Source organism: Pontibacter litorisediminis, from assembly GCF_029360645.1.
GTDB lineage: Bacteria > Bacteroidota > Bacteroidia > Cytophagales > Hymenobacteraceae > Pontibacter > Pontibacter litorisediminis.
Genome location: NZ_JARDUA010000001.1, coordinates 228,644 through 459,329, shown reverse-complemented (window position 1 = coordinate 459,329; position 230,686 = coordinate 228,644). Strand labels below are relative to the sequence as shown.

The window sequence follows — 230,686 nt, the reverse complement described above, 5'->3', positions numbered from 1 at the left end:
GGGCTGGTGACCCGCCTTTTGCAGCCGCTCTACCTGTTGCCTGTAAAGATGCAGCTGCTCTTGAACCCGGCCATGGTTTTGCATACTTTCCGCACCGGCAAAATGTGTACAGATGCCTTGCAACTCAACTTCGTTCCGGCTGCTCTCCAAAAGTACTTCAGCCTGTTCCAGCGCGGCCTTATCAAACCCGGTGCGGTTCATCCCGGTTTCCAGCTCCAAGTGCACCCGGGCCCGCTTCCCTAGCCTTTTGGCAACTGCCGCTGCTTCTATCAGCCTGTCCAGCTCAAATATAAAGAACTCCAACTCGTTCTGGATTGCCCATTCCAGTTCAGGGTTGTCCAGGTAGCCCATCACCATTACCGTGGCTGGTTGTGTCAGCGCCTGCAGCAGGCGCTCGGCCTCATCAGCACTGAAAACCGAGAAATGGGTCACGCCACACTGCTGCGCCAAGGGCACAAACTGCTCAATGCCATGGCCGTAGGCATTCCCTTTCACCACCGAAGAAAGTTGCACATCCGGCCCGATAATGCCTCGCAGAAAAGCAATGTTATTCTGAAGTGCTGATTTACTTATCTCAATGTAGGAGCTGTGTAGCATAATGGTTAGGGGTGAAGTAGCTGCTTGGCGATTTGGTAAAATAGCGCGGAGCCGGTTGGAATAAGCTCGTCGGGGAAATTATAGTTGGCATGGTGCAACTGCGGCTGCGCAGTGCCCGAACCAAGCCCAAAGAGCGCGCCTTTATACTTTGAGGTAAAGTGCCCAAAGTCCTCAGACCATCTGAAAGGCTGTACGGCCTCCTGTACCTCAAGTTCGAGTGCCACTGCCGCATTTCTCACCAGCTGTACGGCCTCCGCTTGGTTTACGGTGGCCGGAAACTCTTCTACAAAATGGATTTTATACGTGAGGCCATACTTCTGCGAGATTTGCTGCACCTGCTGCTCGGTAAGGGTCTTCAGCTTTTGAAGGTCGGAGGAAAGGTAGGAGCGGAGTGTGGCCATTACGGTGCCATAGCCAGGATTTGTTCCAAACGCCACCTCCCCGAGGCGGGCGTGTATGACTGTCAGCAAGGTCAGGTCCTCAAAGAGCTCCTCCTGGCGGATAAGCCGGTGGAAGGCAAGTATGATCTCGGCCATTGCCTCTCCCGGGTTCAACCCGTTTTCAGGTTCTGCGGCGTGAGAAGGGTGCCCCTGCAGCTCAACGATCATACCGGTGGAGGCGGAGGCGAACACCTGTTCCCGTACCACCACCTGGTGCAGCGGTATTCCTGGCAGGTTGTGCAGTGCAAAAACATAGTCGGGCTGCAGTGCCAGCAGGCGCGCGTCCTGCAGCATCTCCCAAGCACCTGCGCCTGTTTCTTCTGCCGGCTGAAACAGCAAGACAGCGCGCCCCCTGGCAGGCTTATACTTGTGCAGCAGGCTGGCCAATCCCATCAAAATAGCCATATGCCCATCATGCCCGCAAAGGTGTGCTACTCCCGCTTTGGACGAAGTATAAGCGAGCCCCGGGTTCTGCTCCTCGATGGGCAGGGCGTCTAACTCCGACCTGAAAAGCAGGGTGGGGCCTTCGGCAGGGCGATCGCTCTCAAAAATGGCCACTACACCCGTACCGCCCACGTTTGTCAGTACAGTGTCTGGTTTGTACTGCTGCAGCTGCGCCGCGATTCGCGCTGCCGTAGCAGTTTCGGCCCCGGAAAGCTCGGGGTGCTGGTGAAGCGCCTGCCGTAGTTCAATCAGTTGATGGAGATCAGGAATAGTTGGGTGCGTCATGTGTGGCTGCCTTTTTTATAAGGTTAAGATACGAAATCCCTGGCAGAGGTTTACGTCTGACCGGCCCCGCATGCATGGAGCATAAAGCTCCTGCGGCTCACAGTGCACGAGGCCTGTGTAACTACGCCAAAGTTTATACTTCTGCTAACTCAGCGCTCAGCTGGCCTATTACCTGCTCCATTACCTGTACCAGCGTTTTGATATCTTTTTCAACGGCAGGTAGGTTCTGCTTTTCCTTGGCTTGGCTTTCGATCCGCCGTACCACGTCTTTCGCCTTTTCAATACGCATGGTGTCAATGGTAGACTTAAGCTTATGGGCGGCGGCACTCACTCCATCCCAATCGGCTTGAGCATGCTTTTGCTGCATATCGGCCATGGTTACAGGTACGGTATCCAGGAACAAATGCATGGTTTTCCTGATAAAGGCTTTATTCCCACGGGAGATTTTCTCCAGCATGGCCAGGTCGTACAGCGGTTTTTCTTCTGCGCTTTGCTCCACGGTTGGGTGCGGCTGCTCTTCTCTCTGGGGCTGCCTGTGCGGCAGGAGCGCCTCTATCTTCTTGAACAGCTTGTCTTCCTCAAAAGGCTTTGAAATATAGTCGTTCATGCCAGCGGCCAGGTACTTCTCAGCATCCCCCTTCAGGGCGTTGGCTGTCATCGCCATTATCGGTACTCCGGCTTTGGCCGTATCTGTAAGGCTGCGTATGTCTTGTGTCGCGTCGATACCGCTCAGTTCAGGCATCTGAATATCCATTAGCACTACATCATATTGGTTTTGCTCCGCCAGCTTTACTGCCTCACGACCATTATAAGCTACATCTACCTGGGCTCCCCATCCCTCCAGGATTGATTGCGCCAGGAACACGTTCACCTCATTATCTTCTGCCAGAAGTACTTTTATGTCTCTCAGGCTACTGTAGTCAATTACTTCGTCCTGGGCCACTGGTAACTCTTCCGCAGATTTTGGGTAAGTCAGTGAGAATTTGAAAGCGCTGCCTTCGCCTTCTTTACTTTCTACCCATATGCGCCCGTTTTGCATCTCAATAAGCGTTTGAGAAATGCTAAGGCCCAGGCCGGTACCGCCATACTTGCGCGTGGTACTGGAGTAGGCTTGGCTGAAGCCCTCAAATATGTACCCCATCTTAGAAGGAGGGATGCCGATGCCTGTATCTGCCACACTAAATTCCAGGCTAATACTGTCGTCGTCCTCATTCAGTACCTCGTAGCTCAAGGTCACACTGCCTTCGTCGGTAAATTTAATGGCGTTACTCAGCAGGTTCAGCAGTACCTGGTTAAGCCGGTAAGGATCGCCCACTACCACTGGGTACATCGTGTGTGGCTTTACAGAGGTATAGGTAAGTCCTTTTTCCTCGGCTTTGTAGATAAACGTCTGGAAAGCCAACTGTACTGCTTCGCTTAAGTTAAAGGGTATCTCCTCCAACTCCAGCTTGCCGGCATCAATCTTGGCAATATCCAGAATGTCGTTTATAATCACCAGCAGGTTCTCGGCTGACTGTTTGATAATGTTGAGGTAATTCTGCTGCGTGTCAGTCAACTCGGTTTTGTGCAGGAGCCCGGCCATCCCCAGGATACCATTCATCGGGGTACGGATCTCATGGCTCATATTGGCCATGAAGTTCTCCTTCACCCGCGCCGACTCCTCAGCGGCCTCCTTGGCCTTAGTCAGTTCCTGCTCCGTCCTCAGGCGATCCGTTATATCTTGCGCGATGGCAATGATATAGGGTGCCATGTTTGGCTCCTCTACTTTGTAGTTCTTGTAATACAAATGGCGAATTTCCTTTTCCTTGTTAAGGATAGTCAAAACACCATCTATTAGATTAGCTGTGCTGAACTTCTGAAGGTACAGAAGGAAGTTTTCTTTGGCGCCTTCGGGGAAAAACTCAACTAGGCTATGCCCGATCATCTCCTCAGAGGTATAGCCCAGCGTGTTTAGCAGGTACGGGTTCACAGACTGTATAGTGCCGTCCAAATCGTGCGTGCAGATGTAGGCCGGGCTGTAGTTTATCAGGTCGCGGTACTTTTTTTCGCTGCTTTTCAGAGCCCCCTCAGATTTGCGCCGCTGGGTAATGTCGCGGGCCGCAGACTGCAGCTTCACAGGCTCCCCGTGCTCGTTCAGAATCGGTCGAATGTTTGTTTCTGCCCATAGCTCGGTGCCGTCGCGGCGAATAAAGCGGTGCTGCAGCGTAATGTTCAGCTTCAGCTTGAGCACCTCGTACTGTACCTGCTCTTGCAGATATTCAAAGTCAGCGGGGTGTACCACCTCATGCAGCTGTTTTTGCAGCAGTTCATCCTGCTTGAAGCCCAGAACTTCCTCTACAGCCTTGGACACATAGATATAGCTGCCATCCAGGTTGTGCAGGCTTACCATGTCTTTGGAGTTTTCGGAGAGCAGCCGGTGCAACTCCTCGCTGGCTTTCAGGCGCTTGTTGGCCAGGCGCTGCTCCGTCACATTGGTGGAAACGCCCAGCACGTTCACTTTTCCGTCGCTGGTAATGAGGGGCTTCTTTACAGTGTTAAACCACTGTACTTCCCCGGCCTGATCGGTAAAGCGCTCCTGCACCCGCACCTCGCGCTGCTCCTGCATAACCTGCTGGTCTACATCCCTGTAAAAGGCTGCTTCTTCCTTTTGGTGATGGATATCATCGTTGTGTTGGCCGAGCACCTCCTCTAAAGACTTACCGAAAAGGTTTGCGAACCCTTGGTTAGCCAACACCATTTTACCCTCTGCATCCTTAACATAGATCAGGCTGGGGCTGGCATCAAGTACCTGGCGAATAAATTCGTTTTTCTCCCGTACCTCCTGCGCGGCTCTTTTCTCCTCTGTAACGTCCCGTACGATGGTTAATACTTCATTGTCGCTGTACTTTAAGATGCTGTCCTCAAAGTGGCGTATGCCCACAGGAAGCTCCAAGTCATAGTCTACTTTTTCACTTACGCCAGAGCTTAAAACCTTGCCTATCTTCTCCATTAGCTTAGAGGCAAGATCCGTGGGCAGCAGGCTGTAGATATTGCTGCCTATCACCTGTTCTTTAGGGACTATCAGGGTGTTCTGCTGCTCATTCTGCATGTCAAGGTAATTGCCATGCTGGTCGATGATGAACATGAGATAAGGGATTGCAGCCAGTATTGCACGGTTTTTGGCCTCGCTGGCCACGATTTCCTCCTGCGCGCGGCGCAACTCCGTGATGTTCAACCCATGCCCGATGATTAGTTCTACCTCTCCCTGTTGATTCAGAACAGGGTTCAGCCTCCGGATATGGTAAGAGGCGGTGCCTTGGCGGTCCAGCGTGCACTCTTCAAACTCCACCCGTTCTTTTGTTGCTAATACCATCTGCAGGTGCTGGCTACGTTGCTTCATGCGCTCCTGCGGGATATTGCGCAGGATGCTGTAGTCCTTATTTGTCTTGCCAATTATCCAGCGGCGTACTTCGTTGTCTGTTATGGCTGCGGGGTTCACATACAAGTATTGCAGCTGGTTGTTGTACACCGCTACATCGGAGGGGATATGGTTAAGAATGGCTTCGTAAAAGTTCTTCTGGCGAAGCAGCTCAAAGCTTTGCTGGCGTAGTTGCGTCACATCCTCTGCCGACCCGATGATCAGTTTAACCGCCCCGCTGTCCTTGCGCTTAAATACACTCTCCCGGCAAAAGAGGTTTTTCAACTCCCCGGTCTTGGTTTGCACCGTATACTCTATGTCCAACACTTCGCCGTCACTTGCCTGCTGCATGCGCTGCATGTGCCTCTGAATAGCCTGTTTTTGCTCCGGAACCACCACACGAGAGAAAATCTGGCCCTTCATCTCATCCAGGTCTTGCCCGCTATAGCCTAACACCGCCTGGATCTGCTCATTCATGTAAATGCAGGTGTCTTTCTCTACATCATATATATATACTATGATAGGAATGGTGAGCGCGATGTTACGCAGCAGCTTCTGGCTTTCAGACAGAGCCTCTTCGGCTTTGCGCTGCTCCGTAAAGTCAGTCATGTAGATATTGAAGTAGCCTTTAGTAGGCACAGGGTAGTAGAGCACATGGTAGTACCTGTCCGCTATGCACAAGTCAAAAGCTGCCGACTTGTTGCCTTGCTGCTTCCTGATACGGCTGATGTGCAGGAGTAGCAGCCTTTTTAAGGCGTGAAGCCTGTGCCTCATGAAGCCATACATAAAGTCCTGGGCAGCCAAGTTGGCCAGCAGTACCTCACCGGAGAAACTCAGGCGAAAAACAGGGCTCGGATACTCATCCTGTACCTCCGCCTGCATATTGCTCCAGTCTGAGCCACTTGCAAAGTCTTTGGAAAAAGGGAATGCCCCCTCGTTTGTAGCATCATGTGTTGAGGCAATTCGCCGCTTTACCTGCTCTATTTCTACCAGGCGCTCCTGTGCAAGAGCCTCAGCGGCCTTTCGGGCGCTTCTTTCCTCTTCTAGCTGCCTGAGCAGCTCTTCTTCTCGTGTCATACGCAACCTAATGCCAATGCCGAATGCTTGATAAATCCATCTATACTGTTGTGGGGATGCCTAGCCACTTTAGGCTCAGCGCTACTACCATAAACGCGTTTGCTGTGCATGTTCAGGAGCGGCCCCAGCCTGATGGTAGGCTTTATGAAAATGTCATTTGTACCCCTTTGCCTGATTTTGGCTTATGAAAAGGGTCATTCTGTGGTCAGTTCCTTGTTTTGAATCATTCTGTAGATGGTGGATTTGCCGATATCCAGCTTTTCGGCCACCAGTAGCACATTGTGGTCATACTTGTTCAGGAAGCGCTGGATTATCTCTGTGGTATACTCCCGCAGTGGCCGCTCCACGGACAGAAAATCTTTTTCGCTGCTGCTTGCCGTCAGGTTGATATCCTGCGCCTCGATTACGTTCTCATCCGCCATCACCACTGCTAGTTCTATAATGGCGCGCAGCTCGCGTACGTTGCCCGGATACGAGTGGGAGAGAAGCTTCTCCTGCGCCTTTGCCGAAAGGGTTTTCTTGCCAAGTCCATTTTCCTTACAAAAGGCATCCATAAAATGCTTGGCCAGCACCAGTATGTCGGCTCCGCGTTCACGCAGCGGCGGCAAGTGTATGGGCAGGCCCAACAGGCGGTAGTACAGGTCTTCGCGGAAGTTGCCCTTTTTTACTTCCTCGGCCAGGTCCTTGTGGGTCGCCACAATGATGCGGGCGTCGACGGGAACCACACTGTTGCCTCCAACGCGCGTGATTTCCTTTTCCTGTAAAACGCGAAGGAGCTTAGCCTGCAGGCTTATATCCAGCTCACCTATCTCATCCAGAAATATAGTGCCCTTGTTTGCTTCCTCAAATCTGCCCAGGCGTCGCGACACAGCCCCCGTGAATGCCCCCTTTTCATGTCCGAAAAGCTCACTCTCAATAAGCTCCCGCGGAATTGCGGCTACGTTCACAGCCACATAGGGCATTTTCTTTCTTGTGCTGTTGTAGTGTATGGCCTTCGCAACCAACTCTTTCCCTGTTCCGGTCTCACCATTAATGGAAACGGTGATGTTCGTTTTAGCAGCCTTGCCCATCATGTTGAACACCTGCCTCATGGCCTCGCTGTTGCCGATGATAAAGTTGCTGAAGTCATACTTCTGGCCGATCTCCTCGCGCAACTGGTCGATCTCCTCCCGAAGCGACACGTTCTCACGAATTTTGTTTACCGTGTTCCAAAGGCGCTCGGGGGTATCCTCATCCTTTACAATGTAGTCGTAAGCGCCCTTCTTTAGCAGGTCTACAGCGGTTGCCACATCTTTTTGCCCGGAAATAATGATCACTTGCGTGTCTGGGCTTTGCTCTTTAATCTTGTGCAGCACCTCCGCCCCGTTTTTGTCGGGTAAGGAATAGTCAAGGGTTAGCACGTTAGGCCGCTGGTGCAGATTGGCCAGGCAGTCTTTGGCAGCGTGGAACTTCTTTAGTTCGTAGTCAGGATTTAAAGAAAGATGATACTCCAGTAGCTCACTGTACCAAATATCATCGTCCAGGATAAAAATTTTGAATGGGGTATTCTTCATTTAGTAAATCCGTCGTAGTAGCGGGCTGCCGCTTATAAAGATAGCATGTTAGGATTAGTCAAAAACTATACCAGGTAACGCTGTACTATATAGATGGCAAATTGCAGGCTAAGTAATTGAAATTTACCTTTTTTTACAACTATATAACATCATTTAGTTAGCTAGAATAAACGGATTTTTATGAGGTGGGCACGCTAATCTGATCCAATTTTAAGACAGAAGAAATTTACCGGATATCAGCGTAAAGCCCCGCCCTATGGCTTGGCACATAAGGCGGGGTGATATAACTAAATAGAGCTTCCTCAGGAATGGATGGGTTGATATTTAGCCCGCATAAACATAAACACACCATAAAAAATAAGGCCTAGCGCCACAGCCCCTAGTATGAAAGAACCATAAGAGGCATTCTCCAGGAACTGAAAGGCAGCGCTGTTGCCGCCGGCTTGGGAGGCGCTTGATTTGAGGGCCGCCTGCAGAAAAAGGTAGCCAATAACGATCCACACAATACCTCTGGCCATGTAGCCCAGCTTGCCGGCGCGGATCATCTGGTGCTCCACATCATGTTTCAGCCCCCCGCTTTGTACTTCTTTTTTATACTTCTCGGAGTAACCATAGTAAATCTGGTACAGGCCCGCCAGTATGGTGCCTACGGCCACTATACCTACCAGCCACTGCCCGAACGGCTGCTCCAGCAGTTTGGCGGCCAGTGTCTCACGGGAGTCGCTGCTGCTACCGCCGCTGCTACCCAGCACCATGCGGGCTGCCAGAAAGGCAAAGCTCCCATACACGAGGCCACTGAACACGTACCGGAGGCGCTTGGCGATTCCCTTTGCACCCGACCCTTGGTCTTCTGTGTCTTTAACCGCCTGGATAAAACGCCAAATGGCATAGCAAAAAAGGCCTAGCGCGGTAATTCCCAGCAGTACGCTTCCGGCAGGTAAATCCAGTATGGTTCTGAAAATGCCCGATCGCTGCGTGTTGTCAGTTGACTGTCCGCCTATCTCGAAGGCCGCCATAAAGGCTAGGATTCCGAGCAGGCAATATACTACCCCCTTCGCAGTAAGCCCGAAACGGGCAAAATTCTCTACCCACTTCGGTGGTGGGCTAGGAACATATGATGATACATCCATGATATTTATACTTTTAGTGTTTTCTGTACTTCCATACACGCTACTTTTGCAAGCTTGGTTGCTGCCTTTTTTCTGATGTATTTAACGGTGGTGTCGCGGCTGAGGCAAACTAATGCCCTCCGATTACGGTATGGAGAAAGAAGAGCGGTTAGCTCAGAGAAACTGTGTGGTTGCCGGGTTGGGTGTATACTTTTTTTATATTTGCCATGAATAGCAAAACGGTGCTGTAGACGTCCTCACATAACAGGTGACCAGACATATAATCCTAACCTATGAAAAAGCCACTTTACACGCTTCCTTTTTACCTGATTATCCTCAGCATTTTATACTTGCCGTCTTGTGTAACCACCTCTGCTTCATTGGGGGCGAAGGCTATCAAGGCACCCTATGCTGCCAGCTTGCGCAACGCCAAAACCTATGCCTGGTACCAGCCTAGCCCAATGGCACAGCCTGAGTACCTGAAGGGGTATAAGCCAGCCCTGCACAAAAACTTGGTGCAGGCTGTGGAGCAGGAGCTGCAGGAGAGGGGCTATACCAAAGTGGAGCAGAACCCGGATATGCTGGTGGCATACGATGTCAGCGTATCGGTGCCGGCGGAAAAAGACAGGTCGGAGAATTTTATCGAAGGATTTGGGTACAGCTATGCCTATATGAGCGGCTACCGCTACAGTTATGGCTACGCTGACATGCCCGGCTACCGCAGTGTAGACTTGTTTAAGGAGGGGACACTTATCATTGACCTCATCAACCCAAGGTCAAACATGCTGTTGTGGCGCGGTTGGGCCGAAGGCGCGATAAACTTCAACGCCGGCTCAGGCGCAGTACAGAAAAGGGTGGAGGAAGTACTGGAGCAACTCTAGCTATTCTTTAAGGTAATTGTTAAAGCGCATCACATCCCCAGGTTTTCCCACCACATAAAGCAGGTCGCCCCGCAGTATCTTTGTATCCGCGTTAATATTCAGGATAGTTTGTTCCTTCCGTTTGATCGCCACTACGGTGACTGCAAACCTATTGCGGATGTTTGACTCCTGTATGGTTCTGCCGATGGTGTCGGAGTCGCTGGTGTAGGCTCGGAGCGATGCCACCTCAATATCTGGCAAGTCTACGCTGAGTGTTCCTGCGTCAGGGTTGCGGGTGTTGGTAAGGCTGCGGAGCATTTCATAGTTATCGGACCGAATCCTTTGTGTGAATGCCTCTATCTCGTCGCGTGGCATCAGGTACTTGTTCAGGGTACGGGTAAAGATCTCGATGCTTGTCTCAAACTCCTCCGGAATCACCTCGTCAGCCCCAAGCCTGTAATTGTCCTCCAGCTCCTGCACAAAACGGGTGCGCACAATAAGGTGTATTTTATCGGAAATATCGCGGATAGTCGTGATGATGCGCTTTGTCGCTTCCGGGTCTGAAATGGCCACTACCACCACGCGTGCACGGTGGATGTTAATGTGGGAGAGGATCATCGGGTGCACAGCATCGCCATACACTATGGGCTCCCCCAGCTTGCGCTCCTGCTTTACGGTGGTGGCATTCAGCTCTACAATTACATACGGGATCTTTGCGTAGCGGGCAGCCTTGGCCACATTACGGCCATTTATTCCATAACCGATGATCACGATGTGATCGTCGAGGTCCGGGAGATCTCCATGACCTTCCGCCTGCTGCTGTGCAAAAGGCATCGGCTCATCTTTAGAAGTAAAAGGTGCAACCAGCTTAGTGGCCAATTTATGGTAGGAGCCCATGATGAACGGCGTGATCGCCATTGTCAGCAGCGAGACCGACAGGAAGTACTGGTATGTTTCCTGGGAAAGAAGGCCGTTGCTGATACCGGTTTTAGAAAGAATAAACGCAAATTCACCTACCTGGAACAGCGACAACCCCACCAAAAGCGAGACACGGAGCGGGTACTGCAGCATGCGGGCCGCCACTGTGGCCACGATGCCTTTCAGCACGAACGTCAGTACGGTGAAAAGCAAGATGACAGGCAGGTTTTGTAGCAGGAAGCCGAAGTCAAGCAGCATCCCAATCGAGACAAAGAAGAAGCTCGTGAAAATCTCGCGGAACGGGAGAATATTGCTGGTGGCCTGGTGGCTGTACTCTGACTCTGATATGATAAGGCCGGCCATGAATGCACCCAAGGCCAGTGATAAGCCGAGGCTGGACGTGAGCCAGGCAACGGCAAAGCAGATTACCACTACACTTAATATAAACAGCTCTTTGCTCTTCGTTTCGGCCACCAGGTACAGGAGGCGGGGCACCAGGTAACGCGCACTGATCAGCACAAACACGATTACGAAGGCGCCTTTCAAGGCCATCAGCAGCAGTGCCATACCTACGTTCTCGGAGCCTCCCGCCATGAGCGGGGCCAGCAGCATCATCGGCACCACTATGATGTCCTGGAAGATGAGAATGCCCAGCACAACGCGCCCTTGTGGGCTGTTGATCTCGCCTTTATCCCCCAACAGTTTCAGTACGATGGCCGTGCTGCTCAGGGCGATGAGAAAGCCCATGAACACGGCTTCGCCCCAGTTGAAGTTCAGCAGCACCATCACCAGCGCTACCAACCCGATGGTGGCCAACACCTGGGTGGTGCCACCTAAAAGGACGGTGCGCTTGATCAGAGCCAGTTGCTTCAGCGAAAACTCCATGCCGATGATAAAGAGCAGTAGAATAACGCCAATCTCGGCCAATATCTCAATATCGTGAGAGCCATGAATGAGGCTGAGGCCATGCGGGCCGGCAATAACACCGGTGGCCAGGAAACCCAATATAGTCGGGAGCCTAAAACGCTGGAACAGCAGGATGACAATAACTGCCAAGCCAAGTATAATGACTATGTCTGAGAGTAAAGGTATCTCCATGTAATAAAGTACACTGTTTATTTTAGGTTGGTTTAACTATGAAGGGCTCGCAGTATTAGCGTTCCCCGTTCCACTCAGCATAAAATTGCTCCAGGAATTCCTCCATGTACGCGTGCCGCTTTTGCGCCAGGTCTTTGGCGGTATCTGTATGCATACGGTCTTTTAAAAGTAAAAGCTTTTCGTAGAAATGGTTGATTGTGGGAGCGGTGTTGGCTTTATAAGCCTCGAAGCTTTCATGCATGACTGGCTTAACAGCCGGATCATATAGCTCCCGGTTCTTGTGCCCTCCATAGGCAAACGTTCGGGCAATGCCAATAGCTCCGATGGCGTCTAGCCGGTCGGCATCCTGCACTACTTTTCCTTCCAGCGTAGGCATGGCAGAGGAGGTGCCGGCTCCTTTGTAAGATAGGTCTTGTATGATGCTGCAAACGTGCTGAATGGTCTCTTCCTCTACCTGCCGCCGCTCCAGCCACTCGCGGGCCATACGTGGGCCAACAGTTTCATCCCCGTTATGAAATTTATGATCCCCGATGTCGTGCAGCAACGCGGCTAACTCTACCACGTAGAGATTTACCTGCTCAGTGGCGGCTATATGTTTGGCATTGTTCCACACACGTAGTACATGCCACCAATCGTGCCCAGATCCTTCCCCGGACAGCAGCTCTTGGACATAATTTGCCGCGGCAGCAATAACTTCCTCTTTATACATATATTGGGTTGATGCTTTTCCAGCCTAAAGCTAAAGAAAAACTTTTACCCGGCGAGGCGTTGCGGCGGCTCTTTTGGTTTAAGCATAAACAGGCTCCTGTAGCACAGGCACTTTGTTAGCAGAGGCTGGCACTTGCGCTTCCAGCAGGTCTGCCCAGGTGCCTAGGTATAGCACCACGTCATCACGTTTGTTGTGTTTCAGGTGCTTCCGATGCTTTGGTAGCCGATTTGTAACACTTTGGAGGGAGAGGGTTTCAAGGTGCGCCAGTTCTTCGCGGGTTATTCCCATTTCAAGCATCTGGTCTATAATTTCATCTAGCGGCAGTCCGCTTTGTGGGCAGTAGTCGCGTAGTTGCTCGCGCCAATCACCGTAGCGCCACATGGCCGCCCCATGTATCTGGCCCTTAGTATATTTGGTTATGGTTTGGGCTAGGTGCCCGCAGTTGCAGCTGCCCATGTGCCCCCACTCATACTTTGCGCCTTCTGCCAGCCTATTAGCTGTTTCGCGCAAAGCTTCAATCAACTCATCGGATCTCTTTGCCATGGTATTAATGCTTTAAATTTGAAAGAACAGAAAGCGCGCATTCAAAGAAGTGGCCGCATTTAGCCCTAGCCATACTTTTATAACCCGCCATTGGTTTGTTCCTTTGTAGTATATCCGTTAGACTTGGCCAAATGTTTGATTTTCCTTTCAGAAATGCGCGCACAAAAAACTCCTCTGGGGCTTCTGGCAGCTTTTGCTATACCGTCGTTGCCCTACTCACTGTTTTCTTTTACTTAATTCCGCAGCAAGGGCAGGGGCAGATCCTCAACATTGAGCGCTCCCGGGTCGAGCGCGACTCCGCAGGGTATTTCACTGGTAAAGGGGGCTTGAGTTTTTCCATGTTTAACCGAAATGCAGGAAAGAACAACCCCAACAACTACCTGCAGCTCACCTTTAATGGTGATGTAGCCTATATATCCGAAAAGCACAGCTACCTTTTGCTCAACTACTATAACTACCTGCTGGTGAACTACGACTCAGAAGAACTACGCAATACTGTAGCTAGCACAGGATATTCGCATTTTCGAGTGAACCTGCACCGGAGAAGGCGGCTGTCTTACGAGCTTTTTACACAGGTACAGGCAGACAAAGCCAGGGGCCTGGAGTTCCGCACTTTGGCAGGTGGTGGCGTACGTTTCCGCCTGCTCAGCGGCGAGAACAGCAACTTATACGTTGGTTCAGGCTTTATGCACGAGCACGAGGAGTGGGAGAATCCAGAGCAGGAACAGCAGTTAATCGTATCAGACCTGATCAAATCCACCAATTATGTAAGCGGCAAAGTAAAGCTGAATGAACAGGTCAGTACCGAGGGGATCGTGTACTATCAGGTTGGGCATGATGATAAAATAAACTCTTTCCGGAACCGGGTGAGCGGTGATGTTACTCTGCAAGTGAAGCTGACAAACAGGTTTTCCTTCAGGACCAACTTCAGCTGCACCTTTGAGGACGAACCCATTGTACCCGTCACCCGGTTTGTTTATGCTATCTCAAACGGAATTCAGGTGCAGTTTTAGAGGCTTGGTCGAAATATAATTGTACATAAATCTGCCTACTAAAGCAATATTTTCATAATTTTACCCTTTGAGTCGATAGAATATCTGATTTATAAATAACCATTCGGTTCATTTGAATTTGAAGGAATAAAAAACACTGATGCGCAAAACCCTTATCGCATGGTGGTTCGTGCTAGGCCTGGCAGTCTTTGCCTCCTGCGTACCACAGAAGAAGCTACTGTTGCTGCAAGAGAACCCCGAAGTTAAGGACCAGGGAAAGGCGGATGAACTGCTAAAAACCTTTGACCTTAAAAAGCCGGTTTATACGCTAAAAACTGGAGACGTGCTCTCGCTCCGGGTTCAGACTACCACACCACAGGAGTATGATTTTCTAAGTGCCGGAACGACAACCTTTGGGGCGACAGACCCTGTATTGGACGGTTATACCATTGATGAGGCAGGAGACATTCTGTTGCCAGTTGTGGGTAAGGTGCATTTAGGAGGGCTTTCCATGCCTGAGGCCCGTGTGGAGGTAACGGAGGCTTTAAAGCCGTTTCTGGCTAACCCCACGGTAAACCTTCGCCTGCTTACCTTCCGCTATACCATCGTGGGGGAAGTTGGCAGCCAAGGACAATTCACGACCTACCAAGATAACATCAATGTAGTGGAGGCGATTGCAACGGCGGGAGGCTTTACCAGCTTTGCCAATAGGGGTAAGATTAAGCTGATCCGGTACGAGGATGGACAGGCTAAAATTTATGCCTTCAGCCTTTTGGATGAGAATACCCTTGCTAAGAATAACTTCTATCTTCAGCCTGATGATATGCTGGTGGTTGACCCGCTACCTGCTAAGTTCTTCCGTGAGAATGTCTTTGCTACATTCTCGCTTGGCTTCGGCTTGCTCACTTCTATCATTCTTCTTTACACCAGAGTTTCAAGATAACTTTCAAGAGTTGGAATCTACATTCAATCCCGAGGAAAACAGCTTCATTGACTTTAAGGCACTCTTAAACGCTGCCATCTCTAAGTGGTATCTTTTTGTACTGGGAGCTGTTGCCGCGGTAGCAGTAGCCTATCTTGTTAACAGGTATACTGTGCCCGAGTTTGAGATATCATCTTCTGTGATGTATACCAATGACCAACAGGGGGCCAATGCAGCTGCTCTGTTATATGGTACAGAGCTCTATAAGGGATCACAAGGCCTCACTAATGAATCCATTCTTCTAAAAACAAAATCTCTTGCCCGGCAGACCCTTGATAAGCTTGATTTTCAGGTAAGCTATTTCGTCCAAGGAAATGTTCTGCTCTTAGAAGCTTACAAAGCAGATGCCCCTATTCATGTTGCCTTTGACTCCACTGCTACTGAGATACCATACAACGTGATGTTCAAGGTGGCGCTAACTGAAGAAGGAGATTATACCTTGTCCTCAGAAAATCTTACCTGGAATGCGAAAGTTGCTGATAAGAGCTATAAGTTTGGACAGTCTTACCTTATAGATGGTTTCGCTTTTACTATAGAACTGCTTAAGCCTGAGCCATTCAGCGGGAACGAGGTCATGTTCACCATCAATGACCTTGATAACCTAGCTAAGCAGTATGCCTCTAATCTTGCTGTGTCTCCCTATGGTGGTGATGCGTCTGCGCTTGTGATGACTGTGGCAGGTACCACTCCCAAAAAGGACATTGATTACCTCAACGCCCATATGGAGACATACCGGCAGTACAACCTGGACATCAAGAATGCCAAAGCAGTAGGTACATTGAACTTCATTGACCTGCAGTTACAACAGATAAGTGACTCGTTATACTTCATCGAATCTAGGCTGGAGGAATTCAAAAAGCGTAATTCGGCGATGGACCTCAGTGCGGTCGGGGCAAAAGTTTCAGGGGAGTTGCAGGCATTGGAGCAGCGGAAAGCTGAACTTCTGCTTACAGCCCGTTATTATGACTACCTCTCAAATTACTTAAGCAAAGAGAATCCGGAAGAGTTAATCCAGGCCCCTGCCACATTGGGTGTCAGTGACCCAGTACTGAATGCACTGGTTTCACAACTGGTTACCCTTCAAACAGAGTTAAGTGTTGCTTCAACTGGGCAGGGGCAGCAGAACCCAACTATAAAGCTGAAGCGCCAGCAGCTAAATGAAGTAAGGGCTTCTTTACTGGAAAACCTGAACAGCCTGAAAGACGCCAACCAAATCGCCCTTCGTAACCTTGACCAACGGATTAATGCGGCATCAGCGGAGATGCAGAAACTGCCATCCTCGGAGAGGCAGTTGATTAACATTCAAAGGCTTTACAGTCTGAGTGAGAATCTTTATGTCTTTTTGATGGAGAAAAGGGCAGAGGCCGGCATCGCTAAAGCTGCGAATACATCTGATGTCACCATATTGAAAGAAGCCTCAATCAGTAAGCAGACGGCTCCTTTGCCGCTGCGTAACTATGGTATTGCGCTTGCCATTGGGCTTGGCCTTCCCTTTGCCTTCATATTTTTGAAGGAGCTGATGAACAACAAGATACACACAGTGGAGGATATCGGGAAATTCACCGAGCTTCCCTTGCTGGGTCTTGTTGGGCATAATAAAAAGGAGGACAACCTTCTGGCAAACATGAGCCCGAAATCGGCGCTGGCAGAAGCTTTCCGCACGGTTCGCTCTAACCTGCGTTACATGACCGGTGTTGCAGACGAGGCAACAGAGGGAGGCAAAATCATCGTGATCACCTCCTCTATTAGTGGGGAGGGAAAGACTTTCTCGGCCAAAAACCTGGCCTACATCATTTCTATCTCGGGAGAGCGCACCCTTTTGGTGAATGCCGATATGCGCAAGCCTAACAACAACTCTGATCTAGGGGTTACCAGCAGCACTGGCCTGAGCAATTACTTGGCTGGTCATGTGGCGTTGGATGAGGTGATCAACACTACAATTCAGGAGAGCCTGTATGTGCTGCCTTCCGGTGATATTCCTCCTAACCCATCCGAACTCCTGCTCAGCAACCGCATGAAAGACCTTGTTGCAGAGTTGAAGAGACGGTTTGATTACATTATTATGGATACTCCGCCAGTTGGCATACTTTCAGATGGATTGGAGTTGATGCAGGTTGCGGATGCCAACGTGTTCATGGTGCGGCAGGATTATACGATCAAGGACTTCCTTAAAAATTTACAGCTGCAGGTAGAATCTGGGAAAATCCGCAATACGGCCGTGCTTTTTAACGACGTGGACTACAAGAAGCTAAATTATGGCTATGGTTATGGGTATGGCTACGGTTATGGCTATTATGCTGAAGATAACGAAACAAAGTCTTTGTGGAAACGAATAAGGGGGTAATTCCCCTTTTTCGTTTACTTACCTACCGTTAGTATATTATATGCATAAAGATTCTAAAATCTACGTGGCTGGCCACAGAGGCATGGTTGGCTCTGCTATCGTACGCAAGCTCCAGCAGGAGGGCTTCAACAACATCATCACCCGAACTTCCAAAGAACTGGACTTAAGAAACCAGCAGGCTGTAGATGGCTTTTTTGAGGAGGAGCAGCCGGAGTATGTCTTTCTAGCTGCCGCCAAAGTAGGGGGCATTCAGGCGAATAACACCTACAGGGCGGAGTTTCTCTATGATAACCTCATGATCGAGGCCAACATTATTCATGCGGCTTACACGCATGGAGTGGAGAAGCTCATGTTCCTGGGCTCTTCCTGCATTTACCCCAAACTGGCACCGCAACCCTTAAAGGAGGAGTACTTGCTGACAGGTGCGCTGGAGCCGACGAATGAGCCTTACGCTATTGCCAAAATAGCAGGCATCAAGCTTTGCGAGGCTTACCGCGACCAGTACGGCTGCAACTTTATCAGCGTGATGCCTACAAACCTGTACGGCTATAATGACAACTACGACCTGAACAACTCTCATGTGCTGCCGGCCCTGATCCGTAAGTTTCATGAGGCGAAGGAGAGTGGGGCTGCTGCAGTAACTGTATGGGGCACAGGAAGCCCGCGCCGCGAGTTCCTTTTTGCCGATGACCTGGCCGATGCCTGCTTTTACCTGATGGAGCACTACAATGGGCGTGAGCTCGTGAACATCGGAACCGGCGAGGATATTACCATCAAAGACTTAGCGATGCTGGTGAAAGAAGTTGTAGAATTTGAGGGGGAACTGGAGTTCGACACCTCTAAGCCTGACGGTACTCCCCGAAAGCTGATGGATGTATCTAAATTGCATTCGATTGGCTTTAAGCATTCTACCTCCTTGGAAGAAGGAATTGCGCTAGCGTACGAAGATTTCAAAAACAAAATTGTAGAAGTATAGTATATATACCCGTTTACTATCATACTTCACTATACTTATTACAAACCCTTTACATATAATGAAAACTGCCCTTATTACCGGTGTAACCGGTCAGGATGGAGCATACCTGGCGGAGTTACTTCTAAGCAAAGGATATAAAGTGCACGGCATTAAGCGCCGTAGCTCTAGCTTTAATACAGACCGTATTGACCATCTATACCAGGACCCGCACGAGAAGAACATCAACTTCAAGCTGCACTATGGCGACCTGACAGACTCCACAAACCTGATCCGTATCATCCAGGAGACGCAGCCGGATGAAATTTATAATCTGGCGGCAATGAGCCATGTGAAGGTGAGCTTTGATACGCCGGAGTATACGGCTAATGCCGACGGCCTTGGTACCCTGCGCATTTTAGAGGCGATACGCATTCTTGGTTTAACCCAGAAGACGAAAGTATACCAGGCCTCCACCTCGGAGCTTTACGGCCTGGTGCAGGCGGTGCCGCAGTCAGAGACCACGCCGTTCTACCCGCGTTCTCCTTACGCGGTGGCCAAACTGTACGGCTATTGGATTACTGTTAACTACCGCGAGGCCTACGGCATGTACGCCTGCAACGGTATCCTGTTCAACCACGAATCGCCGCTTAGAGGAGAGACGTTCGTGACACGTAAGATTACGCGTGCTGCTGCCCGTATTGGTATGGGGCTACAGGAAAAGCTATACCTAGGCAACCTGGATGCCAAGCGCGACTGGGGCCATGCCAAAGATTACGTGGAGGCCATGTGGCGCATCCTGCAGCAGGACCAGCCGGAGGATTACGTTATTGCTACAGGAGTTACCACCACCGTGCGAGACTTTGTGAGAATGTCATTTGCAGAGCTGGGCATCGAGATCGAGTTCAAAGGAGAAGGAGTGGAGGAGAAAGGTTATGTGGCTGCCTGCAGCAATCCAGATTACCAGCTCGAACTGGGCCGTGAGGTGGTGTGCGTTGATCCTAACTATTTCCGACCAACAGAAGTGGACCTGCTGATCGGTGACGCGACAAAAGCTAAAGAGAAATTAGGCTGGACGCCAAAGTATGACCTGCCTGCCCTGGTGAAGGATATGATGGAGTCAGACATCGAGCTTTTCAAGCGTGACAGCTACCTGGTTGAGGGAGGGCATAAAGTATATAATTACCACGAGCTTCAGTAGAAAGTATAAGTATACCAAAAAAGTATGAAAGGCCGGTTGAGTTCGCTCAGCCGGCCTTTCATACTTTTTTGGTATACCATGATAGGAGTTTGATGGGCACAAAAAAAGAGCCTGCGTTCACACACAGGCTCTTTTAAGAGCGGTCTGGACGGGACTCGAACCCGCGACCTCCGCCGTGACAGGGCGGCATTCTAACCAACTGAACTACCAGACCAATACTTTTGATGCTACGGAGCCTCTTGCTCCTTTTACTAACCGCAGGGTTTAATCTGCGGTCTGGACGGGACTCGAACCCGCGACCTCCGCCGTGACAGGGCGGCATTCTAACCAACTGAACTACCAGACCAATACTTTTGATGCTACGGAGCCTCTTGCTCCTTTTACTAACCGCAGGGTTTAATCTGCGGTCTGGACGGGACTCGAACCCGCGACCTCCGCCGTGACAGGGCGGCATTCTAACCAACTGAACTACCAGACCGTTTGTCTTTTCCTTAACTTTTCGTGTTAAAGTGATGCAAAGGTATATTCCCGGATTTAAATGTGCAAATCCTCAGCATCATTTTAGCCCTATATTTTAGCTTGAAACAGCAAACAGCTTCATTTACAGGTGAATTATTTTTTAAGGCAAGTATAAATTCATACTTGTGTTACGTGCATTGGCCAAAAACCTTAAATTTGTGGTACTAAACACAAGCTACGAACTTATGCTTTTAGATTTCGAACAACCCATTGCCGCCCTGGAGGGCAAACTGCAGGAGATGAAAAAGCTGGCTAACGAGAGCCAGGTTGATGTATCGGAGGCAGTGAAGGCGCTGGAAGAGAAAATCAAGACACTAAAGAAAGAGACATATGCCAACCTAACCCGTTGGCAGCGCGTGCAGCTCTCGCGCCACCCCGACAGACCTTACACGTTAGACTATATCCACGGTATCACAGATAAGTTCGTGGAGCTGCACGGCGACCGCACTGTAAGTGATGACAAAGCCATGGTAGGTGGCTTTGGTGAGCTGGAAGGCCACAGTGTGATGTTCATTGGCCAGCAGAAGGGCCGCAACACCAAGCAGCGGCAGTTACGCAACTTTGGGATGGCTAACCCGGAGGGCTACCGAAAGGCGCTGCGCCTGATGAAGATGGCTGAGAAGTTCAACAAGCCGATCGTTACCTTTATCGATACGCCGGGCGCTTTTCCTGGTCTGGAGGCTGAGGAACGTGGCCAGGGGGAGGCAATTGCGCGCAACCTGAAAGAAATGTTTATGCTGAAGGTGCCGGTCATCTGTATCATCATTGGTGAGGGAGCCTCGGGTGGTGCCTTGGGCATTGCCATCGGCGACCGCGTGATGATGCTGGAGAACACCTGGTACTCCGTAATCTCCCCGGAGTCGTGCTCTTCCATACTTTGGCGCAGCTGGAACTATAAGGAGCAAGCTGCTGAGGCGCTAAAACTCACGGCTAAAGACATGCTGCAGAACAAACTGATCGACGGCATCATCAAAGAGCCACTTGGAGGCGCTCACCTGGACCCGAACAAGATGATGGCTACCCTGAAGAAAGAAATCATCCGATTACTGGACGAGCTTGGAACCATGGACCCTGAAGAACGTATCATGGAACGCATCGAGAAGTTCTCTAACATGGGAGTGGTGCTGGAAGCTTAAGTCATGCACCATCCAAATACCTGAATGAATTAGGGGCGAGACCATATGTTCTTTACCCTAATTCATTTTTCTTTTTACCCCGTTTACGATAGTATATCATCAAAACGGATTATCCTCAAAGCAAGAGCAACATGAAACTACACGTTATTGAAACTGGACTTTTTAAGCTGGACGGCGGCGCCATGTTCGGGGTGGTGCCCAAAACGCTTTGGCAAAGGACAAACCCGGCTGACGAGAACAACCTTTGTACCTGGGCCATGCGTTGCTTGCTGATTGAGGATGGGGACAGGCTGATTCTGATAGACAATGGCATTGGCGACAAGCAGGACGCAAAATTCTTCAGCCATTACTACCTGCATGGCGACGCTACGTTATTAGGGTCTCTTAAAGCTGCCGGTTTCTCGCCCGAGGATGTTACAGATATGTTCCTGACGCACCTGCATTTCGACCACTGCGGGGGCGGCGTGAAGTATAGAAACCAGGACGGGGCTCTGGAGCTCGTATTCCCAAATGCCACCTACTGGTCTAATGCCGCACACTGGGAGTGGGCAACCAAGCCCAATGCCCGTGAGAAAGCTTCTTTCCTCAAAGAGAATATAATGCCTATGCAGGAGAGCGGGCACCTTAAATTTGTCGATCCTAATGCGCCTTCTCCTTTTCCGCAGTTTGAGATCTTTTATGCTGATGGGCACACCGATAAGATGATGGTGCCTATCATAGACTATAAGGGGCGCAAAATTGCCTATATGGCTGACCTGTTGCCTTCAGTAGGGCATATCCCGCTGCCCTACGTGATGGGATACGACACCCGCCCGCTCCTGACGCTGGACGAGAAGGGTCTTTTCCTGAACAGGGCCGCGGAAGAGGATTTGGTGCTGTTTTTTGAGCACGATGCCGTAAACCAATGCTGTACGGTGCAGCACACCGAGAAGGGCGTTCGCCTAAAAGAAACATTCAGCCTCTCAGATCTTTAGGATGCGGGTTGGGGTAGCCTTGTCAGGAGGCGGCGCCAGGGGCATTGCGCACTTAGGTGTGCTCAAGGCCTTGGACGAGCAAGGGGTGAAGATCAGCATGATCTCAGGTGTGAGTTCCGGTGCCATTGCCGGTGTGCTATACGGCTATGGCTATACTCCCGACGAGATCCTGAGACTGATCAAAGAACTAAGTGTATTCCATGTCATGCGGCCGGTTTTCGGGAAGAGAGGCCTGCTGCATCTGGAGGAGGTTGAGAAACTGTACCAGAAGTACCTTGGGGCTACGTTAAGGTTTGAGGATCTGAAGATACCTGTGGTGGTCAGTGCTACAGAGATGAACGAAGGAGTGACGGCTTATTTCTCTTCCGGAGAGGTGATCAAGCCATTGCTTGCCTCCTCAGCCGTTCCCATACTTTACCAGCCCATCATCTATAACGGGAAAACACTGAGCGATGGGGGGCTGCTCAATAATCTTCCTATAGAGCCGTTGTATAACAACTGTGATGTGAAGATTGCGGTGCATGTGAACCCTATTAATCATCAGGTAAAGATTACATCCCTCACCGGTATGATAGAGCGCACCGTAATGCTGGCCATCAACAATAATGTTAAACTGCGCCTAAACCAGTGCGATCTTTACCTGGAGCCGCAGGAGCTAAAGTCATACCGGCTTACCAGCTTCCGAAAAGCGGATGAGATTTTTGATGTTGGGTACCGCTATGCCATGCATATGGAGCGCTATATCAGGAGGTTAGTAAATAATAATTAAAAAATATAACATAATAAATATCATTTAATGTATATCTTTTAATGGTTTTGACGTAAAGGGAGGATAGAGTTGAGGAAGACCATGAAAATTTTAAAAGCTTTAGTAGTATTGTTTTTGATTTCTGCTGCCGCTGTGGCACAGGAAAACAAAAGCTTCATGTGGAAAGCCAAGGTGAAGCACGGCTCTGTAATGATCGGCGGTAATCTGGATGCCGCTATTCAGAAAACTACACGGGAGCTGAACCAGCCGCTCGGCCCGGAAGAAGGCACCAACATTTTAGCCAACTTGAATTTTAAGGGCGGGTACTTCCTGATACATGATTTAGCCATTGGCATAGACTTAGGTATGAGCCATGAGAGCTACATTGTATCAGTGGAAGGGGCCAAGCAAACATTTAGGCGAACATACTTGCTGGGGGGGCCTTTTACGCGCTATTACTTGGACAATGGCATCTTCGGGGAGCTAAACCTTAAAGGCGGTCTGCTAAACTTTTCTACTGGCGATAAAACTGATATTGCCCAGGGGACATTGGGGGTAGGCTATGCTATTTTTGTGAATGAGAAAATAGCTGTTGAACCGATGCTGTCTTTCCGTTATACGCGCGAGTGGCAGGGAAATGACGCTAACGTGTCTTTTGGCCCGATGATAGGAGTGGGCATACAGGCCTATTTGCTAAGAAGAACGTCTCAAATTATAAAGGAGGCCTTGTAAAACAGCGCGGAAGTGCGTAACTATACATCCACGTTTTACCCTATAAAGTAGGCTAGTTTATACTATAGCCTACTTTTTTACTTTATACACCCTTAACTGTAGATGATCGGAAAGATTATTTCGAAGCTGTTCTTCAAGGCAACCGGCTGGAAGTTGAATGGCACCCTGGCGCCGCAAGACCGCCGATGCGTAATGGTTGCTGCACCACATACAAGCAACTGGGATTTTGTGTACGCCCGTGCCGCTTTTTACCTGATGGAGGCTCCCATCAAGTATACGATTAAGAAAGAATTCATGAAGTTTCCCTTTGGGCCCATCTTAAAGGCCATGGGTGCACTTCCTATTGATCGCTCCCGGAACACACGTATGGTAGACGCCATGATCCGTATCTTTGAAGAAACACCTGGTGACATGTGTGTGATGGTAACCCCAGAAGGTACAAGAAAATACCAACCACGGTGGCGTAGAGGCTTTTACTATGTGGCGCTAGGCGCAAACGTGCCGATTGTGCTCGGCTACCTGGACTATGCTAAGAAAGAAGCTGGTATTGGCCCCACCATTATACCATCAGGTGATGTAGAAGCTGACATCGAAAAGATAATGGCGTTTTACCGTACCAAAACCGCTAAGTATCCGGAGCAGGGGGTAAGGTAGGAGCTGTTTTTTTGTTCTCATTTTTTGTTCTCAGACTATATCTAAAAACAGGAAGGGCCGCTAAGAAAAAGCGGCCCTTCCTGTTTTACTCTTAATACACCTTTAAGCGATTTGGCGCAGGTCAACCGGTATGACACGAGAAATACCAGCCTCAATCATCGTGATGCCGTACATCACGTCAGTAGAGGACATGGTACGCTTGTTATGCGTTACAACGATGAACTGCGAATCGTTTGAGAACTTTCGGATGATGTTGTTGAACTTGTCAATATTGGCATCATCCAGCGGCGCATCCACCTCGTCGAAAATACAGAACGGAGCTGGTTTCAGCAGGTAGATGGCAAACAGAAGTGAAATGGCCGTCAACGTTTTCTCCCCACCAGACAACTGGTTGATGGTGAGCGGGCGTTTGCCTTTTGGTTGTGCCATGATCTCTATCTTTGCCTCCAGCGGATTTTTCGGGTCAGAGATAACCAAGTCGCAGTTGTCCTCCTCTGTAAACAGGCTGCGGAACACGTGTTTAAAGTTGTCCTTGATCTGATTGAAAGAGTCCATAAATTTCTCTTTCGCTACCGTGTCTATCTCATTGATCGTGTCGATGAGGGAGTTCTTGGCGTTTACCAGGTCGTTGCGCTGCTCAGTGATGAACTTTTCGCGCTCCTCGATCTCGGCATAGGCCTCAGCGGCCATTGCGTTAACCGGCCCCATTTTATCCAGTTGAGATCTAACTGTGGCAATATGTTGGCTCAGCTCCTCATTTGACAATGGGATCAGCAGTTCTTCTTCCGGTACAGGGCTGGCAAAATCTTCATCTGAGATGTTAAATTCTGCCGCCAGTCGCTCTTTAATAGCCACCAGCTTCAGCTGTGTATCCGTTTTGGCCTGCTGCATGCGCATCAGGAGCTCATCGGAGTTCTGGCGCTTGCGCTGCATCTCGCGGATGCTTTTCTCTTTCTCATCCAGGTCACCGCGTAGCGTAAAGTATTCCTTTTCGATCTCTTCCAGTTGCTCGCCATACTCACGGCGGGCCTCGTTCATACTTTCCACCACTTCCTGGTTCTCAAGTATAAACGCTTCTGCCTCTGTTATTTCCTGCTCCGATTTTACCAGTTCCTGCTTCAGCCCCTCAATGCGCTCCTGGTTTGTCTCCACCGACTTCTGCTTATAGCTAATTTCCTGCTGCAGGCTGGCGAAGCGGTTCTTGAGTTGGTGGTATTGGATGTTCTCCTGGTTATACCTGCCGGAAATCACGGAGATTTGCTCCTGCTGGCGCTCCAGGTTAGCAGTATACACGGCCATTTCCTCCTCCAGGCGCTGCAGCTCTTTCATATCTGCCTCGGCCTGCGGCGACACCTCCATACTTTGCTCGCGCAGCTCTAAGAGGCGCTCGTGTAGCTCATCCCGCTTCTGGTCGAAGTTGCGGATGTTCTGCTGGTGCTGCTCATGTTTGATACGCACGGTGAGCAGGTCCTGCTGTAGCTTGCTCACCTCTTTCTCCAGCCCTTTTATCGTTTCCTTCTCGGAGTCGTTTCTGTGGTTCTGGAGGATCTGATTCTGTGTGTTAATACGGCTCTGCAGCAGCTCCACTTGTTCCTGCAGTTCGGCCACTTCCTCAGCCAGCTTCTCCAGGTTCTGCTTGCGGCCGAGGCGGTTGCCGTCAAACACGCCCACAGAGCCACCCGTCAGGCTTAGCGGCTTACGAATAGCGCTGCCATCTTTCAGTATGATCGTCTTGTACTCATGGCCGTACAGCTCTTCCTCCGCATCATCGGTGATGTAGACGTTGCGGAGCATGTACTTGAGCAGGTTACCGTACTTTTTATCAGCTGACACCATTTCGTAAGCTGCCTCCAGGCAGCCTTCGCTAAAGGTGGCGGTGGGCTCCAGGTCCTCGATCTCCGACAGCACAATGAAGTTAGCCCGGCCTTTGTTTTCCTCTTTCAGAAGCGCAATGGCATCTATGGCATCCTGCAGCTCATCCACTACAAAGTAGTTCATGTACTGCTCCAGATAACTCTCTATAAGCGGCTTGTAATCAGCTTTGCAAACCAGGATATCGGATAGGAGAGGAGCCGGCTTGGCCCAACTCTCTGACTTGCTCAGGAACTTGATCGCCTCCGGAAAACCCTCCATGTTCTCTACCAGAGACTTGGTGAGGTTATACTGGTTCTGCTTGGAATCAAGGGTGCGGTTCAGCTCTACCAGCTGCCCCTTCAGGTCAATAATATTAGCCTCCGTAGCCTCTATGCTTTGCTGCAGCGTTTCTTCCTTTGCCTGCAGGCGCACCATCTCCGAAGTGCGCTCCTCCAGCACCTGCTGCGCCTCCTGCAATTGCTCCTGCAGCACACGGCCATCTTCATCGGCGGTAAGCTGCTGCTGCTGTAGGCGCTCCAGTTCCTGATTAATGTTCTGAATCTGTACCTGGCTTATCTCCAGCGACTTACTCAGCTGGTATACTTCGTTCTGCTTAGTTTTCTGCTGCTGCACCAGGTCCTGATAAGCCTCCTGCAGCTCTGCCTTCTGCTCATTGGCCTCCTGCAGCTGCTCTTTCATGGTGGCAACCTGCTCTTCCGCCTCGGCAAAGCTATCCTGCACCGTCATCAGTTCATCGCGCAGCTCCAGTATACTTTCCTGCGTATGCTCCACGTTGGCCGTATCCTGGCTAATCTGCTGGCGTAACTGCTGCAGGCGCTCTTTCAGGTAGGTGCTGCGCTCGGATTTAAGCTTAATGTCGTTTTCCAGCTGACGCAGTTTGGCAGTTTGTACCTGCATGGTGCGCTGCATCTCCGACAGCCTTTCCTGCGTCTCGTTCAGCTCCTCCTTTTGGCCGGCAATGGCGTCTTCGGCCTCTGTTACGACTGCAATGTAGTTTTCCTTGAGGTTTGTTTCCTGCTGCACGTCCTGCTCCAGGCGCTCCAGTGTTTGCTGGTACTGGGCAATGTTACGGCGGGCAAACTCCAGGCTGTGCTTCTTGTAGTCATCTTTTAAGTTGAAGTACTTAACTGCCTGTTTTGCCTGTCGTTCCAGCGTCTTCATGTTCTTGCCGATCTCGTGCAGCAAGTCCTCCACGCGCTCCAGGTCGGCATCCGTTTCCTCCAGCTTCTTCAGCGTCTGCTTTTTGCGCACCCGGAATTTAGAGATACCGGCAGCCTCCTCAAACAGCAAGCGGCGAGAGTTTTCCTTGTCGTTGAGGATCTCGTCCACCATTTTCAGCTCAATGATGGCATAGCTGTCAGAGCCGATGCCTGTATCCAGGAAAAGCTCATTGATATCTTTTAATCGGCAGGTCACTCCGTTCAGCATGTACTCGCTCTCACCGGAGCGGTAGTATTTGCGAGTCACGGTCACCTGTGAGTACTCCGTCGGCAGGATGCCTTTGTTATTGTCGAAGGTGATAGACACTTCGGCCATCTGCACCGGCTTGCGGGTTTTGGAGCCGTTAAAGATAACGTTCTCCATCTTGTCGGAGCGCAGGTTGCGGGTCTTCTGCTCGCCCAGTACCCAGCGTATGGCGTCCACAATGTTGGATTTGCCACAGCCGTTCGGCCCCACAATACCTGTAATCCCGTTGTCGAAGTTAATGACGACGCGGTCGCCAAAACTTTTGAACCCTTTAATCTCTAATTTTGAAACTTGCATTCGCGTGTTGCGGAAACTCTATGTTCTATCTTCAAAAATAAGATGAATTTTCAATCCTACACCTCTTGTAAAGGTATAATTAATGATTATAAGCCATAAAATGATGTATATATTTTGCTATCTTTGGTTAAGACGCTGATACCATGGACGATTTTAAAATCATAATATACATTCTGGCCGCAGTAGCTTATTTTCTGCTAACCCAGTGGCGCAAAGCCTTTAAAGGTGGTGAGGATGAGGACGTAGATGTAGAAAGCCGAAGGCCACGACAGCAGACTTCGACACCGGTTACTTCATTTGAAGACATACTGCGGGAGCTGCAGCCTAAAATGAATGAAGCACGGCGGAAGGGGCAGGAGGTGGTGCAGCAGGCTAAAGAGCGTACGCGTGAACAGGTGCAGCCCCTAATGCCCCCTGTTGCAGAGACGGCACCCAAGTATAGAAGTTATGAAAACATATCTCCGAAAGTGTTATCCTGGGAGAAGAAGGCAGAGGCCATAGAAGCTGCCAAACAGGCTAAGTTGCGCAGGCAGGACGTGTTCAAACCCTATGCGCAACAGCACCCTATAAACACCAGCCGCTATGCAGAAATGCTGCGCAACCCTGCCTCTGCCCGCGAGGCCATCATTCTGACCGAGATCTTTAACCGAAAGTATAATTAGTCCTGGAGGTGTGGGTTTGTGATCGAGCCAAGCCTAGACGAAGTTAGTTTCTAGCGTTATGAATCTGAGCAGGAAAGCAAAACAGCCTTCGCATTGCCTTGTGCTAGACAATATCAAAATCAAGTGGCAAGTTTACTCCTGCGTCAGGGCGAAAGTGAGTATGTTGGCGCCCATGCGTAATGCCTGCTGCCGTATTGGCTCCGGGTCGTTGTATATCTCCTGGTCTTCCCAGCCATTCCCCAAGTCTGTTTCATACGAATAAAAGCACACCAGGCGTCCCTCGTGTATTATCCCAAATCCTCGTGGCGGCTTGTTGTCATGCTCGTGCACTTTTGGCAAGCCTCTCGGAAAGCTGTACTTCTGCCTATAGATCGGATGATCAAAGGGGAGCTCCACGAACTCATGCTCTGGAAAAACCTTCTTCATTTCCTTGCGGATATACTGATCAAGGCCATAGTTGTCATCAATGTGAAGAAAGCCGCCGCTGAGCAGGTAATTCCGCAGGTTTTGAGCCTCGGCATCTGAAAAAACAACGTTTCCATGGCCCGTCATGTGCACGAAAGGATAAGAAAACAGCTCCGGGCTCCCTACTTCCACAGTCTCTTCCTCGCTAGCGATGTTCATGTTCAAGTTCTGGTTGCAGAACCTGATTAAGTTAGGCAGCGAAGTTTTATTGGCGTACCAATCGCCGCCGCCGCCATACTTAAGCTTGGCTATTTTAAAGCTTTGGGTTTGGGCTATACTTGCGGTGGGGGCTAGCCACACAATCAGCAGGAAAAGCAGCAGTCGTTTCATAGGCAAAGAGTATACTTCTACAACGTTTCAAAGATATCGTGGAGTATGTTTAGGGTATGGCAAGCTACTAGGGCAGCAGTCTCGGTGCGGAGCCTGCTTTGGCCCAGCGTGACGGGCCTAATACCAGCCTCATAGGCAGCAGCAATTTCAGAGGAGGAGAAGTCGCCCTCGGGGCCGATTAAAATGCAGTGCGGCTCTCCATACTTGTAGTGATCCTTTATACTTTTAGTGGCATCATCTTCTAAATGAGCAATAAATGTTTGCTTCGGAAGGGGCTGCTGTAGAAAATGTTGAAAAGAAGTCATGTCGTGTAGCAGGGGCAGGTAGCCTTTCTTGGATTGCTTCATAGCGCTGATGGCTATTTTCTCTAGCCTATCCAGGCGCAGATTGCGTCGTTCCGAGTGCTCGCAAAGCAAAAACGTGATCTCGCTCACACCAATCTCTACCGCCTTCTCCACAAACCACTCCATGCGGTCCAGGTTTTTAGTGGGAGCCACAGCGATGTGCGAGACATAAGGAAGCTTACCATACTCTTTCTGCTTTTCGACAACCTGTAGCTGGCAGCGTTTCTGGTGTGCATCCTGGATGATAGCGGTATACATGCCTCCAACGCCATCCACCAAGTAAACTGTGTCCCCCTGGCTCAGACGCAGCACGCGGGTGCAATGCTTTGACTCTTCTTCACTTAATGTATAAGTTTCGCCTGAAATGTCGGGAGTAAAGAATAGATGCATAATTTTACTAATTGATGTAGTTGCTTAACATTTTGTCAATCTTGCAAAAATATGGCTTTAAAAGATAGTTGGTGTCCCTCAGAGGTTTTTACCATGTCGTTGTTAGCAGCTGCCGTATTGGCACTTTCAGTTTCTACCTATGGGATTGGCTTGTCTAATGACTCAGTAGCATATTGGGCAGCTGCAAACAGTTTTTATTCTGAAGGTATCTTTTTTTTACCCTATCGGGACACCTATTTCACGGATTGGCCTCCATTATTCAGCATTTTTTTGTCCACAGCACATTTTTTGCAAATTGACAATAAACTGTTTTTTTATAGCCTCCAAGTTGTGGGTGTATACTTCACAGTTCTCTGCATTATTGGTACATTGGCGTATCAATTTACAAAATCAAGGCTATTTTCTGTCATCACTCTAATCTTGTTTATTACAGCCCCACCAACTTTTTTCCCCTTTTCATATTTATGGACTGAAACCTACTTTATTTTATTTACAATCATGTTTGTTGTTGGCTTGGATAGGTATCTTACAGGCCAGGGAAGGTACATGCTCTTTTTCTGTATAACAATGGCAGCACTAAGCATCTTGGTAAGGTATGCTGGTATTGTAAATATTGCGACAGGTTGTCTGATTCTTTTCTTTTACGGAAATGAAAGTGCTTTTAACAAACTAAAAAGGACTTTGTTGTTCGGTATTCTCTCCTGTATTCCTCTTCTTCTGTGGCTAATTAGAAATTTCCTGATTAGCTCTACCTTCACAGGAGAGGGTAGAACAGTGGAATTTGCTCACCTAAAGTATTCCCTTGTAATGGTTGCGAAAGCTGTGTGGGAATGGTTTTTACCCTACCCACAACATCCTCATGCTGGAATATTGACGATAATACTATTGGGAATCGCAATAGCTGGCATTGGTTACTTTGTCTATCTTAATTTTAAACAAAATAAGGCAAAGAAAGCACTGCTTTTGATATTACTGATTAACTCTGTTCTTTCGCTTCTTTTAATCTTCTTCTCCTCGCTATTTCAGTCAAGTGATTTTCCAGATGCTAGATTAACCTCCCCTGCCTTTTTTTCTTTCTTGCTCATATTAGTTTGTATAGCAGATCATCTAGTTTCTGTTAAAAGCAGGGTGGGAATCGGGGCTTTGCTGTTATTTTTTGGAGTAACAGCTATATATAATTTTAACCGCTACTATTCATACTCAAAGCAATCGTTTGATGTTGGAGTTGAAGGGCTAACAGATCAAGCTTTTTATGAATCGGAAATTATAAGTGATTTACAATCTGCTAATTGGCTGCCTAATTACACAAATAATCAAACTGCCTTCTCCAACCTTCCCGAAATATTATACTTTAGGAACATATATGGCACTTTGAAAATCACAAAGGGCTTCAGAAATCATCTAAGTGAGCAGTTTGAAAAGGAGAGTGAAGAGAAGTTAATTATATGGATTGGCGATAAGACTAACTTGGAAGAATTAATAGGTAAAGTTTTAACAAAGTATACTGTTGATAGAAAAAAAGAATTTTCTGATGGTGTAATTCTGTGGCTAAAACTAAAACAAAAGCCCTTCTGCATGTAGCAGAAGGGCTTTTGTTTGAAAAAGCTCAAAAAGCCTGTTTAGTCTATGGTAACTTCTACCTGCGGTGCGCCTGCCAGAATCTCATCATTTGCGTAGTCCGCAAATTTCTGGAAGTTTCTGATAAACTTAGAGGCAAGGTCAGTGGCCTTGGCATCGTATTCCTCTTTGCTTGCCCAGGTGTTGCGCGGGTTCAGTATCTCAGCCGGAACATTGGGGCAAGAGGAAGGCATTTCAACACCAAAAATAGGGTGCTTGATGTACTGCACGTTGTTTAGCTCCCCATTTAGGGCGGCCGTAATCATGGCGCGGGTATATGGCAATTTCATGCGGTGTCCTACACCGTAAGGGCCACCTGTCCAACCTGTGTTCACCAACCATACGTTCACGTTGTTTTCCTGCATCTTCTTGCCCAGCATTTCGGCATACTTGGTTGGGTGAAGCGGCAGGAAGGCCGCGCCAAAGCAGGCTGAGAAAGTTGTTTGCGGCTCCGTCACGCCCACCTCAGTGCCAGCCACCTTGGCTGTGTAGCCGGAGATGAAGTGGTACATAGCCTGGCTTGAGTTCAGCTTGGAGATTGGAGGCAGCACCCCAAAAGCATCCGCCGTCAGAAAAAAGATGTTTTTTGGAATGTCAGCTCTTGAAGGCTCAATCGCGTTATCGATGTAGCTGATCGGATAGGCTGTTCGGGTGTTTTCCGTTACAGCGTTGTTGGTATAATCTACGGTGCGGGTGCCAGGATAGAAGCGGGTGTTCTCCACAATAGAACCAAACTTTATGGCGTCCCAGATCTGCGGCTCTTTCTCCCTGGTCAGGTCGATTACCTTGGCGTAGCAGCCACCCTCAAAGTTAAACACACTGTCCGCTGTCCAGCCATGCTCGTCGTCGCCGATCAATCCACGGTTCGGGTCAGCAGAGAGTGTTGTCTTGCCTGTGCCTGAAAGCCCAAAGAAGATGGCTGTGTCGCCATCTTTGCCTACGTTGGCAGAGCAGTGCATCGACAGGGTGTTCTTCTCGTGCGGGAGAATATAATTCAGCACACCAAAAATTCCTTTTTTCATTTCGCCGGCATAGCCTGTGCCGCCGATTAAGATCATGTTCTTGGTGAAGTTAATGATCGCGAAATTGCTCTGACGCGTTCCATCCTCAGCAGGGGCCGCCTCAAACTCTGGGGCGCAGATGATGGTGAACTCAGGCCTGTGGTTTTGAATCTCGTCTTTCGTTAAGCGCAGGAACATATTGTTGCAGAAAAGGTTCTGCCAAGCCTGTGTGTTCACGATGCGCAGGTTCAGGCGGTAGTCCGGGTGCGCACCTGCGTAGGCGTCGCGCACGTACAGCTTCTTATCCTTCAGGAAGTCCACCATCTTGGCATGCAGCCTGTCGAACTTCTCCTGGTCGAACGGGATGTTGATATCCCCCCACCACACAGAGTCAGCTGTTTTTGCGTCCTTTACAATAAAGCGATCTTTTGGCGAGCGGCCTGTAAACTTGCCGGTATCGCACATCAGCGCCCCATTGTCTGTCAGCACTCCTTCGCCGTTTTTGATGGCTTCCTCCACCAACTCAGCAGGAGTCAGGTTCCAAAGCACTTCCTGTGCCTCTTTAATGCCGATGCTCTCGAGACCTACTGCGTTAGATTTATCTCCAGATTGTTTCATTGAAATTGTATGGGTTTGATTGAATTGATAGGTTTTCTGCAACAATGACACAAAAGTATAAAAAATAGTATATTCCTATAGAAGCTAATCACTTTTTAAGTGGTTACTCACGTCTTTTATTTGGTAAAATATTTGCACCGTCAAATTCTTAGAGCACGCAAATTTTTAACTTTCTGCAAAAGAAGTGTTTGTTTAGTATTTAACTAGCTGATAGCAACTTGGTTACTGATCGGGATGAGCGCTAGCTTCTTTAGCAGCAGGGTATTCCTTTATCGCTTACTACGAGATAAGGCGTCCCAAGTTCGAACGCCGCTGGGAATAAAAATTGTCGCCTCTAGGTCGGTTTTGGTGATTAATTAAGCGCGTCGCCCGAGCGTCTATATTGTTATACTATTGTTTTGGCAGCGTTGTTCTTGCTTTTGCCTTGATAATGAGCTAAAACCATAGTCGCAAACGTAAAAAGGACATGGGGGCACAGCGGTTACGGAAACCATTGATGATTCGCCACTCACTTTTCTGTAACACAGGAGAGGCGTCAAATTTGTATAACTCATTACTGAGTCGTATTTTTAGTTTTAGAATGCGCTAAACCGTATAAACAGAAACAACCAATTTATGTCAACATCTCAGAATATCTCTGGAGGCAGGGCACCAAGTTTCATGGAGAAGCAAGGTACCCTGTTCGGTCATCCGAAAGGATTGATGGTACTTTTTTTTACCGAAATGTGGGAGCGCTTCAGCTACTATGGCATGCGCGGCATTTTGGTGCTGTTCCTGGTATCTAACACCAAGGGCGGGTATGGCTGGACGGATGAGCAGGCTCTGCAACTGTATGGTACATACACCATGTTCGTTTACCTCATGTCTATCCCGGGAGGTATTCTGGCAGACAAATTCCTGGGGCAGAAGAAGGCCGTTATCATTGGTGGCTTTACGCTGGTGGCCGGCCACTTGCTGATGGCTTATCCGCCTGAATGGGCATTTTATACGGCCTTGTGCTTAATTGTGGCAGGTACAGGCTTGCTTAAGCCAAATATCTCTACCATGGTGGGTGGCCTGTACAGAGAGGGCGATAGCCGCCGCGACTCTGGCTTTACCATCTTCTACATGGGTATTAACCTGGGTGCCCTTCTGGCTTCCCTGATCGTGGGATATGTGGGTGAAGTTTACGGTTGGCATTATGGCTTTAGCCTTGCCGGTTTTGGTATGGTGTTAGGCCAAATCGTGTTTATCTGGGGCCGAAAATTCCTGCACGGAGTTGGTAACCTGGAGAAAGACACGGCTAAGGATGAGGACAGAATCTTTACCAAGGGGCAAGATGGCCAGCGCGAGGCCACAGGCTTTATGGGTTTCACCAAGCATGAGTGGGACCGCATCATCGTTATCCTGATCTCCTTCATCATTGTACTGGTGTTCTGGGCTTCCTTTGAGCAGGCGGGTGGCCTCATGAACCTGTTTGCGCAGCAGTACACTGACCGTGTAGTTTTTGGCTGGGAAATTCCTACGGCATGGCTACAGGGCCTTAACTCCTTCTTTATCCTGACGCTGGGAGGTATTGTGGCTGCTATCTGGGTAGCTTTGGCAAGAAAAGGAATAAACCTTCCTTCGATCTTTAAAATGGGCTTAGGTACCTCTATTCTGGGTATTGGCTTCATCTTTATGGTGTTTGCCTCATTGCAGCGTACTTCTTCCCCTGACGGGCTTTCGTCGCTGCACTGGCTGGTGTTTGCCTATATGTTCCATACTATCGGTGAGCTGGCGCTATCGCCTGTGTCGCTTTCTTTCATCACGAAAGTGGCACCGAAGCGTATTGTAGCTTCCATGATGGGTTTATACTTTGCCGTAACTGGCCTGGCTAACAAACTGGCCTCCCTGATCGGTATATGGGCTGTACGCCTGGGCGAGTTGGAAGTATTCATGTATATCGCGGGCTTCACTATCTTCCTGGGAATCGTACTCATGGTGCTGACCAGGCGTATCAATAAGCTGACGCATGGCATGGAGGACAAGAAAATGGATGAGGAGCAGGCACAAACCGGCCAGTTGCTTGAGGCTGAGGTTAGCTAACCCTTATCATTGAATTAGGATTTTAAACAGGCCCCTGATGCTTTTCATCAGGGGCTTTTTTTGTGACTTATCTTATGATTTATGCTTTGGCAGAGAACCATGGAGCAGTAAATTTGTGTTGTTGCCAGAGTATGTAACTTTTAGCCAAATTATACTTTTAGCCAATGTTTTTTTCTGTTCGGGCGCGGCAGCTGTTGTGGCTGTGCATGCTGGGCCTTTCTGTTACGGCCTGTAATACTGTAGCGGAAGTAGCCCCAAAGGTAGAGGAGGAGCCTGTAACTGTTTACACGATCAAACAGGGAGCGCACTACTCTGACAAGAACAACGTCAGGAAGCGAACCACGCACCTTATCCGTTTCGAGGTTACGTTCGATAGCACCGCAATTTATACTTCGGCCAAGGCCAACAACCAGGCGGATATCAACAAACTATATGGGCTATCGGACTGTAATACCAGCCATCATACCAACAGTGCCCGCTTTGGCTGGCGCTGGTACAACAACAGGTTGGAGTTGATAGCTTATACTTACTTGGATAAGAAGTGGGACTACAAGCTTTTGGGCGCTGTGCCAATAGGGCAGAAGGTGCCGCTGGAGTTGCGTATGGAAGATGGCCAGTATATTTTCAGGATGAACGGCCAGGAGGTAAGCATGCCGCGCGCCTGTACCGGAGCCGCAGAGGGCTACCAACTTTACCCATACTTTGGTGGGGACGAGACAGCCCCGCATGATATCACTATCCGCATCAAGGATGTAGAGTAAAGTATAGTTACTGCTCAACAACTTAAACTTGTACAAAGCAAAAGGCCTGAGCTGTGAAGCTCAGGCCTTTTATACTTTAGTGCGGGGGCTGATTACATCATGCCGCCCATGCCACCCATGCCGCCTGGCATAGCTGGAGCACCTTTTTCTTCTTCCGGATCCTCAGAAACCACGCATTCTGTCGTCAGGAGCAGGCCAGCGATAGAAGCCGCATTCTCCAGGGCTAGACGCGTAACTTTTGTAGGGTCGATGATGCCGGCGGCAAACATGTTCTCGAATTTGTCGTCACGGGCATTGTAACCGTAGTCAGACTTGCCTTCGCGAACAGCTTGTACTACTACCGAGCCTTCACCGCCAGCGTTAGCCACGATTGTTCTCAGTGGAGCCTCCAGAGCAGTCTTGATGATGCTTACACCTGTCTGCTCATCTGCGTTATACACGTCAACGTTGTTCAGGGCATCCAGTGCACGGATCAGGGCAACGCCACCACCAGCTACGATACCTTCCTCCACAGCAGCACGTGTGGCATGCAGGGCGTCATCCACGCGGTCTTTCTTCTCTTTCATCTCTACCTCCGTAGAAGCTCCGATATATAGGATAGCCACACCACCAGACAGTTTAGCCAGACGCTCTTGTAGTTTCTCTTTATCGTAGTCAGATGTAGTAGTCTCCATCTGCGCCTTGATCTGGCTAATACGCGCTACGATATCGTCTTTCGTGCCGGCACCGTTAACAAGTGTTGTGTTGTCTTTGTCGATGATCACTTTCTCAGCCTGACCTAAGTAGTCAAGGGTAGCGTTCTCCAGCTTATAGCCGCGCTCTTCCGAGATCACTGTGCCGCCAGTCAGGATAGCGATATCCTCCAGCATAGCTTTTCTTCTGTCGCCGAAGCCTGGGGCCTTTACAGCAGCAATTTTCAGGGAGCCACGCAGTTTGTTTACTACCAGTGTAGCAAGCGCCTCACCGTCCACATCTTCCGCGATGATAACAAGGCCTTTACCTGTCTGAACCACTTGCTCCAGTACCGGAAGCAGTTCTTTCATGGTAGACACTTTCTTATCGTAGATCAGGATGAATGGATTGTCGAAGTCAGCCTCCATTTTCTCCGCGTTCGTTACGAAGTATGGAGAAAGGTAACCGCGGTCAAACTGCATACCTTCAACGGTTTTTACCTCCGTTTCAGTGCCTTTTGCCTCTTCCACAGTGATCACACCGTCTTTACCCACTTTATCCATCGCGTCGGCAATCATTTTACCGATCTCTGGGTCGTTGTTGGCAGAGATAGTGCCTACCTGTGCGATCTCAGAAGAGTTATCAATCGTTTTAGACTGAGACTTCAGGTTTGCTACTACAGCATCCACAGCTTTGTCGATACCACGCTTCAGGTCCATTGGGTTGGCACCGGCAGCCACGTTCTTGATACCGGCAGTATAGATCGCCTGTGCCAGCACAGTGGCCGTAGTAGTACCGTCACCAGCCTGGTCAGCGGTTTTAGAGGCAACCTCTTTCACCAACTGGGCACCCATGTTCTCGATTGGGTCTTTCAGTTCGATCTCTTTCGCTACAGAAACACCGTCCTTGGTGATGGTAGGGGCACCGAATTTCTTATCGATGATCACGTTGCGGCCTTTAGGGCCCAGTGTTACCTTAACGGCATTTGCCAACTTGTCTACGCCAGACTTAATCTTGTGGCGAGCATCTGTATCGAATGTGATGTTTTTAGCCATAGTTTATAAATTTTATGGATTAGGTTTAAATTTTGGATAAGCTTAAAGAACAGCCAGGATGTCAGACTCACGCATGATCAGGTAATCGTTACCGTCGATGGAGATCTCTGTACCGGCATACTTGCCATACAACACAGTGTCGCCAACGCTTACTTGTGGCTTCATCAGGGCGCCTTGCTCCGATACTTTGCCTTCGCCAACGGCTACCACCTCACCACGCTGAGGTTTTTCTTTAGCAGTGTCAGGAATAATGATACCAGACTTAGTCTTTTCTTCTGCTGCAGCAGGAGCCACGATTACTCTGTCTGCTAATGGTTTGATGTTGATTGACATAGTTTTTGGTTATTTAGTTATGTTTTGTTGTTATGAAATCTGCAATAACACCTGTGCCTTATCATTTCCTGTGCCAATACGCAGAAGGTGCCACTTTAAGCCAATTTTTCAGTGTCTAACGCTTCTTTTTCTGCCAGGTTTGTCACTTTCTGCCACCGATCGGAACTTTTTTGCAAATCTGTCATGCTGGGGCGCAGGAGGAGGGAAACAAAAAAGCCGGCCCTGACGAGGACCGGCTTTTACCCATAACGGGAATATGTTATTCTTGCGTGGCAGTGTCCACCATAGTAGGTATCTCACCGGCATCCGGAATGGCAGCTGTTGTGTCAGCACCTGGCAATGCTCCGGCTGGGGCAGCTGGCATCTGAGACTGACGTGCGCGCTCTTCGTTTACGCTTCTTACGGCTCCGTCACCAGAGCTTCCGATCATGTGTGTGGCAAGTGTCAGTACAACTAGGGCAATTGCGAAGCCCCAGGTTAATTTCTCCAGCAGGTCGCCGGTGCGTTTCACGCCCATTAGCTGGCTGGTGCTGCCGCCAAACTGGCTTGAGAGGCCGCCACCCTTCGGGTTCTGAGCTAATACAACCAATATAAGCAGCACGCAGATAAAAATAATGACACTGATAAGGGCGATATACATGTTAACTTAGGTTTTGTAATTTTTCGATCTGTTCAGCAAAGTAACTCTTTTTTTCCGGATATTTCAAAATGAGTTGCTCATATATTTTAACCGCTTTCTTTGCCTTCCCCTGCTTCACAAAGATGTTGGCTAGGCTCTCAGAGGCGATGCCGCGCTTTATTTTCGTGCTCTTCAAAGAGAGGTCTTCCTGCGGCTCCGGCTTCATCTTGATATTGTTTAGCGCTTTAAGCCTTGGGTTTATCTTCAGGAACTGGTCGATAATGTCCTGCTGCTCGTGCAGGGCCGGGGCGGCGGGCGCTTCTGCCTTAGCCAGTTCGTGTGTTTTGCTGTACTCCAGGATCAACTCCGGATGGAAGGCCGCAGGTTTTTGGCGGGCAAGCCCGCCTTCCTCTTTTAGCTGCAGCGCTTCGCCCATGCGGCTCGAGGCCATCCAGTAGCCCAGCACGTCCTGCTGATACATCTGCTCTACCTCATCAAAGACATACGTTACCTCTGTCTCTCCCGGGGCCGCTGTGGCTTCGGAAGCAGGAGCATCTCCTGCTATCTCCCCGTTGTCCTCTAAAAGGCCATTTATACTATAATATAGGCTTGCAGCTGTGGCGGCTTCTGCCGCGATAACGTCTGCCAGTTCATCTTTTGGCTGGTATACTTCCGGGGCCTCGTCCTGCTGCGGCTCTGCCGCCTCCTGAGGCTCCTGGTCGGCTGTTGCCAGCGCTGTGCCTTCTTCGGCAGGCTCCTGTAGTTCTTGCGCAGGTTCTACATCAGGCTTTTGAGCCAGCAGGTCGGTAAAAGAAGGGCTGAGGCTTTTGATGGTCAGGAGCAGGGCAAGTTCAGAGTCCAGCTTCTCCATTGGCTGCTCCAGAATGTCTTTATCCGAAGGGAAAGTGTCAGTGCTTTCCTGTACCACATCTGTCTCCTCGGCACTAAGATCAACTTCCAGAGCCTCCTCTGCTTCTGCTTCAGGCTCTGCATCCATGCTCGGCTGCAGTTGTTCTGGTACAGCTTCTTCGGTTTCCGCTTCCTCCGCTTCAACAGAAGTTGTTGCATCTGGCAAGGCCGGCTCTTCTACTTCCTCTCCAAGTATAACTTCTTCTGTTAAAGGTGTTGTATCTCTACTGAGATCCAGGGGAACTGTAAGTGGAGCGGGGGAGGTTGGCTCTTCTGCCGGGGCTATACTTGTTTCCTCTACAACGGTTGGGTCAAAGACAGGGGCCGCAACCGGCGAAGTATAAATGATGCGCTTTAGCAGTTGGCGGTTGGTGGCGTAGGCTGAGGCACGGCGCAAGCGCTGCGTAGACAGCATGCTGCCCTTGTCATAGGCTGATTTTGCCAGTAGCAGGTGCGCCGTCTGGCAATACGGAAACGTAGCGGCCACCTTCTCCAGCTCCTCTGTTTGCTGGTCCGTGATGCTGGCTGCTTGCTGTATCAGTTCTAGGAAAGCCGATTTATTCATACTCAGTTTCTGTAAAAGACGGCGTTACCAATCTGCCACGGTTTTATTGAACACATCTACCACTAGTTGCTCCGTAAGCTGCTCGATCTGAGCCGTGGAGAGTTGGGTTACGTCCACGTTCTGCGGGAAATCCTGCGAGATGGTGAATGTTCGCTCAAAATCCTTCTCCGGCTGCTTCACGTTGGCATAGCGGATTTGCACCCCCAGCGTCAGGCGGTTCAGCGCGGCAATGTCCTGCTGCCCCTCGCGCTGAATGGCGGCAGGCGAGTAAGTAAAGCTAACAATCTGACCGGCTATTTGCAAGTCACCTTCGCCCTGCACAATGGTCAGGTTGGTGTTGCGGCGGTAGTAGTCTTTCATGTTATCGGTTACCACCTGCGTCAGGTTAGAAGGTCCCTCTCCGGTGCTGTTCTCTATGTTTTGGATAGAGATCGTGCGAATATCCGGAGAAAGGTTGGTGCCGGTAAAAGAGTAAATGCCGCAGCCTCCACTGACAAGTAGCAGCAACAGCAGCATACAGCCAAATAAGCGGGTCCTAATCTTCAATGTCATACTGCTTTAATTTGCGGTACAGGGTGCGTTCCGAAATACCCAAATCCTGGGCTGCGTACTTGCGCTTGTTGTTGTGTTTCTTCAGGGCCTTCAGTATCAGCTCCCGCTCCTTGTCTTCTAAAGATAAGCTTTCTTCCTCGGTTTCGTGCGGGATGTCTTCTACTTTCTCCTCTTCATACTCCTGCGGCTGGTTGTGCTTGATCGGCAGGTAATAAGGCTCGCTAGGTACCGGCTCCTGCTTGTAGGAGCGGCCGTTATACTGCTGCTGCTCCATGTTTTCGAACAAGTGCCTGTGCTCGCGCAGCAAATCCTCGTCCTCAGGCTGATGGGTGAGCATGTTAAACACCAGCTTTTTAAGCTCTGATACATCGCGCCGCATGTCAAAAAGCACCTTATAAAGCAGGTCCCTTTCAGAGATGGGCCCTTCCGGAGAGCCTTCCTTGGATTGGATGGCCGGTAACGAGGAAGTGGTTTCGCGGGGAAGGTAGCGGCGGAGTCCCTCTGCACTTATTTCACGATCGTACTCCAGCACCGAAATCTGCTCCACGATGTTCTTTAGCTGGCGGATGTTGCCTGGCCAGCGGTATGCCTGCAACTCCTGCACGGCATCTGGTGTGAGCTGTATGGCCTGTACCTTATATTTTTCTGAGAAATCTGCGGCAAATTTGCGGAACAACAGGTGAATGTCATCGCCGCGCTCGCGCAGGGACGGAACCGTGATCGGAACCGTATTCAAGCGATAATAAAGGTCCTCGCGGAAGGTGCCTTTCTCAACGGCCTTGATTAGGTTCACGTTGGTGGCGGCCACGACGCGCACATCGGTTTTCTGTACCTTAGAGGAGCCTACTTTGATAAATTCGCCATTCTCCAGTACGCGCAGCAGGCGCGCCTGTGTGCCCAGTGGCATCTCGCCAATCTCATCCAGGAAAATCGTGCCGCCATCCGTCACCTCAAAATACCCCTTGCGGGTATCGTGGGCACCTGTAAAAGAGCCTTTTTCGTGCCCGAACAACTCCGAGTCGATAGTGCCTTCCGGTATGGCGCCGCAGTTGATGGCAATGAACTGGCCATGCTTGCGTGGGCTAAGCTGATGGATGATCTTGGAAAAAGACTCCTTACCGCTGCCGCTCTCCCCGGTGATCAGCACCGTCATGTCGGTAGGGGCCACCTGCGCCGCCACCTGTATGGCGTGGTTCAACAGCGGCGAGTTCCCGATGATGCCGAAGCGCTGTTTTATACTTTGGATATCGATATTGCGCATTTTCAAGATTTGAAGATTAAAAGATTTGGAAATTCGAAGATGAGGTGATGTGAAGACTTTAGCATTTTCAAACCTTCACATTTCCAAATCTCCAAATCTAATCAACCGCCTCGCCAAACAAGGTGCCTACGCTGCAATCGTGTACAAAAACGTTCACGTAGTCGCCTTTCTTATAATGCTTTTTGTCAAAGATCACCACTTTGTTTTGGTCGTTGCGGCCGCTCAGTTGCTCTTCGGATTTCTTGGAAAAGCCTTCCACCAGCACTTTGTGCACTTTGCCCACGTCGCGCTTGTTTCGTGCAAACGAGGTCTCACGCTGCTTCTCAATGATTTCAGCCAGACGGCGTTTTTTTACCTCCAGCGGCACGTCATCCTCCAGTTTCCGGGCAGCCAATGTGCCTGGGCGCTCAGAATAGAAGAACATATAAGAATAGTCGTACTGCACATAATCCATCAGCGACAGCGTATCCTGGTGCTCTTCCTCGGTTTCTGAGCAGAAACCGGCGATCATGTCAGAAGAGATGCCGCAATCTTCCCCTAGTATGTTCCGGATGGCATCCACGCGGTTCAGGTACCAGGCACGGTCGTAGGTGCGGTTCATCAGCTCCAGCACGCGGGAGTTGCCGCTTTGTGCCGGCAGGTGGATGTACTTACAAATGTTGTCATACTTCTTCATCGTGTACAACACCTCATCCGTGATATCTTTCGGGTGGGAGGTAGAGAAGCGCACGCGCAGGTTCGGATCCACCAGTGCCACTTTTTCCAGCAGCTGTGCAAAGTTCACAGACTCCGTTCCGTCTGCTGCGGCCCATTTGTAAGAGTCCACGTTCTGGCCCAGTAGCGTTACTTCCTTATAGCCTTGCGCCACCAGTGCCTCCGCCTCCCGCACAATGGAGTATGCATCGCGGCTGCGCTCACGGCCACGGGTAAACGGCACCACGCAGAACGAGCACATGTTGTCGCAGCCACGCATGATGGAGATGAAGGCGCTCACGCCGTTGCTGTTCAGGCGGATCGGGTTGATGTCGGCATAGGTCTCCTCGCGTGAAAGCAGCACATTCACAGCTTTCTGCCCCCCATCCACTTCATTGATCAGGTTCGGCAGGTCGCGGTAAGCATCCGGGCCCACCACCAGGTCCACGATCTTTTCTTCCTCCAGCAGGGACTTCTTCAGGCGCTCGGCCATACAGCCGAGTATGCCGATCATCATCTCGGGCTTTTTCTTTTTATAGTAGTTGATCTGGCCCAGGCGGTTACGGACCGTTTGCTCGGCCTTCTCGCGTATGGAGCAGGTGTTTAAGAACACAAGGTCGGCCTGCTCAATGTCAGAGGTGGTATCAAAGCCTTGCTCAAACATGATCGAAGACACAATCTCACTGTCAGAGAAGTTCATCTGGCAGCCATAGCTCTCGATGTAAAGCTTGCGGCTTTTGCCTGTGTTTGTCTCCTCTGTAACCTTGGTATCGCAGGCGGCGGCTTGCTCCGGCGTGCGGTTATCTATAAAATCTAAATCTACTATAGGATCCATATTACCTCAATTGTAGCTGCAAATATACTATAATGTATTCAAAAACGTGACAGAATGGCAGGAGACTCTTGGTAAATTTTGAAGTATGGAACAGGCGGTTGGGCATGTGGCTGTTAGCCGCTGACGCTCAGCAAAATCATATGGCGGCAAAAAATACATGCTATCGTATAGAGCAGGATTGGTTTAGGACCATCCGTACGCAAGCACACTGATCGCCCCTATATTGCTAAACTCCCAGTACCTTAAACATAGCCTTTGCTTTCAACAGGCATTCCTCATACTCTCGCTCCGGGTCAGAGTCATAGGTAATGGCGCTTCCAACCATAAAGCTTAAGTAGCCGCTGCTGGCATTATACTGCATGCTCCGGATCACAACGTTAAAATCGCAGTCGCCACTGGGTTTGATGTAGCCGAAGGCTCCCGAGTAAAGCCCGCGCTTGGTGTTCTCCAGCTCCTCTATCAGTTGCATGGCGCTGATCTTGGGGGCTCCGGTCATGCTCCCCATCGGGAAAGCGCCTATTAGCGCATCCACCAAGTCCTTTTCCGGCCTTAAGGTACCTACCACGGTAGAGATCATCTGTGACACCTGCCTGAAGCCGTAAATCCCGAACATTTCTTCTACCTGCACGGTTCCGGTGGCGCAGGAGCGGCTCAAATCATTGCGAACCAGGTCCACGATCATCATATTCTCAGCCAATTCTTTTTCATCGTTTCGGAGCTGGTGCTGGAGCTGACGGTCCTCTTCCGGGGTGTTGCCACGGCGAATGGTGCCTTTAATTGGCTGGGAGATTAATGTAGTATTTTCTTTTTTCAAGAACCGCTCCGGTGAGGCGCAGAGCAGGTATTTGTCCTGCAGCTTCAGGTAGCCGGAGAATGGCGTGGGAGAGGCCTCGTTCAAGGCCAGGTAGAGGGGGAGGGGCTGTAACTGCACCTGCTCGGCAAAGAACTCCATGCAGTAATTGAGTTCGTACACATCTCCCTCCAAGATATGCTGCCGGATCTGCTCCACTTGCCGGATGTACTGCTCCTTCGTAACCCGTTGCTCTAGCATTATACTTGCCGGGGCAGCGGGAGCAGGAGTGGGTGTGGCCAGGATGGCGCTAAGAATTGTTAGGGCATAGGCTTCATAATCATAGATACTTATACTTGTGGTATTAAAGTATAAGTATGCTTCCGGAACGAAAAATGTCAACAGGGGGAAACCAAGCCCGTCATGGTTATGGCTGCTTAGTTTCTCGGTCTGGTTCTTCAGGTCGTAGCCCAGATAGCCGCAAAGCAGCGGGTTTGGCTGCCTTAAAATCTGGCGCAGGTTCTTGTATGCATTTTCCTCTGGCAAGGGCAACACCTCTCTATTGGACACTGCCAGCAACTCCTCAAACCCCTCGTGCGGGTAAGCAATGTTATTGGAAGTATAGTAGGCTGCCAGCACGTGGGCATCCGCCCAAGCCAGCGCCTTCAGCCGAAACTCCGCTGCACTAATTGGCAACTCGCTGTACGGTATCTCTTCTTTATGCATGATGCTCTATAAAGTCGACAGTGCCAGCTTGGCCTTGGCGTCTATACTATTTTTATACGCGTGCTGCCTATAGCTTAGCGCCTGCTTAAAGCAGAGCTTTGCTTTCGCTGGCAACCCCAGCTCCTGATAAATGTACCCAGATTGCAAGGCAGCGCTTGGGGCAAAGTATAAATCTGTGCCTTGGCAAAGGCTGATGGCTTTTTGGTACAAGGGTAGTGCCTGCTGCAGCGAGTCAATGCCTTGGTAGATGCGGGCCTTGCGGTAGTAGTACTCGGCCTGCACCGCTGTGGGAGTGGCTTGCGTGAGCTGCAGGCGCTGCAGGGCCTGTAATGCCTGCTGGTAATACCCGCCGTCGGAGTGGAGGCGGGCCTGCATCAGCGGCTTTACGAGCGGCTCCTGCTTCTGTTTCAGTGCATACCTGGCGGCATATTTGTCTTCCTCACTTTCCTCAATGCCTGCTTTAGGTATTTGCTGTAAGAACCATTGCGCCTGTGGTGTATGGTTGCTCAGGGCGTAAGCCAGGTGCAGCTTGTAGTTAGCGGACTTCAGGTAATGTTGCCCATGGTGCAGTTCAAGAAAACGCTGGTTTTCCTGTATGGATTTGTCAAAGTCTGCGCGGAAGAGGTAGAGATCGGCGGCCATGTGGTGCAGGTACGGAAACGTAAGGTAGCCATTGCCCTTAGGGCGGTGCAGGTATACTTGCAGGGCCTCTTCGCTGGCTTGGGATTTTTTGAGCAGGTGCATCGCCATGAACTGGAGCAGCAGGTTGTCCGGTTCATCTTTAGCCATGGCCTTCGCCTGCCGTAAGGCCTGCTCTTTGCTCTTCGGGTCTGTCAGGTGAAGAAGCACCGTGTACAGCAGGCGCGCCTCCAGCTGGAAGGGGTTTTCCAGAGAAGTCGCTTGCCTCAGATTCGCCATGCCTTGCTTTGTGCTTCCCTGCAGGCCAATGATCCCCAGGAACCATTTATACTTGTCTGGCACAGACCCGATCAGAACCTGCAACACGCCGAGGTTCTTCTTATTGGGGATAAAGTCGGGGTACTCTTGCGCGTTGCGGGTGTACTGCAGATAAGCTTTTCGGAAGTCCCAGGCAGCAGATAAACGGTTGCCAAATAATAGTTTAGCCATTGCTACCTGCAGTTTCCCTTCGGCTAAGGCGTAATCGCGCCACACGCCCATTGGCAAGGCTTCCAGCTTCTCTAGGCGCTCTTCCTGCAGCGCCACAAGCTGTTCATACTTCAGTTGATTCTGCTGCACGCACAGCTCCAGGAAGTCGCCATAGTTGGCAAGCAGCAATACGGTGGCACTGTTTTGTGGCTGCTGCTTGAGCATGGCGCGGCCCGGTTCAACCCTCAGTTTGAGTAGCTCCTGGTAAGCGGCCATTTGGGGCGGGGGCAAAGCAGGGGAGGCGGCCAGGGCATGGCAAAACAACCATAAAACCGGCAGCAAAAAAAAAGGATGGGGTTTAGCCATCCTTTTTTGGTTTGTATGAAAGCGGTATTCGCTCAAGATTGATTCTAATTAGTACACACGCTGCTCAACGCCCGCCAGGATGCGGCCGCAGTGCTCGCAAACGATGATTTTCTTCTGTGCAGCGATATCAGCCTGGCGCTGTGGCGGAACCGTGTTAAAGCAGCCACCGCAGGCGTCACGCTTCACCGATACCACAGCCAGCCCGTTACGCACGTTTTTGCGGATACGGTTGTAAGCGCTCAGCAGGCGGTCTTCTACCACAGAGGCAGCATTCTGACGCTCTTCCTCCAGCTTTCTTTCTTCTTCCTGGCTTTCTGCCACGATCTGCTCCAGCTCTTTCTGCTTGTTGTCCAGGTCTTTGCGGCGCTCCTCCAAGCGGTGCTTGGTGTCCTCGATCTCGTTGATCTTCTGCTCGATCTGGAAGTTAGCTTCTTTTATTTTTTTCTCAGAGATCTGTATTTCCAGTTTCTGAAGTTCAACTTCTTTGGTGATGGCGTCGTACTCGCGGTTGTTGCGGACGTTCTGCTGCTGATCTTCGTACTTGCGAATCAGGCTTTCAGAATCTTTGATAGCTTGCTTGCGCTGAGCAATGGTGTCATTCAGGGCAGCTACCTCATCATCAAACTTACGAACCCTTACCTCATAGCCTTCAATCTCATCTTCCAGGTCCTGAACCTCTTCAGGCAGGTCTCCTCTAACTCGTTTAATCTCATCAAGCTGCGAATCGATGTTTTGAAGCTTTGACAGTGCTTCCAGTTTGCTGGCTACAGTACTTTCCATGTATTAAAAAGTGTATCTGACGGGGTTAGTGTTTACTTGCGATATTAAGACTGCAAAATTAGGAAAACTTTTTGAAATTACGTCATAAAATATCTCCTTTGTGTATACCTCGCTTTCGTAATGGCCGATATCGGCTATCATCAGTTGCCCTTCGGCATCAAAGAACTCATGGTACTTCACATCGCCCGTCACCAGGGCATCTGCACCCTGCCGCAGCGCGTCTTTTATCAGGAAACTACCGGCTCCGCCACAAACCGCCACGCGCTGCACCTTCTTGCCTCCGATGCTCGTATAGCGCAGGCCCTGCAGCCCCATACGCTCCTTCAGGTAAGCCAGAAATTCCTGCTCTGTTAGCTCCCGCTCCAATTCGCCGATCACTCCAATCCCCACTTCCTGGTTCTGGTTCTCCAGGGTGTAGAGGTAATGCGCCACTTCCTCGTAAGGGTGTGCCTGCTTAAGTGCCGCCATGATCTTGCCCTGCAGCACTGCCGGAAAGAGCAGCTCCAGACGGTTCTCCTGCACCTGCTCCGCTTTATTGGCGCTGCCAATGGTAGGGTCAGCCTGCTCCGAAGGCGTGAAGCGTCCGGTGCCGGTAACACTGAAGCTGCAGCCGCTGTATTCTCCCACGTTGCCGGCCCCAGCCTTGTGCAGCGCCTCCAGCACAGCATCCGTGCTTTCTACGGGCACGAAGGTAACCAGCTGCATGAGGGTAGAGGGCTTATTTACCAGGATACGCTGCTGCTGCAGGCCCAATTTAGTCGCAATTTTGGTATTCACGCCGTTCAGTACATTGTCCAGGTTGGTATGGCTGGCATATATGGCGATGTTGTTCTGTATAGCCTTTATGATGGTGCGCTCCACATAGCTGCGCCCCGTTAGCTGCTTTAACCCTTTGAAGATAACCGGGTGGTGCGCCACCACCAGGTTACAGCCCTTGGCCATTGCCTCTTCCAGCACGGCCTCGGTGCAATCCAGCGTTACCAGCACGCCGGTTACTTCGGCGTTGGCGTCACCTGTTTGCAGGCCGGCGTTATCGTAGCTCTCCTGGTAACGGAGCGGCGCGAGTTGATCCAGCAGGGCGGTTACTTCCTTTATTTTTGCCATAGTTTCTCTCTTTCGTTCAGTGGTTAGCTTCGGCTCGCTAAAATTAACGTAATTTGCACGCGTTACAAAACCATGCACCACTATCTGCACATACCGCTCTGGCCCTTTTCGCAGCTCTACGGAGGCATCATGCGGCTCCGCAACCTGGGCTACGACAAAGGCATGCTTCCCTCCAGGCGCTTCAGCCTTCCAGTTATTGCCGTGGGAAACCTCACGGTAGGGGGTACCGGCAAAACGCCGCACGTGGAGTACCTGCTGCGCTTGCTGCACGCTTACAACGTGGCGACACTCAGCCGTGGCTACAAGCGGCAGAGCAAAGGATTCATATTGGCAAATGACTGCTCCACAGCTGCGCTACTTGGGGATGAGCCGTATCAATACCACCTTGACTTTAACCAGGTTGCCGTGGCTGTGTGCGAGGATCGCGTGAAGGGGATTGAGCAGTTGCTGGAACGTTTGCCACAGCTAGAGGTGGTGGTGCTGGATGACGCGATGCAGCACAGGCCGGTACAACCCTCTCTCAACCTGCTCATCACAGACTACAACCGTCCCTTTTATAAAGATTATGTGCTGCCAGCTGGCCGGCTTCGGGAACCACGCAACGGGGCCAAACGTGCGGACGCCGTGGTGGTGAGCAAATGCCCTGCTACAATGGGGCCTCAGGAGCGGGAAAGCATCCAAAAGCTGGTGAGGCAGTATAGTGCCCCAGGGATCCCTGTCTTTTTCTCTTCCTTTGCCTACGGAGCCTTTGTGGCGATGGGTGAGGCTGCCACACCTGAAAAAAAGGTGGTACTGCTGACAGGCATCGCTAATGCTGAACCGCTGAAGGAACATTTGGAAAAGGAAGGTTATACATTGCTGAAGCATATCGCTTACCCTGATCACCATCACTACACCCAGGGCAACCTGGAAGAGCTGCAAAACCTGCTGCTGCAGCCAGGATATGCAGGTGCCTCTGTGATAACCACCCGTAAAGATGCTGTTAAGCTGACTGACGCTAATTTGGGGCCCTTAACGAGCCAGCTGCCGATCTTTTTTGTGCCGATCAAAGTACAGTTTATGGCGGACGGGGAAAAATTCGACCAATTGGTGCTGCAGCATGTGCAGGGGCAGATGCTACGGCCTGAGGCTGCGAAAATCCGTTAATATTTCACTATTTTTGAAGCGTGAAGAGAAAACTATCTGTCTTTATACTGTTACTACTGAGTTTGCTGCTGGTAAACACGGAAAGTTATGCCCAGATCATAGATGACACCACAAAGATGCTCTATGGCCCGAAAACAGTGCTGAAACTTTATGAGCAGGATGTGCTAATGGGGCGTTACACTGCCACGCCGATCGATACATCACTGAACAACCACCACAACGAGCGCTACTGGTATAACGACACGAGCTTTTACCAGCACTTGGGCAACATCGGCACGGCAGCCACTCCCATGCTGTTTCAACTGCCCGACAAAATCGGGGTGAGGCTGGGCAAGAACATCTTCGACCGATATGCCTATGACCCGCAGAAAGTAACCTATTACAACACGCGCTCGCCCTATACTTACCTGGATTACGTACAGGGAGGCCGTGGCGAAATAGCGTTTGAGGCCCTGCACACGCGCAACATTAACGAGCGCTGGAATTTTGGCGTGGCTTACCAGATCCTCTCAGCCGACCAGCAAATAGGCCCCGCCGCCCGCAGAAGGCAAACCCGCGACTTCATCGACAACCAGGCGATAAAGGCCTTTACCCACTACCGCTCCAAGAACGAGAAGTACGACCTGTTTTTTAACTATACCTTTATGAAGGTGGAGCAGGTAGAGACGGGCGGCATTGACACAACAGCCAGAGGCGAAATCGAGCTGAGGGCGTACGAGGAGGCACCCGTGTACCTGAACCAGGCGCTGAACGAGGAATCCAGGAATAACCTGCACCTGACGCATATTTACCGGCTTGCCCAGGAAAACCTGAAAGTATACCACACCTTTGACTATTACCGCCAGCGCAATGCCTATTTGGATGACGCGATCCCTACCACTACTGATCGTGTAGGTGATCGGGACACCACTGTTGCTCGTGCTACATACCTGTACCCCACGTTTAAGTACAGCTATGGCCGCACGAACGATGCTACTGAGTATAAAGAGCTGGAGAACACCTTTGGCCTGACCGGAAATAATAAGCTGTCATCCTACAAGGCCTACGTGAAGTTGCGGAATGCCAATATTATGTACAGCGCCATAGATTCTATCGACACAGCCAACAATATTCCAGACTCGGTCTTGACCAGAGGAAACGTTTTTAAAACAATTAGTGCAAGCGGCGGCTATGACCAGGTGTTTTTGGGTGGTGATATACGGTTTTTCTATAAAGATCTGGCAGAGATTACGGGTAGCGCCGAATACCAGCTGGCGGGGGACTACCGCATTAAAGGAACAGCCAGGCTTGGTGGCGCTTATGGCACCCTGCAACGCGTTCTCTACTCCCCCTCACGTGTGCAGGACTACATGCTCGGCAACCACTATTCCTGGAGTAAAGATTTCGGTAACATTGTGGTGGACCGCATCGGTGCTGGCCTGCATCAGAAAATCGGAAAACGCCAGTACCTCAAGCTCGACGGCCACTATACTAACGTGAAGCGCTGGGTATACTTTAACGAAGCGGCAGTACCGGTGCAGGCAAGCGGTAGCCAGCGCTTCTGGGGCGGCAGCATCTCCCACAAGATCAACTTCGGGCCGCTGTATTTCGATAATCTCGTTGTTTATACCAATACCGACGAGGCCAATAACATTCCGATGCCGGAGTGGCTGGTGGAGTCTAAAGTATACGTGCAGGGGCCGCTGTTTAAGAATGCCCTCTTTGTGCAGTTGGGTGTGCAGGGCAATTATGCCTCCGAGTACTATGGCTATGGCTACATGCCGGTAACGCAGCAGTTCTATGTGCAGAATGATTTCCTGGTGCAGGGCTATCCTGTGGCCGAAGTCTTCATGAATGCCGACATTAAAACTGTGAACGTTTTCCTGAAGATGAGCCACGTGAACCAGGGCCTTTCAGATCCCGTGTATTTCCAGACGCCGCTTTATCCGGGCCTGCGCCGCAGCTTTGTGTTTGGCGTTATGTGGAGGTTCTTTGATTAAAGGCAGCATCCTTTACAAGTATAACCACAATTATTCCATACGCTTTATTACCCAAGCAACATTAGATTACCCATGTCCACGACTCAGCAACCTACTAAAACCATACTTCGCCTGGAGCTGCCTACCGACCCGCGCTGGGTGAACATTGCAGAAAAAAACATTGAGGAGATACTGGTAGACCACGCCTACTGCGAGCAGAAAGCCGCTACTTCCGGCATCTCGCTGATCGTGAAGTACCCCGACAAGGAGCGCCTGGTGGAGGAAATGACCGAGCTGGTGGCAGAGGAGTGGAGCCATTTTGAGCGGGTGATGGAGCAGCTCAAGAAGCGTGGTTATGGCCTGGGCCGCAACCGCCCCGATGAGTATGTGGTTCAGCTAACGAAGCACATCCGCAAAGGCAATAAGCGTGAGCGGCAGCTCATGGACCACCTGCTGGTGAACGCCCTGATAGAGGCCCGCAGCTGCGAGCGCTTTAAACTGCTCTGGAAGAACATCCAGGACGAGGAGCTGCAGAAGTTCTACTACGAGCTGATGGTGTCAGAGGCGGGGCATTATGTTAGCTTCGTAAAGCTGGCCAAGGAGTATATGCCCGCTGAGGAGGTGGATGCCCGCCTGAAGGAGCTGCTGGCCATTGAGGCCGATATCATCCGCAACCTGGAGCCACGCCCGGATAGGATGCATTGATTTCGTAGCTGGTTGTTCGTTATTAGCTATTAGTCCTCTACAGGAATTAGGTATCTTCTCTTGCTCAAGCATTGGCACATAGTTAAACGATCAACGTAGTAGAGTGAGCTAAGCTTCTAAAGACTGTCTACCACCCGCACCCGAATAACGAACAACCAGCAACGAATAACGAAAATCAAGTTTTCTGCTTTTTCTTTTTGGCAGCCGGGAAGAGGATGTTGTTTAGGATAAGGCGGTAACCGGGTGAGTTCGGGTGCAGCGCCAGGTCAGTGGGGTCTTCGCCCACCAGGTGCTGGTAGTCTTCCGGGTCGTGGCCGCCGTAGAAGGTCCAGGTGCCGCGCGCGTAGGTACCGTGCATGTAGCGAATTTCACCCAGCTCTTTATTCTCGCCCATTACCACTACCTCCGGCTTCACCAAACCTTTGCGGAACGCCGTGGTCTGGCCCATGAAGCCCTTGATGGTTTTCACGTGGTTTTGCGTCAGCATCGTCGGGATAGGATCCCACTTAGCGGAAAAAGTGAATAACTGGAAGTAATCGTTGGCTTCGGTTACAGGGCGCTCCTGCGGCTGCATGTCGATATTGGAGTACTCATACTCCAGGGGGTTGCGTGAGATCCTGAAATCCTGAAAGGCAAAGGTTTTGCTGAAATCCAGCTTTTCCTGCGCATTAGGGTCGGCGGCATCGCCATCAAACATTGCCTCCACAATGTCTACTCCCTCTGCAGCCAGGGCAATGTCGTAGGTGTCGGTGGCAGAGCACATGGCAAACAAAAAGCCGCCTCCGGCCGTGAAATCCTTTATCTTGTTTACTACCGCCAGCTTCAGCTGGGACACTTTCTGAAAACCCAGCTCAGCGGCAGACTCCTCCGACTCGCGCTGCTGCTCCTGGTACCAGGGGTAATGGCGGTAGCTGGCGTAGAACTTGCCGTACTGCCCGGTAAAATCTTCGTGGTGCAGGTGCAGCCAGTCATACTTTGGCAAGGCCTCCTGTATAATCTCCTTGTCATAGATCACATCATAAGGGATCTCCGCATAGGTCAGCACCAGCGTTACGGCGTCATCCCAAGGCATTTTGGATTTGGGGGAGTACACCGCCACCTTCGGCACTTTCTCCAGCTTCATGATGTCCATGTTCGCCTCCGGGTTGCCGATCTCGGTCAGGATGCTGTTGTACTGGGCATCTGAGATAACCGTATAGCTTACACCCCGCACGATCAGCTCATTCTCCAGTTGGGGCATGTGGTTAAAGGCAAAGCTCCCGCCGCGGTAGTTCAGGAGCCAATCCACCGGCACATTCTGCTCCAGCACCCAATAGGCAATGCCATAAGACTTTAGGTGGTCCTTCTGCGATTCGTCCATCGGAACCAAAATCGTGCTCGCCAGGGCCGGCAAGTATAAAGCAAGGAAACAGAGTACAAGAGCGGTGGTACGGAAAAACATCTGATTTGTCTTTAAAAAGTAATCAACTGTATAAAAGTGGTTCTTTTTTCAGAAAATGCGACTATCTTAGAAGCAGCGTGCCGATTTTTATACTTAACGTAAAAGATAACAAAAGCGCACATCTTTTCAACCGATGAACCTACTCGAAAATATTTTAGAGGGCCTGCGAGCCATTCAAAGCAATTTGCTCCGCACCATACTTACCGGTTTGATCATCTCTATCGGCATCATGTCGTTGGTGGGTATCCTGACGGCGGTGGATGGCATGAAGCAGTCTCTCACGCAGACCTTCTCCAACCTCGGCGCCAACTCCTTTGACATCCGCCGGAAAGGCATGGACAACCGCGGCAGCCAGGGCGGGCGGGCAGATAAAGTATACCCCACTATTTCCTACGAGCAGGCCATGCAGTACAAGAGCCTGATGGAGGACGAGGCCCGCGTCAGCCTTTCTGCCTTCGTTTCAGGGGCTACGGTGGTAAAGAGCGAGACAGAGAAAACGAACCCTAACATCAGCGTGGTAGGGGTGGACGAAAACTACATGCTCAACAACAACCTAAACCTGGCCAATGGCCGCGACTTCTCTTCCTTTGAGCAGGAGCAAGGCGCCAATGTAGCCATTGTAGGGGATGAGATTTCGAGTACTCTTTTCAAGAACAAGGATCCCCTGGGGGGCTACATCACGTTTCTGGGCCGACGGTTCAAGATTGTGGGGCAGATGGAGAAGCGGGGCAGCAGCATGGGCGGCAGTAGCGACAGGCGCATTCTGATACCGCTGGAAACCGGGCGTCAAATACCGCGCAACGGTAATTCAGAGCTAAATTACGATATTAAAACGGCCATTTACAGGGCCGATGAGCTGAACTACGTTATGGGAGAGGCTACCGGTAAGATGCGCAGCATCCGCCAGGACCCTTTAGGGCAGGAAGACTCTTTTGAGATTCGCCGCTCCGACTCGCTGGTGCAAAGCCTGGACGAGATCTCAGGCTACCTGAAGCTGGGGGGAGGCGTGATCGGCTTTATTACACTGCTGGGTGCCTCTGTGGGCCTGATGAACATCATGATGGTGTCCGTGAACGAGCGCACGCGCGAGATTGGTGTGCGGAAAGCCATGGGCGCTACCTCGTTTCAGATCCGCCAGCAGTTCCTGATCGAGGCAATCGTGATCTGCTTGCTTGGCGGGTTAGTAGGCATACTGCTTGGCATCTTGATGGGGAATGGCATTGCCACCTTGATTGCGGAGGGAGGCGGTTTCTTTGTACCGTGGTTCTGGATCATCACCGGCCTTACAATCTGTGTGCTGGTGGGGGTGGTGTCGGGTTACTACCCGGCCTACAAAGCCTCTAAACTCGATCCGATAGAATCGCTGCGGTATGAGTAGCGGTTTAACTATACTATAAAACAAAAAGCCTGCAGCTCGAATGCTGCAGGCTTTTTGTTTTATACTTGTCAGAAGTTTACTTCTTCTTTTCCTCTTCTTTTTTCTTGCCAGCCTCGGCTTTCTCAGACTCATAGTTTTTGTTCAGGGCAGATACTACGCTAGTGGTAATGTCTAACGTTGAGTCGCCGTACAGGATAGCGCTGTTGCCACGCTGGTACGTCAGCACCATTTTGTAACCTTCCTCGTTGCTCAGCTGCTTCAGGTACTCCTCCACGCGGTCGTAGATCTTCTTCATCTCTTCCGATTCCTCGCTCATCAGCTCATTGCCAGAGCTCTGCTGCAGGGCCTGCAGTTGCTGCTGCTTTTGCATCAGACGCTGCTCAGTGGCCTGCGCCTGCTGCTGCGACATGGTAGCGGCATTCTGCTGGAAACGCTGTACTTCTTTCTGGAAAGACTCCGCTTGTGTGCGCAGGTCTTTCTCTTTCTGCTCTGCTTTTTTCTGCAGGCGGTCACGCACATCCTTAAAATATTCGTAGTTGGCCAGCAGGGAGTCTGAGTTCACATACACGATGTCCGGCTTGCCAGCAGCAATCTCAGTGTTGGAAGAGGCGGCAGTGGTTTCGCCACCCTTTTGGTTGCAGGCTACCATCATGGCAGAGGCGGCAGCCAAACCTAATGTCATTTTTAAAACTTTCACGCTTTATCTTAATTTGTTTTGTTGGAAGATTTCGCAGCTTAAATATAAAGTATTTCTCAGGCAAAATCCTAATGCTTGAGCACCTCCTGGAAAGTTTCCTCTGCTTCCATCAGTCCCTGGGCGTCGATCTGCGTGAGGCGTACGTGCTTCAGCTCGTTTACCAGTACCGGATCATACTTGGCCACCACGCGCACGTAATTCTCCGTCCAGCCTTCCATCTGCCCGTCTTTCACGTCATCCTCAAACAGCACCGTAAACTCACGGCCAATGTTCTGCTCATAGAAGTGGCGCTTTTTCTTTTCAGACAGGATGCGGAGCATGTCGGCGCGGCGGTTGCGGTCTTTTATACTTACCTTGCCTTCCATCTCGGGAGCTAGCGTGTTCTCGCGCTCCGAGTAAGGGAACACGTGCAGGTAACTCACGTCCAATCCGTTAATGAAGTTATACGTCTCCAGGAAGTCTTCTTCCGTCTCGCCCGGGAATCCCACAATCACATCCACCCCAATGCAGCAGTGCGGCATCAGCGCTTTTATCTTGGCCACGCGGTCTGCGTACAGCTCGCGCAGGTAGCGGCGGCGCATCAGCTTCAGAATCTTGTTAGAGCCAGATTGCAGCGGCACGTGGAAGTGCGGCATAAAGCGCTGGCTGCCGGCCACAAATTCAATAATCTCGTCTTTCAGCAGGTTGGGCTCGATAGAGGAGATGCGGAAGCGCTCGATTCGTTCCACTTTATCCAGCTCCTGTACCAGCCCAAAGAAGGTTTCTACACGCTCGCCGTCCTGCAGGCCGAAGTCGCCGGTGTTTACGCCAGTCAGCACAATCTCCTTCACGCCTGATTCGGCGATCTCATTGGCAGATCGCACTACATTGGCAATGCTGTCGGAGCGGCTGTTGCCGCGGGCCAGGGGAATGGTGCAGAAGGTGCAGGAATAGTCGCAGCCATCCTGTACCTTCAGGAACGTGCGGGTGCGGTCGCCGAAAGAGTAGGAGTTGTGGAAGGTGTTTGCCTCTGATATAGGGCTGGCGTAGATTTCCGCCTTGTCCTTCTTTTCAAAGGTCTCCAGTATATCTACCAACTGAAATTTCTCGGCAGCACCCAGTACGGCGTCCACACCCGGGATCTCGGATATTTCTTTCGGCTTCAGCTGGGCATAGCAACCAAGTATGGCGATAAAAGCATTCGGAGAGTGCTTCTGCGCCTCCTTCACGATCTTACGGCACTTCTTGTCGGCATTATCGGTAACCGAGCAGGTATTGATAATGTAGATGTCCGGTTTTTCAGTAAACTCTACCTTCTCAAACCCCCGCTCCTGGAAAATACGGCCAATGGTGCTGGTTTCAGAGTAGTTAAGCTTACATCCTAAGGTATAAAAAGCTACTTTCTTCATAATCAGGGGGCAAAGGTACAAAATAATTTTGGAGAAGTTCGGGTTTGAAGATTGGAAGATGCAGGAGAATGTAAAGATGCTTAAGGCTTGATAATGAAAGTAGTAGCGGGGTTACACTGATGAAAGCAGTACAGTGAAAGGCTTATTGTACATCAGTGCCTGATGACTATGCAAGGACTTTGACACGCTTTTTAATAAGTCATTTTCATACACCTGAATCACTACTATTTCCTTACAAAGTCTTCGAAAGAGGCCTGCATGTAAGCTTGCCCTGCCTTCAGCTGCTCCTCTGTTACGCCTTCTTCCCTGATAACAGGTTGTTTGGCCACGTTGTCATATACCAGGGTACCTTTTGGGGTGATATAGCCAAAGCCATCGTTGTATACATAAAACGCGAAAGGAGAGGAGCTTGGGGCCAGCAAATTGCGGCTCCACGAGAACTGCTGGTGCGGCAGCTGCAGCTGTGCCAGGAGTGTGCCGGCAATATCGGTCTGGCTGCCGATACCCTCTACTGTTACGCCTCCTTTGGCCAAGGCCCCGCCTGTAAGTACAAAAGGCATCCTGAACTTTGCCGGGGCATGATTTGGGTCGTTGCCAGGGAGGCGGTGACCGTGGTCAGCGGCCAATACCACAATAGTGTTTTGCCACCAGTCCTGCTGCTTTGCCTCCTCTATAAACTTGCCCAAAGCCCAGTCAGTATAGTACACACTGTTGCGGAACAAGGCTTCCTCATCGGTGCCGGGGAACTTCGCCGGTATCGGGATCTCGAAGGGTTCGTGGCTGCTCAGGGTATAAACCGTGGTAAAAAAGGGCTGTTTTTCTTTTTTCAGGTCCTGCTGCACCCGCTCAAACAACACATGGTCGTGTGCGCCCCACTTCGAGTTATAAGAGCTCGGGTCGAAATCATACTTGTCGATCAACCTGTCGTAGCCACCGTTGCGGAGGTAAGACTTGATGTTGGCAAACTCTAGCTCGCCACCGTAGTAGTAGCTGGTGCTGTAACCCTGGGCCTCAAACACCTGGCTTAGCTGGGGCAGTTTCTCTGTTTTCTGCGGGTATTTGATGATAGAGGTGGTGGTCTGTACGGGGTAGCCGCTTAGCAGCGCCACCATGCCCTTTTCGCTGCGCTCACCGGCGGCGTAGATGCTGGTGAAGTTTACACCCTCGGCGGCCAGTTTATCGAGGTTGGGCGTGATGCCTTTCTCGCCACCCAGGCTTTCCACGAACTTAGCGGTATAACTCTCCAGGATAATGAAGAGCACATTCGGCTTCTGCACCCGCAGCAGGTTTGCGGCTGAGTCTGGCTCAGTGGCAGCATAAAGCGCCTGCACCATTTCCGCAGCCTCCTCCTCTGGCATATAGTGATAGGGGTTGCTGGCCGACTTTTCATACTTCAGCAGGGCGTGCATCAGGTTCCAGGGCATGTTTAAGCCAGCATGGTTGGCAAAAGGCTTGTCTGAAAAGTATACCACGCTCTGGTTGATCGGGATCTGTTGCCAGCCCCCGCGCAGCGGCAGCACCAGCAAAGCGGCAAACAGCAGGGATGCTCCTGCCATCAACCACTTGTTCAGCCGCAGCTTATACGTGGCCAGATCAAAGAAACGGCGGTACAGCAGTATAAAGATAGCCGAGACCGCCAGCGTTACCAATGAAAGTATAAAGACAGGCGCAGTGGCGGCAGAGGCAGCCATTTCGGCAGGCGAGTTGAGGTACTGCAGGGGAGAGGCATCTAACCGGAATCCCCAGTGGCTGTACAGTTCCAAATCCACACTGAGCAGGGTAGATAAGAGCACGAGCAGCGCAATAGTATAGTAGCGGATGATTTTGATTACTGGTAAGCGCTGCCACAAAGCGGAAACGAGCAGCAGCAGGAACGGCAGTATGCTGATGTAAGCCGCAAAAGAGGCATCGAGCCGCAGTCCATAGGCAAAGGTATGGAGAACATCTGAGGAGGCGAGTTCCGAGCTTCTGTCGAGGTGGTACACCAGGAAAATGGCCCTGGCGACTATAAAGTATAGTATCCAGAACAGGAAGTATAAGGGTTGATAAAGGACGCGGTTTTTCACGGCGCAAATATAAAGTATATGTCAGCCCTCCATAACAGTTTATGGAAAGAGTTAGTTTCTGCTTCTTCAGAGTAGGGTGCGCTTCAGGAAGGGGGTTCCATAGTTTGAGGTAGCCAACTCTTAAAAGGGGTATTGCAAATTGAGGGGTCTTGTTAAGAATGGATAAATTTCCTCGTTACACCCCCTATTTTTTAAGGGGGTGTGTTTAGGTTTTATCATTTATGCATATATTTGCTGCTGTTATTCAATCCTAACCCGATAACCCCCATGGCAATTCTTAGATTCAAAGCGCTGGAGCAGGCAAGCCAGCACAAACCCGGAGAGGTGGTGCTGCCTTCCCACATCATTTCAGACTATTTTGGAGAGAACGTGTTTGGCAACGCCGCGCTTCGCTCCACCATGTCTAACGAAAACTACAAGCGCCTGCAGCGCACAATCGAGGCCGGTGAGAAAGTAGACCGCGACCTGGCAGACGCTGTAGCCGCCGCTATGAAAACCTGGGCCATGAGCAAAGGGGCCACGCATTATACGCACTGGTTCCAGCCCCTTACAGGCTCCACTGCCGAGAAACACGACTCCTTCTTTGATCTATCCGGCGATGGGGAAGCGATTGAAAGCTTTAAGGGCAGCGCACTGGTGCAGCAGGAGCCGGATGCTTCCTCTTTCCCGAGCGGCGGTATCCGCAACACGTTTGAAGCCCGCGGCTATAGCGCCTGGGACCCGTCTTCTCCGGCCTTCCTGATTGAAAACGCCGGAACCCGCACCCTTTGTATCCCAACTATATTTGTGTCTTATACCGGTGAGGCGCTCGACTATAAAACACCTCTTCTGAAGTCGCTCAAGCTCCTGAACGATGCGGCTGTACCGGTTTGCCAGTTCTTTGATAAAGATGTAACGAAAGTGAATACCACACTGGGCATCGAGCAGGAGTATTTCCTGGTAGACAAAGCCCTGTATGAGGCGCGCCCTGACCTGGTGATCTCCGGCCGTACCGTGTTTGGCCACTCCCCGGCCAAAGGGCAGCAGCTGGAAGACCACTACTTCGGCAGCATCCCGAGCCGGGTGCATGCCTTTATGGTGGATTTCGAGAAAACGGCGCTGCGCCTGGGCATTCCGCTGAGAACACGCCACAACGAGGTGGCCCCAAACCAGTTTGAGTGCGCCCCTACCTTTGAGGATGCCAACCTGGCCGTGGACCACAACCAGCTGTTGATGGACATCATGGACCGCGTGGCCGAGCGCCATAATTTTAAGGTGCTGCTGCATGAAAAACCATTCAAGGGTGTAAATGGCAGCGGAAAGCATAACAACTGGGCCATGAGCACCAATACAGGTGTAAACCTGTTGAGTCCGGGTAAGAAGCCGAAGGAGAACCTGCAGTTCCTGACTTTCTTCATCAACACCATTAAAGCGGTTTATACCCACGCCGACCTGCTGCGTGCCAGCATTGCCTCTGCCAGCAACGACCACCGCCTGGGCGCCAACGAGGCTCCTCCGGCTATTATGTCGGTGTTTATCGGGCAGCAACTAACGGCGGTGCTGGATGAGTTTGAGCGCACCTCCAAAGTGCCTATAGAGAAAGGCGACAACATGTACCTGAAGCTGGGCATCGACCGCATCCCAGAGGTATTACGCGACAACACTGACCGCAACCGTACTTCTCCGTTTGCTTTTACGGGCAATAAGTTCGAGTTCCGGGCGGTTGGTTCTACAGCAAATTCATCTTCTCCGATGACGGTGCTAAACACTATTGTGGCGGATCAACTGCTGGAGTTCCGCAAGTCTGTGGATGAGCTGATCGAGTCTGGCATGAAGAAAGAACTGGCCATCATTCAGATTCTGCGTGAGTATGTGGCGGCTTCCAAGGCTATTCGCTTTGAGGGCAATGGATACTCGCAGGAGTGGGAGGAGGAAGCAGCCCGTCGCGGCCTTTCTAATATTAAATCTACCCCGCGTGCCCTGGATGTGTATGCCAGCGAAGCGGTAAAAGAGGTATTCATCAAGCACGGCATCTTTACTGAGGTGGAACTGGAGGCCCGCCACGAAATCCTGCTGGAGGAGTATGTGAAGAAAATTCAGATCGAGTCGCGCATCATGGGCGACCTGGCCATGAACCACGTTATCCCGACGGCAATAGACTATCAGAACAAGCTGATCCAGAACGTACGCGGCCTGAAAGAGCTAGGTCTGGAGGATGAGTATAGCCAGACCACCGTTGAAGGCATCAAGAAAATGTCAAACCACATCACCTCTATCCAGAAAAATGTGCGCGACATGGTAAATGCCCGCAAGGTGGCCAATAAAGAAGAGGATGCCCGTGAGCGTGCCATCATGTATAACGAGCAGGTGCTAAGTTATTTTGAGCCTATCCGCTACGCCGTAGACAAGCTGGAGCTAATGGTGGACGACGAGGACTGGCCGCTGGTAAAGTACCGCGAACTGCTGTTCCGTCACTAAGCGATAGATGTTTTATTTAGGTTGGGGCGAAGGCACCTGTAGCAGGGTGCCTTCGCTTTTTTAGTGCCTTACTTTTCGGAGGAGCTCCCCCGTTACCTGGGCCAGTATGACCGGGAGCAGCACCAGTGCCAGCCCCACGGCGATGATTTTTCGCAGGGCCAGCCGCATGATCAGCTTGCCAACCACCCGGTCGCGCAGCTCACGAAAGATAAACCTGCCTGTGCTAGTCATGGGCTTCCCCCTGAGTACCTCCTGCACCTCGCGCCAGTTGCCGCGCTCTATCTGGTGGCGCAGGTACTGCAACACCGTGTCTTTGGTGAGGTAATAGGCCTGGCCAAGCTGCCCCTGCCGCAGCCGGCCCCAGTGCTGCAGTTTCTGTAGCCTTTCTGCAGTGTTCCGAGGTAAAAATTGGTGCATGTAGATCATCTGTATATCAGCTGTATACTTGTTCTACGAAAGAAGCTGCCTTCGGTAGCTTTTGCAGTGTTAGATCTGAGGTGGGGCAGTAGTAGCCGCCGCAGTACTCCATCCCAAAGTAGGCCGCTGTCAGTTTAAAAGGTTCTTCAAAGCCTAAGGGCCATTCCGGGTCGCTTCCCACCGCCACCACATATACTTTTCTTCCCGCCATCCGCCTCCCGCTGGGCTTGTCGATCGTCACCAGGTCCGTTAGCCGGTCAAAGAAGGTCTTGAGCAAGCCGCTCATGCTGTACCAGTAGACAGGCGTCGCCAATATGATGCGGTCCTGCTGCAGCAGCTGGTCGGCTATACTTGGAAAGCAGTCTTCTGCGCCATACTTGCCCGAGTAGGAGTAAGGGCTGATGTGGTGGTCCAAAAGGTTAACCAGTTTATGATCCTTACCTGAGAAGAGTCTTTTTACCAGCGATTCCGTGTCGCCGTGACGACGGGCGCTGGCAAGTATAATAAGGGGTTCTTTAGCGGAAATCGGTAGCATACCTGTATTTTGGTGTTAAACCTGAAGTTAAAGGTATATTGTTAGCTGCCATACATTGAAAGGCAATTTGATGCTGCGGGTTGCCCGGAAAATTACGTATTTTGCCAATTGAACAAAGCAGCCGCTACTTTAGTTAAAGATACACATGGATTGTCAACTTGAACATACAATGAATTCATACTGCCCGAGCCTGATAGCGTATGAGCGCCGTAAAACACGCGTGGTAAACATTGGGGGCGTCCCGGTGGGGGGCGACAACCCCATTCGGGTGCAGTCGATGACCACGGTGGATACCATGGACACCCTGGGCTCGGTGGAGCAGTGCATCCGCATGATCGAGGCCGGCTGCGAGTACATCCGCATCACAGCGCCAAGTATAAAAGAGGCGGAAAACCTGCAAAACATCAAGGATGAGCTGCGCAGGCGCGGCTATAATGTGCCGCTCATTGCCGACATCCACTTTACCCCGAATGCCGCTGAGGTGGCTGCCCATATCGTGGAGAAGGTGCGCGTGAACCCGGGCAATTATGCCGACAAGAAGAAATTCCAGGTGATTGAGTATGACGATGCCTCTTACCAGGCCGAGCTGGATCGTATTCGCGAGCGATTTGTGCCGCTGGTGCGCATCTGCAAAGAGCATGGCACCGCCATGCGCATCGGCACCAACCACGGCTCCTTGTCAGACCGCATCCTGAGCCGCTATGGCGATACGCCGCTGGGCATGGTGGAGAGCGCACTGGAGTTTATCCGCATCTGCGAGGACGAAGGCTACTATGATATCGTGATTTCGATGAAAGCATCGAACACGCAGGTGATGGTGCAGGCCTACCGCTTGCTGGTGCAGAAGCTGGAGGAGGAAGGTCTGCAGCCGTACCCGCTGCACCTGGGCGTAACGGAAGCCGGAGAGGCAGAGGATGGTCGCATTAAGTCTGCGGTTGGCATCGGCACCCTGCTGGAAGACGGCCTGGGTGATACCGTGCGGGTGTCGCTGACGGAGGCCCCGGAGGCGGAGGCTCCCGTGGCACAGGCCTTGATCGACCGCTATACGCACCGGGCAGAGAAGGCGCAGCCGATCAAGCCGATATGTCAAAACCCGATCAATCCGTTTCAGTACCACCGCCGTGAGACGATGGAAGTGGAGAATCTGGGCGGGCTGAATGTGCCACGCGTGGTGGCCGACCTGAGCCGGCTCACGGATGTAAAGTATGCTGACTTAAAAGCTGTAGGACATTTGTACTCCATGCTGCTCGATAAGTTCAACATGAACGACCTGGGTGCTGACTACATTTACACCGGAGACAGCCCCATTTCATTTATGCTGCCAAACGGCCTCAAGGAGATCGTGAACCATCAGGCGTGGCAGCAGGCGGAGCAGCGGGAGGACCGCCACCCGTTGATGCATACCCAGGAATACCTGAGCAGTGCGGAACGGCACCATAAGCTGAATTTTATACTTGCCACGGTGCACGATATTACGCCGGAGCTGATGGAGGCGCTGAAGCAGGACAAGACGGCCGTGCTGGTGCTGCACACGCACAACGAACATGCGATGCCGGAGCTGCGCAAGTGCTTTATCCGCCTGATGAACAATGGGGTGCCAACACCATGCATCATTAAACGGGCATTTGGGCAGCTCACGCCAGACCAGGTGCAGCTGTACGCGGCAACGGATGTTGGAGGCTTGCTGGTAGACGGTTTAGGTGACGGTGTGCTGCTGGGCACAGAGCTGCTGCCGGCACAGGAGAAGCAGGAGGAACTGCAGACCATAGACACCCTGAACAAGTTAAGCTTCGGCATTCTGCAGGCTGCCCGCACGCGCATGAGCAAAACAGAGTACATCAGTTGCCCAAGCTGCGGCCGCACCCTTTTCGACCTGCAGGAAACCACAGCCATGATCCGCAAACGCACCGATCACTTGAAAGGAGTGAAGATCGGCATCATGGGCTGCATTGTAAACGGACCTGGCGAAATGGCTGACGCCGACTACGGGTACGTGGGCGTAGGCAAAGACAAGATCGCGCTTTACCGCGGGCAGACGGTAGTCAAGAAAGCGGTGGCTGCCGAGCGTGCCGTCGACGAGTTGATTGAATTGATCAGAGAAGATAACAGGTGGATAGAGCCGGTGGGGCTGGAGGAGGAAGCATAAGTCTGTTTGCTAGCTTCTGGTTAGGGAACCGGTGTACCTGATGCACCTATTACACAAGTATAAACCTTCCGAAAGAGGGCTTTATACTTCTTTTTACAACAAAACACCATGTATTATGAAGAAGGGACTTTTTGACCTGACGGAAGTGGCTACCTATTTTTTTCGTAAAAAGGACCCTAACCGCAAAACCAACTTTAACCTGCGCACGATGCATACCATCAATAAAATATCTATCCTGATGTTTTTAGCAGGTCTCGTTTACTTTATCATCAAGCACATTTAAAGCAACATGCACATAGAGGAGTTCAGGGACTACTGCCTGGCAAAGGCAGGCACTACCGAGGAGACGCCCTTTGATGAGGATACACTCGTTTTCAAGGTCTGCGGTAAGATGTTTGCGCTGTGCAGTATCTCTGAGTTCAACAAAGGTATTCTCTTGAAATGTGACCCGGAAAAGGCAGTGGAGCTTCGGGAAACTTACTTACAGGTAAAGCCGGGCTATCACATGAATAAGCTGCACTGGAATGCGGTGCTGCCGGAGGCAGGCTTACCCGATGCGCTACTAAGGCAATGGATAGAGGATTCTTATACGTTAGTGGCAGCCAAATTAAAGAAGGCGAAGAGGCAGGAGCTTGGCATGCTGTGATCTTGTCTGCGCTCCTCTTTTTTAAGAATGCAGGACAGGCGCTGTGGAGTAGGGGGCAGGAAGGATAACTTTCCGGTGTAACTACATCGATGTTGCCCTGCTAACTTGTTGCCATTCACATGTTTCGCTCTTTTCAAACGATTTTGCCATTATTTTATTGTGTTAAGAGTTTATTGTTTGCGTTATTTTTCTTATAATTGATGAAACTCACCTTAACACAAACTATGAACCTTAACGATCAACTTAGCATCCTTTCCTTTCGGAATGAGTGGCAAAAGGCCAGTATAAGCCTCTTGTACACCCATGGCTTTCTGAGCAATGGGTACGATGGTTTCTTTAAGAAATTCTCTCTCACAAGCCAGCAGTATAACGCTATGCGAATTCTGAGGGACCAGTTTCCGAAACCAATCTCCACTTCTCTGCTGCGCGAGAAAATGCTCGATAGAATGTCTGACGCCTCGCGACTGGTAAGCCGTCTTAACGCGAAAGGCTTTGTTACTGTAGCACAGAACGCAACTGACAAGCGCCTGGTGAATATTCTGATCTCTGAGAAGGGGCTTGCATTATTAGCCAAGGTTGATGATGAATTGTATCAGCTTGACTCACTGATGCAGGGCCTTACCGAGGAAGAAGCCGCCACCCTGGTAGAGCTGCTTACCAAGGTGCGGGATTCCATCGCATCTGCAGAAGTACGGCTAGCTTCCCCTGAGGCGGTGAGCGCTTAATAACATCCTCTAAACATTACCTAACCTTACACCTTAAAACAAACAAGTATTGGTGACAGGATTGGCTGCTGCTGATCTTGTCACCTTTCTGTTTTAGCTCAATCGTCTTCCTTTAAGTGGGGGATAACCAGCAGGGGCAGGCCAGCCTCAGCGGCTATCTCCTCCGTAAAGCTCTCCGACATGGAGTCTCTCCAGAAACCACCCGGCATAGGCAGCCAAACCAGCAGGTCGGTACGCGTTTTTTGCAGATGCCGCTCCAGCTCCTCATTCTTGTCTCTTCTCCGGATGGTGATCACCTCATGGGGCAGCCCCTTCGCCAACTCCTCCGTTTGCGCAAAAGCTACAGCCTCAGGTTCGCTGTCTTCCTCATCAAGTATAAAAAGGAAGTATACAGAGGCGCTGTAGGTGTGGGAGAGCCTGTCCAGAATAGATAAGCCTGGCCTGTTTCCGAAGCGCTTCATCCTTATCACCACAGTTATCTTCTGGAAGCCCCTGAAATTATATCCTCCCGGAACGATCAGTAACGGTACTGGTGTAAGGCGGATCATTTCGGTGGTGTTGCTGCCCATAAGCAAGCGCTTAAAACCGCTCACGCCGCTGCTGCCCATTATAACCAACCTGATGTTTCGTCTACTGATGAGCTGTAAAACTGAAAGGGCAACAGGGGTGGGCAAGATCTGAACGCTTTTAAGCACCTCCCGGGGCCGCAGGTCCAGTTCCTGAGACAGCTCTTGCACCTGCTGCTGTAGTCTTTGCTCCAGCTCCTGTTGCTCAGCCTGATAAATGCTATTGTAAATTTCAGGCGGCGAGGTGGCTGGCACCAGAGGGCGGTCCATGGCATGCAAAAAGATCACCTCAGCGGTATAGCTTCGGCCTAGCAGCAGCGCGGTGCGCATCGCAGCGGCAGCATTATCCGAAAAATCTGTGGCTACAAGTAATCGCAACATAGCAGAGGGTTTTCTCTTCACTACGCAAAATACGGACGAAGATGTTCTGCCGAGTCCATTTATGTCAAAAAGCCGCCCAGCACGTAGGCTGCAGCGGCTTTTTGCTAGTTAGTTGGTATGTGGGGATAGTTTATACTACCACGTTAATGATTTTGTTAGGCACAATAATTATTTTCTTTGGTGCTTTCCCATCAAAAAACTTCGTGACCTGCTCTTCAGCCAGCACAGCCTTCTCGATCTCCTCGCGCGGGGCATCCAGCGCAAAGGTGAGTTTGGCGCGCATCTTTCCGTTAACAGACACCGGATACTCAAAGGTATTCTCTACCAGGTACTCTTCCTTCCATTGCGGGAACTCTGCATAGCTGATGCTCTCCGTGTGCCCCAGTTGCTGCCACAGCTCCTCGGTAATGTGCGGCGCGTAAGGGGAGAGGATCACCGTGAGCGGCTCCAGGATCGCGCGTTTGTGGCACTTGAGTTGGCTCAGTTCGTTCACGCAGATCATAAAGGTGGAAACGGAGGTATTGAACGAGAAGCGCTCGATGTCTTCCTCTACTTTCTTGATCGTCTTGTGCAGCGATTTAAGCTCCTCTGCCGTTGGCTGCTCATCGGTTATCTGCAGGTTGCCCTCTTTGTCGAAGAACAGCTTCCAGTACTTCTTCAGGAACTTGTGCACGCCATCCATACCGTTGGTGTTCCAAGGCTTGAACTGCTCGAGCGGACCCAGGAACATCTCGTACATGCGCAACGTGTCAGCTCCCTGGCGCTCTACAATGTCATCCGGGTTCACCACGTTATACTTCGACTTCGACATCTTCTCGATCTCCACGCCGCAGATATACTTGCCGTCTTCGAGTATAAACTCGGCATCAGCATTCTCCGGTCGCCAGTTTTTGAAAGCCTCCAGGTCCAGCACGTCGTTCTCCACGATGTTCACGTCCACGTGCAGCTGCGAGGTCTCGTACTGATCTTTCAACCCAAAGGACACATACTTGTTCGTGCCGTTGATGCGGTATACAAAGTTGGAGCGGCCCTGGATCATGCCCTGGTTGATGAGCTTCTTGAACGGCTCCTGCTCCACCACCAGCCCCATGTCGAACATGAACTTGTTCCAGAAGCGGGAGTACAGCAGGTGACCGGTAGCATGCTCCGAACCTCCAATGTATAAATCCACGTTGCGCCAGTACTTCACGATATCTGCATCGGCAAAGGCGCTGTCGTTCTGCGGGTCCATGTAACGGTACCAGTACCAGCTGCTGCCTGCCCAGCCCGGCATAGTGCTCAATTCATACTCGTATTGGTTCTCATACTTCCAATCTACGGCACGGCCCAATGGCGGCTCTCCAGTTTCGGTGGGCAGGTAGGCGTCTATCTTTGGCAGCTCCAGTGGCAACTCAGTTTCTTTGATCAGGTGCGGCACACCATCTTTGAAGTATACTGGCACCGGCTCTCCCCAATAACGCTGGCGGCTGAACACAGCGTCGCGCATGCGGTACTGCGTGCGGCCTTTGCCCACGCCTAGTTCCTCAGCCTTAGCAATGCCTGCTTTGATCGCGTCTTTTACCTCCAGCCCGTTCAGGAAACCGGAGTTGATGATCTTGCCCTCTTTGCCCGCATAAGCCTCTTCTTCCAGGTTGCCACCTTCTACTACTTGCTTTATCGGCAGTTTAAAATGTTTGGCAAAGGCGTAGTCGCGGCTGTCATGCCCTGGTACGGCCATAACGGCACCCGTGCCATAGCCGGCCAATACGTAATCGGCAATCCATATCTGTACTTTTTCTTTCGAGATGGGGTTGATGGCGTATGCACCGGTAAACACACCGCTTACGGTCTTTACGTCCGTCATGCGCTCACGCTCCGAGCGGTTTTTGGCGATGGTTATGTATTCCTCGACTGCCTGGCGCTGTGCATCGGTGGTAATCTGCTCCACCAACTCGTGCTCCGGTGCCAGCACCACAAACGTAGCCCCATAAATCGTATCAATGCGCGTTGTAAAGACTTTGATCTTATCCTCCGCACCTTCCACGGTAAAGTCAAGCTCGGCACCCACGGATTTGCCGATCCAGTTGCGCTGCATTTCCTTGATCGGCTCCGGCCAGTCGATTTGCTCCAGACCTTGCAGCAAACGCTCGGCATAAGCCGTGATGCGCATCATCCACTGGCGCATTTTCTTGCGTTCCACCGGGTAACCGCCACGCTCTGACACGCCGCCCACTACTTCGTCGTTGGCCAGTACTGTGCCCAGGGCAGGGCACCAGTTCACCACGGCTTCGGCTACATAAGTCAATCTATACTTGAGCAGGATTTCAGACTTCTGCTGCTCGTTAAAATTATTCCAGTCAACTGAGGAGAAAGCCGGTGTATCCTCATCACAGGCGGCGTTTACCTGCTCGTTTCCACTCAGCTCAAACACGCGCACCAGGGCGTCTATCGGCTCGGCTTTATCTGTGCTGTAGTTGTAGTAGCTGTTAAACAGCTGCATAAAGATCCACTGCGTCCACTTGTAGTAGTTCGGCTCGGAAGTGCGGATCTCTCGCTCCCAATCAAAGGAGAAGCCGATATTCTTCAGTTGCTCCACATAGCGCTGGATGTTCTGCTCGGTGGTGATAGCCGGGTGCTGCCCTGTTTGAATGGCATACTGCTCCGCGGGCAATCCGAAGGCGTCGAAACCCATAGGGTGCAGCACGTTAAAGCCTTTCAGGCGCTTGTAGCGGCTCACGATGTCAGAGGCGATGTAGCCGAGTGGGTGACCTACATGCAATCCGGCACCGGAAGGGTACGGAAACATGTCGAGGGCATAGTATTTTGGCTTGTCGCTGGTAGCGGTGGCTTTAAAAGTCTGGTTTTCTTCCCAGTAACGCTGCCACTTCTTCTCAATTTTATTGAAATTATACTCTGACATAGTGTATCGTGTGTTCGCTTGTTCCTAGTTAAGCTGCTAAGATAATTGTTAATTGTTGGATTGTTAAATTGCGGAATGGCTAAAATGTAAATCGCGGGCGGTGGAGCGGTTTTGGTGCTTCTTATTTCGGGAAGAAGGTTAGGCTTCACCTGGAGTAGAAAGGCAGGAGTATGCTTTTTGCAAAGTATAAGTTTCATGGCAACAGGCGAAGTGTCAGCAGAAGTATAGACCCACCCCAACTCCGCCCAGGAGGGGATTCACCTCACCCCAGCCCTCTCCTAAAAACAGGAGAGGGAGCTTGGTTCATGTTGCATAGCAAGTAGCTATCGAAATGTTACACAGCCTTTGGGTTGAGCGCCTTGTAGATTTACGGTTTCGCTTTAGCGAAATTGCGGAGACCGCAGGTCAAGCAAAGGAAATGTACACCGCGCGATGCCCTTATCGAGGGCCCCTACCCCCAAGGCGAGGCCTCCCGGCCTGGAGGGAGCCAAAGCCAGAGATGAAACGAGCAGGTGGTAAGGTTATGGATAAGCAGTAGCTAGCAAGGACAGCTTGGTTCAGATTGCAGGAAGCAGTTGCAATAGGGAAAGCACGAGCTACAAACTCAGTTTAGGCAGCGGGAGCAGAAACTAAGAGAGGCACAAGCGGAGGCTTGCGCCAGAGAAGTATAAAGTATAGCCAAAGTATATGTATGGCTTTTCAAGCCAGTTAAGCCGGAGAGCCGGCGCTACTGTAGTACAAAGATTCTCCAGGCCTGTGACAAGAAAATGAAATTGTCACTAGCGGACACATACGCTAGGATAAAACACACCTAAAAAACGTTTGGGTAACGTCCGAATGGCTGTAAGTCCCATTCCATTTACCCATTACATGAACCTTGGCTTCCTCGTAAAACAAAGTATAAATCCACCAAATTTCTACCTTTGCGCCATGGAACAGAAGAAACACGACTTACTGGATATCATCCACCTGATCTATGTGATGGACCCGATGTGCTCCTGGTGCTATGGCTTTGCACCGGTAATCAAGCAGCTGGTGGCAGAGCAGGAGGGAAAGATGCAATTTAAGCTGATTATGGGCGGTTTGCGCCCCGGCACGGAGAAGCCGTTGGAGGAGCAAATGAAAGAGGGGATACGGCACCACTGGCAGGATGTGGAGAAGATAACCGAGCAGCCATTTGACTACACTTTCTTTGATCGGGAGGATTTTGTTTATGATACCGAGCCTAGCTGCCGTGCCGTGGTTACCATGCGCTACCTGCAGCCAGAAAAGGAGTTTGAGATGGCGGAGGCGGTACAAAGCGCTTTCTACGCAAACAACAACGATGTAACAAAGCCCGAGGTACTGGCAAGTATAGCGTCTACGTTTGGCGTGGAGGAAGAATCTTTTCTGGAGAAGTACCACTCGGAGGAAATGAAGGAGAAAACGCAGCAGGATTTCACCATTGCCCGTCACCTGCAAGCCTCCGCATTCCCGAGCCTGTACTTGCTCAACGGTACCAGCATCCACCTTATTAGCCGTGGCTACAGGCCTTACGATGGCATGAAAGCACACCTAGAGCGTGTGTTGCAGCAGTTGGCCCCAGACCAAAACCCTTCAGGGGAGTAAACCTGTAGAAGGACGAAAAGCCCCAATCCCTTCCTATGAGCCACCACCGCGAGCCGTTTGGCCTTTGCCAAATAACAAAAAGACGACTGCCGCAGCACCTGCTGGTGCCTGGCAAAGCCATACGGGATAGTGTGCTTAAGTTGATACAGGCAGACTACCCTTAGTTTGACGAGGAGCAGTTTGTCGCCTCTGATGTGCTGGCCAAGTACCGGAAATTATACCTAGAACGGCTGTTGCGGCAGGAGCTGGGTGAGCTAACCGAGCTGGAAGAGGAGGTGGTGAGAAGCATAAACCGGGAAGAGCTACTCTCTTCTAACGTAGAGGCTAACCTGAAGGAGCAGATAAGCCTCGGCGACCGCATGGCCGATCGTATAGCCACTTTTGGCGGCAGCTGGACCTTCATTCTCCTCTTCTTTTCATTTCTGCTGCTCTGGATGGCGGTAAACGTGTACATGCTGGCTGCCAGGCCTTTCGACCCTTATCCGTTCATCCTACTGAATCTTATACTTTCCTGCCTGGCCGCCATACAGGCGCCAATAATCATGATGAGCCAGAACCGGCAGGAGGCCAAAGACCGACTTCGGTCCGAGCATGACTATAAGGTAAACCTGAAGGCCGAGCTGGAGATCAGGCTGCTGCACGAGAAGGTAGACCACCTGCTGATGCACCAGAACCAGCACCTGGTAGAGATACAGCAGCTGCAGCTAGACCTATTAGAGGACATTATGGAGCAGCTAAAGAAAAAGAACCATAGCTGACTTTAACAACCTGCACCTCCTTAAGTTTTCCTGCGTCCCGTAAACACATGATAAGGTATGGAAACATTTCAAACATTTGCCCAATAAGGTAGCGCCTGATTACACATAACATCCACATGGCCATTAATTGAAGAGCTGTATGGGATTGTTGGACTTGGGGCGTTGTCAGAGCTTTGGCTGTGTGGCCCTGTACTTACTGGCTTGCTTGAGCAGGATGGCGAGATATTTCCCCCACAAATACTTTTCGCTTTTGCTGTAGGTGTAGTGGGGTGTTTAAGAAGGCAAGGAGAGTGGTTGAAGCTTAACCTGTTGATCTGAGAGGGATGATCTAGAGAATCGCCTGCGCCAGTACCTGCTGTAGTGGGTCCGCGCCAGCCCAGGTGCCGTGGCTGCTGATGGGTTTAAAGCGGGCGAAAAGTTCTTCGCTGTACCAGTTCTCGGCACGGGTGCGGCGCATTACCTCCCGGTGCAGCGGATTTTTATAGGTATACTCCTTCATCGCATCCCCCGACTCCCATACACTAAACGTCGCCTGCCGCACCAAAGGAAGTTCGCCTAAGCCTATGGAGCAAATCAGGCCTTCTGCTGTATCCAAGGCGATACTTGTTTTAGGTACGAATCGCCAGAAGCTGGGTAAGGCGAGCCAGTTTATACTTGCCCGTGTCAGGACGGCGATGGGGCCGCTCTCATGTTTATCAGGAAGGGTGGGGGAGAAAGGCTCCTGCCCGTCCCACCGCCCATGTGCTTGGTAAGGAAGCAGCTTAACAGTCCAGGCCTCATCGGTGTGGGTGCTGTACTCCTGCATCAACTCAGACTCCTGAAGAAAGGCATCGGCGGCAGCTTCACTCTCCCAGGTGCACAGCATGCCATAGCGCCGGAAGTTTGGCTTCATACTAAAGCCTTTGCCGTGTCCGCTCCCCAGCAACTTATAGAATTTTAGCCCAGGCACCTGCTGCAATTTCGGGCCGGAGGTACCCATTTGGGCCAAGCCCCAACGGATGTGGCCGCTGCGGATACCGAACAGGGTAAGGGTGGTGAGGCGGGGGGAGGGCATGTGCATGTGGTTCTGTATGCTGCTTATGCTTAAAGGTATGTTTTTTTGTAGCTCTCAAAAAAGAACACCTGCCAAAACAAAATGTTCGGCAGGTGCTGCAGAGAGATTTTTATATCTGTAACACTACAGATTGATTTTTTTGTTTTCGCCGCCTTTGGCTGGCTCTCCGGTAATGGCAGCCTTCACCATGCCGAACAGCGTCACCATGGTGTTGCTTGGGGTGTCCCAGTACTCTGCCTTCTCAATTCTGACACGCACTAGGCCAATATTCTTATCTTCTTTGCCGCCCGGGAACCAAGCCTTCATATCAGCACTCCAGAGTTCGTCTATCTTTTGCTGGTCGCGCAGTACCTGTGCCCTTCCAGACACAGAAACATACAGGTTATCGTTCGGGTCTGCGTAGCTGAGGTTCACGTGCGAGTCGTGCGCAATCTCGTGCGACTTGCCAGACTCAAAGCCTGTGAAGAACCACAAATCGCCGTCAGCCTCTGTCTTTTGTGTCTTCATGGGCCGACTGCGCAGGGTGCCGTCATCGTCCACCGTGGTCATCATGGCAATCTTTACGTCTTTTATCTTATCTACCAGCTTGGAAAGGTTTTCCTTTGTATTTGGGTCGTTATTCATAGCTTTATATCTTGTTTGTGTTTGATTACGCGGCTCTACGGCTTAGGGTTCCTGGCTCGCCCGTTGCAACTAAAGTCTAGCAGAGTGCGCTAAAACAATAGGCGCAGCAGCCGGTTTATACTTTTCACCTAACCCTAACACAGCCTTTTGAACTACCTGGCACACATTTACCTTTCCGGAACAGACGATGAGCTGTTGCTGGGCAATTTTATCGCCGATGCAGTGAAGGGCCGGCAGGCAGAGCAATACGAACCCGGCGTAGCAAAGGGTATTTACCTGCACCGCCTCATCGATACCTATACTGACACCCACCCCATCGTGGCTGAAACTAAAGCCCGTCTGCGCCCAAGGTATAGAAAGTTCTCTCCGGTTATCGCCGATATGTATTACGACCATTTCCTGGCCCGCAACTTTGAGCAGTACGCCCGGGAGCCCCTAGGTAATTTTGTGCAAAAGACTTACGGCCTGATCCGGCGGCACTATGGCATCTTGCCCCCGCGCGTGCAGCATCTGTTTACTTACATGCAGCGCCAGAATTGGCTGGAGTCTTACGCCCAGGTACACGGAATCGCGCAAGCACTGGAGGGCATGAGCCGGCGTACTAAGTTCGTATCAGGTATGGAGACGGCTGGCGAGGAACTGGTAGAGCAGTATGAGTTATACCTGGCAGATTTTCAGGTTTTCTTCCCGGAGTTGGAGCGTTATGTGGCAGAGGTAAAGGAGCAGCTTTAAAACTGCGGTGACGGTGTGCTAAACCTTTTATCTTCTTCTACTTATACTTCTGAAGTATAGAAGAAACACTTTCGCGCACATCGCTATGATACAGACAAACCTCCTTTTCCGGCACAACCGCCGCAGATTTCTAAAAGAAGTATCGCTGGCCTTCGGGGCAACGGCCATGGGCCTACCCTTGGTTTCATTTGCCGCCTCGTGCCAATCGTCCGGATCAGAAAAGAACGCAGAACAGGCGCAGCAGGCGGGGCAGCAGGTTGCCCCAAAAAAGAAGCTAGGCATAGCCCTGGTAGGTTTGGGCCGATATGCCACGAACCAATTGGCACCAGCCCTTCAGGAAACAGAGCATTGCTATCTGGCCGGCATCGTTACCGGCACGCCCTCCAAGGCCGAAGAGTGGAAGCGCAAGTACAGCATTCCAGACAAGAACATCTACAACTACGACACTTATGACCGGATTGCCGATAACCCGGACATCGACATCATTTACATTGTGCTGCCCAACAGCATGCATGCTGAATATAGCATAAGAGGGGCGAAAGCTAAAAAGCACATCATCTCTGAAAAGCCCATGGCTACCTCTGCCGAAGACTGCCGCCGCATGATAGCGGCCTGCAAAGAAAACAAGGTGCGCCTCTCGATCGGGTATCGGCTGCACTTTGAGCCGCACAACCAGCGGGTAATGGAGCTGGGGCAGCAGCAGGTGTATGGGCCGGTGCAGGAGATAGAGGCTGCCGACAGCTTTGTGTTCAGCGGCGACCCTGAGGCGTGGCGATTGGATAAAAAGTTAGCGGGCGGCGGCCCCTTGATGGACCTGGGTATTTATTGCGTGCAGGGCGCCCTTTATACCATGGGTGAGAACCCGGTAGCTGTGACTGCCAAGTATGGGGAAGTGACGCGGCCGGAGTACTTTGATGAGGTGGAGCAGTCGATTGAGTGGGTGCTGGAGTTTCCGAGTGGTGCCAAAGCTAACTGCCGTACCAGTTATAACGAAAATGCGGGTCTTTTATCGGGCAAAGCGGCGAAGGGCTGGTGGCGGTTAGAGCCTGCTTACAGCTATTCCGGCATAAAAGGCCAAACCAGTGAAGGGCCTATGAACCTGCCCCAGGTGAACCAGCAGGCCCGCCAAATGGATGCATTTGCCCAATGCATTAAAGATAACAAAGAAACGCGCGTGCCTGGCGAGATGGGCTTGCGGGATGTACAGATTCTGGAGGCAATTTACGAGGCTGCTGATACCGGTAAGCGGGTGGAGATTAAGGTATAGCTTAGGTGCTCTTATTACAGCGGCTGCTCGTTATAGCTGACGCGGGCTTATAGCCGGTGGCTTGCTATTCTCTTGGATTAGTATTCGAGCTATTCCGGACATCCTTGTCCGGAGCTTTTCTGCTGCGGATTTCCAGATACGCGGTTTTCATTCTCTCCTCCGCTGGCGCGAGTTTTTAACTCGTGCCTTACGATACTCTCAGATTTTTTTCTGAGAGGCTGAAAAAGGTATATCCTATACATGGGCTATACTTCACTCTGCAAGTCTTTTCTGGCGCAAGCGTCCGCTTGTGCCTCTCATAGCCTCGGCTTTCTGCAACTTGATGCAAGCTATTCTTACTAGCTGCTGTTCATCCCTGGCTTTACAACCTGCTCGTCTCACTTCTGGCTTTGGTGCTCTCTAGCCCGAGAGGGCTCGTCTTGGGGGTAGGGGCCCTCGATAAGGGCATCGCGCTGGGAGCTTATCCTGCCCTCGTGCCTCGGGCTGCCTCGCCTCCGGCTCGGCACCGGAAAAACTCGCATAGGCGCTCAACCCGAAGACTGGGTATCATTTCGATAGCCACCGCTTACGGAGCTTCAGCCAAATTCCCCTCCTTATACAAGGAGAGGCAGGGGGTGTTGGAACCGGAACTGCAGAATTTCCTCCTCTGGACTAGCCAAAAAGCCAGTTTTGAGCTAGCGAGAGAAGCTCTCTGGATATGGGTTAACATCTGTGGGGCCTGATGTGGTAAGAGAGGATAAGCAGCCTCAGAAAATAATTGATTAATACTTATGATGCAGCTATTATTCAAGCCTTTCTTTGGGAATGAAGTTTGAAGGGAAGCACCAAAATAGAAAGGCGCGGCAGAATAGCTTCTGTCGCGCCTTTGGTAGTATAGGTTAATGCTTCTTAGTGGTGTACACCACCTTCGCCGTGCACATGGCCGTGGTCCAACTCATCTTTGGTAGCTTCACGCACACTCTCCACTTTGCCTTTGAAGGAGAGCGCTTTGCCAGCCAATGGGTGGTTGAAGTCCATCTTCACAGTATCTGCGGTCACATCTACCACACGGCCCTGCAACTGATTGCCTTCGGTGTCCGTCATGGGGATGAAATTACCGATCTCCAGCATGTTCTCAGGCACAGCGCCTTCTACTTCAAACGCATTCTTTGGCAGGTCCACAATAGCATTCTCGTCCTGGCTGCCGTAGCCTTCTTCTGCGTCCAGTGTAAAGTCAAAAGTATCACCAGCCGACAGTCCGTCCAGCTTCTCCTCAAACTGCTCCGGAAGACCGCTCATGCCAAAGATAAACACCATAGGGTGCTCTTTGTCGGCTGTTTCTATCAGATTAGGCTCGCCCTGCTCGTCCATGATGCGTAGCTCATAGGTAAGCGTGACTACGCTGTTTTTTTCAATCTTCATGTCTTCGTGTTTTGTTCTGTTTTAAGAAAGGTAAGGAATAATCTCCAGACCTCTAAATTTTGTATAACTTTTCCGGGCTTTAGGCCATTAGTTCCTGCAGCTCCCAGGCACTGCGGTAGGCATGTATACTTTCTACGTAATTCAGGAAGGCCGCGTAGAATGGGTGCTGGCTAAGTGTAGCGCTGTCGCCTACAATGACCATTTTTTTCTTGGCCCTTGTCATGGCCACGTTCATGCGGCGCATGTCTGCCAAAAAGCCTATCTCCCCCTGCTCATTGCTGCGCGTCATGCTGATGTAGATGATGTCGCGCTCCTGGCCCTGGAAACTGTCTACCGTGCCCACCGACAGGTGCCGCAGTTGCCTTAGCTCGTGCAGTTGCGGCATGTGCTCCACGCGGTCCTCCAGGTAGTTGATCTGGGCGCGGTAAGGGGCGATCACCCCGATGCGCAGGTGCTCTACTTCTTCATCGGCATGGCTGTAGTCTTTGAGCAGGTGCGCCAGGTGGTTGAGAAGCAGATTCGCCTCATCGGGGTTAGCCGAGCTGGTGCTCTCTGGCGTCTCCACCTCGTTGTAGCCGCAACCAGCCGTATCCACAAACTCCACGGCCAGGCCAGGGGCGAAGTGCGGGTTGTACTGGTGCAAATCGCTGCTGTGCACGCTCTCGTGCGCCATCAGCTCACCCTTGTAAAACTGCTGGTTCGAGAACTCCATGATGTGGTGGTGCATGCGGTACTGCGTCTTCAGCATCACCGAAACATCCTGCTGCCGCTCAATGCATTTTTCAAACAATGTCTTGCCCAAGCCTTTCTGCTCTGCCTCAAACGATTTTACGGTAGGGGGCAACTGGCAGTGGTCGCCGGCCAGCACCACGCGCTTGGCGCGGGAGATAGGGATCCAGCAGGCGGGCTCCAGCGCCTGCGCCGCCTCATCGATAAACACCGTGTCATACTCCAGGTGGCGTATGGCTTTGTTGGCCGCGCCTACCAGGGTGCAGGTAATTACCTGCACGTTATTGAGCAGGTCCTCCGTAATGTATTCCTCCACACGGTCGGCCTCATCCAACAAGCGTTTGCTCTCGGACCGGAAAAACTGGCGCTGCATCCTCTCCTCATGGCCGAACTTTCGCTTGTACTGCCCAGCCATGCGCTTATACTCCTCTGCTGTTTTCCGGAAATCCTTCAGGTTCTTGTAAGACCGGTGCTCCATGATCTGCGCATCCAGCGTGTGCTCCAGCAGCACGTCTGATACCCGCGACGGGTTACCGATACGTATCACGTTCACACCCTCGTTGGCTAGTTTCTCGGTCAGCAAATCTACCGCCGTATTGGAAGGAGCCGTTACCAGCAGACGCTTCTGTGTCTCCAGCGTTTTGAGGATAGCCTGTACCAGCGTGGTAGTTTTGCCCGTGCCCGGAGGACCGTGAATGATAGCCACATCCTTGGCCTGCACAATCTTGCGCACCGCCTCGTTCTGCGAGGGGTTCAGCGCCGGGATATCGCTCATGGTAGCCTCGGTGAAACGGGCCGGCATGTCACCCAGAAGGATGTCGCGCAGCTCTGCCAGGCGAGTTTTGTAAGCCTCAATCACCTTCTTCATGGCTATCTCCATTTCGCGGTAGCTCATTTCATCAAAGGTGAGGTCAATGCCCAGGCGCCCTTCGTCAATCCAGTCGGGAAGGTCCTCACGGTTCGTGGCCAGCTGTACCTTGTTGCGCTTTAGCCCCACAATCACCCCGTTTATACTTTGGCGCTCGCCTTGGTTGCTAAAAAGTGCGGCCGTCTTGCCTACCTGGAACAGGTGCAGCTGGTCACGGTCTTTAGTGCGCTCCAGCTCCACCACCACCTTGTTGCCGAAGCCGATCTCTTCTTTGGATATGGTGACCGGATACCAGCAGAAGCCCATCTCCTTGCGCTCAGTTATGGTGCTTTTCAGGCTTTTGATCTTGTACTGCTGGCGGTCCTCTTCCTGTTCTATCTTAAGCAGTTCCTGTACCTGCTTCAGTTCAAATATTATTTCGCTCATGTAGGATAAAAAGAAAGGCTGGTCGTGTTGCCCCAGCCTTTATACTTTTAAATATATGTTGTGCAGGTGCGTTTTGTTTCCTGCAATGTTCTATGTGTCTGTAGCAGAAGATATAACAATTTTCATCCCCCGATGATTCACGCCTGCCACAGCAAAGCATAAGTTTATACTTTCTTTTTCTTACGCACCTTCGTGTTAGCCTTGTTCAGGCGTATCTGCAGGAAAACGGCATAGAGCAGGAGTATAAAAGCACCTACGGCCAATACCGTAATCACCTTATCCTTGCCATACTTCACATCATAGCTTGCTTTAACCTGCGTCTGCAGCTCGGCCATATCCCGGTCTTTCTTGCGGATGGTGCTCTCCAGCGTTTTTACCTCGCTTTTCAGGCTACTGATCTGCTTTTCGAAATTGCGCTGGTCCTCCAGGGTCAGTTTGCCTTCGCGCTTGCTCTGCACGGTATTTTTGGCATACTCCCGCAGGCTGTTCTCTTTCACGGCAGCCACAAGCTCCGTATCCAGGTTAATGATTTTTTTTAGCGTTTCGATAACGCTGAGCAGGTCTTTTTTAGATTGTGTGCCCCAGAAGCTGCTGTTCTGCTGTTTCAGGTACTGGTACTCTAAAATCAGCTGTTCCCGCTCATTCATCAACGCAGCCAACTTATCCTCTTGCTGAACCTGGTTTTGTGCCTGCGCACCAGCCATTGAAAGGCAAAGTATGGCCACGGCAAATAGCTTCTTCATCATCTCTCTTCTGTACTTATCCTTCAATTTACACGCAAATATGGCCAACCTTATTGGATTAGGCCTAATTTATTTTTGAGGATGGCGGTAAAAGTACAGCAGCAGCACCGGAAGCAAAAGCAGGTCGGCTACCACGGCAAAAATCAGCGTCAGGCTCACAAACAGGCCAACATAGTAGGTGGCGTCGAAGGTGGAGAGCACGAGCGTCAGGAAGCCGCCCACCAGGATGCAGGAGGTGATGATAATGGCCTTGCCTGCCGAGATAAACGTGCTTTTCACCGCATAGGGCAGCGACTTGCCGGCCATTAGCTCCAGCTTGAGCTTGCTCAGGAAGTGAATGGTGTCGTCTACGGCAATGCCGAAGGCGATGGTGAAGATAATGGAGACAGATACCGTCAGCTTCACCCCCATAAAGCCCATCATGCCCCCGATCATCAAAAGCGGGATAATGTTGGGGATGAGTGAAATGACAACCATCCGGAAGGAGCGGAAAATCAGGCCCACGATTACGGCAATCACGGCGAAAGCAATCAGGAGCCCCTGCATCATGTTGGCCGTCACGTACTCGTTGTTCTTATCCATAAGCGGGGCACTGCCCGTCAGGCGCGTCTGCAGCAGGCGAGGGTCTATGTTTTGGCTGATGAACTCCTGTAGCGAGTCGTTGAGAGCCGTGGCCCGCGCGCTGCCAAAATCTTTCATTTTACCGCTCAGCCGGCCTTCTGTGGCATCTGGGGTAACCAGGCTGCGCAATTCGCTGCGGTTGCGGAAGGCCTGCAGCCGGCGCTTCACACGCTGCAGCTCAGCCTCCGTCTCCGGTAAAGCATAATACTCTTTCAGCCCACCGTTCTGTGCCCGGTTCAGTGTTTTCACGACCGTGGCAGGGGAGGTGATAAAGTTGAGGCGGTACGTGTTGTGCAGGTAATTTTCCAGCTCAGCCAGCTCCTGCAGCACCTCGGCGTCGAACATTGTCTTGCCTTCACCAGCGATCAGGTGAAGCTCAAAAGGCCTCACACCGGAGAACTTGTCCTCAAAGTACAGAAAGTCTTGGATGATCGGGTCCTCATCCCCCAAGTCCTCCAGCATGGTGGTATCCACTCTGATTTGGCTGATGCCTGCCAGGCTTAAAAGCACGACAATTGCGCTGGAGGCAAGTATGGCTTTGGGGTGCAGCAGCACGAACCGCAGCAGGTTGCGCAGCATCACCGGCCAAGAAAAACTTGCCTTACGCGCCCGCGCCTTATTCGGCTCCTTGATAAGTAAAAGTATGGCCGGCAGCACCGAAAAGGCCAGCAGGTACGCCAACCCGATGGAGATAGCGGTGTAGAGGCCGAAGTTCCGTATAGGCACGATGGCAGTAGTCAGCAGCGTCAGGAAGCCAATGGCGGTGGTAAAGGAAGTGAGGAAGGTGGCCATGCCTACCTCTTTCACCGTCAGTTTTAACGCAGGCAGCTTGGGCACGCCTCTGCCCACTTCTGTGATGTAACGCGACAGGATGTGCACCACATCCGACATGCCCACCACGAACATGATCGTTGGCAGCAGCACCGTCATTAGATCAATGGGTTTATTAAAGAGGCCCATGACCCCCATGGCCCAAACCACTGACAAAAGCACCACTACCAGCGGCACCAGCACCCCCCATGCAGTACGGAAGGCTATCCACAGAAACAGGACCACCAGCACGATGGCCGCCGACATGAAAATGGCCAGCTCCACCTGCATCCGGTCCACGAACACTGACTGTGCCAGCGCCTTGCCGGCCACGTGCGTTTGCGGCAGCTGCAGTTGCTCTAGCTTCGAGTTCAAAGCGGCCATCAGTGTGTCGCTGGCGCCCTTGCCCAGGTTGTCTGTTGTCTGCACAAAAAGCGACACGGCCGTGGCATCTTCAGAGAACAAGGTGCCGATCAGCTCGCGGGAAGTATAAATGTTGCTGGAGTCCTGCTCGTATCGCTCCGGCTCGTAAGGGTGCAGGTAGGGTATCTCAAAGTAACCAAACTGCTCGATCACCGGGCTTTTAACAGTGGTGGGAGAGAGCACCGCCTCCACGTGGGGCTGCCGCTGTAAAAAATTAGTCAGGCTGTCTACTTTAGTCAGGAAACCCTGGTTAAAAAGGGTCCTGCCTTGGTTTTCCAGGCCAATGAGCAGGTAATCGTTGTCGTTGCCAAACTTGTCGCGGTAGCTGAAGTAATAGGCCAGGTCCGGATCCCCCTTCGGGAAAAAGTTATCGAAGTTATAGTCGAAACGCAGGTGAGAGGCATAGTATAAACTAAGGGCCGTAAGCAGCCCCACCGATAACAACACCAGATAACTTAGTTTTCTGTATTTCAAGGCAATGTAAAGCTGATGAAAGTCATTTCGTGTTGTACATCAAGCATGTACATTTACGCCTGAAACAACTGGACAACAGATCATTTTGTTTAAATAAAAATACCCTGTACAATGAAGAGAACAGCTTTAACCCTGGCAATGGCCTGCTTCCTGGGAGCCGGATTGGTGTCGCCGGCGTATGCCTGCGAAGGCGGCAAATGCACGAAAGAGCACACGCAGCAGGACGGCAAGAACAGGAAAGATAAAAAGGCATCCACGAAGGCAGAGAGTTGCCACATGACAGCTGCCAAGGAAACTAAATCCTGCTGCGCGAAAAAGGATGCTGCTAAAACATCGCAGCCTGCCAAAGAGGAAAAGGCGCAGTAGCAGCATACATCGTCTAATATCGCCCTCTGCTATACTGGTAGAGGGCTTTTTTATTTTAGCAGATTCTAAATCAAGCCAATGGCGTATTGATGGAGCTATACTTTGCCGAAGGGAAGATTTCTTCCTTTAGCCAAATCACAAAATTCCTATCTTTAACCCTCCATAACAAACGAGCCATACCATGAAGCAATATTTAGACTTAATGCAGCACATCCTGGATACAGGTGTGAAAAAAGAAGACCGTACCGGCACCGGCACCCTGAGTGTATTCGGTTACCAGATGCGCTTCGACCTGCAGCAGGGCTTTCCTTTGGTCACCACCAAAAAAGTGCACTTGCGCTCCATCATACACGAGCTGCTGTGGTTCCTGAAGGGTGACACCAACATTAAGTACCTAAAAGAGAACGGCGTGAGCATTTGGGATGAATGGGCTGATGAGAACGGAGACCTGGGGCCGGTCTACGGCTCGCAGTGGCGCAACTGGCCTACGCCCGACGGCCGCCACATTGACCAGATCACGCAGGTGGTGCACCAGCTGAAGCACAACCCCGACTCGCGCCGCATCATTGTGAGCGCCTGGAACGTGGCGGAGATCGAGCACATGAAGCTGCCGCCATGCCATGCCTTTTTCCAGTTTTACGTGGCCGATGGCAAACTGAGCTGCCAGCTCTACCAGCGCTCGGCTGATTTGTTCCTGGGCGTGCCGTTCAACATCGCCTCCTATGCGCTGCTGGTGCTGATGATGGCGCAGGTAACCGGGCTGGAGCCTGGCGAGTTTATCTGGACCGGCGGCGACACGCACCTGTACCTGAACCACCTGGAGCAGGCCCAACTGCAACTTAGCCGCGAACCACGCGAGTTGCCGCAAATGAAGCTGAACCCGGAGGTGAAAGACATCTTCGATTTTAAGTTTGAGGACTTTGAGCTAGTCAACTATAACCCGCACCCAGGTATCAAGGCGCCGGTGGCCGTGTAAGATGTAGCCGGAATTGGATAAAACTCGTAAGTATGTCGGTTATTATCCATTCATCTTAACCTTACACTTATGAAACTGAAACCCATACTTTTGCTGGCTTTTATACTTGCTTTTGCGCAGGTGCAGGCCCAGCAGCTGGCTACGCCAGATACCCTGCGGACGAGCGGCGGCCCTTTGGTGATACAGCCGATCACGCACGGGACACTGGCGCTCACGTTTAAGGGTAAAACCATTTTTGTGGATCCTTATGGAGGAGCGGAGGCTTTTCAGAACCTGCCGAAGCCGGACCTCGTGCTGATCACCGACATCCATCCCGATCACCTGGACACAGCCACACTGGGCGCTCTGGACCTGGCGAAGGTGAAAATGGTGGTGCCGCGTGCTGTGGCTGAGCAGCTACCGGAAAAGTATAAGCAGCAACTGGTAGTGCTGGATAACGGCGGGCAGAGCATGCAGCAAGGCATCAACATACTTGCCATGCCCATGTACAACCTGCCCGATAGCGCTGGCGCCTTCCACACAAAAGGCAGGGGCAATGGCTATGTGCTGCAAACGGGTGATAAGCGCATCTACATCTCCGGCGACACCGAAGGCATACCTGAAATGCGCCGACTGGAGAACATCGATGTGGCCTTTGTAAGTATGAACCTGCCCTACACTATGGATGTGGACCAGGCCGCCGATGCTGTGCTGGAGTTTCAGCCGAAGATGGTGTACCCCTACCACTACCGCGGTACGGACGGCCTTAGCGATGTGGAGCGGTTTAAGCAGCTGGTAAGCAGCAAAAACAAAAACATTGAGGTGCGCCTGAAGGAGTGGTACCCGCAAAAGTAAACGGTGCTTCTGAGGCACTAGGAGAGCACAGGCCGTTGGGTCTGTGCTTTTTTATTGATTTATAGTATCTTCAGGCCCCTTTAGCTAGTGATCAGTTATAACCTATACTATCTTGAAACAAACTTTACCCTCATCAACTTCCCGCAAAATTGCCGTCAGCTTCTCGATTTGTGCGCATCTGCTTTCTTTTAATGCCATGGCACAGACAGAAGCCGCGGACAGCCTTCAGACAGGTTACGGTGCCCGGAAACTAAGTGAACTAACAGAAGCTGCGGAGCAACTGCTGCCTGACAGGCTGAACAAAGGGCTGATTTCCTCCCCAGAGCAGTTGCTAACGGGAAGGATACCAGGGCTAAGGGTTGTATCGAACGGCGGTGCGCCTGGTGCCGGTGCCACTATGGTACTGAGAGCCGGAGGGTCCCTTACAGCCAGCACCTCTCCCTTGGTTGTATTAGACGGGGTTCCGCTTTCTATGCATACTGCCTCCGGGCATGCGGGTGTACTCGCTTTTCTAAACCCTGCGGACATTGCCTCAATTACACTGCTGAAAGATGACCCGCTCGCGGCTATGTATGGGGGCAGGGCTGCAAACGGTGTCCTGTACATCACCACCAAAATAGGGGGTACTGGAGAAAAAGTAAGGCTTAACTATAATACCACGGCAGGTATTTCCATACTGCGCAAGAAAGCGCCTGTGCTGGATGCCGGCAGGTTCAGAGAACTTGTGGGGGAGCTTTACCCTGATCAGGCGCACCTGCTTGGCGAACACAACACAGACTGGCAGGATGTTATTTTTGGTAAAGCCTTCAGCCACGACCAGCATTTACGGATGAGCGGTGCTATCCTTCAGGCAGTGCCCTACAGTGTGTCACTTGGTCATCTGAAGGAGAACGGCATCTTAAAGGAGTCGAGCAACCGGAGAAACTCTCTTGCAGTATCGCTCAACCCCAGCTTTTGGAAGCATCACCTCAACCTGAACCTCCACTTCAGCAATGTGAACCAAAAGCTATTGGTAGCAGATGAAAAGGCCATCACCAGTGCCTGGGCGTTTGACCCTACGCAGCCGGTGCACGCAGATAATAAGTACGGGGGGTATTTTACCTATGAGAAGTACGCCACTTATGCCCCTAATCCGCTAAGTATGCTTGAGCAGCGCCAGGACACAGACGAGACCAGGCACCTGCTGGGGCAAGCGCACCTACAATACAGGCTGCATTTCCTCCCTTCGCTTAGCATCAATTTCCGGCATGCTTTCCAGAGGCAGGATAATGAGTTTATTACTTTCAGGCCCGCTGACATGGCTGCTGTACCACACAACAACGGTTGGGTGCAGCGGTATACGCGGGAGCAGAACTGGAAACAGAATGAGCTGTTTCTAAACCTGGACCACGAGGTAAAATCCATCAGCAGCAAGCTAACCATTACGCTTGGCACTTTAGGTAAAGAAACAGAGCTGTCGCGTGACGATTTTTCTCCCTTTGACGTGGATGGCAGTATCATAATGGAGCATGCGCGGGAAAGCCACTACTGGGAAAAAATAGTTTCGGCAGGCATGTTCGGAAATGCTGCTGTTTCTGTAAAGGACAAGTATAGCCTGAGTGCTGCCGCCTCACGCCAGGAGGTGTCAGGTTTTCCCGCGGCCAGTCCACTGCTCTCCGGAGGCGTGGGAGGATTCTGGAATATTTCCAAAGAAGCTTTTTTGAAAGGGAATCCCTGGCTGTCAGAGCTAAGGGCGTACGCTAACTATAGCAGGCATGCCAATCCGGATGCGATTGGGAGTAAGACATTGCGGGGCGAAAGATCAACAGCTGAAACCACGTCAAAATGGAATGCCGGTCTGCACGGAGAGGTGCTGCAAGGAAAGCTGCAAGTCAACCTGAATTATTACAGCTCTTTAACCGAGGACTTGCTGCTGTACCCGCTTGTATCCATTGCCACTAGCCGTTTCCGGGTGCCTTTGAACATGGGTAAGTATAAAGCCTCTGGGGTAGAGGCAAGCCTAGGCTATGTACTTAAGGATGCTGGTTCTTGGCGGTGGGAAATTGGCGCCCATTTAACCACCATTGCGAATGAGGTGGTAGCGCTTGTGGATGGTTTCTCCTATGTCCAGTATCCGGATGACATGTTTGCCTTGGGGTTACAGAAAGGTTCTGCTGCGCATGCCTTTTACCTCTTTGAGCAGCTTTACGACGAAAAAGGATTGCCCTTACCGGGGAAGCATAAGCCGAATGAGTATGGCCATGTCGTTCCGCGGTTGTCACGCTCTGCAGACCCCTCTGCCCTGGTCGGTTTTAGCACAGACATCAGGTATAAAAGAATAGAGGCAAGTTTGCTGCTGAACGGTGCGCTAGGGCACCATGTGTACAATTATGCCAATGGTATCACCAATTATGCTGCACCAAACTTTGATAACGGATACCTTAAAAATGCGACAGAAAGCTTTGTTGAGAATGAGTACAGGGTTCTGCACTCCAGAACGGACCACTATTTAGAGAAGGGGGCTTTCTTGCGTTTGCAGTACCTGAACTTTAGCTATGATCTGGGGAGCGCCTACCATGGCCAAGCACATTGGAAAGCCATGGCTACCGTGCAAAATGCTTTTGTCCTGACAAAGTACAGTGGCCAGGACCCAGAAGTTGCAGGAGGAATAGACTACGGCCAGTATCCGCAGCCAACAACCTTCTCCTTAGGACTAGGCTTGCAACTATAAAACAAAAGCCCGAAGTTATCGCTTCGGGCTTTTGTTTTATGGGCTAACTAACATTTACGGATTTGTAGACCACAAGCCCGCTTCCTTCACGAACACACGCCTGTTCAGTTTCAGCTGCGAGATGATCAGTTCTGCAAAGTCTTCCGGCTGCATCACGCGCTCCGGATTACCGTCGGTCAGCTTCAGGTCGATGGCCATGTCGGTGGCTACCGTGCTTGGGGTAAGGGTGCTAACACGGATATTGTGCTTGCGCACCTCCTGCATCAGCGACTCGGACATGCCGATTAAACCGAACTTGGAGGCACTGTAGGCGCTGGTTACAGGAGCCCCTTTTTGCCCGGCGGTAGAGGAGATGTTCACGATGTCGCCTGTCTGGCGCTCGATCATCTCCGGTAGCACGGCGCGCGTCACGTAGTAAGGCCCCAGCAGGTTCACCTTAATGATGCTTTCCCACTTCTCCGGCTCCATTTCCAGGAACTTGGCAAAGGCGCCCACCCCGGCGTTGTTGATCAGAATGTCGATCGGGCCTAACGCCTCACGTGCCTGCGTAACAGCCTGGTTCACGGCGTTGATGTCGGTCACGTCTGCCGTTACCACGGCGGCCTTTACGCCTTTCGCTTTTACGGCCTCGGCTACCTCTTCCAACTGGCTGGTGGTGCGGGCCATGAGCGCCACATTTACCCCTTCCTCGGCTAAAGCAAGGGCAATGGCGCGGCCAATCCCTTTTCCGGCTCCGGTTACCAGTGCGTTCTTTCCTTTTATTGATTCCATACTTTTATACTTTGTTGTTTGTAGCTACAAATATACGCACGTCTGCTTAAAAGTTTATGGTTGGAGGGCAGGAGAAAGTATAGCATCTCCCAATCAAACTACAGCCCCAATAAAGACAGCACCCGGCCATAAAACCGGGTGCTGAATAAATTTATCAGGAGTATTGATATGCTATTCTTTTACAAAACGCTGGTAGAGTTGCTTCTGCCCGTCGTACAGCTCCAGGGTATAGATGCCCTTCGGCAGCTGCGAGACATTCAGGCGGTTGTGCCCGTTTTCTAATTTTACCTGCATCACCTCTGCCCCTGTAACGCTCATAATGCGCACCTGCGTATGCTGGCCTGGCGCTGTTATGTGCAGATAGTCGTGTGTGGGGTTCGGGTATAGCAGGGCAGGGGCAGGCAACGCTTCCCCCAGTTGCTCAACCTTTCCTGCCACTCCACTCCTAGAGGCTGCGGCAACAGCAGCCAATGTATTGCTGATGTTCACGCTGTAGTCCTCCACCTCGCCGTAGCTGAAGGTTTCACAGGCCGTTTGCGCCGCGTTATACTTCATCGATACACGCATGCGCGTAGTTCCGAGCGAGGCAGTTGCTGGCACGTTTACCGTAGCACTGAGGGTGCCGCTGCTGGAGCTGGAGCCGCTTACCACCAGTTCGCCGGAGTCGTCAAAATCACCGTCTTGGTTAAAGTCGATCCAGACCTTCCAGTATTCGGTGTAGGCGCTGCTGGCGAAGCCGGCGCTGATGTAGATCGTGTTGCTGCTTCCCGTCGCCACTGTGGCCATCAGGCTGGTGTTGTCTTTGTAGCCTCCGTCGTTGCCGGACGTCCTGTTGATGCCCGCAAACTGCACCAGGTCAATCCACTCGTAGCTGGAGTTGCTGCCTTTGGAGGCGCAGTAAGACACGCTGCCGGCGCTGGTGGTGAAGCTTGCTGAAGCGGAGTAGGAAGAGCTGCTGCCGGAGCACACCGTGCTCACCTGAAACTCATAGGTGGTACTGGCAGACAAACCAGTTAGGCTACGGCTGGTGGAGGTGCTGCTGACAGTGGCCCAGGCAGTGGCACCGCTGGCCCTGTAGCGCACGTTATAGCTGCTGGCACCCGAAACAGCAGACCAGCTGACCGTGGCCGCACTGCTGCTTATAGTAGACGCAGAAAGCCCGGCTGGCACCGCACAGGCCGTTGGAGCGGAGGAGAAGGAAACGGTATAATCCTCTACCTCACCATACCCAAACGACTCGCAGGAAGTCTGCGCGCCATTATATTTCATCGAGATGCGCATGCGGGTGGTGCCTGTGGCAGAGGCGGCAATGTTCATGGTGCCCGAAACAGCAGTTTTGCTCAAGCCGCCTGCGTCGAACACCAGCTCCCCGGCGTCATCAAAGTCTCCGTCTTTGTTATAGTCTATCCAAATCTTCCAGTACTCGTTGTAGGTGGTGCTGGCAAAGCCGGGCGTAAGTGTTACTGCATTGCTGCTACCTGCCGCCAGACTTATGGTAGTGCCAGTAAAGTCAGAGTAGCCGGCCGCGCCAGAGGTTTTAGTAAAGCTGCCGATCTTCACCCTGGCGATCCACTCGTAAGAAGAATTGCTTCCCTGTGAGGAGCAGTAGGCGATCTCGCCATACTTGCCGCCCACGCCCACCGCGTTCCAGGCGTTGGTGGTCTGGATCACTTCATTGGAGCCTGCGCCAAAGATATCCTCCGCTGATTTTATGGCATAGGTGCGGGCATCTGCGTAATTTGAGTTGGCGGTCATGTACACACTCTCCATGCGGTACACGATCTTGGCGGCACTTTCGATGCCGATGCCGGAGACGTTAAAGCTTACACCCAGGTCGTTGGTGCCCGACTGGCCAACCGATAGAAGATAGAACCAATAGTTGAGTACCCCGCTGTTGGTGTGCACCCCGCCGTTGTCGCCCGAGCCGCTGTACCAGTAGGAACCTTTGTAGGTGTCCGGCTGCTGCTCGGCATTCGGGTTGCTCATGGAGCGCAGCGAGGGGCGCTGCTTGTCTATATCCTCCCCAATGAGCCATGTAGCTTTGTTGGGTGCCGCATAGTACTCTACTGCCGCCGCCCATATATCGGAGAGGCCTTCATTCAGGGCGCCGGACTCGTAGCTGTACACCAGATTGGCAGTATTGGAGCAAACGGCATGGCCGATTTCGTGCGCGCCCACGTCCAGGCTTGTCAAGGCATCAAAACGGGTGGCGCCGTCACCGTACGTCATCACAGAACCATTCCAGAAGGCGTTCTCGTAGCTCTTGTCGAAATGCACGTAGCTTTTGATTTTGGCTCCGTTGCCGTCAAAGCTGTTGCGGTTGTGCTTGTTCTTGAAATAGTCGTAGGTTTTCTGAGCGGCCCAGTGAGCATCCAACGCGGCATTGTCTTTGGCGGTGTTGTTAAACTCTGCCGAAGACCAGTTGTTGTCGCTGTCGGTAAAGTCGGTAGCGGCGTTGTAGCTGGTGCCGGTGTTACAGTTGTAGGTTTCTATGCCGCTGCCGCGGGAGTAGTCGCGCAGGCGGTAAGTGCCGCTGTAGCTGTCGGTGGTGATGTTTTGGGTACCGCTGTAGCGGGTGGCGGCAGCGCCTGTGGCCACGGCATGTTTGATGATGGCATCCTTATGCACGATGTCACCGGAATGTGCATCCACATAAACGTAGTCGCGGCTCAGCGGCTCCATGGCATAGATGTCGAACTTCCAGGCAAGCGTGTGCTCCCCCTGCTTCGCCTTATCCGGGCTGAGGTAATTTTTCACGATCACCAGTTCGCCATCAGGCATAAACGTGGCGCGCGGATTGTTCTTCTCTTTCTTGATCCAGGCCTCCTGATCCTTGTCCTGCCAGGCATAGGCTTTGGCACCAATGTAGGCCAGCGCCCTCTGTAGCGCCGCACGCTCCGGCAGGGCAGGCTTGGTGCTGAGGCCTTTCACTTTTTTCAGCTCGCCGCTCATGGCCTGCACCACACCATTCTTCGAGTGGATGGTGAAATCGCCGTACTCCACGCGCACCTGCTGGTAATACTGTGCGTAGCGCTGGTGCGTCATCCCAAGGTGGTCGGTGTCCTGCTTCTTGAGTTTTAGCTCTTCTTCAGGGCCCATGCCCAGATAGCTTCGCAACGTTTGGGCGGCTTCACTAGCGCGGACCGCCTGGTTTCCGGCGGCTTTAAAATCGATCAGGGTAGGGGCGCCGTTGGCCTCCGCTACGCTGGCTTTCACACGCTGGCCAAAGTTGTCCTGTGCAGACGCCTGCCAGCTCAGCCCACCTATCAACAGGGAGGCTAAAATGTAAACTTTCCTCATACTTGTTATTTAAAAAATTGAACATTAACAATGAGTGAAAGTTGGTTGTGTGAATGTGTAATTCCTGTGTTTTGATTAGTTGGTCTATACGTAAAATTATCCCCAATGCAGCATGTGCTTCATAAGCCGCTGTTTACGTACAGTATTGCTACAACGCAGCTGTAGTAGCTAAAGTTAGAGATTGTACTGAAAATATTTAAATGCAGCTCTAGTTTATTTTTAGGAATAGCATGTTATCAAGATGGTGCATGTTGCTACATTGATTCATATGATAGCTTTCTGTGCAGTAAACACAATTTTACAGCCTGTGTTACAACAAGCTTTTGCAGCCTTTGGTGTTCTGTAAAACGTGGTGGGGCAGGAGTTGCTACAACAGAAGATTGGAGCGGAGTTGCAGTAGCAACTCGTCCCGCTGCCGCAGTGCCTGCCCGTTTATACTTGCCACAGCCCTGATTCCGGTCACGTTGGAGCAAAACACCGCCTCCGCGTGCAGCAGTTCTTCCGGCGCTTGCAGCACCTCCTGCACCTGAAGCCGCTGCAGACTGCCCCACTTAAGTATAATGCGCCGCAGAATACCGTTCACGCACCCGGTCTGCAGGTCAGGGGTGTAAAGCGTGTTATGCTTTAGCCAAAAGATGTTGGAGGAGGTGAGCTCGGCCACCATTCCGTGGCTGTTGAGCAGCAGCATATCGTCTTTGTGCCGTTGCTGCTTTTCCAGTCCGGCCAGCACATACAGCGGCGCGTTAGGGCCTTTGAAACCGGAAAGGGGTGTATGAACGGAATGCACGCTTTGGCATATACCGAGGTGCAGTGGCTGCAGTACGGCGGGAGCCGCGGGTGTTATACTTGCCAACCAGTTTGCACGGCTTGTTTCCGGGGTGTACAGCCCGGCGCCCGCCCGCCATACTTTCAGCTTAATCCGCCCATACTTTTCGGCGCCTGCTTGCCGCGCCAGCTGCAGTAGTTTCTCCTCACAGCGCCCCTCCGCTAACGACAGCGGAAGCTCCAGCCGAAGGGCTTCGGCCGCCTCCTGCATCCGCTGCTGGTGCTGCTGCCAAAACCTGATCCGCCCATCTACAAGTATAGCTGTCTCAAAAAAACCGTCATTGTACTGAAAAGCCCTGTCCGTTAGCGGCAGGCGCAGTTCCGACTCTAAAAGAAGCTGATCGTTGTAAAGTATGAACAAGGGGCTTGTGCTTTGGTTAAAGTATAAAAGTAAAGTATAAGCGCGACACTTGTGCGGTGAAAGTCTTAAAAACCGGCCTGCTTGCATCGCGTACAACAAAGTATAAGTTTTCCTGATATGATTACAAAACGCTTACCCTTTCTTGTTTCCTTTTTTCTGTGCCTGCTTTCCTGCTCGGATTCTCCCACCACCGACCGCTTTCAGATGACAGGCAGTGACGCCATGGCCCAGGAGGTGGAGGAAGATACCGTTGGCTTGCCGAGCGCGGTGTTTGCGGGTGGTTGCTTCTGGTGCACCGAGGCGTACTTCGAGCGGCTCAAAGGAGTGAAAGCCGTGATATCAGGGTACGCTGGCGGCAAAAAGCAGAATCCCACGTACCAGCAGGTAAGCTCGGGCCTCACCGACCACGCCGAGGCGGTAGAAGTATACTACAACCCGCGCCAGATAACGTATCCGGAGCTGCTGGAGGTGTTTTTTGCCACGCATGACCCTACCACGCTCAACCGCCAGGGGCCCGATGTGGGCAAGCAGTACCGCTCCATTGTTTTTTATAAGACCCCGGAGGAGAAGAAGCAGGTGGAAGCCTATATCCGGCAGCTGGAGGAGGCGGGCACCTATAAAAACCGGATCGTGACAAAAGTACAGCCTCTCGTGAAGTTCTGGCCAGCAGAGGACTACCATCAGGACTACTATCGGCGCAACCCGGATGACCCTTACGTAGTATCGGTGGCCAGGCCGAAGGTGCTGAAGTTCGAAGACAACTTTCGGAACAAGCTAAAGCCGGCATATCTTAAATAGAGGATCACAGATATCTATTTTACCACCACACCCGTAGTAGGGGCAGCATTCATAACAAACAAAACATAAAACTATGGGATTCATTATTGACTTACTCGTGAGCGCCGGCGTGATACTGTTGCTGGCCTACATCATGCCCAGTGTGCATGTCAAGAGCTTCTGGACGGCGCTATGGGTGGCCTTTCTGATCGGCCTTTTCAATGCCACCATCGGCTGGATTCTGGGAGGGATTCTGAATCTGGTTTCGTTCTTTTTGATAGAGGCGATTGTGAGCGTCATTGTAACCGCGCTTATGATCAAGCTCGTGGATAAGTTGGTCGGCAATTTTAAGGTAGACGGTTTTTTACCGGCTATTATCATTGCCATAGCCACTGCCGTGGCGCTGTACCTGGTAGGCATGGCCCGCGGCGATGGTGACGGCGACTACTCCTTGCAACAGGACAATCAGCTGAGAATAGAATACGTAGCGGCTGCATAAGCCTCACACATGCATCAAAAAGCCTGTGCTACGCGAAGTGGCACAGGCTTTTTTGCTTCTGTTGCTCCAACTGTTTACGTATACTTGCTGCGGCTCTACGGCAGCTGTGGCAGCTGCTCCATTTCCTCCGGCGTAAATATCCTTGACCGAATGTGGAAGCGCAAACCCAGCGGAATCTCCAGTGAGAAGCTGGAGCCGCGGCCCGGTATAACGTCCAGCGTTAGTTGGGTGTGCTTCCAGTATTCGTATTGGTCGCGGGCGATGTAGAACTTGCACCCGTGCACCTCGCCCAGGAGCACATCGCTGTCGCCCACTTTAAACTCACCATCCTCAAAACACATGGGCTGGGAGCCGTCGCAACAGCCGCCACTCTGGTGAAACATCAGCGGGCCGTGCTGGTCCCGGAGTTTGTCGATCACCTGCTTGGCCTCTTCCGTTATTTCTACACGAGCTACCTTTTCCATACCTTATACTTTAAAAAAAGCCCCGCCGGCTTTACACAGGCAGGGGCTTTGGGTTGTGTGTTTTAATTAAAAGAAACCGAGTTTATTCTTGTTGTAGGAGATGAGCATGTTCTTGGTCTGGCGGTAATGGTTCAGCATCATCTTGTGGGTCTCGCGACCGAAGCCAGATTTTTTATAGCCGCCAAAAGGCGCATGCGCCGGGTAGTGGTGATAGCAGTTCACCCACACGCGGCCTGCCTGTATGGCGCGCGGCACCTGATAGATCTCATGCGCATCGCGGGTCCAGAGGCCGGCACCCAAGCCATAAAGCGTATCGTTGGCCAGTTCAATGGCTTCTTCTACTGTCTTAAAGGTGGTCACCGAAGACACTGGTCCAAAGATCTCCTCCTGAAACACGCGCATCTTGTTGTTGCCCTTAAAAATGGTTGGTTGAATATAATAGCCGTTCTCCAGGCCACTGTTCAGGCTGGCAACGCCACCGCCGCAAAGCACTTCGGCACCTTCCTGCTTGCCAATATCCATGTAAGAGAGAATCTTTTCGAACTGGTCGTTGGAGGCCTGTGCGCCCATCATGGTATCTTCTGCCAACGGGTGCCCCACTTTGATGTCCTTGGTGCGCTGGATCACACGCTCCATAAAGCGGTCGAAGATGCTCTCGTGCACCAGCATGCGCGACGGGCAGGTACACACCTCGCCCTGGTTCAGGGCAAACATCACGGCACCCTCCACGCACTTGTCGAAGAACTCATCGTCGGCATCGGCAATGCTTGGCATAAAGATGTTTGGTGATTTGCCGCCTAGCTCCATCGTTACCGGCACCAGGTTCTCAGAAGCGTACTGCATAATTAAGCGGCCAGTAGTAGTTTCGCCGGTAAAGGCAACTTTGGCTACGCGAGGAGAGGAGGCAAGCGGTTTGCCTGCTTCAGGACCGAAACCTGTCACCACGTTTAGCACGCCGGCTGGCACAATGTCCTGGATCAACTCCATCAGCAGCATGATGCTGGTAGGCGTTTGCTCGGCGGGTTTCATCACCACACAGCAACCGGCGGCCAGGGCAGGAGCCATTTTCCAGGTAGCCATCAGCAGCGGGAAGTTCCAGGGGATGATCTGGCCTACCACCCCGATCGGCTCCTGCAGGTTTATACTTATCGTGAACTCATCGTGCTCCGACATGGTGCTTTCGTCGGCGCGGATAACGCCGGCAAAGTAACGGAAGTGGTCGATACAGAGCGGAATGTCCGCAGCGCGTGTCTCACGGATCGCCTTGCCATTGTCTACGGTCTCGGCTCTGGCCAGCATTTCTGCATTTTGCTCCATTACGTTGGCGATGTCCAGCAGAACCTTGCTTCGTGCGGCGGCAGAGGCTTTAGACCAGGACTTGAAGGCTTTATGGGCCGCATCCAGGGCTTTTTCTATGTCCTCTTTGTTGCCACGCGCTGCCTTGGTGAAAGGCTTGCCATCGATAGGAGATATATTGTCAAAGTACTCGCCGCTGGCGGGCGCTACCCACTCGCCACCGATAAAGTGATCGTACTTCTCTTTAAACTGAGGCCGCTCCAGCACTGCGGGCTTTTCCATTGCTACTGTATCCATAGGTTTTAACTTTTGGGTTTAAAAGAATGATAGTTAAAGGTCAGTAATCACTCATTTTCTTTCTCCGCTTATTGTCTATTTAATTATACTTATCGTATCAAATTGATATTAAAAGAGAATTTTCCTAGATTTAGACATGCCTCTAAAGTATAAACTGCAGCAAATACCCCTGCTTGAAGAGCGATCTTTGTTTACCCTGGTCGAAAACAGGTCTGTCTATAGTATGGATGCCTGTGAGCTGAATGTGTTTGAGACACACCAGCAGGCAAAGGAGGTAAATCTGAAGTTTGATGACTGGGTACTGACCAGCATGTTGCGGGGAAAGAAAGTGATGCACCTGGCCGACAAGCCCGGATTTGAGTACCTGCCCGGTGAGTCGGTGATTGTGCCGCCAAGTGAGCTGATGAAGATAGATTTCCCGGAGGCAGGCAAAGAAACCCCCACACAATGTTTGGCGCTTGCCATTTCTGCCGAACAAATCCAGTCCACTATCCAGCTGCTGAACGAGCGCCACGCCAAGGCAGAGCAGGGGGAGGAGTGGCGCATCAGCTCGGAGCATTTGCACCTGGCAAACAACCTAGAGCTGGCCGACATCATTAACCGGCTCATCAAGATCAGCCTGAACGACCACAGCCGGGAGAAGGACATCCTGGCGAACCTGGCGCTGCGGGAGCTGTTGGTGAGGCTGATGCAGACGCAGGCCCGAGCCTTTTTTGAGCAGAACTACAAGCGCCTGGCCAGCCACAACCGGTTCGGGTTCATCATTCAGTACATCAAGGAGAACATCACCTCTAAAATTGATGTAAACAAGCTGAGCGAGAAAGCCTGCATGAGCCGCGCTAATTTTTTCCGGAAGTTCAAGGAGGAGTTCGGCTATACTCCCGCCGACTATATACTGAAAGAGCGCATCCGCTTAGCCAGAACATACCTGCAAAACCCCGGCAACTCCGTAACACAGGCTTGCTACCTGGCGGGGTTCCAGAACCTGAATTACTTTATCCGGGCTTTTAAAAAAGAGGTAGGCACCACACCGAAAGCTTTCCAGCTGGGGCTTCAGGAGTAATTATCACAACATTTACCTTCTTAGACAGCCACCCGGTACATTTGCTCACAAGCAGATTTGCATAGAAGCTATCCGCTGCCTTAGTTGTACTGGATGATTCTCTTTTCCTGGCTGCTTTGCATCGCCAATTCTATTACTCTAATCGTGTTGCGTGCCTGCTCCGGTTTTACCACCAGCTCCTCCTGCCCAAGTATGGCTTTGTACACATTCTGGTATAAGCCACGGTAATCGCCTGCTTCACTTTCAACTTTACCTCTAACGTTCAGCCCTTTTATACTTGTGTTCAACGTTCCCCAGCGCTCCTCCGGCTCTATCCCCCAATTGGCAGTGTCTGCCGGAAAGTGGCCAGCCTTCAGGTGCTCTTCCTGCACATCCATGCCATACTTCACAAAAGAGCCTTCGGTGCCATGCAACACAAAATGAGGCCCCAGCTCCCGTACCAGCATACTTGCTTTTAGAATGGCTTTCAGCCCTTCGTACTGCAGCACAAGCTCAAAGTAATCCGGGATTTGAGACCCCGTCCGCTGCACGCGTATATCGGCGTATACTTCCTTTGGCTCGCCAAACAGGTACAGCGCCTGATCAATCAGGTGTGCCCCCAGGTCATAAAGGATGCCGGACCCGGGCAGGTCTTCCTCTTTCCAGGTGTTCGGCTTTATCTCGTTCCGGAACCTGTCGAAGTGGGCCTCGTACTCCACCAGGTTGCCCAGCAACTGCGACTGCACCAGCTTCTGCACCGTTTTAAAGTCACTGTCCCAGCGCCGGTTCTGGTATACGGTCAGCACCTTGTCTTTTTCCTTTGCCAGGGCAATCAACTCTTCGGCTTCGGCGCTCGTTATCGTAAAGGGCTTGTCAACCAGCACATGCTTTCCGGCCTGCAGGGCGGCTTTAGCGAGGCTGAAGTGGGTAGGGTTGGCGGTGGCGATCACCACAAAGTCTATACTTGCATCTCCGAATATGTCCTGCTCCTGCGCCACTACCTCAACATGCGGGTACCGCTGCCTGGCCAGTTCCACGCTTTCGGCGCGGTTGGCTTTGATCTTTTTCAGGTTGAGGCCAGGCACGGTTGAGATAAAGGGTGCATGAAAGATCCTTCCGGCCATTCCGTATCCCAGGAGCCCTACATTTATATTTTTGCTCATGTGTATTCTAATTAACCTTGTGTAGCAAATTTGGCGAAGCCTCATCCAAAGTAAGCCAATAATCTGCTTTTGCCTATACGCCATAGCTACATCCGCGTAAACTATAGCTGTCTTTTTTGATGGTATTGAACATTCAACTTACAATATAATAAACTACGGATGAGAAAAAGAAAGCTAGGAAAACAAGGATTGGAAGTATCGGCGCTCGGCCTTGGCTGCATGGGCATGTCAGACTTCTACAGCAACCGCGACGATAAGGAATCTATAGCCACCATACACCTGGCCCTGGAGCTGGGGGTGAATTTTCTGGACACGGCCGATATGTATGGCGTAGGTGCCAACGAAGAACTAATTGGCAAGGCTGTTGCCGACAGAAGGGACCAGGTAATTATAGCCACTAAATTCGGTAACGTACGGGGAAAAGACGGCAGTTTCCTGGGCATCAACGGAAAGCCGGAGTATGTGAGGCAGGCCTGTGAGGCCAGCCTTAAGCGGCTAGGGGTAGACCACATCGACCTGTATTACCAACACCGGGTAGATAAGAACACACCAATAGAGGACACAGTTGGTGCTATGGCCGAACTGGTGAAAGAGGGGAAGGTGCGGTACCTGGGGCTTTCCGAGGCTGGCGTGGAAACAATCAAAAGAGCCCACAAGGTACACCCGATCACAGCACTGCAGACGGAATACTCGTTGTGGAGCCGCGATGTGGAAGACAACATCCTGCCTGCCTGCCGTGAGCTGGGCATTGGCTTTGTACCGTATAGTCCGTTAGGCAGGGGCTTCCTGACTGGTCAGATCAAAACATTCGATGACCTTGCCGAAGACGACTATAGAAGACAGTCCCCACGCTTCCAGGGTGAGAATTTCCAGAAGAACCTGGACCTGGTGCAAAAAATAGAGGAGCTGGCTGGGCAGAAAGGGTGTACGCCGTCGCAGCTGGCGCTGGCGTGGCTGCTGGCACAAGGGGAGGACCTGGTGCCCATTCCGGGAACCAAACGCCGCAAATACCTTGAGGAAAATGTAGGCGCCCTGGATGTAGCGCTTACGCCGGACGAGCTGCGGCAAATCGAGGCCGTTGCTCCGAAAGGTGTTGCTGCCGGAGGCAGGTACCGCGAAGAGCAGATGTCAAACGTGAACGTATAACGATAGCTTATACTTATAGCCCCGTGCTTTATGGTGCGGGGCTATAAGAAATAAGGCGCTTTTTAAACGGAGCTCTCTATTGCCCCAGTTTCTACTTCTTCTTCACTAGCTGGGCGCTCTGTTTCGGCCACAATGCGGCTAAGATCCGTGAGAATGCTACCCATGTCCTGTAGCACAGGCGGGGAAGTAACCAAGGGCAGGCTCTCCAGGCAGCGGGCCTGTTCCTGCCTTGCTAGCTGAATCGCCTCGTATAGCCTGTCCATCTTTTCCCCAGACCGGTCGACAATCGTTTGGCCGAAGGCGTCGATGCAATTGGCTGTAGCCGCCACCGCCAAATTAAGTTGCGCTTTTCCTGCGTAACTGCCCTGGAAGGTGCTGTTCAGCTGCAGGTCAGCTAGGCTTCTCCTGATCCCCCTGATTTGTATGGTAATGCTTCTTAATAGCCGGAGGTCGGCTCCCAGGCGTTTTAAGGTTTCGCGTTTGTGGGTGAGCAAGGGGTTATACTTTAAACTCTGCTCCGCCAGTTCAAAAGCCTTTCGACAATCTGCCGCTTCCTTTATCAGTTTATTCACCTCTGTTCTGCCTGTCTTTAAGCGTGTACCGGAGTTGTTCAGCAGCGCAGTAAGTCCCTGCAGGGTAGTAGCACATAACTTACAGTAGGCGGTTATGCGCTTCTCCACCTGCGGTACTGCGTCTAGCGGAATGATCAAGGCATTGATCAGCACGGCTATGCCTGAGCCAAGTATCGTTTCAAAGATACGCTCATAGGCATAGGCCGCTTTTGTCTGCCCGAAAGCCAGGACCAGCAGCGAGCTGATCGCCACCTGCGAAATGATCTGTGGGTTCATTCGGAAGGCTTTGGCTATTCCCATTCCAATCAAAATGATAAAGAAGATAGAAACAGTGCCGATGTCGAACCAGTGGCCCAGGAGCATGCTGATTAAAACACCTCCAATAATGCCGATGATGCGTTGCGAAGCTTTGTTAACAGAGTCTGCCACCGTCACCTGCACAGTAATGATGGCCGCCACTGCCGCAAAGTAGGGGTACTCGGAGTGCAGCAGGCTAGAGGCAATAAACCAGGAAATGGCAGCGGCAAAGGCTGTTTTCACGATCTGCAAGGTCAGCCCAAGCTTGCTCAATATGTTTAAAAGCCTGTTCATTGGAGATCCATACTTGTGCCAAGGATTTAAATTAGCTCTCTGTAGTAGAATGCTTAAGTCCTGCTACATTTTATACTAGGTTACCCTTTTTGGTAAGCGCGTTTTCTTGCAGCTCGTGTTACACGTCAAATAAAGAAATATAGTTAGGTGCTTCAACTTTTCATAGCTTTAAAACGTGTTGGTGGCCACAGCCTTACCTTTTGGTAAAGAGGTAATTGAAACTTATTTTGAGGCTATTGTGCCGGAAGGAAGCATTGAGACCAGGCTCTAGTACTTTATAATAAACAAGGCCCAGGTCATACTTATCTGAACTGATCACACCCACCCGCAGCGGCACGGAATACCACAGGTTATATAAAGCGGCGTAGTTGTCTCTGGTTGTCGTATAATCGGGTTGCCCCGTGCTGTTACCGTAGTAATACCTGCTGACCCGCAACGTGTTCTTTGTGAAGGAGGAGTAAGTGGCTTCAATACCCCCGCCAACATAAAGCTTTAGCTCATCCGTATGGTAGAGGTTATAGATGATTTGGGGGCTAAAAGAGAAGGAATAGTAGCTAAGGTCGTACTCATTGTTCTCCCGCGAATCAGTACCGGCCCACCTTCTTACCTTCTGAATAGTATGGTTTACCTGTGAGGCCGTTAGCTCGGAACGAATGAGCAGGCGCCTGGTATGGCGGTTCAGGAAGGTATCGAAACCCACCACAAGGGCAGGAGAGTAAGCAACAGACATTTGTTGGCTTTCTTTGGAGCCGTCTATCTCCCTATAGCTCATGGTGCCCCTAAGCAGGCCGGCACCAAGCAGCAACCTGTTTTTGGAGAGCTTCTTCTCCAGCTGCTCACTTTGACCTTCGCTTAGCCCGTTGATCAGGTGAACCACTTGGCGTAATTCTTTCTCTGTGTATTTTACTTTTTTGATCTTGTGTTCCAGCGCTGCGGTGCCTCGGCCATACTTAGTAGCGAGTCCCCACAACTGCCCCCTATAGGGGGTCAAAGATTGAATAGAACGCAGGTTCTGGGCATCCAGGTGCTTTACATACACTAGTTCCTGCGCAGTAGCATGTTGCCTATCCTTTACAAAATACCTTGTTTTGATGCCGTCCGTAAAGGAAAGGAGAGAGATAAAGGGGCCAGTGGCGATCTCTTTTAAAAACACGGTATCGGTTACCGCGGCAAGGTCAGGCCCCGTCGGAAAGGTACCCGTCGTAAGGGAGTTCATGCTGATGGGGCCACTATACTTCTGATAAGCCTCATATCCTGTCACCTCAAAAAAGTCGCTGTTCTGCGCTGTAAAACGTCGGCTTACGGTAGAGGCCTGGCTGATCTTGAATTGGATGGACTCAGGGCTTTTTATCCACTCCTGGTAATTGATGTATCCACGCAGGGTGTCTCCGTTCGTGACCACTACGCCTGGTTTGAAGTTAACCTGAGCCAAGGTGATGCATGGGGCTGTCAACAGCAAGAATAAAAGCGTATAGACTGTTTTCATGTAGGAGGGTGCTTATGGAAAAATACCGCTACTTTAAATCGCTATCCCTAGATATACGGATGTTCAGTTAAAACAGCGGCAGTTGCCATGGTTATCTCCTTACCGGGCGCAGATACCCTTATAGGCGCACCACTGGCACACATCCAGGTCTTTGGTTTTCTGGATTGGCTCCTCCGGATCCAGCATGCGGCGCACGAAATCGCCCAACAGCTCTTCCGAAGCCTCCACAAAATCCTTCGGTGTGGCACCGTCTTCCTCCATAAAATTAAACTCCGACGACAGCACGCCCGGCTCCAGGTTGCGGAAGGAGAGGATGCCGGATTTGGGGTTTAAGCTTAGCGGCGCGATGTGACTGGCGTTGCGAAGTATAGTTTGCGGTTGCTCCTCCAGCACCCGCTTCAGCACGTACTCGTATAGCCAAAGCTGCCGCGCCTTACTATACTTTTGATCGGTGAGAAAATGCAGCGCCACATCCTCCGGCTTTATGCGCAGCTGGTTTTGCTCCACCTTGCCGGTCTTGTAGTCGATCACGCGCAGCTCGTGGCCGGTCAGGTCGATGCGGTCAGCTTTGCCGGCGATGCGCACATTTACCACCTCGTCGCCCACCTGCACCGGAAGTATGGTGGCCAGGGTTTCCTCCAGGCGCAGCACGTACAGCGGCAACTCCTCCGAATCCTTCAGCTTTTGCAGGTATTTGTCCAGCACCTCCACGGCAACTTTGTAGAGCAGGTAATTCATGCCGCGCTCCGGTTTGGCACCCAGCGTAACTTTACTGAATTCTGCTTTTACCTTATCCGGCAGCGCCTGTAGCATCTGCTCCACATGCCCGGCAAGTATGGGCTCGCCGCTTTGCTCATGTGGGCGGAAAAAATCCTCCAGCACCTGGTGCACGATGGTGCCGAACTGGTCAGCACCCAACTGCTCCTCTACCTCATCTACCTCCTGCATTTTGGCGATGCGGGTAAAGTAGTACTGCAGGGAGCAATTGATGTACATGTTCAGGTGCGAAGGATAAAGGCCACGCTCCAGCTCCTGCCGCAGCTGCCCAATCACCTCCGGTGATTTCCCCACCACGATATCCTCTTCGTATGCGCGCATTTCCTGCTGCTCTACCGCTGCGATCATGTCGCGAAACCTGATCTTGGGGTTGCGCAGCGCCAGATCATTTTGCAACTGAAGTATAAACCGGCTTTTCTCACCCGAGCCGTAGGTGTCGGAAGGTAGCACGTAAAGCAGGTTCACTTTCTTGGCGCGCTGCAGCAGGCGGTAGAAGTTGTAGGCCATGGCGCCCTCTGTTTCGGCATAGGTCGGCAGCCCGAACTCCCGCAGCACATCGTAGGGCATCAGGCTCTCCTGGCGCTTCGGCGCCGGCAGCACGTTTTCGTTTACCGACAGGATGATCAGGTTCTCGAAATCCAGCGCGCGCGTTTCCAGCATACCCATGATCTGCACCTCTGAGATCGGCTCCCCGCTGAACGGCAACCTGGTCTGAGAGATCAACTCATACAAAAACTTGCGGAAACTACGCACCGAAATTTTGTGCTCCCGGCAGTCGAAAATGGTATCCAGGCGCTTGACCAAGGTATAAAAGATGTAGAGGTACTCCGTCTCGATGCTGTTGCGGCCGTGCGTGTATACCTGGCGAAGCAGCTCGATGAGCTCATACATGGCCACGATGATGTCGTCGCAGTCGCGCCAGGTGCGGAACAGTACCTCGAAGAGTGGGTGGTGCTGGCTCAGGTCGATGAGTTCCTGCGCCGTGATGAGCACGCGGTTCTCCCGCACCATCTTGTCCAGCACCTGCTGAATCATGCCATGGTACTTAGCCTGCTCCGGATCATCGTTTAAGGACAGCTCATAGCGCCGGATAAAAGGGTGGGTGAGCAGCTTAGTGACGCTGAGGTGGTGGTACTGGTATACTTTATAGCCCGAGTTCTGCAGTTGCGTCACGCCCGTCAGGTGCACCTCAAAGAGCAGGTCGATGAGGTTGAACAGCGGCGTACCACGGAAACTGAGGCCCATGGTGACGTTATAAGTCGGTACATCCTCCGGGATGGAATGCAGCACCGGCAGGAGCAGGGTTTCATCGGGCAACACGATGGCGGTTTGGGCATGCGGGTTCTGCTCGCGAATCTCCTGCAGCAGTTGCCCCGCCAGTTTGCCCTGCATGCTGGCATTGGCCACACCAATCACGTTGATCCCTTTCTCGTCCGTTAGCAGCAGGTTCTGTTGCCAGCGCCACTCAGGCAAATTCCAGGTGCTTTTGTACTGGCGCAAAAAGCTTCCGGCGCGGTTGCTCAGGCCCTGCTCGTCCATGTAAAAATCATCCGTATCAAAAAGCACCTCCGCCTTATCGTGCTTTAGTAATGTTCGAATGATCTTTTCTTCGGAGCGGGTGAGGCTGTTAAGGCCAATGAAGATGTACTGCTGGCAGTCACTGTCCTTGGCGATACTTTCTATACTTTTAGCCACCTTCCGGAAAGCCATACCGGTGTAGGCCTGCTTGTTGGCCAGCAGCCGGTCCTGCAGTTTGTGGTAGGTTTTCTCAATGTTATCCCAGAGGCTGAAATACTTTTTGAGGGTAGGGGAGAGCTCCTTGCCCAGGAACTTCGGGTCCCAGCGCTCCAGCGCCTTCGCCTCGCCCAGGTACTCAAACAGCTTCTTCGTGTCCACCAGGTTCTGGTCGATGCGGCTGAAGTCCTCCAGCAAGGTGCCGGCCCAGGTCACGAAGTTGTCGAAGTCGAGCTTCGGGTCCTGCTCACGCATGAGGTCAAACAGCTCCAGTTGCAGGTTTATCGGCTCCAGCACATCCGTTTTGGAGAGGCTGCGGATAAAGTCCTCCATGGCATACACCTCCGGAGACCAGATTGGCTCGGGGGCCGCCTGCGCCAGCGCGGTTTTAAAGAAAAAGCTCGCACGCCTGGAAGGAAGCACAATGCACAGTTCGCTGATGTTCTCCTTATACTTCTCGTAAACGTATTTAGCCGTTAGCTCCAGAAAGGTTTGCACGGAGGAATGATTTTGAATGGGTGAATGAGTGATTGAATGTACAGACTAACTTTTATGTCATTCTAAAAGATCTTGTTTGAGATTCGCCAATGACTTAGCCCTCCAGTCCAAGATTCTTTCAGGATGAGAGTACCATTACTTTTTACCTCTGGTGAAAGCCTCCACCTGTGTCAGGTAGGTTAATTCTGTACATCTTAAAATCCTGTAGATCCTGACCTTTAATGAATAGAAGTATGCCGGTGTCCTTTCGGCTCATCGGGAAGCAGAAACGGGTTATAGGCAATCTCCCACAGGTTGTCGTCCGGGTCGGAGATGTAGCTGCTGTAGCCGCCCCAGAACACTTTCTCCGGGCGCTTTACTACTGTAGCGCCTTTCTGTTCCAAATGCGCTACCAGCTCATCCACCTCTTGCTCCGAGCGTACGTTATAAGCTAAAGTAAATTTCTTAAAGCCGCTTCCTTCCGATGGTACACCTGCATCGTCAGCCAACGACTCCTGCGGGAAGAGCGCCAACTGCATGCCGTTCAGCTGAAAGAAAACAATGCTTTCTGAGTCGCTCTCCGTAGGCTGCCACCCAAATACGTTCTGGTAAAATTCTCTTGCGCGTTGCAGGTTTCGCACGCCCAAGGTGATCAGTGTTAATCGTTGTTCCATGGTTACCTCCCCCTTTGTTCCCTCCTAAAAAAGGAGGGGTATTCAGGTTTTATTTGTTATCTACACTTAAAACATCATCATAGTAAAGCCCAACTCTCCCCTTGAGGGGAGTAAGAGGGGAGTTTACATTTTGTGCAAGTTTCTTATTATTGCCTTTACACCCCCGTAGTCCCCTCAAGGGGACACTTTGCTTACAGCTCCAGCCCCAACTGCTCTGCCTTCTTGCCGCCGTACTGCCACTCCTTCACCTCCTCTGTTTCGAAATAGTAGAGCACGCACCTCACGTTCTGGTAACCGAGCTGCCGGAAACGCACGGCGTAATGGTCCAGCTTATACTTGTGCTCCGGCTCAGGTGGCGGCGTTTTAAACTCGATCAGCACCACGGCCTCCCCGTCGAAAACAATGCGGTCAGGCTTGTAGAGGTAGGCGCGGGCATCGAGTACTTCCTTCTCATGCTCAACTACCACCTGGTTAGTAAAGTAGCGGCCTAGCTTCGGATGCTTGAGCACCTGCGTCAGTTTCTGCTTAAGCTCCGGCTTTTCGCGCTCGCTGATGATGCCCTCGTACACCATTTGGCGCAGCACCTTGTCCAGTTCCTGGGCAAAGGCGATGCGGGCCAGGGCGTAGTGGAGCTTACGGTTCTGCTGGCGCTGTACGGTCTGCGTCTCAAAGTCGAACACATTGTTGGCGTGCTGCTTTATCTTCAGGCGCTGCTCCCAGTCGGCAGAGGTCAGGTGATCGAGGAAGTAAGCTTTCTCGTTGGTAGGGCGATGATTTATACTTTGGGGCCTGCCCTGTGCCAGCTGGTAGCAGTGCTGGCCGAACGCCCATAGCTCTTTGTGCACCAGGTAGCGGTATAGAATATGGCTCACGTTTCTGGCCTGTCCGTCCAGCTTGGGGGCCTTGCGCTCCTCCAGCAGGTCCTTGGCATTGCCGATCAGGTACAGCCGGTCGACGGGGCGGGTGAAGGCCACGTAAAGCATGTTCAGGTTCTCAATAAAGGTTTTCTCTATCTCGGTGCTGTACTGTTTGGCCAGGGTGGTATTCTCCAGTTTGGAACTTATGTTAACTGCCACGCTGCGTAGTTTGCCGGTCACGCTCACCTCCTCCGGCAAAGCGCTCCACATGAGCGAGCCCCGCTTCGGCTCCGTGCTCCAATCAGCAAACGGAATGATGACGATGGGGTAAGCCAGGCCCTTGGACTTGTGGATGCTGGTAATGGTGATGGCGTCGCGGTTTTTAGGCGTGTTGATGCTCAGTTTTTCCTTCTGCACATCCCAGTAAGCCAGGAAGTTATTGAGGTTGTTGCTGTGCTTGAGGCTATACTCCAACACCAGGTCCAGGAAGCGGAAAAGGTATTCGCTCTCGTTATTCTTGCCCAGCAAATCAAAAATGCGGATCAGCTTCTCCGTTAGCTCATAGATGGAGAGGTTGCCCGTTTCGCGCTCCTGAACATCTAGGCCGAACACGCGCAGCTGGTCGAAGAAAGACTGGTTCTCTTTGTCGTTGGCAATATCGGCAATAGTCTTCGTCATCTCCACATCCGGTAGCACGCCCAGCGATACTTTGCAGACCAGGTACAAGGCCTCTGATTTAGCCAATGAATCATTGGGGCGGTTGAAGACCCGGAACATGGCAATGATCAGGTTGATGACCTCGGCAAACTGCAGCGAAAGTGAGTCCTGGGAGATGATGTCATACTTGCGCTCCTTCAGGAATTTGGCAATAAGCTTGCTCTTCTGGTTAGTGCGGCAAAGTATGGCGATGTCCTGTAACCCATATCCTTCGGATAGCGCCTGCTGCACCAGCTGCAGCACCATGTTCAGTGTGCTTTCATCGTAGGTGAGTAGCTCTTTGTGCGCGTAGCCCTCATAAAAATCCTCCGTGCGTTCGCAGCTGTTCAGGTCATATTTATAGTTCAGGTCATCGTCGTGCGTGAACAGGACCTGGATATGGCCGCCGCTTTTATCGCTGCCGGTAGGTACCTGCTGGGCAAAGTCCTTGTCGTAGATAGAGGTGAACATACCAAACTCCGGGTGGCCCTGGCTGATGAAGGTAAAGAGCTCGTTGTTGAAGTCGATGATCTCGGAGCGGCTGCGGTAGTTGACGCTCAGGTTCTGCGGCTGCAGTGCCTGGTCCACCGATTCATACCTTTCCCTGATAAGGGGGCCGTGGCGACGGTTTTCGTAGAGCTGGCGCGTGGAGTTTTTATACAGGTGCAGAATCTGCTCCATCTCGCCGCCGCGCCAGCGGTAAATGGCCTGTTTGGCATCGCCCACCACCATGCTGAAATGGCCCGAGGCCAGGGCATTGTCCACGAGCGGCAAGAGGTTGTTCCACTGCAGCACCGAGGTATCCTGAAACTCGTCAATCAGGATGTGCCTGTACTTTTCGCCCAGGCGCTCATAAATAAAGGGCACCGGCTCTTTGAGCACAATATCGATGATGCGCTTGTTAAATTCGGAGATGTGCACTGTGTTTTTGTCCAGCTTGATCTCCTGCAGGCATTTCTCCAGCTCGTTTAGCAGCGATACTTTATACAGGTGTGGCACCACCTGCTGCACCAGCGTAAAGGTGGCGGCATACTGGGCCTTTATACTTTCGATGTGGTAGTATAAATCGGTAAGCGGCTGTTTTATACTTTCTATTTGCGCTTTGGCGTAAGCGGAGGCCTTGCCGGCATACCATTTATCGTCCTCAATCGTTTGGCGGGCGTAGTTGTTGCCATAGTTCAGATCTACTGTTTTGAGCCAGGTGTTAAAGTAGGACCAGATGCCCCGGGTACTTTGGTAGAGGTCGGCAGGGGAGACGTCGGCTTGCTCGAAGAGCTGCACGGCCTGCTGCGCCGCCTCCTGCACCGTTTCGGCCACCTGCTGTTGCACTAAGTATAACTGCTCGCGCACTTCCTTAAAGTCCTCCAGGCTCAGCTGCTGCAAATCGGTGATGGCCTCGTAGACCTGCTCGTTCAAGAGGTTGCGGGCAAAGTCCATCAGGTCGTCGGGCAGCAGGGTCCAGCTTTTGCCCTCGCGCGCTTTCTCCAGCGCATACTGCTCCAGCGTCTGCGAGAGCAGGTCTTCTTTTGAGTCTGTCACCTTGTCGAGCAGCAGCGATACGGCCGTGCTCAGCAACGTGTTGGAGTCCAGGTCCACCTCAAAGTTCTGCGGGATGTTGAGCTCGCGGGTAAAAGCCTGCACGATCTTGTTCACAAAACTGTCGATGGTGCTCACGCTGAAGTCGGAGTAGTTGTAGAGGATCTGGCGGAAAAGCGCCGCTGCTCGCCTCCGCACCTCCTCCTTGTCTAGCTGCTCCTCAGGATATTCTGCCTGCAGCTCCTGGGTGATCTGCTGCAGCAGGGTTTCGCTTTTCTGCTGCTCTTTCTCTGAAATCCCTTTGTCGTTAAAGTTGCGAAGGGCACCAAGTATACGCTCCTTCATCTCGGCGGCGGCATCGTTGGTAAACGTAATGGCTAGCACCGATCTGTAGTAGTCAGGGTCCGAAGTATGTAGCGCCAGCTTCAGGTATTCCTTTGTCAGGTTGTAGGTCTTGCCTGAGCCGGCCGAGGAGGAGTAAATCTTGAAAACTGAAGGCATCGCATTGTATCTATACATTAAAGATACACCTTTGGGGGCGCACTTATCAAGTGTTTGGCTAATAATTTTAGCATAAAAACGTAAGTGTTTCTCTAGCTGCAGTATAGAAAAAGCCCCTGCCCGAAGTGGGGCAGAGGCCTCTATGCTATTTATAACAGTAAGCTTCTTTAGCCAGCATACACCAACTCGCCTCTTGGCTCCGGTGTAATAGGTGTAAAGTCTTTGATGCACACATGGTACATGATGCGGGCCATGGAGAGGGAGTAGTCGGTGATGAGGCAGCGCTGCTGCTCGGCGCTCATCAGCGCTTTGCTGCTGCCCAGGTTAAACTTGTTCAGCTCAATCACCTCATCAAAGCTCTGGCGGAGAGTTTTCAGGGCCTTAAAGGAAAGCTCGTTATAGTACAGCGGGATAACCTGGCACACAGCATAGCTACCCTTTTTACGTTCCTGGGCAATCAGGCTGCACAGGGCTTCTACATTGGTTCTGTCAACATCAGAGAGAATGACATAAAAGACATTCCGACGGTCGGCATTGATTGCTTTGGCCGGCGCACTGCCCAGCAGCATGTTGCGGCTGACCTTAGCCCCTTTATGAAAGGTCTCATCCTTCAGGATCTTGTTGTGAATTTTAAAGGCCAGTGCCCCTGAGGCAATGATGTTAAAATCTTTGCCTTTTGTTGAGATTTTGGAGAAGTGCAACATAGTAATAAGCTTAAGGAATTAAGGATTTTTTACATATATTTTTTTTCAGACCACACGTGAGCCACAAACGTGCATGTGGTTGTATTTCATAGCGATACATAATTGTAGGTAGTGTGATTTCGCAAAACCGGTGCCCGGCAGTGCAAAATTTCGACTGAAAACCCATGTCGAAGAGGTAGGTGCTGGCTAAAAGTTTGTGCTGGTGTGATTATACTACGCTAGTCCAATTAAATTAATTCTACAAATTATCTAATCGTTAGTCAATATACCTATTTTGTTAGCTAATATACTGATTTAACGAGTGGCTATTTAATGAGTTGCCTTTTGTCAATAATAATTTTAAATAAAGGCGTAATTTAAAACAATAATTTAAGTATACATATTTTGATTTGGAAATTATGTGAAGGCGCTGATTCTGAGGGTAAAAGTTGTGTTTCTGTGTCCAAATGTGATCTTATAGTAATGTTGGTGGTTTAGTAGTATTTGTTATATAAAAAAGCTACCTTTGCAGCTTGATTTGGATTCAGTCTGATTTACAGATAACTGGTTACTACATTGTTGGCTACCTAAGTTGTTTTTTATTTGTCGCTCTCTTTATTGCAGAGAATGGTTGATTAGCAGGCTGCCTCCAGATGTACAGTTATAATAACTTAGATGAACAAAATCAGATTTGAAGAACTTCCGCTTTCGCCGGAAGTACAGCGTGCTATCGCTGACATGGGCTTCGAAGAAGCCTCTCCCATCCAGACAGAAGCAATCCCGGTTGTTTTAGAAGGTAAAGACATCATTGGCCAGGCCCAAACGGGTACTGGTAAGACCGCCGCCTTTGGCATCCCAACCATTGAATCCATTGACCCAAGCAACCGCAGCGTACAGGCCCTTATCCTGTGCCCTACGCGCGAGCTGGCTATCCAGGTATCTGGCGAGATCCAAAAACTGGCAAAGTATAAGCAGGGCATCAGCGTGGTGCCTATCTACGGTGGCCAGAGCTACGACCGCCAGCTGCGCGCCCTGAAACAAGGCGTGCAGATTGTGATCGGTACGCCAGGCCGTGTGATGGACCACATCAACCGCGGCACCCTGGTGCTGGATAAAGTAAACAAGATCATCCTGGACGAGGCAGACGAAATGCTGGACATGGGCTTCCGTGAGGATATCGAGTACGTGCTGGAGCGCATCCCGGAAGACCGCCAGACGATCTTCTTCTCGGCTACCATGTCGAAGCCTATCATGGAGATGACCAAGCGCTACCAGACAGACCCGGTGCTCGTGAAGGTGGTACACCAGGAGCTGACGGTGACAAATATCGACCAGTCTTACTTTGAGGTGCGCAACAGCGCCAAGCAGGAGGTTTTGTCCCGCCTGCTGGATATGTATAACCTCAAGTCGGTGATTATTTTCTGCAACACCAAGCGTATGGTGGATGAACTGGTGACGGGCCTGCAGGCGCGTGGCTATTTCTCCGACGGACTGCACGGCGACATGAACCAGAACCAGCGCTCTGCGGTAATGAACAAGTTCCGCAACGGCACCCTGGAGATACTGGTAGCCACTGACGTGGCAGCCCGTGGCCTGGATGTGGAGAACGTAGAGGCAGTGTTCAACTACGACCTGCCGCAGGACGAGGAGTCTTACGTGCACCGTATTGGCCGTACCGGCCGCGCCGGTAAATCTGGCAAGGCCTTCTCTTTCGTGGGTGGTCGCTCAGATGGCTATAAGCTGAAAGACATCATGCGCTACACCAAAGCCAAGATCGTGCTGCAGCAAGTGCCGTCTTTGGAAGACGTGAACGAGATCCGCACCAATATCTTCTTTGATAAAGTGAAGGAAGTGCTGGAGAAAGGACACCTGGCTAAGCACGTGGCGCGCATTGAGCGCTTTGTGAACGAGACAGAAGGCTACACGCCGCTTGATTTGGCTGCCGCGCTCCTTAAAATGAGCCTGAAAGAGCAAAAGGTGAAGGAAAAAGGCGCTGAGGCTGAAAAAGGCCTGGGAGCTACCAAAGAAGGCATGGACCGCCTGTTCATCACCATTGGCAAGAAGGACCGCGTGCACCCACGCGATCTGATCGACCTGCTTTCTCAGAACTCCAGCATTCCGGAAGGCCGTGTGGGCGATATCGACCTGTACGACAAGTTCAGCTTTGTGGAGGTGCCGAGCGAGTACACTGCTGAGATTGTGGAGAGCATCGGCCGTGTGGAGTATGACGGACGCATGGTGATCGTTGAGAAATCGCAGAAAAAAGGTTCAGGCCCGAAAGAAGGCCGCGGCGACAAGGAAGACTTTGGCTTTGGCGGCGGCGGTGACCGAGACCGTGACAGAGGTGGCCGAAGAGGCGGCGGCTTCCGCGAAGGCGGAGGATTCCGTGGCGGCGACCGTGATAGAGGCGGCTTCAGGGACAGACGCAGCGGCGGCGACCGTGACGGTGACAGAAGAGGTGGCGGCGGGTTCCGCAAAAGAAGATTTTAATCTTATTTATTCTTGAAACACCCCCATTTAGGGTGCGTATAAATAAATGTAATCAGCGCAAGAAGCGATAACCTTCCGAGCTTGAAGAAAAAGCCGTCTTCCACGAGACGGCTTTTTTGATTAAAAATAGTTTACGAAAGTATAACCTTTGTTTAACCTGCCCGTTAAAAGAGTATCATAAAAAGGTTGGAAGATTAAGCTGACTGCTAACGCAGTTAGATTAGACAAGGGTAACATCAGACGGATGTTACCCTTGTTCTTTTTTATGGCATACGGGTAATGTTATGCCTTATCTCTTTTATACTTGCCCGAAAGTACTCATAGTCCCGCCCATCGGGCATATGCCAGACAGCACGAGTCACGGTAGGTATAACATAGCCGTTTAACTCCCTGTACCGGTCCAGCAGAGCCGACCATTCCCAGTTGTGGTATTCCTTACCGTCTTTTGAGTAATACCTGTCATGGGTTCTGAATGAGGTGATCTCGTGCCGGCTGTTAAAGCGGAATTCTCCGTGCACGGTCATGCCGGCATCTGTGATGCTTGCCCGTACCCGATCAGGGGCTACCTCCTGCAAGTGGGTGTGCTGCAGCTGGAAAACCGACGGGAGCAGTGGCGCTTCAGCGAGAAAGGTCACCAGGGCAGCCTGATTCATTTTGTCTCCGCGGGCATTGCTGACGGGTATGCCGGCCAGCTTGATTAGCATGTTCCCCAGCCCATGTTGGTATTTGTCTCTGGCCCCGAACGGAACAAGGCCAAACAGTTTTGCCTGCATCAGGGCTAGCCTGGTGGCAGGGGCCACACAGTTGAACTGCACACAATCCAACGCCATCCACTTTCCTTCTGGCTGCAGCTTGATCTGGGCATGCTCATAGAGGATATAGAAGTTGGTAACGGAAGGCTTGCCTGTATACCCGCAGTGGTTCAGATAAGCTTTTACCGGTTCAGGAAGCGAAGCAGATGCTTCTTCCTGCGCTACTTCATCCTGAGGAAGCTCTGAGAGTGCCTGCCGGGCCTCCAGGTCGAACAATTTTCTTAATGACATCTCCTAAGCTGTAGAGTTAGACTGGTTTGGCAGGGTGAGGTACAAAAAAAGGAGCCACTGAGGACTCCTTTATACTTTATGGTGCTATAACGTAAGGCTTATCCTTTGGCAGCGTCACGGAGGGAACGAATGTGGTCGTGCGCATTCTTCACATCGCGGTACTGCTGCTCTACGATCTGCTTCAGTTGGCTTGGCAGGTCTTTCTCAAGCGCCTCCTGATAGGACTTTACAGCATAGTCTTCTCCACGCTCACACTCTTCCAGCACACGTACTCGGTCTTTAGAGCTTAAGGCAGACTTCAGGTCGATCCAGGCACGATGCAGGGTACCCTCCAGGGAGCTGGACTCATCGTCGGTGTGGCCCATCCGGTGCATCTGGTCCTGTAGTTCTGTAATCATGCTGTCGCGCTGCACGGCATACTTGCGGAACAGGTCCTTTAGGTCCTGATCCTCCACGTCCTCCGAGGCTGTTTTATAGCCTTTGGCGCCGTCTTTACATCTTTCTATCAAATGGTGTACAGTAGACTGCACTTCTTTATTAATTTCCATAGTTTTATCAGTTTTGATCTAATATTCAGTAATACTGATATGGCTGTGGTTTGGTTGCCAAAAAGGCTCTGACACAAAAAATTATACCATGGCTTTACCTGCCAGGTACCCTGTGGTCCAGGCCGCCTGAAAGTTAAAGCCCCCGGTGATGCCATCGATGTCCAGCACCTCACCGGCAAAGTATAAACCGGGCTGCACACGGCTCTCCATGGTTTTCATGTTCACCTCCCTCAGGTCTACGCCGCCACATGTCACGAACTCTTCCTTAAAGGTGGTTTTGCCGTTTACCGGCACCGGCATGCGCAGCAGCGCCTCCACCAGCTTGTTGGTGCTTTTGCCGGGGAGTTCTGCCCAACGCGCTTGGGCCGGCACTTCGGCCAGCTGCGTTAGCCCCTGCCAAAGGCGCTGAGGCAGGCCAAAGAGTGGGTTACTGGCCACGGTTTTCTTTGGGTGCGCCAGCCTGTACTGCTGTAGCTGCTCACGCAGACTTTCCTCCGTATGCTCCGGCACCCACTGTATGAGGGCTGTAAAATTATACTTCTGCTCGTAGAAGTGGCGTGCCCCCCAAGCCGAGAGCTTCAACACGGCTGGCCCGGAGTAGCCCCAGTGGGTGATGAGCAGCGGCCCTTCGTACTCTAGTTTCTGGCCTGCGATGCGCACCCGAGCATGCGGCACAGAAACCCCCTGTAATTCTTTCAGGGGGGAGGAAGGCACATTGAAGGTAAACAGCGATGGCACCGGCTCCTGTATCGGGTGTCCCAGGCTGCGCAGCCAGCCATAGCCTTGGCTCTTGGGGTTGCCGCCGGTGCTTACCAGCACTTTGTCTGCTTTGATGCGCTCGCCGTTGCTGAGGGAAAGTATAAAAAAGGCCTGCTCTTCCTCCTGCACTGGCTGTATGCTTTCCACGCCAGCGCCGGTTCTAATCTGTACACCGGCTTTACGAGCCTGTTGCAGCAGGCATTCTATGATTGTCTCAGAGCTGTCTGTCACCGGAAACATGCGGCCATCAGCCTCGGCTTTTAATTTTACGCCACGGCTATCAAACCACTCCACCGTTTCACGGGCCCCAAACACCTTGAAAGCCTCCTTCAGCTGTTTGCCGCCGCGCGGGTAATACTGCGAGAGCACCGTGGGTACAAAGCAGTGGTGGGTAACGTTACAGCGCCCGCCGCCCGACACGCGTACCTTGGAAAGCAGCTTGTTTGTTTTTTCCAGGAGCAGCACCTTGGCCTGAGGGTTTGCCTCCGCACTGGCTATAGCCCCAAAAAAGCCTGCGGCCCCGCCACCGATTACGGCTATCTGCATGAATGTGTATCTTTATAGCTTTAAGGCTGAACGGTAAAACAGGCTGTGGCCTGCACCAGGGCAACGCAAACCTCGGGCGATGCCGCCTTTCAACCCTTGAACCTGCAAAGCTACGAAAAGAAAGCCATAGGCTCGGGGTATACAAAGGTGTAAGACAAATCGTCTTTCAGTTTCTGGCTGTTGATGAGCTTGAATTTTGTCGCTTCCATATCCTCGAACTGCGGTGGCTCAAGCCCCATAGCCATGGCTGTGGAAGTGTAGAAATTCCTACGGGGCGGATGCCCGTCGGCACAGGCGTTGTATACTTTGCCCCACCGTTCCTGCTCTATGATGCGGTAGAGGATGTTCACGCAGTCATCCAGGTGAATGAGGTTAACCGGAGCATCCCCATCGAGCACCCCCGTTTTGCCTGCCAGCCAACGCCCCGGGTTGCGTTGCCCACCTACTAAACCACCAAAGCGTACCACCGTCGTCACCCAGTCCTCGCGGTCCTGAAAGAGCCGCTCCGCCTGCAGCAGCATGTTGTCAGGGTCAAGCTCCTCAGTAAAGCTGATGTCGTCTTCGGTGACCACACGGTTCAGATCCTGGTAAACGGAGGTGGAGGAAACAAAAAGAAGCCGGTTTACCGGTGACTCTATAAGGAACTTGAGCAGCAGGCGCATTTGGCTGAAGTAGGCCTCTCCGCCGTCAGAGCGGAGGTGGGGCGGGATGTTGAGCACCAGGGTATCAGTATCCAGAAAGTCCGCCAGGGCAGGCTTGTCCAGCAACTCACTGTCCAGGTCGAGCAGGTAGGGCTGGATATCCTTCTCCAGCAGCACGTCCACTTTCTCCGGGGTGGTGGTCGAGCCCTTTACGGCATAGCCATGTTGCATAAGGCGTTCTGCCAGCGGCATCCCCAGCCAGCCGCATCCCATGATGCTGATCGTTCGTTTCTCCTCCATTTTTAACTGTTTCGATAGTACACTTCTACAACATTACGCGAGCCGTTTGGTTATGAATGGCAATAGTCCAGGTAAAAGTGTCACAAAGAAAGGTATAAATGACGAACGATGCAGCGATTATCGGCTCCGGTTTTGGTTCGCTAACGGCAGCGGCCCTGTTAGCCAGCCACGGGCTGAGGGTGTGTGTGCTGGAGCAGGCAAAATACCCCGGCGGCTGCGCCACGTCTTACAAACGCCAAGGCCACTGGTTCGAAACAGGTGCCACGACGCTGGTAGGGCTGGATGAGCACATGCCGCTGCGCTACCTGCTGGACAAAACCGGCATTCGGGTGCCGGCGCAGCGCCTAAAAGTACCCATGCAGGTGCACCTGCCTAACGGCCAGATCCTGACAAGGTACAACCACCTGGAGGATTGGATCATAGAGGCGGAGCGGGTGTTTGGCACGTACAACCAACGGTCTTTTTGGGAGCACTGCTACCAGGTAAGCCAGCAGGTATGGCGAACCTCGCTGCAGCAGCAAAGCTTTCCTTTCTCCAACCTGAAGGACCTGCTGCTCTCGGCCCTACGCGCAAGACCTTCTCAATTGGGCTTGCTGCCAAAGGCTTTCCGAACCATGGAGGCGGTCCTGCGCCGCTACGATTTGCTGCAGAACAGGCTTTTTGTAGACTTTGTGAACGAGCAGCTGCTGATAACGGCGCAGAGCTACGTGCCGGAGGTGAATGAACTGTTCGGTGCCACGGCGCTTTGTTATACCCTGTATGGCAACTACTATGTGCCGGGCGGGCTGATCAACCTGGTAAAGCCGGTGGAACAGTATATCGTGTCAAAGGGATCCTCCATAAAGTATGGCCAGGAGGTACTGCAGGTCGAGACCTTGCCCCAGGGGTATCGGCTACACACGAATAAAGGCACGATAGAGAGCCGGTTTGTTATTTCGGGCGTTCCGCTGAACAACACGCTACAGCTTTTTCAGGAGGAGAGGGTGCAGACGCGGCTAAGGCCATACCTGCTGGAGAGCGGGCAGCTAAACGGAGCCTTCACCATGTCGCTGGTGCTGCGGGAGGAGGAGGCAAAGGAGGTGCTGCACCACCAAGTGCACGTGCCGCAGGGCTTGCCGGAAATCGGCAGCAAAAGCTTTTTCATCAGCTTTAGCCATCCGGAGGATGGGCTAAGGGCACCCAGAGGCGAGATGGTGGCAAGTATAAGCACGCACATCCATCACCGGCAGAAACACTTAATCCAGGACAAAGGAAAACTGGAGCAGGCTATATTGGATGCGCTGGTGCAGCATCGTCTCCTTTCTCCTGAAAGTATCCTTGGTGTGCAGTCAGCCACACCCGGGAGCTGGATCTTCTGGACCAAAAGGGCCTACGGGGCGGTGGGCGGTTATCCGCAGTACCGGCACATAAAGCCCTGGCAAATGAAGGATGCCCGCCTCGACCATCGCGGCGCCTACCTGTGCGGCGATACCGTTTACCCCGGCCAGGGTATTCCGGGAGTGTGCCTGAGCGGCATCATTGCCGCCAACAAACTGTTACAGGACCACTTTTAGCGGCTACTCCTCCTCCTTCACCGTCGCCTCATCCTGAATCAGCATGGTGCGCAGGCCGGCATAGTTGCTGTCGTCTGCCTTGCCCAAGATGTAAGCCTCCGTACCGATCTGGGTGATGCTGTACACCTTTATGTCCTGCAGCAGCCGCTGAAGCGTGTCGGTTAGCTCTTGGTATGCGGCTTTGCCTTCCGGGGTGCTTTCTCTCACGTCAGACCCAAGGCCCTGCAGCTGGCTGAAAAATTCCTCCAGTGTCTGTATCTTCACGGCCATGCCCGAGGGCTTGCCGGCGTGTTCCACCACGTCGTCAGGCTTTAGCTGCTGCCCTTGCGGCAACTCCACGAAAACAAATTCAAAAGGGGCTTCTATCTCGCTCTGCAGCAGCAGCCCGTCCACCGCCTGCATCAATTCCCGCTCTAGTTGTGCTTTGTTCATTTTACTCTATTTTTCAGACGAATGAAGTATGAGTTCAGGCCTATACTTATCTTTATAAAGATTCGGTTACGTATAGCCGCATAACCTTAAACGATAGACCTATGATTAAAGCTGAACCAATGCTGAAAGATGGCGCCCTGAAAGGCAAGACCATTATTGTTACCGGTGGTGGAACCGGCCTGGGCCGCTCTATGGTGAAGTACTTCCTGGAACTGGGGGCCAATGCCGTGATCTGCAGCCGCAAGCTGGAGGTGCTGGAGCAGGCGGCCAAGGAGTTGGAGGAAGAGACAGGGGGCAGTGTTCTGCCTCTTGCCTGCGATGTGCGCAAGTATAACGAGATAGAGGCCATGCTACAGGCCACGCTCGACCGCTTCGGAAGGGTGGATGTGCTGGTGAACAACGCCGCCGGAAACTTCGTGAGCCCTACTGAGCGCCTGAGCCACAAAGCATTTGACGTGATTACTGATATCGTGCTTAAGGGGAGTTATAACACTACCCTGGCTTTGGGAAAGCACTGGATAGCGCAGAAGCAGGAGGGGGTTATCCTGAACATCGTGACCACTTACGCTTGGACCGGCTCCGGCTACGTCGTGCCATCGGCTTGCGCCAAAGCGGGTGTGCTGGCCATGACCCGCTCCCTTGCCTCTGAGTGGGCCAAGTATAACATCCGCTCCAACGCCATCGCGCCGGGGCCATTTCCCACAGAAGGCGCCTGGACCCGTCTTTTCCCGAAGCAGCTGGCCGATAAATTGGACCCGGTGAAGCGCATTCCGGTGGGGCGCTTTGGCGAGCACCAGGAGCTAGCCAACCTGGCGGCCTACCTGGTGTCGGACTACGCTTCCTTTGTAAACGGTGAGGTAGTGACCATTGACGGGGGCGAGTGGCTATACGGAGCCGGAGAGTTCAATTCATTCGACCAGATACCACAGGAGATGTGGGACGCCATGGAGAAGCAAATGCGGGGAAAAGGACAGTAGTAGAATAAGTTACAACAAAAAAGCCTCTGCAAGTACAGCAGAGGCTTTTTTAATACTTCAAAGAGGGATGATTATTGCCCTGCTACAATTATGGCCAAGACAAGGTTAACACCAAGACCAATGCCCCAGTTAACCCATACCTTTCCGGCCTTCTTTTTTCTGGCTGATTTCTGATACCCGCTCTTGTAATCCGGGTCTTGCAGCAGCTGGTTGCTCGGGGCATCCCAGTTCTTCTCTTTAGGAGAAGACGCTGAGGTGATGGCGGCTGGCACCAGCCCGATGATAGGGGAGATAAGGCTTGCTACCAGCGTACCGGTGCCCGCAGCTTTGTAGCCGTCATAAAACATTTTTCCATCGGCCTGGCCCTTGGCATACATATCCAGGCTGCTCATTTTGGTGGCAGGCTCATACACTACCTGGTTTGTGGATGTGGCAACAGTTTGGCTCGAGGCGCTGGCATTGGACGCTGCTTGGTCCTCTAGCTCGAATACCTCCGAAGTTTTATCCTCATATGTGATCAGCACAATCTCTGATTTGGGGAGGATGTAGGTAGGGCCTTCCTGGTTGCTGTACCGCTTATACTTTATCTCGGAAGGGGAAACCTCCAGCACCTTGGCCTCCACCTTTTCGCCGGTGCGTTTCGTGATCACGTCCTGCGCCTGCAAGGCCGGTAAAAGAGACAGGGCGGCAACTACGGAAAGTAAAATTTTTCTCATAAGCTTGTTTTCATAAAATGGTTGGACCCAAAAGTATATAGTTTTAGTAAAAAACACAATATGTAATATACCGCAACTGGCCAGAGCTCCTGGCAGGAAGGGCAGGACCCAGTGGGTGCGGCTGTTGAGACACTATCGAAGATCAGGTCTTACCGCAAAAATTGTTATAAGAAATATATTAGCAATTATCTATGTATTAGATTTTATCAAGATGCATCTTGTGTTACTTTTGTGGCACAAATAAACCTGTTTTTGAACAATCACTTGCCATTCTTTCTAAGAAACAAGAGCTTCAGAAGGATTTTGCCGTCATTTTAGAATGTTACTTTTCCTTGTGAACCTTCCTTGAGAATAGTATTAAATATTGCTCTCTTTAGCTTACAAAATTTATCTCACCTTAAAATTTATGTACATGAAGAGAAGTTTTTTCAGAGCAGGAAAGCCTGCTTTGGCGTTAGCTGCAATGTCAGCTTTGCTTTTAACAAGCTGCGAGAAAGAAGCACTTTTAGAAGATGATTCGTTTGCCGCCTCGAATGAGGCGGAGGCAAGAGGGGGAGTAGGTCAGCAGCATGTGGCCAACCAGGTGCTGGTTAAGTTTAAAGCGGGTGCCTCAGAAAATGCAAAAGCCGCCGTGCTGGCCCGTATCAGCGGCAAGGTGCAGGAGCGCATCCTTACCAAAACAATGGAGCGCTTCGGGGATAGCGAAGGCCTCACCCTGGTGCATACCCCCTTGGCGGCCCTGGAGGCCCTGAGCAAAATAAAGGGAGCAGCGGAAATCGAATATGCTGAGCCAAACTTTATCTATACGCACAGCGCCACAACGTCCGACACTTACTACACCAACGGCTCACTGTGGGGCCTCTATGGTGATGCCACTTCTCCTGCCAACCAATATGGCAGCCAGGCCGGTGAGGCTTGGGCGGCGGGTAACACCGGTGCTGCGTCTGTTGTTGTGGGTATTATTGACGAGGGCGTTCAGTACTCTCACCCTGATCTGGCTAAAAACGTTTGGACTAACCCTTACGACCCTGTAGACGGGGTGGACAATGACGGAAACGGGTATGTGGACGACACGCATGGCTGGGACTTCGACGGCAATGATAACGAAGTATACGACGGCGGCTCCCGAGGCAGCCTCGATGATCACGGCACCCACGTGGCCGGCACGATCGGTGCCGTAAACAACGGTTCTGGGGTAGTAGGCCTGAACTGGGACGTCACCATGATCTCCTGTAAGTTTCTGGGGCGCAGGGGAGGCACCACCGCCAATGCCATTAAAGCGGTGGATTACCTGACCGACCTGAAGAACCGCCACGGGATGAACATTGTGGCTAGTAATAACTCCTGGGGCGGCGGAGGTTACTCTCAGGCCCTTTATGATGCCATTGCCCGTGCACAAGCCAAAGACATTCTGTTTGTGGCGGCGGCAGGCAACGGTGGCAGCGACGGCGTTGGCGACAACAACGATGCCGTGGCAAGCTACCCTTCCAACTATACGCTGGAAAATGTCATTGCTGTGGCTGCCATAACCTCCTCGGGTGCCAAGTCCTCCTTCTCCAACTACGGGGCCACCACTGTGGATATCGGCGCACCGGGGTCAGCCATTTACTCTACCACTGCCTTTAACAGCTATTCGTCTTACAACGGAACCTCCATGGCAACACCGCATGTAACGGGTGGCGTGGCGCTTTATGCTGCCTCTAACCCCGGCGCCTCCGCCGCCATGATCAAGAACGCCATCCTGAGCAGCGCAGTGCCTACGGCTTCATTGTCCGGGAAGTGCGTAACCGGAGGCCGCCTCAATGTCAGCGGGTTCTAAGCGCAGGAAATATTTAACCCTATTAACTCAAAAGCCACTCCTTTGTACAGAGGAGTGGCTTTTTTCTTTATGATTGAAACAAAGCTTGTTTTAAGTTGCTCTTATCTTTTCTCCGGCTTCGCCATAAAATCCGGGGTCAGGTTCAGCGATACGTAAGCCCACTGGCCGCGGTTTTCTTTTGCGGCAGCTGGCGCTTTTACTAATTTTAGGTTATCGGTGGCGAACATGGTGGCATAGCCGGCCTCCAAGCTGACGTTTTTAGCGAAAGCATAGGTAGCCACTACATCTATTTCCGTCCCGAACCTTCTCCCTGACGGTTTTATACCTGTCGTAGCCTCACCTGGTGCTAGCCTGTTGGCCGCGTAAAACTCATGCACGTCCAGCGCGAGGAGCAGCTTTTCATGTGCTTTATACTTGTTGCGGACAAAATAGTTCAGCAGCCCCGGCGAACGCGCAGGGGAGCCGTCCAACCCAAAGGCATCAGCCACATAAAAGTAGTCCATAAAGCCCCAGAACTTATGTGGCGTGCCATACAGCGGGTCAAACCGATGGTTCGTGCTGCTCGCCTTAGCCGTGTTGTTGCCAGACAGCAAATCAAAACCTGGGTTGGTAGTGAACCTGCCATAAGTATAAGCGGCATCCAAGGTCAGGTTGTAGGCATCCAGGGTATTCCCAAGCCGATCGTTGTTGCCCTGGTAATAGGCCGCCGCATTTAAGTTTAGGTTAGGGGAAAGTCTGGAAAAAAGGGCGCCTCCCACGGTTACGCGGCTGTTTACCCCCTCCACGAAGGTCGTTATACCTTCCGCTGTCTGTGTTTTCTGAAAGTCATCCTTAAACACCAGCAGGCTCAGTTTACCAAAGCTGCCGCTTCTGGCAAAATAGCCGTACTGCATGCTTTTGTACATCATGCCGATGCCATTGGTGCCTGGAGCCACGGGGGCAGCAGGGGTGCTTTGGTAGATATTGCCCGTTTTGCCGGGCGTATCCTTGCCGTGGTTCTGGTTAAAGGCGAAGCCGGCATCTGCTTGCCAGCCTTTATGGCTGAACTTTAGCACAATGGCGTCATGGCGTCGCGCTTGCTGCAGCCAATCCAGGTTGCCCAGCAGCCGCGAGTCATCATACATGATTTCCTGCCGGCCCGCTTTTATACTTAGGTGATCCACCTTGATGTGGGTCGTGTCGCTGAGGATAAGCTCGCCCCAGGCCTGATGCAAAAAGAACCGGCCTCCCTCCAGGTTGCTGATGGTGGACTGGTCGGCGCCCCATACCCGCACGTCCTGCCCCGATACAAAGAAGCGGTACCGGTCGGTGCTGTAGCCCAGGTTCAGGCGGGTGCGCTGGCTGGTGAAGAGGCTGGGCTTGGCATCCGCTACCGGAAGGGTACCCTGGCCGTCGCGTAGCTCGGTGCGGGTGCGCAACTGGCCGCTAAACGATACCTGTGCGGTAACTGTGTGCTGCAGCAGCATGAAACCAGCCCCTGTCAGCAGCAGGCTTCGGAGTAAAAGTTTTTTCATGTGATTCGTGGTTTGGGGTTTGCTTTACTTCCTAGCAAAAGGCCATTACATACTTTGCAGCTGCGCCTCTATACTTTTCACTGTCTCGCCCGGATCAGCGCCAAGCCCTTCCTGCTGGTGCACGATTTCGCCCTGCGCATTCAGCACCGAGATGATGTTGGAGTGGGCGATGTCACCGTTGGGTGACTTCTTATACTTCATGTTCAGCAGCACCGCCAGTTCCTGTATGCTTTCCTCATCACTGGTCAGCAATTGCCAGCGTTCCGGGTCCAGGTTATTTTCCTGGGCGAATTCCTTTAGCTTTTCAGGAGTGTCGTTGGCAGGGTCCATGGTTACCAGCACGATGCCCACGCTGTTGTTATACTTCGTTATGCCTTCTTCAATCCGTTTCAGGTCAGCCACAATGCGGGGGCAGGTATAAGTGCAGTTGGTATACATCATGGCCACCACCTGCACCTTGCCCTGCAGGTCAGCCAGCTTTATTGTCTGCCCTTCTTCTGTTTGCCATTCGGACTCCAGTTGGTACAGCGACATATCGCTAAGACCGGCGGCAGGCGTAGCCGTCGTGGGCTGCTCTGTAGCGTGGTGGGCCGCATGGGCATCGGTGGTTTCAGATGGGGTGCAGCTGCTCAGGGCCAGGCCAAGTATGAGCGAAAGAGGGAAGAGGTTTTTCATGGGAATGTCAAGGAGGAAAGTTCGGTTACAAGCAAGTATAGATTCAGGTGTTATAGGCTCTGCGCGCAGCGGAAGCCGAGGTTAGAGACGGTGTAGTTTGCCTTGAGGCTGGAGCGGAATGCGTAACGCATGAAGGCCACATAATTTTTGGTGTCCTTGGCACCGCTGGAGCCAGAGCCGCAGAACAACTGCCTGTCCAGGCTGGCGTTAGCCCTGGACTCCCCGATGAGCAGCGCAGAGTTGAAGTCCTGCGTCCACTCCCATACCAGGCCAATCATGCCATACAGGCCATAGTAATTCTTAAAGCTTTGCTGCACGGGCGGCAGGTAAGTGGGATTTGGTTGGCTGTACCACTCTATACTTCGCTGGTAAAACTTTTCGTCGTTAGCGGCATTGGCTTTGGTTTCGCTGGCGAGAGCGGCATATTCCCACTCCTCGGTGGTAGCCAGGCGTTTGCCCTGGCACTCGCAGTAGGCCTTTGCGGCAAACCACGAAACACTTACCACCGGGCTGTTGAGCAGCTTGTCAGCTTCCGGCCCTATACTCAGGTCCCCGTTCCAGCCACGCAGGTAGTTTTGGTCTGCAAAGAGCTTTTTTACTGCCGACTTGCGCCACTGCGGGTTCTCCCTTACAAAGGCAAGATATTGGGCATTGGTTACCGGGAAGGCGTCCAGCTTAAAGCTCTTGACCTTCACCGCTGTGGAATCACCCCCATAGAGGGGCACAAAAGATCCTGCCTTTACCAATACCATGTCTTTGGGCAAGGACTTTTGTGCCTGCGCTTTGTAGCAGACCCCTATCAGCAGCACGATCAGCAACAGTCTGTAAAGCATCTCTCTGGGTTTGAATTTTAGTGTTTATAACCTGCTTTCGCTTTTTTAACCTGCTCCGGAGTCACCTCACCGCCTTTGTTGCTCCAGTTGTTTATCACAAAGGTCATCACGTTGGCAATTTCCTCGTCGCTCAGTTTCAGCTTCGGCATGGTGCTGTTGTAAAGCTCGCCGTTCACTTTTATCTGTCCTTCCAGGCCGTGGGCCACTACGCCAATGGCTCTGTTCACGTCAGCATTCAGGTAGTCAGATTTGGCAAGCGGAGGGAAGGCGCCTTTTATGCCCTGGCCCTCGGCCTGGTGGCAGGCCTGGCAGTTTTGGGCATACAGCGTTTTGCCCAGCTCTAAGCGCATGTCTTTGTTTGAGGCAACAGCTGCCATTGGAGCACCTGCCGATGGCATTTCCTGCACGGTAGAGCCTTCTGGCTGGTAGATCCGGTCTTCGATCAGGCCAGAGTACAGTTTTTTGTCTTCAGCACCCTCTACCTTCATCATGCCCAGGGCGCCTTTGTTAAAGGCTCTGAAGATGGAGTGGTCCACCAACACGTAGTTGCCCGGCACCTCGGCTTTGAACTCTGTGATGGCTGCACCGCCGGCAGGTACCAGGGTAGTTTGGATGTCTTTGTTCACGACTGTACCGCCCTCCGCATACACGCGGTCAAAGATCTCACCGATCACGTGGAAGGAAGAGATCAGGTTCGGACCACCGTTACCCACGAACAGGCGTACGGTTTCGCCTACTTTAGCAGTAAGGGCTTTGTCGCCGGTAAGGGAGCCAACGGAGCCGTTGAACACCACATAAGATGGGTTTTCATCCAACGCCTTCTGCATGTCGAAGGGCTGCAGGCCTGGTGCTCCGAAATCGCCTTTGGTGTAAAAGTCACCCTGCATCACATAGTACTCTTTGTCTACTTTTGGCAGGCCTTCCTCCGGTTCAACCAGGATGAGGCCGTACATGCCGTTGGCGATGTGCATGCCTACCGGCGCGGTAGCGCAGTGGTACACATAGAGACCAGGGTTCAGGGCCTTAAAGTTGAAAACCGTTTCGTGGCCGGGAGCCGTGAAGGTAGAGGCCGCGCCACCGCCCGGGCCGGTCACGGCGTGCAGGTCGATGTTGTGCGGGTTCTTGCTGTCGGGGTGGTTCATCAGGTGAAACTCCACCTCATCGTTTTGGCGAATGCGGATAAACTTGCCCGGCACAGAACCCCCGAATGTCCAGAAGGTATAATCCACGCCATCAGCCAATTTTTTCACCACTTCCGTTACCTCCAGGCGCACCACTACCTTGGCGGCATGTTTGCGCGTGATAGGGGCAGGGACATTCGGTGCGTCCGTTATCTCCGCCTCAATTACCGGGAGCTCTTTGGGGGTTGCGTCTTCCGTGTTGGCCGTGGTCTCGGCATGGGAAGTTTGGGTGCTGCAGGAGCTCAGGACGCCGATGCTGTACAGGCCCAAGCCCATCAGCACGATCGATTTTTTTAGAGTAGACGTTCTCATAAGTCTAAGTTTTAGTGGATTTCCAGACGCTAAATAACCACCGGGTTTCAACTCAGCTTATGACTGTCATCACACGCCTGTATGACTTTTATCACTTATCCCGGAAAAGTGCCTTTACCGCGAAATTTAGATGCATTTAAAACTATATAGCACCCGCAGCCCCACAAAAAAAACAGCCCCGTCTCAAGGAGGCGGGGCTGTTCAACGGTATATAGGTTATTCGGATGTCTTAGGCATGCGGGTTAGTGTAGGCAGGATCACCTCCCTCATCTTCATCAGGGCGGTTGTTCCCTTTGGCCCGCAGCTCCTCCAGCCCTTGCCTGCCATAGGCAATGCGGGTGATCACGACGTAGAGCACCGGCACCACGAAGATAGCCAGGAAAGTAGCGGCCAACATACCCCCGATCACTACCCAACCAATGGTCTGGCGCGATACGGCACCCGCCCCGGAAGCCAGTGCCAACGGCACTACTCCAAGTATAAAGGCAAGTGATGTCATGATGATCGGGCGCAGACGCAGTTTCACCGCCTCAATCGTTGCCTCAATCAGTTCCATACCCCGGTCCACACGCTCTTTGGCAAACTCCACGATCAGGATGGCGTTTTTGGCTGCCAGACCGATCAGGGTGATCATACCTACCTGGGCGTACACGTTATTGTCCAGCTTTGGCAACAGCGTCAGGGCCAGGATGGCACCGAACATCCCCAGCGGGATGGCGAACAGGATAGAGAACGGCACCGACCAGCTCTCATACAAGGCTGCCAGCAGCAGCAGCACGAGCAGGATAGAAAGCGAGAAGATGTAGATTGTGGTGTTGCCGGCAGCCTGCTCCTCGCGGCTCAGGCCGGTAAACTCATAGCCGTAGCCGGCAGGAAGCACCTCTGCGGCCACGTCCTCCAAGGCCTGTAACGCTTGCCCGGAACTATAACCCGGTGCGGCACTTCCGTTGATGTCCACGGAGCGGAACAGGTTGTAGTGTGAGATAACAGCGGCTCTTTCTTCCACAGTGGTGGTCACCAGGGCACTCAGCGGCACCGACTGCCCCTGCCTGTTCATCACATAGTATTGCTTCAGGCTCTCGATATCCATGCGGTAGGAGGTGTCTGCCTGGGCTACCACCCGGAAGTTACGGCCGTAGCGGGTGAAGTCGTTCACGTAGCGGCTACCCATGTAGGTCGACATGGTGGAGTATACATCGGCTATGTTCACACCCAGCCGCTTAGCTTTCTCGCGGTCCACCTCTACGTGGTAGCCTGGCGTTCTGGCGTTAAAGAAGCTGTAAGCCATGGCAATCTCCGGGCGGGCATTGGCTGCGCCCAGGAACTGGCCCATAACCTGCTCCAACTGCTTCACGTCGCCGGCCTGGCGCTGCTGCAGCACAAAGGTAAAACCTCCTGATTGCCCCAGACCAGGTATAGCTGGTGGAGCCACCACGATGATGTTTGCCTCCTTGATACCGGCAAACTTCTGCTGCAGGGTGGCCATTACACCCTGTAGTTTCTCCGCCTCATCCTGGCGCTCCTCCCAAGGCTGCAGCTGGAGGAAGAATGTGCCACTGTTTGACTTAAAGGAGAAGTTGATGGCGTTCAGGCCTGATATAGCCGTGTAGTTACGTACGGCAGGCACAGTGGCCATCATCTCGCCCATTTCGGCAAGTATAGCTTCCGTTCTGCCCTTGGAGGCACCTTCCGGCAACTCCACCGACACGAACAGGCGGCCCTCATCCTCAGTAGGAATAAAGCCCGATGGCTTGGTCATGAACATGCCGGTAGTTCCCACATAAACACAGATCAGCAGGATAAGCACCAGCGGCGTTGCCTTGATACTTTTGCGTACTCCCACTGAGTAGGATTCCGTCGTGCGGGCAAACCAGTTGTTAAAGCGATAGAAGAACTTGTTGATGCCTCTGGAGTCCTTACTCACGTTCATCGGCTTCAGCATCAGGGAGCACAGTGCCGGTGTAAGGGTAAGGGCCACAAAAGCCGAGATCAGTACGGAGATCGCGATGGTGATAGCGAACTGCTGGTAAAGACGCCCGACAATACCCGGAATAAAGCCTACCGGGATAAACACCGCCGCCAGAATCAGGGCAATGGCGATAACCGGGGCTGTGATATCCTTCATTGCCTTGCGTGTAGCCTCCCGCGCTGAGATTCGCTCATGGTCGATATAGTGCTGCACGGCTTCCACCACCACAATGGCGTCGTCCACCACAATACCAATGGAGAGCACGAAACCAAAGAGCGTCAGCGTGTTGATCGTAAAGCCCAGCGGAATAAAGAACACAAAGGTACCGATGATGGATACCGGGATGGCCAGGATTGGCACCAGCGTTGCTCTCCAGCTCTGCAGGAAAAGGAACACTACGATGATCACCAGTATAAGGGCCTCCACCAGCGTGTGGACCACCTCATTGATAGACGCCTCCACCACCGAAACGGTTTCGAACGAGACGATGTAGTCCAAGTCAGCGGGGAAAGACTCCTTCAGCTCACCCAGCGCAGTATAAAGCCCTTCGGCAGTCTCGAGGGCATTACTACCGGGAGCCTGGTAGATCAGCATCATGGTTGCGGGGTTGCCGTTGATAGTGGCGGCACGGCCGTAATCGAACCGGCCAAACTCTATGCGGGCCACATCGCGCAGGTACACAATGGCGCCGTCGGATGGGTTGGTGCGCACGATGATGTTTCCGAACTCCTCCTGCGTCTGCAAACGGCCTGTTACCGTAATCGGGTACTGAAAAGCCTGCGAATCATACTGCGGGGCGGAACCTACGGTACCAGCCGCCACCTGCAGGTTTTGCTCCTGGATAGAGGAGACCACCTCGCTGGCACCAATGCCATACTGGGCGAGCTTGTCTGGCTTCAGCCAAAGGCGCATACTGAAGTCCTGGCCGATGGAGAAGATATCTCCCACACCTTTCACACGCATCAAGGCATCGCGCACATAGATGTTGGTGTAGTTATCCAGGTACTCCACATCGTGGGTACGGTTTGGTGAGTAGATACCGATCACCATCATGATGCTCGGGTTACGCTTACGCACCGTTACGCCAAGGCGCCTTACCTCCTCCGGAAGGCTTGGCTCGGCAATACTGGCCCGGTTCTGCACATCCAGGGTGGCAATTTCAATATCCGTTCCCACCTCAAAGGTCACGGTCATGCTCAGCTGACCGTTGGTGTTGGTAGAGGTCAGGTAGGCCATGCCGGGCGTGCCGTTGATCTGGGTTTCCAGTGGCGTGGCCAGTATCTGCTCAATTGTCTGGGCATCGGCTCCGGTATAGTTAGCCGATACTGCAACGGTAGGAGGGGAGATGTCCGGATACTGCGTGACGGGCAAATTCATCATAGCCAGCACACCCACCAGAACGATCACGATCGAGATCACCATGGCGGTGACGGGCCGTCTTATAAATACATCTGAAATCATGTTGTATACTTAATTTCCTCAGAAAGTTGCTAGAAATTATTTCTGGCCGGAGGCCTGCGGCTGGCCTCCCTGCGGAGCTCCGACCTGTACTTTTGCCCCCTGGCGCAAACGCTGCACACCTTCGGTGACAATCTGCTGCCCTGGCTTCAGGCCCTCGCGCACCACAATGTTGCCCTTAAGCCTGGTGCCCAGTTGCACATTCTGCTGCACCACCGAGTCTCCCTGCACCACATACACGAAGAACTCGCCAAGCTGCTCTGTCACCGCTTTGAACGGGATAACCACCTGCTCGCCGATGTCCTGGTTCAGCACGTTTAAGGTGACCGTCATACCCGGTATCAGCACCTCGTTCGGGTTAGGGAACTGCACCCGTACGGTTGTGGTGCCGGATTGGCGCCCAATGGCTCTATCAATCGCCAGCAATTTGCCGTTATGAGGGTATCGCTCGCCGTTGTTGATGGTCATAGTGAAAAGAGAATCCGGTTGCCCTCCCTGCTGTAGCTTGCTGAAACGGGCAATCTCCTGCTCGTTAACCACAATATCCACTGCAGCCGGGTCGACAGAGGAGATGGTGTTCAGCAGTGGCTGGCCCGGAGATACCTGCGCCCCTACGCGCACCTGGGAAATACCGATGACACCGCTGAAAGGAGCATTGATAACGGAGTAACCTAAATCTGTAGAGGCGCTGCGAACCTGCGCCTGCGCCGAAGCCACCTGCGCCTGAGCAGTCTGCACCTCGGTGCGGGCATAGTCTACCTGCTGCTTGGCAATGGCGTCGCGCTCGGCCAGTCTCTCGTAACGTTCCAGGTCTTTCTGCACCCTGGCCAGGTTAGCCTTGGCGCTGGACAAGTTTGCCTGCGCCTGCTGGTAAGACGCCTGATACTTGCTGCGGTCTATCTCGTAGAGCTTTTGCCCTGCCTTTACGCGCTGCCCATCCTGCACATAGATATCGGTAATGTACCCGCCCACCTGAGGGCGTAGTTCTACTTCCTGAAGCGCCACCACCTTACCGGGGTAGGTATCCTGGCCCGTAACGTTTTGCTCTTCTACTTTGTAGGTATTTACCGGAACGGCCATAGCGGCCGGGTTCATCTGCTGCTGACCGGCTTTATCACCGCCGCATGACATAAGTATGGTGGGGCTGATGAAAGCTGCGGCCAGCCAAACGTGTTTCCTCTTCATTCTCTTTTTCTCTGATGTTTTATGGATTGATATCTATGTTTCCCAGGGCTCTCTGATAGTCCAGCTTGCTGGCCATCAGGTTATACAGGGCGTTGTAATAATTTATCTGCGTGGCGCGCAGCTCACTTTCGGCTACCACCAGGTCTACATAGGCTTTCACGCCCTCGTCGTACTGCAGTTTAATGATGTCGTACACTTCCTGGGCAAGCTCTAGGTTATTCTGCAAGGTGCGCCAATCGGTGTAGTCGGCCTTATAATTAGCCAGGGCAGCCTGGTATTCGGTGTTTATGGCCTTGCGTGTATCTTCTATCGCGATGTCCAGGCGCTCCTCCTGCAACCTGGCGATCCGAAGGTTCTGCAGCCTTCTGGTACCCTGGAAGATAGGCACCGACACCCGCAGGCCCACTGCGGACGTAGGGAAGGACCTGTTGTAAAGGTCCGACAGCTCGTTGTTGAAGAACAGCCAGTTATAGTTTCCGAAGGCAGAGACGGTAGGCAGGAAGCTCCACTTGTTATAGGCAGTGTTAAGCTCCAGCAATTGACGCTGGGTCTGCAGTTGTTGCAGCTCTACCCGGTTGGCGAACGCGATCACTTCGGTGGTATCCACCAGCACGGCCTGTTCCATTTGGTTATAGTTGTAGGCCAGCTCCAACTCATTTTCAATTGGGTAGCCCATCAGCTGCTTCAGGTAGGCAATCTTAGCCTTGATGCCCTCTTGGGTACGCTTGATGTCGCTGCGGATATTGGCCAGTGTAATGGCAGCACGCTGGTAGTCTGTCTTGTCTACCAGGCCCACCTCGTAGCGGCTGCGGGCATCGTTGTACTGCTTTTCCTGGCGCTGCAGGTTTACTTGCAGAATGCGGTACTGCTCCTGCGTAAGCAACACGTCGTAGAAAGCCTTGCTCACCTCCACCACAGTGTTGATCTTAGTAGAGATCGTTTGCTGGTCCAGCTGCTGCCTGCTGAAGCGCGCAGCCTTAGAAGCCAGCAGCAGTTCGCTGCTGTAAATCGTTTGGTTCGCCTCCAGCAGCAGGTTAGAAGTATACTTCTGCCCCAGTGTCACGATCTGCTCCCCGAAAGGCTGTTGCTGCAGCTTGATGTTGTGCGTGCCCCCGTAGTTGGCGTTTATCTGCGGGAACCACCCGGAGAGGTTGGCTTTGATCTCGCGCTCCCCGATTTCTTCATCCAGTAAGGCCTGCTCCACGGCCGCTCTGTTTTGCAGGGCGAAATCCACGCACTGCTCCAGCGTCAGGCCATCGGCAGCCGGGGTTGTGTTGCCCTGCGCCAACGCAGCCACCGGGCTGAGCAGGCACCCCAGAAGCAGTGGTCGTAAACATTTCATTAATCTCATGTATGTCGGAATGTACTTGGTGTTGGTAATTGAACTTCTAATGCATGTGAAGGTTCAGGAAAAGAACCGTTACTCTGTTTCTTCATAGTTGTGTGGGCATGTTCAGTTATATTTAAGTTATAGATCAATTCATTAGCGACAGATGCGGTTTGCAGGGATACAGGGAAATTAATTGCTCCTCATGCCGTCCCAGAGGACCTGCGGAATCTGCTTCAGTTCTCCTTCCTCTAGCTTGAGCCTGCCGGAGGCCAGCACCTTTACCGTGGAGATAACGTTACTGTGAGCCAGTATTCCCAGTATTTTAGGGCTGATCGGCTTGAGGTGCCCTCCTCTGGTTCCGCGCTCAAAGAAGCGGAAGAGGTACCTGAAGAACTTATCTTCCCCCAACTCGTCGCGCTCGGTGTGATAAGGCGAGTTGACGTACTGCTCCAGGAACTTTAACGCATCGGCATTCTCCGTATAATAGAAGTACAGGCCGTACCAGATCTTAAAGAAGCACTTTTTAAACGGTTCATTCTCCGAGTCCTCACGGATCACCACAGCGATTACCTCCTCCCGAATATGCTGAAAAAGGGCCTGAATCAACTCCTCCTTGCTCTCGAAGTAGTGGTAGATAGTGCCGGCGGCCACGCCCGCTCGTTTCGCCACCAAACTCATGGGCGCACCATGGAAGCCGTTCTCTTTTACCAGTGCCAGCATACTCTTAAAAATTGCCTTCTTCTTATCTGCTATCGGCTCCATGCTTGCCTTGTTAATTGAATGTTCATTCGGTATAAGGGATAAAAACCGTTGTGGCGCCCTTTTGTTGCTGCTGCTCCTGAAAATTTGCTTTATGTATACTTGGAAAGAAGTAAAAGCCGTCAAGTTTCTAGCCTAACTCCGTCTTCCGCTCCAGCAGCCGCTCTATCCAGAAGATGAGGAAAAGCGCTACCAGGTTAAGGCCTATAAACTTCTGCCCCAGGTCTGAGCCAGCACTGAAGTGAAAGGAGGAAAGCGCCATACGAAATTTAAAGACCCAACCGCCCACCATGTCCAGCCCCACGCCAACGCGCAAGCCCGACACATACTGGAAGCCATAAGAGCCAATGCTGAAGTATACCACCTGCAGCACCTGGTTCACGAGCGACAGGCGGAGCCCTCGCACCGGGCTTCGGAGCAGCATGCGGCCACATAGGATGGAGAACACGTACAGCAGTCCGGCAAAAATGCCAAAACGCAGCACCTGCTGCGTTACAGTTACTCCTCCGCCAAACATAACCCATATGGTTAGGGCTATGCCCAGCAGGCCGCCCATGATCTGGTAAATGGCGAGTGCCTTTATCTGGTTTTTACTGCTCAAGTTTTTTCCTGCTTAGAACTAGCTGTTACTACATCTTTGTAGCTACAACGATTTGCAAAAGTAAGTAAAAATAGATTCTGAAAAAGCGGCAGGCTTAAATAATCAGACAAAGGACACCAGGCTTTAGACGAAGTGTAGGTAGAGGAGTATGAATGACAGCAGCTTTATACCCGGCCTACGCGCATGAAGATCGGGAAGTGGAAACGCTTTATTTCTGCATCGGGCCATAGCGGTTGCAGCCGGTCATCAAATGCAGGTAGGGGCGACACTGCGTGCCTGCGGATGTAGTGCTGTAAGCTAGACCAGGAGCTGAGGTAGCCGGTAAACTGCTGCCTTGTCCACTGCACATCCAGCTGAAAGGAAGGTGCCGGAATCTCGGCAAAAGGGAAGGGGATAGACGTATAGTGCAAGTCGATGTGGCGGCGCTCCTCATCCCAGAAAGGACCGACGGTTTTGGTATAGAAGTGCCTGATGAGTAGGTTCAGCGCCTCGTTCTCGGCCTCTATCAGGCCATAACCCCAAAGGGCCAGCCAACTCTGGGACTTGAGCACACGCCGTGCCTCCTGGTAAAACTCGCCGAACCGGAACCAATGCACCGCCTGCGCGACAGTAAGCAGGTCTATACTTTGGCTCGGGAGCGGAGTGCTTTCTGCGGGGCAGGCGAGGTAGCGGATGTTGTTGTGCCCTTTTGGCGCGTGCTGCAACTGCGCCTCGCTGATGTCGGTGGCATAGACCAGCTGATACTTTACAGCAAGCTCAGCGGCTACCTGCCCATTGCCGGTGGCGCAGTCCCAGGCCGTGGTTTTATCTCCGGGCAGGCTGTTCAGGAACTCGTATAAGGGCTGCGGGTAGCGCGGCCGGAAGGTAGCATAGGCGGCTGCCTGTGCCGAGAAATTATCTTTGGGTGGACTAGCCATGAGTTACAAAGTATAAATCACCCCCCGTTGGCCCGGAACACGCGCAGGAAGTTCTCGCCGAGGATCTTCTTTACGTCTGCTTCGCTGTAGCCGCGGGCCAGCAGCTCCCGGGTAATAACCGGAAAGTCCTGTACGCCATCCAGTTCCTGCGGAGCCGAAGTGATTCCATCAAAGTCGGATCCCAATCCAACATAGTCTACACCCACTAGCTTTACAATATGGTCCACATGGTCAATAAGGGCTTTAAGCGGAGGGCGGATATGCTTAACATCCTCGGGGTAGGCATCGGCCAAGTAGTCCATTACCGCATCCTTTTTCCATCCCGCTGACATCAAAGAGTCAGATTCCTGCTTATGGGCGCTCTCAAAGCTTTTGATGCGGTTGCGGAACTCTGGGTCCAGAAAATCGGAGAAGAAATTCAGGTGGATGACACCGCCGTTCTTTGCCACAGCCTTGATCTGCTTGTCGGTCAGGTTTCGCGGTATAGGATTGATGCTGTGCACGCAGCTGTGTGACACCAGTACCGGCTTTTTCGTTACGGCCATGACGTCCCAAAAGGTCTTTTCGCCCACATGGCTCAGGTCTACCAGCATGCCGAGTTCGTTCATGCGGGTTACAACCTGTTTGCCAATGCCTTTCAGCCCTCTTTTGGATTTCGGCATTTTGCCGGATGCCTCGTCGGCAGCGGAGGAGGCCCAGGGCGTGGAGTTGTTCCAGGTGAGGGTAAGGTAGCGGGCGCCACGGTTATAAAGCTGGTCCAGCTTCTGTAGGTCGTTGTCGATCATATGTCCTCCCTCCACACCGATCAGTGCCGCCATCTTGCCTTCCTGCACGGCCTGCTCTATGCCTGCCACGTCGGTGGCCAGCAGCAGCTGGTCCGGGTAACGCTTCACTATGGCTTCCAACGAGTCAATTTGCTGCACGGCATACTTAAAGTCGCCGGTCTCATCGCTCCAGACGGAGAAAAACTGCGCATCCACGCCACCTTCTCTAAAGCGGGACAGGTCGGAGTGGGTGCGGCCGCGCAGATCTGTGCCAATGTCCAGCCCTTCCATCACTGAAATCAGCACATCGTTGTGGGTATCCACTACAATAGCCTCCTTATGCAGTTGCTTGTAATCCTGTGCGGCTAACGCATGGCTAGCCAAGGCAAGGCCTAAGGTTGCTGTCAAGTTAAGGAACAGGTGCTTTTTTCTCATTGTCAGGTTAAATAGGTTCAGTCAGTTTCAGCAGCCATGTCTGTTGCCGCCGGGGTCATATCTTTTAAATATAAGCTTTTTACTGAAGTCTCTCAAGCTTTCGATTGGTATACTTGAAAATAAACCATTCAAAAGTAAGTGTGGTGCTTCATCGCATTACGTGTGACGGAACTACTGCTAAATTACCGGGTGGGCAAAAAAAATCCCCGCCCGGAGGGCCGGGCAGGGATGGTATACTTTCAGAAGGCCACAGGCTAAGCCTCGGCTTTCTCTTTTTTCTTCTTTTTGCGGTCTTTCTTTTTGTCTTTTTTGGAAGAACTTTCTGTAGCCTTGTTTCGTCCGTCCACTTGCGGCAAACCGGAGGTGTTATCAGTTACCAGGGTCATTTCCTCTACCAGGTGTCCGGCTCCCGCAAACTTGTCTACTATAAAGAGCATGTAGCGTGCGTCCACCGAAATGTTTCGCACCTGGTCCGGGTTATAAACGATGTCGCTCATGGTGCCTTCCCAGTTACGGTCGAAGTTGGTGCCGATCAGCTGACCATGGGCATTGATTACCGGAGAGCCGGAGTTACCGCCCGTCGTGTGGTTGGAGGCGATGAACGCCACCGGCATCTGACCATTTACGCCGTAGCGGCCATAGTCTTTCTTCTCGTACAGCTCGCGCAGTTTGGCCGGAATGGCATAATCCTCGGCAATGCCGGAAGCTGCCTTCTCCATCACACCCTCCAGGGTGGTGTAGTACGTATAGATCACGCCATCCACCGGCTTGTAAGGCTCCACTTTACCGTAAGCCACACGCAGGGTAGAGTTGGCATCCGGGTAAAAGTTCTTATCGCTCTGCATCTCGCGCAGGCCGGCCACATACTTGCGGTACAGCAGGTTCAGGTTGTCGTTCACCGAAGTATAAGTCGGCATTACGTTCACCCGGTAGTAATCGGCCACACTGCTGGCCAGTTCGAAGGCCGGGTCGTTTTTGATGGCATCTTTGCCTTGCTTGGCATCAGCAAGCACCTTTTTCACGCCAGCCTCAGAGGCAAACGCCGACTTGGCAAATACCTCCTCCGCATACTTCGTGAAGTCGCCTTTATACTTGCTGCGCACCATTTTGAAGATCTCCGGGTGCAGTTTCTGGTCGATGTTGTTGTAGTACAGGCTCAGCAGGGCGGCGAACACTTTCTTGTCCGACGGGGCATGGTAATCCTTAAAGTAGCCGGTGGCGTAGTCCTCCAGCTTCGCTACCTGCGCGTTGATGTCGCTTTGCGGGGCTTTCTGCGCCAGCATGTTCTGCAGGGTGGTGAAGTTGTTCGCCAGCTTCACGACCTCCACACCAAAGGCCGCCTCGTTTATGTAGTCGCGCGAAATGGTGATGCCATCCAGTGCCTTGTAGTTCTGCTCGAACTCAGCCAGCAGGTTGCCATACTGCTGCTGGCGGGCCGGGTCGGCCGCCACCCACTGCGCAAATTGCTGCTCTAGCTGCTGCTTTTCGGCAATGGCGTTGGCTTTGCGTATGCCGCGGTTCTCGCCGATCCACTTTTTCCAGGCATTGGCAATGCTGGCATATTTAGCGGCATACTTGATGCGCACCTCGTCCGATGCCTTCATGTCCTTGTCCAGAATATTGAGCTTTGTTTCGCGGATGTTGATCTTGTGCGGGTTAGACACCTCGTAAATCTCTTTTACCGCCTGAGAGGTCAGGTACTCGTTGGTGCGGCCCGGAAAACCGAAAACCATCGTGAAGTCACCTTCTTGCACACCGTTCAGCGAGATGGGCAGGTGGTGCTTCGGCTTGTAAGGCTTGTTCTCCGGAGAGTACTCGGCCGGCTCGTTGTTAGGTCCGGTATAGATGCGGAACAGTGAGAAGTCGCCGGTGTGGCGCGGCCACATCCAGTTGTCTGTATCACCACCAAACTTACCTATGGATGAAGGAGGCGCGCCCACCAGGCGAACGTCCTTAAACGTCTCGGTGATGTACATGTAGTACTCGTTGCCGTAGAAGAACGGGCGGATCACGGCATTGTAGTGTGTGCCGGCTGTGGCCTCTTTGCTCACCTTGGCGATGTTGCGCTGCACCATGGCTTCGCGGGCAGCCTCGGTTTTAGCCGCCTCTGTGCCGGCAAGTACCTGCTGCGTCACGTCCTCCATGCGCACGATAAAGGTGGCCGTCAGGCCCGGGTTTGGAAGCTCCTGCTCGCGGGTCATGGCCCAGAAGCCCTCGGTTAAGTAATCATTCTCCACCGTGCTGTGCTGCTGCACCTGGCCGTAGCCGCAGTGGTGGTTGGTTAACAACAGGCCCTCCGGGGAGATCATCTCGCCGGTGCAAAAACCGCCAAACGACACAATAGCGTCCTTCAGGCTCGACTGGTTGACGCTGTAAATGTCCTCGGCCGTAAGCTTCATGCCCTTGTCCTGCATCTGTGCCTCATTCAGCTGTTTCAGTAGCATGGGCAGCCACATGCCCTCATCGGGGCGCGCCGTGGACAGGCCGATGCTCACTAAAGCAGCCGCAAAAAAAGATATTATGCGTTTACTGATCATGTGTAAAGTATAGATTGATTTATGTTTTAGCGCCTAAAGATAGCCATTTTTTGCCGCTGTATAATAGTATGGGGCGTATTGGCATCAACTTATGGCAGAACCCAGGAGTGCACAGGGGTAAGTAAACTTTCTGTGTAGGGCGAAAATAGAAAAGCACCCCGACCGAAGCCAGGATGCCCTCCTTATACTTGCGTGTAATCAGCGCAAATACGTTAAGTTGTGACCATGTGGTCAGAAGCGGCCAATGTTTTCGTAACTCGTATGCATTTCCCACTCCCGGTACTTGTTGATCTCTTTACTGAAAGCATCCACAAACCATGCCATAAGGCTGATGTCGTCCATCAGGCCTACCACCGGAATAAAATCCGGAATTATGTCGAGGGGGGTAACCAGGTAGAGCAGCACGGCCACACCGATCATCATCGATTTTCTGGAGATGTCACGGTAGTCGCCTCTCACGTAGGCGCGCGCCATGCGCATAAAAGTCATCATCAGGGTCTTTAGCTGTTGAAAGCCGCTAACGCCGCTGTTCACATCCACCATTTTACTGTAGGCCGTGGTGAGCAGCAACCCTACTTTCATCGGTTTGGCAAGCAGCCCCCCGGCTTTGCCGGTGAACCTCCTGAAAATCGGGTTTTGAGAGTACTTATATCCTTTCTGTATCCAATCTTGTAGCATAAAGCATCTTCTATTTAATATCTATTACTCCACTGTACGAGTATAGCCGGTTAAAAGCTGCCTAACAACAGCAAGGCCACAGCTACTGTTTTAAATAAAAAAATATTTAGTTGCCAAGGTATTGTTTTGATCGTGGATGGTCCTTAAAATTGATGCTTTATTTCCTGCTAATAATACCGCAAAGGAACCTCAGACTGATTTTATGAAACTGCTCAAATTTTCGCTGCTTGCACTGCCGCTCGGTGCAGCTGCCGCAGTGTTCGGTGCCGCTTATTTTTTACCGTCCGAAATAGAGGTACAGCAGTCTGTTTACCTCCAGCAACCACCTGAGGTAATATACCCTTACCTGAACAACCCCACCGAGTGGGGCCACTGGAGTGTTCTGAACAAGGAAAACGACCCCAGCATGATACACTTGTATGGCGGGCCGTTGCAGGGCAAGGGCGCGCGCCTGCAGTGGAGCGGCGACCGCGTGGGGGAAGGCCAGCTCATCCTGACGGAGAGCACGCAGCCCGGCACGATCGCCTATAGGCAAAACAACGCCGATGATACCACCTCAGTGCTTGGCACATTTACATTGATGCCAGCCAGGGGAGGCACCCAGCTCGTCTGGCGCCAGCATTCTGTGCTGCAGCAAAGTCCGCTGGCCAAACTACGCGGTGTGCTGCAGAAGTATAAAATGCAGCAGGACATGACACAAGGCCTGCAAGGGCTACAGCAACTGGTTGGTGACAGGAAGTTGAAGAGTTAGAAAGCTTAGCGGCTACTAGCTTCAGGTATACAGGTAAAGCATGATGAGGTAACATATGCCAACTTTCCAACTCTTTAACTTTTATACTTATAGCAATTCATTCGCCAGGTTTGCCAGCTCGGAGCGTTCGCCTTTCTGCAAGGTGATGTGCGCGTAGAGCGGGTGATTTCGGGCACGGTCGATGAGGTAAGAGAGGCCGTTGCTTTGCGAGTCCAGGTAAGGGGTGTCGATCTGGTAGATATCCCCGGTAAAGATGATCTTGGTGTTCTCGCCAGCCCTGGAGATGATTGTTTTTACCTCGTGGGGCGTCAGGTTCTGTGCCTCATCCACTATGAAAATGATGTTCGACAAGCTGCGGCCCCGGATGTAGGCCAGTGGCGTGATCATCAGTTTCTCCAGCTCCACCATTTCCTTCAGCCGCTGGTACTCCTTGCTCGTTTCCGGGTACTGGTTCTGGATGTACTTCAGGTTGTCCCAGAGCGGCTCCATGTACGGGTTCAGCTTGGATTTGATGTCGCCGGGCAGGTAACCGATGTCTTTGTTGCTGAGGGGTACCACGGGGCGGGCCAGGTAAATCTGCTTGTAGTCCCGGCGCTGCTCCAGTGCGCTAGCCAGCGCCAGCAGGGTTTTGCCTGTTCCGGCCACTCCCTGTACGCTTATCAGCTTAATGTGTGGGCTCATCAGCGCATGCAGCGCGAAGGCCTGCTCTGCATTGCGGGGTTTTACGCCATAAGCCGTTTGCTTGTCCACGCGCTCCAGGCGGTTCTCTTTGGTGTTATAATAAGCCAGCACGGAGTTCTTGAAGCTCTTCAGCACGAAGAAATGATTGTCCTTTGGTGTAGCAGGCAATACTTTCTCTGCATCGCAGAAGCCACTCTCATAGAGTTCGCTCACAGAATTTGCCGGCACATCCTCCAGGGTATCGCAGCCGGTGTAGAGGTCGGCCACATCCTGAATCTTACCGGTTTCATAATCCTCGGAGATGATGTTGAGGGCGCGGGCCTTTAGCCGCAGGTTAATATCCTTGGTAACGAGCACCACGTGGCTGTCTGGTTTTTCCTGCTGCAGCGTGATGGCCGAGTTCAGGATGTGGTGATCGTTCTTGTCCCCGAAGATGGTTACGGCATCCACCCCGGTATTGGAGTTATTCATCAACACTTTGAAACTACCTTTGTTACGCCCGTTCAGCGGGATCCAGTCCTGCAGCCGGTTTTCGGAAGAGAGTTTATCAATAAAACGGATGAACTCGCGCGCCTCAAAATTTTTGATGTCATTGCCTTTCTTAAAATTATCGAGCTCCTCGAGCACGGTAATAGGGATGGCAACGTCATGCTCTTGAAAGTTCTTGACGGCACTATGGTCGTAAAGGATGACCGAGGTGTCGAGTACGAAAATCTTTTTGAGGTTTTCCGCTTTTTTGCTTTTGGCTGCACCTGCTTTTTTGGCGGGGGAAGAGGCAGCTTTAGGGGTACTTTTGGCGGTGCTACCGGCCACTGTGGTTTCCGTTGTTGCTTTGGGCATAAGCTGTGGGTTAGGGTGAAACCTTTGTTTTAGTACGTCTGCGAGGCACTGCCTTAGAGACAGCTTAAGCATATTTACGTTGGTTTTTGGCAGCCGGCCGAACTTCTGCAGCCATCAGCACCACTGAGCGAAGCCACAGGCTTAGTATAAAAAACAGAGTAAAACTATATAGTGTTGCTTTACAGGAAATTACCTTTTTAAACCATTATAACTAAAATTATAGTTATTCGTAAAAATTTTTATATCTTTTTAGTCAGAATAAAGAATAATAGGAATACTTATGGTGGCACTACGCGTTGGTTTGCCTGCTCTCTGCTTGGTTGCGCTACTGCTTGTGCCTGCTGTGGGGGTAGGGCAGGAGGTTATGAAGCCAAGGAAACAGGGTTTCCTGTTCTGGAAGACCAACCGGTATGACAAGCAGGACCGCCAACACGGTCGCTGGAAACTGTATCTAGGGGATGATGAAACGCTGATCCGAAATGGCCGCTTTCGGCATGGTGTGGAGGCGGGTAAATGGAAATACTATTATCCGAACGGCACTTTATACATGCTGGAGAAGTATAACCGGCGCGATAACATCATTCATGTGCAAAAATTCCATGAGAATGGAAAGCTGGCCCGGAGCGGCCAGGCACGCATGATCCGCTCCACCTTTAAAGATCACTACTTTTGGTTTGGGGAGTGGCAGGTGTTTGGAGAGGATGGGAAATTCTCGCACACCGAAACGTACGAGAGCGGCCATCTGGTGAGCAGCACCAAATAGGGTAGTAGCCTTTAAAGTAAAGTATAAAAATCCTCTTTCTCCTTGTCGTGCAGCAGCAGGTAGCCGTGTATGACCAGCTTTACTAACGTACGGTAGGCGCGGCGCTCGGAAAGGTTTGCCAGTTTCATGTACTGCCGCAGCGTAATGCGGGGGTGCAGGCGCAAGTACTCCAGCAGCATTTCCTCGTGGCGGTTCAGGGGCAGCGGCTCAAACTGTTCCGGTGCCTGCTGCAGTGTTTTGTTTACCATCTTGCTCGTCTGCACGCTGGTGTCCTTCACGCGCACATAGCCGCGCCAGTCATCGTCCTTCAGCTTCGCAAAATGAGGCTTGTGGGCGCTCTCAGGTATGCTTACCTTCAGCACTACCTTGCCTGTGTCCTGCTCTATCTCCTCATAAGAAAGCTTTACCGGCGGATCGCAGTAAAAGTCCGCCGCCAGTTGCAGGGTATGCTTTTCTTCCTCGGGGTCAACGCCGATCACATAGCCGTTGTCCTTCACGCCAACCAGTATAATCCCACCGCGGGTGTTGGCAAAAGAAACCATGGTCCTGGCAATCTTCTCGGGTTTCGTGACGCGCTGCTTGAAGTCAACGCCATCGTTTTCGCCTTCCCAGATCAGGCGCTGTAGTTCGTCCATAGTAGTAGGAGGGTGCTCTTAAGTATAAACTCCGATTTGGGGTGAAGGTTTCTTGCCAACAAGCGCTTAGCAGCGCATCCAAAGCAGAAGAAACCACCACATGTATACATCTGCCACAAACAAAAAGCGAGCCTGAACAGGCTCGCTTAAGGTATATATTGTGATCTGCCCTGGTTAGAACGGCAGATCGTTATCCGCGTCGCTGCTGTAGAAAGAAGGCGCGTCCTGCTGCGGGGCGGCTGCACCAGCGCCACCATCGAAACCGTTGGAGGCGGGCTCCATTCTCCAGGCCTGCAGGTTCGTAAAGTACATGGTTTGGCCATTCTTGGTGAAAGGCTTTCCTGTCAGGTTGAAGGTAACTTTTACCTCGTCACCGTTTTTATAAGAGTCAAGCAGGTTGCACTTGTCCTGCGTCAGCTGAAACTTGCAGTATTGGGTGTAAGAGCCATCCGGAATCTCCAGCACAAACTCGCGCTTTCTGAATTTGTCGCTGATCTGTTGCTCATCAAAGATCTCGTACAGCTTACCTTGGATATCAAAAGACATAATCAATAAAGTTATTTTGGTTATTATACTGTAGACAAAGATAACTATTTCCGGCCGGAATTAGGTCCTTTTTGTAGCCGCAAATGCACAAAAATATCTGCCAAAAACTCTTTATCCAAACAGCCTCCCTTTAAACGGCGTAGAGGGAGCAAAGCAAGATAAGAAGTATAAAGACCATGCAGAAAACAGCAATAGCCATACACGGAGGGGCCGGCACCATCACCCAAGCCACCCTCTCGGCAGCACAGGACAAAGCATACAGGGCCGCGTTGCGGGAGGCCGTGGAGGCAGGGCATAAGGTGCTGGAGCGTGGCGGCACGGCGCTGGAGGCCGTGGAGTTGGCGGTGGTGTGCCTGGAGGACTCCCCGCTTTTTAATGCGGGCCGCGGCTCGGTGTTCACGAAAGAGGGCAAACACGAGATGGATGCCGCCATTATGTGCGGCAAAACGCTGGAAGCAGGAGCCGTGGCCGGCGTGCGAAGTATAAAAAACCCTATCAAGCTGGCTACGGCCATCATGGAGCATTCCGACCATGTGATGCTGAGTGGCTATGGCGCCGAGGAATTTGCGCTGGCCTATGATGTGGCGTTTGCCCCGGAGCATTATTTCTTCGACAAGTACAGGTACCAGCAGTGGAGCGAGGTGCGCGACTCTGATATATTTATGCTGGACCACACAGAGCAGCGGGATGAAAAATTCGGTACGGTAGGAGCGGTGGCCGTGGACCAGTCCGGAAATGTGGCTGCAGCCACCTCCACTGGAGGCATGACGAACAAGCGCTACAACCGCATCGGCGACACCCCCATCATCGGCTCGGGCACTTACGCCAATAACCGCACCTGCGCCATTTCCTGCACGGGCCATGGCGAGTACTTTATCCGGGCGGTGGTGGCCTACGATGTGGCTTGCCTGATGGAGTACAAGGGATACACGCTAAAGCGGGCTTGCGAGGAGGTGGTGCTGCGAAAACTGGTAGACTTTGGTGGTGAAGGCGGTTTGATTGCCGTAACCGCAGCAGGGGAGATTGCGATGCCCTTCAACTCCGAGGGCATGTACCGGGCAAGTAAAGTGGCGCAGGAAAAAACTTTTGTGGGTATCTATAAGGAGTAGCCGCTTATACTTTCTTTATTTGCAACAGCCTCTCCAGCTCTTCGAAACGGGAAATGCTGTGGGTGGCGTAGGGGCTTTGTTTCCCCTCTCTGGAATAGAGCACGGTGGCTATGCCAAGTTCCTGTCCAGCCTTCAGCTCCGACTCCGGATCATCCCCGATCACCAAAACCTCTGCTGCCTTATAGTTGTAGCGTTCAAGTATGCTTTTAAAAACGTCTTTTTTTGTTTTATCTGTCTTACTGGGGTCGACTACATGCACTTCCTCAAAATCCGCCTCTAAGTATAACTGCTTCACCTTGCTTTGCTGCATCTTTTCGTAGCCGGTGGTTACCAGAAACCGCTTGTAAGGGAGCTTTCTCACCATTGAGAAATCCTCGTAAGGCTCAATTTCTTTATCATACGCTAAGTTCTGCAGGATATTGTCGCCTTTCTTTTTCAGCTGCTCACTGAACTTGTACTTTTCGGCCACCTTTTGGAAAGGGATGCGCATCATGTCCTGCTTGATCTCCTTCAGGTCGCCTTCAAAGTCTCCGCTGTCCTCCAATACATCGAAGAACGGTTTGAACAATTCCTCACCTATAGAAGGCACCGGGTAGATCGTGTTATCAAGGTCGAGTATAAGGGCTTTAATCTGCATGGGGTCGTCGTAGTGTTTTAACTTGCTTTCTTTGTGTCGCGATGGAGGGATCACCTTAGAAACCTCAGCGGTTTAGCTCCTGCAGCTGGGTGTGCTGGTAGTCTTCCTCACTTTTATAGAAGGTGCGGGTATTAATGTCGTAGAGGTTGCCTTTGGCCAGCACGTGCATCACCACGTGGTCTATGGCCACAGGGCGTCCAGGTTCCACCTCGTTGATGTTCGTATACTTTACCTCGTGCCCGTCCACCACCACCACCAGGTTGGACCCAATGGTCTCGACCATGTGCCCTTCCGTAATCAGCACACCTGTGTCTTCGCCAAGGCCAATACCAATAGTCCTGGGATGCGTTACCACTGCCTCCATCAGGCGTCCGAAGCGACCGCGTATGACAAAATGGGTATCGATAATCACATCATTGATTAGCTGCAGGCCCCTTCCCATCTTCACGGCTCCCCGCAGCAGGGACTCCGTGGCGCTGCCCCCCTTGATCATCTCCTTCGACATGGCCATGGCCCCGGCGCTGGTACCTGCTATCACAAAGTTCTCGTGCTGGTAGCGGTGTTTTAGGATCTCCAGGATCTCTGTATCCAGAAACATGCGTGTAATACGCGATTGGTCGCCGCCACTGAACATGATGCCATCACAATCGCGAACCCGCTGTACGTATTCAGGGTAATGCGCATCCTCCTCATCCCGGATGTGCATGAGCTGCACGTTCTCGACTCCAAGAATGCCGAAGGCACTGGTATAACGCTCCCCAACTTCCTCCGGTATCATGGAAGCGGTTGTCACCACCTCAATGTGGGGCCGCTTTGCGGAGACTTCCTTCAGGAAGCGCTTCAATATACCCAGTTCAAAAAAGTCCAGGTAATACTTCTTCTTCGATTTTGGGTTGGGGTAGCTGCCTTTGTCCTCGTTCCCGCCCACTGCAATCAGCTTTCCTTTAGGTTTATCCACGGGTGATATTCTTGCTTTAGGTGTTAAGTAAAAAATAGGTTGTGTAGACGCGAGCACGCGTTGGTACTGTAATGATTACCGCTTTTGGTTAAAATCGTTTCACTTTTGCTCAAACTATACTTGAAGCAAAGATTTCGGCTGGCAAAATATGACTGTCTTTCTATGTTGTTATATATGATAAATCATATTGATAAGGCAGCCACTTGGCAAAATGGTGTGTTTGCAAATAAAAAATAATATTTGCAAACCCGCCTCCCATGAGGCCGTATAGTAGGTCTGTAACAAGCAAACAAGCTTTTTATCACTAACGCGTAACCTTTCCAAGCTATGAAACTAAACAACTTAAAGGATCTGATGATCCACGAAATGAAAGACATCTATAATGCAGAGCAGCAAATTACCAAGGCGCTTCCGAAGATGATGGATGCCTGCTCTTCTGATAAGCTAAGACAGGCCTTTGAGGAGCACCTCCACGTAACGGAGCAGCAGATCCAGCGCCTTGACCGAGTGTTTGACTCATTAGGCGAAAAGCCGACAGGAGAGAAGTGCAAGGCCATGGAAGGCATCATCCGGGAGTGTGAGATGATGATGAGCGAACGCGCTGATGCCAGCGTGATGGATGCCGCCCTGATTGCCTGCGCACAGCGGGTAGAGCATTATGAGATTGCCGCCTACGGTACAGTGTGTGCCTATGCCAAGCAGCTGGGCATGAATGACGCACTGCAAGCACTGCAGACAACACTGCAAGAAGAGAAACAAACAGATGAGCGCCTAACCATGATAGCAGAGCAGACCATTAATCAGCGGGCTGAGAGATAAGAAGTATAACCTAAAGATATGTTTGGAAGGCTCTGTACCTTCGCCTGGCTCCACCAAGCAGGTAAGAAGGTTACAGAGCTTTCCCTTTTTAGGTATAGCGAGAAAAAAAGCGGCTTCCAAAGTATGGAAGCCGCTTTCTTGTTTAGTCAGGATAAGTTATTTCAGCATCTCATCCAGCGTGACGGTTGACACTGCATGGTAGTTTGGCCTTGCCTTCGCATAAATGGCCAGCGCCTTTTTCTTGCCTTCCGGTGTGGCAGCAAGTGCCTTGTAGATCGGCACCAGGAACTTGCGGCGTCCCACATTGGTCAGGAAGGTCTCCAGCGCCTGGTCAGCCGTTGTGTAGTTGTTGCGGATGGCGTGGATGAACCAGGCCGCCAGCACCTCAGAGTTGCCGGAGTTCGTGAAGTTAAAAGCCTTGTCCAGTTCCGCCATCTGCTGTTGGCTCATGTTCTCAGGCAGCATGCGGATGAAGTGCAGCCACTCGTGGCTCGACCAATCCTTGGTATCCAACTGCGCGGCTGGCTTTCCGTTCTTCCAGCTCTGGAAGGCTTCCTCTACCTTGGAGAAGCGGGAGCTGGTTGGCGCCTCAAAGCCTTCAGGCAGGCCCGGCGAGAACACCCAGCCCTCAATGTTAATCTTTTCGGCCAGTTGCTCATCTCCTTTGATCAGCTCGGTGCGCAGGAAGTTCAGGAACTTGTCCGTATCAGTGCTCTGGAAAGCAAAGGTGTTGAAGTAGTTGTTCAGGAACGCATCGAACCGCTCGCGGCCAACGGCCTTCTCAATATTCTGCAGGAAGAAGTTTCCTTTCTCGTAGGCGATGTCGGTTAGCCCCTCATCCGGGTCGCGGCCTTCCAGGTCCAGTTTCAGGCGCGTGTCCTCACTCTCGGGGCCGATGTCATTAATGGTATTCATCATGTCCTGGTAGCCCAGCACGTTCAGCATATCGGCATAGTCTTTCCCGTAGATCTCTTCCATAATGCGGCGCTCAAAGTATACGGTAAAGCCCTCGTTCAGCCAGAAATCATCCCAGGTGGCGTTGGTCACCAGGTTGCCGCTCCAACTATGCGCCAGCTCATGCGCGATCAGGCTCGTCAGCGAGCGGTCTTTGGCCAGCACGGTAGGTGTCACAAATGTCAGGCGCGGGTTCTCCATTCCCCCAAACGGGAACGAAGGCGGCAGCACCAGCAGGTCGTAGCGGTCCCATCTATACTTGCCATACAGCTTCTCGGCGGCGGCCAGCATTTTGTCCATCTCCGCAAATTCGTAGGCGGCCGCTTTGATTGTGGCTGGCTCAGCATAAATACCTGTCTGCGGCCCGATCTGCTGAAACACCAGGTCACCTACCGACAGCGCCATCAGGTAAGATGGGATCGGCTGCTTCATCTCAAAAGTATAAACGCCGGTTGCGTTCTTCTCTACCGGGTTCTCGGCGCTCATCACGGCCAGCAACTCCTTCGGTACCTTTACCTTGGCGTTGTAGGTGATGCGGATGCCGGGGCTATCCTGAATCGGGATCCAGGTGCGGGCAAGAATGGCCTGCGACTGCGTGAACAGGAACGGGTGTTTCTTACCGGCTGTCTGCTGCGGGTTCAGCCACTGCAGGGCGGCTGCATCCGGAGAGGTTTTATACTGTATGGTAACTTTCTTGGTGTCTGGCTTAATATTTACCGTCAGCGGGCGGCCCAGGAACTCCTTTTCATCGCCCAACTCAAAGGTAGTTTCCTCCCTATTCTCACCGAGGTATACATTCTCTATCTGCAGGCCCCGAGTATCAAAAATGATCTTGTCGGTTCCGGTTTTATTCTCGATGAGGTAGGAGGCAGTTCCGCTCAGCACTTTCTGGTCAAAGTTCACCTCAATGTCCAGGTCCAGGTGCTTGGCCACGGCCTCGGCCGGCTGGGCGTAGCTGTGTACATCGCCCGGAGTTTGCTGCATTGCACTTTGTTCTGCGGTCATAGTTTCATTATCGGATGTGGTGGTGGATGAGCAGGAGGCCAGTTGCAGGCTACCAGCCAGCCCCAGCCCAAGTAAACAACGGTGGTAATATTTCATGGGTTTTTCAGGGAATATTTTGGTGTAAGATAGGCAATCTGCACCAAATCATAAAACGGACAAGCACAGTATAGCCCGTGCGGCAGCGGAAGCGGGGCTGCCGGTGCTGTTTCTGGCAGGAGCAAAAGTAGCGGCAGAAGAGGCCACAAAACATTTTGCCGCTTTTTGAAGTACTAAAAGGTGAAATGCATCAATAACCTACTCAGCAGTTTCAGTATTGTACTAAAGCTATACCTTTCTAAAAAAAGTATTAGCCTTTTGCCACCGGCTCCGAATACTGAAGTACGGCTGAGCACAACAGTCAGAACATGAACCCCTATAAAATGAGATTCCTCATCTTAAGCATACTTCCAATGCTGCTTGTCGGATCCCTTTCGAGTTGTAACCAAGGCGACTCCGACAACAATAAATCAAAAGGTATAGCAGACATATTTAAAAAAGATGAGCTGCCACAGGCCACGACCGACAGCCTGTTTGTGCGCGGCTACATTGCCAAGGAGCCGGAGTTTAAAGAGCACGAGGACCTGATGTTCCAGTTCTACGGCGACCGCAACTACAAACTAGCCTGGTTCAAGGACAACGAACTGGTACCGCAAGCCGAGAAATTCTTAGGAGTGATAGACTCTTCGAACGTGGAAGGGCTAAACCCGGAGAAGTATAAGCTGGTGAACTTCAAGGAAATGTTCCAGAAGTATAAGCAACTGGACCCGCAGGACTCCACCAGGCTGCAGTTGCAGCAGCAGATCGATGTGGCCCTTACAGCCTCGTACTTCAACTACGCCTCGGATTTTTACCGTGGCCGCGTGGACCCCACCTCGCAGAACAACGTGAACTGGGAAGTCAAGAAAAACAAAATTAAGCTACACAAGGCGCTGCAAACCATTCTGCAGGAGCGCGAGAGCACTTATCCCTACTATGAGTTTGAGGCCCTGCACGCCGGCTACACCAGGCTACGGGATGCCCTGCAGCATTACCGCAGCATACAGGAAAAAGGAGGCTGGCCCAAAATAGAGCTGGGCGCAAAAAAGACGCTGCAGAAAGGCGACAGTGCGCAGGCCGTGGCAACCATACGCCAGCGCCTTAACCCCGATCAGCCTATAGACCTGAAAGACAAGCGCAACTGGTTCTTCGACGGAAAGCTGGAGGCGCAGGTAAAAAAGTTTCAGATGCTGCACGGCTTGTCGCAGGATGGCGTGATAGGAGGGAAAACGCTCTCTACCATGAACGTGCCCATCGAAGACCGCATTGAGCAGATCATGATCAATATGGAGCGCTGGCGCTGGATTCCGAAGCGCATGGTGCCCAAAAGCCTGGACCAAAAGTATATCTGGGTGAACATCCCGGAGTATAAACTGTATGTGTACGAAGATCCTAACAACGATCCAGAGGCCGAGCGGGAATACAAAGAGGTGCTGAACATGCGCGTGGTGGTAGGAAAGACCATGAACGCCACCCCGATCTTCAGCGAGAAAATGGAATACGTGGTGCTGGCCCCTTACTGGAACGTGCCCAACAGTATTGTGGAGCGGGAGATAAAGCCTAAGATGATGAACAACCCCAACTGGCTGGAAACGCAGAACATGGAAATCGTGACGAAAGAGAAGAACCCCAAGCCGGTTTCGCCTTATGACATAGATTGGGAAAGCGTGACAGAGAAAAACTTCCAGTACATGGTGCGCCAAAAGCCGGGCCCGAAGAATTCGCTGGGGCAGATCAAGTTCCTGTTCCCTAATGAGCACGCGATCTACCTGCACGACACGCCGGCCGATGCCCTGTTTAGCCAGACGCAGCGCGGCTTTAGCCACGGTTGCGTACGTCTAGAAAAACCAGTGGAGCTGGCAAAATACGTGCTGCAGGGCATGCCGGAGTGGGATGAGCAAAGTATCCGAGAGGTCATGCACGGTGACGAGGAGAAATGGATCACGCTGCCCAAGAAGATACAAGTATACCTGGTATACTTTACCAGTTGGGTAGATGAGGATGGCAATGTGCATTTCCGGGAGGACCTGTACGGCCACGACAAGACCTTGAGAAAAGAATATTTTGGTTAACAAAGCCGGTGCAGCCTTGAGCTGCACCCTTTGTACAAGCACAACCCCATGAACAAGCTATTTATATGCATGCTGCCCTTCATGCTGGTGTTTTGGAGTTGCAACACCCCAGACGCAGAAGGGGACCCTGAAGCAACTAGGAATTTGAAGGACACAGCCACGGCCGCCAGCGCGCCGCTCGTGGAAAAGAGGGACACCACGAAGCAGGAGGTGCAGGAACTCGAGCTGCACGCACTGGGAAACACCTTAGACGAGATACGCTACGCCCAGGACACGCTCCACGCCGATGCAGGAGCATTGGTGAGGCTTAAATTCGTGAACGAAGGCGTAGACATGCCGATGGTGCACAACGTGGTGTTTACCGCGCCCGGCAAGTATAAGCAGGTGGCGCTGGCTGGCGCGAGCCTAGGCCCGTCAGGAAACTATGTGCCCCAGAGCGAAGCCGTTATTGCAGCCTCGCCCATGGCCTTGCCCGGGCAAACGGTGGAAGTGGAGTTTACGGCCCCCAAAGAGCCCGGCCTCTACGATTTCGTGTGCACGTACCCAGGCCACTGGGAAAAAATGAACGGTGTGCTTGTTGTACAGTAACAGCAAAGCTGCTTATCGCGCGAAGTGATTTTAACATAACGTAAAAGGCCAGCTGCAAAACAGCTGGCCTTTTTGCGTCCGTATGTGCAATACGGCACGCCAACACCATGTATACTTAACTAAACACTAAACTATCATCTCAAGTGGCTTTGCGCCAGAGTTGCGCGGGGTGGTGGTTCTACAGCAACAGTGCATTCCTCGTTCCTTTCCACTACAACCCTGGCTAAAGCAGCTTTATCTCACCTTAAACTACTGCAAAGCACAAATCTTCTCTCAATGTTCGGGGCAGCACCTGGGTAGGCCGCCACTGTGAACTTGACACTAGCAAATGTCCGGCTTTCAGGGGGCATGGGCACTGACAAGTATCAACATCAAAACTGATACTCGTCATCCTTTAGGGCTTTGCCGCCATCTACCTTTGCCTAAACATTTAAAGGAAAATTGAGATGGAAGCCGCACTCCAAACCAATATTCAGACATGCTACCATTGTGGGGACTCCTGCAATGAAGAACCTATTGTAGCGCACGACAAAGCGTTCTGCTGCGATGGTTGCAAAACTGTTTATGAGCTTTTAGAGGAGAATAACCTCTGCAATTACTATAACCTGGAAGATAAGCCGGGAAACACGCTTAAGAAGCTGGGAGCAGACTCCCGCTTCGCCTACCTGGATGATGCGGGTGTAGAAGCCCAACTGATCAGCTTTAAGAGCGACAACATTTGTAAAATCACGTTCTATGTGCCGCAGATGCACTGCAGTTCCTGTATCTGGTTACTGGAGAACCTGTTCAAGCTTAATCCTGGCATCTCTGAATCCACCGTGAACTTCCTGCGCAAGGAGGTGTCACTGACGTATTTCCATCAGAAAACCACCTTGCGCGAGGTGGTAACCCTGTTGGCGCGCATTGGTTACGAGCCCGAGATCACCCTGGCCGACACAGACGGCAAGAAAACCAGCAAGCCCAACCGCACCATTATCTACAAACTGGGCATAGCCGGTTTTTGCTTCGGTAACGTGATGCTGCTTGCCTTCCCGGACTACCTGGCCATTACCGAGGGGCTGCAGCGCACCTTTGGGTCGTTCTTTGGCTACCTGAGTCTTCTGCTGTCCATCCCGGTGTTCGTTTACAGCGCCCGTGGCTTCTTCACCTCGGCCTGGGAGGGTATAAAGCAGCGCATGGTAAACATCGACCTGCCCATTGCCACCGGTCTGCTCGCCCTTTTCTTCGTGAGTATTTACCAGGTAGTTACCGGCACCGGCCCAGGCTATTTCGACTCCTTCACCGGTCTGGTGTTCTTCATGCTGATCGGTAAATACTTTCAGCAGAAAACATACGATACCCTTTCCTTCGACAGGGATTATACTTCTTATTTCCCCGTTTCGGTGACGGTGCTCAAGGAGAGCGGCGAAGAGGCAGTGGCTGTACGAAACCTTAAGGTAAGCGACCGTATCCGTATTCGCAATCAGGAGCTTATACCTGCCGATGCCATCCTGCTTCGTGGCCAGGCCATGATCGACTACAGCTTCGTGAGTGGCGAGTCGGAGCCGGTAGAAAAGGTGATGGGCGAGGTGATTTATGCCGGTGGCCGCCAGGTAGGGGAGAGCATCGAACTGGAGGTGGTGAAAGAGGTATCGCAAGGCTACCTCACCCAGCTCTGGAACGATAGTGTGTTCTCCAAAGAAGAAAAGCAAAGCGTGAACACCTACGCCAACGTGGCCGGCAAATGGTTTATCATTGTAACGCTGCTGGTTGCCGCCAGCTCCCTCATCTACTGGGTGCCCCGCGATACGGACATGGCCATGAAGGCCTTTACATCCGTGCTGATCATCGCCTGCCCATGCGCCTTATCGCTGTCAACGCCGTTCGTGCACGGGCATACGCTGCGCGTGTTCGGGCGCAACAAGTTTTACCTGAAGAACACGGCTGTGGTGGAAACGCTTGCCCACATCGACACCGTGGTGTTTGATAAAACAGGTACGCTCACAGAGCCCAGCGCAGCCGAAATCAGCTACACCGGCAAGGCCCTCACGCCAGCCCAGGAACAAAGTATAAAATCAGTGCTGAGCCACTCTACGCACCCCCTGAGCCAGCGGATTTTCCATAGCCTGAATGGAGAGACCGTTGCTGTGGAGCACTTTCAGGAGTTTGCCGGCAAAGGTCTGATCGCTGAGGTGAACGGAAGTATAATTAGAGTCGGATCTGCTTCATACATAGGAGTAAAAGCCGATGCAATGAAAGATACACTTAAAACGACGGTGTATGTGTCGGTGGATGGCGTGCTGCAGGGTTACTACACGTTTTACAACGTGTACCGCCAGGGCCTGAAAGAGATTCTGCATGATCTGAAAGATAAAAAGATCGCCGTACTGTCAGGAGATAACAACCACGAGGAGGCACGCCTGAAAGAACTGCTCGGCAATGAGGCAGAACTAAGCTTTAACCAGAGCCCGGTGCAAAAACTGGAGTTTATTCAGAAGCTTAAGAACGAGTACCACCAGGTGCTGATGATTGGCGACGGCCTGAACGACGCCGGGGCCCTGAAGCAGAGCGATGCGGGGATAGCCCTGAGCAACAGTATCACTAATTTCTCCCCATCCTGCGATGCGATTCTGGATGCAGCGGCATTTGACAAGCTGAGCAGCTTCCTGGGCTTCTCCAGAAAAACCATGAAAATCATCCTGGCCACTTTTGCCGTGTCGCTAGTCTACAACGTGATCGGTTTAACGCTGGCCGTGCAGGGGCTTTTCTCACCCTTGGTGTCAGCCATCCTGATGCCCATCAGCTCTCTAAGCGTGATCATCTTCGCCACCTTATCCGTGAAGATTGCCGCCAAGCGAGCAGGTTTATAATGATCAAGGAGTAATGGCAAGTTTCTCATCAAAAACTTGCCACATATATCCCTCAACCCCTAACTCTTCTCCATATGTACATCATCTTTTTAATGATCGCCATCAGCGTAACGGTGGCAGCCTGTTTTCTGGGGGCGTTCCTTTGGGCAGTGCGCTCCGGCCAGTACGACGACGACTATACACCTGCCGTGCGCATGCTCTTCGATAACGAAACAGCCCCTAAGGCGAAGGCTGCAGCTAAGAAAGAAGCATCCTAAACCAGGCCGGCTGATATCAATCACCTTCAGGAGTGACTTCTGTCATCTTTTACCGGCATTGCTATGCTGACATTTGTAGCCAGTAGAGAACAACACTAAATAACAACACACTTAAACTTAAATGGAGGACACCGCACATGTCGACTAATGTAGCTGAAGTCTTGGAAAATGCGCCCGACCGGGTTGTGCCGAAAGGTACGGACCGGGGGCTGACCGACACGTTCTTTTATGACAATAAGATCGTTCGGGATTTTGGTATAGCCACCGTGTTCTGGGGTATTGCCGGTATGCTGATAGGCGTGATCATCGCCTTCCAGTTGGCTAACCCGGACGTGAACATGGGCAACCAGTATACTACATTTGGCCGCGTGAGGCCGCTGCACACCAATGCCGTTATTTTCGCCTTTGTGGGTAACGCCATCTTTATGGGTGTGTACTACTCACTTCAGCGCCTCTGCAAAGCCCGTATGTACTCAGACCTGCTTAGCAAGCTGAACTTCTGGGGCTGGCAGCTGATCATTGTCTCTGCGGTTATCACCCTTCCTCTGGGTATAACGACCTCTAAAGAGTATGCCGAACTGGAGTGGCCAATCGATATTGCCATCACCCTGGTTTGGGTGGTATTCGGCTGGAACATGTTTGGTACCATTGCCAAGCGCCGCGAAAAGCACATGTACGTGGCCATCTGGTTCTACATTGCCACCTTCCTGACAGTAGCGGTGCTGCACATCGTGAACTCCTACGAGATGCCGGTTAACTTCTTTAAGAGCTACTCTGGTTATGCCGGGGTGCAGGATGCGCTGGTGCAGTGGTGGTATGGCCACAACGCGGTGGCATTCTTCCTGACAACGCCGTTCCTGGGCCTGATGTACTACTTCCTGCCGAAGGCGGCCAACCGCCCGGTTTACTCTTACCGTCTGTCTATTATCCACTTCTGGTCGCTGATCTTCATCTACATCTGGGCTGGTCCGCACCACTTGCTTTATACTTCACTACCCGATTGGGCTCAGTCGCTGGGCGTAGTGTTCTCCGTAATGCTAATTGCTCCGAGCTGGGGTGGTATGATCAACGGCCTGCTGACACTGCGCGGTGCCTGGGATAAAGTTCGCGAGAACCCGATCCTGAAGTTCATGGTGGTAGCGATAACCGCCTACGGTATGGCTACGTTCGAAGGCCCGATGCTGTCGCTGAAGAACGTGAACGCTATAGCCCACTTTACCGACTGGATCGTAGCACACGTACACGTTGGCGCCCTTGGCTGGAACGGCTTCCTGACATTTGCCATGCTGTACTGGCTGTTCCCACGCCTTTACAAAACAGAGCTGTTCTCTAAGAAGATGGCCAACGCCCACTTCTGGTTGGGCACCCTGGGCATCCTGTTCTACGCCATCCCCATGTACTGGGCCGGCTTTACACAAGGTCTGATGTGGAAACAGTTCACAGCAGAGGGTACGCTGCAGTACTCTAACTTCCTGGAAACAGTTCTCCAGATCGTGCCAATGTACTACCTGCGTGGTATTGGTGGTGTGCTGTACCTGAGCGGTGTGTTCCTGATGGTGTACAACCTCTATAAAACTGCTAAGTCTGGCAGCCTGGTGGCAAACGAAAGAACTGAAGCTCCTGTGGTTGTACCTACGCAAAGCATGAACGCCGGCCACTGGCACTCCTGGATCGAGAAGCGCCCAATGCAAATGGCGATTTGGGCTACCATAGCAATATTGATAGGTGGTTTGGTCGAGTTTATTCCTGCCTTCGTGATCAAGTCTAACGTGCCGACCATCGCCAGCGTGAAGCCTTATACTTCGCTGGAGCTGCAGGGCCGTGACCTGTACATCAAAGAGGGTTGCGTTAACTGCCACACGCAAATGGTGCGTCCGTTCAGATCTGAGACGGAGCGTTACGGCGAGTACTCCAAGGCTGGTGAGTTTGTGTATGACCACAACTTCCTGTGGGGCTCTAAGCGTACCGGTCCGGACCTTCACCGAGTAGGAGGCAAGTACCCTAACTCCTGGCACTACCACCACATGATGGACCCAACCTCTATGTCGCCAGGCTCTATCATGCCGGCTTACCCATGGCTGTTTGAGCAGGACATCGACCTGAGCACAACACAGGACAAGCTGAAGACACTGAAGAAGCTAGGGGTACCTTATGAGGACGCGTATATCGCCAACGCAAACGAGGAGCTGATGACGCAAGCCAACCAGATCAGCGCGCAATTGGCCAAAGAAGGCATCGAAGTGAAGCCAGAGGCTGAGATTGTGGCCCTGATCGCGTACCTGCAGCGCCTGGGCACGGACATCAAAGTAAAAACAGAAGAATAATTAACCTGACAAAGAACTGAGTGACAAAGGGTAAAAGGCAGAAAGTATTTCAAGACCGGAAGTCTTTTGTCCCTTGTCATTAGGTTGAAGCGTCATAAAAGTTAAGACAATGTATAAGAATGTTTTGCAAGCCATAGACGGCATCGAAATATACCCGCTAATCTCGTTCAGCATCTTCTTTCTGTTTTTCCTGGGCCTGCTGGTTTATGTGTTCCTCATGGACAAAGGCTATGTGCAGGCCATGAGCAGGGTTGCATGCGAAGACGAAGCACAAGACACCACCACCACACAAGAAGCAGCAAGACGATGAACATGATAAAACTTATAGGAAAACGCGGCTTGGCCCTAGGCGCAGGCCTGCTCTTAATGGGCACTTCTGCCGCTCTGGCGCAGGACCCGGTTGCAGGAAAGGCTATTTTTGAAGGCAACTGCGTCGCTTGCCACAGCCTGGACGCCGATGTGGTGGGCCCGGCCCTGAAGAATGTGCATGAGCGCCGCGGGGATGAATGGCTGGTGAAATTCGTCCAGAACTCTCAGGAACTGGTGCAGGCTGGCGATAAGGACGCGGTAGAAGTATACGAGAAGTATAGCAAGATACCCATGCCTGCCTTCGGCAGCTCCCTTTCTGAGGATGACATTAAGAACGTAATTGCCTTCATCAAGGAGGAGAGTAGCAAACCAGCGGAGGCTGAGGCAGCACCGGTAGCAGAGGCTACTGACGCTACCGCTACGCCACCCGCTGCTGCACAGGATGTTGCCTTTACTGACCTGCCTCCGGTGCTGCTGTTCACATTTGGGCTGGCGGCCGCCATTATCCTCCTGACCATACTGGTACTGGTGCTGATGTTCCGACTGTTTGTCCCGATGCTTGGAGACTCTATTTACGATGAGGACTTCCGCAGCTCCTTTGCCGGCCGAGTGCTCTTCCTGCTGAGAGGTGATACGACGGTATTGGCAGGAGAGGCGAAGGACAAGATCCATTCGACCCACGATTTCGACGGCATTCAGGAGTACGACAATGACCTGCCGCCTTGGTGGAAAGCGCTCTTCTACGTGACCATTGTGTTTGCGGTAGGGTATATGCTACACTTCCACGTGTTCAGAACAGGTTCGCTTCAGGCAGAAGAGTACGAAGTGGAGATGCAGCAGGCAGCCTTGTTCGCCGCCAAAAACGCGGACGACCCGAATGCTGTAACCAATTATGAGGCTCTGACCGACGCTGCAGCATTGGAGTCTGGCAAGTCTGTCTTCAGCACCAACTGCGCGGCCTGCCACGGCGCAGAAGGCCAGGGTACTGTAGGCCCGAACTTAACGGACGAGTACTGGCTGCATGGCGGTGATGTAAACGACATCTTCAAGACGATCAAATTCGGTGTGCCGGCCAAAGGCATGGTGCCATGGCAGGGCAAGCTCACGAAGGATCAGATCCTGGAGGTATCCAGCTACATCCTGAGCCTGCAGGGCACAAACCCAGCCAATGCAAAAGAGCCCCAGGGCGAGAAACAATAATTCAGGTGTTGTGCCTACAAAACAGCAGGCTCCCCTCTAAAGAGGAGCCTGCTGTTTTTTTATAGGGTTTGCAGCAAGTTCCGGCACCTTTCCGCACTTGCTGACGATAATCACTCCTCAACATGACCTAGGTCATCTTTTAAGCGGGGCTGTTTTAGGAATTTTGTACCAGTAGATCAAAGCAAAGCTAAGGTCTGCTGGTACATTTTAAATCAAAGGCAGGAGTAAAATCCGCACAATTTATCACTGCCATGGCAACTAAAACAAAACCTACCGATGAATTTCGGGACCACATCTCTACAGTAGATGAACAGGGTAAACGCGTTTGGGTATATCCGAAAAAGCCGAAAGGCAAACTCTACAACTACCGGAAATATGTTAGCTATTTGCTGCTGGCGCTATTGTTTGCGGGCCCATTTATCAAGATAAACGGCCTGCCGCTGCTCATGCTAAACGTGGTGGAGCGCAAGTTCGTGATTTTCGGCGTGCTGTTCTGGCCGCAGGACTTCTTTATACTGGTGCTGGCCTTCCTCACCATGGTCGTGTTCATTATCCTGTTCACGGTGGTTTACGGGCGCGTATTCTGCGGCTGGGTCTGTCCTCAGACGATCTTCATGGAGATGATCTTCCGCCGCATAGAGTACGCCATAGAGGGTGACTACACGAAACAGCGCGCACTGGATAAAATGCCCTGGAACACGGAGAAGATCCTGAAGAAAGGGGCAAAGTTCACGGTTTTCCTCCTGATATCTTTCCTGATCTCCAACATCTTCCTGGCTTATATCATCGGTATAGATGAATTGAAGAAGGTGATTGTGGAAGGCCCTTTTAACCACTTGGCAGGTTTTGGCGCGCTGGTGGCCTTTACAGGAGTCTTCTATTGGGTATTTGCTTATTTCCGTGAGCAGGTATGCACTATTGTCTGCCCTTACGGCCGCCTGCAGGGGGTCATGCAGGATAAAAAGACCGTGGTGGTAGCCTACGACTATGGCCGGGGCGAGCCGCGCGGCAAACTGCGCAAGAACCAGGAGCGCACCGAAGGCGACTGCATCGACTGTAACCAATGCGTGCAGGTTTGCCCGACAGGCATTGACATCCGGAATGGAGCGCAGCAGCTGGAGTGCATTAACTGCACTGCCTGCATCGATGCCTGCAACGCCATCATGCGCATGGTGGAGAAGCCGGAAGGGCTGATCCGCTATGAATCGGAGGAGGCTATCGAGAAAGGCACCAAGTGGTCTTTCTTCACCCCTCGCGTGATAGGGTACACGGCGGTACTGTTTATACTTCTGACAGCCCTTACTACGCTGCTGCTTACCCGCGATGAGGCGGAAGCCACTATACTTCGCACCCCGGGCCAGCTGTACCAGAAAACAGAGCAGGGGCACATCAAGAACCTGTACAACATCTCTGTCATCAACAAGACCAACCATGACATGCCGCTTACCCTAAAGCTGCTGAACAAGGAAGGCGCGGTAGAAGTGATAGGAGGAGAACAGCTTATACTTCCGGCACAAGGCATTGTGGAAGGGGTGTTCTTTACAGAGATTGATTTAAAGCAGCTGGATGGTATGAACTCGGAAATAGAAGTGGGGGTCTTCCACGGCGACGAGCTTATCACAACCACGGAAACCAAGTTCCTGGGACCGGCTAAGTAAGGAAGTATAGAAGTAACAAAAGCTCACCGAAAGAGGAGGGCAGCAAAGGAGGCATCAACATGACGAATCAAGATAAAAATAAAAGCTTTACACTCTGGCCTTACATGATCGTGGCAGCCATGGTATGTTTTATGGGTTACATTGCCATGTTTGTTTATAGAGCCATGCAACAGGATGTAGGCCTGGTGAGCAAGGATTACTACGAGCAGGAGATACAGTACCAGGACCAGATAGAGCGGGTGAAGCGTACGCAGGCGCTCGGGGACGTGATGTTGCAGTACAGAGCAGAGGACAAAACAGTGCTGCTGCAGCTGCCGGCAACTTACCAGGGCAAGAGCCTGAACGGCACCATCACGCTGTTTCGCCCATCCAACGACAAGCTGGACAAGCAGATCCCGCTGCAACTAGGCCGCGACCAGAGCCAGTTGCTGGAGGTAGCGGACCTGGAGAGCGGCTTGTGGAAAGTACGCGTAAGCTTCAGCGCGGACGGAGAAGATTATTACTCAGAGAAGACCATACAGGTACAATAGCCATGATCTGGGCTGGTTTTCTATTCGGACTTTTAGGCAGTTTCCATTGCGTCGGGATGTGCGGCCCGATTGCCATGGCCTTACCATTTGGCAGGAGCGGCGGCTGGCGTTTTTACACCGGCCGGCTCCTGTACAATGGGGGGCGCTTGGTTACCTACAGTTTGTTGGGCGCACTGGCAGGTGCCTTTGGGCAGTCGCTGCAGATGGCGGGGCTACAGCAGGTAGTCTCTGTTGTTTCAGGCTTGCTCATCCTTTTTTTACTGGTTGCCCCGGCAGCCCTTAAAGGCAAAGCTGGCAGCGCGCTGGGTACGGATAAGGCCGTGGCCTGGGTGCGCCAGAAGCTAGGCTACTTTTTTGGGCGCGACAACCTGGGAGCGCTGTTCATGGTGGGCATGTTGAACGGTCTGTTGCCCTGTGGCTTTGTGTACATCGCCCTGGCCGGTGCCATTAGCGCACCGGGGGTACCGGGTGCCATGCTGTACATGCTGCTCTTCGGGCTAGGCACCTTCCCGCTGATGTTCCTGGTATCGTTGTCTGGCAAGTTCATTAGCCTGAAGCTACGGGGCACATTCAACCGGCTGGTGCCTTATGCAGGCATGGTGCTTGCAGTTATTTTTATACTTCGGGGGTTGAGCCTGGGCATCCCGTACCTGAGCCCTAAAATCACGCATACACCACAGCACACCACCGAAATTACTTGCTGCACCAGCCCAAAGCAAACTGCGCAAAAGTAAGCAGAACCGTGTATAGCGGTGGGTTACGGTGGCTTGGAAATACAAAGAAGCTAATTTTTACTCCAGATAAAATTAAAAGACATGAGTACGGCAACACCTATCAAGCAAATTCTTGTACCGGTTCGCTTCGACGGAGCAAGTGAAAAATTACTGGCTTATGCAGGGGCTATGGCCAGGGCGTTGGGCGTGGAACTGGTGCTGCTGTATAACACAGGTACGCCAGAGCTTACGTTTACACAGCAGAGCAGAGCCATACAGGCACTTCGCACCCTAGCCGACCATCACCTTGCTCAGCCGTATGACGACAGCCTGAAAGGATTCGAGTGCGTGGTGCGGCCAGGCTCCTTGCAGGAAAGTATAAAAGCCGTGGTTCAGGACTATGCCATCGACATGGTCGTGGTACAGGCGGTGCCTACCCTGGGCACCAGCCCAGAGGAAGATACCGCCGCGGCCTTGATCAACCTGTTGGATGTGCCAGTGCTGGCAGTACCCACGGCTAAAGCCTATCAGAACTTGAGGCACCTGGTTTTCGCTACGGATTTTACGGACAAGGACCCCAAGGTACTGGAGCGAATCCAGGGTTTTGCCAACCAGGCTAGCGCCCGGCTAACGCTGGTGCAGGTGTACAGCCTGGCCGATAAGCCTCAGCTAAGCGCTATGAACCAGGCCATGCGGGAGGTAGAGGCGCAGCTGCGAGGCAGCAATGTAAGGGTGCGACTGCTGGAAGAGGAAGATGTGCTGGAGGGCATCAGCGAGTTTGCCGAACAAGAGCAGGCTGATATGCTGCTGCTGGCCACCCAGGATAATTACCTGATGGAGCGCCTCTTCAGCAATGCCTATGTGAAGACAAAAGCCTACCACACCCGGATTCCGCTGCTAACCTATAGGCAGCTGAAGCGCAAGCCCTGCTCCGGCTGCTGCGCCAACTGTAAAAGCAAAAACAGCCAACCTCTGCAGGCAATAGAGGTCATTGCTGGTTAACAGCACCTAAAATGGTATAAGAGAAGGTTGTTCTGAGCAGTGCGCCAGCAGTCTTCTTAGAAAGCAAACAGCGGCACTTCTCCACGTTTCTTCCCAGGCTTCACTAGCATGCGCAGCCACACCTTTAGGAGGTGTGGCTGCGGTGTTTATAACCTACAGCAGGGAATAAAAGTAAGACAGAGCAGCACCTAACAAGCCAGCGCACGAAAGTATGGGCAAGATCCTGAGCCGTATAAAATTTATTTACCAGTACATCATCTCCAGCATTGGGTTCATCCCCACAATTATCTCTCTGGCATTCTTAGTTCTGGCACTGGTCGTGCTGTACCTCGAGACGCTGGGACTCAGCAAGAAGCTGGACGATGACTTGCCGTACATGATCATCAGCAACGGCGCAACGGCACGCCTTATACTTAGCACCATTGCCACCGGCGTTATCTCCCTGACCGTCTTCAGCTTCACCATGGTGATGCTGGTACTGAATCAGGCCAGCTCTAATTTTTCCCCGCGGGTGATACCAAGCCTTATTACCTATAAAGCAAACCAGAGCGTCACGGGCCTCTACCTGGGCACCTTAATTTATACTCTGGTGGTGATGGTGAACATTCGTTCCGACTTATATAGTGTGAACCTGCCGGGATTTGCCATTTTCCTGGCTATGGTTTTTGCCATCATGTGCCTGGGCTTTTTTGTCTACTTTATACACTCCATATCAGAGTCGGTGCAGATCGACAATTTGCTGGAGGGAATTTACCTTGTGACAAAAGACCAGCTGAAGGAGGAGATAGAGCGCGACAAGGGGACAAAGGTGCCCAACGTATTTGAGCAGAAGGAGTGGCAGCTTCTGGAGAGCCCCCGAACGGGCTACCTGCAAGGCCTGGACGAGCACGCTGTGCTGGGTATTTTAAAGGAGTATGACGTCGTACTTGACTTTGAACACCCACTGGGCAGCTTTCTGATTGAGGGAGTGCCATTTGCCCGCATCAACAAACGGCTGCCGGAGATGAAGGAGTTTACGGATAGGCTTTTCAACCACGTGAATTTTTACCGGGAAGAGCGGCCAGGCATGAATTATATCTTCGGGATAAAGCACATAACGGAGAGTGCCGTTAAAGCCCTGAGCCCAGGCATCAACGACCCCGGCACCGCAATTAAAGCCATTGACTACCTGACGGCCCTGTTCTCGCTACGCATGCAGTTAACTGACGAGAAGGTAATATACGATGAGAACGGCGCCGGCAGAATCAGGTTCAAGCATCAAACCTTCAGGGATATATACAGCATTACGCTCAGCCCGTTCCGCACCTACGGCAAGCAGGACTGCCTGATTATTCTAAAGCTGCTGTCTATGCTGGAGAGCCTGCTGCACATGGCAGCCCCACACCCGCAGTTCCTGCCAGTGCTGCACCAGGAGGCCAAGTTGCTGCTCCACGATGCAGATGAAACTATCAAGAACCTAGGCGACAGGCAGAAGATCAACCTGATGCTTGCCGTTATCAACAGCAAGCCTATTGTGCAGGAGGCACTGCCCCTCCTGAAGGCTCCGCATTAGGCCCTTTGGCGATTTTGCTTATTTTTGTAGCCCTTACACTTTTACTGTATGCTGCTACAATCCCTAAAGAGGCTGATGGGTAGTGTCCTGAACATCCAGCACGAGACTGATGAAGAAGGCACCATCCGCGAGATAAACGACAAGATCCCGATTAGGGGCAACAACACCTGGATGCTCATCTGCTCGGCGGTGCTGGCATCCATTGGCCTGGATACCGGATCCGGCGCTGTGATCATCGGTGCCATGTTAGTTTCCCCGCTCATGTCGCCCATACTGGGCGTGGGGTTATCGGTAGGCATCAACGACCGCGAAATGCTCATCGATTCCATCAAGAACCTGGCTTTGGCGGCCGCGGCGGGCCTGGTGGTTAGCTTTTTATACTTTACCGTTACGCCTCTCGGCGAGCCTACGAACGAACTACTGGCGCGCACTACGCCCACGCTGCTGGATGTCGGCGTGGCCTTTTTCGGCGGGGTGGCTGGTATCGTCTCCATCTCCCGATCCGACAAGTCCAACGCGATACCGGGCGTAGCCATTGCCACGGCACTCATGCCACCGCTTTGCACGGCGGGCTTCGGACTGGCGGTAGGCCGCTACGATTACTTTTTGGGCGGCTTCTACCTCTTCTTCATCAACGCGGTGTTCATCAGCCTTGCCACGTATATGATTGTGAAGTACCTGCACTTCCACACCAAAGCGTACGTGGACCAGGCCAAACAAAAGCGCGTGGCCCAGGCCATGGTGGTGGTGCTGATCATCGTGGTGCTCCCGAGCGTGTACTTCCTTTACAATATTTACTCTGACATCCAGACCAAGAAGCAGATAGAGCAGCTGGTAATCTCGGACTTCACCAGGCGCAAAAACGAGATCATCAAGTGGGAGATGCAGCCGGCAGACTCACTGAAGTATGTGAAGATATACAGCGTGGGCAAAAAGGTGGACGAAGGGCTGGTGAAGCATTACGACGAAGTGTTGGCGCAGAATAACTTAAGTAGCTACAGGGTAAAATTGGTACAGCTGGATGTGTCGCCGGAGGAAGTGCAGAAAATAGCCTATGACGTAACCAACAACATCACCCAGGACTTCCTGAAGACGCTTGAGCTGCAAAAGCTGCAGGAGCAGCACGCTGACAGTCTGCGCCAGCGACAAAAGCTGGAGCTGAACGGCAGCGCCACCCGCGACCTGCGGATGTTGTTCCCCGAGATTCAGAAAGTGCAGGTGGGGGATATGGTTAGCACCACGAATCCGGTGAAACCAGATACCATCACACTGGTAATGATCGACTGGCAACAGAAGCAGCCTGTGGAGCAGCAGGCCCCTACGCCGAACAAGAAGGCAACGGCACCAGTAAAGGCCAGGCTGCGGCCAGAGCAAGTGCAGGAGTATGAATCCCGCATCAAAAGCTTCCTGAGCTACAGGCTGCAGCGCGACTCAGTACACGTGATCTCCACCTTTTAACCTGATTCTTATATACATGGGATCTACAGCTGAAGCATAGCTTTAAGCAGGCCAAGGCTACACAGTAGCTTTAGCGGCGGGCCTGCGTATACCCTCCTGTGTTAACCTAATAAACGAATGGCTGCCTACAGTAACCTTCAGAAGAAGCTCTACCGGATTATTTTCGAGGCCGACACGCCGGCAGGCAAGGTCTTCGACGTGCTGCTGCTGGTGCTCATTGTCACGAGTGTGGCCGTCGTGTCGCTGGAGAGCGTGGTCTCCTTGCGGCGGGTTTACCTGGACTTATTCCTGACATTGGAATGGTTCTTTACGATCATTTTCACGATTGAGTACCTTCTCCGTATCTACAGCACACCGCGGCCACTGAAGTATGTCTTTTCCTTCTTTGGCATAGTCGATGTGCTAGCCATCATTCCTACTTATCTAAGCCTTTTCATACTTGGCTCTCAGTACCTGCTGGTGGTGCGTGTGCTCCGCCTGCTGCGCATCGCCCGAATCTTCAAACTGACGCAGTTCATCAATGAAGGACAGGTACTTTCCAAAGCCTTAAGGGCCAGTGCCAGTAAAATCGCGGTTTTCCTGGGTACCGTGCTCTTAGTGGTGGTTATTATCGGTTCCTTGATGTACCTGATTGAGGGGAGGACAAACGGCTTTACCAGTATTCCGAAGAGCGTGTACTGGACCATCGTGACCCTCACCACCGTTGGCTATGGGGACATTTCACCGCAAACGCCGCTCGGGCAGTTTGTAGCCAGCTTTGTCATGATCATGGGCTACGGCATCATTGCAGTGCCCACTGGTATTGTCACCGTGGAGATGTCTAGAACCGACAGAACGGCCGTTACTGCGCAGGTTTGCCCCAATTGCCACACCGAGGGCCACCATGCCGACGCAAACTACTGTTTCAACTGTGGTTACAGGTTTCATGAGCTGGCGTAGATCACTCCACCAGCAGCGTATGCCGGGAAACGGCATAGCCTCCCCATATGCCTAATCCGCCCTCAATGTTGGATTGGGTGATGTTAGGCGAGGAAATGGGACTGCCGTTGTTGTTTTGCTCGTTCTCGAGTGTAAACCAGAAGCGGTAATGCGCCAAATCGATGGCCGCCCAGCGCACGGTGATTGTATCGCCTTTTCCAAAGTAACTGTACAGGTCCACATCCACTTCCGGTTGCCCCTTTGGCTCGCCACGGTCCAGCGGGTAAACGATGGTGGCGCCATTGATAAACTCATCCGAGAAAACAGAGGCAAACAGGCCCGGGTAAAAGGGCTCATCGTTGCGTTTGGTGAAGTAGCGGACATAGTTGCCGAGCGTGTCGGGGTCGGAGTAACGGTAGTAGAGCTGGCGCAGGCTATCCTGTGCGCGATTTGGGTGTGGGATCGTCCAGAGGGAATCTAGCGGGTTAAGCTGGGGGATGGTGGTGACAGACGAAAGCGTACGCCCATCGTGATTGATCTGCAGGCTGTACGTTTTACCTAATTGGCCCCGCAGTTCCTCAGAAGTATAGATATAAAAAACGAGACCTGTTGGGGTGTTAAAGAGCTCAGGCTTGAGCCCAAACTGCACTTGAAGCAGCTGCTTAAGTTCCTCTGAGAAGGCCGTTGATGGCACTTCTTTTAAAGTATAGGTTTGGCCGTCAACCGTTATGCGCACCTGCGCGTCATGTACGAAACTTTGCGCCAGCGCTGCAGCCGACACCTCGGTGAAAACCGGAACCGTGCGGGTAAGGATCACGACCGGCGGGGCGTCCTGCTCAATGTGCCCCTCCACCACCAGTTGCTCTTCCCCCGCTGGTATGTCTATGGTGATGTCCTCTTCACAACCGAACAGAAGCAGGCTCCAAAGTATGGCAAGTATAACGTTTAACTTCTGCATTCTTTATTCCCAGGTAAAGTTCAGCGTAACCGAAGGCAGCGGAAACGGCACGATGGATACTTTCTTGGCTTGAAGCTGTACGCTGTTGCCGTAGGCATTGCCCTCGTTATCGATGTAGTACAGGTATGGGTTACGGCGGCCGTACACATTATAGACAGAGAAAGTCCAGCTGTTTTCGATGTTCTTCCACTTCTTGCCCTCCAGCGTGGCCGATAGGTCGAGGCGGTGGGTGGGCTGCATCCGGAAGCTGTTGCGCTCGCCATACTGGTAGTTCACGGTCCCTTCCAGGTAGTAGCGGCGCACCGGCAGCGTGGTGGCCTCACCGGTGCCGTACACAAAGCTGCCGCCAAAGGTCCAGCGGTCGTTATACTTGTAGGTGCCCACCACCGACAGGTCGTGGCGCCGGTCGTAGCGGGCCGGAAACTCGCGGCCCTTGTTCAGGGCAGGAAAGGTGCGGGTAGTGCGGGAGAGCGTGTAGCCGAACCAGCCTTGCAGCGCCCCATAGTTCTTGCGCAGGAAAAGCTCCACACCGTAAGACTCACCGCTGCCGCTCACGAACTCATACTCCAGGTCACGGTTGCTGGGCCCCGGGGCAAAACCTTCGCGGTACTCGTACTGGTTCTCCAGGTCTTTGTAATAAACCTCCACAGAACCCTCATACTGATTCTCCTTTATGCTCCTGAAGTAGCCCAGTGCGTATTGCGTTGCCCGCTGCGGCTCCACCATAGCAGAGCTAGGCACCCACACATCCAGCGGTAAGGTGGTGTAGGCATTGGAAACCAGGTGCAGGTACTGGGCAGACTTAGAAAAAGCAGCCTTCAACGAAGACTTTTTGTTCAGCTCATACTTTGCCGACACCCGCGGCTCCCAGGCGCTAAAGCTCTTTACTTTCTGGCCGTCCCCATAGGTAGTTGAGTCGGTGGGAGACTGGTTGGCGTCGAATTGGTAAAAGGTAAAAGGGCCGGTTTGGGTAAAGTAACTGTTTCGGATGCCGAGGCTAAGCTGCAGCCTGTCTGTCAGGTATACATCATCCGACAAGTAAAGGGCGTATTCATGGCCATACTTGGTGAGCAGCCTATCGGTGCCAAAGACCTCCCCGCTGGCACTCTCTGCCTCTCCGGCACGGGGCCGTAACTGGTGATACGTGTACTGCAGGCCGTACTGCAGCTGATGCCGTACGTTAGGCTTGTAGGAGAAGTCGATGTTGGCGCTGTAGTCCTTAACCCCGGTTTCAGCCACGGTGGTAAAGCCGCCAAAGTCCCAACTGAACTCAAAGTCATACTTGCTCAGCACCCCGGACACGTCCACCTGCAGTTTCTCGTTAAACCGGTGGTTCCAGCGGGCGGTGGCGCTGGCGTTTCCCCAGAAGAAATCGGCCACAAAACGTCCTTCAGAGAGCGTTAGCTCCCCCACATCGCGGCCATAGTAGCCACTCAAGTAGAGGTTGTCCTTTTCAGAAAGTTTAAAGCTGAGCTTGCCGTTGAGGTCATAGAAATGATACGGAATGCCGCCCTGTTCAGTGTCCTTCAGGAAAGGGCCCAGCAGCACATCCACGTAGGTGCGCCTGCCCGACAGGATGAAAGAGGATTTTCCCTCCTGCAGAGGGCCCTGTACCGACAGCCGGGAAGATATCAGGCCGATGCCACCATCCACCTGAAAGTCGTCGTAACTTCCTGCTTTCATGCCGATGTCGAGCACCGAGGAAAGCCGGCCGCCGTAGCGGGCAGGCATGTTGCCCTTGATGAGCGTGGTTTGGTCAATGGCGTCGCTGTTGAAGACGGAGAAGAAGTTGAACAGGTGCCCGGGGTTATAAACGGTAGCCTTGTCAAGCAACACCAGGTTTTGGTCTGCACCGCCCCCGCGCACATAAAAGCCCGTGCTGCCTTCGCCGGCTGACTTGACACCTGGCATCAGGGAGACGGTCTTCAGGATATCAACCTCGCCGAAGAGCACGGGCAGTACTTTTATTGTCTCCAGCGGGAACTCCAACTGGCCCATCACAGGTGTCTCGGTAAGAGGGGGCCGCCGCTCCGCCACCACCTCCACCTCCTGTACCTGGTAGGCCGTTGGCGTGAGGCGTATGGTTAAAGCGACAGGTTGATTTAGCTGCACCAGTTGCTCCTGCAAATCGTAGCCAATATACTTTACCACAAGGGTATACGCGCCTTCAGGTGCAGCAAAGCTATACCTGCCCGTGGCATCGGTTATGGCTCCGGCAGAAGGACGCTCCTTGAGGGCAACGGCAGCGCCCACCAGGGGCAAACTCGTCTCGGCATCCAGCACACGCCCCGACAGCGTGTAAACCGACTGCGCCAGGGCCGGGTGCAGGCAAGCCAGGAGAAGAAGGAAAGTATAAGTGAAGCTTCGCAATCCGTTTGCTGTTTAAGTTATGGTGTAACAGCAGTTGGGAACAAAGGTTTAGGGCCGGAAATAGCTGTAGCGCTGCAGGAGCTTGCTGTACGCCAACGAGGCCAGAAAAGCCAGCACAGAGCCTAACAGGGCCCCAAGAATAACATCCGCCGGAAAGTGCACGCCCAGGTAAATACGGCTGTAGGTTACCACCACCGCCCAGGCTACCAGCACCACCTTAAAAATTAGGTAGCGGTCGGAGAGGATAAGGTTGAAGAAAACCGCCAGCGCAAAGGTGTTGGCCGCATGTGAGGAAATGAACCCATACTTGCCGCCGCAGCCTTCTACAATGTTGATGACCTCTGCAAGCGTGGGGTCGTGGCAGGGGCGCAGGCGCATGAAGTACGGCTTCATGAGACCGGAGGCAATAAAGTCGGCTAGCCCAATGGCGATGATCACCATCAGCAGCATGGGAATGCTTTGACGGCGGTAGCGCCACACCAGGTACCCGATCAGACCCAGGTAAAAGGGTATCCACACCAGCTTCTCCGACACAAACACCATAATCACGTCCCAGAACGGGCTGTGCATGTTGTTCAGGTAGACAAAGACTTCTTTATCCAGCTGCTCCAGCGCCTCTACCATTACTTGCCCTCGTTGATCCAGTTAATGTCTTTCTTGAGATAGCGGAGCGTCTGCTCTTCCGGGCTGCCCGGCTCCGGCTGAAAGTTGTAGACCCAGGAGGCGTGTGTCGGCAGGCTCATCAAAATAGACTCGATTCTGCCTTTGGTAAACAGGCCGAACTTGGTGCCGCGGTCGTACACCAGGTTAAATTCCACATAGCGCCCCCGGCGGATGAGCTGCCACTTCTTCTCACGCTCGCCATAGGGCAGGTCGCGGTTTTGGTTGATGATAGAAGTATAGAAAGGGATAAAGGCATAGGCTACATCGCGCACAAAGGCGAAGCGCTCTTCCATACTTATCTCTCCTGTGGCCATCAGCCTGTCGAAGAAGATGCCGCCCACGCCGCGTGTCTCGTCGCGGTGCTCGTTATAAAAGTAGTCGTCGGCCCACTTCTTGAACTCCGGGTAATAACTGGGGTGGTGCTTGTCGCAAATAGCCTTCATCTGCTCATGGAACTCCCGCGCCTGCTGTACATCCACAAAAATCGGGGTCATGTCGATGCCGCCGCCGAACCAGGCCTGCCCGTTGCCCGCCTCAAAGTAACGCACGTTCATATGGGAGATAGGCACCATGGGGGAGTGCGGGTGCATCACCACCGACACGCCTGTGGCAAAGTAAGCGGGATCAGGCATCTGCAAGGCCTTCAGAAACTGCGGGGAAAGCTCTCCCGAAACAGCAGAAAAGTTTACACCGCCCTTTTCCAGCACGTTACCTCCCTCTATCACGCGGGAAACACCGCCTCCGCCGCTCTCGTGCGCCCACACATCCGAGGTGAAAGTGGCGCCGCCGTCGCAGGTTTCCAGGGCTTGGCACAGGTCTGACTGAAACTGGCGCATAAACGCCTCAACTTTTTCTCTGAACATATTTTCGCAGCAATTAGGTAGATAACTTAGACAAAGGATTATCCAACAACAGATTCAGAACATCGTTTGTCTAACAAATGTCTTATGTGCTTCGTCAAGAAGTCTTTTGTCAAGGTACCGCAAAAGTACCTAATTCTTGTCGCTCTACCGAGCCAAAATCACACTTTACTTAAAAGCCGAAAATTTGTAAATTCGGGCAAACCTTAACGCTACCTATGTCACGAGAAACCCTGGAAGCCACTAAACTCGATCTGGAATTACTGAAAAAGGCTTACCGACTGATGATTACTGCCAAGACCATGGCAGATACCTACGAAGATAACAAGGCGATTTGCAGTAAGTATGTGCACAGCACCTCACGCGGCCACGAAGCCATACAACTGGCAGCCGCCCTGCAGCTAAAGCCCTTCGATTACGCCTCGCTCTATTACCGCGACGACTCTATGTTGTTGGGCATGGGCCTGCAGCCTTACGAGCTCATGCTGCAGCTCATGGCCAAGGCCGATGACCCCTTCTCCGGGGGCCGCACCTATTACGGGCACCCGTCGCTGAGGCGGGATGGCTTCCCGACGATTCCGCACCAAAGCTCGGCCACCGGCATGCAGGCCATTCCGGCCACCGGTATGGCACACGGCGTGGCGTACCTGGAAGGGCAGGGGCTGCTGAAGGGCGAGGAAAAGCCCATAGTGCTGTGCTCGCTGGGAGACGGCTCTGTAACCGAGGGCGAGGTGGCCGAGGCTTTCCAGATGGCGGTGCTCAAAGGGCTGCCGATCATTTACCTGGTGCAGGACAACGACTGGGGGATCTCAGCCACGGGCAAGGAAATGCGCGCCATGGATGCTTTTGAGTATGCTGCCGGCTTCAAAGGCATGGAGCGCCTGCGCGTTAACGGCTCTGATTTTGAGGAATCCTACGAGGGGATGCGCGTGGCGATAGAGTATGCCCGTAAAGTGCGCCGCCCGATACTGGTGCACGCCAAGGTGCCGCTGTTGGGCCACCATACTTCCGGGGTGCGCCGGGAGTGGTATAGGGGCGATAACCTGCAGCAGCACAGCGTGGACGACCCGATTCCGAAACTACGTGAGTTACTTTTGAACGCAGGCCTGGAAGTAGACGAGGTGAAGCTGCTGGAGCAGGAGGCCATTAGCACCGTTGCCGCCGATTACGAGCGGGCCCTGAATGCCCCCAACCCCGACCCAAGCACCTTTGACACGCATGAATTTGCCCCCACACCTGTAACCGAGGAAAAAGGCGAGCGAAGCCCGGCAGGCGCAGACAAGGCGATCATGGTGGATGCGGCCCTGCATGCGGTGGATGATATCCTGAAAACCTACCCCGAGGCCCTGTTCTACGGACAGGATGTAGGGGGAGAGCTGGGGGGCGTGTTCCGTGAGGCCGCATTGTTGGCTAAGAAATATGGCGACGCCCGCGTGTTCAATACACCAATCCAGGAGGCGTACATAGTTGGCTCAACAGCAGGCATGTCGGCTGTTGGGGCGAAAGCAATCGTGGAGATTCAGTTCGCCGACTATATCTGGCCCGGCATCAATCAACTGGTGGAGGAACTGTCGAAGAGCTGCTACCTGAGCAATGGCAAATTCCCCGTTCAATCTGTTATTCGGGTGCCGATTGGCGCTTACGGCGGCGGCGGACCGTACCACTCCGGAAGTATAGAGTCCACGCTGCTGAACATACGCGGCATCAAAGTGGTGTTCCCGAGCAATGCCGCTGATATGAAAGGCCTGATGAAGGCAGCGTTCCTGGACCCCAACCCGGTGGTGATGCTGGAGCACAAGGGCCTGTATTGGTCAAAAGTGGCCGGCACCGAGGATGCCAAGACCGTGGAGCCGGATGAAAACTATATTCTACCGCTGGGCAAGGCTAACATTGTTCAAAAAGCAGACGAGGAACAGGTGCGCATGGGCAACAGCATGACAGTGATCACCTACGGCATGGGGGTATACTGGGCCAAGACCGCCTCTAAGCAGTTTCCTGGAAGTATAGAGATCGTGGACCTGCGCACGCTTAACCCGCTGGATTATGACACTGTTAAAGCCTCTGTGGAGCGCCACGGCAAAGCTCTGGTGCTGACGGAGGAGCCGCTGATGAACTCCTTCGCGGAATCCTTGGCCGGGCGATTGTCTAAAGATTGTTTCCAGAAGCTGGATGCCCCGGTTTATACTTTAGGTGCCGCCAACCTGCCTGCCATTCCGCTGAATGTGGAGCTGGAGAAGATGATGCTGCCAAACCCTGAGAAGGTAGCTGCTAAAATGGAAGAGCTGCTCAATTACTAATAAATAAATCAACCAAGTATAAAGCAAGACGCCCTGCCACTACTGGCAGGGCGTCTTGCTTTATACTTGTAGCGTGACTAATTAGCTCTTTCTGCAAGACCATATAATGCTACCTAGATGCAAGTTAACTCACTAAGCAGCAAGTAAACCTTGATCTAGAAGGGGTAACCGATACCGATTTGCAGGGTGCTTTGGTTGTTACGGGTGAAGAAATCCGTCACGTTGAACCTTGGCAGCACAAAGCGGTCTTCCTTCCACTTAGCTGGGTCATACACTTTTGTGGCGAAGTCAAAGCGCAGAATAAGCACCGACAGGTCGAAACGCAGGCCGAAGCCGGTACCTACAGCCACTTCCTTGTAAAAGCGGTTGAACTGGAAATCAGCCCCCGGCCGGGCGGCGTTCGGCTCCAGCAGCCACACGTTGCCTGCATCCACAAAGAAAGCTCCGTTGATAAAGCTGAACATGTTAAAGCGGTACTCTACGTTAGCCTCCAGCAAGACCTCGCCGGGCTGCTCCATGTTGTAATCACGCTCAATCTTGACGTTACCCTCTTCATCCTCCGTCACCCTTAAAGCTGCATAAGAACCCAGGCCGAGGCGGCGTGACTGCCACGCCCGCACGCTGGAGGCGCCACCGGCAAAAAAGAATTTATCGTAGGGTAGTGTGTTGCCACTCAGGATAGGAGAGGCCACTCCCGCGTTCACACGGTACACAAAGTAGCGCTGGCCGCCCAAAGGAATGTAGCGGCGGTAGTCCGGGTTTATGCGGGCGTACTGGTACGTGCGCAGGTTGTTCACGTTCAGGTCTAGCCCCAGCTCTTTCGTCAGGCCACCTACCTCTGTCAATGTCCGGAAAAAGTGGGCGTTGCGGGTCTGCGTAAAATCGTTGGTGTTGTAGATGAGGCTCAACCCGACAAAAGAAATGATGCCGTCGTCAAAGCTTCCCAGCAAAGAGCGGCTGCCGGAGGTGTTGTTTTCCAGCCTGCTCCTGAACTCCAGGTCCTTGATATCGCCCTGCACGATGTTAAAGTTCACCGGCGAAAGTATAAACTGCAACACGGGTGGCTGCAGCGGGTTACGGGCGCGCTGCCAAATGTAGTCCAGGCCCAGTTCGTAGGTAGAGCGCACATACTCCTGCCGGTTTTCGCTGTTGTAGCCGGTGTAGAAACGGGTACGTGGGCTGAAGTCAGAGAGCAGGTTCTTTTTAGTGAAGGGCAACAGTATGACCGGGAAGGAAAGCGAGGCATTAAGGCCAAATTCCTTGATCATGACCGCCTGATCCGGATCAGAGATGCTCGCCTGGTACTCAATGCCGCCCCGAACCCCAAAATCGAGGTTCTCTGCGCCGCCAAACACATTTCGCACACGGAGTGTGAGGCTGGAGAAAGGGCCCGGCCTTTTCTCGGTGAAGTTCATTCCCAGCTCAGCTGTTTCCTGAAATTTCTTGGCCGGCAGGGCATTCACCAAGGCAATCAACTCATAGGTGGAGTCGGTAGGAGTCTCCACCTTGTTATAGAACACGTTGTTGAACTGGAAGGCGTCCAGGTCCGCGAGTTTGCGCTGTGTGGTGAGCGTGCGGAATTGGCTGTACCGCTGGCCCGGGTAAATATCCAGCTTTTTATCCAGGATGACGGGGTTATACTTGTGGTCGTAGGCCACATACTTCACACCATTGTACCCCATCGTATCCCTGGGGATACCGAAGCGATCCGCATCAGACTTGAAGTACACATCCTTTATAGTATACACCTTATGCGTGGAATCCTGTTCCGGGCTCTCGATTACCGTTTTCACGCGTGCAGAGTTCTGCGCCCAGCTCGTATCCACCTCAAATTCTATGTAGGCACGCGCAAAGTCATAGTAGCCGCGGTTTTTGAGCACATCATACAGGCGGTCGCGCTCCTGCGTCAGCTGCTCCTCATCATAACGCTCTCCCAGCCTTAGCAGCGAGCGGTCCTGGGTGCGCTGCACGATTTCCAGAATTCGCGGGTCTTTGATGTCATAGCTCAGCTCGGAGTAGCGGTATGGCTTGTTCTCGTCGATATTGATATCAATGTAGAGCAGCTTCTCCTTCCTGACCTCCGAGGAGTAGTTGGCGCGGTAGTTAAAATAGCCTTTGGAGTTCAGGTAAATGCCGATCTGGTCCATCGTCTCCTGCATGCGCAGGGAGTCGAAAATGGCTGGCGGCTCCCCCAACTGCATCAAGAAATTGCCTTCCTGCAGTTTTTTCTCCAGGCGCTCCACGCGGTTGTTATACTTCTCGCGCAGTTTGTTGATCTTCACAGAGTCCGTGCCCGCTTCCTCTATTTTCACCGCCATCCGGTTCTCCTGCTTGGCTATGCGGGCCCGAATATTTTGCGGATCGTAAAACTTTTTGCCGAAGTTGTAAAGCACCAGGTAAGGGGTGGAGCCGAGCACCATACGGTTGGGCTGCTGCTGGTAAAGACCCTGAATGGCAGCTGCATCCACAGTTTCCAGCCCCTTTGGCTCCATACTTACAAGCAGCTTCTCGTTCTCACCCAGGTTCTTTGTCGGAATGCAGGCAGGCAGGCCCAACATTGCAAAACTCAGGGCGGCTATGTATAATCGTGATCTCAAACGTGTAACCAGCTATGTTGTCGAAAGCAGTTGTAAAGTATATTAAATCGTTGCAAGTAAAAAAATACCGCAACCAACACCAAGCCTTTGTGGTGGAGGGCGCCAAAAGTGTGCTTGAATTGTTACGGTCCGACTTTCAGCTGCAGCACCTTTTTGTCACAGAGGACTTCCTGCGAGAACATACCGCCATACTTGCCAAAGGTTTAAAGTATGAGGTGGTGAAAGAAGACGAACTCATCAAAGCCGGCACCTTCTCCAGCAACAACGCCGCGCTGGCTGTGGCCCGTATGAAGCTGTTGCCGCCGCTGCAAATCCACCCAACGGACCTGGTCATAGCCCTCGACGACATCCGCGACCCTGGCAACCTGGGCACCATCATCCGCATTGCCGATTGGTACGGTATCCAGCACGTGGTCTGCTCCGAGAGCTGCGCCGACTTCTACAACCCTAAGGTAATCTCCTCGACCATGGGCTCCTTTACGCGCATCCAGGTGCACTACCTGGACCTGCCCCTGTGGCTGCGGCAGCACACAGGCAAGTATAACATCTATGGCGCGGCACTTCACGGAGAGAACCTGCACCGCCTGCAGTTAAAGCCTGAGGGCATCGTGGTGCTGGGCAACGAGGCCAACGGCATCCGCCCGGAAGTGGCGCAGCAGGTGAACCAGCTCATTAAAATTCCGGCCTTCGGGGGGGCTGAGTCGCTCAACGTGGCCACGGCGACGGCTATCATCATCGATAATTTCAGGCGTAACGGCTAAAAGCAAAAGAGGAGCCTTTACAGCTCCTCTTTCTTTCTCACCTTAATACAAACACGTTTTATACTTTAGTAGAGCAGGCGGAAGCCAAAGCTTACCACGTTTGTCTGCGGGCCACGGTTGTCTTTAAACAGATCGTTCATGTTATACTTGGCGAACAGATCCACACCGCCGTATCCGATCACGCCCTCCAACCCGTACTGCAAATCGTTCAGGTTATAACTGTCGCGGGTCTTGTCTTTCTCGGTTTTGCCGTCCTCTCTGTACTTAAGCTTGGTGTGGCCGCCCAAGCGGTAGCCTACGAACGGGCCGGCGCCAATCTTTAAGCCATCTTTGCCGTTGTCGCGCTTGAACTCCAGCGTTGCCATAAGGGGCAGGTTAACGGAAGAGTGCGTCAGTTTTGACTTTTCATAGTCCCGCTCCTGATCGATGGTGAAATAGGTCACGTTATCGATGTCCTGCACCACAACGTTATCTTCGAACATGTAGTTATTGAAGGCGAACTCCAGGCCGGACACCAGGTGGAAAGGGCTCTTCTGGCCACCGATCTGCGACTTCAGGCGGAAGTTAAGGCTCACGTAGCGGGATCCCCATGGTCGAAGGTCGGCAACATCGCCCCCTTGCTCTGTGAAGGTGTTAAAGCCAAGGTCCAGGTCAAAACCGGTGCGGGTGGCCTTGTACGTTTCAACGTGGTGCTCCTGGCGGGTGCTGTCGCGTTCGTGCTTGCTAGGCATATCCACGTTCACCCGGGTGTTTCCGCCGTCTTCCTCCACATCCACCTTTATTTTAAAGTTCTTGTTGATCACCACCTCATGGGTTTCCTTTCTCACCTCGCCGGTCTGTGGGTCTTCCTGCTGCACGGTAACGGTCACCTGCTCGTTTTGGGCGTTGCCGGTTGCTGCGCGGTTAAAGGTCACGGTCATCTCCTTCGACTCCTGATTGGAGTTTTCCATTTGGTCTACCCGCTCCACATACTTAGTCAGTTCGCGCATCAGGGAGTCGAGGCTGTAGTTCTGGAAAGCCTGCAGTTGCTGTATGTTTTCCAGGTGCAGGATCATGGTGGCGCCGTTCGCCATTTTCACCACAATGGTGTCCTGGTCTGCTGTGTGAAGCCTGTCTTTAAGGGTGGTACCGCCTTTGGCAGACACACCGGTAGCGGCGGCCATGACAATGGCCATTGCAAGTAGTAGAATCCGTTTCATGTCTTTGGGTTTAGAGGTTGATCACTTTAGAGAGTTTCTGTTTGCCGATCTGCGTTTCCAGGGCAACCCGATCGGCGCGGATGCCTAGTTCTTCCAACTCCACACCTTCGCCGGCGGCCAGGTTGCGCACCTGCTTGAAGATGTTCTTGGCCAGTGCTTTCTTGCCGCCATTGGTTGGTGCCGCAGACGGCTCTGCCATGGCAGTTTGAGAGTCAACAGCGCGCTTGATGATGATCTCCACTGGCTCAGCATTGAGGTTGGCGTTGGCAAAGCCTGCAGATTCCTTTGCCGGTGCCACCTCTGTGGCAGGAGTTGCTGGAAGGATGTTGGCTGCGATGGCCGTCTGCGCATCTGCCTTAGTTGCCTCTTTTAGAAGCGCCTTAGCCTTGGGTTGCTGCGGTGCAGCTTTAGGTGTTGCCTTGGCTATGGCACTTTGTTTGATTGGCGCCTTTGTAATGGTAGATGCGGAGGTTGCTTCCTCGGTTGCCTGGGGGGCAAGTTTTTTTTCTGTTTGCGGTAACACCTCTTCAACAGGTTCCTGCTGCGCCACCATACTTTCCGGAGTGCTTGCCTCCGGCGCTGGGATAAGTATAGGCTCCGCGGCAGGCCTGCCCTCTGGTAGCGTGATGTCATACTTGGTGATGGTCTCGCTGATCTCCGGCGTGCCAGTCTGGATGTTATAAAACACCACTCCCACCGCCAGCAGCAGCGACAAGGTGGCCGCTACCGAGGAATAGATCCACATGAAGCGTTGCTTGCCCTCATTCTTCTGCTCGGCCTCCGGCGTGAGCACCATAAGGGGTTTCTCCTGGTCCGCCTCCATGCGTTCCTGCAGGCGACTCCAAAGGTCACCTGGAGGCGTAGGGGAGGTGTTTCCCAACCGCTCCTTAAATAACTTGTCTATTTCTTCTGGTTTCATCTTTATCCTCCTTACTTAACCGGCTATAGCTTCCTGTCCCTCCAGCCTGCGCTGCAGCATGGCTCGTGCCTTGCTCAACTGCGACTTTGAGGTGCCCTCGGTTATCCCGAGCATATCGGCTATTTCCTTGTGTGAGTATCCTTCTATGGCGTACAGGTTAAAAACCGCCCTGTAACCGGCGGGCAACGTTCTCAGCAGCTCCAGCAGCTCGCCCTCGGCCATGTCGTGGTCAGCGCCCGCTGGTGTGGCTAGCTGTATGTAGCTGTCTTCTATGGCCAGGTGCAGCGGCTCTTTCTTGCGCAGAAAGGCAAGCGCCTCGTTTACCATGATCCGACGGACCCATCCTTCAAAGCTGCCTTTCCCCTCAAAGCGGTCCACGTGCTGATAAATCTTCATGAAGCCGTTCAGCAAAGCCTCCTCCGCGTCCATCTGGTTTTTTAGGTAGCGCAGGCAAACGCCGTACATCTGGGCGGCAAAGCGCTCATACAGGAGCTTCTGCGCCTTCCCGTCTGCCTTCTGGCATCCTGCTATCAGTTCTGCTTCTGTCACGCTTGGTAAAAGTTTATGCTATAGGTCGTCTTCCGTTTTCAATGAGGAGCATTTGTTGCTCATTACCCCTTAGATGCAAGGTACCGGTGGTGTGGTTGCCTGAGGAGGTATAAATTTTCATCTTTTTTTTGTGACCCCCAACCTCTCCACTATAAACAACTGAACATCAACTATAAAAATATCCAGGATCTATTTAAGATCAATTCTTAATAAGGCGCAAGTATGGATTTATGGTGCGGCTGCCTTATTTTTGTCCGCCATGAGGATTACCACACTGCTTCTGTCGCTTTTTATGCTCTGGAATGCCTGGCAGCCCTGCACCGATATGGTGCTGGACGGGCACGAGCATGCGCAGCTTGTGGTAGACCCGGTTAACACAACTGGCGAAAGCCCTTTTCACGAGGATTCCTGCCCCATTTTCTGCGCCTGTGTTTGCTGTGCCACCCTTACGGTAACCCAGGAGTTCACGCAGTTGGTGTTCCGGTTCTTTGTAGAGCCGCAGGCAAAGCCTATGCAGCTACGCGAAGAGCAGGAGAAGCATATCGCCTTTGTGCTTTGGCACCCACCCCGGCAGGTAGTTTAATCTCTTTTCTTCTTCCCGGTGCTAGTATAACCCGCCGCATGGCAGGTCTATACTTTGTTTTCCAATAGTCTCCGCCACAAGCTGAGCGGCGGCTATACCCTATGCCGGATCAGCATTACATTAGAATTAAACTGCATATCATGTTTCAGAAGATTATTAGTTTCTCCATACACAACAAGTTGGTGGTGGGGCTGATGGTGCTGGCCTTGGTAGTGGTGGGGGTGTACAACCTTACCAGGCTACCCGTCGACGCCGTGCCCGACATCACCAACAACCAGGTACAGGTGGTAACCTCTTCGCCCACGCTCGCCGCGCAGGAGGTGGAGCGCTTTATCACCACGCCTATTGAAATTGCCCTTGCCAACGTGCCTGACGCCATTGAGATGCGCTCGGTGTCGCGCTTTGGCCTTTCTGTGATCACGGTCGTTTTTGAGGACGGCGTGGACATTTACCTGGCCCGCCAGCTCATCAAGGAGCGGCTGGACATGGCTGTCGAGGAAATCCCGCCGGGGGTGGGGACGCCGGAGATGGCCCCTGTCAGCACCGGCCTCGGCGAGATCTACCAGTACACCATCCATGAAAAGGAAAACAGCCCCAAAGACTACTCTGCCATGGAACTGCGCACCGTGCAGGACTGGATCGTGCGCCGGCAACTGCTGGGCACCCCAGGCGTGGCCGACGTGAGCAGCTTCGGCGGCTTCCTAAAAGAGTATGAGGTGGCCCTGAACCCAGACCGCCTCCGCAGCCTCAACCTTACGGTACCAGACGTGCTGGAAGCCATCAGCTCCAGCAACGAGAACACCGGGGCTGCCTATATCGAGAAGAACAACAGCGCCTTCTTCATTCGTGGCCTCGGTATGGTGAGCGAGCTAGAGGATATAAAGCAGATCGTGATCAACAACCGCAACGGCGTGCCGGTGCTGGTGAGCGATGTGGCGGAGGTAAAGTATGGCCATCCGGTGCGGTACGGCGCCTTAACCCGCAACAACGAAGGCGAAGTGGTGGGCGGCATCGTGCTGATGTACAAAGATGCCAACTCCTCGCAGGTGATTGACGAGGTGAAGCAGCGCATCGCAGCCATACAGGCGTCGTTGCCCGAAGGCCTGGTCATAGAAGCTTACCTGGACCGCAGCGAGCTGGTGGACAGGGCCGTGAGCACTGTGGAGAAAAACCTGATAGAAGGTGGCCTGATCGTGGTGTTTGTACTGGTGCTGCTGCTGGGCAATTTCCGCGCCGGCCTGGTGGTGGCCTCCGTTATCCCGCTTTCCATGCTCTTTGCCATCATCATGATGAACCTCTTCGGCGTTTCGGGCAACCTGATGAGCTTGGGGGCCATTGACTTCGGCCTCATCGTGGATGGCTCCGTGATCATTGTGGAGTCGGTGCTGCACTTTATCGCTGCCAAAAACGCCAACCTGCCGCTCCGCAAGCTAAGCCAAAAAGAGATGGACCTGGAGGTGGAGAGCGCTGCCTCCAAGATCATGAACTCTGCTGCCTTCGGCATGATCATCATCCTGATCGTGTACCTCCCGATCCTGGCACTGGTGGGCATCGAGGGCAAAATGTTCAAACCGATGGCGCAGACAGTGAGTTTTGCCATACTCGGGGCGCTGATTCTCTCACTCACCTACGTGCCTATGGTCTCCACGCTGTTGCTGAGCAAGAAAACAAAGCACAAGCGCAACATCTCCGACCGGATAATGGATAAGCTCATGCACCTGTACCAGCCTGTCATCCGTTTTGCGCTGCGCAGCAAGGCGCTTATACTAGGTCTGGCTGTGGGCTTGCTGGCGATCAGCCTGGTGGTCTTCAGCAGAATGGGAGGCGAATTTATACCTCAGCTGGATGAAGGTGACTTTGCCATGGACCTGCGATTGGTACCTGGAGCATCACTTGAACAAACGATTCAAACTACGCTTAAAGCCAGTGAGATTCTGCAGAAGAACTTCCCCGAGGTAAAAGAGGTGATAGGCAAGATCGGCACCGCCGAAATCCCTACAGACCCGATGCCGATAGAGGCTGCCGACGTGATGATCCTGCTGAAGGACCGCGAAGAGTGGACCAGCGCCAGCACCCGCGAAGAGCTGGCCGCCAAAATGGATTCGGCGCTGCAGGTGCTGCCAGGGGTGAACTATGGCTTTCAGCAACCAATTCAGCTGCGCTTCAACGAACTCATTACTGGTGCCCGCCAGGACGTGGCCGTGAAGATCTATGGAGAGGACCTGAACGAACTAAGCGAGCTGGCTGGCGAGGCGGAACGCCTTATACGACCGGTGCGCGGGGCACAGGACTTGTTTGTGGAGGAGGTAACAGGCCTGCCGCAGATCGTGGTGGAGTACAAGCGGGCACAGCTGGCGCAGTATGGCCTGCACGTGCAGGACGTGAACCGCGTGTTGCGCACAGCCTTTGCCGGAGAGACAGCCGGAGCTGTATACGAAGGCGACCGCCGCTTCGACCTGGTGGTGCGCCTGCAGCAGGACTACCGTAGCAACCTGAATGACATAGAAGACTTGTTTGTCCCGCTACCGAGCGGTGGCCAAGTGCCTTTACAACAGGTAGCTGACATCCGGTTTGAGGACGGACCGATGCAGATTTCCCGCGAGGAGGGACGCCGCCGCATAGTGGTAGGCTTTAATGTGCGCGACCGCGACGTAGAGTCGATCGTGGAGGAAGTGAAGCAGAAGCTGGAGCAGGAGCTAAAGCTGCCGCCGGGCTACTATATCACCTACGGAGGCCAGTTCGAGAATCTGATTAATGCCAAGCAGCGCCTGCAGGTGGCCGTACCGGCCGCCCTGCTGCTCATCCTGGTGCTCCTGTACTTTACTTTCCGCTCCCTGAAGCAGGGCCTGCTCATCTTTACGGCAATCCCGCTGGCGGCCATTGGGGGCATTTTTGCCCTGTGGCTGCGCGACATGCCCTTCAGCATATCGGCCGGTGTGGGCTTTATTGCTTTGTTCGGCGTGGCCGTCTTGAACGGTATCGTTCTCATCGGCTATTTTAATCAGCTCAAAAAGGATGGCTGGCATGATGTGTATGAGCGGGTGATAGAAGGCACTACGGTTCGCCTGCGCCCCGTGCTGATGACGGCCTCTGTGGCCGCACTAGGCTTCCTGCCTATGGCGCTTTCCAGCTCAGCGGGAGCGGAGGTGCAGAAACCGCTGGCAACTGTGGTTATTGGCGGTTTGATCACCTCCACACTGCTGACACTGGTCGTGCTACCCGTGCTGTATTACCTGGTGACGTCGAGGGAGGAACGGAAAAGCAAGCCTGTGGCGGTGCATTCTGTTGTGGCGCTGCTGTTAAGCATAGGTTTATACTTTGGCAGCAGTATTGCGGCGCAGGCACAGGAAGGCCCTCAGCCCCTGGACCTGCAGGGAGCCCTGCAGTACGCCCGCGAAAACAATCCCACCCTCCAGGCAGCCCAGCTGGAAACCGAAAGCCAGAGAGCGTTGAAAGGGGCTGCTTTTGACCTGCCCAAAACAAACCTGAACTACAGGCGCGGGCAAATTAGCACCGTTGAGACAGATGAAGAGATCACTGTTACCCAAGAGTTTGCCTTTCCAACTGTGTATGGCCGGCAGGCACGATTGGCGGATGCGCAGGCCACGCAGGCGGAAATCAGGCAGCGACTGACCGAGCGCCAGGTGCTGCGCGATGTAAAACTGGCCTTTGAGCAGTGGCAGCACCTGCAGGCCAGGAAGCAATTCATACTTTTGCAAGACTCGCTCTACGCCAGGTTTGAGCATGCTGCCCGTGTGCGGGAGAAAGCAGGTGAGACAGGTGCGCTGGAGCGCGCCACCGCCGAGGCAAAACGCTTAAGCATCAAAGCCGAGTTGGCTCAAGCCAACGCTGATGCTGCGATTGCCGAGACGCGCCTGCGCCAGCTGTTGCATGCCCCTGCGGGGGCGGTGCGCTTCACCGCGTCCGCGCCGCAAAAGTATACTTCTGCTGTACTTACCGACACGACCACCGCACAAGTATGGCTGCAGCTACTGCAGAATGAGGTGCAGGTGGCCAGGCAGCAAACTAAGTTAGAGAGCGCGCGCCTGCTGCCTAACTTTAGCATCGGCTACTTTAACCAGACCTTCATCGGCGAGAGCCCGGCGCGGGATCCGTCACGGGTTTATGGCAACTCCGACCGTTTTACGGGAGTGGAGGCCGGCATTGCTGTGCCGCTCTGGTTCGGAGCTCAGAAATCCAGGATCAACGCGGCACGGCTGAACGAGCAGGCAGTACAAAAGCAGGCAGAGGCGCGCGAAAAGATGCTTGAGGCCGACCTTCAGAACGCTTTGCAGGAACTGCAGAAGCAGGCAGAGCAGCTACAGTACTACGAGCAGGGAGCGCTGCAGCAGGCGGAGCAGTTAGAGAAGGCGGCAGGTCTTAGCTTTAGGCTGGGCGAAGTGGACTACGTGGAGTTTGTGCAGGCCCTGGACCAAGCATACAACCTGCGCCTGCAGTACCTCAACGCCCTGCTGTATTATAACCAGAGCATCATCAACTTACAGTTTTTAACCGGAGAAGAATAACATGAAACGATATATCCTACCGGCAGCCCTTGCCGCCATACTTTTTACAGCAGGCTGCTCAGAGCAGAAAGATCCTGCTGAAGCCACCACGGAAGCGGCGCCAGAACCCACTGCTGGCGCTGCAGCCTCAGATGTGGTAGCGTTTCCTAAGCAGATGCAGGAGGTAAGCCAGATAGAGGTGGGGCCGCTGCAGGAGCGCACATTGTCTACCAGAGTGCCGGCCAAGGGGCAGCTCTCACTGCCGCCGCAAGGCATGGCCAGCGTCAGTCCGCTGGTGGGGGGCATGGTGCGCAGCATCAGCGTGATAGAGGGCGACTATGTGCAGAAGGGGAAGGTGCTGGCCACCATAGAGAACCCGGACCTGCTGGCGTTGCAGGAGGCCTACCTATCTGCCACTAGCCAGCTGAGCATGGCGCGCCAGGAATATGAGCGGCAAAAGATGCTGGCCGATGAGCAGGTAGGGGCGCTGAAGCGTTACCAGCAGGCCACAGCCGACGTACAGGTGCTGGAGGCGAAGCGAAACTCACTCCGGGAACAGCTCCAGACCTTGGGTATTTCCCCCAAAAGCGTGGAAAGCGGCCGGGTTACCCGCACCCTTAACCTGAGGGCGCCCATCACCGGCTTCGTGCAGTCCATCGGCATTAACCTGGGTACTTTTGCTGAGCCAAACCAGCCTGTGCTACAAATTGTTGATGACAGCCACCTGCACCTGGACTTAAATGTATTCGAGCGGGACTACCCGAAGTTGGAGAAAGGGCAAAAAGTTGTATTCTCTTTGCCGAACGTATCCGGAGAGGAGGTAGAAGCAGAAGTGTTTGCCATTGGAAAAGCGTTTGAAGGCGATACGCGCGTAGTGCCGGTACACGCCGAGATCAAAAACAACCACAGCAAAGGCTTGTTGCCCGGTATGTACATCAACGGCTTTATTCTGACGGGCCGGCATACCACCCCTGCAGTGCCGGAAGAAGCCATTGTGCTGTACAAGAGCAAAAATTATGTATTTCAGCAGCTTAACGCTACTTCCTTCAAGATGATACCGGTAGAAACAGGGGTAACGGAAGACGGCTACACGGAGGTGAGGCTAGAGGAGGAACTGCCACAGGGTGCGCAGATTGTTCTGAAAGGGGCCTCGTTTATCCTGTCGGAGAAAATGAAGGCTGAGGTAGCGGAAGAATAAGCAACTACAGACCTTATAAACGCAGAAACGGCTCCCCAATCTTGAGGAGCCGTTTCGTGTTTATGAAAATCAAATTTTCAACTTTTAGCCATACTTAATAACGGGACTGGAAAAAGAAGGTTACAAAGGGGCTAAAATTTTCTGTTTTTTTCAGGCATCCGCATTTTTATACTTCTGCCCCTGCTTCCTGCTCCTGCAGGATAGGGCCCAGCACCTGCCACACATTTTCCGCCAGTATCTTCTGGCCTTCCTCCGTTGGGTGAATGCCGTCTTTCTGGTTCAGGTCCGCTACGCCGCCCACGCCTTCAAGCAGGAAGGGCACCAGCGCCACTTTCTCTTCCTCCGCCACACGCGTGAATACCTCTCGGAAATCCTGGGCATACTGCTGCCCCATGCTTGGCGGCATCTGCATCCCGGTTAACACGATCTCTACCTTAGGGTTGCTGGCGCGCACTTTCTGGATGATGGCTTTTAGATTGGCATACGTTTCCTCAGTAGAGATGCCTCGCAGGCCGTCGTTGGCGCCTAGTTCCAGCACAAACACGTCTACCTGCTGCTTTTTCAGCAGCCAATCGATGCGGCTTTTGCCCCCTGCCGTTGTCTCCCCACTAAGCCCCGCGTTTATGGCTTCGTAAGGCAGGCCCAGCGAGTCAATGCGCTGCTGGATAAGCGCCGGGAAAGCCTGGTTGGGGTCGTCCAGCCCATAGCCGGCGGTAAGGCTGTTGCCAAAAAACAGGATTGTTTGTACTTCAGCCTCTGCGGCTGGTTTTGTACCGGAAGTGCCGGAAGCTTGCGACTGCTGCCCTGCCTCCATTCTGTCGCTTGTCTGCGCATCTCCGCAGCCGTACAGGGCGGTAACGGCAGCCAGGCCCAGGGTTAAAATCTGATTCTTTATCGTCATCGTTTATTTTTTCCTAAATTTATACTTGCCTTTAGCTAAACCTATAACGCCACTAAGGAGTTATTTTGTTCGGAGATGACGGCTCTCTCCATACTTCAACCATAAAAACCATTCATACCGAAGTGCCAACCATACTAGAAATAAAAGACCTGAAGAAGACCTACGACAGCGGCGACCGACACCTGACGGTGCTGCAAGGTATAAATTTTTCCTTAGAGGCCGGGGATGTCTGCTCCATAGTGGGCCCGTCGGGTAGCGGCAAAACCACCCTGCTTGGCCTCTGCGCCGGCCTCGACAGGGCCAGCGCCGGCTCGGTGGTGCTCAATGGCATTCCCTTAGACAACTTGTCGGAAGATGAGCGGGCGCAGGTGCGCAACCAATATGTGGGCTTTATTTTCCAGAACTTCCAGCTGATTCCAACCCTGACGGCGCTCGAGAACGTGATGGTGCCCATGGAGCTGCGCGGGGAACGGAACGTAAAGCAACAGGCTGTAGACCTGCTGGCCCGCGTGGGCCTGGCCGACCGCGCCGACCATTATCCCACGCAGCTGTCGGGAGGGGAGCAGCAACGGGTGTCGCTGGCCAGGGCCTTCTCTAACAAGCCTGCCATCCTTTTTGCAGATGAGCCCACAGGTAACCTGGACGAGGAGACGGGCGAGCGCGTGGAGAAGCTGCTCTTCGACCTGAACAAGGAGGCAGGCACGACGCTCGTTCTGGTGACCCACGACCTGGAGCTGGCTGCCAAAACCGACCGCATCATCCGCATCAAGGGCGGCACGGTGGTATCAGATCAAACCACAGCCTTGTTGACGAAAGACTAAGGCCAGTAAGTAGTGTAGCTACTGAATAAGGGGCTGCGGCTATTCCGTATTCACAAGTCACTCCTTCACCCATTCAAAATTTAAAAATCGTGTCTGAACATACTGATTTTATACCTGGCCAAAGGCCGCTGAACGTGCGCTGGCTCCTGAAAATGGCCTGGCGCGACAGCCGGCGCAACAGGGGGAGGCTGGCGCTCTTTATCTCGTCTATCGTGCTGGGCATCGCCGCGCTCGTGGCAATTAACTCCTTTGCAGATAACCTGCGTGCCGATATCGACAACCAGGCCAAATCGCTGATAGGGGCGGACCTGGTGATAGCAGCAAACAAAGAGATTGAAAAGGACCAGCAACAGCTGCTGGATTCCATTGCCATTGGCGGCGACCGGTCTGATGAGGTGCGCTTTGTGTCGATGGTGCAGTTCAAAGCCTCCGGCGGCACCCGCCTGGTGCAGGTGCGGGCACTGGAGCAAGGCGGCTTCCCTTACTACGGCACCATAGAAACGGAGCCGAGGCAAGCCAGCCATACCTTCCGCGAGGGAGGCCGCAAAGCGCTGGTAGACCATACGCTGCTGCTACAGTACGACTCCAAGCCCGGCGACTCGATTCAGGTGGGCAACCTGACTTTTGAGATTGCCGGCGCATTGCATAAAATTCCGGGCCAGACTGCCATGACGGCCACCATCGCGCCTGCCGTGTACATCCCGCGCCAGTACCTGGAGGAGACGGGGCTGGTGCAGAGAGGCAGCCGCGTAAGCTATTACCACTACTATAAACTGTCCGAGAGCACCGACGCAGATAAACTGGTAAAGCGGCTGGAGAAAAGGCTGGACGAAGCCGGTTTCGGGTATGACACGATTGAGAGCCGCAAGGAAAGCACCGGCAAATCCTACGAGGAGCTAGCTAGCTTTTTGGCTTTGGTGGGCTTTGTGGCCCTGCTGCTGGGTTGCGTGGGCGTGGCCAGCGCCGTACATGTTTACATACGCGAAAAACTAGCCACTATTGGTGTGCTGCGCTGTCTGGGCGTTAGCGGCCGGCAAGCATTCCTTATCTACCTGTTCCAGGTTATTGCTATGGGGCTGATCGGCTCTGTGCTAGGCGCTGTGCTTGGCAGCCTGATACAGTTATACTTACCGGAGCTATTCAAGTCCTTCCTGCCTGTGGAGGTTACCGTGGCTATATCTTGGTACGCTGTACTGCAAGGCATTGCCATCGGTGTAATCGTGGCGGTGCTGTTTGTGCTGCTGCCGCTGCTTACTATTCGTAACATATCGCCGCTCATTACCCTAAGAGCGGGCATAGAGCATGTTTCCAAACAGCCGGACAGGCTGCGCTGGGTCGTATACTTCCTGATCGTCGCCTTCATTTTCCTGTTCTCCTACTTTCAGTTGGGCACCTGGCTACGGGCACTTGCCTTTACGGGAGGCGTGCTGGTGGGCTTTGTGGTGCTGGCTTTGATTGCCAGGCTGATGATGTGGCTCGTGAAGCGCTTCTTTCCGGTGCACTGGGGGTATGTATGGCGCCAGAGCCTGGCAAACCTGTACCGCCCCAACAACCAGACGCTGCTGCTCACCGTCTCTATTGGGCTGGGCACTGCCCTCATAGCCACGCTTTTCCTGATGCAGCGCATGCTCTTGAGCGAGGTAGCCTTTGCCGCTAGCGAGAATCAGCCCAATATGGTGCTGTTTGATATACAGAACGCGCAGAAAGAAGAGGTAGCCTCGCTCACCAAACGGGAGGGGCTGCCCATTTTGCAGTTGGTGCCGGTGGTCACGATGCGCCTGGAAGAGGTAAATGGCCTGACCGCAACAGATGTACGGGCAGACACTACCTTGGGCATCTCTGAGAGGGCCTTTACCAGAGAGTTCCGTGTTACGTACCGCGATACACTCATCAGCTCAGAGAAAACTGTAGACGGCACCTGGCAAGGTGAGGTTTCGGAGAATGAGGAGCTTATACCTATCTCTGTAGAAGAGCGTTATGCCGAACGATTGAAAGCAGGGCTTGGGGATACGCTGGTGTTCAATGTGCAGGGGGCACGCATCCCCACCATCATTTCGCACCTGCGTGAAATTGAGTGGAACCGCGTGCAGACCAACTTCCTGATCCTGTTCCCGAAGGGGGTGCTGGAGGAGGCGCCGCAGTTTCATGTGCTCATGACCCGCACCCAAACCGACGAGCAGGCGGCACAGTTCCAACAAACACTGGTACGGCAGTTCCCCAATGTCTCAGCCATTGACCTGGGGCTCATCCTGGAGACGCTGGATGATATCTTAAGTAAGATTTCCTTCGTGATCCGGTTCATGGCCCTGTTCAGCATCAGCACAGGCTTGCTTGTCCTGATCGGCTCCATCAACAATAGCAAATACCAGCGGGTGCAGGAGAGCGTGCTGCTCAGGACCCTGGGGGCCAGCCGCAAACAGATTTTAGGCATCAATGCCTTCGAGTACCTGCTACTGGGCGCATTGGCCGCCGGTACAGGCGCGATATTAGCCGTAGCGGCCAGTTGGGCACTGGCAGTATTTAGCTTTGAAGTGGCCTTTGTGCCGGATCTGTGGCCGCTTGTGCCGGTCTTTATAGGCATCACGGCACTCACGGTCTTCATCGGCATGCTCAACAGCCGCAGCATTCTCAGCCGTCCGCCGTTGGAGGTCTTGAGACGTGAAGCTGCCTGACATGCCCTAGAGAACAGCCAGGCAAAAAGTGACGCAGGGGTGGCTCTCCCTGCGGCAGAGGAAAAATGACAGGTGCGTATTCACACAACCTGAAGGCGCTCCAGCCGGTGGGATACAAAGACTCTCTTATTTGCTCGTAGTCTGGTGTCTTTTATTTCTCGCCGCCGACATAACATATTATGGCTGGTTTTGGTACTAAGGTGTAGCGACAACTATTTAAAACCCAGCTATACTTTAGGAACTATGAAAACAGAGAAAGACAAGAACAGAGGAAAGACAGTACTGATAACGGGAGCCTCCAACGGATTTGGGATGGAGTTTGCCAAGCTTTTTGCCCAGGACGGCTATAACCTTGTTCTGGTGGCCCGGAGTACTGAGCGCATGCGCAAGCTTGGCTATTACCTGCAGGACCAACACCAACTGGAGCATGTGTGCATCATTACGGCAGACCTTACACGCCCTGAAGCCCCGCAGGAGGTTTACAATGAAGTGCAGAGTGCAGGCCTGAAGGTAGACATTCTTATCAATAATGCCGGCGCCGGAGTGCATGGCATGTTCTATGAAACAGACCTGGAGCGGGAAAAGGCCATTATACAGCTGAACATAACTACTCCCGTGGAGCTAACCAAGCTGTTTCTGCAGGACATGAAGCGCCGCAACGAAGGGAAAATATTAAACCTTGCCTCTATCGTATCCTTCATGCCTTCCCCACTAATGGCCATTTATGGCGCCTCCAAGGCATTTATGCTGTCCTTTTCAGAGGCGCTGACAAATGAGCTGAAAGACACGAACATAACCGTGACGGCACTTTGCCCGGGGGCTAGTAACACCATGTTCTTCCGCCGGGCTGGCGCAGCCCATACACGGGCGGCAAACAGTGGCCTTTCTGAGCCCGAGGAGGTAGCCAGAGATGGCTACGAGGCCCTGATGAAAGGGGAAAGCAGAATCATATCGGGGCTTAAAAATAAACTGCAGGCCACCAGCGCCAACCTGATGCCTGACATGGCCCTGGCTGCCACCATGCGTTATCAGATGGAGGAAGGGAAAGACGACGAAAGCCAGCCAGACGGAGCGGCAAAGTATGAGGAGAGCGAAACTCAGCAGTAACGGTTTAGCCATCAAAAAATCCCCCGCCATACTTCTATGTTTGGCGGGGGATTTTATATTTATAAGCAGTCAAAAAGCAAGCAGGGGCCTTTGTACAAGGCCCCTGCTTATCGAGAACATAGACAACAAATGCCATCTGTTCTTCTTTCCCTTATATACGGCTCCCGAAAAGGCAGGTTATGCAATTGCCAAAATAATTATACTTTCAATAGCTGTCTGTGGCAAGCATGACGAGTGTGCAGTGGTGCAGCGTTTCTATGTTGGCCTTTTGGGCCATTTCTTCCAATTCCCTGTTCTCAGTGCCGGGGTTAAAGATGATGCGCTTTGGCTTTAGGCTCAGTATATAATCATACCACACAGGCTGGTTACTGGGGCCAACATAAAGCGTTACGGTATCTACCTCTTCTATGGGCTCTGATTTGTCCGTTATAATCTTCTTGCCACCTACCTCAGCGTTTTTAATGCCTACCGGCACTACCTCGTGCCCATGCTGCTGCAGCCTGTGCACCGCCTTATAGGCATAGCGTGTGGGGTTATCGGAGGCTCCCAATACAACAGTTTTTTTCATATTGCTTTGTAAAATCTGGTTCAACTAGTTATACTCTTGTACATCTAACCAAATGAAAAAGTTAAAAGCCACTAATTTCTGCTTAAAAAGCAAGCCTCATAAAGCATTCGCTTTATGAGGCTTGACCATGGTTAATTCATACTTTGATTTAAGCGAATCAGGAGACGGTGACACCAGCTCTCATGGCCGCCTTCTCAGCGCAACGTTCCCCGTCCATGGCTGCCGACACGATACCGCCCGCATAACCCGCACCCTCACCACAAGGGTATAATCCTTTCACCTGCACATGCTCCAGCGTGTCGCGGTCTCGGGGAATACGAACAGGGGAGGAGGTGCGGCTTTCCACCCCCACGATCTGCGCCTCATTTGTTAAGTAACCCCGCATCTTATTGCCGAAAGCCTTGAAACCCTCGCGAAGGCGGTAGGCCATGTCCTCCGAAAACAGTTCGTTCATGTCTACCGACACCAAGCCTGGCTGGTAAGACGTGTCGAGCAGTTGCTTGCTAACTTTCCTGTTTACAAAATCCTTGAGCAGCTGCGCCGGGGCTGCCTGGGTATCACCTGCCATGGCACAGGCTTTCTGCTCCAGTGCCTGCTGCATGCGCAGACCGGCCAAAGGCCCGTGCTTCTCCAGGTCCATGTCTTCCAGTTCTATGGCCACAACAATACCGGAGTTAGAGAAGCGGGAGTCGCGGCGGCTTGGCGACATGCCATTTACCACCACCTCGCCGGGGGCTGTGGCCGATGGCACGATAAAGCCGCCCGGGCACATACAGAACGAGAAAATGCCCCGCTGCTTGCCATTATAGAAGGTCTGCTGCACCAGGGAATAAGAGGAGGCAGGCAGGTAAGGGCCGCGGTCCTCGCATTTATACTGTATGCTATCGATCAGGCTTTGCTGGTGCTCCACGCGCACCCCCATGGCAAAGGGCTTGGCCTCTACGGTGACACCTTTCTCGTGCAGCAGCTCAAAAATATCGCGGGCGCTGTGGCCGGTAGCCTGAATAACCGACTCACCCGTGTGCTCCTGTCCGTCCTGCGTCACGACGCCGCGCATTTCACCATTTTTAAGTATAAAATCCGTCACGCGCTTGTCGAAAAGTACCTCGCCACCGGCATGACGCACTGTCTCGCGCATCGCCTCAATAATCTTGGGCAGTTTGTTAGTGCCGATGTGCGGGTGCGCGTCAAACAGAATGTCTGGGGTAGCGCCGTGCTGCACAAAAATCTGCAGGATTCGCTGCAGGTCACCTCGTTTTTTAGAGCGGGTATAAAGCTTCCCGTCGGAGTATGTACCAGCTCCGCCCTCGCCAAAGCAGTAGTTAGAGTCAGGGTTTACAACATGCTCCTTATTGATGGCGGCCAGATCGCGGCGGCGGCTACGCACGTCTTTGCCACGCTCTAGCACCACCGGTTTCATTCCTAGCTCAATGCAACGCAACGCCGCAAAAAGCCCGGCAGGCCCGGCACCAACAATCACGACACGCTTGGCGTCGGTCACATCCGGGTAAACATAGGTTGGGGCAATGATATCGGCAGGAGGGGTGTCCAGGTATACATCGGCGCGCACACGCACCTGTACTTGCCGACCGCGGGCGTCTATGGAGCGCTTTACGCGGTGCAGAAACTTTACGTCTGCTAGCTGTACTTTGGCATTCTTCAGGATCTCCGTTTCTAATTGCTGGGCATCAAACGCCAGCTCTGGCGGAAGCACCAGATCCAGTTCTTTCTTTCTCATGTAAATGGAGTAAGGTAGTTAACCTTAAAGTCGTTATTAGTTATTATTTATCAGTTGATAGGAATTAGTTTAAGAGAGGATTCTACAGCTTCATCTGTTTACTAACATCAGAAGCCTGTGGCAAATTCACTCGATATGGTATAAAATTAAGCCATTGTGGCTCGCTAAGTATAGCATGTGCCCTTAGCTTGGCTCATCCTCCGAAGAAACGCGGAACCAACAACAAATAACTATAGGTCCCCGTTCAGCACTTTGTCCACCCAGCCTTTGCCCCATTCCGCAGTTTCCTGCTCGCTCCAGAGTTTGGGGTAGAAAATGCGCTTCTGGAAGCGAGGCGGCAGGTATTTTTGCCAATTGGTTCCACCGGTGGCGGCAATCACCTCCGGGTCGCGCTGCAGGTATCGCACGGCGGACTTGTAGTGCATCAGCGGCCAGTTCACGTTCACGTTGCTGTCCAGGTCGCGCATGGCCTGCTTCAGTTTCGGGTTTTGCTGGTCTTCCTCCGGCAGGTTCTTATACACGTGCCATACGTTCTTATCGGCATACTCCTTGGCAAAACTGATGAGCTGCGCGGTGTACTTTTCCTCAAACTGCAGCAGCGTCAGCGTCTTGGCACCCGAGGCCACTTCCGTCGCGCCCTCTTTCCAGTAAATACAGCCGATCATCTCCTCCTGCGTGCTCTCCAGGCCCAACACCTCCCGCTTTGCCTTGTCTACTAGGTTGCGCAGATCGGTAGAGGCGATTTCGATGAAACGGTACTGCACCGACTGAAAACCACTGGCAGGCATCAGTGCCATACGGAACTGCAGGAACTGCTTGGGGTCCATGCCGTCCACCATCACATCAAAGGAATTGATCAGGTTGTCAAAATAACGGTTAATCCGCTTTAACCTTCGCATGAGCACCTCCACCGTAATATCTTTGTCCTCACCTATTTGCCGGTATTCCTCCAGGCAGAGCTTAAAGTATAGCTCTGTTATCTGATGGTACATGATGAAAATTTTCTCATCCGGAATATTGGTGCGCGGGTTCTGCAGGCTCAGCAGGGTATCCAGGTGAATGTAATCCCAGTAAGTCAGGAACTTGGTATGGTACAGACCCTCCAGGTAAGCTGAGAGGTCCTGACCAAGCGGCACGTACTTTTCCTCCAGCCGCTTTAGCTGTTCCAGTACATCAGGGTTGAATGAGTGCTCCATCTGCTTCTTTTTTTAAGGTGAGGTGGCTTGCGCAAAAATAGCAAAACATTTATTGGCTTCAGTACCCGCCGGCAAATATGGCTTCCGCAGTGTGTCACTTTATAAATGTACGCTGTATTTAGTCTGAGCAACCATCCGCTGTGGAATTACCTTTATAGCGGCAAGCGCAGGTTTTATAGATATAAAAACGGAGTTTGTAGAAATAAACCTAAATTAACCCCGGAATAGCGCAAAGCTGCCGTTAAATTTCTAAATTTGGTTTTCACGATATAAAACGTATGGCTGAGAAGAGTAGTGTTTTTGATATGATCGGGCCTGTGATGATAGGACCATCCAGTTCGCATACGGCTGGTGTGGTACGAATTGCCAGAGCTGCCATCCGTATCCTGGGTGCCGCCCCGGAGGAGGCAGTTATTACTTTTTACAACTCCTTTGCCCGCACCTATGAGGGGCACGGCAGCGACCGCGCCATCATAGCAGGGCTGCTTGATTTTAAAACCGATGACAAACGCATAAAAGAGGCTTTTGACCATGCAAAGGAGCGTGGCTTGAAGTATAGCTTCCGCTCCATCGGCAATGCGTCTACCATGCACCCTAACACCATCAAACTGAACCTGAAAGCCGGCGACCGCCAGGTGGAGGTGGTCGGGCAGAGCCGTGGGGGCGGGGTGATCAACATTTCGGAGGTGGACGGCTTTTCGGCCAATTTCTCTGCCACGCTGCACACTTTGATCATTGATGCTGCCGACGTGAAAGGAAGTATCGCTTTTATTGCGTCTGTTCTGGCGCACGACGACTGCAACATTGCCACCATGAGCGTGTCGCGCAAAGGCAAGCACGAGCGGGCACGACAGTTTATTGAAATGGACTCGGGCATTAAACCCATTACGCTGGAGTACCTGAGGCAGCTCAGCTGGGTTCAGCACGTGGTTTACATCCCTAACATAGACCTGTAAAAAAGTATAGACAGTTTGAGAACTATGAAGAAAACATCGAAGAGCCTGCTGCTGGCCATGGGGCTTTCGTTAGCGGGGGCTTCTGGTGCCTTGGCGCAGCAGGACCCAAGCGGGGACGGCATCTGGACGCTGCAGGAGGCGGTGGAATACGCTAAGGTGCATAACCTGCAGGTACGGCAGAGCAACCTGCAACGCAAGGTCAACGAGATCGACTACCGCCAGTCGCAGTTTAACCGTTTGCCCATCCTCAATGCCAACGGAAGCTACTTCTTTAACACCGGCTCCTTCCAGGACCCGGTGACGTTTTCGGTGCAGACCCAGGAGGCACAGACCGGCAACTTCTCCGCCAACGCGTCCGTTCCCCTTTTCCAGGGCTTCAGCCTCACCAACCAGATCAAGCAAAACAGGCTGGAACTGGAGGCAAGCCAGCAGGATGTACTCTCGGCGCAGAACGACATCACGATACAGATCGTTACCTCATACCTAAACATCCTCTTCTCTGATGAGCTAATCAAGACGTCGGAGCTACAGCGCGATGCGACCCGGCAACAGTTGGAGCGGACGCGCAAGCTGTTTGATGCAGGCAGTGTGGCCGAAAACTCGGTGCTGGACCTGGAATCGCAGCTGGCCACCGATGAGCTAAATGTGATCAACGCCGTGAACCAGCGTGACATTGCCCGCCTGAACCTGATGCAACTGCTAAACGTGCAGGCGAGCGAAGCATTTTCGGTTGAGATTCCGGAGCTGCCGGAGCCAGACAAGGACCCCGTGATCGTGGACGGGGCGCAGGTATACGATGTGGCCGTGCAGACCCTGCCTGCCATCAAAGCGGTAGACCTGCGGGTGCAAAGCGCCGAAAAAGGATTGGCTGCGGCAAGAGGAAATTACTTCCCGAGGCTAAGTTTGGCAGCGGGTATTAACACCCGCTACTCCAGCACCAGCAGTTTCCTGGTAGGCCGAGAAAATAAATTTGTGGAGCAGGTTCTGTTTACAAACCCGCAGGGCACAGAGCAACAGACATTTTACCTGCTACAGCCAGCCCCCATCTATGATGACTATGCTTTCCTAGATCAGGCCAAAGATAACATCGGAAAGAACTATGGTTTTACGCTTTCTGTCCCGATCTTCAACGGGTTTCAGGTACGCAACAGCGTGCAGCGCGCCATCCTTTCGCAGGAAAACGCTGCTCTGAACGCCGACATCGCGCGCAACAACCTACGCCAAACGATAGAACAGGCACAGGTGGACGCCGTGGCCGCTTTGCGCCGCTACGTGGCAGCCAGGGAGCAGGTAAGAGCCGCAGAGCGCAACGTGCGCAACGCCGAGCTGAGGCTGAACTCCGGTATCATCAACTCTGTGGAGTATGTTATTGTGGCCAACACCTTCCGCAGCGCGCAGTCGGAGTTGCTGCAGGCGAAGTATGACTACATCTTTAAACTAAAAGTTCTGGACTTCTACCAGGGCAAGGACATCTCTTTCTAACACAACTATGGCGAAGAAAAAATCAAGGCTGATCCCCATCCTGATCGGCGTGCTGGTATTATTGGTAATAATTATTGTAGTAGCTAAAAGTGCCGGCTGGTTAGGCAAAGATGAAGGCACAGAAGTAGTGCTGGCCGAGGCCAAACCCGCTGATATCGTAGAGAAGGTAAGTGCCTCAGGCAAGGTGCAGCCGGAGACAGAGGTAAAGATAAGCCCGGACGTTTCGGGGGAGATTATTGAGCTGAATGTAGAGGAGGGCGACTCGGTGGTGAAAGGCCAGCTGCTGCTACGCATACGCCCGGATAACTACCAGTCGTTGGTGGATGCCCAGCAGGCGATGGTGAACACCCAGCGCGCCAACCTGGCGCAGGCAAAAGCAAGACTGTCGCAGGCTCAGGCGAACTATGCGCAGGTGGAGCAAAACTACCAGCGTAACAAGCCCCTGTACGAGCAGAAGGTTATCTCCCAGGCAGAGTGGCAGCAGATAGAGTCTAACTTCATGGCTACCAAGGCAGAGGTGGAATCGGCGCGCCAGAGCGTACGAGCCTCTGAGTTTAACGTACAGAACGCCATCGCCTCTTTGAAGGACGCCCGCGAGAACCTGAACAAAACAACCATCTACGCCCCTGTGAGCGGCACGGTATCGAAACTGAATGTGGAGCAGGGCGAGCGCGTGGTAGGTACCTCGCAGATGGCCGGTACCGAGATCATGCGCATCGCCAACCTGAACAACATGGAGGTACGCGTAAACGTGAACGAGAACGACATCATCCGCGTGACACTCGGAGACTCGGTAGAGGTGGAGGTGGACTCTTACGCCAGCCGCGACGAGAAATTCAAAGGCATTGTAACGGCAATCGCCAACACGGCAAAAGACGCCACCACGCTGGAGGCCGTAACAGAGTTTGAGGTGCGCATCCGCCTGCTCAACGACTCTTACGATCATTTACGCGGCGTTACGGCACGCCCGTTCCGACCAGGCATGACGGCCTCTGTAGACATCATCACGGAGCGTAAATCCAATGTTTTATCTGTACCTTTGTCAGCGGTAACCACCCGTTCCGCTAAACCACAAGGCGACAAGAAGGCAAAAGAGGAAGAAGGGGAGCAGAACGGCCCGCAAGGCCAGCAGCCAGAGCAGGCGCCTGCTCCGGCCCAGGTAGACGAGGTTATTTTTGTGTATGAGGAAGGCACCAACACGGTGAAAACCGTTAAAGTGAAAACCGGCATCAGCGACTTTGAGAACATCGAGATCCTGAGCGGCATAGAGTCCGGGCAAAAAGTGGTTTCCGGTCCGTTTAGTGCTGTATCGAAAACGCTGGAAAATGGAGCTAAGGTGGCGGTGAAGGACGAAAAGTCGCTCAACAAGCAGGCAATCGCCGCAGAGACAAAAGATAATTAACAACATTGGAAAAAGTAGCAGTACTGGGAGGCGGAAGCTGGGCAACGGCCCTGGTGAAAATCCTCTCAGAGAACAAATCAGAAGTAAACTGGTGGATGCGCAACGAAAACGATGTGCAGCACCTTATTAATTTCAAACACAACCCGCGCTACCTCAGCCAGGTGTCGTTTGACCTGACCTACGTTAAACCATCCACAGACATACGAGCCGTTGTGGCTTCTTCGGATTGGGTGATACTGGCAGTGCCAGCCGCATTCGTGCAGCTGGCACTTGCCGATTTACCGCGCAACGCTTTCCAGGGTAAAGTGGTAATCTCGGCCATCAAGGGAATGATCCCGAAGGAGAATGTGCTGATCACGGACTTTGTGCGACAGAAGTATGATGTGCCGGAAGAACACCTGCTGGTGATCGCAGGCCCATGCCATGCCGAAGAGGTGGCCCTGGAGAAGCAGTCTTACCTGACCATTGGCTCACATAACCTGACCACTGCCGAGCGCTTCTGCGAAATGCTTCGGAACCGCTACGTCAAGGCCAACCCATTGGACGACTTGGATGGCATTGAGTACTGCGCCGTCATGAAAAATATCATTGCCCTGGCCTGTGGCATAGCACGTGGCCAGAACTACGGCGACAACTTTCAGGCGGTGCTGGTATCTAATGCTATGTTTGAGATCGAGCGCTTCCTGGATGCCATCATGCCCATGCACCGTGCCCTGAGCGGCTCTGCCTACCTAGGGGATTTGCTGGTGACGGCTTATTCGCAGTTCAGCCGCAACCGCACATTCGGGAACATGATCGGCCGAGGCTATACGGTGAAGTCTGCGCAGGTGGAGATGAACATGGTGGCCGAAGGATATTATGCCGTACAGAGCATCCATGAGCTCAACAAAAAATTGCAAGTAGACATGCCTATTACTAAGGCCGTGTACCACATCCTCTACGAGCGCATCTCCCCAACTGTGGAATTTGAGATCCTGAAGGAAAAGTTTAAATAGCAGCCACTCCAAAGTATAAAAGGCACTCCTGGTAACGGTGTGCCTTTTATACTTTGGAGTGGCTCATGATCCGGTCGCCGAGGGCCCGGTAAACGGCCATGCACGTTATTGCCCCAGCCAGGCAGACACTGTAAATGATGGAGAGCTGCTGAAACTCAAAGAAGGGCACGTAGTTCAGCTGCAGCAGGCTTAGGAGGAGGACCAGGATGCTGGCGATGGAGAACCCGGCCAGAGCAAACATAAAGGCCCTGTTAAACGTTCTGGAGGGCAGTCTGTCGATAAGCGTCTGACTCTTGAGGTGCCAGTGCAGCGGCAACACCCTTCGGTTTCGCAGGGCCCAGCGTGTTGCCCTGGTAGCTGCCCACCCTAGTACGAACCCAGCCACCGTGCTATAGGCAAACAGGTGCGTGGCCATACTTTGCTGCCCCCAGAGCGGCAATTGCTCGTGCGGCAGCCACAACAGGTGAAACAATGCCATATTCAGGGTCAGCGAACATAGGGCAAGTATGCTGGAAATCACGATCAGGAACTTATAGTTTAGGCTTATCGGCATATACCTAACTTTATACTGTACAATTTCTTATACTTGACAAGGGGCCTTAGGGATATAAATATCCGTTATTTTACAAGAGAAGAGGCAAAAGCAGCTCTCCTTTAACATCATGCATACCACTTATACATGAAGCAGCACTTACAGCAGATTGACGTAGTGAAAGGGCTCGCTATAGTAGCTGTACTGCTGCTGCACTCACTCACCCGGGCGGAGCTGGAAAAAAGCTACGCCATTTACCACATCTGGCAGGCGGTGCCGCTTTTCCTGGTGGTGATGGGGCTGAACCTGGGCCTTTCCACCCGCCATAAGACACAGCACCTCCAGCAGTTGTACACGCGCAAATACTTTACAAAGAAGGCTGCGCGTATTTTTGTGCCCTTCATCCTCATCTTCCTGCTTTCTATACTTGCCGGGCTGCTTTGGGAGTGGCTAAAAGGGGAGAAGGTGCTGGAGTTTAGCGGCTATACGTGGATAGGTGTGCTGCCGGTAACCGGGCCGGGAAATTATTTTATCACCATGCTGCTGCAGTCGGTGCTGCTGCTGCCCATCATTGGCTATGGGTTTAGCCGACGGCCTATACTTACCACGTCCCTGCTGGTGCTGCTGGAGGTGGCTTTCCAGGTATGGGCGGCGCATTTCAGCTACTTCAACGATAACCCTTACCTCTACGATGCTGCCTTTGCCAGGTACTTCTCGGCACTTGCTTTCGGCCTATGGCTATCCAGGCTGGTGTGGGCACCTGTCCGCTGGTGGCACATTCTATCGTTTACCGTTTTAGGGGCGATGGCAGCCGCAGCGTTATACTTGCTGCTCTATGGTGCTGTGGACATGAAACAGGTCATCAGGCCAGAGTGGAAAACGCAGCAGCTCCTGACCTTTGGCTATGCGGCGTTACTGGTGTGGCTGTGTGTAAATTTTCTACCCAACTTCTCCAATTTTATCCCGCTTCGCGTATTAGCGGAGCTCGGCAAGGCATCTTATCACATATTTCTGGTGCAGGTGGTCTACTTCGGGCTTACGTATCAGGACCTGCCGCACCTGGCCAACATCTTCATCCCGACCCTAATCGGCTACTTATTTTATAAGTATGAGTCAGTGCTGCTGTTCGGCTCCTAAAAGCCTGTTCCCGCACTGTAAACTCCTTCAATTAGATTACCTTAAGTATAGTTACACAAGCAAACTGATGAAGCCTGAAAACATAATCAAAGTAGTTTGCGCCCTTGTGGAGCAGCAGGGGCGGGTACTGCTGACCCAACGCAGCGAGCACATGCGCGAGGCGCTGCTTTGGGAGTTTCCTGGCGGAAAACTGGAGCCCAGGGAAACCGAAACCGAGTGCCTCGTGCGGGAGATTCAGGAAGAGCTACATATTGCAGTACAGCCATTTCAGCGCCTTCAGCCCGCCTTGCACCAATACCCGGGGCGCATGATCGAGCTAATCCCATACCGTTGCCGTTACAACGGCGGCGACATTTACCTGCAGGAGCACCGCGCTTACCACTGGGCACTGCCTGATGAACTGATGCGCTACTCCTGGTGCCCTGCCGACGTCCCCATAGTGCAGGAATACCTGCAACTGGTGGCGAAGCGGCAGTAACCTAACTTTCAGAACCTGCAATTTAGCCGTACCTTTGCCCTTATGTCATTTCCCGTTTCTTTTACCGAGCGCATGCAGCGCCTGCTGGGCCAGGAGGAGTACCCCCTGTTTTTGAAAGCCCTGCAGCAAACTCCTCCCGTAAGCATCCGCCTGAATAAGGCAAAGGCCACAGCAGCCGCGGGCTTACAGCCTGTGCCTTGGACCGAAACTGGTTATTACCTGCCCGAGCGCCCACTGTTCACCTTAGATCCCGCTATTCATGCCGGCGCTTATTACGTGCAGGAGGCAAGCTCGATGTTTGTGGAGCAGGCCCTGCGGCAGGTGGTTAGCTTGGAGGAGCCGCTACAGGTACTGGATCTCTGCGGCGCCCCAGGTGGGAAATCTACTCATTTAGCGAGCCTGATCTCACCAGACAGCCTGCTTGTTTCGAATGAGGTAATCCGGAGCAGAGCCTCCATACTTGCCGAGAACGTAACAAAGTGGGGCAGCGGCAACGTGCTCGTCACCAGCAACGACCCGCGCGATTTTGGCAGGCTACCCGACTTTTTTGATGTGATGGTGGTGGATGCCCCTTGCAGCGGCGAGGGCATGTTCCGCAAAGACCCGCAGGCAGTGGGAGAATGGTCGGAGGAGAATGTGAACCTGTGTACCCAGCGCCAGCAGCGCATCCTGATGGATGTGTGGGAAGCGCTGAAACCGGGTGGTGTGCTGATCTACAGCACCTGCACCTGGAATGAGCAGGAGAACGAGGAAAACATAGCCTGGCTTGCGGAGCAGGAGGGAGCCCAAAGTATAAGCTTGCAGCTACAGCCGGAATGGGGTGTAGTGCCCACGAAGTTAAAAGGGGTAGAGGGGTATCGTTTTTACCCGCACCGCGTGCAGGGCGAAGGCTTCTTTATGGCCGTGGTCAGAAAAGCAGGTGAGGAGCAACCCATCAGCCACGGCAAAAGCAAAAAGAAGAAGTATAAATTAAGCATAGCCGGCAAAAAAGAGCAGGCTTTGGTGGCGGATTGGCTGCAGCAGCCGGAGCAGTATGCGTTCCTTCAGTACGGAGAAGTGATTTCTGCCATACCACAAAACCTGTTTGAAGCTGCCGATGAAGTGTATCAGCACCTGTACGTGCTATATGCGGGCACAGAGCTAGCGGAAGTGAAGGGCAAAAAGCTAAAACCACTCCAGGGCCTGGCACTCTCGCAACACCTCAACATGGCAGCCTTTCAAATAGCCGAGTTGGACCTGGAGCAGGCGCTACGCTATCTAAGGAAAGAAGACATCAGCCTCGGCTCGAATGGTAACGACTGGCTACTGCTGCAGTACAAGGACCTGCCGCTGGGATGGGCCAAGCAGATCGGCAACCGCATGAACAATTACTATCCAAAGGAGTGGCGTATCCGGATGGAGTTGCCCGTCGACTTGCCGGAAGGGAGCTTCGTTATTCGTTGACGATTGCTCGTCGTTAACTTGAAAGCAGAAAAGCCGGAGCTACTAGTATAGCTCCGGCTTTTCTGCTCTTATACATACGGTTTTACTCCACAAACAGCACCAGCCCTTTTAGGTACTCGCCCTCCGGATGGAAGATAGAGATAGGGTGATCGGCCGGCTGCGACAAGTGGTGCATGATCTTGATATTTCTGCCAGCCTCAATGGCGGCCGCCATAACCGTGTTGTTGAACAGGTACTTGTCTACCACCTGCGAGCAGGAAAAGGTAAACAGGATTCCACCCGGCTTTATTTTTTTCATGGCCTCGGCATTGAGGCGCTTGTAGCCCATCAGGGCATTGTGGCGCACATTCTGGCTCTTGGCAAAGGCCGGCGGGTCCAGCACGATCACGTCATAGCGGTCTTCTTTACCTTTCAGGAACTCAAAGGTATCTACGGCAAAAGCCTCGTGCTTCTCCGGCGCCTGGCTCAGCTCTCCGTTCTTCACCGTCAGCTCAATCGCCTTTTTCGACACATCCACAGAGTGCACCTCGGTGGCGCCGGCATTCAGCGCGTACACCGAGAAGCCACCGGTGTAGCAGAAGGTGTTCAGCACTGATTTATTCTTCACGTAGCGTGCCAGCAGGTCGCGGTTCTCGCGCTGGTCAATGAAAAAGCCTGTTTTCTGGCCGGTTTCCCAGTCAATGAAAAATTGGTTGCCGTTCTCTGTCACCACCACACCGCCTTCCGACTGCCCGTAGAGGTAGCCGTTCTGCGCCTGCACCGGCGCCTTGGGTGGCAGCGATTCGGCGCTCTTGTCGTACACCGCGCGCAGTCTGTCGCCATAAATCTCCTGCAGCGCCTGCGCCACATGCGCGCGCACGCTGTACATGCCTACCGTGTGCGTCTGCACTACCGCCGTGTCTTTGTAGAAGTCCACGATCAGGCCCGGCACGCCATCGCCCTCGGCATACACCAGGCGGTACACGTTGGTGTTAGGGTTATCGACCAGGCCGAGGCGCTGGCGGTACTCGTAAGCTTTCTGTACTTTGCCTTTCCAGAAAGTATAGTCCGGCTCCACCTGCTCAAACGAAAAAATACGCACGGCAATAGAGCCCGGGGCGTAATGGCCCATTCCCAGAAACTCGCGCTTGCTGGAGTATACTTCCACCACGTCGCCTTCTGCCGGCTCGCCGTCTGCTTTTCTGATGGCTCCGGAGAACACCCAGGGGTGCTGGCGCTTTAAAGAATGCTCCTTGCCCGGAGCCAAGTATAATTTAATAATTGACATCTTGGTTGCTAATTGATGAATGCTGGTTGTTTATACTTTCAAAAGATCAGAAGTATAAATTTTTGCAAAGGTAGCCATTTCGACTTTATTAGTAGTCGAAGTATAGGGTATCAAGTCAACAGGGCGAAAACAATAATCAGCCTGCTGCCACTATCCCCAGCTCCTCCAGCTTGGCATACAGCTTCTGCACCGGCAGCCCCACCACGTTAAAATAAGAACCCTCAATGCGCTCAATGCCGATCATACCGATCCACTCCTGGATGCCGTAGGCACCTGCCTTGTCATAGGGTTTGTAATGCGTGATGTAATGATCGATCTCCGCCTCCGAGAGCTGCTTGAAGTATACTTTGGTGGTATCGTGGAAAACCGCTTTCTGCTCCCGCGTAAGAATGCAGACACCCGTAATCACCTCGTTGTGTGTGCCCGAAAGCGCCTCCAGCATCTCTTTTGCCTCCGCATAGTCAGCAGGCTTGTTCAGCACGCGATCGCCCAGGCAAACAATGGTATCAGCCGTAATCAGCGCTTCATCCGTGATGTCGGAAGTATAAGCGGCTGCTTTGTGCGAGGCCAGGTATTCCGCGATCTCCTCCCGCTTTAAATGGGCTGGAAAATCCTCCTGCACCTCCTTTACCAGCACCTCATACTTCAGGCCAAGGCTGGTGAGCAGCTCTTTGCGGCGGGGGGAGTTAGAGGCAAGCAGCAGCGGCCGTTGTAAATTCATCTTCTTTGATCGAGCTAAATAAAAATCCACAGATAACTTTTGGGTAGAAGAAAGTCGACTTCTGCGGCATCACCGCGCCGCTGTTGCACACGCGTTTCACCTGCTCCATCGAAATCTCGTTGGTGATCAGGGCCAGGTGCGCCTCTCCCTTATCCACCTTCCGGATGCAGGCCGTGAAGTTGCGCTCGTAGCTAAGGCCTTTGTAATCGCGCTGCTCCTGTCGGTAAATACCCAAAATCTTTTCAAAAATAAAGTAGTGCATCACCGTCAGGTCCAGCTGCTTCACCTCCTCCGGAAAATTCCAGTCTATGCTTTGGTGCACCTCCGGCTTGAGGCGCAGTTTATAGGCGTTGCCGTTCAGGTACAGACCAAAGGCCCAGGGCTTGCCCACAATCACTTCATTCAACTCGTAGGGGTCTTCCTTCGGTGTAACGGTAAAGTATTCCTGCAACCGCTCCAAAAATGCCTCATCGGAGATGGGAAGCTCTTTCAGCAGGCGGTGCGTTGGCAGGATGCGCAGGTCGTCGTGCTCCGAGTTCGTCAGGTACATCAGGTGGTAGTTGTAAGGCTCCAGGCCGGTGTGGCTTGGATTCTGGGCCATCATTTTGCGCCGGTAAAACAACGAGCCTTCGTAGCGGTGGTGGCCGTCGGCCAGCAGGATCTGCTTTTGGGCCAGCGTCTGCACGAACAGCTGTATCACCTCATGGTCGTGGATTACGGCCAGCACATCGCGCACCCCCTGGTAATCCTCCGTTTCGTAGATTGGCGTACGGATGCTCTCGTCCATGTAGGGCTCCAGCAAAAACTCCGGATCGGTATACAGGCCATGGGTCGGGCTCACGTTCAGCAGCGTCTCCTCCAGCAGCTCGATGCGGTCGTTCACGGCGCTGGGGATGGTGTTTTCGTGGCGCAGCAACACCTGCTCATGCCAGTCATATGCTTTTATGTTGCAGATAAAGCCTTTGCGCACATACTCTTTCTCATTGCCCGGCAGCCGGAAATATTGATAATAGACATAGATGCCGGGCAGGCCGTCCTGCAGCAAAATGCCGCTTTCCTTCCACTTCTGCAGCAACGTGGCCGCATCCGGTGCCGGGTAGTCCCCGCGCGGCACCGACAGGTGGATACTGTTCAAGGGGTTCTGGTACAAGGCATCCCGCTGCTTTGCTGATACCACATCGAAAAGCGGGGAGGTCAGTTGATCTATCTTGTCGTTCAGGTCGTCGTTATAGCGCCAGGCGCGCAGTGGAAGTATCTCAGCCATTAATTGTGATTACAAAGTATAAGTAAAGAGCATCATGGTGCGGTGACACCCAATGCGATTTTAGGGAGCCAGGCGCTTGATCTGCCAGCGTTCTCCCTCCAATTCATACACGATACGGTCGTGCAGGCGACTTGGCCGGCCCTGCCAGAACTCCAGGTAATCCGGCACCAGGCGGTAGCCGCCCCAATGCTCCGGCCTTGGCAGCAGCTCGGCGTCGGCATACTGCTCGCTCAGCTCTTTCTCACGCTGCTCCAGCACCTCTCTGGAGGCGATCACCTGGCTCTGCGGCGAGGCCCAGGCCCCGATCTGGCTGCCTTTTGGGCGGCTATGGAAATATTTCTCCGACTCCTCCGGCTGCACCTTCTCTACCTTCCCCTCAATCCGCACCTGCCGCTCCAGGGCAGGCCAGAAAAAGGTGAGGGAGGCATGCGGGTTCTGCGCCAGCTCTTGGCCTTTGCGGCTGGCATAGTTGGTGTAAAAACTGAAGCCCTGCTCGTCTACCCCTTTCAGCAGCACCACGCGGGCAGATGGCTTGCCTGCTGCATCCACGGTGGAGAGCACCAGCGCCGTTGGCTCCTCCACCTGCGCCTCGATGGCCTCCTGCAGCCACGTTTTAAACTGATCGATAGGGGCGGCAGCAACAGAGGCCTCTGTCAGTGCGTGCTTCATGTAGTTTACCCGGATATCGGCAATATTATGTGTCAGAGCCATAAGCTTGGTTGTTTTGTTCAAAATTATAAAAATATCTGCTGAGGCTAAACTAAATGTGCGGCCATCATGCAACAGACTGCCTTGCACGTATGCCTTACATACCTTGGAGGCCTGCAGCATAAAACCTGAAACAAAGGTGCTGAAGCCAACTGTATTGGCAGGATAACAGTATAGCTTGAAAAATACCGTGCATAGGATGCCTTTTTGATACTATATCGGTCTGTTTGCGTAATTAACAAATGATGGTTATTTTTATATGTTAATTTGCAATTAGCAAAGGGCGCTATGCTGTCAACGGTAAAACAAGAAACGTGATGAAAGAATGATGGCAGAAAGCAAGACGATAAAACCACAGAGCGGAAGCATCCTGATATCTGAACCATACCTGGGCGACCCGAACTTCGAGCGTAGCGTGATACTGCTTTGCAGCCACGAAGAAGAAGGCTCCTTTGGGTTGGTGCTGAACCGGGCGTCGAACCTGCACCTGTCGGATGTGCTGGACGTGTTCGACGATAAGTTTGATATGGTGCTGGGCATAGGCGGTCCGGTGCAGTACAACACGCTCCACTACGTACACCGCCTGGCAGGCCTTCCGGAAGCTGTTAAACTGAATGACAACCTCTACTGGGGTGGCGATTTTGAATCGTTACGCACCATGATCGAGACTGGGCTGGTGCAGCAGGATGACATAAAATTCTTTCTGGGCTACTCCGGCTGGACACCGGGCCAACTGCAGGAGGAGATAGATAAAAATGTTTGGATCGTGAACAACAATGCTGCAAATAAATTATTTACTTTGGATACAGAAACCCTCTGGCGAAGCATCCTTCGGCAGATGGGCGGAAAGTTTAAGGTGCTGAGCAACTACCCGGACGACCCGCGCCTGAATTAACACGCTTAAACGTTGTACCTAACAATTCAGAAATGACAACTGACAAAGAGCATATGGACACCACCGGAGCTGAGGCTAACAAACCAGAGAACCAGGCTGCTGCCGATGAACAAAAGACGGTTTCGCAAACGCAAAAACCAACAGAAGAGAACGCGGCCGACACCGGGCAGGGTGTACCGAAGGAAGAACAGCCGGAGGTAGAGCCGGAGCTGGCCACAACGCAGGAATCAGAGGCTTCCGAAAGCATCACTGAGACCTTTGCCGAAGCTAACACCGGGGTGACAGATGTTGCGGAGACACCTGCCGCCGCTTCCGCGACGGCGCACGAGCACCACGAGGAGGAAGAGGAAGAGGAGGAAGACCACACCGATTACAGCCAACTCTCACTGGAAGAGCTCCGCCAGCAACTCACCAATGTTCTAAAAGGCAACGATGCGATCCGGAAGTACCGCACCATAAATGAAATTCACCGTCAGTATGATTTAAAGTTCCAGGCTGAGCGCCAAGAAGCACTGAATAAGTTCAAAGAGGAGGGGGGCACCGAGGAAGACTTCGATTACCATACCTCTCGTGAGCACCAGGACCTGGAGAAGTTGTTGTCAGCTTACCGCGAGTCACGTTACCAGCAGCGCCAGAACCAGGAGGAGCAACGCCAAAACAACCTGCAGCGCAAGAGGGAACTGCTAAGCCGCCTGCGCGAGCTAGTAGAGTCTGCCGAGACAAAGAACAGCGGAGATGAGCTGAAGAAACTGCAGGCAGAGTGGCGCTCTATCGGTCCGGTGCCGGCCGGTGAGGCGCAGGAGCTGTGGGACTCTTACCATGCGCTGCTCGATATCTTCTATAACAACCGCAGCATGTTCTTCGAGATGAAGGAGCTGGACCGCCGCCGTAACCTGGAGGCCAAGCTGCAACTCATCGAACGGGCCCAGGCGCTGCAACAGGAGCCGAGCATCAACAAGGCGCTGCAGGAGCTACGCCACCTGCACGAGGAGTGGAAAAACATCGGGCCGGTACCCAACGACCAGCGTGACCCGATCTGGGAGCAATTTACGCAGGCCTCCGAGCGGGTGCATGAGCGCCGGCGTGCTTACCATGAAGAGCGTACTACACGTGAGCAGCAAAACCTTGTGGTGAAGCGAGGTCTGCTGGAGCGCTTGCAGGAGTTTTCCGCCTTCAACACCGACCGCATCAACGAGTGGCGCGACAAAACAGACGAAATACAGAAGCTGAAAGAGGAGTGGGACAAAGCCGGACTGGTGCCCAAGGAAAACGCCGAAGAGGTGAACAAAGCTTTTTGGGGTAACTATAAGGCCTTTTTCCTGCGCAAGAACCAGTTCTTTAAGGCTTTGGACGAGCAGAAGATGCAAAACCTGCAGCTAAAGACCCAGTTATGCGAAGAAGCTGAGAGTCTGAAAGACAGCACCGACTGGGCCAGCACCAAAGAGAAACTGATACAGCTGCAAAAGAAATGGAAAACCATTGGCCGCGTGCCAGACAAGTACTCCGATAAGATCTGGCAGCGCTTCCGCACGGCCTGCAACGAGTTCTTTGACCGCAAGCAGGCGCAGGAGCAGCAGCGCTCCGCCGAGTTGGAAAAGCTCTCCGCAGAGAAGATGGAGATCTGCGACAAGGTAGCCGACAAGCTCTCGCAGCCAAATGCTGTGGGGTCTGTGGAAGAGTTCAACAGCTTTGTGCAGCAGTGGCGCGGAACCGACAAGGGCAGCAAGCGCACCAGCCCCAAGGCAGAGGATAAATTTATCCAGCTAATGGAGAAGTACCTGGAGCGCGTTCCGGACCTAAACCCGGAGGAGCGCACGGACCTGCTGGTGAAGCTGCAGGTAGAACGCATCAAGCACAGCCCGGATGCAGGCCAGAAACTGCACCAGCGCGAGACAACGCTGCGCCGCGAGATTGCCCAACTGCAGAATGATATCCAAACGCTTCGCACCAACATCGAGTTTTTTGCCCGCTCCAAGAACGCCGATAAGCTGCGCGAAGAGTATGAGGGCCGCATTGCCGATGCCCAAAAGCGCATTGCTAACCTGCAACACCAGCTCGACGCCTTCAGAGGCTAAAATTTTTTCTCCTGGCTTTCAGATTTTTAGAATAAGCCAGGAGAAATTTTTGAACCAGTTATTTGCAGAATAAAATCTTAAACATACCTTTGCAACGCTTTAACACAATAAAGCACAACAAAAAAGGTTAAGCCTCCTTAGCTCAGCTGGTAGAGCAACTGACTTGTAATCAGTAGGTCGCTGGTTCGATCCCGGCAGGGGGCTCAACTCCAAAAGCAAATGATTGTACTGCATCTGCTTCACTGGTAAACATAAGTACAAGCCTCCTTAGCTCAGCTGGTAGAGCAACTGACTTGTAATCAGTAGGTCGCTGGTTCGATCCCGGCAGGGGGCTCTTATAGAGGAAGCCTTCAGAGAAATCTGGAGGCTTTTTTTATTTCAAGTTTTCCGCTTTTCCCGAAGCTGCCTCAGGGGCGCTTTAGACTTTATACTTCCTTTTTTTGCGGATTATAGTTTATTTAGCATTTCCTATTCAACGCATACTATGAAACTGATAGAGGTGAACACACCCGAGCTTGCGCAGGAGTTCCTGATGCTGCAGGTGCGGATGTATAAGAACGACCCCAACTATATCCGCCCGCTGGACAAAGATGTAAACAACGTCTTCGACCCCAAAAAAAACAAGCTGCTGCGCGACGGCGAGGCCATTCGGTGGATCTTGCAGGATAGCTCGGGAAAATCGATTGGAAGGGTGGCGGCCTTCATTAACAAACGCACAGCCAACGCCAACGACCAACCCACTGGCGGTATGGGCTTCTTTGACTGCATAAACGACCAGGCGGCAGCCAACATGCTGCTGGATGCCTGCCGCGAGTGGCTGAAGGAACGCGGCATGGAGGCCATGGACGGCCCCATCAACTTTGGGGAGCGCGACAAGTGGTGGGGTGTGTTGATCGACGGCTTCTACCAGCCGACTTACTGCATGCCGTACAACTTCCCCTATTACCAGCAGCTGCTGGAGAACTATGGCTTTCAGCTGTACTTCAGGCAGTATACTTACTACCGCACCGTACACGACGAGCTGCCTCCGGAATACCACGAGAAAGCACAGCGCATCCTTGGCGACCCCCGCTACAGCTTCAGGCACTTGAACAAAAAGGAGCTTGGTGCCTACACCGGCTATTTCCGCGATGTTTACAACAAAGGCTGGGCCAAGCACGAAGGGGTAAAGCCCATGGGCGAGGCGCAGGCTACGGCCATCATGAACCAGTTAAAGCCTATCCTGGACGAGCGCATCATGTGGTTTGCCTTCTATGAGGGTGAGCCTGTTGGTTTCTTTATTGCCATACCGGAACTTAACCAGCTGTTTAAGTACGCCAACGGGAAGCTAGACCTCCTGGGCAAGCTGAAGTTCCTGTTCCACCGCTGGAGAGGCGCCTGCAAAACCATGTATGGAATTGTATTCGGCATCACGCCGGAGCACCAGGGCAAAGGCGTGGAGGCAGCCATGATCGTGGCGGCAGGCAAGAAGGTCATCAACAACCCAAGAATCCCTTACCAGGACCTGCAGATGAACTGGATTGGCGATTTTAACCCAAAAATGATGAAGGTGGTGGAGCAAATTGGGGGAAGGATCTATAAGACCCACGCTACCTACCGGTATTTGTTTGACAGGACAAAGGAGTTCAAACGAACTAAGATTTTGCATTAATCAAGTCCGTTAACCATAAGCGCCCCGGCAATTACACCTGCCGGGGCGCTTATGGTTAACGGACCTTGGACAGATCGAGGTCCGTGTTGAACTTAGGATTAGCGATCTCCTCCCAGTGCCACCCCACATATTTCAGCATCGCGTTCAGAAACTGACGCCGCTTGCTCAACTGCTCCAGCAAATCTTCCTCTGGCAATTGTATCGGAATCTGGCATTCTTCCAGCTGCTCTATTCCTAAATGCGGCTTATCCAGGGAATCGGGGGTGGGGGTAATGGTGGTAAGCGATTCTAGAAACGTGGTGATGGCATGGCGGATGGGGATCAGCGTCTGCTCTGAAGGGCGCTTGTCTTTGGGCACATACAGGAGCAGGATAGTAAGGGCCTCGTCTAGCGCCACGAGGTTGGGCAACAATGCAACCGATCTTTCGGAGTGGAAGAAGTAATGCAACAAGGGGTAGGCCAGGTGCAGCTGCCCCTGTTTGGCCACTGGTTGCGCCAACCCACCCAGGTGCTGCTCCAAGGCCTTGAAGTCTTTCCCGTTCCAGCTGTTCAGCAGCATTTGCTGCGGGCTGTTCCCTATGGAGGCAATGCGGATACTTAGCGACCTGCGCTCGGTTACAGCTGTGATGATCGGCACCATGTAGGATATGGCAATTGTAATGAAGACAAGTCCTGTAAAAGAGATAAACGCCGTAAAAATGCGCCAGGACTCCGTGCCTCCCTTGAAGTCACCATTTCCCAAGGTAGACAGCGTATAACCCGTAAAGTATACCCTATCCCAGCCATTGGCCGGCACACTTGTAGTACTGTCAACAACAGCTCTAGCATCGGAGAAATACAGCAGCGTATAGCCACCCCAAAGCATGAACACCCAAGTGAGAATAGTGGTGACGATGATGATGATACCGGCCCCAGCTAGTGCTTTACGCGTTTTAAACAGGTTGCTTGCCCCCAGGAACAGCCGCCATATGAACGTGGACAGAAGGCCGCTTATCAAACCGGCGCCCCGTGGGGCAAACGTGGTATACAGCAAATCATAAATCCCCAAGCCGATCAAAAAAATACCCAGGACCAGGTAAAGCGTTTCGTTCATAAAGTATGCGTCTCAGTTTTTGCCTTGGCGGCAAGCCAGCTAGTTTATACCTTTACAGGACGGGCATAGTTGCAAGAGCACCGGATAGTCCCTTTTTTACATTTATCTTTCGATGGATTCACTAACCCAGATCGTTTTAGGAGCCTCGGTAGGAGAGGCCGTGGCAGGTAAAAAACTTGGCAACAAAGCCATGCTGTGGGGAGCGATCGCCGGCACCATCCCTGACCTGGATGTGCTCCTGAACCCCTGGCTGGATACGGTGCAGCAATTGAGCTTTCACCGTTCCGTTTCTCACTCTTTCCTTTTTGCCATTGTTGCCTCGCCCATACTTGGTTGGCTGCTGCACCGGCTCTACAAAAGTAACCCGGCCACCACACGAGACTGGACGCTGCTCTTCTTCCTGGGCTTTGTGACGCACGCCCTTCTCGACAGCTGCACCACCTGGGGCACCCAACTTTTCTGGCCTTTCTCCAACTATGGCGTAGCCTTCTACAATGTGTTTGTCATTGACCCGCTCTACACTGTTCCATTTTTGGTGTTGGTAGCAGCAGCGGCCTTTTATAACCGCCTCAACCCAAAACGGCGTTTGCTGAACTATGCCGGTTTAGTTGTTAGCACACTGTACCTGGCTTGGTCTTTTGCAGGCAAGAGTATGGCCAACAACGTGTTCGAGCACAATTTGACGGCAAAAGGCATAGGCTACACCTCCTACATCAGCAAACCAACGCCCATGAATACCGTCTTCTGGTCGGTAACAGCAAAGGGGCAAGGCGGCTTTTACAATGGATTCTATTCTCTCTTGGATGCTGACAAACAGGTGGAGTATGCCTATGAACCGCAACAGGCGGAACTGCTGGAACCCTATCGTGGACACCCTAAGCTGGAGCGTCTGCTGGAGATTACAAAAGGGTACTACACCGTTGAGCAGGATAGTGCCGGCGGCTTGCTGATCAACGACCTGCGCTTCGGCAAATTTGATGGCTGGCAGGAGAGCGGCGGCGGCTATGTGTTCGTTTACAAAGTATGGCAGGATGAGCAGGGCGAGCTACAGTTCGAGGAAGTGAACAACCGCCCCAAGGTAGACCAACAGTACCTGCTGGCGTACTGGCACCGTATCATAGGGCAAAAGTAAACAAACATTGATCGAAGTATAAGCTCTGGGCCAAGTGCAATGGAGCATCATACAATCACATTAAACAAACATACAATGGCACAAAACAGATGGCTGCTTACAGGCAAGAAGGCCGTGGTAACAGGAGGCTCCAAAGGCATTGGCGAGGCAACCGTGAAAGAATTTCTGGCACTTGGCGCAGAGGTACTGGCCGTGGCCCGCAAGCAGGAAGATATGGACCGCTTAAAGGAGCAGAACCCTGTAGGGCTGTCTATCTTGTCGGCAGATGTAAGCAAGCCTGAAGGAAGGCAGGCGCTCACGGCATGGGTACAGCAGGAGTGGGGGCTGCTAGACATTCTAGTGAACAATGCCGGTACCAACATCCGCAAGCCAACCGCTGAGTACACCACAGAGGAGTATGAGTTCATCATGCACACCAACCTGCAGTCGGCATTTGAGTTGAACAGGCTGCTGTACCCACTGCTACAGCAGGCCGAGCAAGGAAACATTGTGCACGTGACCTCTGTGGCCGGGCTGGTGCACGTGCGCACCGGCAGCATCTACGGCATGACCAAAGCCGCCTTAACGCAGCTGACACGCAACCTGGCCGCGGAGTGGGCAAAAGACGGCATCCGTGTTAACGCCGTCGCGCCCTGGTACATCAGCACGCCGCTCGCGCAAACAGTGCTGCAGAACCCGGAGTTCTACAACAACGTCATCAGCCGCACGCCGATGCAGCAGGTAGGCAAACCAGAGGATGTGGCGGGGGCCGTGGCCTTTCTTTGCCTGCCTGCGGCAGCTTACATTACCGGCCAGACCGTTGCCGTGGATGGCGGCTTCACCATAAATGGATTCCACCCGCTTTAAGCGCGCTTTTTGGCACTTGCCAGAGTGCTAATAATGTCATAAAATACTGTTGAATGTCAGCAAAAATGCTTATTTTTGTATGATATGGATTTGCGTGCGCTACATGTACGAAAGCGCTCCTAAATTGAACCCATGACACACAAAAAACAGCTTTTCATCCTTGGCCTTGCGCTATTCTCCGCTTCCTTAGTTTCTTGTAAACCAGCCTGTCCTATCGGTTCCTGCCACGTGCGCATGGAGCACATCCATGGTGACCAGGAGTTCCGTGGCCAGCCTATCTGGAAAAAACAAAACCCAAAGTATGGGGAGAAGCTGGACAAGGTGTCGCAGGAGAAACAGCACGGAGGGCGCTCCAAAGCCAAAAATAAGGAATAAGCTATATAGGCAGTAAGGCGCTTTTTGCCTAACTTGCCCTTTCTACAAACCATTTACATTATTTTAGACCTTTTATCATGCAAGAAGGCGAACGAATAATACCGATCAACATTGAAGACGAGATGCGCGGTGCGTATATCGACTACTCAATGTCTGTTATCATTTCCAGAGCCTTACCCGATGTTCGGGATGGACTGAAGCCAGTGCACCGCCGCGTGCTGTACGGCATGTCTGAACTGGGGGTATCTTATAACAAGCCATACAAGAAATCGGCCCGTATCGTTGGTGAGGTACTGGGTAAGTACCACCCGCACGGCGACTCCTCCGTGTACGACACTATGGTGCGTATGGCCCAAGACTGGTCGTTGCGCTACCCGCTGGTGGATGGCCAGGGTAACTATGGCTCTATTGACGGCGACTCACCGGCGGCCATGCGTTACACAGAGGCCCGCCTCAAGCGTATCGCAGACGAGCTGTTGGCTGACCTGGACAAGAACACGGTTGACTTTGTACCTAACTTCGACGACTCGCTCAAAGAGCCGAGCGTAATGCCTGCTAAGCTGCCCAACCTGCTGATCAACGGCACGTCTGGCATTGCAGTGGGCATGGCCACCAACATGGCGCCGCACAACCTCCGGGAGGTGGTGAGCGGCATCGTGGCCTACATCGACAACAACGATATCACAGTAGCTGAGCTGATGCAGTTTATCACTGCTCCTGACTTCCCGACGGGAGGCATCATCCACGGCTACGACGGCGTTAAAGCCGCTTTCGAGACAGGCCGCGGACGCGTGCTGATGCGAGGCCGTGCTAACTTCGAGACTACGCCTAGCGGCAAGGAGCAGATAATCGTGACGGAGATTCCGTACATGGTGAACAAGGCCTCCCTGATCGAGAAAACAGCCGCCCTCATTAACGAGAAGAAAATCGAGGGAATTGCTGACCTGCGCGATGAATCTGACCGCGACGGCCTGCGTATTGTGTACGATCTGAAGCGGGATGCCATTCCGAACGTGGTGCTCAACAACCTGTACAAGTATACGGCGCTTCAGTCTTCTTTTGGCGTGAACAACGTGGCCCTGGTAAAAGGCCGCCCGATGACGCTGAACCTAAAAGACCTGATCAAGTACTTTGTGGAGCATCGCCACGAGGTAGTTATCCGCAGAACGCAGTATGAGCTGGAGGAGGCGCAAAAACGCGCCCACATTCTGGAAGGCTTGCTGATCGCGCTCGATAACCTGGACGAGGTAATCAACCTGATCCGCTCTTCGCGTGACCCGGAGATTGCCCGCAGCGGTTTGATGGAGCGTTTCGCGCTTACTGAGATTCAGGCACGTGCCATATTGGACATGCGTTTGCAGCGCCTCACCGGACTGGAGCGCGACAAGATCCAGCAGGAGTACCAGGAGATCATGAAGCTGATCGACTACCTAAACTCCATCCTGAACGATGAGAGCCTGCGCATGCAGATCATCAAGGACGAGCTGACAGAGATCAGGGAGCGTTACGGCGATGAGCGCCGCACCAGCATTGAGGCCAGCACCGGCGACATCTCCTACGAGGACATGATTCCGGAGGAGAACATGGTGATTACCATTTCGCACGAAGGGTATATTAAGCGTACTTCCCTGAACGAGTACCGCAGCCAGAGCCGTGGCGGCGTGGGCTCCAGAGGCGTGGCCGCCTCCAAGGAAAGCGACTTTACGGAGCACCTGTTCATCGCCAACACACACCACCACATGCTGTTCTTCACAGAATTTGGCCGTGTGTTCTGGCTCAAAGTATACGAGATTCCGGAAGGAGGGAAGACCACGAAAGGGCGTGCCATCCAGAACCTGATCCAGATAGAGCGCGATGATAAAGTGCGTGCCGTGTTGAACGTGCATGACCTGAAGAACCAGGATTACGTACTCAACCACAACCTGGTGTTCATCACTGAGCAGGGTACGATCAAAAAGACCGTTCTGGAAGCCTATTCGCGTCCAAGAACCAATGGCATTAACGCCATTTCGATCAACGACGGAGACCGCCTGCTGGATGTGCAGCTGACCACTGGCAATAGTGAGATTGTAATCGCGCTGGAGTCGGGGAGGGCCATTCGCTTTAACGAAACACAGGTGCGCCCAATGGGCCGCACGGCTGCCGGGGTGCGCGCCGTAACACTTGCCGGTCCAGATGACAAGGTAGTTGGTATGGTTTGTGTAGAGAATGAGAGCACCAACCTGTTGGTGGTTTCGGAGAAGGGCTATGGAAAGCGATCGCAGCTGGAAGAGTACCGCATTACGAACCGCGGTGGTAAAGGTGTGAAAACACTGAATATTACTGAGAAAACAGGAAAACTTGTTGCCATCAAAGGCGTAACGGACACTGATGACCTGATGATCATCAACCGCTCTGGCATCACTATCCGCTTGCGCGTTAGCGATTTGCGCGTAATGGGCCGTGCCACGCAGGGGGTGCGTTTGATCAAACTGAACGATGGCGACCAGATATCATCAGTGGCAAAGGTAGAAGTAGAGAACGAGGAAGAGGTAGAGGAGGCTGTACTGGAGCAATCCGAGCTTACGCCGGAAGACTCGCTGCAGCCAGACACCATGATCGACCCTGAAACCACTGAGGAGGCGTAAATCTCTAAGAACGAATTATTTACGAATATAATACGTTAAGCAAACAACAACCCAAACCATTATTCAAGTATGAAAAAAGTACTTTTGACAGCCTTAGTAGCCGGTACCATTTCGGTTGCAAGTGCTCAGAACTCGGCTGTGAACAGTGCCGTCCTAAACCATAAGAATGGTACGCTTGATAAAGCACTGGAGGACATCAACAAGGCCACAGAGCATAAAAAAACAAAAGATAAAGCGAAAACCTGGTTCTACCGCGGCGTTATCCTGCAGGATATGATCGGCAACCCGATCTATGGCAAAATGACGGATGAGAAAACACCAATGGTTATACTCGAGTCTTTTGACAAGACAGTGGAGCTGGATGGCCAGAACGGCGAGTTTTCCAAGCAGGTACCGGAGCGCAAGCAAATGCTGTACGGCCAGGTACTGAACCAGGCGGTGGAGTTCCATAACAATCAAGATTGGCCGAACGCCATTGAGAAGTATGAACTGGCGCACAAGATCAGCCCGGAGGATACAACGGCCGTTCTTTACGCTGCCTATGCCTCAACAGCTGACAACAAGTACGACCAGGCCATCGGTTTCTACGATGAGCTGATCAAAATGGGCCACAAGACGGAGGATGTGTACAAGGCGAAAGTGCAGCTGCAGCAGGCCACAGAGGCCAGCGACGACGCTGTGATGGCTACTTTGTCAGAAGGCTTGAAGGAGCACCCTAACAGCGTGTACCTGATGCAGGAAGAACTGAAGTATTACCTGAAGAACGACCGTGCTGACGAGGCGCTTGCCAAACTTGACAATGCCATTGCCGCAGACCCTAAAAACGCCAGCCTGTATGCCGTAAAAGGAAACCTGCTGGAGCGCAAGAAAGATTTTGAGGGTGCACGCGAGGTGTACAAGAAAGCCATTGAGGCAGATCCGAACAACTTTGACGCATACTATAACCTGGGTGTGCTGGAGTACAACAGAGGCGCTGACGTAAACAACAGAGCCGCTAAAATGGATTATGCCACATACCAGAAAAAGGGCAAAGCACTTGAAGCTGAGGCTAAGAAGTACTATCAGGCGTCATTGCCATACTTCGAGAAAGCTCACGCGCTGCAGCCAGAGGATAAGTCTACCATCCAGAACCTGGTAAACGTGTATACACGTTTGGGCCGTAAGGCTGATGCTGAGAAGCTTTCTGCCAAGCTGAACTAAGGCTTAAGATAACTACTTGAAATGGAGAGGCTGCAAAGCTTCTCCATTTTTGTTTTAAAGTATCTGGTAAAGTATAGAGGAGATGCTTGACCGGTAAAACAGCGGCTTGAAGACAGGTACAGAAATACTATACTTAACATAATATAAATTATAGGACTTATAATGTTCGATGAATAATCATCTATTTTAAGTGTCACTCATAATGTACTTTATGTTAAATAAGAAAGTCAAGAACAGCGGGCAGCTCGAGGCATCCGAACTCTTCAACTTGCTTCTGGACACAGTCCGTCGTGCGCAACGGTGCTTACGTCTTGCAGGAAAGGCCTTATGCTTTTGTTTGCATATATTCAGGTATTAACCAAGCACTATACTTATGAAATGTCCTAACTGCAATGAAACGCTCCTAATGAGTGATAAAAATGGCGTAGAGATTGACTACTGCCCAAACTGCCGCGGAATTTGGCTGGACCGTGGCGAGCTTGAAAAAATCATGGAGCGATCAGCGGACCATTACTCCAAGAAAGAGAATTACGGTTCGGATTACAAGCAGCAAGGCTACGACAAGTATGGCCGGGAGAAAAAGCCATACAAGAAAAAAGAATCTTTCCTGAGTGACTTCTTCGATTTTTAAACCTTCACACAGACTCATTTGACGGCATGGCGCCTGCACAGGTTCAACCCTTTGTGCAGGCGCCATGCTTTTTGCTCTTCCGACCGCGCTTCACCTGTTTCGGTTTTGCCTGCGGGCTCTCCCGCTCGCGCCTTGCCTATCTGCTGCTTGCCTTCGAAACGACTCCGGCTATCTGCTGCTTCCGCAACTAAACGAATTTACGCTCCGTTCTTACTAAAAATCAGATAATTCTTATATAGGCGTCCATTTTAGATGCCTTACAGAATGTATAACCGAAGAACTATGAAAAAAAATATGTTTGTCGCAGGACTAGCCGCTATGCTGCTGCTGTTCAACTCCTGCGCCACCAACCCGGTAACGGGCAAAAAAGACATCGTGCTGATGTCTGAGGAACAGGAAATTGCCCTTGGAGCCCAAACAGACCCGGCGGTAGTGGCTCAGTTCGGCCTGTACGAAGATAAAGCCTTGCAGCAGTTCATACAGCAAAAAGGACAGGCCATGGCGGCCGTATCGCATCGCCCGGAGCTGAAGTATGAATTTAAGATTGTTGACTCTCCCGTGATCAACGCTTTTGCCTTGCCGGGCGGTTACGTCTACTTTACCCGTGGCATTATGGCGCACTTCAACAACGAGGCGCAGTTTGCAGGCGTACTGGGTCATGAGATCGGCCATATCACGGCGCGACACTCTGTGCAGCAACAGTCCAAATCTACGCTGGCGCAGATAGGCTTGGTAGCCGGCATGGTGCTGTCGCCACAGTTGGCCCAGCTCGGAAACGAGCTGTCGCAGGGCCTGGGGCTGCTGTTCCTTAAGTTCGGCCGCGATGATGAGCGGGAGTCGGATGAGTTGGGTGTAGAATACTCTACTAAAATCGGGTACGACGCTTCCGAGATGGCTGATTTCTTCCTTACCCTGCAGCGCCAGCAGGAAGGCAGCGGATCCGCGATTCCCAATTTCCTTTCGACCCACCCCAACCCTGCCGACCGCTACGAAAGGGTGCACGAGCTTGCCGCAGCCTGGAAAAAGAAAGAGAACTTAACCACTGCCAAGGTAGAGCGAAACAGCTACCTCAAACGCCTGGATGGCATGGTGTATGGTGAAGACCCGCGCCAGGGATTTGTGGAGAACAACGTCTTTTATCACCCCGAGCTAAAGTTCAGGTTCCCTATACCGTCAGGTTGGGGTTATTTAAACTCCCCGCAAGTTTTCCAGATGGCCCCGCAGGATGGCCGTGCGATGATGAACCTGATGCTGGTGCCCGGTGAAACACTGGAGGCCGCAGCACAAACCCTCTTACAGACTTATAACCTACAGCCTGTAGAGTCCAAAAGCACCACGGTTAATGGGTTGCCTGCCCTGGCCATTGTGGCTGACCAGCAACCACAGCAGCAGCAAACCCAACAGCAGCAACAGGTTATCCGCACCCTTACGTACCTGATCCGCTATGGCGGCAACAACTATAGCCTGATGGGCATTACCACCGCAGACGACTTCAACAACTACTTCCAGACATTCACCAACACCATGCAGAACTTTGCGGAGCTGACCGAGGCAGACAAACTAAACCGCAAGCCGGAGCGTATCCGCCTGTACACGGTACCGCAACCCATGACATTGTCGCAGGCGCTGCAGCGGAACAACATCAAGCAGGACAGACTGGATGAATTCGCTATCCTTAACGGCATGCAGCTGACAGACCCTGTGGAGAAAGGCACTTTGATCAAGGTTGTGTCGCAGTAAAACACCACATGAACCCAGCAGAGCCTTCCTGTATAGTACGGGGAGGCTTTTTTTTTTGCCCCTCCCTCCTCCTGCCGCTGCACATTGGTGCATTTTATCCTGCTGTCGCTCTTCTGGTTAAGAAAATGTGCCCTAAAAAGTATAACTTTAAAGCTGCTTTAGCCGAATATTTTCAGGTCTGTAAAATTTTTAGTACTATCGTTTCGTAAGAGATAGTAGAATATTAAAAGTAAAACCCTTGCGAAAACTTATACTGTTCTTCACCCTTTCCCTCTGCTCCTATCCCCTTTTCGGCCAAGACTACCCTGAAGTGGTTGCCCAGGAAGGAGATGGCATCTACCTGTTGCTCCGTCGCCATGGCTTGGACCCATCGCAGCACCTACGCCCTTTTGTAGACCTGAACCAGGAAAAACTGGGGCAGGACAACAGCCTATACGTGGGCAGAACGTACCTCCTGCCGACAGCGTCCACCGCCGGCGCAGCCCCCGAAAGCAAACCTGTTGAGAAAGCCGCCCCTGCCGTACTCGTGGAGCCTTTGTTTGGCAAGAATTATGAGCGTGTAGAGGTTATCGACCGCCAGCTGCAGGGAACGGTGTATTACCTGGTGGCCGGCCACAGTGGCCCCGATCCTGGTGCTATAGGCAAGTATGGCCCCTATGAGCTAAGCGAGGATGAGTATGCCTATGATGTAACAATCCGCCTAGCCCGCCGCCTGATGGAGCATGGCGCCACCGTTTACATGGTCATCCAGGACCCGGATGACGGGATACGGGACGAGAACATCCTGAAGATGGACACCGACGAGGTGAGCTATTTTGGGAAGCCGGTGCCACATGGGCAGGTACAGCGCCTCAGAACCCGCGTAGCCGACATCAACCAGTTAGCCAAAAAGCACAAGGGGGCACACCAGCGCATGCTCTCCATCCACATCGATAGCCGCAGCAAAGGGCAGAACATCGACGTCTTCTTCTACCACCACGAAAACAGCACTGCCGGTAAGGAGCTGGCCGAACGCATTCATGAGGTTTTCACCACCAAGTATAACCGCTACCAACCCAACCGGGATTATTTCGGTACTGTAACACCCCGCAGCAGCCTGTATGTGATCAAGTACAGCCACCCGCCTACCGTGTTTGTAGAGCTTGGCAACATAAAAAACGATAAAGATCAACGCCGTTTTGTGATCCCCAATAACAGGCAGGCCCTGGCCAACTGGCTCTGCGACGGTATTATAGCGGATTATACTACCTCAAAAGAGTAAATTTTTTTTTCAGCTGAACACAGAGGAGCACCTTTACCAGGTGCTCCTTTTTTGTGAACACCCGTTACTTCTTAGCGGATAAGCGACCGCCCGTTGCCCAAGGGCTTAAAAAATTGCATCATTTTTTAAGGCACAACCTAAACCAGCTTCCCCCGTTAAAGGTGCTGTATTGTATTGTGTCTGTAGGCCTTATCCCTTAAAATATGCCTATACTGTAATACAACAAGCTTTTATTTTCACTGTTTTAAATTTTCCAAGCTATGAAGAAGTTAAATTGGTTGTTCCTTATGTTCCTGAGTATTGCATTTGTTGCCTGTGATGATGACGATGAGGAAGTAGAACTGGATGTTACGGCCCCTACCATCACCATTAGTTCCCCTGCTGAGAATGCGATCTTTGCCCCCGGCGATGTTGTAGAGCTTAGGGCAAACATTACCGATGACCAGGGACTCGAGAACATTAGGGTGTGGGTAACAACTCCTGCTGGCACTACCAGCGAAATCGAAGACGATGATATCAGCGATTTCTTAAACGATAACCGCCAGAAAGACCTCGACCTGGATGTGACGCTTCCTGCAGAGGCTGAAGAGGGTGCTTACGTTATGACAATTGAAGCCACTGACGAACAGGGCAACAACGCAGAAGAATCCGTGACTATTAGTGTGACCCCTTAACCAGGTGCAGCATTTTTGATACCGTAAGTATTTACCGAAAGGCCCCGCATGATGCGGGGCCTTTCGGTTTTTCTGTATAACCTCACTCCCCTCCTGCCGTATCGTAAAGCAACCCAGCCCATCTACATAACTGAAAACAAACTTTTTATGCAAACCACCATACCGCACGAATCCACACTGGACGATGCCATTAGCCTGATAAACGAGGGGTATCCTTACATAAAGAACCGACTAGAAAAGTACAACACAGCTATTTTTGAGACCCGCCTGATGGGCGAAAAAGCGGCGTGCCTGCATGGCGCCGACGCGGCAAAACTGTTTTATGACAACAACTACTTTTGGCGCAAGGGAGCCATCCCGAAGCGGGTGCAGAAAACCCTGATGGGCACCAACGGCATACAGATGCAGGTGGACGGGGAGCACCAACGGCGAAAGGCCCTGTTTATGTCGTTTATGTCGCCTGATCGGGTAAAGCACCTGACCGACCTGACGCTGCGCTACTGGCGCGCCTATGCCCGCAAGTGGGAAAAAATGGAGCGTGTGGTACTGCTAGATGAGGCAAGTGAGGTGTTTTGCCTCGCTGCCTGTAAATGGGCCGGGGTTCCCTTAGCCCCCACAGAGGTAAGGCAGCGCGCACAGGAGTACATGGCCATGATCTATGGCTTCGGGGGCGTGACTACCCGCTACTGGCGTGGCATAAAGGCCCGTAGCAAATCTGAGCAATGGAACCAGCAGGTAATACAAGGCATCAGAAGCGGAAAACTGGAGGTGCCCGAGGCATCGGCTGCTTTCCGGATTGCCTGGTTCCGCGACCAGAACGACGAGCTGCTGGATACCGAAACAGCCGCGGTGGAACTGATGAACGTGGTGCGGCCAATTGTTGCCATCGCCACTTATGTGGCTTTTTCCGCCCTGGCCTTGCACGAGCACCCGGAGCAACTCCTGAAACTAACGACCCACGGCGGTACCTACGCCCAGAACTTTGTGCAGGAAGTGCGGCGCTTATACCCTTTCACCCCTTTTTTAGGGGCCCGGCCGCGCAAAGACTTTGACTGGAAGGGCTATTGCTTTAAAGAAGGCATGCTGGTGCTCCTGGATGTTTATGGCCTGCTGCACGACCCGGAGCTGTGGCCACAGCCGTACGAGTTTAAGCCTGATCGCTTTGAAGGATGGTCTGGCAGCCCGTTTGACTTTATCCCCCAGGGAGGCGGTGACTTTGAAACCAATCACCGCTGCGCCGGCGAGTGGATTACCATTGAGGCCATGAAAGGCGCGCTTAATTTCCTGACCCAGGAGCTGCAGTACATCGTGCCCCCTCAGGACCTGCGCGTGGACAAAAGTAAAATGCCAACCAAGCCAAAGAGCGGTTTTATAATCACTGAGGTGAGGTATGTAGGCTTGGTTGTTTAACTCTTCCTGTAGGCTTCTGGCTAAACGACCCTACCGTCAGAGACTTCTTCATCAGACAGTTGCACCTCGCAACACTGAGCGCTATAGCAGAAAGTGCAAATTCCTGCCTTTTAAGGTTACTGCCGCACTCTTTCCGAAAACACTTGGGCAATTCTGGAGCGGCCTCTTTACCGCAATATGCAACTACCTGATCCCATGCGCGTTAAGAGTAACACCAGGTTTGTTTAAATCTGGCAAGGATTAATGTACAACTACTAACAACAAAGAAGGCTATGAAAAAAACATTTCTACTTTCAGTACTTATCATGTTGGCTGCCTTTTCTGCCTCGGCACAGGTAGAAGATGAAATCAGGGAACGGGCACCTCAAACGACAGCCCCGGTAGCGAATCAGGCGGTGCAGGAAGGCAACTGGATCGTGGGCGCCAACATCGGTAACATCGGCTTTAACTTCAAGTCTGATTTCTTTACTCTGAACGTCAATCCCCGCGCGGGCTACTTTCTCAGCGATAATGCCGCTGTAGGCACCGAGCTACAACTAGGCCTGGACATCTACGACGGTGGCGAAACGTTTCGCTACGGAATCACCCCCTTTGTCCGTTATTACTTCCCTGAAGGAGCGGCCCCTACCCACCGCTGGTTTGGCGAGGCAATCGCAGGAATCGCCGGTAGCTCGGAGGAGGACAGCGAAGGTGACTCTGTGTTTTCCGGGGTTTTTGGCTTACGGGCCGGCTATGCCCATTTCGTGGCGCAAAATGTTGCATTGGAGGGCATTCTTGGCTACACCCGTACCAGCGCCGACATTTCAGTGGGTAACGGAGAATCGGGCCTGAACGTGGCCGTGGGCCTGCAGGTATACTTACCGGGCAGATAAACCATCACAGATAGCATGAACAAGAAGAGCCGCAAAGTTTTGCGGCTCTTCTTGTTCATGCTTTATTTCAGCACCTGCTTTGCTATCTTGTCATCGCCGTCTATCCGGTGGCTGTACTTCAGGCCGAGCAGCTTTGCCACAATGGCGTAGACCTGCACATTGCTGAAGGAGGCCATGGTAAAGCCTTGTTTAAAGGCTGGCCCCCAGGCATAGAACACGGCATGCATGTCTTTCACCGTTTCAGGATCATAACCATGTGCCCCTGGAGAAGGCTTTCGGTTCGAAAAATGAAACACCTTTGGCGCATCAGTCAGCAGCAGGATGTCACCTACCCGGTTATACTTGTCGTCCTTCTCGCCATAATGCAGGTGCTTGGGCATCTTACGCTTCGTGTATACCTTGTAGGCCCCTTTCGCCTCTTTCTTCAGCTGTTTGTAGGTGGGCTTGATCGCGCTCTTGTCTTCTGCATGCAGCTCCACCACCATGCCGCCCCCTGATACCATAAATTTCGCTGTATCAATAGCTGTGGGTAGTGGCAGCGTGTTTTGCTGGTCTATCTGCGTCATGCCGTGGTCCGACACAAAAACGTAGTTCACCGGTAAGCCTGTAGCGGCAACAGCGTCTGTCAACTGCTTCAGGTGCTTATCGAGCTCCTTCACCGCCTGCGCTGTTTCAAGCGCGTCGGGTCCGTAGCGGTGGCCGGCATGGTCCACCTCCGGCAGGTAAAAGGTGATCAGGTGCGGTCGCTTCTCCGCTGGCAGGCTTAGCCAGTTCACCACCGTCTGCACACGCTCTTCAAACGGGATCTCCTCGTTATACTTGTACCAATAGGTCGGGCGGATATTTTGCACCGGAGCCTCCGATCCTACCCAATAATAACTGGCCGACAGCATTTGGCGCTGCTCTGCCAGTACCCACAGCGGCACCCCACCATACCAGCTGCCGTCCTCTACCTGCTTGCGGTCGCGCATGGAGTAATGCTCCTTCCGCTGCGGATCATAAAAGTAGTTGTTGATGAGGCCATGGGTGGCCGGATACATGCCCGTTACCAGCGTGTAATGATTAGGGAAGGTCTTGCTGGGGAACGAAGGCAGCATCGACTCAGCCTGCACACCCTGTGTCCTAAATTCCTTCAGGTTAGCAGCATCATACTTATCGGCGTAATCATAGCGGAAGCCATCGGCAGAGATCAGGATCACGTATGGTTTCTGCATCTGCGCTGCGCTGTTGTGGCGGTCTGGCTCCACATGCTGCGCGGTGTCCACCTGTGCCCAAGCCGGTGCAGCCAGCAGCAGGGCAAATATCCATATCATAAAGCGTTTCATGCTGCTAAGTTAAGCCGAACAGGCTAAACAAGACGTATGAGCAGAGGTTAAATTAATGTTGCGCCACGTATGGAACATGCCTTCCCCTTCTTATTAAATCAAGAATTCGCTATATAGTGATAAGAATCAACTTTTATATGATGCCTCCGTTCTAATTTTACAGGCAATTACATATCCTCTCTTTCAGAAACTATGATCCCGGAATACACTCCCATTCAGCTGCAGTTCTTAGGCGGTGCCGGCACCGTTACTGGGTCTAAGATCCTGCTGCGCACTCCACGCCACCAGGTGCTTATCGACTGCGGTATGTTTCAGGGTTTAAAGCAGCTGCGCCTGCTGAACTGGGAAAAACTCCCTCTTGACACGGAGCATCTTGATGCCGTTATACTTACCCACGGCCACCTCGACCACTGCGGCTACCTGCCTGTACTGGTCAAGAATGGTTACGAGGGACCTGTTTACGCCACTACTCCTACCCGCGATGTGGCGGAAATCATCCTGCGCGACAGTGCCCGCATTCAGGAAGAGGATGCCATGCAGGCCAACAAGTATGGCTATACCAAGCACCGGCCGGCTAAGCCACTTTACACAGAGGAGGACGTGGACTGCACCATACCGCTTTTCGAGACACACGAGGACGGCGAGTGGGTGATCATCAATGAAGACTTTAAGTTCTGTTTCCGCAAGAGCGGCCACATACTTGGTTCGGCCATAGTGGAACTGAAATGCCAGGGGCGGAAGTTCGTTTTCTCCGGAGATCTGGGCCGTCGGCGTCCGCTGCTAATGGAACCGCCTGTTACCATACGCGATGCTGACTTTCTGGTGCTCGAGTCTACCTACGGAGACCGATTACACAGCGCAAAATCAGCCTACCAGGAAATTGCGGAGGTGGTGAACCATACTTATGAGAAGGGTGGCGTGCTGGTAATCCCGAGTTTTGCCGTGGAGCGGGCGCAGGAACTGCTGCTAATCCTGAATACCCTGCGCGAGGAAAAGAGCATCCCTCCTATTCCGATCTACCTAGACACGCCTATGGGCATTGATGTTACAGAACTGTACCTGCACCACCGCGAATGGCATAACCTGACCGATGCCGAGTGTGAAACTATGATGCGCGATGTGCACGTGATCCGGAAATTTGAGCACAGCCTGCACGTGCTGGACAAGAAAGGGCCGAAAATCGTGATCGCGGGCAGTGGCATGGTGACAGGCGGGCGTGTATTATACTATCTGGAGCAGTTGCTGGGTAGCGACAGAAACACTATTCTGCTGGTAGGCTTTCAGGCACCAGGCACACGCGGAAACCTGCTTCGCTCTGGCTCTGAGGAGCTGAAGATTCACGGGAATTACTATAAGGTGCATGCCGAGGTTCGCCAAGTTGGCTCCCTCTCTGCCCACGCCGACCAAGCTGACCTGCTATGGTGGTTAAGCCATTTTAAAGAGGCGCCGATGCAAACTTTCCTGAACCACGGTGAGGCGCAGGCCAGTGAGGCGCTACGCTTAAAGATCACAGATGAGCTGAGCTGGCCTGTCACGATTGCGCAAATGGGGGTGAGGTATGAAGTGTAAGCGGATGGTGCAGGCATCTGCTGGTGCCTGTGTTTAGCTCCTGCTTTCTTCAACTTGGTCTAGCTATCCTTGCTAGCGACTGCTGATCCTCCAGCCCCCGCTGTCGCGAGCTTGCAGCTCGTGCTTTCCCTATTGCTACTGCTTCCCGCAGCTTGAACCAAGCTATACTTGTTAGCTACAGTTCATCCACGGCTTTACGACCAACTTGTTCCATAGTGTACTTTCTGCTCTCCAGCCCGAGAGGGCTCGTCCTCGGGCATCGCGCTATCTACATTTCCTGCCCTCGTGCCTCGGGCTGCCTCGCCTCCGGCTCGTCACCAGAAATCTAGAAGGCGCTCAACCCAAGGACTGGGTTCAGTATTCGATAGCCTCGGCTGACGGAGCTTGAACAGAGCTCTCCTTCTGGAAGGGGTTGGGTTTTTCCTTGTAAGGGCAACTCGTGCATATCAGAAGGCATTAAACTGACTATAGCCAAAGCAACTACGGAACTCTCCACCTTAGCCTCTAAGGGAACAGCACTCTCAGTGGGTAGAAGTGGCTGGACCTGGTGAAGCACCGGTTGATTCCATTTTGCTTTCCTATTCCTTCACAAACAGTCGTTTGTCAAACTCGAAAAGAATGGAATCCACTACTTTCACCTGAGGGAAATCGGGATGGCGCGGGTTGAGGAGATAGTTATAGTTGCCCTGCACAGTGGCAGATGGCACTTTCAGCACCAGGTGCTCCGCCTCCTGCACAAAGGCATCGCCAATTTCCTGGGTGCTGTTGGCATGCGGAAACGATTTCCAGTCTTCGGGGAGATCTGTTTCTGAGAGTTCTTTTATACTTGCCGCCTCCGGAATTTCGATGCGGACGAGGTAGTAATCTTTGGGTACGATGCCCAGCGGCATGTGCACGGCAATCTCGACGGTGCAAAGGGCAATGGACTCACTGGTGTAAAGTATGGCGGTGCCTTTGCTGTTCCAGCGGCCGCCTGCAATCTCCGCCCCGCGCCCCGAAAGGTCGTTGCGGTAAGGGCCCCTGCTGAGGCGGTACACGATCATGCCAGCACACCGTGTTCTATGCGCGTTAGTTCATCGCGCAGCAGACCAATACCAAAGGTGCTATCGAGCAGCTCTTTTGGCTTCAGGCCGCCCAATGCCACATTCTTTGCTTCCAGCCAGGCATCAAAGTTTGCCTTGTCGCCAAACACGTCGGTGCCTTTGTTATAAACCAGCGTTATCTCCAGTATTTTCTCAGAGTGCAGCGGGTCGAAGGTGCGTTTCTCCTTTTTATAGCGCTGGAAGGTCCGCTCCGACAGGTGCAGAAAGTTAGACCACTCACTCACGCTGAAAGGGATCTTATCAGCAATGTTCTGAAACAAGGCATACTTGATCCCCTCACGTACTGTGCTAATAAGCATGAATACGTCTTTATCATCTATCAACTTGTAGCTCAGGCTACTGTCTATACTCAAGGCTTGTCCCATGGCGGTAACATTTTATACTTTCAAATATACGAAAACTGTCTAAAATAAAACGTCAATTGTCGCAATTAAATTCATAGCCGAACTCCTTTCCTGCAGAAACATTCTCTTTGTACTAAACCACACGCAAAGGCGTTAGTAAATGAAACCAGTAAAAGTATAAAATGCGATATTGGATAGCAGCGGCAGGATTGGTGGCAATGGGCCTAAGCAGTTGCAATGTGCAAAACGCCCTGACCAACACACCACAGCCCGAGCGCCCGCGCCTTACCATGCAGGAAGTGATTCCGCCCATGGCTCCGGCCACACCAGAGGCAGCGGCCGCACAAAACAAGTTCCTGAAGGAGAATGCCTCCAGGTTTAAAAGCCGCCAGCTCGGGAGCAAGTACTATGTGCTGCAGGCCAAGCGCAACTTTAACGAGGAGAAGCTGGATTCCGCCCTGCTCTATTTTAACCGTGCCTGGCTGATGGACCGCACCAACAACGAAGTGTACTGGGGCTATGGCCTGGTATACGGGCAGCAGCAGGAATACAGCAAAGCCCTTTACATTCTGTATCGCGCCCTGGATAAGGACAAAGAAAACCCGCGCCTGCTCACCGATATCGCCACCACCCACCTCTCCCGTTTCTACCAAAAAAGCACGCTAGAAGACCTGCAGCAGAGCCGGAAGCTTCTGGAGCGCGCCCTGAAACTGCACCCTAAAAACGCCGCAGATATTTATTACAAGCTGGCCGTGAACAGCTACTACCTCTATGAATTCGGCCAAGCATGGGACTACCTGCACCAGAGCATCCGGC

General features: G+C 52.5%; 186 protein-coding genes and 5 tRNA genes (2 of these 191 cut by a window edge). 93 read left to right on the top strand and 98 right to left on the bottom strand.

The features are described from left to right. The 5 genes from alr to PXG97_RS02015 all read right to left on the bottom strand — a co-directional run. A protein-coding gene (gene alr / locus PXG97_RS02035) for an alanine racemase (RefSeq protein WP_276496048.1) crosses the window boundary here: on the bottom strand, nt 1-597 show its 5' portion. Its footprint begins 555 nt before the window's first position; the window shows 597 of its 1,152 coding nt (coding positions 1-597); it begins with the start codon at nt 595-597; its stop codon lies off the left edge, out of view. A 5-nt stretch (nt 598-602) separates the two neighbouring features. Beyond that, nucleotides 603-1,766 (bottom strand): amidohydrolase, encoded by a 1,164-nt coding sequence (locus PXG97_RS02030; RefSeq protein WP_276496047.1) that lies wholly within the window; start codon nt 1,764-1,766, stop codon nt 603-605. Nucleotides 1,767-1,899: 133 nt separating this feature from the next. Then, nucleotides 1,900-6,240 (bottom strand): PAS domain-containing hybrid sensor histidine kinase/response regulator, encoded by a 4,341-nt coding sequence (locus PXG97_RS02025; protein WP_276496046.1) that lies wholly within the window; start codon nt 6,238-6,240, stop codon nt 1,900-1,902. 194 nt (nt 6,241-6,434) lie between these two features. Next, nucleotides 6,435-7,793, bottom strand: a complete 1,359-nt coding sequence (locus PXG97_RS02020) for a sigma-54-dependent transcriptional regulator (RefSeq protein WP_276496045.1) — start codon at nt 7,791-7,793, stop codon at nt 6,435-6,437. Nucleotides 7,794-8,095: 302 nt separating this feature from the next. Continuing rightward, complete coding sequence (locus PXG97_RS02015) at nt 8,096-8,923, bottom strand: DUF1206 domain-containing protein (protein WP_276496044.1); 828 nt, start codon at nt 8,921-8,923, stop codon at nt 8,096-8,098. 272 nt (nt 8,924-9,195) lie between these two features. Between PXG97_RS02015 and PXG97_RS02010 the strand changes: the two genes are divergently transcribed. Continuing rightward, nucleotides 9,196-9,783, top strand: a complete 588-nt coding sequence (locus PXG97_RS02010) for a DUF4136 domain-containing protein (protein ID WP_276496043.1) — start codon at nt 9,196-9,198, stop codon at nt 9,781-9,783. On the opposite strand, the gene PXG97_RS02005 is transcribed toward PXG97_RS02010, so the two are convergent. From PXG97_RS02005 to PXG97_RS01995, 3 genes are all read right to left on the bottom strand, one after another. Next, complete coding sequence (locus PXG97_RS02005) at nt 9,784-11,778, bottom strand: monovalent cation:proton antiporter family protein (protein WP_276496042.1); 1,995 nt, start codon at nt 11,776-11,778, stop codon at nt 9,784-9,786. 55 nt (nt 11,779-11,833) lie between these two features. Beyond that, nucleotides 11,834-12,487, bottom strand: coding sequence for an HD domain-containing protein (locus PXG97_RS02000; RefSeq protein ID WP_276496041.1), 654 nt, complete (start codon nt 12,485-12,487; stop codon nt 11,834-11,836). Nucleotides 12,488-12,565: 78 nt separating this feature from the next. Next, nucleotides 12,566-13,030, bottom strand: a complete 465-nt coding sequence (locus PXG97_RS01995; RefSeq protein ID WP_276496040.1) for a hypothetical protein — start codon at nt 13,028-13,030, stop codon at nt 12,566-12,568. Nucleotides 13,031-13,161: 131 nt separating this feature from the next. Between PXG97_RS01995 and PXG97_RS01990 the strand changes: the two genes are divergently transcribed. The 5 genes from PXG97_RS01990 (at nt 13,162) to gmd (ending at nt 19,501) form a co-directional block, all read left to right on the top strand. Beyond that, nucleotides 13,162-14,043: a DUF481 domain-containing protein gene (locus PXG97_RS01990; protein WP_276496039.1), complete on the top strand. Its 882-nt coding sequence runs from the start codon at nt 13,162-13,164 to the stop codon at nt 14,041-14,043. Between the two features lie 139 nt (nt 14,044-14,182). Next, nucleotides 14,183-14,965: a polysaccharide biosynthesis/export family protein gene (locus PXG97_RS01985; RefSeq protein WP_276496038.1), complete on the top strand. Its 783-nt coding sequence runs from the start codon at nt 14,183-14,185 to the stop codon at nt 14,963-14,965. Nucleotides 14,966-14,975: 10 nt separating this feature from the next. Beyond that, a complete protein-coding gene (locus PXG97_RS01980) occupies nt 14,976-17,348 on the top strand; it encodes a GumC family protein (protein WP_276496037.1) in 2,373 nt (790 codons plus the stop codon). A gap of 40 nt (nt 17,349-17,388) precedes the next feature. Continuing rightward, nucleotides 17,389-18,324, top strand: coding sequence for a GDP-L-fucose synthase (gene fcl / locus PXG97_RS01975; RefSeq protein ID WP_276496036.1), 936 nt, complete (start codon nt 17,389-17,391; stop codon nt 18,322-18,324). Between the two features lie 58 nt (nt 18,325-18,382). After that, nucleotides 18,383-19,501: a GDP-mannose 4,6-dehydratase gene (gene gmd / locus PXG97_RS01970; protein WP_276496035.1), complete on the top strand. Its 1,119-nt coding sequence runs from the start codon at nt 18,383-18,385 to the stop codon at nt 19,499-19,501. A 140-nt stretch (nt 19,502-19,641) separates the two neighbouring features. Here gmd and PXG97_RS01965 read toward each other — a convergent pair. The 3 genes from PXG97_RS01965 to PXG97_RS01955 form a co-directional block, all read right to left on the bottom strand. After that, nucleotides 19,642-19,715, bottom strand: a tRNA-Asp gene (locus tag PXG97_RS01965). Nucleotides 19,716-19,773: 58 nt separating this feature from the next. Then, nucleotides 19,774-19,847: transfer RNA gene (locus PXG97_RS01960), tRNA-Asp, on the bottom strand. Between the two features lie 58 nt (nt 19,848-19,905). Continuing rightward, nucleotides 19,906-19,979: transfer RNA gene (locus tag PXG97_RS01955), tRNA-Asp, on the bottom strand. Nucleotides 19,980-20,205: 226 nt separating this feature from the next. On the opposite strand from PXG97_RS01955, the gene PXG97_RS01950 reads away from it, so the two are divergent. From PXG97_RS01950 to PXG97_RS01930, 5 genes are all read left to right on the top strand, one after another. Then, nucleotides 20,206-21,156, top strand: coding sequence for an acetyl-CoA carboxylase carboxyltransferase subunit alpha (locus PXG97_RS01950; RefSeq protein WP_276496034.1), 951 nt, complete (start codon nt 20,206-20,208; stop codon nt 21,154-21,156). 131 nt (nt 21,157-21,287) lie between these two features. Further along, nucleotides 21,288-22,130, top strand: coding sequence for an MBL fold metallo-hydrolase (locus tag PXG97_RS01945; RefSeq protein ID WP_276496033.1), 843 nt, complete (start codon nt 21,288-21,290; stop codon nt 22,128-22,130). A 1-nt stretch (nt 22,131) separates the two neighbouring features. Then, nucleotides 22,132-22,899 carry a patatin-like phospholipase family protein gene (locus PXG97_RS01940; protein ID WP_276496032.1) on the top strand — a complete coding sequence of 256 codons (768 nt, stop codon included), beginning with the start codon at nt 22,132-22,134 and terminating at the stop codon, nt 22,897-22,899. An 81-nt stretch (nt 22,900-22,980) separates the two neighbouring features. Beyond that, nucleotides 22,981-23,610 (top strand): hypothetical protein, encoded by a 630-nt coding sequence (locus tag PXG97_RS01935; RefSeq protein WP_276496031.1) that lies wholly within the window; start codon nt 22,981-22,983, stop codon nt 23,608-23,610. A gap of 102 nt (nt 23,611-23,712) precedes the next feature. Next, a complete protein-coding gene (locus PXG97_RS01930; protein ID WP_276496030.1) occupies nt 23,713-24,264 on the top strand; it encodes a 1-acyl-sn-glycerol-3-phosphate acyltransferase in 552 nt (183 codons plus the stop codon). A gap of 102 nt (nt 24,265-24,366) precedes the next feature. Here PXG97_RS01930 and smc read toward each other — a convergent pair whose 3' ends face one another. Further along, nucleotides 24,367-27,903, bottom strand: a complete 3,537-nt coding sequence (gene smc, locus PXG97_RS01925) for a chromosome segregation protein SMC (protein WP_276496029.1) — start codon at nt 27,901-27,903, stop codon at nt 24,367-24,369. A gap of 143 nt (nt 27,904-28,046) precedes the next feature. Between smc and PXG97_RS01920 the strand changes: the two genes are divergently transcribed. Beyond that, nucleotides 28,047-28,565, top strand: coding sequence for a hypothetical protein (locus tag PXG97_RS01920; RefSeq protein WP_276496028.1), 519 nt, complete (start codon nt 28,047-28,049; stop codon nt 28,563-28,565). 132 nt (nt 28,566-28,697) lie between these two features. Here the strand turns inward: PXG97_RS01920 and PXG97_RS01915 are convergent, their stop codons facing one another. Both PXG97_RS01915 and PXG97_RS01910 read right to left on the bottom strand, forming a co-directional pair. Continuing rightward, nucleotides 28,698-29,360, bottom strand: a complete 663-nt coding sequence (locus PXG97_RS01915) for a DUF4159 domain-containing protein (RefSeq protein WP_276496027.1) — start codon at nt 29,358-29,360, stop codon at nt 28,698-28,700. A gap of 17 nt (nt 29,361-29,377) precedes the next feature. Next, nucleotides 29,378-30,094 (bottom strand): 16S rRNA (uracil(1498)-N(3))-methyltransferase, encoded by a 717-nt coding sequence (locus tag PXG97_RS01910; RefSeq protein WP_276496026.1) that lies wholly within the window; start codon nt 30,092-30,094, stop codon nt 29,378-29,380. Between the two features lie 51 nt (nt 30,095-30,145). Here PXG97_RS01910 and PXG97_RS01905 point away from each other — a divergent pair, with 51 nt between their 5' ends. Then, a complete protein-coding gene (locus PXG97_RS01905) occupies nt 30,146-31,675 on the top strand; it encodes a hypothetical protein (RefSeq protein ID WP_276496025.1) in 1,530 nt (509 codons plus the stop codon). A gap of 38 nt (nt 31,676-31,713) precedes the next feature. Here the strand turns inward: PXG97_RS01905 and pckA are convergent, their stop codons facing one another. Beyond that, the gene (pckA, locus tag PXG97_RS01900; protein ID WP_276496024.1) at nt 31,714-33,330 is read right to left on the bottom strand and encodes a phosphoenolpyruvate carboxykinase (ATP); all 1,617 of its coding nucleotides are present in this window, start codon (nt 33,328-33,330) and stop codon (nt 31,714-31,716) included. A gap of 615 nt (nt 33,331-33,945) precedes the next feature. Between pckA and PXG97_RS01895 the strand changes: the two genes are divergently transcribed. Together PXG97_RS01895 and PXG97_RS01890 are read left to right on the top strand one after the other, a co-directional pair. Continuing rightward, nucleotides 33,946-35,397, top strand: coding sequence for a peptide MFS transporter (locus PXG97_RS01895; protein ID WP_276496023.1), 1,452 nt, complete (start codon nt 33,946-33,948; stop codon nt 35,395-35,397). 164 nt (nt 35,398-35,561) lie between these two features. After that, nucleotides 35,562-36,158 (top strand): hypothetical protein, encoded by a 597-nt coding sequence (locus PXG97_RS01890; RefSeq protein ID WP_276496022.1) that lies wholly within the window; start codon nt 35,562-35,564, stop codon nt 36,156-36,158. A gap of 92 nt (nt 36,159-36,250) precedes the next feature. Here the strand turns inward: PXG97_RS01890 and groL are convergent, their stop codons facing one another. The 11 genes from groL to PXG97_RS01835 all read right to left on the bottom strand — a co-directional run bounded on the left by groL (nt 36,251) and on the right by PXG97_RS01835 (nt 48,525). Next, complete coding sequence (gene groL, locus PXG97_RS01885) at nt 36,251-37,885, bottom strand: chaperonin GroEL (RefSeq protein WP_276496021.1); 1,635 nt, start codon at nt 37,883-37,885, stop codon at nt 36,251-36,253. 42 nt (nt 37,886-37,927) lie between these two features. After that, nucleotides 37,928-38,218 carry a co-chaperone GroES gene (gene groES, locus PXG97_RS01880; protein WP_276496020.1) on the bottom strand — a complete coding sequence of 97 codons (291 nt, stop codon included), beginning with the start codon at nt 38,216-38,218 and terminating at the stop codon, nt 37,928-37,930. A 259-nt stretch (nt 38,219-38,477) separates the two neighbouring features. Then, nucleotides 38,478-38,858 (bottom strand): preprotein translocase subunit SecG, encoded by a 381-nt coding sequence (secG, locus tag PXG97_RS01875; protein ID WP_276496019.1) that lies wholly within the window; start codon nt 38,856-38,858, stop codon nt 38,478-38,480. 1 nt (nt 38,859) lies between these two features. Continuing rightward, entirely contained in the window at nt 38,860-40,311 is a 1,452-nt protein-coding gene (locus tag PXG97_RS01870; protein WP_276496018.1) for a hypothetical protein, read from the bottom strand. 24 nt (nt 40,312-40,335) lie between these two features. Further along, nucleotides 40,336-40,863, bottom strand: a complete 528-nt coding sequence (gene lptE, locus PXG97_RS01865; RefSeq protein WP_276496017.1) for an LPS assembly lipoprotein LptE — start codon at nt 40,861-40,863, stop codon at nt 40,336-40,338. After that, nucleotides 40,847-42,124, bottom strand: a complete 1,278-nt coding sequence (locus tag PXG97_RS01860) for a sigma-54 interaction domain-containing protein (RefSeq protein WP_276496016.1) — start codon at nt 42,122-42,124, stop codon at nt 40,847-40,849. Before PXG97_RS01860 ends, lptE begins: the two co-directional genes overlap by 17 nt. Before the next feature lie 97 nt (nt 42,125-42,221). Then, nucleotides 42,222-43,652, bottom strand: coding sequence for a tRNA (N6-isopentenyl adenosine(37)-C2)-methylthiotransferase MiaB (gene miaB, locus PXG97_RS01855; RefSeq protein WP_276496015.1), 1,431 nt, complete (start codon nt 43,650-43,652; stop codon nt 42,222-42,224). Between the two features lie 226 nt (nt 43,653-43,878). Then, nucleotides 43,879-45,168 carry an anthranilate synthase component I family protein gene (locus tag PXG97_RS01850; RefSeq protein ID WP_276496014.1) on the bottom strand — a complete coding sequence of 430 codons (1,290 nt, stop codon included), beginning with the start codon at nt 45,166-45,168 and terminating at the stop codon, nt 43,879-43,881. A gap of 6 nt (nt 45,169-45,174) precedes the next feature. Further along, entirely contained in the window at nt 45,175-46,641 is a 1,467-nt protein-coding gene (locus tag PXG97_RS01845) for a tetratricopeptide repeat protein (RefSeq protein WP_276496013.1), read from the bottom strand. 48 nt (nt 46,642-46,689) lie between these two features. Next, nucleotides 46,690-47,421, bottom strand: a complete 732-nt coding sequence (locus PXG97_RS01840; protein WP_276496011.1) for a zinc ribbon domain-containing protein — start codon at nt 47,419-47,421, stop codon at nt 46,690-46,692. 3 nt (nt 47,422-47,424) lie between these two features. Next, complete coding sequence (locus tag PXG97_RS01835) at nt 47,425-48,525, bottom strand: Nif3-like dinuclear metal center hexameric protein (RefSeq protein ID WP_276496010.1); 1,101 nt, start codon at nt 48,523-48,525, stop codon at nt 47,425-47,427. A 72-nt stretch (nt 48,526-48,597) separates the two neighbouring features. Here PXG97_RS01835 and lpxK point away from each other — a divergent pair, with 72 nt between their 5' ends. From lpxK to PXG97_RS01820, 4 genes are read left to right on the top strand one after another with little or no spacing between them, the layout of a single operon-like run. Continuing rightward, nucleotides 48,598-49,671 (top strand): tetraacyldisaccharide 4'-kinase, encoded by a 1,074-nt coding sequence (lpxK, locus tag PXG97_RS01830; protein WP_276496009.1) that lies wholly within the window; start codon nt 48,598-48,600, stop codon nt 49,669-49,671. A gap of 20 nt (nt 49,672-49,691) precedes the next feature. Then, nucleotides 49,692-51,650 carry a putative porin gene (locus PXG97_RS01825; RefSeq protein ID WP_276496008.1) on the top strand — a complete coding sequence of 653 codons (1,959 nt, stop codon included), beginning with the start codon at nt 49,692-49,694 and terminating at the stop codon, nt 51,648-51,650. After that, nucleotides 51,568-51,792 (top strand): twin-arginine translocation signal domain-containing protein, encoded by a 225-nt coding sequence (locus tag PXG97_RS21465; protein WP_420851751.1) that lies wholly within the window; start codon nt 51,568-51,570, stop codon nt 51,790-51,792. Before PXG97_RS01825 ends, PXG97_RS21465 begins: the two co-directional genes overlap by 83 nt. After that, entirely contained in the window at nt 51,723-52,334 is a 612-nt protein-coding gene (locus tag PXG97_RS01820; RefSeq protein ID WP_276496007.1) for a MiaE family protein, read from the top strand. The genes PXG97_RS21465 and PXG97_RS01820 overlap by 70 nt, the downstream gene beginning before the upstream one ends. Nucleotides 52,335-52,509: 175 nt before the next feature. On the opposite strand, the gene PXG97_RS01815 is transcribed toward PXG97_RS01820, so the two are convergent. Further along, nucleotides 52,510-53,775: an asparagine synthetase B gene (locus tag PXG97_RS01815; protein ID WP_276496006.1), complete on the bottom strand. Its 1,266-nt coding sequence runs from the start codon at nt 53,773-53,775 to the stop codon at nt 52,510-52,512. Nucleotides 53,776-53,908: 133 nt separating this feature from the next. On the opposite strand from PXG97_RS01815, the gene PXG97_RS01810 reads away from it, so the two are divergent. Next, nucleotides 53,909-55,153 (top strand): ABC transporter permease, encoded by a 1,245-nt coding sequence (locus PXG97_RS01810; RefSeq protein ID WP_276496005.1) that lies wholly within the window; start codon nt 53,909-53,911, stop codon nt 55,151-55,153. Between the two features lie 76 nt (nt 55,154-55,229). Here the strand turns inward: PXG97_RS01810 and PXG97_RS01805 are convergent, their stop codons facing one another. The 3 genes from PXG97_RS01805 to PXG97_RS01795 form a co-directional block, all read right to left on the bottom strand. Then, entirely contained in the window at nt 55,230-55,850 is a 621-nt protein-coding gene (locus PXG97_RS01805; protein ID WP_276496004.1) for an OmpH/Skp family outer membrane protein, read from the bottom strand. A 68-nt stretch (nt 55,851-55,918) separates the two neighbouring features. Then, nucleotides 55,919-57,238, bottom strand: a complete 1,320-nt coding sequence (gene mtaB / locus PXG97_RS01800) for a tRNA (N(6)-L-threonylcarbamoyladenosine(37)-C(2))-methylthiotransferase MtaB (protein WP_276496003.1) — start codon at nt 57,236-57,238, stop codon at nt 55,919-55,921. A gap of 224 nt (nt 57,239-57,462) precedes the next feature. Continuing rightward, nucleotides 57,463-59,304 (bottom strand): LTA synthase family protein, encoded by a 1,842-nt coding sequence (locus tag PXG97_RS01795; RefSeq protein ID WP_276496002.1) that lies wholly within the window; start codon nt 59,302-59,304, stop codon nt 57,463-57,465. Between the two features lie 267 nt (nt 59,305-59,571). Between PXG97_RS01795 and PXG97_RS01790 the strand changes: the two genes are divergently transcribed. Continuing rightward, nucleotides 59,572-61,761 (top strand): glutamine synthetase III family protein, encoded by a 2,190-nt coding sequence (locus tag PXG97_RS01790; protein ID WP_276496001.1) that lies wholly within the window; start codon nt 59,572-59,574, stop codon nt 61,759-61,761. A 60-nt stretch (nt 61,762-61,821) separates the two neighbouring features. On the opposite strand, the gene PXG97_RS01785 is transcribed toward PXG97_RS01790, so the two are convergent. Next, nucleotides 61,822-62,178: a hypothetical protein gene (locus PXG97_RS01785; RefSeq protein WP_276496000.1), complete on the bottom strand. Its 357-nt coding sequence runs from the start codon at nt 62,176-62,178 to the stop codon at nt 61,822-61,824. Nucleotides 62,179-62,194: 16 nt separating this feature from the next. Then, on the bottom strand, nt 62,195-62,713 hold the full coding sequence (locus tag PXG97_RS01780) for a flavodoxin family protein (RefSeq protein ID WP_276495999.1): 519 nt from the start codon (nt 62,711-62,713) through the stop codon (nt 62,195-62,197). A gap of 169 nt (nt 62,714-62,882) precedes the next feature. Here PXG97_RS01780 and ispG point away from each other — a divergent pair, with 169 nt between their 5' ends. From ispG to PXG97_RS01760, 4 genes are all read left to right on the top strand, one after another. Next, complete coding sequence (ispG, locus tag PXG97_RS01775; protein ID WP_276495998.1) at nt 62,883-64,859, top strand: (E)-4-hydroxy-3-methylbut-2-enyl-diphosphate synthase; 1,977 nt, start codon at nt 62,883-62,885, stop codon at nt 64,857-64,859. A 115-nt stretch (nt 64,860-64,974) separates the two neighbouring features. Further along, nucleotides 64,975-65,142, top strand: a complete 168-nt coding sequence (locus PXG97_RS01770; RefSeq protein WP_276495997.1) for a DUF6728 family protein — start codon at nt 64,975-64,977, stop codon at nt 65,140-65,142. 6 nt (nt 65,143-65,148) lie between these two features. After that, nucleotides 65,149-65,505 (top strand): MmcQ/YjbR family DNA-binding protein, encoded by a 357-nt coding sequence (locus PXG97_RS01765; RefSeq protein ID WP_276495996.1) that lies wholly within the window; start codon nt 65,149-65,151, stop codon nt 65,503-65,505. A gap of 224 nt (nt 65,506-65,729) precedes the next feature. Beyond that, complete coding sequence (locus PXG97_RS01760; protein ID WP_276495995.1) at nt 65,730-66,230, top strand: MarR family winged helix-turn-helix transcriptional regulator; 501 nt, start codon at nt 65,730-65,732, stop codon at nt 66,228-66,230. 98 nt (nt 66,231-66,328) lie between these two features. On the opposite strand, the gene PXG97_RS01755 is transcribed toward PXG97_RS01760, so the two are convergent. Together PXG97_RS01755 and leuS are read right to left on the bottom strand one after the other, a co-directional pair. Continuing rightward, on the bottom strand, nt 66,329-67,177 hold the full coding sequence (locus tag PXG97_RS01755) for a universal stress protein (RefSeq protein WP_276495994.1): 849 nt from the start codon (nt 67,175-67,177) through the stop codon (nt 66,329-66,331). 130 nt (nt 67,178-67,307) lie between these two features. Continuing rightward, nucleotides 67,308-70,076, bottom strand: coding sequence for a leucine--tRNA ligase (gene leuS, locus PXG97_RS01750; protein ID WP_276495993.1), 2,769 nt, complete (start codon nt 70,074-70,076; stop codon nt 67,308-67,310). A 930-nt stretch (nt 70,077-71,006) separates the two neighbouring features. On the opposite strand from leuS, the gene PXG97_RS01745 reads away from it, so the two are divergent. The 3 genes from PXG97_RS01745 (at nt 71,007) to PXG97_RS01735 (ending at nt 72,442) form a co-directional block, all read left to right on the top strand. Further along, a complete protein-coding gene (locus PXG97_RS01745) occupies nt 71,007-71,684 on the top strand; it encodes a DsbA family protein (RefSeq protein WP_276495992.1) in 678 nt (225 codons plus the stop codon). 35 nt (nt 71,685-71,719) lie between these two features. Beyond that, complete coding sequence (locus PXG97_RS01740) at nt 71,720-71,848, top strand: hypothetical protein (RefSeq protein WP_276495991.1); 129 nt, start codon at nt 71,720-71,722, stop codon at nt 71,846-71,848. Nucleotides 71,849-71,917: 69 nt separating this feature from the next. Then, on the top strand, nt 71,918-72,442 hold the full coding sequence (locus PXG97_RS01735; RefSeq protein ID WP_276495990.1) for a DUF1003 domain-containing protein: 525 nt from the start codon (nt 71,918-71,920) through the stop codon (nt 72,440-72,442). Nucleotides 72,443-72,770: 328 nt separating this feature from the next. Here the strand turns inward: PXG97_RS01735 and PXG97_RS01730 are convergent, their stop codons facing one another. Together PXG97_RS01730 and PXG97_RS01725 are read right to left on the bottom strand one after the other, a co-directional pair. Continuing rightward, the gene (locus tag PXG97_RS01730; RefSeq protein WP_276495989.1) at nt 72,771-73,496 is read right to left on the bottom strand and encodes a spheroidene monooxygenase; all 726 of its coding nucleotides are present in this window, start codon (nt 73,494-73,496) and stop codon (nt 72,771-72,773) included. Nucleotides 73,497-73,619: 123 nt separating this feature from the next. Beyond that, entirely contained in the window at nt 73,620-74,120 is a 501-nt protein-coding gene (locus PXG97_RS01725) for a pyridoxamine 5'-phosphate oxidase family protein (RefSeq protein WP_276495988.1), read from the bottom strand. A gap of 147 nt (nt 74,121-74,267) precedes the next feature. Between PXG97_RS01725 and PXG97_RS01720 the strand changes: the two genes are divergently transcribed. Together PXG97_RS01720 and PXG97_RS01715 are read left to right on the top strand one after the other, a co-directional pair. After that, a complete protein-coding gene (locus tag PXG97_RS01720) occupies nt 74,268-74,852 on the top strand; it encodes an acyl carrier protein phosphodiesterase (protein WP_276495987.1) in 585 nt (194 codons plus the stop codon). An 85-nt stretch (nt 74,853-74,937) separates the two neighbouring features. Then, nucleotides 74,938-76,119, top strand: coding sequence for a Gfo/Idh/MocA family protein (locus tag PXG97_RS01715; RefSeq protein WP_276495986.1), 1,182 nt, complete (start codon nt 74,938-74,940; stop codon nt 76,117-76,119). Between the two features lie 888 nt (nt 76,120-77,007). Here the strand turns inward: PXG97_RS01715 and PXG97_RS01710 are convergent. The 4 genes from PXG97_RS01710 to PXG97_RS01695 all read right to left on the bottom strand — a co-directional run bounded on the left by PXG97_RS01710 (nt 77,008) and on the right by PXG97_RS01695 (nt 82,614). Beyond that, nucleotides 77,008-77,520 carry an FKBP-type peptidyl-prolyl cis-trans isomerase gene (locus PXG97_RS01710; RefSeq protein WP_276495985.1) on the bottom strand — a complete coding sequence of 171 codons (513 nt, stop codon included), beginning with the start codon at nt 77,518-77,520 and terminating at the stop codon, nt 77,008-77,010. 79 nt (nt 77,521-77,599) lie between these two features. After that, a complete protein-coding gene (locus PXG97_RS01705) occupies nt 77,600-79,543 on the bottom strand; it encodes an AAA domain-containing protein (RefSeq protein WP_276495984.1) in 1,944 nt (647 codons plus the stop codon). 164 nt (nt 79,544-79,707) lie between these two features. Beyond that, nucleotides 79,708-80,289 (bottom strand): hypothetical protein, encoded by a 582-nt coding sequence (locus tag PXG97_RS01700; protein ID WP_276495983.1) that lies wholly within the window; start codon nt 80,287-80,289, stop codon nt 79,708-79,710. Between the two features lie 66 nt (nt 80,290-80,355). Beyond that, complete coding sequence (locus PXG97_RS01695) at nt 80,356-82,614, bottom strand: efflux RND transporter permease subunit (RefSeq protein ID WP_276495982.1); 2,259 nt, start codon at nt 82,612-82,614, stop codon at nt 80,356-80,358. A gap of 111 nt (nt 82,615-82,725) precedes the next feature. On the opposite strand from PXG97_RS01695, the gene PXG97_RS01690 reads away from it, so the two are divergent. From PXG97_RS01690 to PXG97_RS01675, 4 genes are all read left to right on the top strand, one after another. Beyond that, complete coding sequence (locus PXG97_RS01690; RefSeq protein ID WP_276495981.1) at nt 82,726-82,980, top strand: hypothetical protein; 255 nt, start codon at nt 82,726-82,728, stop codon at nt 82,978-82,980. A 181-nt stretch (nt 82,981-83,161) separates the two neighbouring features. Then, the gene (locus tag PXG97_RS01685; RefSeq protein WP_276495980.1) at nt 83,162-83,956 is read left to right on the top strand and encodes a thymidylate synthase; all 795 of its coding nucleotides are present in this window, start codon (nt 83,162-83,164) and stop codon (nt 83,954-83,956) included. 69 nt (nt 83,957-84,025) lie between these two features. After that, a complete protein-coding gene (locus tag PXG97_RS01680) occupies nt 84,026-84,790 on the top strand; it encodes an MBL fold metallo-hydrolase (protein ID WP_276495979.1) in 765 nt (254 codons plus the stop codon). Nucleotides 84,791-84,986: 196 nt separating this feature from the next. Further along, a complete protein-coding gene (locus tag PXG97_RS01675) occupies nt 84,987-87,500 on the top strand; it encodes a TonB-dependent receptor plug domain-containing protein (RefSeq protein ID WP_276495978.1) in 2,514 nt (837 codons plus the stop codon). 54 nt (nt 87,501-87,554) lie between these two features. Here the strand turns inward: PXG97_RS01675 and PXG97_RS01670 are convergent, their stop codons facing one another. The 3 genes from PXG97_RS01670 to PXG97_RS01660 all read right to left on the bottom strand — a co-directional run bounded on the left by PXG97_RS01670 (nt 87,555) and on the right by PXG97_RS01660 (nt 92,757). Next, entirely contained in the window at nt 87,555-88,271 is a 717-nt protein-coding gene (locus tag PXG97_RS01670; protein ID WP_276495977.1) for a 3-ketoacyl-ACP reductase, read from the bottom strand. 171 nt (nt 88,272-88,442) lie between these two features. Beyond that, nucleotides 88,443-91,571 (bottom strand): M4 family metallopeptidase, encoded by a 3,129-nt coding sequence (locus tag PXG97_RS01665; RefSeq protein WP_276495976.1) that lies wholly within the window; start codon nt 91,569-91,571, stop codon nt 88,443-88,445. A gap of 367 nt (nt 91,572-91,938) precedes the next feature. Next, on the bottom strand, nt 91,939-92,757 hold the full coding sequence (locus tag PXG97_RS01660; protein WP_276495975.1) for an aminotransferase class IV: 819 nt from the start codon (nt 92,755-92,757) through the stop codon (nt 91,939-91,941). A gap of 117 nt (nt 92,758-92,874) precedes the next feature. Between PXG97_RS01660 and msrA the strand changes: the two genes are divergently transcribed. Beyond that, nucleotides 92,875-93,555 (top strand): peptide-methionine (S)-S-oxide reductase MsrA, encoded by a 681-nt coding sequence (msrA, locus tag PXG97_RS01655; protein ID WP_276495974.1) that lies wholly within the window; start codon nt 92,875-92,877, stop codon nt 93,553-93,555. Nucleotides 93,556-93,628: 73 nt separating this feature from the next. Next, nucleotides 93,629-94,033, top strand: a complete 405-nt coding sequence (locus PXG97_RS01650) for a phage holin family protein (RefSeq protein ID WP_276495973.1) — start codon at nt 93,629-93,631, stop codon at nt 94,031-94,033. Between the two features lie 95 nt (nt 94,034-94,128). Here PXG97_RS01650 and PXG97_RS01645 read toward each other — a convergent pair whose 3' ends face one another. Beyond that, nucleotides 94,129-94,497, bottom strand: a complete 369-nt coding sequence (locus PXG97_RS01645; RefSeq protein ID WP_276495972.1) for a DUF779 domain-containing protein — start codon at nt 94,495-94,497, stop codon at nt 94,129-94,131. A gap of 66 nt (nt 94,498-94,563) precedes the next feature. Further along, complete coding sequence (locus PXG97_RS01640; RefSeq protein WP_276495971.1) at nt 94,564-96,090, bottom strand: aldehyde dehydrogenase family protein; 1,527 nt, start codon at nt 96,088-96,090, stop codon at nt 94,564-94,566. A 223-nt stretch (nt 96,091-96,313) separates the two neighbouring features. Between PXG97_RS01640 and PXG97_RS01635 the strand changes: the two genes are divergently transcribed. After that, nucleotides 96,314-97,153 carry an AraC family transcriptional regulator gene (locus PXG97_RS01635; RefSeq protein WP_276495970.1) on the top strand — a complete coding sequence of 280 codons (840 nt, stop codon included), beginning with the start codon at nt 96,314-96,316 and terminating at the stop codon, nt 97,151-97,153. Between the two features lie 80 nt (nt 97,154-97,233). Here PXG97_RS01635 and PXG97_RS01630 read toward each other — a convergent pair whose 3' ends face one another. Then, nucleotides 97,234-98,295 carry an oxidoreductase gene (locus PXG97_RS01630; RefSeq protein WP_276495969.1) on the bottom strand — a complete coding sequence of 354 codons (1,062 nt, stop codon included), beginning with the start codon at nt 98,293-98,295 and terminating at the stop codon, nt 97,234-97,236. A gap of 159 nt (nt 98,296-98,454) precedes the next feature. On the opposite strand from PXG97_RS01630, the gene PXG97_RS01625 reads away from it, so the two are divergent. Beyond that, a complete protein-coding gene (locus PXG97_RS01625) occupies nt 98,455-99,441 on the top strand; it encodes an aldo/keto reductase (protein WP_276495968.1) in 987 nt (328 codons plus the stop codon). Between the two features lie 62 nt (nt 99,442-99,503). Here PXG97_RS01625 and PXG97_RS01620 read toward each other — a convergent pair whose 3' ends face one another. From PXG97_RS01620 to PXG97_RS01595, 6 genes are all read right to left on the bottom strand, one after another. Next, the gene (locus PXG97_RS01620; protein WP_276495967.1) at nt 99,504-100,604 is read right to left on the bottom strand and encodes an FUSC family protein; all 1,101 of its coding nucleotides are present in this window, start codon (nt 100,602-100,604) and stop codon (nt 99,504-99,506) included. A 193-nt stretch (nt 100,605-100,797) separates the two neighbouring features. Next, entirely contained in the window at nt 100,798-102,090 is a 1,293-nt protein-coding gene (locus PXG97_RS01615; RefSeq protein ID WP_276495966.1) for a hypothetical protein, read from the bottom strand. A gap of 99 nt (nt 102,091-102,189) precedes the next feature. After that, on the bottom strand, nt 102,190-105,099 hold the full coding sequence (locus tag PXG97_RS01610; protein ID WP_276495965.1) for a PD-(D/E)XK nuclease family protein: 2,910 nt from the start codon (nt 105,097-105,099) through the stop codon (nt 102,190-102,192). Nucleotides 105,100-105,317: 218 nt separating this feature from the next. After that, nucleotides 105,318-105,752 carry a VOC family protein gene (locus PXG97_RS01605; RefSeq protein ID WP_276495964.1) on the bottom strand — a complete coding sequence of 145 codons (435 nt, stop codon included), beginning with the start codon at nt 105,750-105,752 and terminating at the stop codon, nt 105,318-105,320. Between the two features lie 191 nt (nt 105,753-105,943). Further along, a complete protein-coding gene (locus PXG97_RS01600; protein WP_276495963.1) occupies nt 105,944-109,342 on the bottom strand; it encodes a UvrD-helicase domain-containing protein in 3,399 nt (1,132 codons plus the stop codon). 167 nt (nt 109,343-109,509) lie between these two features. Next, nucleotides 109,510-110,046, bottom strand: coding sequence for a hypothetical protein (locus PXG97_RS01595; RefSeq protein ID WP_276495962.1), 537 nt, complete (start codon nt 110,044-110,046; stop codon nt 109,510-109,512). 654 nt (nt 110,047-110,700) lie between these two features. Here PXG97_RS01595 and PXG97_RS01590 point away from each other — a divergent pair. Beyond that, the gene (locus PXG97_RS01590) at nt 110,701-112,515 is read left to right on the top strand and encodes a DEAD/DEAH box helicase (protein WP_276495961.1); all 1,815 of its coding nucleotides are present in this window, start codon (nt 110,701-110,703) and stop codon (nt 112,513-112,515) included. A 263-nt stretch (nt 112,516-112,778) separates the two neighbouring features. Here the strand turns inward: PXG97_RS01590 and PXG97_RS01585 are convergent, their stop codons facing one another. The 4 genes from PXG97_RS01585 to PXG97_RS01570 all read right to left on the bottom strand — a co-directional run bounded on the left by PXG97_RS01585 (nt 112,779) and on the right by PXG97_RS01570 (nt 116,352). Beyond that, on the bottom strand, nt 112,779-113,558 hold the full coding sequence (locus PXG97_RS01585; protein ID WP_276495960.1) for a DUF6544 family protein: 780 nt from the start codon (nt 113,556-113,558) through the stop codon (nt 112,779-112,781). Nucleotides 113,559-113,656: 98 nt separating this feature from the next. Continuing rightward, entirely contained in the window at nt 113,657-114,106 is a 450-nt protein-coding gene (locus PXG97_RS01580) for a ferritin-like domain-containing protein (RefSeq protein WP_276495959.1), read from the bottom strand. A gap of 81 nt (nt 114,107-114,187) precedes the next feature. Beyond that, on the bottom strand, nt 114,188-115,411 hold the full coding sequence (locus PXG97_RS01575; protein ID WP_276495958.1) for a BaiN/RdsA family NAD(P)/FAD-dependent oxidoreductase: 1,224 nt from the start codon (nt 115,409-115,411) through the stop codon (nt 114,188-114,190). Nucleotides 115,412-115,521: 110 nt separating this feature from the next. Beyond that, the gene (locus PXG97_RS01570; RefSeq protein WP_276495957.1) at nt 115,522-116,352 is read right to left on the bottom strand and encodes an SDR family oxidoreductase; all 831 of its coding nucleotides are present in this window, start codon (nt 116,350-116,352) and stop codon (nt 115,522-115,524) included. Between the two features lie 98 nt (nt 116,353-116,450). On the opposite strand from PXG97_RS01570, the gene PXG97_RS01565 reads away from it, so the two are divergent. Beyond that, nucleotides 116,451-117,905 carry a phytoene desaturase family protein gene (locus PXG97_RS01565; protein ID WP_276495956.1) on the top strand — a complete coding sequence of 485 codons (1,455 nt, stop codon included), beginning with the start codon at nt 116,451-116,453 and terminating at the stop codon, nt 117,903-117,905. 3 nt (nt 117,906-117,908) lie between these two features. On the opposite strand, the gene PXG97_RS01560 is transcribed toward PXG97_RS01565, so the two are convergent. After that, complete coding sequence (locus PXG97_RS01560) at nt 117,909-118,337, bottom strand: nuclease A inhibitor family protein (RefSeq protein ID WP_276495955.1); 429 nt, start codon at nt 118,335-118,337, stop codon at nt 117,909-117,911. A gap of 101 nt (nt 118,338-118,438) precedes the next feature. On the opposite strand from PXG97_RS01560, the gene PXG97_RS01555 reads away from it, so the two are divergent. Then, the gene (locus PXG97_RS01555; protein WP_276495954.1) at nt 118,439-119,314 is read left to right on the top strand and encodes an SDR family oxidoreductase; all 876 of its coding nucleotides are present in this window, start codon (nt 118,439-118,441) and stop codon (nt 119,312-119,314) included. 71 nt (nt 119,315-119,385) lie between these two features. Here the strand turns inward: PXG97_RS01555 and PXG97_RS01550 are convergent, their stop codons facing one another. Continuing rightward, on the bottom strand, nt 119,386-120,030 hold the full coding sequence (locus tag PXG97_RS01550) for a hypothetical protein (protein ID WP_276495953.1): 645 nt from the start codon (nt 120,028-120,030) through the stop codon (nt 119,386-119,388). Nucleotides 120,031-120,442: 412 nt separating this feature from the next. Between PXG97_RS01550 and PXG97_RS01545 the strand changes: the two genes are divergently transcribed. Next, on the top strand, nt 120,443-121,849 hold the full coding sequence (locus tag PXG97_RS01545) for a S8 family peptidase (protein ID WP_276495952.1): 1,407 nt from the start codon (nt 120,443-120,445) through the stop codon (nt 121,847-121,849). Nucleotides 121,850-121,950: 101 nt separating this feature from the next. On the opposite strand, the gene PXG97_RS01540 is transcribed toward PXG97_RS01545, so the two are convergent. The 13 genes from PXG97_RS01540 to PXG97_RS01480 form a co-directional block, all read right to left on the bottom strand. After that, nucleotides 121,951-123,363 carry an alginate export family protein gene (locus PXG97_RS01540; protein ID WP_276495951.1) on the bottom strand — a complete coding sequence of 471 codons (1,413 nt, stop codon included), beginning with the start codon at nt 123,361-123,363 and terminating at the stop codon, nt 121,951-121,953. A gap of 45 nt (nt 123,364-123,408) precedes the next feature. Next, nucleotides 123,409-124,038, bottom strand: coding sequence for an SCO family protein (locus PXG97_RS01535; RefSeq protein WP_276495950.1), 630 nt, complete (start codon nt 124,036-124,038; stop codon nt 123,409-123,411). A gap of 50 nt (nt 124,039-124,088) precedes the next feature. Further along, a complete protein-coding gene (locus PXG97_RS01530; protein ID WP_276495949.1) occupies nt 124,089-124,871 on the bottom strand; it encodes a formylglycine-generating enzyme family protein in 783 nt (260 codons plus the stop codon). A 17-nt stretch (nt 124,872-124,888) separates the two neighbouring features. Then, nucleotides 124,889-126,364, bottom strand: coding sequence for a copper-containing nitrite reductase (gene nirK, locus PXG97_RS01525; RefSeq protein ID WP_276495948.1), 1,476 nt, complete (start codon nt 126,362-126,364; stop codon nt 124,889-124,891). Nucleotides 126,365-126,593: 229 nt separating this feature from the next. Then, a complete protein-coding gene (locus PXG97_RS01520) occupies nt 126,594-129,794 on the bottom strand; it encodes an efflux RND transporter permease subunit (RefSeq protein WP_276495947.1) in 3,201 nt (1,066 codons plus the stop codon). A gap of 36 nt (nt 129,795-129,830) precedes the next feature. Continuing rightward, nucleotides 129,831-130,976, bottom strand: a complete 1,146-nt coding sequence (locus tag PXG97_RS01515) for an efflux RND transporter periplasmic adaptor subunit (RefSeq protein ID WP_276495946.1) — start codon at nt 130,974-130,976, stop codon at nt 129,831-129,833. Between the two features lie 19 nt (nt 130,977-130,995). Next, nucleotides 130,996-132,318, bottom strand: a complete 1,323-nt coding sequence (locus PXG97_RS01510) for a TolC family protein (protein ID WP_276495945.1) — start codon at nt 132,316-132,318, stop codon at nt 130,996-130,998. Between the two features lie 177 nt (nt 132,319-132,495). After that, nucleotides 132,496-133,068: a TetR/AcrR family transcriptional regulator gene (locus PXG97_RS01505; RefSeq protein ID WP_276495944.1), complete on the bottom strand. Its 573-nt coding sequence runs from the start codon at nt 133,066-133,068 to the stop codon at nt 132,496-132,498. A gap of 127 nt (nt 133,069-133,195) precedes the next feature. Continuing rightward, nucleotides 133,196-133,666 carry a hypothetical protein gene (locus PXG97_RS01500; protein ID WP_276495943.1) on the bottom strand — a complete coding sequence of 157 codons (471 nt, stop codon included), beginning with the start codon at nt 133,664-133,666 and terminating at the stop codon, nt 133,196-133,198. 164 nt (nt 133,667-133,830) lie between these two features. After that, complete coding sequence (locus tag PXG97_RS01495; protein WP_276495942.1) at nt 133,831-134,583, bottom strand: class I SAM-dependent methyltransferase; 753 nt, start codon at nt 134,581-134,583, stop codon at nt 133,831-133,833. A 17-nt stretch (nt 134,584-134,600) separates the two neighbouring features. Further along, on the bottom strand, nt 134,601-135,755 hold the full coding sequence (locus PXG97_RS01490) for a dipeptidase (RefSeq protein ID WP_276495941.1): 1,155 nt from the start codon (nt 135,753-135,755) through the stop codon (nt 134,601-134,603). 281 nt (nt 135,756-136,036) lie between these two features. Continuing rightward, nucleotides 136,037-138,319 (bottom strand): S46 family peptidase, encoded by a 2,283-nt coding sequence (locus PXG97_RS01485; protein WP_276495940.1) that lies wholly within the window; start codon nt 138,317-138,319, stop codon nt 136,037-136,039. Nucleotides 138,320-138,550: 231 nt separating this feature from the next. Then, entirely contained in the window at nt 138,551-138,997 is a 447-nt protein-coding gene (locus tag PXG97_RS01480; RefSeq protein ID WP_276495939.1) for a YkvA family protein, read from the bottom strand. A 202-nt stretch (nt 138,998-139,199) separates the two neighbouring features. Here PXG97_RS01480 and PXG97_RS01475 point away from each other — a divergent pair, with 202 nt between their 5' ends. Then, nucleotides 139,200-139,748 (top strand): SRPBCC family protein, encoded by a 549-nt coding sequence (locus tag PXG97_RS01475; protein WP_276495938.1) that lies wholly within the window; start codon nt 139,200-139,202, stop codon nt 139,746-139,748. A gap of 87 nt (nt 139,749-139,835) precedes the next feature. On the opposite strand, the gene PXG97_RS01470 is transcribed toward PXG97_RS01475, so the two are convergent. Beyond that, the gene (locus PXG97_RS01470; RefSeq protein WP_276495937.1) at nt 139,836-141,269 is read right to left on the bottom strand and encodes a PhoH family protein; all 1,434 of its coding nucleotides are present in this window, start codon (nt 141,267-141,269) and stop codon (nt 139,836-139,838) included. Nucleotides 141,270-141,633: 364 nt separating this feature from the next. On the opposite strand from PXG97_RS01470, the gene PXG97_RS01465 reads away from it, so the two are divergent. After that, the gene (locus PXG97_RS01465) at nt 141,634-142,032 is read left to right on the top strand and encodes a toxin-antitoxin system YwqK family antitoxin (protein WP_276495936.1); all 399 of its coding nucleotides are present in this window, start codon (nt 141,634-141,636) and stop codon (nt 142,030-142,032) included. 11 nt (nt 142,033-142,043) lie between these two features. Here the strand turns inward: PXG97_RS01465 and PXG97_RS01460 are convergent, their stop codons facing one another. Both PXG97_RS01460 and PXG97_RS01455 read right to left on the bottom strand, forming a co-directional pair. Next, a complete protein-coding gene (locus tag PXG97_RS01460) occupies nt 142,044-142,667 on the bottom strand; it encodes an AlbA family DNA-binding domain-containing protein (RefSeq protein ID WP_276495935.1) in 624 nt (207 codons plus the stop codon). A gap of 174 nt (nt 142,668-142,841) precedes the next feature. Beyond that, nucleotides 142,842-143,213 carry a DUF3127 domain-containing protein gene (locus tag PXG97_RS01455; RefSeq protein ID WP_276495934.1) on the bottom strand — a complete coding sequence of 124 codons (372 nt, stop codon included), beginning with the start codon at nt 143,211-143,213 and terminating at the stop codon, nt 142,842-142,844. A 176-nt stretch (nt 143,214-143,389) separates the two neighbouring features. Here PXG97_RS01455 and PXG97_RS01450 point away from each other — a divergent pair, with 176 nt between their 5' ends. Continuing rightward, nucleotides 143,390-144,322 (top strand): isoaspartyl peptidase/L-asparaginase family protein, encoded by a 933-nt coding sequence (locus PXG97_RS01450; RefSeq protein ID WP_276495933.1) that lies wholly within the window; start codon nt 143,390-143,392, stop codon nt 144,320-144,322. A 4-nt stretch (nt 144,323-144,326) separates the two neighbouring features. Here PXG97_RS01450 and PXG97_RS01445 read toward each other — a convergent pair whose 3' ends face one another. Both PXG97_RS01445 and PXG97_RS01440 read right to left on the bottom strand, forming a co-directional pair. Continuing rightward, nucleotides 144,327-144,959 (bottom strand): HAD family hydrolase, encoded by a 633-nt coding sequence (locus PXG97_RS01445; RefSeq protein ID WP_276495932.1) that lies wholly within the window; start codon nt 144,957-144,959, stop codon nt 144,327-144,329. 64 nt (nt 144,960-145,023) lie between these two features. Next, entirely contained in the window at nt 145,024-145,917 is an 894-nt protein-coding gene (locus PXG97_RS01440) for a cyanophycinase (RefSeq protein WP_276495931.1), read from the bottom strand. A gap of 327 nt (nt 145,918-146,244) precedes the next feature. On the opposite strand from PXG97_RS01440, the gene PXG97_RS01435 reads away from it, so the two are divergent. Next, nucleotides 146,245-146,736: a YciE/YciF ferroxidase family protein gene (locus tag PXG97_RS01435; protein WP_276495930.1), complete on the top strand. Its 492-nt coding sequence runs from the start codon at nt 146,245-146,247 to the stop codon at nt 146,734-146,736. Between the two features lie 156 nt (nt 146,737-146,892). Here the strand turns inward: PXG97_RS01435 and PXG97_RS01430 are convergent, their stop codons facing one another. Continuing rightward, complete coding sequence (locus PXG97_RS01430) at nt 146,893-148,791, bottom strand: M1 family metallopeptidase (protein ID WP_276495929.1); 1,899 nt, start codon at nt 148,789-148,791, stop codon at nt 146,893-146,895. A gap of 323 nt (nt 148,792-149,114) precedes the next feature. Between PXG97_RS01430 and PXG97_RS01425 the strand changes: the two genes are divergently transcribed. The 14 genes from PXG97_RS01425 to PXG97_RS01360 all read left to right on the top strand — a co-directional run bounded on the left by PXG97_RS01425 (nt 149,115) and on the right by PXG97_RS01360 (nt 166,221). Next, on the top strand, nt 149,115-150,842 hold the full coding sequence (locus tag PXG97_RS01425) for a L,D-transpeptidase family protein (RefSeq protein ID WP_276495928.1): 1,728 nt from the start codon (nt 149,115-149,117) through the stop codon (nt 150,840-150,842). A 48-nt stretch (nt 150,843-150,890) separates the two neighbouring features. Further along, nucleotides 150,891-151,430 carry a plastocyanin/azurin family copper-binding protein gene (locus PXG97_RS01420; protein ID WP_276495927.1) on the top strand — a complete coding sequence of 180 codons (540 nt, stop codon included), beginning with the start codon at nt 150,891-150,893 and terminating at the stop codon, nt 151,428-151,430. A 446-nt stretch (nt 151,431-151,876) separates the two neighbouring features. Continuing rightward, the gene (locus PXG97_RS01415; protein ID WP_276495926.1) at nt 151,877-154,279 is read left to right on the top strand and encodes a heavy metal translocating P-type ATPase; all 2,403 of its coding nucleotides are present in this window, start codon (nt 151,877-151,879) and stop codon (nt 154,277-154,279) included. Nucleotides 154,280-154,353: 74 nt separating this feature from the next. Then, the gene (gene ccoS, locus PXG97_RS01410; protein WP_276495925.1) at nt 154,354-154,536 is read left to right on the top strand and encodes a cbb3-type cytochrome oxidase assembly protein CcoS; all 183 of its coding nucleotides are present in this window, start codon (nt 154,354-154,356) and stop codon (nt 154,534-154,536) included. A 137-nt stretch (nt 154,537-154,673) separates the two neighbouring features. Continuing rightward, complete coding sequence (gene ccoN / locus PXG97_RS01405; protein ID WP_276495924.1) at nt 154,674-156,860, top strand: cytochrome-c oxidase, cbb3-type subunit I; 2,187 nt, start codon at nt 154,674-154,676, stop codon at nt 156,858-156,860. 109 nt (nt 156,861-156,969) lie between these two features. Further along, on the top strand, nt 156,970-157,170 hold the full coding sequence (locus tag PXG97_RS01400) for a hypothetical protein (protein ID WP_276495923.1): 201 nt from the start codon (nt 156,970-156,972) through the stop codon (nt 157,168-157,170). A gap of 2 nt (nt 157,171-157,172) precedes the next feature. Next, nucleotides 157,173-158,369 carry a c-type cytochrome gene (locus tag PXG97_RS01395; RefSeq protein WP_276495922.1) on the top strand — a complete coding sequence of 399 codons (1,197 nt, stop codon included), beginning with the start codon at nt 157,173-157,175 and terminating at the stop codon, nt 158,367-158,369. Between the two features lie 251 nt (nt 158,370-158,620). After that, complete coding sequence (ccoG, locus tag PXG97_RS01390; protein WP_276495921.1) at nt 158,621-160,027, top strand: cytochrome c oxidase accessory protein CcoG; 1,407 nt, start codon at nt 158,621-158,623, stop codon at nt 160,025-160,027. Between the two features lie 59 nt (nt 160,028-160,086). Next, nucleotides 160,087-160,557 (top strand): FixH family protein, encoded by a 471-nt coding sequence (locus PXG97_RS01385; RefSeq protein ID WP_276495920.1) that lies wholly within the window; start codon nt 160,087-160,089, stop codon nt 160,555-160,557. A 2-nt stretch (nt 160,558-160,559) separates the two neighbouring features. Next, on the top strand, nt 160,560-161,291 hold the full coding sequence (locus PXG97_RS01380; RefSeq protein WP_276495919.1) for a sulfite exporter TauE/SafE family protein: 732 nt from the start codon (nt 160,560-160,562) through the stop codon (nt 161,289-161,291). Nucleotides 161,292-161,372: 81 nt separating this feature from the next. Continuing rightward, complete coding sequence (locus tag PXG97_RS01375; protein WP_276495918.1) at nt 161,373-162,272, top strand: universal stress protein; 900 nt, start codon at nt 161,373-161,375, stop codon at nt 162,270-162,272. 211 nt (nt 162,273-162,483) lie between these two features. Continuing rightward, nucleotides 162,484-163,824: a DUF2254 domain-containing protein gene (locus tag PXG97_RS01370; RefSeq protein ID WP_276495917.1), complete on the top strand. Its 1,341-nt coding sequence runs from the start codon at nt 162,484-162,486 to the stop codon at nt 163,822-163,824. A gap of 48 nt (nt 163,825-163,872) precedes the next feature. After that, nucleotides 163,873-165,282: a TIGR00341 family protein gene (locus tag PXG97_RS01365; RefSeq protein ID WP_276495916.1), complete on the top strand. Its 1,410-nt coding sequence runs from the start codon at nt 163,873-163,875 to the stop codon at nt 165,280-165,282. A gap of 117 nt (nt 165,283-165,399) precedes the next feature. Next, nucleotides 165,400-166,221, top strand: a complete 822-nt coding sequence (locus PXG97_RS01360; RefSeq protein ID WP_276495915.1) for an ion transporter — start codon at nt 165,400-165,402, stop codon at nt 166,219-166,221. A 1-nt stretch (nt 166,222) separates the two neighbouring features. On the opposite strand, the gene PXG97_RS01355 is transcribed toward PXG97_RS01360, so the two are convergent. Genes PXG97_RS01355 through hemF form a run of 4 tightly spaced genes read right to left on the bottom strand, consistent with a single transcriptional unit; the run spans nt 166,223 to nt 171,054 of the window. Beyond that, nucleotides 166,223-167,158 (bottom strand): DUF4249 domain-containing protein, encoded by a 936-nt coding sequence (locus PXG97_RS01355; protein ID WP_276495914.1) that lies wholly within the window; start codon nt 167,156-167,158, stop codon nt 166,223-166,225. A 3-nt stretch (nt 167,159-167,161) separates the two neighbouring features. Then, nucleotides 167,162-169,528, bottom strand: a complete 2,367-nt coding sequence (locus PXG97_RS01350) for a TonB-dependent receptor (RefSeq protein WP_276495913.1) — start codon at nt 169,526-169,528, stop codon at nt 167,162-167,164. 48 nt (nt 169,529-169,576) lie between these two features. Further along, a complete protein-coding gene (locus PXG97_RS01345) occupies nt 169,577-170,152 on the bottom strand; it encodes a phosphatase PAP2 family protein (RefSeq protein WP_276495912.1) in 576 nt (191 codons plus the stop codon). Beyond that, complete coding sequence (gene hemF, locus PXG97_RS01340) at nt 170,152-171,054, bottom strand: oxygen-dependent coproporphyrinogen oxidase (RefSeq protein WP_276495910.1); 903 nt, start codon at nt 171,052-171,054, stop codon at nt 170,152-170,154. Before hemF ends, PXG97_RS01345 begins: the two co-directional genes overlap by 1 nt. A gap of 215 nt (nt 171,055-171,269) precedes the next feature. On the opposite strand from hemF, the gene PXG97_RS01335 reads away from it, so the two are divergent. Beyond that, on the top strand, nt 171,270-173,348 hold the full coding sequence (locus tag PXG97_RS01335; RefSeq protein ID WP_276495909.1) for an alpha-ketoacid dehydrogenase subunit alpha/beta: 2,079 nt from the start codon (nt 171,270-171,272) through the stop codon (nt 173,346-173,348). Nucleotides 173,349-173,503: 155 nt separating this feature from the next. Here the strand turns inward: PXG97_RS01335 and tamL are convergent, their stop codons facing one another. After that, entirely contained in the window at nt 173,504-175,945 is a 2,442-nt protein-coding gene (gene tamL, locus PXG97_RS01330; protein WP_276495908.1) for a translocation and assembly module lipoprotein TamL, read from the bottom strand. Nucleotides 175,946-175,959: 14 nt separating this feature from the next. On the opposite strand from tamL, the gene PXG97_RS01325 reads away from it, so the two are divergent. After that, nucleotides 175,960-176,706, top strand: coding sequence for a TrmH family RNA methyltransferase (locus PXG97_RS01325; protein ID WP_276495907.1), 747 nt, complete (start codon nt 175,960-175,962; stop codon nt 176,704-176,706). Between the two features lie 65 nt (nt 176,707-176,771). On the opposite strand, the gene PXG97_RS01320 is transcribed toward PXG97_RS01325, so the two are convergent. From PXG97_RS01320 to PXG97_RS01310, 3 genes are read right to left on the bottom strand one after another with little or no spacing between them, the layout of a single operon-like run. Continuing rightward, the gene (locus tag PXG97_RS01320) at nt 176,772-177,905 is read right to left on the bottom strand and encodes a porin family protein (RefSeq protein ID WP_276495906.1); all 1,134 of its coding nucleotides are present in this window, start codon (nt 177,903-177,905) and stop codon (nt 176,772-176,774) included. Nucleotides 177,906-177,915: 10 nt separating this feature from the next. Then, the gene (locus PXG97_RS01315) at nt 177,916-178,824 is read right to left on the bottom strand and encodes a hypothetical protein (RefSeq protein WP_276495905.1); all 909 of its coding nucleotides are present in this window, start codon (nt 178,822-178,824) and stop codon (nt 177,916-177,918) included. 15 nt (nt 178,825-178,839) lie between these two features. Next, the gene (locus tag PXG97_RS01310; RefSeq protein ID WP_276495904.1) at nt 178,840-179,373 is read right to left on the bottom strand and encodes an RNA polymerase sigma factor; all 534 of its coding nucleotides are present in this window, start codon (nt 179,371-179,373) and stop codon (nt 178,840-178,842) included. A gap of 259 nt (nt 179,374-179,632) precedes the next feature. Here PXG97_RS01310 and PXG97_RS01305 point away from each other — a divergent pair, with 259 nt between their 5' ends. From PXG97_RS01305 to PXG97_RS01295, 3 genes are all read left to right on the top strand, one after another. Further along, on the top strand, nt 179,633-179,956 hold the full coding sequence (locus PXG97_RS01305) for a hypothetical protein (RefSeq protein ID WP_276495903.1): 324 nt from the start codon (nt 179,633-179,635) through the stop codon (nt 179,954-179,956). 140 nt (nt 179,957-180,096) lie between these two features. Continuing rightward, nucleotides 180,097-184,482: a CusA/CzcA family heavy metal efflux RND transporter gene (locus PXG97_RS01300; RefSeq protein WP_276495902.1), complete on the top strand. Its 4,386-nt coding sequence runs from the start codon at nt 180,097-180,099 to the stop codon at nt 184,480-184,482. A 1-nt stretch (nt 184,483) separates the two neighbouring features. After that, the gene (locus PXG97_RS01295) at nt 184,484-185,659 is read left to right on the top strand and encodes an efflux RND transporter periplasmic adaptor subunit (RefSeq protein ID WP_276495901.1); all 1,176 of its coding nucleotides are present in this window, start codon (nt 184,484-184,486) and stop codon (nt 185,657-185,659) included. Between the two features lie 166 nt (nt 185,660-185,825). On the opposite strand, the gene PXG97_RS01290 is transcribed toward PXG97_RS01295, so the two are convergent. Further along, nucleotides 185,826-186,560, bottom strand: a complete 735-nt coding sequence (locus tag PXG97_RS01290) for an arylesterase (RefSeq protein ID WP_276495900.1) — start codon at nt 186,558-186,560, stop codon at nt 185,826-185,828. A 122-nt stretch (nt 186,561-186,682) separates the two neighbouring features. Between PXG97_RS01290 and PXG97_RS01285 the strand changes: the two genes are divergently transcribed. The 3 genes from PXG97_RS01285 (at nt 186,683) to PXG97_RS01275 (ending at nt 191,160) form a co-directional block, all read left to right on the top strand. After that, nucleotides 186,683-187,381: an ABC transporter ATP-binding protein gene (locus PXG97_RS01285; protein WP_276495899.1), complete on the top strand. Its 699-nt coding sequence runs from the start codon at nt 186,683-186,685 to the stop codon at nt 187,379-187,381. 89 nt (nt 187,382-187,470) lie between these two features. After that, on the top strand, nt 187,471-190,053 hold the full coding sequence (locus PXG97_RS01280; protein ID WP_338088588.1) for an ABC transporter permease: 2,583 nt from the start codon (nt 187,471-187,473) through the stop codon (nt 190,051-190,053). 243 nt (nt 190,054-190,296) lie between these two features. Next, complete coding sequence (locus tag PXG97_RS01275) at nt 190,297-191,160, top strand: SDR family NAD(P)-dependent oxidoreductase (protein ID WP_276495898.1); 864 nt, start codon at nt 190,297-190,299, stop codon at nt 191,158-191,160. A gap of 205 nt (nt 191,161-191,365) precedes the next feature. On the opposite strand, the gene PXG97_RS01270 is transcribed toward PXG97_RS01275, so the two are convergent. The 3 genes from PXG97_RS01270 to PXG97_RS01260 form a co-directional block, all read right to left on the bottom strand. Next, a complete protein-coding gene (locus PXG97_RS01270) occupies nt 191,366-191,728 on the bottom strand; it encodes a CoA-binding protein (RefSeq protein WP_276495897.1) in 363 nt (120 codons plus the stop codon). Nucleotides 191,729-191,885: 157 nt separating this feature from the next. Beyond that, nucleotides 191,886-193,466, bottom strand: a complete 1,581-nt coding sequence (locus tag PXG97_RS01265; RefSeq protein WP_276495896.1) for an NAD(P)/FAD-dependent oxidoreductase — start codon at nt 193,464-193,466, stop codon at nt 191,886-191,888. 230 nt (nt 193,467-193,696) lie between these two features. Next, nucleotides 193,697-194,662 (bottom strand): tryptophan 2,3-dioxygenase family protein, encoded by a 966-nt coding sequence (locus PXG97_RS01260; protein ID WP_276495895.1) that lies wholly within the window; start codon nt 194,660-194,662, stop codon nt 193,697-193,699. Between the two features lie 278 nt (nt 194,663-194,940). Here PXG97_RS01260 and sdaAB point away from each other — a divergent pair, with 278 nt between their 5' ends. Genes sdaAB through PXG97_RS01240 form a run of 4 tightly spaced genes read left to right on the top strand, consistent with a single transcriptional unit; the run spans nt 194,941 to nt 199,497 of the window. Beyond that, on the top strand, nt 194,941-195,618 hold the full coding sequence (gene sdaAB / locus PXG97_RS01255) for an L-serine ammonia-lyase, iron-sulfur-dependent subunit beta (protein WP_276495894.1): 678 nt from the start codon (nt 194,941-194,943) through the stop codon (nt 195,616-195,618). A 24-nt stretch (nt 195,619-195,642) separates the two neighbouring features. Next, nucleotides 195,643-197,100 (top strand): TolC family protein, encoded by a 1,458-nt coding sequence (locus PXG97_RS01250; RefSeq protein WP_276495893.1) that lies wholly within the window; start codon nt 195,643-195,645, stop codon nt 197,098-197,100. A gap of 7 nt (nt 197,101-197,107) precedes the next feature. Next, nucleotides 197,108-198,502, top strand: a complete 1,395-nt coding sequence (locus PXG97_RS01245; protein WP_276495892.1) for an efflux RND transporter periplasmic adaptor subunit — start codon at nt 197,108-197,110, stop codon at nt 198,500-198,502. 5 nt (nt 198,503-198,507) lie between these two features. After that, nucleotides 198,508-199,497 carry an NAD(P)H-dependent glycerol-3-phosphate dehydrogenase gene (locus PXG97_RS01240; protein ID WP_276495891.1) on the top strand — a complete coding sequence of 330 codons (990 nt, stop codon included), beginning with the start codon at nt 198,508-198,510 and terminating at the stop codon, nt 199,495-199,497. Between the two features lie 46 nt (nt 199,498-199,543). Here the strand turns inward: PXG97_RS01240 and PXG97_RS01235 are convergent, their stop codons facing one another. Continuing rightward, nucleotides 199,544-200,050 (bottom strand): hypothetical protein, encoded by a 507-nt coding sequence (locus PXG97_RS01235; protein ID WP_276495890.1) that lies wholly within the window; start codon nt 200,048-200,050, stop codon nt 199,544-199,546. A gap of 126 nt (nt 200,051-200,176) precedes the next feature. Between PXG97_RS01235 and PXG97_RS01230 the strand changes: the two genes are divergently transcribed. From PXG97_RS01230 to PXG97_RS01220, 3 genes are all read left to right on the top strand, one after another. Continuing rightward, complete coding sequence (locus PXG97_RS01230) at nt 200,177-201,166, top strand: acyltransferase family protein (RefSeq protein ID WP_276495889.1); 990 nt, start codon at nt 200,177-200,179, stop codon at nt 201,164-201,166. 67 nt (nt 201,167-201,233) lie between these two features. Beyond that, nucleotides 201,234-201,644 (top strand): (deoxy)nucleoside triphosphate pyrophosphohydrolase, encoded by a 411-nt coding sequence (locus tag PXG97_RS01225; RefSeq protein ID WP_276495888.1) that lies wholly within the window; start codon nt 201,234-201,236, stop codon nt 201,642-201,644. Between the two features lie 42 nt (nt 201,645-201,686). Further along, nucleotides 201,687-203,087 carry a methyltransferase RsmF C-terminal domain-like protein gene (locus PXG97_RS01220; protein WP_276495887.1) on the top strand — a complete coding sequence of 467 codons (1,401 nt, stop codon included), beginning with the start codon at nt 201,687-201,689 and terminating at the stop codon, nt 203,085-203,087. 82 nt (nt 203,088-203,169) lie between these two features. On the opposite strand, the gene PXG97_RS01215 is transcribed toward PXG97_RS01220, so the two are convergent. The 4 genes from PXG97_RS01215 to pdxH all read right to left on the bottom strand — a co-directional run bounded on the left by PXG97_RS01215 (nt 203,170) and on the right by pdxH (nt 207,050). Further along, nucleotides 203,170-204,354 (bottom strand): class I SAM-dependent rRNA methyltransferase, encoded by a 1,185-nt coding sequence (locus PXG97_RS01215; RefSeq protein WP_276495886.1) that lies wholly within the window; start codon nt 204,352-204,354, stop codon nt 203,170-203,172. A gap of 136 nt (nt 204,355-204,490) precedes the next feature. After that, the gene (locus PXG97_RS01210; RefSeq protein WP_276495885.1) at nt 204,491-205,075 is read right to left on the bottom strand and encodes a Maf family nucleotide pyrophosphatase; all 585 of its coding nucleotides are present in this window, start codon (nt 205,073-205,075) and stop codon (nt 204,491-204,493) included. Continuing rightward, a complete protein-coding gene (locus PXG97_RS01205) occupies nt 205,041-206,339 on the bottom strand; it encodes a DUF1015 domain-containing protein (RefSeq protein WP_276495884.1) in 1,299 nt (432 codons plus the stop codon). Before PXG97_RS01205 ends, PXG97_RS01210 begins: the two co-directional genes overlap by 35 nt. Nucleotides 206,340-206,399: 60 nt before the next feature. Continuing rightward, nucleotides 206,400-207,050: a pyridoxamine 5'-phosphate oxidase gene (gene pdxH, locus PXG97_RS01200; protein WP_276495883.1), complete on the bottom strand. Its 651-nt coding sequence runs from the start codon at nt 207,048-207,050 to the stop codon at nt 206,400-206,402. A gap of 322 nt (nt 207,051-207,372) precedes the next feature. Here pdxH and PXG97_RS01195 point away from each other — a divergent pair, with 322 nt between their 5' ends. From PXG97_RS01195 to PXG97_RS01175, 5 genes are all read left to right on the top strand, one after another. Then, nucleotides 207,373-207,942 carry a YqgE/AlgH family protein gene (locus PXG97_RS01195; RefSeq protein ID WP_276495882.1) on the top strand — a complete coding sequence of 190 codons (570 nt, stop codon included), beginning with the start codon at nt 207,373-207,375 and terminating at the stop codon, nt 207,940-207,942. Between the two features lie 32 nt (nt 207,943-207,974). Further along, nucleotides 207,975-210,017 carry a DUF349 domain-containing protein gene (locus tag PXG97_RS01190; RefSeq protein ID WP_276495881.1) on the top strand — a complete coding sequence of 681 codons (2,043 nt, stop codon included), beginning with the start codon at nt 207,975-207,977 and terminating at the stop codon, nt 210,015-210,017. A gap of 131 nt (nt 210,018-210,148) precedes the next feature. After that, nucleotides 210,149-210,221 (top strand) — tRNA-Thr (locus PXG97_RS01185). 57 nt (nt 210,222-210,278) lie between these two features. Beyond that, a tRNA-Thr gene (locus tag PXG97_RS01180) sits at nt 210,279-210,351 on the top strand. A gap of 150 nt (nt 210,352-210,501) precedes the next feature. Beyond that, nucleotides 210,502-211,668, top strand: coding sequence for a hypothetical protein (locus tag PXG97_RS01175; protein WP_276495880.1), 1,167 nt, complete (start codon nt 210,502-210,504; stop codon nt 211,666-211,668). A gap of 55 nt (nt 211,669-211,723) precedes the next feature. On the opposite strand, the gene PXG97_RS01170 is transcribed toward PXG97_RS01175, so the two are convergent. After that, complete coding sequence (locus PXG97_RS01170; RefSeq protein ID WP_276495879.1) at nt 211,724-212,761, bottom strand: potassium channel family protein; 1,038 nt, start codon at nt 212,759-212,761, stop codon at nt 211,724-211,726. Between the two features lie 112 nt (nt 212,762-212,873). Between PXG97_RS01170 and PXG97_RS01165 the strand changes: the two genes are divergently transcribed. The 11 genes from PXG97_RS01165 (at nt 212,874) to PXG97_RS01115 (ending at nt 225,529) form a co-directional block, all read left to right on the top strand. Beyond that, a complete protein-coding gene (locus PXG97_RS01165; protein ID WP_276495878.1) occupies nt 212,874-213,893 on the top strand; it encodes a metal-dependent hydrolase in 1,020 nt (339 codons plus the stop codon). A 75-nt stretch (nt 213,894-213,968) separates the two neighbouring features. Further along, the gene (locus PXG97_RS01160; RefSeq protein ID WP_276495877.1) at nt 213,969-214,739 is read left to right on the top strand and encodes an SDR family oxidoreductase; all 771 of its coding nucleotides are present in this window, start codon (nt 213,969-213,971) and stop codon (nt 214,737-214,739) included. 132 nt (nt 214,740-214,871) lie between these two features. Further along, entirely contained in the window at nt 214,872-215,114 is a 243-nt protein-coding gene (locus PXG97_RS01155) for a hypothetical protein (protein WP_276495876.1), read from the top strand. Between the two features lie 77 nt (nt 215,115-215,191). Beyond that, nucleotides 215,192-217,741 carry a DNA gyrase subunit A gene (gyrA, locus tag PXG97_RS01150; protein WP_276495875.1) on the top strand — a complete coding sequence of 850 codons (2,550 nt, stop codon included), beginning with the start codon at nt 215,192-215,194 and terminating at the stop codon, nt 217,739-217,741. Nucleotides 217,742-217,810: 69 nt separating this feature from the next. Beyond that, complete coding sequence (locus PXG97_RS01145; RefSeq protein ID WP_276495874.1) at nt 217,811-218,941, top strand: tetratricopeptide repeat protein; 1,131 nt, start codon at nt 217,811-217,813, stop codon at nt 218,939-218,941. Between the two features lie 373 nt (nt 218,942-219,314). Then, nucleotides 219,315-219,572 carry a TFIIB-type zinc ribbon-containing protein gene (locus PXG97_RS01140; protein WP_276495873.1) on the top strand — a complete coding sequence of 86 codons (258 nt, stop codon included), beginning with the start codon at nt 219,315-219,317 and terminating at the stop codon, nt 219,570-219,572. A gap of 282 nt (nt 219,573-219,854) precedes the next feature. Then, nucleotides 219,855-221,312: a M48 family metalloprotease gene (locus PXG97_RS01135; RefSeq protein ID WP_276495872.1), complete on the top strand. Its 1,458-nt coding sequence runs from the start codon at nt 219,855-219,857 to the stop codon at nt 221,310-221,312. A gap of 238 nt (nt 221,313-221,550) precedes the next feature. Further along, the gene (locus PXG97_RS01130; RefSeq protein ID WP_276495871.1) at nt 221,551-222,573 is read left to right on the top strand and encodes an N-acetylmuramoyl-L-alanine amidase family protein; all 1,023 of its coding nucleotides are present in this window, start codon (nt 221,551-221,553) and stop codon (nt 222,571-222,573) included. A gap of 260 nt (nt 222,574-222,833) precedes the next feature. Continuing rightward, nucleotides 222,834-223,247, top strand: coding sequence for a DUF4625 domain-containing protein (locus PXG97_RS01125; protein ID WP_276495870.1), 414 nt, complete (start codon nt 222,834-222,836; stop codon nt 223,245-223,247). A 147-nt stretch (nt 223,248-223,394) separates the two neighbouring features. Further along, nucleotides 223,395-224,657 carry a cytochrome P450 gene (locus PXG97_RS01120; protein WP_276495869.1) on the top strand — a complete coding sequence of 421 codons (1,263 nt, stop codon included), beginning with the start codon at nt 223,395-223,397 and terminating at the stop codon, nt 224,655-224,657. 272 nt (nt 224,658-224,929) lie between these two features. Then, nucleotides 224,930-225,529 (top strand): hypothetical protein, encoded by a 600-nt coding sequence (locus tag PXG97_RS01115; protein ID WP_276495868.1) that lies wholly within the window; start codon nt 224,930-224,932, stop codon nt 225,527-225,529. Between the two features lie 62 nt (nt 225,530-225,591). Here PXG97_RS01115 and PXG97_RS01110 read toward each other — a convergent pair whose 3' ends face one another. Next, nucleotides 225,592-226,842 (bottom strand): alkaline phosphatase family protein, encoded by a 1,251-nt coding sequence (locus PXG97_RS01110; RefSeq protein ID WP_276495867.1) that lies wholly within the window; start codon nt 226,840-226,842, stop codon nt 225,592-225,594. A gap of 204 nt (nt 226,843-227,046) precedes the next feature. Here PXG97_RS01110 and PXG97_RS01105 point away from each other — a divergent pair, with 204 nt between their 5' ends. Next, a complete protein-coding gene (locus PXG97_RS01105; RefSeq protein WP_276495866.1) occupies nt 227,047-228,423 on the top strand; it encodes an MBL fold metallo-hydrolase RNA specificity domain-containing protein in 1,377 nt (458 codons plus the stop codon). A 578-nt stretch (nt 228,424-229,001) separates the two neighbouring features. On the opposite strand, the gene PXG97_RS01100 is transcribed toward PXG97_RS01105, so the two are convergent. Next, a complete protein-coding gene (locus PXG97_RS01100; RefSeq protein ID WP_276495865.1) occupies nt 229,002-229,466 on the bottom strand; it encodes an RES family NAD+ phosphorylase in 465 nt (154 codons plus the stop codon). Then, nucleotides 229,463-229,891 carry a type II RES/Xre toxin-antitoxin system antitoxin gene (gene parS, locus PXG97_RS01095; RefSeq protein WP_276495864.1) on the bottom strand — a complete coding sequence of 143 codons (429 nt, stop codon included), beginning with the start codon at nt 229,889-229,891 and terminating at the stop codon, nt 229,463-229,465. Before parS ends, PXG97_RS01100 begins: the two co-directional genes overlap by 4 nt. Before the next feature lie 161 nt (nt 229,892-230,052). On the opposite strand from parS, the gene PXG97_RS01090 reads away from it, so the two are divergent. After that, nucleotides 230,053-230,686: the 5' portion of a hypothetical protein gene (locus tag PXG97_RS01090; protein ID WP_276495863.1), read on the top strand. It continues 92 nt past the right edge of the window; the window shows 634 of its 726 coding nt (coding positions 1-634); it begins with the start codon at nt 230,053-230,055; the stop codon falls past the right edge of the window.

Bases quoted from the DNA above. Each gene is read 5' to 3' on its own strand.
- hemF (WP_276495910.1), bottom strand. From the start codon at position 171,054: ATGTTCAGAGAAAAAGTTGAGGCGTTTATGCGCCAGTTTCAGTCAGAC.
- PXG97_RS01985 (WP_276496038.1), top strand. From the start codon at position 14,183: ATGCGCAAAACCCTTATCGCATGGTGGTTCGTGCTAGGCCTGGCAGTC.
- PXG97_RS01935 (WP_276496031.1), top strand. From the start codon at position 22,981: ATGAAAATTTTAAAAGCTTTAGTAGTATTGTTTTTGATTTCTGCTGCC.
- PXG97_RS01120 (WP_276495869.1), top strand. From the start codon at position 223,395: ATGCAAACCACCATACCGCACGAATCCACACTGGACGATGCCATTAGC.
- PXG97_RS01810 (WP_276496005.1), top strand. From the start codon at position 53,909: ATGAACCTACTCGAAAATATTTTAGAGGGCCTGCGAGCCATTCAAAGC.
- PXG97_RS01170 (WP_276495879.1), bottom strand. From the start codon at position 212,761: ATGAACGAAACGCTTTACCTGGTCCTGGGTATTTTTTTGATCGGCTTG.
- PXG97_RS01135 (WP_276495872.1), top strand. From the start codon at position 219,855: ATGAAAAAAAATATGTTTGTCGCAGGACTAGCCGCTATGCTGCTGCTG.
- PXG97_RS01215 (WP_276495886.1), bottom strand. From the start codon at position 204,354: ATGTCAATTATTAAATTATACTTGGCTCCGGGCAAGGAGCATTCTTTA.
- msrA (WP_276495974.1), top strand. From the start codon at position 92,875: ATGATTACAAAACGCTTACCCTTTCTTGTTTCCTTTTTTCTGTGCCTG.
- PXG97_RS01745 (WP_276495992.1), top strand. From the start codon at position 71,007: ATGGAACAGAAGAAACACGACTTACTGGATATCATCCACCTGATCTAT.
- PXG97_RS01725 (WP_276495988.1), bottom strand. From the start codon at position 74,120: ATGAATAACGACCCAAATACAAAGGAAAACCTTTCCAAGCTGGTAGAT.
- PXG97_RS01690 (WP_276495981.1), top strand. From the start codon at position 82,726: ATGAAGAGAACAGCTTTAACCCTGGCAATGGCCTGCTTCCTGGGAGCC.
- PXG97_RS01140 (WP_276495873.1), top strand. From the start codon at position 219,315: ATGAAATGTCCTAACTGCAATGAAACGCTCCTAATGAGTGATAAAAAT.
- PXG97_RS02000 (WP_276496041.1), bottom strand. From the start codon at position 12,487: ATGTATAAAGAGGAAGTTATTGCTGCCGCGGCAAATTATGTCCAAGAG.
- PXG97_RS01630 (WP_276495969.1), bottom strand. From the start codon at position 98,295: ATGAGCAAAAATATAAATGTAGGGCTCCTGGGATACGGAATGGCCGGA.
- PXG97_RS01460 (WP_276495935.1), bottom strand. From the start codon at position 142,667: ATGGACGAACTACAGCGCCTGATCTGGGAAGGCGAAAACGATGGCGTT.
- PXG97_RS01680 (WP_276495979.1), top strand. From the start codon at position 84,026: ATGAAACTGAAACCCATACTTTTGCTGGCTTTTATACTTGCTTTTGCG.
- miaB (WP_276496015.1), bottom strand. From the start codon at position 43,652: ATGGATCCTATAGTAGATTTAGATTTTATAGATAACCGCACGCCGGAG.
- PXG97_RS01760 (WP_276495995.1), top strand. From the start codon at position 65,730: ATGAACCTTAACGATCAACTTAGCATCCTTTCCTTTCGGAATGAGTGG.
- PXG97_RS01685 (WP_276495980.1), top strand. From the start codon at position 83,162: ATGAAGCAATATTTAGACTTAATGCAGCACATCCTGGATACAGGTGTG.
- PXG97_RS02030 (WP_276496047.1), bottom strand. From the start codon at position 1,766: ATGACGCACCCAACTATTCCTGATCTCCATCAACTGATTGAACTACGG.
- groL (WP_276496021.1), bottom strand. From the start codon at position 37,885: ATGGCTAAAAACATCACATTCGATACAGATGCTCGCCACAAGATTAAG.
- PXG97_RS01375 (WP_276495918.1), top strand. From the start codon at position 161,373: ATGAGTACGGCAACACCTATCAAGCAAATTCTTGTACCGGTTCGCTTC.
- PXG97_RS01210 (WP_276495885.1), bottom strand. From the start codon at position 205,075: ATGAATTTACAACGGCCGCTGCTGCTTGCCTCTAACTCCCCCCGCCGC.
- PXG97_RS01105 (WP_276495866.1), top strand. From the start codon at position 227,047: ATGATCCCGGAATACACTCCCATTCAGCTGCAGTTCTTAGGCGGTGCC.
- PXG97_RS01145 (WP_276495874.1), top strand. From the start codon at position 217,811: ATGAAAAAAGTACTTTTGACAGCCTTAGTAGCCGGTACCATTTCGGTT.
- PXG97_RS01755 (WP_276495994.1), bottom strand. From the start codon at position 67,177: ATGTTGCGATTACTTGTAGCCACAGATTTTTCGGATAATGCTGCCGCT.
- PXG97_RS01455 (WP_276495934.1), bottom strand. From the start codon at position 143,213: ATGTCTTTTGATATCCAAGGTAAGCTGTACGAGATCTTTGATGAGCAA.
- PXG97_RS01710 (WP_276495985.1), bottom strand. From the start codon at position 77,520: ATGAAGATTGAAAAAAACAGCGTAGTCACGCTTACCTATGAGCTACGC.
- PXG97_RS01920 (WP_276496028.1), top strand. From the start codon at position 28,047: ATGGACGATTTTAAAATCATAATATACATTCTGGCCGCAGTAGCTTAT.
- PXG97_RS01270 (WP_276495897.1), bottom strand. From the start codon at position 191,728: ATGAAAAAAACTGTTGTATTGGGAGCCTCCGATAACCCCACACGCTAT.
- PXG97_RS01195 (WP_276495882.1), top strand. From the start codon at position 207,373: ATGATGGCAGAAAGCAAGACGATAAAACCACAGAGCGGAAGCATCCTG.
- PXG97_RS01565 (WP_276495956.1), top strand. From the start codon at position 116,451: ATGACGAACGATGCAGCGATTATCGGCTCCGGTTTTGGTTCGCTAACG.
- PXG97_RS01335 (WP_276495909.1), top strand. From the start codon at position 171,270: ATGTCACGAGAAACCCTGGAAGCCACTAAACTCGATCTGGAATTACTG.
- PXG97_RS01470 (WP_276495937.1), bottom strand. From the start codon at position 141,269: ATGCCCAAAGCAACAACGGAAACCACAGTGGCCGGTAGCACCGCCAAA.
- secG (WP_276496019.1), bottom strand. From the start codon at position 38,858: ATGTATATCGCCCTTATCAGTGTCATTATTTTTATCTGCGTGCTGCTT.
- PXG97_RS01995 (WP_276496040.1), bottom strand. From the start codon at position 13,030: ATGGCAAAGAGATCCGATGAGTTGATTGAAGCTTTGCGCGAAACAGCT.
- PXG97_RS01510 (WP_276495945.1), bottom strand. From the start codon at position 132,318: ATGAAATGTTTACGACCACTGCTTCTGGGGTGCCTGCTCAGCCCGGTG.
- PXG97_RS01100 (WP_276495865.1), bottom strand. From the start codon at position 229,466: ATGATCGTGTACCGCCTCAGCAGGGGCCCTTACCGCAACGACCTTTCG.
- pckA (WP_276496024.1), bottom strand. From the start codon at position 33,330: ATGAAACAATCTGGAGATAAATCTAACGCAGTAGGTCTCGAGAGCATC.
- PXG97_RS01590 (WP_276495961.1), top strand. From the start codon at position 110,701: ATGAACAAAATCAGATTTGAAGAACTTCCGCTTTCGCCGGAAGTACAG.
- PXG97_RS01730 (WP_276495989.1), bottom strand. From the start codon at position 73,496: ATGCCCTCCCCCCGCCTCACCACCCTTACCCTGTTCGGTATCCGCAGC.
- PXG97_RS01845 (WP_276496013.1), bottom strand. From the start codon at position 46,641: ATGGCTAAACCCCATCCTTTTTTTTTGCTGCCGGTTTTATGGTTGTTT.
- PXG97_RS01160 (WP_276495877.1), top strand. From the start codon at position 213,969: ATGGCACAAAACAGATGGCTGCTTACAGGCAAGAAGGCCGTGGTAACA.
- fcl (WP_276496036.1), top strand. From the start codon at position 17,389: ATGCATAAAGATTCTAAAATCTACGTGGCTGGCCACAGAGGCATGGTT.
- PXG97_RS01295 (WP_276495901.1), top strand. From the start codon at position 184,484: ATGAAACGATATATCCTACCGGCAGCCCTTGCCGCCATACTTTTTACA.
- PXG97_RS01670 (WP_276495977.1), bottom strand. From the start codon at position 88,271: ATGGAATCAATAAAAGGAAAGAACGCACTGGTAACCGGAGCCGGAAAA.
- PXG97_RS01840 (WP_276496011.1), bottom strand. From the start codon at position 47,421: ATGGAAAGTACTGTAGCCAGCAAACTGGAAGCACTGTCAAAGCTTCAA.
- PXG97_RS01415 (WP_276495926.1), top strand. From the start codon at position 151,877: ATGGAAGCCGCACTCCAAACCAATATTCAGACATGCTACCATTGTGGG.
- PXG97_RS01300 (WP_276495902.1), top strand. From the start codon at position 180,097: ATGTTTCAGAAGATTATTAGTTTCTCCATACACAACAAGTTGGTGGTG.
- PXG97_RS01430 (WP_276495929.1), bottom strand. From the start codon at position 148,791: ATGAAATATTACCACCGTTGTTTACTTGGGCTGGGGCTGGCTGGTAGC.
- PXG97_RS01515 (WP_276495946.1), bottom strand. From the start codon at position 130,976: ATGAAGAGGAAACACGTTTGGCTGGCCGCAGCTTTCATCAGCCCCACC.
- PXG97_RS01125 (WP_276495870.1), top strand. From the start codon at position 222,834: ATGAAGAAGTTAAATTGGTTGTTCCTTATGTTCCTGAGTATTGCATTT.
- PXG97_RS01620 (WP_276495967.1), bottom strand. From the start codon at position 100,604: ATGAACAGGCTTTTAAACATATTGAGCAAGCTTGGGCTGACCTTGCAG.
- PXG97_RS02020 (WP_276496045.1), bottom strand. From the start codon at position 7,793: ATGAAGAATACCCCATTCAAAATTTTTATCCTGGACGATGATATTTGG.
- PXG97_RS01290 (WP_276495900.1), bottom strand. From the start codon at position 186,560: ATGACGATAAAGAATCAGATTTTAACCCTGGGCCTGGCTGCCGTTACC.
- mtaB (WP_276496003.1), bottom strand. From the start codon at position 57,238: ATGAAGAAAGTAGCTTTTTATACCTTAGGATGTAAGCTTAACTACTCT.
- PXG97_RS01765 (WP_276495996.1), top strand. From the start codon at position 65,149: ATGCACATAGAGGAGTTCAGGGACTACTGCCTGGCAAAGGCAGGCACT.
- parS (WP_276495864.1), bottom strand. From the start codon at position 229,891: ATGGGACAAGCCTTGAGTATAGACAGTAGCCTGAGCTACAAGTTGATA.
- PXG97_RS01850 (WP_276496014.1), bottom strand. From the start codon at position 45,168: ATGCATAAAGAAGAGATACCGTACAGCGAGTTGCCAATTAGTGCAGCG.
- PXG97_RS01715 (WP_276495986.1), top strand. From the start codon at position 74,938: ATGATACAGACAAACCTCCTTTTCCGGCACAACCGCCGCAGATTTCTA.
- PXG97_RS01320 (WP_276495906.1), bottom strand. From the start codon at position 177,905: ATGAAACGGATTCTACTACTTGCAATGGCCATTGTCATGGCCGCCGCT.
- PXG97_RS01380 (WP_276495919.1), top strand. From the start codon at position 160,560: ATGATCTGGGCTGGTTTTCTATTCGGACTTTTAGGCAGTTTCCATTGC.
- ccoG (WP_276495921.1), top strand. From the start codon at position 158,621: ATGGCAACTAAAACAAAACCTACCGATGAATTTCGGGACCACATCTCT.
- PXG97_RS01175 (WP_276495880.1), top strand. From the start codon at position 210,502: ATGAAACTGATAGAGGTGAACACACCCGAGCTTGCGCAGGAGTTCCTG.
- PXG97_RS01595 (WP_276495962.1), bottom strand. From the start codon at position 110,046: ATGTTGCACTTCTCCAAAATCTCAACAAAAGGCAAAGATTTTAACATC.
- PXG97_RS01570 (WP_276495957.1), bottom strand. From the start codon at position 116,352: ATGGAGGAGAAACGAACGATCAGCATCATGGGATGCGGCTGGCTGGGG.
- PXG97_RS01600 (WP_276495963.1), bottom strand. From the start codon at position 109,342: ATGCCTTCAGTTTTCAAGATTTACTCCTCCTCGGCCGGCTCAGGCAAG.
- PXG97_RS01540 (WP_276495951.1), bottom strand. From the start codon at position 123,363: ATGAAAAAACTTTTACTCCGAAGCCTGCTGCTGACAGGGGCTGGTTTC.
- PXG97_RS01555 (WP_276495954.1), top strand. From the start codon at position 118,439: ATGATTAAAGCTGAACCAATGCTGAAAGATGGCGCCCTGAAAGGCAAG.
- PXG97_RS01420 (WP_276495927.1), top strand. From the start codon at position 150,891: ATGAACAAGCTATTTATATGCATGCTGCCCTTCATGCTGGTGTTTTGG.
- ccoN (WP_276495924.1), top strand. From the start codon at position 154,674: ATGTCGACTAATGTAGCTGAAGTCTTGGAAAATGCGCCCGACCGGGTT.
- PXG97_RS01505 (WP_276495944.1), bottom strand. From the start codon at position 133,068: ATGGAGCCGATAGCAGATAAGAAGAAGGCAATTTTTAAGAGTATGCTG.
- gyrA (WP_276495875.1), top strand. From the start codon at position 215,192: ATGCAAGAAGGCGAACGAATAATACCGATCAACATTGAAGACGAGATG.
- PXG97_RS01700 (WP_276495983.1), bottom strand. From the start codon at position 80,289: ATGATGAAGAAGCTATTTGCCGTGGCCATACTTTGCCTTTCAATGGCT.
- PXG97_RS01395 (WP_276495922.1), top strand. From the start codon at position 157,173: ATGATAAAACTTATAGGAAAACGCGGCTTGGCCCTAGGCGCAGGCCTG.
- PXG97_RS01740 (WP_276495991.1), top strand. From the start codon at position 71,720: ATGAGCCACCACCGCGAGCCGTTTGGCCTTTGCCAAATAACAAAAAGA.
- PXG97_RS01585 (WP_276495960.1), bottom strand. From the start codon at position 113,558: ATGTCATTAAGAAAATTGTTCGACCTGGAGGCCCGGCAGGCACTCTCA.
- PXG97_RS01835 (WP_276496010.1), bottom strand. From the start codon at position 48,525: ATGGCAAAAATAAAGGAAGTAACCGCCCTGCTGGATCAACTCGCGCCG.
- PXG97_RS01365 (WP_276495916.1), top strand. From the start codon at position 163,873: ATGCTGCTACAATCCCTAAAGAGGCTGATGGGTAGTGTCCTGAACATC.
- sdaAB (WP_276495894.1), top strand. From the start codon at position 194,941: ATGGCTGAGAAGAGTAGTGTTTTTGATATGATCGGGCCTGTGATGATA.
- PXG97_RS01705 (WP_276495984.1), bottom strand. From the start codon at position 79,543: ATGAGCGAAATAATATTTGAACTGAAGCAGGTACAGGAACTGCTTAAG.
- PXG97_RS01530 (WP_276495949.1), bottom strand. From the start codon at position 124,871: ATGCTTTACAGACTGTTGCTGATCGTGCTGCTGATAGGGGTCTGCTAC.
- PXG97_RS01520 (WP_276495947.1), bottom strand. From the start codon at position 129,794: ATGATTTCAGATGTATTTATAAGACGGCCCGTCACCGCCATGGTGATC.
- PXG97_RS01265 (WP_276495896.1), bottom strand. From the start codon at position 193,466: ATGAGAAAGAAAGAACTGGATCTGGTGCTTCCGCCAGAGCTGGCGTTT.
- PXG97_RS01675 (WP_276495978.1), top strand. From the start codon at position 84,987: ATGGCACAGACAGAAGCCGCGGACAGCCTTCAGACAGGTTACGGTGCC.
- PXG97_RS01355 (WP_276495914.1), bottom strand. From the start codon at position 167,158: ATGCAGAAGTTAAACGTTATACTTGCCATACTTTGGAGCCTGCTTCTG.
- ispG (WP_276495998.1), top strand. From the start codon at position 62,883: ATGAATTCATACTGCCCGAGCCTGATAGCGTATGAGCGCCGTAAAACA.
- PXG97_RS01870 (WP_276496018.1), bottom strand. From the start codon at position 40,311: ATGAATAAATCGGCTTTCCTAGAACTGATACAGCAAGCAGCCAGCATC.
- PXG97_RS01305 (WP_276495903.1), top strand. From the start codon at position 179,633: ATGAGGATTACCACACTGCTTCTGTCGCTTTTTATGCTCTGGAATGCC.
- PXG97_RS01820 (WP_276496007.1), top strand. From the start codon at position 51,723: ATGTCCACGACTCAGCAACCTACTAAAACCATACTTCGCCTGGAGCTG.
- PXG97_RS01205 (WP_276495884.1), bottom strand. From the start codon at position 206,339: ATGGCTGAGATACTTCCACTGCGCGCCTGGCGCTATAACGACGACCTG.
- PXG97_RS01945 (WP_276496033.1), top strand. From the start codon at position 21,288: ATGAAACTACACGTTATTGAAACTGGACTTTTTAAGCTGGACGGCGGC.
- PXG97_RS01580 (WP_276495959.1), bottom strand. From the start codon at position 114,106: ATGGAAATTAATAAAGAAGTGCAGTCTACTGTACACCATTTGATAGAA.
- PXG97_RS02025 (WP_276496046.1), bottom strand. From the start codon at position 6,240: ATGACACGAGAAGAAGAGCTGCTCAGGCAGCTAGAAGAGGAAAGAAGC.
- PXG97_RS01220 (WP_276495887.1), top strand. From the start codon at position 201,687: ATGTCATTTCCCGTTTCTTTTACCGAGCGCATGCAGCGCCTGCTGGGC.
- PXG97_RS01625 (WP_276495968.1), top strand. From the start codon at position 98,455: ATGAGAAAAAGAAAGCTAGGAAAACAAGGATTGGAAGTATCGGCGCTC.
- PXG97_RS01560 (WP_276495955.1), bottom strand. From the start codon at position 118,337: ATGAACAAAGCACAACTAGAGCGGGAATTGATGCAGGCGGTGGACGGG.
- nirK (WP_276495948.1), bottom strand. From the start codon at position 126,364: ATGAGAACGTCTACTCTAAAAAAATCGATCGTGCTGATGGGCTTGGGC.
- PXG97_RS01360 (WP_276495915.1), top strand. From the start codon at position 165,400: ATGGCTGCCTACAGTAACCTTCAGAAGAAGCTCTACCGGATTATTTTC.
- PXG97_RS01665 (WP_276495976.1), bottom strand. From the start codon at position 91,571: ATGAGGAAAGTTTACATTTTAGCCTCCCTGTTGATAGGTGGGCTGAGC.
- PXG97_RS02015 (WP_276496044.1), bottom strand. From the start codon at position 8,923: ATGGATGTATCATCATATGTTCCTAGCCCACCACCGAAGTGGGTAGAG.
- PXG97_RS01115 (WP_276495868.1), top strand. From the start codon at position 224,930: ATGAAAAAAACATTTCTACTTTCAGTACTTATCATGTTGGCTGCCTTT.
- lptE (WP_276496017.1), bottom strand. From the start codon at position 40,863: ATGACATTGAAGATTAGGACCCGCTTATTTGGCTGTATGCTGCTGTTG.
- ccoS (WP_276495925.1), top strand. From the start codon at position 154,354: ATGTACATCATCTTTTTAATGATCGCCATCAGCGTAACGGTGGCAGCC.
- PXG97_RS01815 (WP_276496006.1), bottom strand. From the start codon at position 53,775: ATGTTTTTCCGTACCACCGCTCTTGTACTCTGTTTCCTTGCTTTATAC.
- PXG97_RS01860 (WP_276496016.1), bottom strand. From the start codon at position 42,124: ATGCGCAATATCGATATCCAAAGTATAAAACAGCGCTTCGGCATCATC.
- lpxK (WP_276496009.1), top strand. From the start codon at position 48,598: ATGCACCACTATCTGCACATACCGCTCTGGCCCTTTTCGCAGCTCTAC.
- PXG97_RS01475 (WP_276495938.1), top strand. From the start codon at position 139,200: ATGAAACTGCTCAAATTTTCGCTGCTTGCACTGCCGCTCGGTGCAGCT.
- PXG97_RS01325 (WP_276495907.1), top strand. From the start codon at position 175,960: ATGTTGTCGAAAGCAGTTGTAAAGTATATTAAATCGTTGCAAGTAAAA.
- pdxH (WP_276495883.1), bottom strand. From the start codon at position 207,050: ATGGCTCTGACACATAATATTGCCGATATCCGGGTAAACTACATGAAG.
- PXG97_RS02005 (WP_276496042.1), bottom strand. From the start codon at position 11,778: ATGGAGATACCTTTACTCTCAGACATAGTCATTATACTTGGCTTGGCA.
- leuS (WP_276495993.1), bottom strand. From the start codon at position 70,076: ATGTCAGAGTATAATTTCAATAAAATTGAGAAGAAGTGGCAGCGTTAC.
- PXG97_RS01445 (WP_276495932.1), bottom strand. From the start codon at position 144,959: ATGCAGATTAAAGCCCTTATACTCGACCTTGATAACACGATCTACCCG.
- PXG97_RS01890 (WP_276496022.1), top strand. From the start codon at position 35,562: ATGTTTTTTTCTGTTCGGGCGCGGCAGCTGTTGTGGCTGTGCATGCTG.
- PXG97_RS01345 (WP_276495912.1), bottom strand. From the start codon at position 170,152: ATGGTAGAGGCGCTGGAGCAGCTGGATAAAGAAGTCTTTGTCTACCTG.
- PXG97_RS01915 (WP_276496027.1), bottom strand. From the start codon at position 29,360: ATGAAACGACTGCTGCTTTTCCTGCTGATTGTGTGGCTAGCCCCCACC.
- PXG97_RS01235 (WP_276495890.1), bottom strand. From the start codon at position 200,050: ATGCCGATAAGCCTAAACTATAAGTTCCTGATCGTGATTTCCAGCATA.
- PXG97_RS01550 (WP_276495953.1), bottom strand. From the start codon at position 120,030: ATGAGAAAAATTTTACTTTCCGTAGTTGCCGCCCTGTCTCTTTTACCG.
- PXG97_RS01465 (WP_276495936.1), top strand. From the start codon at position 141,634: ATGAAGCCAAGGAAACAGGGTTTCCTGTTCTGGAAGACCAACCGGTAT.
- PXG97_RS01450 (WP_276495933.1), top strand. From the start codon at position 143,390: ATGCAGAAAACAGCAATAGCCATACACGGAGGGGCCGGCACCATCACC.
- groES (WP_276496020.1), bottom strand. From the start codon at position 38,218: ATGTCAATCAACATCAAACCATTAGCAGACAGAGTAATCGTGGCTCCT.
- smc (WP_276496029.1), bottom strand. From the start codon at position 27,903: ATGCAAGTTTCAAAATTAGAGATTAAAGGGTTCAAAAGTTTTGGCGAC.
- PXG97_RS01790 (WP_276496001.1), top strand. From the start codon at position 59,572: ATGGCAATTCTTAGATTCAAAGCGCTGGAGCAGGCAAGCCAGCACAAA.
- PXG97_RS01895 (WP_276496023.1), top strand. From the start codon at position 33,946: ATGTCAACATCTCAGAATATCTCTGGAGGCAGGGCACCAAGTTTCATG.
- PXG97_RS01910 (WP_276496026.1), bottom strand. From the start codon at position 30,094: ATGCATCTATTCTTTACTCCCGACATTTCAGGCGAAACTTATACATTA.
- PXG97_RS01605 (WP_276495964.1), bottom strand. From the start codon at position 105,752: ATGGAACAACGATTAACACTGATCACCTTGGGCGTGCGAAACCTGCAA.
- PXG97_RS01485 (WP_276495940.1), bottom strand. From the start codon at position 138,319: ATGATCAGTAAACGCATAATATCTTTTTTTGCGGCTGCTTTAGTGAGC.
- gmd (WP_276496035.1), top strand. From the start codon at position 18,383: ATGAAAACTGCCCTTATTACCGGTGTAACCGGTCAGGATGGAGCATAC.
- PXG97_RS01545 (WP_276495952.1), top strand. From the start codon at position 120,443: ATGAAGAGAAGTTTTTTCAGAGCAGGAAAGCCTGCTTTGGCGTTAGCT.
- PXG97_RS01315 (WP_276495905.1), bottom strand. From the start codon at position 178,824: ATGAAACCAGAAGAAATAGACAAGTTATTTAAGGAGCGGTTGGGAAAC.
- PXG97_RS01950 (WP_276496034.1), top strand. From the start codon at position 20,206: ATGCTTTTAGATTTCGAACAACCCATTGCCGCCCTGGAGGGCAAACTG.
- PXG97_RS01225 (WP_276495888.1), top strand. From the start codon at position 201,234: ATGAAGCCTGAAAACATAATCAAAGTAGTTTGCGCCCTTGTGGAGCAG.
- PXG97_RS01245 (WP_276495892.1), top strand. From the start codon at position 197,108: ATGGCGAAGAAAAAATCAAGGCTGATCCCCATCCTGATCGGCGTGCTG.
- PXG97_RS01190 (WP_276495881.1), top strand. From the start codon at position 207,975: ATGACAACTGACAAAGAGCATATGGACACCACCGGAGCTGAGGCTAAC.
- PXG97_RS01785 (WP_276496000.1), bottom strand. From the start codon at position 62,178: ATGCACCAATTTTTACCTCGGAACACTGCAGAAAGGCTACAGAAACTG.
- PXG97_RS01260 (WP_276495895.1), bottom strand. From the start codon at position 194,662: ATGGAGCACTCATTCAACCCTGATGTACTGGAACAGCTAAAGCGGCTG.
- PXG97_RS01250 (WP_276495893.1), top strand. From the start codon at position 195,643: ATGAAGAAAACATCGAAGAGCCTGCTGCTGGCCATGGGGCTTTCGTTA.
- PXG97_RS01905 (WP_276496025.1), top strand. From the start codon at position 30,146: ATGGCTTTAAAAGATAGTTGGTGTCCCTCAGAGGTTTTTACCATGTCG.
- PXG97_RS01425 (WP_276495928.1), top strand. From the start codon at position 149,115: ATGAGATTCCTCATCTTAAGCATACTTCCAATGCTGCTTGTCGGATCC.
- PXG97_RS01990 (WP_276496039.1), top strand. From the start codon at position 13,162: ATGTTTGATTTTCCTTTCAGAAATGCGCGCACAAAAAACTCCTCTGGG.
- PXG97_RS01645 (WP_276495972.1), bottom strand. From the start codon at position 94,497: ATGGAAAAGGTAGCTCGTGTAGAAATAACGGAAGAGGCCAAGCAGGTG.
- PXG97_RS01575 (WP_276495958.1), bottom strand. From the start codon at position 115,411: ATGCAGATAGCCGTAATCGGTGGCGGGGCCGCAGGCTTTTTTGGGGCT.
- PXG97_RS01650 (WP_276495973.1), top strand. From the start codon at position 93,629: ATGGGATTCATTATTGACTTACTCGTGAGCGCCGGCGTGATACTGTTG.
- PXG97_RS01940 (WP_276496032.1), top strand. From the start codon at position 22,132: ATGCGGGTTGGGGTAGCCTTGTCAGGAGGCGGCGCCAGGGGCATTGCG.
- PXG97_RS01110 (WP_276495867.1), bottom strand. From the start codon at position 226,842: ATGATATGGATATTTGCCCTGCTGCTGGCTGCACCGGCTTGGGCACAG.
- PXG97_RS01640 (WP_276495971.1), bottom strand. From the start codon at position 96,090: ATGGATACAGTAGCAATGGAAAAGCCCGCAGTGCTGGAGCGGCCTCAG.
- PXG97_RS01385 (WP_276495920.1), top strand. From the start codon at position 160,087: ATGACGAATCAAGATAAAAATAAAAGCTTTACACTCTGGCCTTACATG.
- PXG97_RS01635 (WP_276495970.1), top strand. From the start codon at position 96,314: ATGGATGCCTGTGAGCTGAATGTGTTTGAGACACACCAGCAGGCAAAG.
- PXG97_RS01370 (WP_276495917.1), top strand. From the start codon at position 162,484: ATGGGCAAGATCCTGAGCCGTATAAAATTTATTTACCAGTACATCATC.
- PXG97_RS02010 (WP_276496043.1), top strand. From the start codon at position 9,196: ATGAAAAAGCCACTTTACACGCTTCCTTTTTACCTGATTATCCTCAGC.
- PXG97_RS01930 (WP_276496030.1), top strand. From the start codon at position 23,713: ATGATCGGAAAGATTATTTCGAAGCTGTTCTTCAAGGCAACCGGCTGG.
- PXG97_RS01495 (WP_276495942.1), bottom strand. From the start codon at position 134,583: ATGGCTAGTCCACCCAAAGATAATTTCTCGGCACAGGCAGCCGCCTAT.
- PXG97_RS01435 (WP_276495930.1), top strand. From the start codon at position 146,245: ATGAAACTAAACAACTTAAAGGATCTGATGATCCACGAAATGAAAGAC.
- PXG97_RS01155 (WP_276495876.1), top strand. From the start codon at position 214,872: ATGACACACAAAAAACAGCTTTTCATCCTTGGCCTTGCGCTATTCTCC.
- PXG97_RS01400 (WP_276495923.1), top strand. From the start codon at position 156,970: ATGTATAAGAATGTTTTGCAAGCCATAGACGGCATCGAAATATACCCG.
- PXG97_RS01770 (WP_276495997.1), top strand. From the start codon at position 64,975: ATGAAGAAGGGACTTTTTGACCTGACGGAAGTGGCTACCTATTTTTTT.
- PXG97_RS01535 (WP_276495950.1), bottom strand. From the start codon at position 124,038: ATGAAAAACCTCTTCCCTCTTTCGCTCATACTTGGCCTGGCCCTGAGC.
- PXG97_RS01230 (WP_276495889.1), top strand. From the start codon at position 200,177: ATGAAGCAGCACTTACAGCAGATTGACGTAGTGAAAGGGCTCGCTATA.
- PXG97_RS01780 (WP_276495999.1), bottom strand. From the start codon at position 62,713: ATGCTACCGATTTCCGCTAAAGAACCCCTTATTATACTTGCCAGCGCC.
- PXG97_RS01275 (WP_276495898.1), top strand. From the start codon at position 190,297: ATGAAAACAGAGAAAGACAAGAACAGAGGAAAGACAGTACTGATAACG.
- PXG97_RS01615 (WP_276495966.1), bottom strand. From the start codon at position 102,090: ATGAAAACAGTCTATACGCTTTTATTCTTGCTGTTGACAGCCCCATGC.
- PXG97_RS01165 (WP_276495878.1), top strand. From the start codon at position 212,874: ATGGATTCACTAACCCAGATCGTTTTAGGAGCCTCGGTAGGAGAGGCC.
- PXG97_RS01480 (WP_276495939.1), bottom strand. From the start codon at position 138,997: ATGCTACAAGATTGGATACAGAAAGGATATAAGTACTCTCAAAACCCG.